Origin of the sequence: Streptomyces sp. CB02400 (genome assembly GCF_001905725.1) — a bacterium.
Lineage (GTDB): Bacteria > Actinomycetota > Actinomycetes > Streptomycetales > Streptomycetaceae > Streptomyces > Streptomyces atrovirens.
In genome coordinates this window covers 860,202-1,058,864 of sequence record NZ_LIWB01000001.1, presented here as the reverse complement: position 1 = coordinate 1,058,864, position 198,663 = coordinate 860,202, and the positions used below count along the sequence as shown (strand labels likewise).

Sequence of the window (198,663 nt, the reverse complement as noted above, 5' to 3'; positions counted from 1 at the left end):
TAGCGTATCGTATTGTCTCCGGACCGGGAGGGGCGACGCCGTGCTCAACCGATGGTGGACCCTGTGCGTGGTGTCGGTGGGCAGCTTCATGCTGCTCCTCGACGTCACGATCGTGAACATCGCACTGCCCGACATCGAGGAGGCGCTCGACGCGTCCCTCACCGATCTGCAGTGGGTGGTGGCCGCCTATGCCGTCGCGCTGTCGGCCGCCCTGCTCACGGCGGGATCGCTCGCCGACCGGTTCGGCAGACGAGCCGTCTTCTCCTGGGGGATGGCCGTCTTCACCCTGGCGTCCCTGCTGTGCGGGGTCGCCCAGAGTCCGCTGGTGCTCAATCTGGCGCGGGTGCTGCAAGGGGTCGGCGGCGCCGCCCTGCTGGCCACGTCCCTGGCGCTGCTGGCCGCCGCCTACCCGGACAACAAGGAACGTCATGTGGCACTCGCCGTCTGGGGTGCGGTCAGTGGTGCCGCCCTGGCCGTGGGGCCGCTCGCCGGCGGGATCCTCGTGGAGGGCGTGGGCTGGCGATGGATCTTCCTGGTCAATCTTCCGGTCGGGATCCTGGCCCTCGTCGCCACCGTCATGCGCGTCGACGAGTCCCGCGCGGAGCGGCCGGGCGCCATCGACTGGCCCGGCTTCCTCACTCTCGGCACCGCCCTGGGCACGCTCTCCTTCGCCCTGCTGCGGGCCAACGAGGAGGGGTGGGGCAGCACTCCGGTGGTGAGCGCGTTCATCGTCTCGGGCGTCTCCCTCGTCGCCTTCGTCGTCGTCGAACGGGTCCGGCGCGATCCCATGCTGCCGGGCGAGCTGTTCGAGAAGATCACCACCACGGGTGCCGCGCTGGGCGTACTGGCCATGAGCACGACGGCGTTCGCCCTGCTGCTGTACCTGACCCTGTACCTGCAGACGGTGCTGGGCCACGAACCGCTGGCCGCGGGACTGCGGCTGCTGCCGCTGACCCTCTCCATCTTCGTGGCGTCCGCGGTGGCGGCCCGCCTGGGAACCCTGCTGCCGGCCCGCCTGCTGGTCTCCGCGGGCCTGGCCTGTATCGGTACGGGTCTGCTGCTCATGGGCGGCATCTCCGCCTCGGACGACTGGACGGGCCTGCTCGCCGGTCAGCTGGTCACCGGTCTCGGCGTCGGCCTGGTCAACCCGAACGTGGTCGCCGCCGCGATGGGCGCGGTCGGGCCGGCCCGGGTCGGCGTCGCCTCCGGGCTGAGCAACACCTGCCGCTCCATGGGGATCGCCGTGGGGGTGGCCGCGCTCGGCGCCGTCTTCGCCGACCGGGTGCGGGACGGCGTCCACGACGCGCTGATGGGCACCCCGCTGGAGGCCCGGGCCGGCGAGCTCGGCCACGCGGTGGCCTCCGGACAGGTCGGTCCCGTGCTCGCCCAACTGCCCGGGGAGCAGCGCGGCGTGTTCGCCGGGGCGGCGCAGAGCGCGTTCGTCGACGGCCTCAACTCGATCCTGACCGTCGCCGCGGTGGTGGCCTTCGTGGGGGCGGTCGTCGTCCTCCCCCTGATCCGCAGCCGCGACCTCGTCACCACCGGGCCCGACGGCGAGCCCCTTCCGATCGCCGCGGGGCACTGATCTCCGCGACACCGTCAACCACAGGAGCAGACTGTGCAGACCCTGACCAGCCGGTGCGTCGTCGTCGGCGGTGGTCCCGCGGGCATGATGGCGGGCCTGTTGCTCGCCCGGCAGGGCGTGGACGTGATCGTCCTCGAGAAACACGGTGACTTCCTGCGGGACTTCCGCGGGGACACGGTGCACCCCTCGACCCTGCGGATCATCGAGGAACTGGGGATGATCGACGAGTTCCTGCGGATCCCGCACAGCAAGGTCAGCACCATCACCGTGCAGACGCCCGCGGGTCCCACCGTCTTCGCCGACTTCGCGAGGATCCACGGCACCCACCCGTACATCGCGTTCATGCCGCAGTGGGACGTCCTCGACTTCCTCGCGCGCAAGGGCCAGGAACTGGACACGTTCCGGCTGTTCCAGAAGGCCGAGGCCACCGAGGTGATCCGGGAGGGCGACCGGGTCCGCGGGGTGCGGGCCGAGACGCCGGACGGGCCGCTGGAGGTCCGGGCGGACCTCGTGCTCGCCGCCGACGGCCGGCACTCCACCATGCGCCGGTCCGTCGGGCTGCCCGTCTCGGCGTCCGCGGCCCCCATGGACGTGCTCTGGTTCCGGCTGAGCCGGGAGCCGGGCGAGACCATGAGCTTCCTGCACACCGGCCCCGGCTTCGTACTGGTCACCATCGACCGCGGTGACTACTGGCAGATCGCCTACGTCATCCCGCAGAACGCCTACGAGACGGTCCGCGCGGAGGGCCTGGACCGGCTGCACGCCGACGTGGCCTCCGTGCACGGGCCGTTCGCCGCGCGTCTGGGCCGGGAGATCACCGACTGGGACCACGTGAAGCTGCTGAGCGTGCGCGTCGACAGACTGCGCACCTGGCACCGGCCGGGGCTGCTGTGCATCGGCGACGCCGCCCACGCGATGTCGCCGGCCGGCGGGGTGGGCATCAACCTCGCCGTGCAGGACGCCGTGGCCGCCGCGCGGATGCTCGGTCCGGTGCTGCGCGCCGGCCGCACCCCCGACCGGCGCGAGCTGGCCGCGGTCCAGCGGCGCCGCTCCCTGCCGGTGCGGGCGGTGCAGACGGCCCAGGTGCACATGCTGGCCGACCTGTACCCCAAGGACCGCAGGACCACGGTGGAACGTCCCCTGGCCGCCCGCGTCGTCCGCCGCTTCCCCTTCCTGACCCGCTGGACGGCCCAGTTCATCGGCGTCGGCCTGCGCCCGGAGCACGTGGACTGACACGGTGCGGGAAGGGCCGGACGGCAGAGGACGCCGCCGGGGAGAGGAGACGGCAAGGGCGCGAGTGCCGCCTCGACGGTGCCGACGGTGCGGCCGGCCGCCCGGCCCCGTGTCGCGCCGGCGGGCGAACGCGGGGCACGGGCTCCGTGAACGGCACGGGCGTCCGGGACGACGACCCCGGTGGGTGTGGGGTGGCCGGACACGCCGGGCGGTTCCGTGGCCGGCGTGTCCGGCCACGGGACCGCGTCAGGCGCGGATCGACGGCCAGATGACGTCCAGGACCCGATCGGCCCAGTCGGACGGCGGCGTGCCCTGGGTGACGGAGCGAGCGATGTAGGAGCCCGCCAGCATGCTCACCACCGTCTCGTGGTCCACGTCGGCCCGCAGCTCCCCCGCCGCCACCCCCGTGCGCAGCGTTCCGAGCATGACGTCCAGGCGGGGACGGAGAATGGTCTCGCGGAAGGCGCGGGTGAATTCCGGGTCCTCGTCACCGTGCAACACCGCGGCGAGGGCACGCAGCCCCACCACGTCCTCGACACCGCGCCTGAATTGCTCAAGCAAATTTCGCAGCCTTTCCCGGGCCGCGATTCCCACCGGCGGCTCGGGAATGTCCTCCACGAAGGCCAGGGAGGAACGCAGCAGCTCGTAACGGTCCCTGTAACGCCGGTAGATCGTGGTCTTCGCGACCCCGGAACGCTGGGCCACGGCCTCCACGGTGACTCCCGTCGGCCCTCTTTCCCGCAACAACGCGAGCGCCGCCAGGACGATCTCCCTGGACACTTCCGCGCTGCGCGGCCGCCCCGGAGCCGACCGAGTGTTTTCTCCCTGAACCATTCCGCGGATTATATCGGTGTCAAGGGGCCGTACGGGCCCCCGCGCCGACCGCGGACCGGCTCACCGGCGTCCCGGCCGTGTACAGCCGGCCGAGGGCGTCCAGCATCGTCCCCGTGCCGTCGGTACTGCGGCCCAACGAGGCCGGCCAGAGACGTCCGCCGCCCGGCAGACAGCGGGCACCGAGCCCCACCAGCGCCCGTCCCGGCCCGAGTTCCAGGAAGGCCCGTACTCCCATCGCGTCCACCGCGCGGATCGCGTCCAGGAACCGCACCGGACCGCGCATGTGCCGCCCCCAGTACGCCGGGGTGAGCTGTCCGGCCTCCAGCGGGCGCCCGGTGACGGTGGAGACGAAGGGCACGCGCGGAGCACGGGTGCGCACCCCCTCCGCGGCGGCGGCCAGTTCGCCGAGTGCCGGTTCCTGGAGCGGCGAGTGCAGTCCCGCCGGCACCGGAAGTCTGCTGACCCGGGTTCCCGAGGCGCCCAGCCGCTCCGTGATCCGGGCCAGGGTGGCGGCCCGTCCCGACAGCGACACCTCCCCCGGTGAGATGACCGCCGCGATCCCCACCGTCGGCTCGAAGTCCCCGAGCACGTCGAGTGCGGTGCGCTCGTCCAGGGCGACGACCGCCATCGCGCCGTCCGTGACCCGTTCCGCCAGGGTGATCTCCGTACCGAGCAGCCGCACCGCGTCCTCCACGCGGAGCACGCCCGCGCAGGCGGCGGCCGCGTACTCGCCGGAGCTGAAGCCGAGCACCGCCGCGGGCTCGACACCCCGGCTGCGCCACAGTTCGGCGAGGGCCGTGCTCACGCAGAAGGTGCCGAGCGCGCCGTGCGCCGTCCGGTGCACGGCGTGGGGCTCCGCATCGGGGTGGAGGAGCCGCTGCAACGGCGTCGAGACGAACGGCCGGGCCGCCTCCGCACAGCGGTCGAACGTCTCCCGGTACACCCGCTCGGTGCGGTACAGCCCCTGTCCCATGCCCGCGAACTGCGCGCCCTGCCCGCTGAAGAGGAACGCGACGCGCGCGGTCCTCCCGGCGACCCCGGTGTGCACCTCGCGGACCGTCTCCCCGGCCAGGTGGGCGTCGAGGCGGGCGGCGACCTCCTCGGCGGTGCGTCCGGTGACGGCCAGCCGGTGGGCGGCGTGCGGGCCGTCGGCGGCGCGGGCGCACACCTCCGGCAGTGGGGGGCCGCCGGGCCGCGTCAGCCGGGCCGCGGTGTCGCGTGCGAGGCCGGCCAGTTTCCCGGCACTGGGAGCGGACAGCAGGAGCAGGCGGGTGGCGTGGTCCGCGGTCATGGCCGCCGCCCCGTCGCCGGGCCCTCGCCGGCGCGGGCCGTTTCGGCCACCGCCCGGCACCAGGCCGCGCCCGCGTCGGCCAGGGCCACGGGGAAGGCCGTGAAGGTGAAGGGTCCCTCGGGGATCTCCCGGAGCCGGGCGAGCCCTTCGATCTGCACGAACTCCCGTCGCCTGCCGTGCATGTGGGCGGGCCACAGGACGTCGCGGTCCCCCGAGGCGTAGTAGCGCTCGACCATGTCGCGGGCAGGCCCGTCGAAGCTCCAGCAGTCCGTGCCGAGGACCTTCACGCCTAGGTCCAGCAGGTGGTCGACGGCTCCGGGGGTGATCGCCGTGGACCGCGTGTGGTACTCGGGTGTGCCCAGGCGCAGATCGGAATCGGTGCGGAAGAGCACCACGGTTCCGGGCCCGACGTGTGCCCCGGAGCTCGCCAGCGCCTCCTTGACGTCGGACGCGGTCACCCTGCCCCCGCAGGCCCGGACGTCCAGTACGGCCCCGGGCCCGCGGAACCACTCCAGCGGCAGGTCCATGACCTTCTTGGCGGGGCGTCCCTCGCACTCGGGTCCGTAGTGGAAGGGCGCGTCCACGTGCGTGCCCTGGTGCACGGACATGCGGTAGAACTCGTTGGACAGGAAGCAGCCGTCCGGCAGGTCCCGGGGGCGCAGCCGGCGGCGGCCGGTCAGCCACCGCCAGTGGTTGACCAGCCGGTCCCTGCGGCTGTCGCCGGGCAACGCCCGTATGCGGCGGGAGAGGTGGCGGATGCCGTCCCGGTGGAGCCACTGCTCGAACTCGACCCCGGGGGCCCGGCGGCTGACGGGGATGCTCAGGTCGACGTACACGACTACTCCTCACTCAGGGCGTGCGCCGGTGCTCGGTCCGGCGGCCGGTGGTCCTCGCGGTGCCGGGGATCCACCCGGGCACCGCGCGCCGGTAGGCGGCGTACTGCTCCCCGAAGGCCGCCCTCAACCCCGGCTCCTCGATCCGGACGGTGGTCACGCAGGACACGGCCAGGACGAACGCGGCCCAGACCAGGACGGCCGTCGCGGACCACAACAGGGCCTCACCGGCCAGGAGCAGGGTCATCCCGGCGGCCATGGGGTTCCTGATCACCCCGTACCAGCCCGACCGGACCAGCCGCTCGGGCGGGCGGTCGCCCAGGGGGGTGGGCTGGCGCAGGTAGACACGGTCCACGGCGTCCGCGGTCATCCAGGCGCCGAGCAGGACCAGGGCGAGCCCACCGGTCGCACGGAGCCCGCCCCCGCCCGGCACCGGAGGGCCCTGCAGCCACAGGCCGAGCGCCGCGGGGACCGCGCCGGCCACCACCAGGGGGATCAGCAGGGGCTCCGCGCGCAGTGTCCGTACACGGCTCACGGCATGCTCCTGAGCACGGGGGCGAGCGCGGTCGCCACGCGCTCCCCGTAGGCGGCGCGGAGCCGGGCCGCGAGCGAGCGGGCGCTCACCGTGTACTCCTGGGTGCCGGCCGACTCCAGGGCGAAGGAGGCGAGGACGCAGCCCAGCCGGGCCGCCGCCTCGACCGGGACGCCCCGGGCGACGGCGGCGAGCATCCCGGCGCGCAGCGCGTCACCCGCGCCGGTCGGTTCGACGGCCGTGACGTCGGGGACCGCCGGCACCACGAGCGGCTCGTGGCCGGAGCGCTCGACGAGCACCCCGGCGGCGCCGAGCGTGGTCACCCAGGTCCCGACCCGTTCCAGGACGCGCCGGGCGCTCCAGCCGGTGCTCTCCTGGAGCAGCGCCGACTCGTACTCGTTGGTGAACAGCCAGCGGGCGTCCGTCAGCAGGAACTGCACGTCCGCGCGGTTCAGGCGGGCGATCTGCTGCGAGGGGTCGGCGACGAACGGCAGGGCCGCGGTGCGGCACTCCTCGGTGTGCCGGAGCATCGCCGCCGGGTCGTTCGGCGAGACGACCACGAGGTCGGGCGGCCCGGCCCGCTCGGCCACCTCGTGCAGCGAGATGGTGCAGGCCGCCCCCATGGCCCCGGGGTGGAAGGCGCCGATCTGGTTGTGGTCGGCGTCGGTCGTGCAGACGAACCGTGCCGTGTGCCCGCCGGGCACGACGAGCACGGAGTCGGTGTCGACGCCGTGCTGCTTCAGCCACACCTGGTAGTCGGTGAAGTCGGCTCCGACCGCACCCACGAGAAGGGGCGTCAGGCCCAGCCGGCCGAGGCCCAGGGCGATGTTGGCGGCGACGCCGCCGCGCCGGGTCTCCAGCCGGTCGCACAGGAACGACAGGGAGACGCTGTGCAGCCGGTCGGGTACCAGTTGTTCGGTGAAGCGGCCCGGGAAGAACATGAGATGGTCCACCGCGATGGACCCGGTGACGGCGATACGCACCCTGGAGCCTCCTGAGGGATTGCGTCGGTGCGGGTCAGACCCCGGCGGCCTGCCGGAGTTTGTCGGCCCGGTCGGTGGCCTCCCAGGTGAACTCCGGTCCGGTGCGGCCGAAGTGCCCGTAGGCGGCGGTCCGGGAGTAGATCGGGCGCAGCAGGTCCAGATCGCGCACCAGGGCTCCCGGCCGCAGGTCGAACACCTCGGTGACGGCACGCTGGACGGTGGCGACCGGCACGGTCTCGGTGCCGAAGCACTCCGTGAACAGGCCGACGGGGCGGGCGGTGCCGATGGCGTAGGCGACCTGCACCTCGCAGCGGGAGGCCAGGCCGGCCGCCACCACGTTCTTGGCGACCCAGCGCATCGCGTACGCGGCCGACCGGTCCACCTTGGACGGGTCCTTGCCGGAGAAGGCACCGCCGCCGTGCCGGGCCATGCCGCCGTAGGTGTCGACGATGATCTTCCGGCCGGTGACGCCCGCGTCACCCATCGGGCCGCCGACCTCGAAACGGCCGGTCGGATTGACCAGCAGCCGTACCCCGGAGACGTCCAGGACGCCGGCCAGCGCGGGAAGTTCGGGATCGAGGACGTGGGCGCGCAGGTCGGGGGCGAGGAGCGTGTCCGGGTCGATGTCGCGGGCGTGCTGGCTGGAGATGACGACCGTGTCCAGCCGGACCGGGCGGTCACCGTCGTACTCGACGGTGACCTGGGTCTTGCCGTCCGGGCGCAGGTAGGGGACCGTGCCGTTCCTGCGCACGTCGGACAGGCGCCTGGCCAGCCGGTGGGCGAGGGTGATGGGCAGCGGCATCAGCTCCGGCGTCTCGTCGGAGGCGAAGCCGAACATCAGCCCCTGGTCGCCGGCGCCGAGCCGGTCCAGTGCGTCCGCGTGTCCCTCGATCCGGGACTCGTAGGCGTCCGAGACGCCCCGGTCGATGTCGGGTGACTGCCGGCCGAGGGAGACGCTCACCCCGCAGCTCGCGCCGTCGAAGCCCTTGGCGGAGGAGTCGTAGCCGATGGCGAGGATCCGTTCCCGGGCCACGGCGGCGACGTCGATCCCGGCGCTGCTGGACACCTCGCCGGCGATGTGCACCTGACCGGTGGTCACGAGGGTCTCCACGGCCACCCGGGCGTCGCGGTCCTGGGCGAGCAGGGCGTCCAGGACCGCGTCGCTGATCTGGTCGGCGATCTTGTCGGGGTGTCCCTCGGTGACCGACTCCGACGTGAACAGGCGCCGGGTCACGGCTGTACGGCCCCGGACTCGATCTTCCGCTTGATGCCGGCCTGGTTGTGGCGGGTGTGGTCGTTCATCCGCTCCAGGACGGTCTCCAGCGGTACCTCGAACTTCTCGTCGAGTTCGAAGTCCTGGACCCAGGTCATCAGCGTGCCCTCCGGTACCGGGTGATAGCTCCACCTCAGGTGCATGTACCGGAACGGGTACAGCGGGTCACGCCGCTCGGCGACCGCGACGAGTCCGCGGTGGTCCAGGATGCGCCAGGAACGCCAGCTCGCGCCCTCGGCGTTGGTGAGCTCGAAGACGATCTCGGTCCAGCGGCCCTCCCGCTCCTGGGAGACGACCTTGGCGTCGCTGTACTCGTCGAAGATCTCCGACCAGCGGGCGATGTCGTTGGTGACGTCGAAGACCTGGCCGGCGTCGGCCTCGATGACGATGCTGTTCTCGATGCGCGGCACGCTCTCATCCCCTTCCCGCGACGGCCGGGAGCAGGCGCGTCACGCAGGCCACGAGGTCGCCGAAGGTGGTGAACCCGCCCTCGGCCTCGGCGTCGATGTCGATCCCGAAGCGCTGTTCCAGGGCGACGACGATCTCCACCAGCTCGGTCGAGTCGATGTCGAGGTCACGGCCGAGGTGCCGACCGTCCTCGAGTTCCCCGGCGTCGAATCCGACGCCCCGCAGGACGTCGACCACTTCTTCCCGAACGTTCATCCGGCTCACTGACTCCTTCACTCGTTCTCGTCGTGTCTCATACGGCCACGGCGACGGCCACGGCGACGCCGGCCTCGTGCGTGATGCTCAGGTGCAGGCGGCTGAGCCCGGCGGTCTCGAACGCCCGCGCCGCCCGCCCGGTCAACCGGGGCACCGGCGCCCCGGACGGTTCCCGGCCGATCTCCACGTCCCGCCACGCGCAGCCCGCGCCGTGTCCGCCGAGGGTCTTGCGCACGGCCTCCTTGGCCGCCACCCGGCCGGCCAGACAGGCGGCGCGGTGGCGCGCCGACGCCCCCTGGCACAGGGTCTGTTCGGCCGGGGTGAGCAGCCGGTCGAGCAGCGGCTGCCCACGCCGCTCCAGCATGGTGCGCAGCCGTCCGACGTCGACCACGTCGATGCCCACCGCCCGCACACCCGGTGCGTCCGGGACCACCTGCCCGGTCAGCGCCTCAGCACCAGGCACGCGTTGACACCTCCCAGCCCTCGTGAGACCACCAGCGTGTGCTCCCACCCGGAGGCGGGCCGGGCCTCGCCGCCCACCAGGTCCAGGTCGATGCCCGGCGCCGGGCGGTCGAGGTTGACGGTGGCCGGGACCGTCTCCTCCCGCATGCCCCGCAGCGCCAGCGCCACGTCGGCGGGCGCGGCGGCGCCGAGCAGATGGCCGAACCCGGACTTGGGCACGGTGACCGGCACCCGGGCCGCGGCCGGTCCGAAGGCCTCGTGCAGCGCGTAGCCCTCGGTGACGTCCTCGAAGGGGATCGCGGAGCCGTGGGCGAACACCGCTCCCAGGTCCTCGCCCGAGACGCCGGCCCGGTCGGCCGCGGTGCGCATGGCCCGGCCGAGGACCTGACCGGTCGGTTCGACGGTGTAGTACGGCATGTAGCCGTCGGTGCTCACGCCCCAGCCGGCCAGTTCGCCGAGGATCGTCGCGCCCCGGCGTTCGGCGTGTTCGCGCCGCTCCAGGATCAGGAACACCGCCCCCTCGCCGAAGACGCTGCCGCCGTGTCCGGCGTCGAAGGGCCGGTACAGCTCGTCGGGGGCGAGCGTGCCGCGGGCCTTGGCGCCGAGCCCGCTGGTCTCCAGGCACAGCCAGCCGTACGGTGACAGCGGCGCCTCGACACCGCCCGCGATGACGACGTCGGCGCGGTCGCGCAGCAGCGCCTCGGCCCCGCCGATCAGGGCGTACGCGCCGCTCGCGCGGTCGGCCACGAAGGTGCGGGCCGGGCCCTTGACGCCCTGGTCGATGCAGATGTTGCCCTGCGGGGCGGCGGGGAACCAGGCGGTCGCCTGGTAGGGGCTGACCGCGCGCGGGCCGTCGGTCCACAGGTTGCGCAGCTCGCGTTCGGCGAACTCCCAGCCGCCGAGGATGTTGCCGACCATGACGGCGGTGCGCTCGGGGGTCACGTCCGTGCCGACGGCGACGCCGGCCTCGTCGAGGGCCTGGCGCACGGCGTGGACGGCCAGGTGTGTGAAGCGGTCGGTGCGCTTGACGAACCGGGACGGCAGTTCGGCGTCGGCGTCGAAGCCCGACTGACCCGCGGCCGGGCAGGCGTAGGCCGAGGCGTCGAAGCGGTCGATGGCGGTGATGCGCGCGACCCCTTCCCGGGCTCCCTCCCACAGGGGGTCGAGACCCGTGCCGGCCGGGGTGACCGCGCCGATTCCGGTGACGACGACGCTCATCGCCGGCCTCCTTCCCGGACCGCGCTGGCGACCAGGGCCGCGTGCAGGCCGGCGAAGCCGCTGGCGTCCTTGAGGATGACCTCACCGTCCCAGGGCCGGCCGGTGCCCGGCACGTAGTCGAGGTCGCACGTCGGGTCGGGGTTCTCGTAGTTGGCGGTGGGATGCACGAAGCGGTGGGTGCAGGCCAGGGCGCACAGCACGAGCTCCATGGCGCTGGCCGCGGCCAGGGCGTGGCCCAGCATGGACTTGGCGGAGTTCACCGGGACCGCCCGGGCGCGCGGGCCCAGGGCCAGTTTGAGCGCGCTGGTCTCGCAGGTGTCGTTCTGCCGGGTCGAGCTGCCGTGCGAGCTGACGTGGTCGATGTCGTCGGGGCTCAGTCCGGCGCGCTCGACGGCCTGGGTCATGGCATGGGTCAGATCGGCGCCGTCGGACAGCAGGTCGGTCATGTGGATGGCGTTGGAGGTGTGGGAGAAGCCGTCGATCCGCAGGTACGGCGTCGCCCCGCGGGCGCGTGCGTGCTCCCGTTCCTCCAGCACCAGGATGCCGCAGCCCTCGCCCAGTACGAAGCCGTCGCGCCCGGCGTCGTAGGGGCGGGAGGCGGCCTCGGGCCGGTCCTTGTGGGCGCGGGAGAGGCAGTTGATGATCTCGAAGGATGCCACGGTGACCGGGGTGATGGGCGCTTCGGTGGCTCCGGCGATCATCACGTCCGCGTCCCCGTGGGCGATGGTCTCGAAGGCGTGGCCGACCGCGTCGATGCCGCCGATGCAGCCGGTGGACAGGGTGACGCACGGACCCTGCGCCCCGAACAGGGCGGACAGGACCGTGCCGGGGGTGTTCGACATGGAGGCGAGGTACAGGTCGCGGCCCGCCTTCGCCGGGTCGATGGGCTTGCGGCCCTCGTCCGTGACAGCGAGGAACTCCTCCTCCATCTTGGGCGTGCCGCAGATCGCCGTGGACAGCGAGATGCCGGTGCGGTCGGCCGTGTGACCACCGGCCTCGAGGCCGGCGTCCCGCATGGCCTGGGCGGCGGCCGCGACGGCGAACTGCACGTACCTGTCCAGCCGTTGCACCTCGGGCGGCAGGGAGGGTATCTGCTCCTCGAATCCGGGTACCTCCGCCACCGCGTCGGAAAGAAAGGCGAATTCCTTGAACAGGGCGGAACTGGTGATGTCGGAGAGCGGTTTGGTGACGCTCCTGCCCGCCGAGACCGTGTCCCAGAAGGCTTCCTTTCCTGTTCCCGCCGGGCTGACGACTCCGAGCCCGGTGACGACCACTTCTCGCATGGTTACTGCCTTTCTCCCGTCAGGGCCGTCACCAGCCCGCGAGTGACGCATTCCTTCGCCGTGATCCCGGCCTCGGCCATGAGGGCGCGGTATTCGTCGGCCTCGGGCAGGCCGCCGTTCTCGGTGTTCACCAGGAGGCTGAGCGCGAGCATGGGACGGCCGAGCGGGGACTGTCCGGGCGGCGTCCGCATGATGTCGGCGAGCAGCAGCGTGCCTCCGGGCCGCAGCACGCGGGCGCACTCCCGGAGCAGCAGGGCGGCGGTCCGCCGGCCGGCGAACCGGCCCGCGTGCGCCATGACGACGGTGTCGAACTCGCCCTCCGCGAACGGCGTGCCCCCGAAGTCGGCCGGTACGAAGCGGAACCTTCCGGCGACCCCGAACTCCGCGGCGCGTTCGCGGGCCACGGCGAGCAGGGCCGGATCGTCGTGCGCGGTCACCCGCGCCCGGGGGTCGGCGCCGGCCAGCGCGATGCCCCACTCCCCGCTGCCGCAGGTGAAGTCCAGGACCCGGCCGGCATCGGCCGGCCCCAGGTCCGCGACCACACCGGACGCGATCCGTACGGCGAGCGGGAAGGCGCCGGCGAACATGCCCCGGTGCCGCCCGCGTCCGGCCGGGTCGCCGAGGTCGCCGCCGCGGTCGCCGGAGCGCACGAGGGACGTGAGCGCGCTCCAGCGGTCCCACTGCGCGAGCACCTCGTCGAAGTGGTCCCCGAGGTAGGCCGGGGCCCCCTCCACCAGGTAGGCGCGCGCCGTCTCGGTCGGCGCCCAGCCCGCTCCGCCGTCACCCGACACCAGCCCGAAGTCCTCCAGGACCTCCAGCAGTTCGCCCAGCAGCCGCGCGTCGCAGCCCAGGTCGCCGGCGAGTCGTGCCGTGGTGCGCGGCGCCCCGGCCAGGGCGGTGAACACGCCCAGGTCCAGGGCCGCGCCCAGTGCCCTCGCCCGCGCGAAGCCGAAGTTGAGGGCCAGCAGCGGTGCGGGGTCGGGCAGTGCGGTGTAGCGGGCGAGGGCCGCGGCGACGGAGGCCGGCGGCGTGGACGTGTCCGTCACCCGGAGCCCTTCGTCGCGACGAGCAGCCCGGACAGCGCCGACACGTTCCCGGTCTCCACGTCCCGGAATCCGGCGGCGTCCACCCAGGAGCGGATCTCGTCGACGTCCCGGACCTCGCCCTCCTCGGTGTTGACCAGCAGGATCAGCCCGAACATGGAGGGGAAGAGCCCGGAGGCGAGCGACGGCATGTGGGAGTGCACCAGCAGCCGCCCGCCGTCGGGGAGGTGGGCGTGGATCCGCTTCACCAGGTGCGCGGCGCGCTCGGGGCCGTAACCGTCGAGGACGTGGGAGAGGAGGACGGCGTCGCTCTCGGGCCAGGCGTCCTCCATGATGTCGGCGGGCACGACCTCGATCCGGTCCTCGAGCCCGGCCTCCTTCACGTTGGCGCGGGCCAGGTCGGTGACGGCGGGGTAGTCGAGGGAGGTGACGCGCAGCCCGGGGTGGCGCTTGGCGAGCGCGATGGAGTAGTCGCCGGAGCCACAGCCCAGGTCGATGACGTGGCGCACGTCGTCCAGGGGCGCGGCGGCGGCCAGCCTGTCCGCCTGGAGGCGGGAGCTGACCCGCATGGCCTGGATGAGCCGGCCGGTGCCCTCGCGGCCCTCGCCGGTCGCGGCGCCCTGGTCGCGGTACCCCTTCTTCAGCACCCGCTGGTTGAGCGAGGCGTTGGTGCGTACGGCCTCGTCGAGCCGGGCGAAGTGACCGAAGTGGGAGTCCTGGTGCTCGGCGAAGCCGCCCATGTAGTCGGGCCGCCCGGCGACCAGGTAGCGGTCGGCCTCCTCGCTGTTGCGGTACGTCCCGCCCTCGGCGCGCACGAGGTCCAGGCCCTTGAGCGCGACGAGGAGCGCCCGGGTGGGGCGCGGGCTGAGGCCGAGCCGGCCGGCCAGGTCCTCCACGGTGTGCGGCGCCTTGTCCAGGGCTTCGAAGACGCCCAGGTCGAGGGCGGTGAACACCGCCTTCGACTGGAGGTAGGCGGTCAGGATGGAGTGGACCCGGGAGGAGTCCTCCCGGGTAGGCGCCGTGGTGGTCACTTGCCCTCCAGGAGGCTGGTGTACTCGGGCAGCTGGGTGTACTCGTAGGGGTCCTCGGAGAGGAAGACGTTGCGCACCGGGGGCCGCTCGGTGGGGGCGACGACCAGGAACCGGCAGGTCTGGTCGGGTCCGGTCACGAAGCCGTGCGGCTCGTTGCGCGGGATGAAGATGGCGTCTCCGGGGCCGACCTGCTCGGTGCGGCCCTGGTCGGGCATGACGAGGCCCATGGAGCCTTCGATCACGTAGATCTCGTGCTCCCACTCGTGGAAGTGGGGCGGGGTGGAACCGTTCGGCGCCACCTCGAACTCCGTGAGGACGAACCGGTCGGCACCGTCCGGCGTGTCGATGAGCTTGCGGTGGGTCGTCTCCTTGGCACCCGGCTCCCGTACGATTTCGGCCTTCACCTGTGTCCGGTGCACGCGTTTCATCCGACACCCTTCTTTTCACCGGGGAAATTCTCACTGCGGAATGCGAGCGGAATGCGAGCGGAATACGACGGTTTTCACCGGGCCGGTTCCTGCCGTACCGGCTTTCGCCTCGCCGACCGCCGGTGTCGAATCTAGGTGAGCGTCTCCGGCCGTCTCGACGGGCAAGGGCCACTGCGCACACCGGGCGAATGTCCGGCCCGCGCATGGGACAAACGCCCACGGAGCCGGGACGGACGGGAACACGCCGACTGCTCCGACCGGGCCCCGGCGCAGGTGGGCGAGCAGATCCCCCGCCCCGGCGGACACGCGCGCCACCGTCAGCAACTGGCGTCGCCGGCACGACGACTCCCCCGCGCCCTCGGGCGGCACGGACAGCGGCCCGCTGTACGACCTGGAGGAGGTCCGCGTCCGGCTCGCCTCCCACGGACAAGCACACGGCGGCCACGCCCAGCGGGGAGCTGCGCACCACCCTGCGTCTCCGTGAGCGGGCCGTCACCGGTCTGCTCGCGCTGCCCGACGACGACCTGGTGAAGCAGGCGAACGACGCGGCGGCCGGGGTCCCGGGGGCTTCGGCCGCGAGTGGCGCACGGCCACGGTGTCACCTGGCTCGGGGCGGGGCGCCGAAGGTGCTGCGTGCGGTTCCGGTCTCGCCGCGGGCGGTGCGTTCGTGTACCGGCTGTCGGGGCGGAACCGTCAGACGTCGGCCTCGTACTACACGCCGGAGTCACTGATCCGGGTGACGGTCCAGCTCGCGTTGCAGCACCGGCCGGATCAGGACGACACGGTCACCGAGGCGCGCGAGCCGCTGGACTGGAGGATCTGCGAGCCGGCGCTCGGCCCGGGCGCGTTCCTCAACGAGGCGGTCGACCAGGTCGCGGCGGAGTATCCGCGGCGGCAGGACGAGTTGGGCGTCGCGATCGACACGGAGAAGTACGCGGCCGAGTCGCAGAAGACCGAGGCGTACATCGCGCCGCACGACTCCTACGGCGTGGACCTCAACAACACGGCGGTGGAGCGGGCGGAGGTGTCGCTGTGGCTCGACACCATGCATCCCGGGATGGAGGCGCCGTGGTCCGGGCTACACCTGCGGCGCGGCAACCCGCCGATCGGCGGGCGTCGGGAGGTGTACTCCGCCGAGCGTCTGAAGAAGGGCGGCCGGCTGGGGACGACTCCGGAACGCTTCCCGTTGTCGGAGGCGGTGGCCGGGGCCGCCTCATCGGCGACGAACGCCTGCAACAGCGGAACCGACGTCGCCGCGGACTCGGGGAATCACGCCAGCAGGTTCGCCGTCGCGGCCCGCAGTTCGGGGCTGCCAGAGGTCAGCAGGGTGGCGAGTGCGGGAAGTACTTCCCGGACGGCGTCGTAGGAACGCACCACCGCTTCGGCGTCGATGAGCGCCTGCGCGCAGCTCCCCTCACGCTGTCTGCGCTGCTCGTCGTCCGCCGCTTCGGCGATCCACCGGGCCCGGTCGTCGGCTTCGCCGCGCAGCTCCGCCAGGTGGGCGCGGTCTTCCCGAGGGTCGTAGCCGTTCGGCAGGTGGTTGTTGTCCAGTCCGATCGCGATGGCGGTCAGCAGTCCGACGCACCCGTGCCTGTCGGCCGTTCTCGGGTCGAGTGCCATCCGTACGAGGAACGGAACGGTGTACACCGCGGCCTGCGATCGCGTGCCCTGGTGCACGATGTGGTTCGCGAGCCGCGCACCCGGCGAGTGCTGACCCTCCCCCGTGCCCGCCTGCATCGCCCGGAGGTGTCCGGGGACGTCGTCGGCCATGCCGTAGGCGTGCTGGAGCCGGGCCCAGGGCACATCGTCCAGGCCGGCGAGGGGGTCGTCATCCGTCACAGCAGCAGATCCTGGCACACCGGGATTCCGGTTCCGTCCTGCGGTTCGATGTCTGATCAGGCGAGGGGCACGCGCTCACCCGCGCCCCGGAGCCGGGGCCGGGGAACACACGCACGTCAGCTCATGGGGGGGGAGCAGCGGGTCCGCCTAGGCCGAACTGGACGACTGAAAGCCGAACATCGCCCGCCCGCCCCGCCGGTGGCGAACCGGCGCGCTTCCGGGTTCCCCGACCTCCACGGCGCCTTCGTCGCAGCCGACCGTACCGGCGGCCGGGCGACCGTCCCCGCGCGGTCGCGGGCCGGGCCGACGCGGCCTCGGAATCCGTCCGCCCGGGATACCGGAACGCCGGTGGGCGGGCGACGTCACGGGGAAGGATGGCCGCCATGACGGTTGAAGGCTCCTCCATCGACTCCACCAGGCCCAGCATCGCCCGCGTCTACGACTACCTGCTCGGCGGCAAGGACAACTACGCCGTCGACCGGCAGGTCGGTGACGTGTTCTTCCGGGACCTCCCCGGTTCGGTGGCCATCGCCTTCGCCAACCGCGCGGCCCTGACGCGGGCGATCGCGCAGATCGTGACGACCACCGGCGTGCGGCAGTTCATCGACCTGGGCAGTGGTCTGCCGACCGTCGACAACGTCCACCAGGTCGCGCAGCGGCACGCCCCGGAGTCACGGATCGTGTACGTCGACAACGACCCCCAGGTGCTGGTCCACGGCTGTGCGCTGCTGGAGCAGAACGACCGGACCCGGGTCGTCCGGGCCGACGTGCGCGACCCCGAGGGCGTCCGCACCCACCCGGACACCCTGGAACTGATCGACTTCGACCGTCCCGTCGCCGTCGTCCTCAGCGCCGTCCTCCACCACGTCAACGACGCGGAGGACCCGGCCGGGATCGTCCGCCACTGGCGTGACCACGTGCCCTCCGGGAGCCACTTCTTCGTCAGCCACTTCCGTTCCGGCGACAACCCGGAGACCGCGGAGGCCGAGCGGGTCCTCCAGCGGACCTTCGGCCGCGGCCGGTGGCGCACCGACGAGGAAATCGCCTCCTTGCTGGACGGCCTGGAGATCCTCGATCCCGGGATCGTCCCCGCGCCCCTGTGGCGTCCCGGCACGGTCGGCGGCAACCCGTGGGGCGTCGGCGGCGCGGAACGGGAGCTCACCGTCTGGGAACGCCTCATCGTCGCCGGGCTGGCCCGGAAGGCATAGCGTCCCGGCAGGTGACGTCTGCCCGCACCACTCGCCCCGGCGCGCCAGAACCCCGCCCCCGCCCGTTCACGCGGCCGCGGCATCGGTTCCCCCGATGCGGACGCCTCACGGGATGCCCCGACCGGGCGCCGGCCTCCCGGACGACATCGGCGGCGGCACGGTCCGACCGGGCGGCGAGGAGGCCGCCGACCCGCGCGCGGGCCACGGCTCGACGGTGCTCGTAGCGGCCGTCGACGAGTGGTTGTGACCAGCACCTTCACAGGGGTTCTACGCGACCCTGACCACGTACTTGCCCTGGACGCCGCCCGCTTCCAGCGCCTGGTGGGCCGCCGCAGTCTCCTCCAGGGGGAAGACCGTGTCCACCGCGGGGCTCAGCTTGCCCTCGGCCACATGGCGGGCGAGGTCGTCGAAGTCCGCCCGCGTGGGGTTGCCGCTGAAGAAGCGCACCCGGCCACGCCCGTGGGCCGTGCTGGCCGCGATGTAGCCGAGCGATGCCGCGGGCCGTTTCAGGTCGAAGGCGATGGTGACCATGCGCCCGCCGGGATTCAGCAGGCGGCGGAAGGCCCACGGGTCGGTGCCCACGGTGTCCAGGACCACGTCGAAGCGGCCCAGTTCCGCCGGCCGCACGCCCCGGTGGTCGACGGCCCTGTGCGCGCCGAGCCCGCGCACGAAGTCGAGGTTGGCCGCACGGGCGAGGGCCGTGACCTCGGCGCCGTACGCCCGTCCGAGCTGGACGGCGGCGTTGCCGACGCCGCCCGCCGCGCCCCGGACGAGGAGTCGTTCGCCGGGGCGCAGCCCGGCTCTGTCCCGCAGGGCGGTGACGGCTGTGGTGGCCACCGGCAGCGCGGCGGCGTCCACCAGGTCAAGGCCGTCAGGGAGCCGGCCGATCCGCTCGGCGGGCACGGTCACGTACTCGGCGGCGCTGCCGAACCCTGAGGTGCGGCCCAGGACTCCCCATACGCGGTCGCCGTCCGCGAGCCGTGTGACGCCGGCACCCGATGCGGCGACCTCGCCGGTGAAGTCCAGGCCGACGCGCTTGGGGAATCTCCGGCCGGTCACGAGGCGGAGGCGGCCGGCACGGGCTGCCAGTTCACCGCCGTTGACGCTGAACGCGCGTACCTTCACCAGCACCTCGCCGGCGGCCGGCTCGGGGCGTGGCACGCGGCCCAGGTACAGCACGTCGGGGCCGCCGTAGCGGTCGTAGAGCACGGCTTTCATCATGCGGTCGTTCATCGTTCCGCCTTCGTCGCCGGTCGTCGTACAAGGAACCGACACCGACGGTAGGCTCTCAAGTGGACGCGATCGTCCGTTTGGAGCCGAAGCGAGAGGCAGTGATGGTGGAATCCTCTCGGATCGCAGCCCGGGGCGGACTGCGGGCGGACGCCCGGCGCAACCGGGAGCGCGTCCTCGTCGCCGCCCGCGCGGTCTTCGCGGAGCACGGGATCGACGCCCCGATGGCGACCGTGGCCCGTCGGGCCGGAGTCGGCGTGGCGACGCTGTACCGGCATTTCCCGACCCGGGACGCCCTGGTGCAGGGCGCGTTCGCGCAGCAGATGGAGACCTGTGTGCGAGCGCTCGCCGAGGCTCTGGCCGCCCCCGATCCGTGGCAGGGATTCCAGCGACTGGTCGAGACAGTCTGCGCCCTGCAACGGGAGGAACGCGGGTTCCCGGCCGCGTTCGTCGCGGCCTTCCCGGAAAGCACGTCGGAACACGCGCGGTCCCGGCAACGAGCCGAGCGGGACTTCACGACCCTGGTACGCAGGGCCCAGGCGTCGGGCGCCCTGCGGGCCGACTTCCACCCTTCCGACCTCGCCATGGTCCTGTTGGCACACTGCGCCCTGGTGACCGCCCTGCCGGGTGACGGCGCGGCGTCCCGGCGCCTGGTGGCCTACCTGCTCCAGTCGTTCCGCGCCGACGCGGCCAACGAGCCGCTGCCTCCGCCGAGTGCGCTGACACTGCGCAGCCTCCCGATCGCCGCTGACGACTCCCGGCGGCAGCGGGTCCCCCGAGCCTGACCTGACCCGGCACCTGCCGCAGGGCGCGTCCAGTCCGGCAACTCCGCTTTCCCAACAGGCCCTGGACCGGACCCCGCCCATTGCACCGCAACGGCAACAACCTTGTGATGCAGGGGAGTCCTGCCGCTGCCCGTGCCAGCCGTCGGTCAAGACGGACGTCAAGTCTCGGTGCCCACCGGGAAGCGGGACCCTCGCATCCCCCGGCTCCGGCCCGCCCGGCGACGCCCCCGGTGCGACGCGCTCCCCGCCCTCCTCGCGTACAGCCCCCTCCTGCACACACGCCCACGCCAGGGCCCCGCCCCCGCCCGCCCGTTCACACGGCCGCAACACTGGTTCCCCCGATGCGGACGCCTCACGGAACGCCCCGACCGCGCGCCGGCCTCCCGGACCACATCGGTGGCGTGATCCGACCGGGCGGCGAGAAGGCCGCCGACCCGCGCGCGGGCACGGATGCGGCACCGCCCCCGCCTGAATACTCCAGCTACAGATCGCGATCTCCATGCTTGAGGCGGCGGCGCTGATACAGGCACAGCGGACCGTGGCGGGCGTGCGGCAGGTGCCCGTCCAGGGCTCGTCCGGGCGTTTTCGACGGCTGCGGCCCTTGACCTGAAGGCGACTTGAGGTTTCAGAGTGATCTGCATGAACACCGAAACCGCGGACATCAAGGCCATCGAGCAGGTCGTGGCCGCCGTCGAGCGCGCTCAGCGCGCCAAGGACGCCGAGGGGTTCCTCGCGCTCTTCCACCCCGACGCCCTCTGGACCACTGCCCACGGCAAGGTCCTCATCGGCTTCGAGGCGATCGCCGAGTTCACCCGCGCCGTCCTGCCCCACGCGAGCTGGGACGGCGAGGTCACCTACGAGGCAGTGCACACGCAGTTCCTGCGGCCCGACGTGGCGGCCGTCAAGGTCCGGCAGGTCCACCATTCAGCAGAAGGCGACACGGAGGGTGCCCCGCTGTACGTCATGACCAAGCAGGAAAACGGGACCTGGCTGCTGCACGCCTGCCAGAACACCGAAGTGCGAGTCGATTAGCGCTCCGCGTCACTGGTCACCTGGGCTGCCGTTCCTCTCACGACCAGGCGAACCACCTGCCGAAGCTTCCGCAGAAGCGGACAACCGGCATCTCGCGAAGCGCAACGGGACTGATCAATCCGACGGCGGCCGCCACCGCCGTCCACTGCCCGGTCGAGGGTCACAGCGGGCCCAGTGCCCCTTCTGGTGCGGCTGTCAGTTCGAGGGTTTCGAGCACGGTGAGCAGTTGCCGCTCCTCGTAGCGGAAGTGGTTCTCCATGATCGCGGCAATGCCTTCGAGGTGCTGGTCAAGTTCCTCGGGCGGTGCGGCCCGGTCGACAGCGTTGCGCAGGCTGCCCAGCAGGTGGGCGATCATCGAGTGATCCTGCTCGAGCGAGCGCAGCACCGGGCGCAGCTTCGGGTATGCGGCTGCGACGGCCGGGAACAGGGTGCGGTCTTCGCCCTGGTGGTGGCCGTCGAGAGCCGTGCAGAAGCCGTGGCAGTACAGCAGCAGTTCACGAGTGGCCGCCTCACCGGGGGTGCCGTCGGCAAGGGATGCGCGGGTCACGGACAACGCTTCTCGCAGTCGGCTGTGCACCCGGCGGAGTTCCTGGCTCCAGGCGACGAGCCTGGTCGTCTCGCGCTCAGTCACGCGAGAGCGAAGGGTGCGACGAGTACATCGTCGGCCTCCTTCGATCCGGCGCCTCCATGCCTGACACGGTCTGCCACCAGCACGCGACGCTCCCCGCACGCTACCGTGCCCGCTGCCGCCGGCACCACTGCTGTCCCCACGCCGAGCGTGGCCCGCCCTGCGCAGGCGGGGTCATCGTGAGAGGCGGGAAGTGGCCAAGGGGACGAGACCGACGGTCAGGCCGGTCAGTGTCTCTGGGGCGGTCCAGCCGCGTTCGGGGCCTTCCTGCAGGACGAAGATGAGGCCGGTCACGGCGATCACGGAGACCAGGGCGCCGACGGTGTCGAACCGGTGGGCCGAGGTCTCGCGGGAGTCGGGAACCGACTTCAAGGTCATGGCCAGGGCCACGAGGACCAGGACCGCCGGCAGGACGAACAGCCAGCGCCAGTCGGCGACGTCGACCAGGAGCGCGGCGAGGAACATGCCCAGGATCCCGCCTCCCCCGGCGACGCCGGTCCACACGCCGATCGCCTTGCCGCGCTGCTCCTCGGGGAAGGTGGAGGTGATGACGGCAAGCGTGACCGGCATGATCATGGCGGCGGAACCCTCCGGGGCGCGATCACCGACCCGGCAGGGCGCGTCCCGTGCCTGACGGGCCGGACCCGGCGAACGGCCACGGGTGCGCGGGGCCGCCCGTGGCCTCCCGTCGGCGATCGGGAACCGGTCCCCCGCGGGACGGAGGCCCGGCATCGGCTCCTGCGAGTGTTCCCGTTCACCGCGGCCGGACACCATCACGGGCGGGTGCCCTGATCGGGCCCTCCTAAGGACCCGCGTGCACCTGGCAGGCCCACAGGCTCGGGGTCTGCGGATACGTATCGCGCAGGGCGCGTACGGCCCGGTGCAGGGCCTCGGCCGTGCGGGTGACGTCGAGTGTGCCGTCGCCCGTGTTCAGGTCCTCGTACACGCTGAGCGCGACCTCGGCCCCGATCACGTCGTCGACGTGCCACAGCGAGCCGACCACGTGGGGGAAGCCCGCCATCTGGAAGGCGCTGACGATGTGGACGGCCTCGTCGGCGAGTTCGGGGCTGGTGTGCAGTGTGGCGCAGGCGGAGAGGTAGGCGAGCCGGACCGACGGCAGCCGGAGCCGGGCCAGATCGCGGACGGTCAGCGGGCGTTCGGTGTGGTCGTGCAGGACGAGCCGGCTGCCGGAGGGGCGCTCCAGGTCGCCCAGGGCGTGACAGGCGAAATGCGCGTAGGCGTGGTGGCGCAGGGCGGAGACGACCGCGGAGTGGGTGGCGGAGGTGTCCGCCAGCAGCGCGGCACCGGGGAGCAGGCGGGCCAGGTGCTCGGCCTCGCGGCGCGCGCCCGGGAGCGGGGCCTGTCCGGTGGCCTGCGCGACGCTGACGACGAGGGTTCCGGTGCCCGCCGGGCGGGCGGCGCGCCGACGGGCGTGGTGCAGGGCCCGCAGTGTCGGCGTGTACGAGGAGACCACCCGGTCCAGGGCACCGGGGGCGCCGTCGGCGGGGGCCGCCGCGTGCAGGGGCAGCGTGCCCAGCAGGCCGCCGGGCGACCACCACACGCGGGTCGCCGCGGGGAGGCGGTCGAGGACCGGACCGGTGACCGCCCGCCACAGCCAGGCGAGGGTTTCCCGTACGTCCTGTTGGGCGCGCTGCGACTGCTTGCGGGAGGTTCCGGGCGCGTCGATGCGGACCAGCGCGTCCTCGAAGGTCTGCCGGCGCGCCGCCGTCGTCTTCGGGTCGAGACCCGGGAGCGGCACGGCGTCGATGGAGTGTTCGGTGACGACCAGGGCGTCGCTGCCGTACGGGGAGACGTTGACCAGGACCACGGGGCCCGCCGCGGCCGTCGCGCGCAGTTCGCGTTCGTCCCAGTCCCGCACCGGACGCAGCAGGCCCAGTTCGGGATGCCCGGCGCGGATCCGGTCGGTGAGGTCCCGCCACTCGGCGGCCAGTCGCTGCCGCAGATCGGCCCGGGACTCCAGGCCCGGCGATCCCTCTTCCGGCAGCTCCCCGCCGCCGGTGGCCGTGTCGAGGGCGTCCCGGAGCTCCTCGAAGCGGGCGGCGAGGCCGGGGGCGGACTCCCGGAGCCGGGTCAGGTCGCTGTCCGCGTCGAAGGCGTGAGAGAGGATCACGCCCCTGGCCTGTTCGAGCAGACCGACCGCGAGCCCAGGACGGCCGCAGCGCACCGCGCAGGCAGCGGCGGCGGCGCCCAGGCCGACGGTGCGGCTCAGCAGGAACTCCTGGTCGTCGCGGACGAGCTGGCGGGGTGCCACGGAGTGCAGCAGATCGACCGCCACCACGTAGCCGTCCAGGGCGCGGTCCCAGTCACCCAGCTCCACCTGGACCTCGCCCCAGGCCCGTGCCGCGTCCAGCCGCTCGGACGGCGCACACTGCTGTTGCAGGGCCGCCTCCCTGAAGATGTCGGCGGCCTCGGCCAGATCGGCCCGGCGGCGACGCCGGTCCGGGGCCAGGCCGTACAGGACGGCGCCGAGGCCGCCCAGGCGGGACGTGCGCTTGGGGTGGCCGGGCGGAGTGGCCTCGACCGCCCGGCGGTGCAGCGCGATCACCTCGCGCCGGGCGGCCGACGACAACAGGGTGCGCGGACTCTCCATCCGTGCGGCCGCGGCCACCACCAGGGCGCCCGGCAGGTCGGGCGAGTTCGCGGGCAGTGCCGCGATCACCGCGTCGGCCAGCTCCCGCGCCTCCCGGGCCACGCCGGTCCGCGGCGTCCGCCGGTTGAGGGTCAGCAGGGCGATGGCGAGGCGGAACCGTCGGCGGGGCAGCTGGGGGTCGTCCTCCGGGGTCAGGGCCAGGGCCTCCCTGAAGAACTCTACGGCCTGGTCGAGTTGGGTGACCGGGTCGGCGGCGCGCTCGTGGCCCGTCAACAGGCTGATCCCCGTCGAGCTCAGCAGCGCGGCCTGATGGGCTCGGCCCAAGCCGGGCAGCGTGCCGGCCCGGCGACGGCACTCCCGGGCCTCCTTCAGGTCCTCGCCGTCCCCGGTCAGGCGGTGACGCAGACTCAACGCCGCACCGAGGTTGAGCAGCCGCACTCCGAGCACCCCGTGTCCTTCGGGGGTGAGCGCCACCGCCTCCCGATGGGCCTCCACGGACGCGTTCAGTTCCTCCGCCCCTCCCGAGCGTTCATGGCAGGCCATCAGCACCAGGCCGAGGTGGTTGAGTGTCGCGGGGCGGTCCGGGTGACCCGGCGGCAGGGACGCCGCGTGCTCCCGGATGCGCCGCAGCGCCTCGTCCAGGTCCGCGCCGTTCCTCTCCGGATCGCGTGTGTAGCGGGTGTACAGGGTCAACGCCGGAGCGAGGAAGGACGGCTGCGGGTCACCCGTCGTCCCCGCGGACGCGGTGGTGGGGCCGGTGAGGTCGAGCGCCGCTTCCAGATCGGCCGGGGCTCCGGTCCTGACGGAGCGGCTGCGCAGAACGCCGCCCAGGGCATTGTGCAGGGCTTCCCTCTCCCCCGGGAGCCGCGCCGCCCGGAGCGCCTCGGTCAGTACCCGGACCGCCTCGTCCAGGTCCTCCGTCCGGCCGGTGAACTGTGCCCTCAGGACGAGTGCCATGCCCACGTCGTGGCCCGCCGACGCAGGCCCCTCCGGATGGCCGGCGAAGCCCCGGCGGCACAGGTCCACCACCTCGTCGCACTCCTCCGCCGTCGCCCCCTCCGCCTGCCTCAGCATCAGCAGAGCGCGCCCCAGCGCGCCGAGTCCGTGGACCAGGTACGGGTGCCCGGGCGGTAGTTGTGCCACCACGTCACGGGCGATGCCGACCGCCTCGTGCAGGTCCTCGGTGTCGAACGACTCCCGGTAGCGCTCTTGGAGCCGACGGCCCAGGCCGTCCAGGACGAGGAGCCGTACGGGGGAATCGGCGGGGGTCCGCTTGACGGCACTGTGGGTGAACCTGACCGGGTCCGCGTCCGCCAGGTCCCCGAACGGCCAGGTCGTCCCGGCGAGGGCCACGGCGCGGGACAGCTCTTCGAGCCGGTCCGCGAACCAGGGGTCGTATTCCCAGGTCGCGAGGACGGCGAGGCTGCCGCATCCGACGGCGCTGGCGACCTGGTTCTCACGGGAAGGGGTCGTCGCGGCCACCATCACGGCCATCTCGTGGAGCCTGAGGAGGTCTTCGGAGGCGTCCGGCGGCGGGGTGTACTGCCGGCCCTCCGCCGCGATCACGGCCGCTGCGCACAAGGCCGACCACTCGAAGGGACCGTCCGCGTCCGCCGGGTCGGGACGTGCGGCCGGATCGGCGGACGCGTAATACGCCGCCAACTCCGGCGGCACCGACTCCGGATCGGCGACCCACACCGGGAAGAGCAGCGTCCCGGCCATGGCCCCGTGGACGGTGCCGTGGTCCCCGGGGCCGACCATCGCGCGCAGGGCGCAGAGCCAGCCGGCCGCGTGCCGGGCCTCCATGTCGGTCTTCGTGTCGGCGGCCCTCAGCAGACCCCGGAGTTCGGCGTCCGCTTCGGGGCACAACACCACGTCCGCGCCCATTCCCCCGTCCGCCGTTCCGGCCCGGTCGAGGCGCGCACGCAGCGCCCGCAAAAACCAGTCCCGGTCGTACGCCACCCCGTCACTCCCCCACCGTAGACATCATCTGCGCGTCAACAGACTCTCAACTCTGCCTGTATTACGGCACACTTGGACCATGACCGCTTCTCCCCACCTGCCTCGCCCCGACAGGGCGGCAGCGGCACTGTGCGCCCTGCTCGGCTCGCCTGAGGACCTGCGGCAGCCCGGAATCCGGGAGGCGGCCGAGCGTGCGCGCGACCTGCTGCGATCGAGTGCGGACGCCGACGAACTCGCGTCCTGCTACCGCGCCCTGGACACGGCGTTGCGCCGGAACGGGGACGCGCGCGGACTGTTCGGCGAATCCCGGGGCGCCAGGGCCCCCGGCATCATGCCCCACATCAAGGTGGCCGTCTGCCCGGGGGCGCCCCTCTGCGCCCGCATGGAACGAGCCCGCGACCTGCTCCCCGCCCCGTACTGCGCCGTCCACGGCACCCGCATGCGCAAGAGCCGGCTGGGCTCGGCACAGTGACCCCGCCCCCATGAACCCCCTCCTCGCCACCCTGAGCGGCAAACTCACCGAACGCTGGCTGAACCTGCTGGTCCTCCCCGGTGCTCTGTTCCTCGCCGCCACCGCCGTCGGCACCACCCTCGGACACCGCCACTGGCACGACGTCGACCGGCTGCGCACCACCCTGGACGACCTCGCCGCCCGCCCCGCCCTGGACCGCACCGGCACCGCCGCGCTCCTGGTCGCCCTCGTCCTGCTCACCGCGACCGCTGCCTCACTCGCCGCGCAGTTCCTCGGCGGCGCGATCGAGCGGTGCTGGCTGCGCTTCGGCCGGGACCCGCTCTCACGCGCCAGGACCGCACGCAGGGCCCACCGGTGGCGGCAGAGGGACGCGAAGCTCACCGAGGCCATCGGGCACGCCCACCACACGGGCACCGGACCCGACGGTACGGTGAGGATCCCGAGCAGCGCCCTGACCCGGATCCAGGCCCTCACCGAGGCCCGCGACCGCATCGCGCTGCGCGAACCGGCCCGCCCCACCTGGTACGGCGACCGCATACAGGCGGCGGCCGACCGCGTCGAGGCCGCCTACGGGGTGGACCTCGCCGTCCTCTGGCCGCGGTTGTGGCTGATCCTCCCCGAACCCGCCGTACGCCAGCTTCAGTCGGCCCACGACTCCTTCGGCGCCGCCGCCCGCCTCGCCGCCTGGGCCGTCGGCTACGCCCTGCTCGCCTGCTGGTGGTGGCCGGCCGCGCCGGCCGCCGTCGGCTGCGCGGTCGTCGCCCGGTCGCGCGCCCGCACCGCCCTGGACGCGCTATCGGGCCTCATCGAGGCCGCCGTCGACGTTCACGGCCGCGAGCTGGCCACCCGGATCGGCCTGATGTCCCCGGAGGTGCCGGGACGGCTGGCCCAGGACACGGGAGACGACATGTCGGCGGTGTTCAGGAAGGCCGAGTGACGGCCCGGTACCCGCGGGCGGCCCGGGCGTCGTGCCGCGCGACCGGGTCGGTCCGGAGATCGGACCGGGCGGGTTTCGTTGTCCGAGGTGGGCGTCATTTCTGATGCCGACCGTCACGGTCTCGACGCCCGCGGCCACGGGGGCGCGCACCCGGCGATCCCGGTGACCGTCCTGCCCGAAAGGTCCTCGTGAAGCCCGCCCCGGCCGCCGCGCAGCTCCGCGGCAGTCTGACGCAGTACCTCACGACGACGAAGGCCTTGCGCGGCGACACCCTGCGGGCCGAGGAACCGAAGGAGGGACACACCCCTCCGGGACGTCACGCGTCACCCTCGGTGACACGAGAACAGTCGATGGCCCCGACCGTTTCGGTCGGGGCCATCGACTGAGCGATGTGTCCGAGGGGGGACTTGAACCCCCACGCCCGATAAAGGGCACTAGCACCTCAAGCTAGCGCGTCTGCCATTCCGCCACCCGGACAAGGTGTCCGCCGCCTCGGCGGGGTGTTCCCCCCGCGGCGACATGGACAACCATACCAAGGTTTCGCAGCGCCTTTCACCTGCGTTTTCCGTCCCTCCGGGCGGAGGCGGGGCGGGGTGCACGGTGTGTGTCCGGGCGGTCACGTGTGTCGGGGCATGAGCTGGTACTCCGGGAAGTTGCCGGGCAGGCGTTCCCCGGCCGGGCCCCGGGTCACGGCGCGGACCAGGAGGTCGCCGCCGACGAACGCGCCGCGCCAGGACGCGCCGAAGCCGCCGAACAGCTCGTCGCGGTCGCCGCGGGAGCGCGGGACGCCGTGGCCGACCTTGAAGGCGCGGATGTGCGGGGCCAGCCGGTCGTAGGTGGACCGGTCGTCCGTGGAGAGCGTGGCCACCAGCGCGCCGTTGGACGCGTTCATGGCGGCCAGCAGTTCCGCCTCCGTGTCGACCAGGACGATGGTGTCGACCGGGCCGAACGGCTCCGCGTGGTGCAGCGGGGAGGAGCGGGGCGGGTTCAGCAGCGTGACCGGCTGGACGTACGCCGAGGTGTCCTGGCCGGGCAGGAAGCGGGCGTCGGACGGCGTGCCCCGGTGCAGCGGGACGGCGCCGCGGTCGATGGCCTCGGCGACCTGGTCGTGGAGCTCCTTCGCCTTGGCCGCGTTGATCACCGGCCCGAAGTCCAGCCGCGGGTGGGGGTCGGAGGGGTGTTCGACGGCGAGCGGGTGGCCGACCCGGAGCGTGCGGACCGCGGGGAGGTAGGCGGCCAGGAAGTCGTCGAAGAGCCGTCGCTGGACGACGAAGCGCGGGTAGGCCGTGCAGCGCTGCTTGCCGTAGTCGAAGAGTTTGGGGATCACCGCGCCGAGGGTGTCCCAGTCCGAGTGGTTCCAGATGCCCCAGGTGTTGAGTCCTTCCTGCTCGAGGATGTGCCGTTTGCCGAGGTCGGCGACGGCGGTGGCGACGGCGGCGCCGGTGTCGCGGCCACCGACGAAGGAGACGCAGCCGACCTCGGGCGCCCGCACCAGCGCCTCGGACAGCTCGCCCCCGCTGCCGCTGACGAGGGTGACGGGTATCCCCTCGCGGGCGGCGAGTGCCGAGGCCAGGGTCAGGCAGGCGACGCCGCCGTCGGTCGGGGTCTTGGCGATGACCGCGTTGCCCGCCAGTGCCTGTACCAGCAATGCGTGAACGAGCACGCTCATCGGGTAGTTCCAGCTCGCGATGTTGGAGACGGGTCCGTCGAGCGGGGCCCGGCCGTCGAGCATGCCGTCGATGCCGTCGACGTACCAGCGCACGCCGTCGATGGCGCGGTCGACGTCCGCCCGGGCGAGCCGCCAGGGTTTGCCGATCTCCCAGACGAGCAGCAGCGCGAGGAGTTCGCGGTGCTGGGTGAGGGCGTCGAGGGTGGCGGCGACGCGGGCCCGGCGCTCCGGCAGCGGGACGTGCCGCCAGGCGCGGTGCCGGTCGAGCGCGGCGCGCACGGCCTGCCGGGCGGTGACCCGGTCCAGGCGCGGCGGGCCCGCGACGGGACTGCCGTCGACGGGGCTGACGGCGGGCAGCGCCCGGCCGTCCGGCTGCCAGGCGGCGTTCCAGAGGTTGAGGACCCGGTCGTCCCGGAAGGCCTCGGGGGCGACGGTGAGGCAGCGCTGCCAGGCGTCGGTCCAGGAGGTGCCGGATTTGAGGGTGAGGGTGGGTGGCATGCGGTTCGCTCCGCTCTCGGTGCACGGTCGAGAGAAAAGGGGGGTTCCCAGGGGCTTCAGCCGTCGGCGTTCAGGGCGGCGAGCACCTGCCGGGCCGTCTCCGTGGGCGTGTCGCCGACCCTGACTCCGGCCGCCTCCAGCGCCTCCTTCTTCGCCCGCGCCGTACCGGACGAGCCGGAGACGATGGCGCCGGCGTGGCCCATGGTGCGGCCCTCGGGTGCGGTGAAGCCGGCGATGTAGCCGACGACGGGCTTGGTGACGTGGTCGCGGATGTACGCCGCCGCGCGTTCCTCCGCGTCGCCGCCGATCTCACCGATGAGGACGATCAGGTCGGTGTCGGGGTCGTCCTGGAAGGCGGCGAGACAGTCGATGTGGGTGGTGCCGACGACGGGGTCGCCGCCGATGCCGACGCAGGTGGAGAAGCCGGTGTCCCGCAGCTCGTACATGAGCTGGTAGGTGAGCGTGCCGGACTTGGAGACCAGTCCGATACGGCCCGGCTTGGTGATGTCGGCCGGGATGATGCCGGCGTTGGACTGGCCGGGGGTGATCAGGCCGGGGCAGTTGGGGCCGATGACGCGGGTGCCCTTGTGCCGGGCGTGGGCGAGGAAGGCGACGGAGTCGTGGACGGGGATGCCCTCGGTGATGACGACCGCGAGGCCGATGCCGGCGTCGGCGGCCTCGACGACGGCGTACTTGGCGAAGGCGGGCGGTACGAAGACGACGGTGACGTCGGCTCCCGTCGCGTCCATGCCCTCGGCGACCGAGCCGAAGACGGGGACCGTACGGTCATCGAAGTCGACGCTGCGGCCGACCTTGCGGGGGTTGACGCCGCCGACGACGTTCGTGCCGGCGGCGAGCATCCGCCGGGTGTGCTTCATGCCCTCGCCGCCGGTCATGCCCTGGACGAGGACCTTGCTCTCCTTGGTGAGGTGGATCGCCATGCCGTCCGGTCTCCTCAGGGTGTGGTGGCGAGGTGGGCGGCCCGGCTCGCGGCGCCGTCCATGGTGGTGGCCTGTTCGACGAGCGGGTGCCGGCGCTCGTCGAGAACGGCCCGGCCCCGGGCCGCGTTGTTGCCGTCGAGCCGTACGACGAGCGGCTTGGTCAGCCGTACGGTGTCCAGGGCGCGGACGATGCCGTCGGCGACCGCGTCGCAGGCGGTGATGCCGCCGAAGACGTTGACGAGGACGGACTTCACGGACGGGTCGGAGAGGACGACCGACAGACCGTCCGCCATGATCTGCGCGGAGGCGCCGCCGCCGATGTCGAGGAAGTTGGCGGGGCGGGCTCCGCAGCCGGCCACCACGTCGAGGGTGGACATGACGAGTCCGGCGCCGTTGCCGATGACGCCGACCTCGCCGTCGAGCTTGACGTAGTTGAGGCCCTTCGCGGCCGCGGCCGCTTCCAACGGGTCGTGGTGGGTGCCGTCCTCGGCTCCCCAGCGTGCCTGGCGGAAGACGGCGTTGTCGTCGAGGGTGACCTTGCCGTCGAGCGCCATGATCCGGCCGTCGGTGGTGCGGACCAGCGGGTTGACCTCGACGAGCAGGGCGTCCTCGCGGACGAGGACGTCCCACAGCCGGACGAGCACGTCGACCGTCTGCGGCGGCAGTCCGGCCGCCTCGGCGATGCGGGACGCCGTCGCCGGGGTGACCCCCTCGGCCGGGTCGACGGGGATGCGGGCGACCGCCTCCGGGCGGGTCGCGGCGACCTCCTCGATGTCCATGCCGCCCTCGGCGGAGGCGATGGCGAGGAAGCGACCGGCGGCACGGTCGAGGACGTAGGAGACGTAGAACTCCTCCTCTATGTCGACGGGCCGGGCCAGCATCACCGTGCCGACCGTGTGGCCCTTGATGTCCATGCCGAGGATCTGACGCGCCGTGAGTTCGGCGGCGGCCGGGTCGGCGGCGAGCTTGACGCCGCCCGCCTTGCCCCGTCCGCCGGTCTTGACCTGCGCCTTGACGACCACTCGGCCGCCGAGCCGGCGGGCGATCTCGCGGGCCTGTTCGGGCGAGTCGGTGACCTCGGCCGACGGCACCACGATGCCGTGTTCTGCGAAGAGTTCCCTTGCCTGGTGTTCGTACAGGTCCATCTCGGCTCCTGTCTGCGAAGTCGCCGGAAGGTCCGAGGAGGGGCCGGAGACCGGCGACCGAAAAGTGCCGCGCACCCCCTGGACACCACCCATCGGATGCGGGATAACAAGCTTCATACAGTATTCGTCGACTGTATGCAATGTACCGCGAGAGCGTTCCCCACCCCCTAGGAAGGGACAAGGACTTCGCCATGCCCGACGACACCCAGGACGTCATCTCAGGCGGTCATCTCGTCGCCAAGGCACTCAAGGCCGAGGGCGTCGACCGCATCTACACGCTGTGCGGCGGCCACATCATCGACATCTACGACGGCTGCGTCGACGAGGGCATCGAGGTCGTCGACGTACGGCACGAGCAGGTGGCCGCCCATGCCGCCGACGGCTACGCGCGCGTCACCGGCAAGCCCGGCTGCGCGGTCGTCACCGCCGGTCCGGGGACGACCGACGCCGTCACCGGAGTCGCCAACGCCTTCCGCGCGGAGTCCCCGATGCTGCTGATCGGCGGTCAGGGGGCGCTCGCCCAGCACAAGATGGGGTCGCTGCAGGACCTGCCGCACGTCGACATGATGAACCCCATCACCAAGTTCGCGGCGGCCGTGCCCGACACGGCGCGTGCGGCGGACATGGTGTCGATGGCCTTCCGCGAGTGCTACCACGGCGCCCCCGGCCCCTCCTTCCTGGAGATCCCGCGCGATGTGCTGGACGCCAAGGTGCCGGTGTCCAAGGCGCGCGTGCCACAGCAGGGCGCGTACCGGGCGTCGACCCGGTCGGCCGGTGATCCCGAGGCGGTCGAGAGGCTGGCCGATCTGCTGGTGCACGCCGAGAAGCCGGCGATCCTGCTCGGCAGCCAGGTGTGGACGACCCGGGGCACCGAGGCCGCCATCGAGCTGGTGCGCACCCTCAACATCCCCGCGTACATGAACGGCGCGGGACGCGGCACGCTCCCGCCCGGGGACCCGCACCACTTCCAGCTGTCACGGCGGTACGCCTTCTCCAACGCCGACGTCATCGTGATCGTCGGTACGCCCTTCGACTTCCGCATGGGCTACGGCAAGCGGCTCTCCCCCGACGCGACGGTCGTGCAGATCGACCTCGACTACCGCACCGTCGGCAAGAACCGCGACATCGACCTCGGGATCGTGGGCGACGCGGGGCTGGTGCTGAAGTCGGTGACCGAGGCGGCCTCCGGGCGGGTGAACGGGGGTGCGTCCAGGCGCAAGGAGTGGCTGGACGAGCTGCGGGCGGCCGAGCACACCGCCCTGGAGAAGCGGCTGCCGCAGCTGAGGTCGGACGCCTCGCCCATCCATCCGTACCGGCTGGTCAGCGAGATCAACGACTTCCTCACCGAGGACTCGATCTACATCGGCGACGGCGGCGACATCGTCACCTTCTCCGGGCAGGTCGTGCAGCCCAAGTCACCCGGGCACTGGATGGACCCGGGACCGCTCGGCACCCTCGGCGTCGGTGTCCCCTTCGTGCTCGCCGCCAAGCAGGCACGGCCCGACAAGGAGGTCGTCGCGCTCTTCGGCGACGGCGCCTTCTCGCTCACCGGCTGGGACTTCGAGACCCTCGTCCGCTACGACCTCCCCTTCGTCGGCATCGTCGGCAACAACTCCTCGATGAACCAGATCCGCTACGGCCAGGCCGCCAAGTACGGCAAGGAGCGCGAGCGGGTCGGCAACACCCTCGGCGACGTCCGGTACGACGAGTTCGCGCGGATGCTGGGCGGTCACGGCGAGGAGGTCCGCGACCCCGCCGACATCGGCCCCGCGCTGCGCCGGGCCCGTGAGTCCGGCAAGCCGTCGCTGATCAACGTCTGGGTGGACCCCGACGCGTACGCCCCCGGAACCATGAACCAGACCATGTACAAGTGAGGTGCGCCCATGACCCCCAAGGCACTTGAGGGCATCCGCGTCCTGGACATGACGCATGTCCAGTCCGGGCCCTCCGCGACCCAGCTGCTGGCCTGGCTCGGCGCGGACGTCGTCAAGCTGGAGGCGCCGACCGGCGACATCACGCGCAAGCAGCTGCGCGACCTGCCGGACGTCGACTCCCTCTACTTCACGATGCTCAACTGCAACAAACGGAGCATCACCCTCAACACCAAGACCGAACGCGGCAAGGAGATCCTCACCGAGCTGATCCGGCGCTCGGACGTCATGGTCGAGAACTTCGGGCCGGGCGCGATCGACCGGATGGGGTTCACCTGGGACCGCATCAAGGAGATCAATCCACGGATCGTCTATGCCTCCATCAAGGGGTTCGGGGACGGCCCGTACACCAACTTCAAGGCGTACGAGGTAGTCGCTCAGGCCATGGGCGGGTCGATGTCGACCACCGGTTTCGAGGACGGGCCGCCGCTGGCTACGGGGGCCCAGATCGGGGACTCGGGCACGGGTGTGCACGCGGTGGCCGGCATTCTCGCCGCGCTGTTCCAGCGGGAGCGCACCGGGCGCGGGCAGCGGGTGAACGTGGCCATGCAGCACGCGGTGCTCAACCTCTGCCGGGTGAAGCTGCGCGACCAGCAGCGCCTGACCCATGGTCCACTCGCCGAATATCCCAACGAGGACTTCGGCGACGAGGTTCCCCGCTCCGGGAACGCGTCCGGCGGAGGCCAGCCGGGCTGGGCGGTGAAGTGCGCTCCGGGCGGCCCGAACGACTACGTGTACGTCATCGTGCAGCCCGTCGGCTGGAAACCGCTCAGCGAGCTCATCGGCCGGCCCGAGCTGGCCGACGACCCCGAGTGGGCGACGCCGGAGTCCCGGCTGCCCAAGCTGAACAAGATGTTCCAGCTGATCGAGGAGTGGTCCTCGACGCTGCCCAAGTGGGAGGTGCTGGAGCGGCTGAACGCGCACAACATCCCGTGCGGGCCGATCCTGTCCACCAGGGAGATCATCGAGGACCGCTCACTGGTCGCCAACGAGATGGTCGTCACCGTCCCGCACCCCGAGCGCGGCGAGTTCGTCACCGTCGGCAGCCCGCTGAAGCTCTCCGACTCCCCCGTGGACGTGGTCGCCTCCCCGCTGCTCGGCGAACACAACGCAGAGGTCTACGTCGGTGAACTGGGCCTCGGGGACGAGGAGCTGCGCCTGCTCAAGTCGAACGGGGTGATCTGACGTGATGGCCGAGGACCGGACGCCGCGGGTCCGCGCGCTGCTGGACTCGGTGCGCGCAGAGGGCCGTACCGCGCTCACCGCACCCGAGGGCAAGGTGATCGCCGACGCGTACGGGATCGCCGTGCCCGGTGAGGAGCTGGCGACGGACGTCGACGAGGCCGTGGCGTACGCGGCGCGGTTCGGCGGGCCCGTCGTGATGAAGATCGTTTCACCGGACATCCTGCACAAGACCGACGCCGGCGGTGTGATCGTCGGAGTGGAGGGCGCGGCGGACGTACGGGCGGCATTCTGCCGGATCGTCGAGAACGCGCGGGCGTACGCCCCGGATGCGCGGATCGACGGCGTGCAGGTGCAGGAGCTGCTGCCGAAGGGGCAGGAGGTCATCGTCGGCGCGGTCACCGATCCGACGTTCGGGAAGGTCGTGGCGTTCGGGCTCGGCGGGGTGCTCGTCGAGGTGCTCAAGGACGTCACGTTCCGGCTGGCGCCCGTGGACGCCGACGAGGCGCTGTCGATGCTGGACTCGATCCGGGCGGCGGAGGTCCTGCGCGGGGTGCGGGGCCAGGAGGGTGTGGACCGGTGGGCGGTCGCCGAGCAGATCCGGCGGGTGTCGCAACTGGTGGCGGACTTCCCGGAGATCGCCGAGGTGGACCTCAACCCGGTGATCGCCACCGCGGACGGAGCGGTCGCCGCCGACATCCGCGTGATCCTCTCCACCGGGGCGCCGAAGGAGCGGCGCCGCTACTCGCGCGGGGAGATCCTCGCCTCCATGCGGCGGCTGATGCAGCCGCGTTCGGTGGCCGTGATCGGGGCCTCCAACGAGCCCGGCAAGATCGGCAACTCGGTGATGCGCAACCTCGTCGACGGCGGCTTCGCCGGGGAGATCCATCCGGTGAACCCCAAGGCCGATGACATTCTGGGCCGCAAGGCGTACAAGAGTGTCACCGACGTGCCCGGTGAGGTGGATGTGGCGGTCTTCGCGATCCCCGCCAGGTTCGTGGCCTCGGCGCTGGAGGAGGTGGGGCGCAAGCGGATCCCGAACGCCGTACTGATCCCCTCCGGGTTCGCGGAGACCGGTGAGCACGGACTCCAGGACGAGATCGTGGCGGTCGCCGAGCGGCACGGCGTCCGGCTGCTCGGACCCAACATCTACGGCTACTACTCGACCTGGCAGGACCTGTGCGCCACGTTCTGCACGCCGTACGACGTCAAGGGCGGGGTCGCGCTGACCAGCCAGTCGGGCGGCATCGGGATGGCGATCCTGGGCTTCGCGCGGACCACGAAGACGGGGGTGTCGGCGATCGTCGGCCTGGGCAACAAGTCGGACCTGGACGAGGACGACCTGCTGACCTGGTTCGGGGAGGACCCGCACACCGAGTGCATCGCGATGCACCTGGAGGACCTCAAGGACGGGCGCGCGTTCGTCGAGGCCGCGCGGGAGACCGTGCCGAAGAAACCGGTCGTGGTGCTGAAGGCGGGGCGTACGGCGGCGGGCGCGAAGGCCGCGGGCTCGCACACCGGCGCCCTGGCGGGCGACGACGCGGTGTACGACGACATCCTGCGGCAGGCGGGCGTCATCCGGGCGCCGGGCCTGAACGACATGCTGGAGTACGCGCGCGCGTTGCCGGTGCTGCCCACTCCGCGGGGCGACAACGTGGTGATCATCACCGGGGCCGGCGGCAGCGGGGTGCTGCTGTCGGACGCGGTGACGGACAACGGGCTGTCGCTGATGGAGATCCCAGCCGATCTGGACGCGGCCTTCCGGGAGTTCATCCCGCCGTTCGGGGCCGCGGGCAACCCCGTGGACATCACCGGCGGGGAGCCGCCGTCGACGTACGAGGCGACGATCCGGCTGGGTCTTGAGGACCCGCGCATCCACGCGCTGGTGCTCGGTTACTGGCACACGATCGTCACTCCTCCCATGGTGTTCGCGGAACTCACCGCGCGGGTGGTGGCGGAGTTCCGGGAGCGCGGGATCGAGAAGCCCGTGGTGGCGTCCCTGGCGGGCGACGTGGAGGTGGAGGAGGCCTGCCAGTACCTCTTCGAGCGCGGGGTCGTGGCGTACCCGTACACCACCGAGAAGCCGGTGGCCGTGCTGGGCGCCAAGTACCGGTGGGCGCGGGCCGCGGGGTTGTTGGGGGGCGGCGCATGAGGTGAGCCGCGAGGGGCCGGCCGGCGGGTGCGCGTCGGCCGGCCCCGGGGACCCGCGCGCGCACGAAAGGCATTGGACAGGGGGCGCTGGCCAGAACTTTCGACGCTAGGGGTGCAAACGACATGACAACCACCGATGTCACACGGGTCGCCGCCTACCGGGAGGTGACCGACAGGAACGGGCGCGTCTACCGCGTGGGCGAGTCCGACATCGACATCATGGGGCGCAAGCGCAAGTGGATGGTGATCCTGCCGTGGATCGGCATGATGGGCATCTCCTCCGCCGAGTACGCGTTCGCGTCCGCCGAGGACACGCTCCACGAGGCCCATCACTGGTCCAGCGGCAACATCTACTGGATGATGACCGCCTGGGTGTTCTGCCAGGCCGCGGTCGCGTTTCCGGCGGGGCGGCTGCGTGAGAGCGGCAAACTTCCCGCGCGCTGGGCGATGATGCTGGGTTCGGCCGGCACGCTGCTCGGCTATCTGTCGCTGGCGTTCGCGCCGCATGTCTCGCTCGCCTTCATCGGGTTCGGCGTGTTCAGCGGGATGGGCGCGGGCATGGTGTACGCGACCTGCGTCAACATGGTCGGCAAGTGGTACCCGGAGCGCAGGGGCGGTAAGACCGGCTTCGTCAACGGCGGTTTCGCCTACGGCTCGGTGCCGTTCGTCTTCATCTTCCACGGCTACATGGACACCTCCAACTTCCGCTGGGTGCTGGTCTCGGCGGGTGTCTTCCTGGCCGCGACGGTGGCTGTCGCCGGCTTCTACTTCCGGGACCCGCCGAAGAACTGGTGGCCGGCCGCCGTCGACCCGCTGAACCCGCCGGACGACCCGCGGGCCCGGCGTTCGCTGGAGAAGAACCCCCCGGCCGTCAAGCAGTACTCCCCGATGGAGGCGTGGAGGACCGGCCGGGTGGCGCTGATGTGGTTCTGTCTCGCCTGCACCTCCGGCGTGAACATCTTCGGCATCGCCTTCCAGGTCGACATCGGTGAGGACGCGGGCTTCGCGGCCGGCATCGTGGCCACCGCGATGTCGCTGAAGGCGATCGTCAACGGCACCGGGCGCGGCGTCATCGGCTGGCTCTCCGACCTCTACGGCCGCAAGCAGTGCCTGCTCTATGTGTGCGCCATTCTGGGACTGGCCCAGTTCGGCATCATCTGGTCGGCCGAGATCAAGAACCTGCCGCTGTTCCTGATCTTCTCGGCCGTCTCGGGCTTCGGCGGCGGCGCCATCTTCCCGATGTTCGCCGCGCTGACGGCGGACTACTTCGGTGAGAACAACAACGCCACCAACTACGGGATGGTCTACAGCTCCAAGCTCGTCTCCGGTCTGGGCGCGGGCATGGGGGCCGTGGTCGTCGGCGCCTGGGGCTACAACGGCGCCTTCACCCTGGCGGGCTGCATCTCGATCTTCGCCGGGTTCGTGGCGCTGTTCCTGCAGCCACCGGGACGCTCGAAGGGCAAGCGCGTCACGCCCAACCCCCGGCCGCTCGGCGAGGGATGACCCGGCGAAGCCTCCCCCGCACGGACCGGGCGGCCCCTCCCGCAGCACGCGGGAGGGGCCGCCCGGTCCGTGTTCCGGGTCAGCGGCGCCGCTTGCGCAGGGCCGCCATGTTGTCGTAGCTGATCTTGGCCTCGCGCAGCGACTGCGCGGGGTCGGTGGCGCTCGGGGAGTTGTCGTCCTCGACCATCGGGTTGTGGTAGTTCCGCTGTCCGACCCGCGAGAAGAACGTCGTGTAGTCGATGACGCCGGTCCCGAAGGGCACCATGTCGTAGCCCATGCCGTTGGTCGTGCTGACGACGCCGTCCTTGGCGTGGAACAGCGGGTAGCGCTTGTTGTTGCGGGCGACCAGGCCGGCCGGGTCGAAGACGTTCTTCCTGGTCGAGCCGTCGTGGGCGGTGTACGTGTGGAACTTGTACTGGGCGACGTGCGCCCAGAAGATGTCCATCTCCAGCCAGACGAGCCGCGGGTCGGTGATCTTCAGGAAGTACTCCAGCTTCCGGATGCCGGAGCTGCGGGTCGGCCGGCCCTGGTCGTCCAGCGGGCCGCCGTCGAGCAGGAAGCCGTAGGCGCTGTCGTGGTTGTGGGTGTAGAGCTTGATGCCCTCGCGGCGGGCGATCGCGCCGAGGGCGTTCCACTTGTCGGCGGCCACGTCCCAGTCGGCGCGGTAGGAGCTGCCGGTGGGGTCGCCGCCGGTGCCCATGTGGTCCATGCCGAGGATGTTGGCGATCTCCAGGTGCTTCTTGAAGGTGTCCTTGTCCGCCGTGGTGAGCGGCCAGGAGCCCGGGATGAAGCCGTGGTTGCCCTGGGCGCGCAGACCGTGGTCGTCGAGCCAGCAGCGCAGCAGCTTCGCGCCCTCGATGCTTTCCAGGTCGGCGCCGCCGGGTGCGTTCGCGTGCTGGCGGTAGCCGGCGAACTCCACCTGGCGGTAGCCGTGGCGGGCGAGTTGCTTGAACACCTCACGGAAGCCGGAGGGCAGGTCCGTGGCGAGCGGGTCGCGGGCGGTGGCGTCACGGACGGTGTAGAGGATGATGCCGCGCTTGTGCGGCGGGACGAGCACCTGCCCGCGTCCGTGCCCGTGTCCGTGGTCTCTGTCCCGGTCGTGGGCCAGGGCGGGGGCGGCGCCGAAGACGGGGGCGGCGACGGCTCCGGCCGCCACGGCGGTGCAGGTGCTGAGGAAACGGCGCCGGTCCACACCGAGGGTGCGGCGCAGTCCCTCGTCCGGGGCGTCGGCGGCTTCGGTGCGTGAAGGGGCGGAGTACGGGGTCACGAGTGGCCTGCCTTCTCGGTCGTGGCCGGTTCCGGTCCCGCCGGGACCGGCCGTTGTCAGTGCCGTGTGTTTCACTCTCAGTAGTCGGATCTCGGAGGGCCGTGCCGGGTGGTGCGTCAGCCGAGTCCGGCCAGCCGGAGCAGGAGTTGTTTGACATCGGTGGCCGCGACGCGGTCTCCGACAGCGCGGGGGGTGGAGCAGATGAGGAGCGGACCGTCGTCGTCGCTCGCGGGGAGGCGGCCGTGGCTGCCGCGAATAGGTGAGGGGTCCAGGGGCACGACCGCCATGCGGTAGCGCATGCCGAGCTTCTTGCGGGCCAGGGCGGTGGCCGCCTTGACCTTGACGTAGGGGTCGAGGGGATCCATGAAGAGTTCGACCGGGTCGTAGCCGGGTTTGCGGTGGATCTCGACGAGCTGCGCGAAGTCGGGCGCGCGGTCGTCGTCGAGCCAGTAGTAGTACGTGAACCAGGCGTCGGGTTCGGCGACGGCGACGAGTTCGCCGGCGCGCGGGTGGTCGAGGTGGTGGGTCTTCTTGCCCTCGTCGTCGAGGAGTTGCTCGATGCCGGGCAGTCCGTCGAGGGCGGCGCGGGTGGCGTCGAGGTCCTCGGGGCGGCGCACGTAGACGTGGGCGAGCTGGTGGTCGGCGACCGCGAAGGCGCGGGAGGCCATCGGGTCGAGGTACTCCATGCCGTCCTGGGTGTGGACCTCGAGGAGGCCGGCGCGGCGCAGGGCGCGGTTGATGTCCACGGGCCGGTTCACGCGGGTGATGCCGTACTCGGACAGGGCGACGACGGTACGGCCCTCGGCGCGGGCGTCGTCGAGCAGCGGGGCCAGGGCGGCGTCGAGGTCGGCGGCCGCTTGCAGGGAGCGCGGGTCGTCGGGGCCGAAGCGCTGCAGGTCGTAGTCGAGGTGAGGGAGGTAGCAGAGGGTCAGGTCGGGGTGGCGGGTGCGCATGATGTGGCGGGTGGCGTCGATGATCCACTGGCTGGAGACCAGGTCGGCTCCGGGGCCCCAGAAGTGGAAGAGGGGGAAGGTGCCGAGTTTCCCGGTGAGTTCGTCGTGCAGGGCGGGCGGCCGGGTGTAGCAGTCGGGTTCCTTGCGGCCGTCGGCGTAGTAGACGGGGCGGGGGGTGACGGTGATGTCGGTGTCGGCGCCCATGGCGTACCACCAGCAGATGTTGGCGACGGTGTAGCCGGGGTGGGCGCGGCGGGCGGCGTCCCAGAGTTTGTCGCCGGCGACGAGGCCGTTGTGCTGCCGCCACAGCAGTACGTCGCCGAGTTCGCGGAAGTACCAGCCGTTGCCGACGATGCCGTGCTCCGAGGGCGTGGTGCCGGTGAGGAAGGTGGACTGGGCGGCGCAGGTGACGGCGGGCAGGACGGTGCCGAGCGGGGCACGGGAGCCGGACCGGCCGAGCGTCTTGAGGTGGGGCATGTGGTCGAGGAGACGGGGGGTGAGGCCCACGACGTCGAGGACGAGCAGGGGGGTGGGGTCGGTCATGGGAGCTCCTTCAGGCCGAGGTCCGTCAGGAGGTCGCGGGCCAGGGTGAGTTCGGCGGCGATGCCGTCGACGAGCTGGGTGCGGCCGCGGGGGCGCAGCTCGGGCGGGAGGGCCTGCCAGGTGTAGGTCTCGACCTCCAGGTGGCGGGTGAGGGGGTGCGGGCCGCCGACCAGCCGGGTCAGGGCGGATTTCAGGACGGGCAGCGTGGAGGTGAGGGGCGCGGTGGGGGCCGCGTGCAGCGGGACGTGGAAGTGGGAGCGCCAGGGCGCCGCGTCGGGCAGGGCGTCGCCGGCCAGGGCCTCGTCGAGGTCGTCGGTGCCGCGCAGTCCGGCGAGGGTGGAGGTGCGCGTCTGGTGCAGGAAGCGGGGTTCGGCGAAGGCGGCCAGGGCCTCGCGGACCTCGGGGAGGTGGGGCTGTTCGGCGTGCAGGGCGGCGGAGAGCTGGGACTTGACCACGGGTACGCCGGCCCGGGTGAGGTCGTCCAGGGCGGTGTGCGGGTCTTCGAAGGAGGTGGCGAGGTGGCAGGTGTCGACACAGATGCCGACGCGGTCGTGGGCGATCGCGGTGAGCGGGGCGATGGCGTCCCGGGTGGTCTCGACGACGCAGCCGGGTTCCGGTTCCAGGGCGACGCGGATGGAGCGTCCGGTCAGTTCCTGGAGGGCGTCGAGGCGTTCGGCGAGGGTGCGCAGGGCGGTGCGGGCCGTCTGTGCGCGCTGCTCGTCGTAGGCGGTGCGCCAGGCCAGCGGCAGGGTGGAGATGCTGCCGTCGGTGACGTCGTCGGGGAGGAGCCCGGCGAGGACGCGGGCCAGGGAGGTGGTGTGTTCCAGGCGCTCGGGGTCGGCCCAGTCCGGTTTGTAGACGCGGTACTTGACCTCTTCGGCGCCGAAGCCCTCGTAGGGGAAGCCGTTGAGGGTGACGACCTCCAGGCCGCGCCGGTCGAGTTCGCAGCGCAGTCCGCGCAGGGCGGCGGGGTCGGTGACGAGGGCGTGCGCGGCGTCCTTGGCGAGCCACAGGCCGATGCCCAGCCTGTCCCGGCCGAGGCGGCGGCGTACCGGCTCGCAGTGGTCGCGGAGCTGGGCGAGGACACCGTCCAGGGTTTCGGCGGGGTGCACGTTGGTGCAGTAGGCGAGGTGGACGGTGGAGCCGTCGGGGTGGCGGAAACGCATGGCTCACGCCTCCGTGGCGGGGGCGCCGGCCGGCTGGGGCTCGTCTCTCGGTGCGCCGCGCAGGATGGAATTGCCCTCGTGGGTGGCGTCGGTGGCGTCGACGTCGAGGTTCAGGCGGCCGCTGAGTCCGTAGAAGGCGACGGGGTTGCGCCACAGCACCCGGTCGACGTCGTCCTCGGTGAAGCCCTCGGCGAGCATCAGGTCGGCGACCTTGCGGGTCTTGAGGGGGTCGCTCCTCCCCCAGTCGGCGGCGGAGTTCACCAGGACCTGCTCGGGGCCGTAGGCGCGCAGGATGGAGACCATCCGCTCCTCGTCCATCTTGGTGTCCGGGTAGACGGAGAAGCCGAGCCAGGCGCCGCTGTCCTTGGCCTCCTTGACGGTGGTCTCGTTGAGGTGGTCGACCAGGACGCGGTCGGTGGGCAGGGCGGACTCGCGGACCACGTCCAGGGTGCGGCGCAGCCCGGCGAGCTTGTCGCGGTGCGGGGTGTGCACCAGCGCGGGCAGGCCGTGGTCGGCGGCGAGCTGGAGCTGGGCGGCGAGGGCGGTGTCCTCGGCGGGGGTCATGGAGTCGTAGCCGATCTCGCCGACGGCCACCACGTTGTCCTTGACGAGATACCGGGGCAGCGCGTCGAGGACGGGCGTGCAGCGCGGGTCGTTCGCCTCCTTGGGGTTGAGGGCGAGCGTGCAGTGGTGGGCGATGCCGTACTGGGCGGCGCGGAAGGGTTCCCAGCCGAGGAGGGCGTCGAAGTAGTCGAGGAAGGAGGCCGGGGAGGTGCGGGGCTGGCCGAGCCAGAAGGAGGGCTCGACGACGGCGCGGACGCCCGCGGCGTACATGGCCTCGTAGTCGTCGGTGGTGCGCGACGTCATGTGGATGTGGGGGTCGAAGATGCGCATCAGGACTCCTTGCCGTGGGGGTCGTCCGTGCCGTGCGGCGGGGTGGCGGGGGCGGACTCGGTCAGGGCCAGGACGCGGTGCAGGTCCTCGGGGACGGCGCGGCCGGCGGCGGTGCGTTCCGCGGCGTAGTCGCCGAGCATGCGGGCGAGTTCGCCGTCGCCCCGGGCGCGCCGGGCCAGGTCCGCCACGTGGTCGAGGCCGACACCGGTGAACAGGCACTTCAGGACCGCGTGCCGCCAGGCGTGGGCGTCCAGGTGCCGGGCGGCGTAGGGGCCGAGGGCGGCGGCGACGAGCCGGGTGTCGTTGGTGCGCAGGGCGTCCTCGACGAGCGGGAGGGCGCCGGGGCCGTCGGGCACGAGGTGCGGCAGGGCGTGCAGGACGGCGCGGCGTTCGTCGGCGGTGCCCTGGAAGTAGACCCGGGTCAGGGCGTCGGCGTCGGCGTGGGCCGCGTGCAGGATGAGGACGCGGGCGGCGTCGGCGTGGGCGGGACCGCAGCGGCGGCCGGCCTCGGCCAGACGCAGCTCCCACACGGAGATGGGCCCGTGGGTGCCGGGGTGGGTGGCGGCCTCGTCCAGGGCCTGGTCGAGCCAGGCGCGGGCGGCTCCGCCCAGCCGGTCGGCGAGGCGGCGGCGCAGTTCGGCGGGCGGGGTGAGGGCGGGGGTGGTGCCGTCACCGGGGGTCGCCGGTCCGCCGGTGGTGTCTGCCTCCGGGGTGGCCGGGGTGACATGGGGGCGGGTCATGGGGTTCTGCTCCCTTCGGGGGTGGCGGAGGGATCGCCGTGCGGTGGGACGGGGACGGAAGGGGCGGCGTGGCGGAGGAACGGGAGGGAGCGGGCGGCGAAGTGGGGGCCCGCGTGGGAGTGGCGGGGCAGTTCGACGACCGTCAGGCCCTGGTAGCCGGTGGCGGCGAGGGCCTCGAGGACGGGCGGGAAGTCGATCTCGCCGTCGCCGAAGGGGAGGTGTTCGTGGACGCCTCGGCGCATGTCCTCGATCTGGACGTGGCGCAGCCAGGGTGCGGCGTCGCGTACGCAGTCGGCGGGCGGGAGGGGTTCGAGGCACTGGCAGTGGCCGATGTCCAGGGTGAGGCCGAGGGGCTCGGGATCGCCGAGCGTGCGGCGCAGGTGGTGGAAGTCGGCGAGGGTGGCGAGGAGGTGGCCGGGTTCGGGTTCGACGGCGAGGGGGACGCCGGCGGTGGTGGCGGCGTCCAGGACGGGGGTGAGGGTCTCGGCGAGGCGTTTCCAGACGGTGTCCTCGTCGGTGCCGTCGGGGACGATGCCGCTGAAGCAGTGCACGGCGTGCGCGCCGAGGTCGGCGGCGACGCGGACGGCGCGCAGGAGGAGGTCGACGCGGCGGGCGCGGTCGTCCGGGTCGGGGTCCAGCAGCGAGGGGCCGTGCTTGCGGCGGGGGTCGAGCACATAGCGGGCGCCGGTCTCCACGGTCACGCCGAGCCCGAGCTCGTCGAGACGGTGCGCGACCCGGCGGGTGCGGGCGGCGAGGTCCGGGGCGAGCGGATCGAGGTGCATGTGGTCGAGGGTCAGGCCCACGCCCTCGTAGCCGAGGTCGGCGAGGAGGGCGAGGGCGTCGTCGAGGCGGAGGTCGGCGAGGCCGTTGGTGCCGTAGCCGAAACGGAGCGGGGTACGGGCACTCCGGTTCACGTCCCGGGCCCCGTCCACGCGTACGGCTCGGCTCACGTCCCGGCTCGTGCCCCGGCCCAAACCATGACCGTCGCCGCTCCCCTCCCGGGCCGGGCGACCCATCACGTCCCGACTCGCCCCCACAGCCGGAACACGACCGCCCCCGGTCGCATCCCGGCTCACGTACCGAGCCGTGCCGCCGCTCGTGTCCCGGCTCGCCTCCGGGGCCGGGACACGAACGGCCTCGGTCACCTGCTGGCTCGCGCCCTGGTTCGGGTTCCGGCTCATGTGATGCTCACCTTCCTCATACCGGCCCTCCTCGCGAACATCCGGCCGGCCGGGGCCAGGGCCGCGACCAGGAGGGACGTGGCGGTCGCGCCGGAGCGGGCGGCGAGGGCGGCCTGGAGTGGGATCGTGGCGCGGACGCCGCCGCCCACGGCGCGTTGGGTGAGGGGAGGTGAAGGGTTGAGCGTGGCGTGGAAGTACGGGCGGGCGGCCGTGGCGGCGTAGGCGGCGCCCAGGACGGTGGCGAGGGCGCCGGTGGCCCCGGGCGGGCGCGCGGCGGGGCTGGAGCCCGGCAGGCCGGGGGCGGCTGCTGCCCGCCGGCCTGCCGGGAGTCGGGTGCGGCGGTGGGTGACCAGCCGGGTCAGCACCCCCGTCGTCGCGAGGGCCGCCAGAGGGGCCAGGGCCGATCCGCCGGTGGTCTCCCGACGGGAGACGGCCGTGACCGCGAGGGTGTGACTGCCGAGCAGCGCGGCGGAGGGCAGTGCGGCGCGGGTGCCGCCGCCGGTGGCCGCGGCGCCCAGGAGCAGGTCGAGTCCGCGGGCGGCGGCCATGGCCGCGGGACCGGCGGGCGTGTGCTTCAGGGCGAGGTCGTAGGCCCAGACGGTCGCCGCCAGGGGCGCGGCCACCGCGAGGGCGGGGCGTCCCGCACCGGCGGCGAGCGCCAGTCCGGCGCCGGTGAGGGCACCGGCGGCGGTGAGGGCGGCGGCCGGACGGACACGGCCGGACGGCAGCGGGCGGTGCGGGCGCTCCACGGCGTCCTCGGCGCGGTCCGCCCAGTCGTTCAGGGCCATGCCGGCCTCGTACAGGCACAGGGAGGATCCGATGGCGAGCAGGGTGCGGGGCCCGGGGCGCACACCGGCCGCCGCCGCACCGGCCAGGGCGTCGCCGGGGACGGTGAACAGCGCGGGCAGGCGCAGCAGTTCCGCCCACGCGCCCGCACGGCCCGAGCGAGAGCGGGCGGTGCGGGGCGCGGCGCCGCCGCCGGAGGACAAGGCAGCGTCCCCGGGTGCCGGGCCGTCTGCCGGCGCGAGGCCGCCCTGCGCGGACTCGCCCCGCGCAGGCGTGTCCTGCACGCGTCCCGTCGTGTGCGGGTGCGTTGTGGTTGTTCGCGCAGTTCCCCGCGCTCCTGGGGAGTCGTCCTGCCCGCGCATGTCCCGCGCCCCTGGGGAGTCGTCCCGCCCGCTCACGTCCCGCGCGGGCTCCCCCCGTGCGGGCATGTCATGGGCGTCGGGTGCCGGGCGGCTCATCGGTGGGCCTTGGGGTCGGTGGCGGCGGGCCGCAGTCGTTCGGCGAAGTGCCTCAGGTCCGTGTACTGCTCGGCCAGTGACGACGGGCCGTCGCCGACCGGGTCCTTGAAGTAGAAGCCCAGCTCGCTCAGCGGGCCGGTCAGGCCCTTCTGCCGGGCGCGGACGGTCAGTCGGGCCAGGTCGAGGACGAGGGGGGCGGCGAGGGACGAGTCGCAGCCCTGCCAGGTGGTCTGGAGGATCATGCGGGCGCCGAGGAAGCCGTCGAAGGCGATGTGGTCCCAGGCCGTCTTCCAGTCGCCGAGGGCCGGTACGTCGTCGATGTGGACCTCGCCCTCGGGAGTGGTGCCGAGGGTGTCGGCGAGGACGCGTTCCTTGCCGGCGTTCTTCGCCGCCGCCGCGGCCGGGTCGGCCAGGGCCGCGCCGTCGCCGCCGCCCAGGAGGTTGGTGCCGGACCAGGCGCGCACGGCGAGGGCGCGTTGCAGGAACATCGGGCCGAGTACCGAGCGCAGGAGGGTCTGGCCCGTCTTGCCGTCGCGGCCCGCGTACGGCAGGCCCGAGGAGGCGGCGAGCGGGGCCAGCGCCGGGTGGTGCAGGCCCGTGGAGGGGGTGAAGTTGACGTAGGGGCAGCCGGCACGCAGGGCGGCCGCCGCGTAGAGGGAGCTGGGCGGCAGGGAGCCGTCGGTGGGGGCCGGCTCGGTGGAGGCCACGTTGATCACGACGGCGCCCGCGAGGTCCTGGCGGCGCACGAAGTCGCGGATGTCGGCCGCGAACACGTCGATCCACTGGTCCTGGGTGCGGCCGGTGTCACCGGGCGGGGGGCCGCCGGGCCTGATCTCCCGGTCGGCGGCGACGAGTTCGGCGTGCACGGCGGACGGCAGGCCGTGCGGCAGGACACCGCCGTCGGCGAGGTGCTCGGCACGCTTGGGCAGCGGGCAGTCGACGGTGTCGTGGCCGCCGAAGACGAGGGACGACAGCGAGGGCAGACCGCACGAGGTGAAGGGAGCGGTCTCGGTGACCATGCCGGTCGGCGGGTGGAGCCCGGCGGCGACGGCGGCGCAGCCCACGATCGCGGTGGTGGCGACGGAACCGCGTGCCCCGATGAGCCAGACGCCGAATCGGGGGGCCGGGGAGGGGACGGGGAGGGACGGTTCGGCGGACATGGGCAGCCTCCTTGTCGTACGCGAACCTGGTGCGAGCGCCGGAGGGGGACGAGCGGGGTGCCGGGTGCGTCGGCCCCGGCGGGACGGCGGGCGGAGGTCCGGCGTCCTCCGCCCGCCGCCGTTCCGGTTGCCCCAGAAGGACAGTTCGCCCCAGAAGGGCAGTTAGCCCCAGAAGGGCAGTTCGCCCTAGGAGGGCAGTTCCTTCAGCTGGATGTTCCGGAAGGAGACCTGGTCGTCGGCGCCGTGGTTCTGCAGGCCGATGTAGCCGTCGGTCAGGCTCCGCTCGGGATCCTTGTTGGTGAAGTCGTTGATCTTGACTCCGTTGAGGAACACCTGGAGGCGTTCGCCGCGGACCTTGATCTCGTAGGAGTTCCACTGGCCGGGCGGCCGCAGGACCTGGTCACGGGCCTTGATGTCCGCCGACTTGAAGGAGTAGACGGAGCCCGTGGTGCGGTCGGCCGCGTCCGTGGCGTCGATCTGGATCTCGTAGCCCTTGTTCACCGCGGACCAGGGGTCGTCGGAGGCCGGGAAGCCCACGAAGATCCCGGAGTTGTCGTCACCCTGCATCTTCCAGTCGAGCTTGAGGGAGTACGACTGAAGCTCCTTGGCCTGGTACCAGAGCAGACCCATGCCGCCCTCGGACTCCATGGTGCCGTCCTTGACGACGAACTTTCCGGGGCCGGCCTGCTTCCAGCCGTCCAGGGTCTGGCCGTTGAAGATCTCCCGGTAGCCCTTGTCCGGCTTGCAGTCCGCCTTCACCTGGCCGGTGGCGTACTGCATGCCGCCGAGCAGATGGGTGCGGAAGGCCTCGTCGGCGTACGACTCCTTGGTGTGGCCGCCGCCGGTGTAGAAGGAGCGGCCGCCGCCGTAGCTCTGGCACCAGGCGATCGGGTGGTCGCCCTTCATGGTGCCGCCGTCGTAGGTGGTCTCGTCGAGGGTGGCGAGGACCTTGGCCTGCTCACGCGGATTGGTGCGGTAGTTGTACCACTCGTCGGTGCGCTCCCAGGCGTCGTCGAGGTGCGCGGTGGACGGGTGGTCGTGGTCGTGGACGCGCACGGTGGCCTTCTGGATGGCCGGGTGCGAGTCGAAGTAGGCGCCGACGAGTCCGCCGTAGAACTCCCAGTCGTACTCGGTGTCGGCGGCGGCGTGGATGCCCATGTAACCGCCGCCGCCCGCCACGTAGTTCTCGAACGCCTTCTGCTGCTCGGCGTTGAGCACGTCACCGGTGGTGGACAGGAAGGCCACCGCGTCGTACTTGGCGAGGTTGGCGGTGGTGAACTGCCGGGCCTCCTCGGTCGCGGTGACCGAGATGCCGGCCGGGGCGCCCAGCTCCTTCAGGGCGGCGACGCCCTCCGGGATGGAGTCGTGGCGGAAGCCGGCCGTCTTGGAGAAGACCAGGACCTTCTTGCCCTTCTTGAACGGCTCGGTGGAGAACTCGAAGTCGTCCACGTCGTACAGCGCGCCGTCGCCGCCCCGGAAGACCAGGTAGATCTCCGTGGTGCGCTTCGGCAGCGACCGCAGCGGCACGTCGACGTCCTGGAACGTCTCCCAACCGCCCGTCGGCGGGATGTACGCCGAGCCGTGCAGCTTGCCGGTGGGCGAGCCGGTGCGCAGCTCGATGAAGCCGCCGGAGCCGCCTGAGGAGGCCCGTACGGTCATCTTCTTCTGGCCCTTGAAGCGGTAGGGGCTGAAGGAGATCCAGTCGCCGTCGTTGATGTCGCCGACGGTCTTGCCGCCGTTGGCCGTGGCCTTGTCGAAGGTGTTCACGCCCGACTGGGTGGTGAAGTGCTCGGCCTGGCGGTGCAGCGGCTGGAGCACGGTGCGCGCGGTGCCGGTCAGGGCCTCCTGGCCGTTGGCCCCGCCATCGGTGTAACTGGCGCCGACGACACCGTAGATGTTGGCGTTGGGGTCGTGACCGCCGTCCCCGGCGGGCGGCTTGAGGGTGCCCTCACAGCCCGTCTCGCTGGTCAGCTCGTGGGCGTGGGAGTCGTGGCCGAGGCTGTAGGCGACCTTGACCCTGGAGCAGTCGATGGTCTCCTCGGGGTCGGTGACCGTCACCTTGAACGGCACGGGCTCGCCGAAGGCGGCCAGGCTGCCGTTGCCCGGCACGGTGATCTTCACCGTGGGCTCGGTGTTGCCGACCACGATCCGGACGCTGGCGTTGCCGGTGTTGCCCTCGGCGTCCTTCGCGGTGAAGGTCGCGGTGTAGGTGCCGACCTTCTTGTACCGGTGGGTGGGGGTGAGGCCCTCGCCCTTGGTGCCGTCGCCGAAGTCCCAGCTGTAGGTGAGGTCCGGGGAGTCGGCGTCCTTGGCGCTGCCGGTGAACTTGACCCTCAGGCCTGCCGCACCGGACGTCTTGTCCGCGCTGACCTCGGCGATCGGGGAGAAGCCGTCCTCGGCGTTCTCGATCCGGTACAGCGCGGAGTTCTCGTCGCCCTGGAACCAGGAGACGCCGTAGTCGAGGACGTAGAGCGCGCCGTCGGGGCCGAACTCCATGTCCATGATCTGGGTGCCGGTCCACGGGAAGTCGTTGATCGTCGCGACCGTGCCGTCCTCGTTCTGCTCGATCCGCTTGATCCAGCGGCGGCCGAACTCGCCGGCGAAGAAGTCGCCGTCGTACGCCTCGGGGAACTTCACGCTGGAGTCGAGCTCGGGGTCGTAGCGGTAGACCGGGCCGCCCATCGGGGACTCGGAGCCGGTGCCGAACTCCGGTACGGAGTCACCGTCGTAGGGGATCCAGGCGGGCTGCGCGGGCGGCAGGTCGACCAGGCCGGTGTTGTGCGGGGAGGTGTTCTTCGGGGCGGCGCAGTCGAACGTCTCGCCGGAGGCGCCGGTGGCGAAGTCGTAGTCGACGTAGGCGTCGTTGTCGCCGGTGCAGAACGGCCAGCCGAAGTTGGCCGCCTCGGTGACCTTGGCGAACTCGACCTGTCCCCCCGGACCCCGGTTCGGGTCGGCGGCGCCCGCGTCGGGGCCGTAGTCGCCCACGTAGATGGTGCCGGTCTTCTTGTCGATGTTCATCCGGAACGGGTTGCGGAAGCCCATCGCGTAGATCTCGGGGCGGGTCTTCTCGGTGCCCGGGGCGAAGAGGTTGCCCTCCGGGACGGTGTACGAGCCGTCCTCGGCGACCTTGATGCGGAGGATCTTGCCGCGGAGGTCGTTGGTGTTGCCGGAGCTGCGGCGGGCGTCGAAGGCCGGGTTGCGGTCCGCCCTCTCGTCGATCGGCGTGTAGCCGTCGGAGGCGAAGGGGTTGGTGTCGTCGCCGGTGGAGAGGTAGAGGTTGCCCTCGGCGTCGAAGGCGATGTCGCCGCCGACGTGGCAGCAGGTGCCGCGGGAGGCCGCGACGTCCAGGACCTTCTTCTCGCTGGCCATGTCCAGCGTGCCGTTGGGGTTGAGGACGAACCGGGAGAGGCGGTTGACGCCGTCGAACTTCTCGAAGTCCTCGGCGGTGCCGTTCTCCGGGGCGTCGCCGGCCGGGGTGTCGAGCGGCGGGGCGTAGTAGAGGTAGATCGCCCGGTTGTTCTCGAAGTCCGGGTCGATGCCGACGCCCTGCAGCCCTTCCTCGTCGTGGCTGTAGACGTCGAGCTTGCCGGCGACCTTGGTGACGCCGCCCTGGTCGGTGATCCTCAGTGTGCCGTCGCGCGAGGTGTGCAGGACGCTGCGGTCCGGGAGCACGGCGAGCGACATCGGCTCGCCCATCTCGGGCTCGCCCTTGGCGAGCGGTACCTGCTGGAACTGCCCTTCGGCGGCTGCCGTCTCGTCGTGCTCCGGGTGGCCCGGGTGGGCGCCGGCGACGGTCGCCGGGGTGCCCACGGCCAGCAACAGGCCGGTGAACAGGGCGAGAGAGGTGCGGAGTCTGGGACGTCTCGTGGTCCGGGTGGATTTGAGTCTGCTTCTGTGCACGAAGTCCCTCCGGGAACGGGTGGGCCGTACGGAACGGGTGCGAAGACGTGCGGTGCGTGCGGGCGCCGGGGTGCGCCGTCACCCCGGAGGCGTGGGTGTCCTGAACACTTCAGGGACGGTAACCGCGTTCTTCCGGGGCGAACACCCCTTGGACCGGGACCGGTTGAACTTTTTCCCAACTCAGGACAAAGCGGGATCCGGGCAGGTCGGACCGGGGACCGGCGGATGTTCCGGTCCCCGTCCCCGACCTGCCGTCGGGCGCGCGGATCAGCTGTTGAACGCGGCGTCGAAGGACGCGCTGGGCGGCTCGAAGTCGAAGGCCTTGAGGCGGGTCAGCGCCTCGGGGGCGCCCTGGAGCCGGTCCATGCCGGCGTCCTCCCACTCGACGGAGACGGGACCCCGGTAGTCGATGGAGCGCAGCATGCGGAAGACGTCCTCCCAGGGGACGTCGCCGTGGCCGGCGGAGACGAAGTCCCAGCCGCGCCGCGGGTCGCCCCAGGGCAGGTGGGAGCCGAGGCGGCCGTTGCGGCCGTCGAGGCGCCTGCGGGCCTCCTTGCAGTCGACGTGGTAGATCCGGTCGCGGAAGTCCCACAGGAAGCCGACCGGGTCGAGGTCCTGCCACACGAAGTGGGAGGGGTCGAAGTTGAGGCCGAAGGCCGGCCGGCGGTCGACCGCCTCCAGGGCGCGTACGGTCGTCCAGTAGTCGTAGGCGATCTCGCTGGGGTGGACCTCGTGCGCGAACCGCACGCCCTCGGCGTCGAAGACGTCCAGGATCGGGTTCCACCGCTCGGCGAAGTCCTCGTAGCCGCGCTCGATCATCGGCTCGGGGGCGGGCGGGAACATGGCGACCAGGTGCCAGATGGCGGAGCCGGTGAAGCCGATGACGGTGTCGACGCCGAGGAGGGCCGCAGCGCGCGCGGTGTCCTTGATCTCGGCGGCGGCCCGCTGCCGTACGCCCTCTGCCTCGCCGTCGCCCCAGATGCGGGCGGGCAGGATCGCCTGGTGGCGTTCGTCGATGATGGCGTCGCACACCGCCTGCCCCACCAGGTGGTTGGAGATGGCCCAGCACTTCAGGCCGTACTTCTCCAGGAGCTGGTGGCGGCCGGCGACGTAGGACGGGTCGGCGAGCGCCTTGTCCACCTCGAAGTGGTCGCCCCAGCAGGCGAGTTCGAGGCCGTCGTAGCCGAAGTCACGGGCGAGTCGGCAGACCTCCTCCAGCGGCAGGTCCGCCCACTGGCCGGTGAACAGCGTGAAGTTGCGCGGCATCCGTATCCGTCCTCTCAGGCGGCGATCGGTGTGTAGACGGAGTTCTTCTCGGCGCTCTCCTCCACCGCGGCCAGGACGCGCTGCACCTGGAGCCCGTCGGCGAAGGAGGGTTCGGGACTGCGGCCCTCGGCGACCGCGTGGACCAGGTCGCGGGCCTGGTGCACGAAGGTGTGCTCGTAGCCGAGGCCGTGGCCCGGCGGCCACCAGGCCTCGAGGTAGGGGTGCTCGGGTTCGGTGACCAGGATGCGGCGGAAGCCCGCGTGCGTCCCGGGCTCGGTGCCGTCGTGGAACTCCAGTTCGTTGAGCCGTTCCAGGTCGAAGGCGAGCGACCCGCGCTCGCCGTTGAGTTCGATGCGCAGGGCGTTCTTGCGTCCGGTGGCGTACCGGGTGGCCTCGAAGGAGGCGAGGGCGCCGGAGGTGAACCGGCCGGTGAACAGGGCGGCGTCGTCGACGGTGACCGGCCCGGTGCCGGAGGCGAAGACGGCGGCCAGACCGCTGCTGTGCTCGGTGGGCAGCGGTCGCTCCCGTACGAACGTCTCGGTGAGCGCGGAGACCCCCGCGAGCCGCTCACCGGACAGGTACTGCGCCAGGTCGACGATGTGCGCGCCGAGGTCGCCGAGCGAACCGGAGCCGGCCTGCTCCCGGCGCAGCCGCCAGGTCAGCGGGAACTCCGGGTCCACCAGCCAGTCCTGCAGATACGCGACCCGCACGTGCCGCAGTCTCCCGATCCGGCCCTCGGCCACCATCCGCCGGGCCAGCGCGGTCGCGGGGACCCGGCGGTAGTTGAAGCCGACCATCGCCAGCTGTCCGCGCGCCGCCGCCTCTTCGGCGGCGCGGGTCATCGCCTCGGCCTCCACGACGGTGTTGGCGAGGGGCTTTTCGCACAGCACGTGCTTGCCCGCGGCGAGCGCGGCAAGGGCGATCTCGGCGTGGCTGTCGCCGGGGGTGCAGATGTCGACGAGGTCGACGTCGTCCCGTTCCACCAGGGCACGCCAGTCCGTCTCGGTCTCCGCCCAGCCGTGCCGGCCGGCCGCCGCGCGCACGGCGTCGGCGTCCCGGCCGCAGATCACGGCCAGTTCGGGGCTCAGCGGCAGGTCGAAGACGCGTGGCGCGGTGCGCCAGCCCTGGGAGTGGGCGGCGCCCATGAAGGCGTAACCGACCATGCCGATGCGCAGCGGTGGCTTCCCCGTCTCCGCCCCGTCGGACGCTTGCGGCTGTGCCATTCGGATGTCCTCCTCGTCGTCGTGGCGGGCGGGGGTGGGCCCCGCCCGGGGGGCTGGTCAGGCCCGTGGGGCGGGGCTCCTCACTTGAAGCCCGTGGACATGTACTGGTCCACGTTCTCCTTGTCGACGACGGCCGAGTAGCAGGTCACCGACGAGGGGATCTCGAACTCCGCGAGGCCGCTCACGCCCTTGCCCTGGCCGAGGGCGCGGGCCAGGTCGATCGCGGAGGCGGCCATCGTCGGCGGGTACAGGACGGTGGCCTTCAGGACACCGTTGTCGGCCTTGATGGCCTCGAACGCGGAGAGCGCGCCCGCGCCGCCCACCATCAGGAACTCGTCGCGCCCGGCCTGTTCGATGGCGCGCAGCGCGCCCACGCCCTGGTCGTCGTCGTGGTTCCACAGCGCGTCGATCTGCGACTGCGCCTGGAGGAGCTGGGCCATCTTGGCCTGGCCGGACTCGACGGTGAACTCGGCGGCCTGGCGAGCCACCTTCTGGATGTTGGGGTAGTTCTTCAGCGCGTCGTCGAAGCCCTGGGTGCGCTGCTTGGTCAGCTCCAGGTTGTCCAGGCCGGCCAGCTCGACGACCTTGGCGCCCTGCTTGTCCTTGAGCTTCTCGCCGATGTAGTGACCGGCGTTGAGGCCCATGCCGTAGTTGTCGCCGCCGACCCAGCAGCGGTACGCCTGTGGGGTGTTGAAGATCCGGTCGAGGTTGACGACGGGGATGCCGGCGCGCATCGCCTTCAGTCCGACCTGGGTGAGGGCCTTGCCGTCGGCGGGCAGGATCACCAGGACGTCGACCTTCTTGTTGATGAGGGTCTCGATCTGGCCGATCTGCTGGGCGGTGTCGTTGGAACCCTCGGTGATCTCCAGGGTGACGTCGGAGTACTTCTCCGCCCGCTTCTTGGCGTTGTCGTTGATGGCGTTGAGCCAGCCGTGGTCGGCCTGCGGTCCGGCGAAGCCGATGGTGACCTGCTTGCCGGGCTTGTCGTCGGCGGCCGGCTGGTCGTTGGCGGCCGGCTCGTCGTCGCTGGACTCGTTGCTGGTGCAGCCGGTGACGAGGGCGCCGGCGGACACGGCGGCCGCTCCGAAGAGCAGCCCTCTGCGGCTGGTGAACTCTGGCATGGCGGTGAACCCCTTCTTCAGGTCGTGCTCGCGGTACGGCGCTGGACCAGCACGGCGGCGACGATGATCGCGCCCTTGGCGATCTGCTGGACGTCGCTCTGCAGGTTGTTCAGGGCGAAGATGTTGGTGATCGTGGTGAAGATCAGGACGCCGAGGACGGAGCCGACGATGGTGCCGCGGCCCCCGGTGAGCAGGGTGCCGCCGATGATCGCGGCGGCGATGGCGTCGAGTTCGTAGAGGTTGCCGTTGGTGTTCTGGCCGGAGCCGGCCAGCACGATCAGCAGGAAGGCGGCGATGCCGCAGCACAGCCCGGACAGCAGGTAGAGGTAGAGCCGCTGGCGGCGTACGTCGATGCCGGCGAGCCGGGCGGCCTCCGCGTTGCCGCCGACGGCGACGGAGCGGCGGCCGAAGGTGGTCCGGTTGAGGAGCAGCCAGCCGACGACGGTGACCGCGGCGAACACCAGGACCAGCGGCGGTATGCCGAGCACGTAGGAGTCGCGCTCGCCGAGGTCGAGGACCCCGTCGACGGTGACGATCTGCGTCCGCCCGTCGGTGATCTGCAGGGCGAGACCGCGGGCCGAGGCGAGCATGGCGAGGGTGGCGATGAACGGGACCATCCCGCCGTACGCGATGAGCACCCCGTTGACCAGTCCGCACCCCAGTCCGACGAGGACGGCGGTGAAGAGGATGCCCGCGAAGCCGAACTCCTGGGTGGCGACGGTGGTCGCCCACACCGAGGAGAGGGCGACGATCGCGCCGACCGACAGGTCGATGCCGCCGGAGATGATGACGAAGGTCATGCCGACGGTGACGACACCGATGACGGAGGCCTGGGTGAGGACCAGTTGGAGGTTTCGGGTGTCCAGGAACTGGTCCGGTTTGGTGATGCCGCCGATGAGGATCAGTACGGCGAGCACGCCGAGCAGCGACAGGGTGCGGACGTCGGCGCGGAACAACACGGCGCGCCAGGCGGGCTTTTCGCCGGCCGACGGCACCTTGGGGGCGCTGTCCCGCGGCGGGGAGACGGGCTGCGTCATGACGCCGGGCTTCCTTCCATGACCAGGTCGAGTACACGGTGTTCGTCGAGTTCGCGGGCGGGCGCCGTGTGGACGACGCTGCCCTCGCGCAGCACCAGGACGCGGTCGGCGAGGCCGAGCACCTCGGGCACCTCGCTGGAGACCAGCAGCACGGCGAGGCCCTCGTCCGCCAGCCGGCGGACGACCGCGTAGAGCTCGGCGCGGGCGCCGACGTCGACGCCCCGGGTGGGTTCGTCGAGCAGCAGCACCCGGCAGCCGCGCAGCAGCCAGCGCGCGAGCACGGCTTTCTGCTGGTTGCCGCCGGACAGGGTGCGCACGGGCACGTCCGGGTTGTCGGGCCGCAGCGACAGTTCGCGGACCGCCGCGCGTGCCGCCCCCAGTTCGGCGCCGCGATCGATCCAGCCGGCCTTCGCGAACCGCGACATGGAGGAGACCGACACATTGCGGGTGACGGACTCCAGCATCAGCAGGGCCTGCGCCTTGCGTTCCTCGGGGGCGAGCCCGAGTCCGGCGCGCACGGCGGCCCGTACGCTGCCCGGCCTCAGGGGGCGCCCGTCGACGAGGACCCGGCCGGTGTCCGGCTTGCGGGCACCGTAGATGGTCTCCAGGATCTCGGAGCGTCCGGAGCCGACGAGTCCGGCCAGTCCGACGATCTCCCCGGGCCGCACCTGGAGGTCGAGCGGGGCGAACTCGCCCTCGCGGGACAGCCCTTCGACGGTGAGTACCGGTTCGCCCCGCGGGGCGGCGGCGGGCCGCTCCGGGAAGACGTACTCGACGTTGCGTCCCGTCATCAGCGCGACGACCTCGCGGGTCGGCGTCGACTTCGCGGGCAGCCCGCCGGCGACGGCCCGGCCGTCCTTCAGCACGGTCACCCGGTCGCCGATGCGCCGGATCTCCTCCAGGCGGTGCGAGATGTAGACGACGGCGACGCCGTCGGCGGTGAGGTCGCCGACGATGCGGAAGAGGTTGTCGACCTCGTCCGGGTCGAGGGCGGCGGACGGCTCGTCCATCACGATGAGCCGTACGTCGTGGGAGAGCGCCCGCGCCATGGACACGATCTGCTGCTGTGCCGCGGAGAGTTCGCCGACCAGCCGGGCCGGATCGACCTCGGGGTGGCCGAGCCGCTTGAGGAGTTCGGCGGTCGACGACCTGGCGGCCCTTCCCCGTACGACGAAACCGGCGGCCGTGGGTTCATGGCCGAGGTGGACGTTCTCGGCGACCGACAGGTGTTCCACCAGGTCGAGTTCCTGGTAGATGGTGGCGATGCCGAGACGCATGGCGGCGATCGGCGAGCGCAGGGTGACGTCCTCGCCGCGCCAGCGGATGGTGCCGGTGTCGGGCTGGTGGGCGCCGGCCAGCACCTTGATCAGGGTGGACTTCCCGGCGCCGTTCTGGCCGAGCAGGCAGTGCACCTCGCCGGCCTGGACGTCGAGGTCGACGCCGTCCAGGGCCCGGACTCCGGGGAACGACTTGGTGATGCCGGACATGCTGAGCAGCGGTGGTTGTGGTGCCATGCGGATTCCCCTCGGCGGGCGTACGGGCCGGTGTCAGGGCGATCCCCTTGCGGGGCAGGCGTTTTCAGGCAGGGCGGGGTAGGGCGGTGGCGGTGCCTGGTACGGGTGGTACGGGTGGGCTGTTCCGGTGCGGAGAAAGGTGCGGTGGAAGCCGGTGCGGTGGAGCAGGTGCCGTGACGCGGATGTGGTGGTGCCTGGAACGGGTGCGACGAAGGAGCGGGAAGGGCTGCTTACGCGGGTGAGAACAGGTGGTCGCTGATGAGCCGGGCCGCGCCGATGACTCCGGCGGTGGGTCCCAACTCCCCCAGCACGATGGGCAGGTTGCCCGTGGCCAGGGGCAGCGAGCCGCGGTAGACCTGGGTGCGGATCGCGGCGAGCAGGGTGTGGCCGAGGCCGGTCACCCCGCCGCCGATCACCACCAGGCCGGGGTTGAAGAAGCTGACCAGGCCGGCGATGACCTGGCCGGTGCGGTTGCCACCCTCGCGGATCAGATCGAGGGCGGTGGCGTCACCGGCCGCGGCCGCGGCGGCGACGTCGACGGCGCTGAGCGTGCCGTTCGCCTCCAGCCGGCCGGCGAGTTCGGCGGAGAGCCGCTGTTCGGCGGCCTCCATGGCGTCCCGGGCGAGGGCCGCGCCGGAGAAGTGGGCCTCCAGGCAGCCCCGGTTGCCGCAGGCGCACGGGCGGCCGTCGGGCACGGCCTGGATGTGCCCGATGTCGCCCGCGCTGCCCGTCGTACCGCGGTAGACCTCACCACCGACGACGATGCCGCAGCCGATGCCGGTACCGATCTTGACGCAGAGGAAGTCGGCGACGGTGCGGGCGACGCCCGCGTGCTGCTCCCCCATCGCCATCAGGTTCACGTCGTTGTCGACCATGACCGGGCAGCCGAGGTCCTGGCTGAGCGCCTCCCGCACGGGGAAGCCGTCCCAGCCCGGCATGATCGGCGGAGCCACCGGGATGCCCTCGGGGAAGCGGACCGGGCCCGGGACGCCGATGCCGGCGCCGTCGAACCCCTCCGCGAGCCCCGAGGCCTTCAACTTCGCGGCCATGGCGAGTACTTGCTCGAAGACCGCGACCGGTCCCTCGCGTACGTCCATGGGCTGGTTGATGTGCCCGAGGATCTCCAGCTCGGCGTTGGTGACGGCGACGTCGACCGAGGTCGCGCCGATGTCGACGCCGAGGAACCGCAGGTGCGGGTTGAGCCGGATGTTGTGGGAGCGCCGGCCGCCGCGCGAGGCGGCGAGTCCGTCGGCCACGACGAGATCCGTCTCCAGCAGCCGGTCCACCTCCACGGCCAGTTTCGACCGGGAGAGGTCGACCTGGTCGCCCAGCTGGGCACGGGAGTTGGGTCCGCCGTCGCGCAGCAGCCTGAGCAGTCGTGCCTGGTGGGCGTTGGCGGGTCGCGCTGTCATACGTCTCACGAGCCCCTCCCCGCCTCGATCGGCCTGTGCGCGCCGGATTCCGGCCACGTATGTGGCGTTCCTTCGGATGGGAAAGTAGCAGCGCCTGCCGGAGGTGGGAAGAAGTCGCGCAGGAATTGCCCCCTACTTTTTCCACTCACAGGACAAAGGAGTCCGTGAGGGCGCGGGGAGAGACATCACAAAGCGACCGAAAGGGCGCGCTCAGGACTTCGCGCGGGCGTGGTACGAGCGCCGGGTGTGCTCGGTGTGTTCGCGCATGAGCCGGGTGGCCAGTTGTTCGTCATGGGCGGCGACGGCCGCGATCAGCTCGCGGTGCTCGACCCAGGACTGTCCGCCGCGCTGCCGGGCGACGGGTGTGTAGTACCAGCGCACGCGCCGGTCGACCTGGGCGGCGAGTTCGGCGAGCACGGCGTTGCCGGCCAGCTCCATGATCTTGGCGTGGAAGCGGGCGTTGAGGGCGACGGCGGCGTCCACGTCGTCGGCGTCGACGGCCTTGAGCCCCTCGGCCAGGATCTCCTCCAGGGCCTCCACGCCCGCCCCGTCGGCGTTGCTCGCGGCCAGCCGGGCCGCCTCGGCCTCCAGCAGCGTACGGACGGTGAGGAGCTGGTCGGCCTCCTCCTCCGTCGGCTCGTGCACGAACGCGCCCTGTGCGGGCCGCAGATCGACCCAGCCCTCGGTGTTGAGCCGTTGCAGCGCCTCGCGCACCGGCTGGCGGGAGACACCGAGGTGGCCGGCGAGTTCGCTCTCGACGAGGTGCTGGCCGGGCTGGAGGGCGCGGGTGGTGATGAGTTCGAGCAGCGCCTCGTAGACCCGGTCGCGCAGCGGTCCCGGCCGTTCGAGCTTGGGCACCGCCCCCTGGGGCAGTCCGGTCGACAGCATCGCGGTCCCCCTCCTCGGCGGCGCCGCGCACCGCCGCGAACACCGGTGCACCGCAACGCCAGTAGTGATTGTCTTTCGTCTACAGTCTACGGCGCACAGACACCAGGGGGGCGGGGAGTCGGCCTCGTCACACCCGCGGCGGGCTCAGGGGCAGCGCACGACCTGTCCCGCGTACGACAGGTTCCCGCCGAAGCCGAAGAGCAGTACCGGGTCGCCGGCCGTCACCGCGCCCTGTTCGACGAGCTTGGAGAAGGCGAGCGGGATGCTGGCGGCCGAGGTGTTGCCGGACTCGGTGACGTCGCGGGCGACGACGGCGTTGACGGCGCCGAGCCGGCGGGCGAGGGGTTCGATGATCCGCAGGTTGGCCTGGTGCAGCACCACCGCGGCGAGGTCCTCGGGCGCCAGTCCCGCCTTCTCGCAGGCCTGGCGGGCGACGACCGGCAGCCGGGTGGCCGCCCAGCGGTAGACGCTCTGCCCCTCCTGCGCGAACCGCGGGGGCGTCCCCTCGATCCGCACCGCGTGGCCCATCTCGGGCACCGAGCCCCACAGCACCGGGCCGATCCCCGCCTCCGCGCCCGGGGCGCAGGCCTCCACGACGGCCGCGCCCGCCCCGTCGCCGACCAGCACGCAGGTGGTGCGGTCGGTCCAGTCGGCCACGTCGGACATCTTGTCGGCGCCGATGACCAGCACCCGGCTCGCGCCGCCGGCCCGCACGGTGTGGTCGGCGGTGGCGAGGGCGTGGGTGAATCCGGCGCAGACCACGTTGATGTCCATGACGGCGGGTCCGGGCATGCCGAGGCGGGCCGCGACGCGGGCGGCCATGTTGGGCGAGCGGTCGATGGCGGTGGACGTGGCGACCAGGACCAGGTCGATCTCGGCGGGGGTCCGGCCGGCCGCCGCCAGTGCCTTGGCGGCGGCGTGCGCGGCCAGCTCGTCGACCGGTTCGTCGGGCCCGGCGATGTGACGGGTGCGGATGCCCACGCGGCTCGTGATCCACTCGTCGCTGGTGTCGACCATGCCCGCCAGGTCCTCGTTGGTGAGGACCCGGGCGGGCTGGTAGTGGCCGACGGCGACGATGCGCGAGCCGATCATGGGTGATCCCCCTAGTGGTTCAGTTGCGGGATGCACCAGTCTGATCAGTGACTCACGGGTACGAGGGCAGGTGAAGTGACAGGAAACGGGCGCCGGGCTTGTCGGCTTCCCTCAGCCTCCGAAGCGCCGTCCCGACCGTCCGCGGTCAGCCGGTGAACAGTTGTGTCGCCTTGCGCACGAGCTCGTACAGACCGTAGGCGAGCGGCACCCCCACCCACAGCCAGGAGAAGGTGATGAGCCCGCGGCGGCCGGGGCTGCTAGGCGGACTCTGGCTGCTCTCGCCGGTCATCGGCGGCCTCTTTCGGTGTCTCGGGGCTGGGGACGTGGTGGCGGGGGTGGACGGGCCGGACCAGCTCGTTGGCGACGAAGCCGACGACGAGCAGCCCGATCATGATGACCAGTGACAGCCCGTACAGGGACGGACCGTGCCGGCCCGCCTCCTCCTGGCGGTCGGCGACCCAGTTCACGATCAGCGGTCCGAGCACACCGGCCGTGGACCAGGCGGTGAGCAGCCGGCCGTGGATCGCCCCGACCTCGTAGGTGCCGAAGAGGTCCTTCAGATACGCCGGGACCGTGGCGAAGCCGCCGCCGTAGAAGGAGAGGATCACCAGGGCGCACAGCACGAACAGCGGCTTGGAGGAGTCTCCCAGCAGCCAGATGAGCGCGTACATCAGCGCGCCGACGCCGAGGTAGACCCGGTAGATGTTCTTGCGGCCGATGAGGTCGGAGGTGGTCGACCAGCCGATGCGGCCCGCCATGTTGGCCGCCGACAGCAGGGCGACGAATCCCGCGGCGGCGGTCGCCGACACCGGTGCGGAGGTGTCCGCGAAGAAGTCGGTGATCATCGGGGCGGCCTTCTCCAGGATGCCGATGCCCGCGGTGACGTTCATGGTGAGCACGATCCACAGCAGCCAGAACTGCGGGGTGCGCACGGCGGAGCGGGCCGAGACCTGCGGTCCCGTGACCACGGCGGGTCCGCCGGCCACCGGGCGCGCGGTGCGCGGCACCCGCACCAGCACCACGCCGAGCAGCATGAACACGGCGTACGTCAGCCCGTGCACGAGGAAGGCGAGCGCGATGCCGGCGTTGTCGGCGCCGAAGGAGTCGAGCATCTGCGACGACCAGGGCGAGGCGATCAGCGCGCCGCCGCCGAAGCCCATGATGGCGATGCCGGTGGCCATGCCGGGCCGGTCCGGGAACCACTTGATCAGCGTCGAGACGGGCGAGATGTAGCCGATGCCCAGGCCGATGCCGCCGACGAAGCCATAGCCAAAAACGATCAGCCAGTACTGCTCGGTGGCCGCGCCCAGGGCGGAGAGCAGGAAGCCGGAGGAGAAGCAGATCAGGGCGACGGTCATCGCCCAGCGCGGGCCCCGGCGTTCGACGAGGGTGCCGCCGAACGCGGCGGACAGGCCGAGCATGACGATGCCGAGCTGGAAGGGCAGTGCGCTCTGGGTGCCGCTGAGGTCGAGCGCGGACTCCAGCGGCGGCTTGAACACGCTCCACGCGTAGGCCTGGCCGATGGAGAGGTGGACGGAGAGCGCGGCGGGCGGGACGAGCCAGCGGCTCCAGCCCGGCGGTGCGACGGGGGGACTCATGGGTCCCCAACCGTAGGGACGGCGCGGGCCGTTGAGAAGACGGTTGAGCAGACAACCACTGGTACTGCACAAAGCCTTGCTGGGGTCACCTCCATACTGTAGACAATATTTCGTCGACAGAGATTCGGCGGTTCCCGTGGTCCTCGGTGTCCCTCGACCGAACGGAGCTACCCTCGCCATGAAAGTCGCAGTCCTCGGCGCCGGGGCGATCGGCGCCTACGTCGGTGCCGCGCTCCACCGTGCGGGCGCCGACGTGCATCTCATCGCCCGTGGACCGCATCTGGCGGCCATGAGGCAGTACGGAGTACGGGTGCGCAGCCCGCGCGGTGACTTCACCGCGCACCCCCGCGCCACCGACGACCCGGCCGAAGTCGGCCCGGTCGACCATGTGTTCCTGGGCCTGAAGGCCAACTCGTACGCGGCGTGCGGGCCGCTGATCGAGCCGCTGCTGCACGACACCACGACCGTCGTGGCCGCCCAGAACGGCATCCCCTGGTGGTACTTCCACCGGCACGGCGGACCGTACGACGGCCGCCGCCTGGAGAGTGTGGACCCACAGGGCGCGGTCAGCGCGGTGCTCGCGCCCGAACGGGCCGTCGGCTGCGTCGTCTACGCGGCCACCGAACTCGAACAGCCCGGCGTGGTACGCCATGTGGAAGGCACCCGCTTCTCCATCGGCGAGCCCGACCGGGGCGTCTCCGCGCGCTGTCTGGCCCTGAGCGAGGCGATGCGGGCCGGGGGCCTGAAGTGCCCGGTCGAACCGGACCTGCGCAACGACATCTGGCTGAAGCTGCTGGGCAACATCTCCTTCAACCCGATCAGCGCCCTGGCGCGCGCCACCATGCGGCAGATGTGTCTGCACGGCGGCACCCGGCAGGTCATCGAGACGATGATGGCCGAGACGCTGGCGGTCGCCGGGGCCCTCGGCTGCGAGGTCGGCGTCTCCATCGAGCGCCGGCTGGCGGGCGCGGAGAAGGTCGGCGACCACCGCACCTCCACGCTCCAGGACCTGGAGCGCGGCAAGCCGCTCGAACTCGACGTCCTGCTCGCGGCCGTCGTCGAGCTGGCGGAGATCACCGGTGTCCCGGTGCCCACCCTGCGCACCGTGCACGCCCTGTCGGACCTGCTCGCGCTGAGGAGCGCCGCATGAGGAAACCCGCCCGCAAGCAACGCGACCGAAGCCCGAAGACCTACACCCGTCTCACCCACCCCCTCGTCCGGGACTCGCGCGACGCGCCCTTCCGCCGGGCGAGCTGGGACGAGGCGCTGGACCGTACCGCGCGGGGCCTGGCGGCGGCGCGCGGCGCGTTCGGACTGTTCTCCTGCTCCCGCGCGACCAACGAGATGAACTACGTGGCGCAGAAGTTCGCCCGGGTCGTCATGGGCACCAACAACGTCGACTCCTGCAACCGCACCTGCCACGCCCCGTCCGTGGCCGGCCTGTCGGCGGCGTTCGGCTCGGGCGGCGGCACGTCGTCGTACGAGGAGATCGAGCACACCGACGTCATCGTGATGTGGGGCTCCAACGCCCGCTTCGCGCACCCGATCTTCTTCCAGCACGTGCTGAAGGGCATACGCAACGGCGCCCGGATGTACGCGGTCGACCCGCGCCGGACGTCCACCGCCGAGTGGGCGGAGAGCTGGCTCGGCCTGAACGTCGGCACGGACATCGCGATGGCGCACGCGATCGGCCGCGAGATCATCCACGCGGGCCTGGTCAACGAGGCGTTCGTACGGCGGGCCACCACGGGATTCGAGGAGTACGAGGCGCTCGTCGAACCGTGGACGCTCTCCCTGGCCGAAAAGGTGACGGGCGTTCCGGCGGCGGCCATACGGGAGTTGGCGCACGCCTACGCCCGCGCGGAGCGCGCCCAGCTCTGCTGGACCCTCGGCATCACCGAGCACCACAACGGCACCGACAACGTCCGCGCCCTGATCAACCTCTCCCTCCTGACCGGCCACGTCGGCCGCTACGGCTCGGGCCTGCAGCCCCTGCGCGGCCAGAACAACGTGCAGGGCGGCGGCGACATGGGCGCGATCCCCAACCGTCTGCCCGGCTTCCAGGACATCCTCGACACCGGCACACGGCTGAAGTTCGAGTCGGCCTGGGACACCGTCATCCAGCCGCACCGCGGGCTGACCCTGACGGAGATGTTCGAGGCCATGGAGGACGGCTCCCTGCGGGCCGTCTACTGCATCGGTGAGAACCCGGCCCAGTCGGAGGCGGACAGCGAACAGGCGGTACGCCGGCTGCGGGAGCTGGACTTCCTGGTGGTCCAGGACATCTTCCTGACGAAGACCGCCGAACTCGCCGACGTCGTCCTGCCCGCGACCGCCGGCTGGGCGGAGACCGAGGGCACCACCACCAACAGCGAACGCCGGGTGCAGCGGGTGCGCCGGGCCGTGGTCCCGCCCGGCGAGGCGCGCGAGGACATCGACATCCTCTGCGACCTCGCCACCCGCCTCGGCCACGACTGGAAGTACGCCGACGCCGAGGCGGTGTGGAACGAGCTGCGCTCGGTCTCCCCGGACCACTACGGGATGACGTACGAGCGCCTGGACGAACACCAGGGCATCCAGTGGCCGTGCCCGAGCACGGACGCGCTCGAACCGACGTACCTGCACGGCCGTCTGTGGGACCCGGACCCTGCCGGGCGCGGCAGGCCCGCTCCCTTCGGCATCGTGCGGCACGATCCGCCGGTCGACCTCACCGACGAGCGGTACCCGATCCGGCTGACCACGGGCCGGCGCCTCGACTCCTACAACACGGGTGTGCAGAGCGGCGGTTTCGCGTCTCCGCTGCGGCGCGGCGAGTACGTCGAGCTGTGCCCGGAGGACGCCGAACGCTACGGGGTGGTGGTCGGCGAGGAGGTACGGGTGACCTCGCGGCGCGGCTCGGTGCTGGCGCCGGTCTGGGTGGACACGGGACTCCGGCCGGGCCTCGCGTTCATGACGTTCCACTTTCCCGACGAGGTGGACACCAACCGGCTGACGATCGAGGCGAACTGCCCGATCGCGGGGACGGCGGAGTTCAAGGCGTCGGCGATCCGGATCGAGAAGGTGAGCACCCATGGACCTGCACTTCGGTGACAGCAAACCGACGGACGAGGAACGCGCGGCCGTCGACGCCCTGCTCGGCCCGCCCGAGTCCTCCTGGGAGGGCGCCGACCGCTCCGACGCGGACCTGCGCTGGGCCCGCGGCGGCCGGGAGGCCCGCGACCGCCGCGACCTGCTGCTGCCGGGGCTGCACGCCGTCAACGACCGGGTCGGCTGGATCAGCGAGGGCGCCCTGGACTACCTGTGCCGCCGCCTGACGGTCCCCCCGGCGGAGGCCTACGGCGTCGCCACCTTCTACGCGATGTTCTCCCTCCGCCCCCGCCCGGCAACGGTCCTGCACGTGTGCACGGACCTGGCCTGCACGGCGGCGGGCGCGAGCGAGCTGTGCGCCGACGTGGAGACCCGCCTGGCCCCGGAATCCGGCGTACACGTCGAACGAAGCCCTTGCCTGGGCCTGTGCGAAAGGGCACCAGCGGCACTGGTGATCCGGGCCGGAGAAACAGCCCGTCCGGCGATTGAGGACGAGGCCCTTTCAGGGCCGAAAGGGGGGTCCGGGGGCACAGCCCCCGGGGACGGGAACGGGAAGGGGCGGCGGGGGCGAGAAACCATGAGGTGCACAGCCGTATGCGCCCCAGCCACCCCCGACACGGCGATCCAAACAGCCACCGCCCCCGAAACCGCACCCCCCGAACCCCCACCCACCACCGCGGTCCCCCAGGCAGGGCACCCCGCCCTCACCCTCCTCCACCGCATCGGCACAACCGACCCCACCGACCTGGACGACTACCGGGCGAACGGCGGCTACACCGCCCTCCGCCGCGCCTTCGCCCTCGGCCCCGCCGCCGTCATCCGCGAGGTCACCGACTCCGGACTCCTGGGCCGCGGCGGCGCCGCCTTCCCCACCGGCCGCAAATGGCAGGCCACGGCCTCCCAGCCGGACCACCCCCACTACCTCGTCTGCAACGCCGACGAATCCGAACCGGGCACGTTCAAGGACCGCGTCCTCATGGAGGGCGACCCGTTCGCGCTGGTCGAAGCCATGACCATCGCCGCGTACGCGACCGGCGCACACAAGGGCTACCTCTACCTCCGCGGCGAATACCCGCGAGCGACAGCCCGTATGGAACACGCGATCACCCAGGCCCGCGCCCGCGGCCTGCTCGGTGACGACATCCTCGGCCAGGGCTACGCCTTCGACATGGAGATCAGGCGCGGCGCGGGCGCGTACATCTGCGGCGAGGAAACAGCCCTCTTCAACTCCATCGAGGGCTACCGCGGCGAGCCCCGCACCAAGCCCCCCTTCCCGGTGGAGAAGGGCCTGTTCGGCAAACCGACAGCGGAGAACAACGTAGAAACCCTGATCAACGTCCTGCCCGTCCTCACCATGGGCGCCCAGGCCTACGCCGCGATCGGCACGGAGAGATCCACCGGCCCCAAACTCTTCTGCGTCTCGGGCAGCGTCGCCCGCCCCGGCGTCTACGAACTCCCCTTCGGTGCCACCCTGGGCGAACTCCTCCACCTCGCCGGTGTCCACGGCAAACTCCGCGCGGTCCTCCTCGGCGGAGCCGCCGGCGGCTTCGTCCGCCCCGACGAGCTGGACATCCCCCTCACCTTCGAAGGCACCCGGGCAGCGGGCACCACCCTCGGCTCCGGAGTCGTCATGGCCTTCGACGACACGGTCCCGCTCCCCCGCCTCCTCCTCCGCATCGCCCGGTTCTTCCGCGACGAGTCGTGCGGCCAGTGCGTCCCCTGCCGCGTCGGCACCGTCCGCCAGGAGGAGGCACTGCACCGGATCGTCGACCGCACGGGCGCCGGTGCCGCCACCGACATCACCCTGCTGCGCGAGGTCGGCCGTGCGATGCGGGACGCCTCGATCTGCGGTCTGGGGCAGACCGCGTGGAACGCCGTGGAATCCGCCATCGACCGTCTGGGGGCGTACGAATGACCGTGACACCGCTGGGGATCCCCCGCCGCCTGCTGGAGTTCACCCTGGACGGCGAGCCGGTCCGGGCGCCCGAGGGGTCGACGATCCTGGACGCCTGCCGGGCGGCCGGAAAGGACATCCCGACGCTCTGCGAGGGCGACACCCTGACCCCCAAGAACGCCTGCCGTGTCTGCGTGGTGGAGGTGGAGGGCTCCCGCACCCTGGTGCCCGCGTGCTCCCGCAAGGCCGAGCCCGGCATGGAGGTCCGCACCGGCACCGAGCGGGCCCGGCACAGCCGCAAGGTCGTCCTGGAGCTCCTCGCGTCCTCCGTCGACCTGTCGACGACTCCCCGGGCCACCGAGTGGATCGAGGAGTACGAGGCGGAACCGGACCGCTTCGGCCCGGACGCGGCCCGGCTCGGCGAGGAACCCAGGATCGACAACGACCTGTACGTCCGCGACTACGACAAGTGCATCCTCTGCTACAAGTGCGTGGACGCCTGCGGCGACCAGTGGCAGAACACCTTCGCGATCTCGGTCGCGGGCCGTGGTTTCGACACCCGGATCGCCGTGGAGCACGACGCCCCGCTGACCGACTCGGCGTGCGTGTACTGCGGAAACTGCATCGAGGTCTGCCCCACCGGGGCCCTGTCGTTCAAGTCGGAGTTCGACATGCGGGCGGCGGGTACCTGGGACGAGTCCGGGCAGTCGGAGACGACGACCGTGTGCGCGTACTGCGGTGTGGGCTGCAACCTCACCCTCCATGTGCAGGACAATGAGATCGTGAAGGTCACCTCGCCGCACGACAATCCGGTGACCCACGGCAACCTGTGCATCAAGGGCCGCTTCGGCTATCAGCACGTACAGAACCGGGACTGAGCGGAACTGGTGGGAACATGGGACGAGTCACGGAACGACGCAAGGTGCTCCGCATCCGGGACGGAGCGGTGTCCAGCCGCCCGGACACACTCGTCGCCGAGGAACCCCTGGAGATCCGCCTCAACGGCAAGTCCCTCGCCATCACCATGCGCACACCGGGCGACGACTTCGCGCTGGCGGCCGGGTTCCTGGTGAGCGAGGGGGTCCTCGCGACCGCCTCCGACCTGCAGAATATCGTCTACTGCGCCGGGGCGACGGCCGACGGCTCGAACACCTACAACGTGGTCGACGTGAAGACGGCCCCCGGCGTGGTGATCCCGGACATCACGCTGGAACGCAACGTCTACACCACCTCCTCCTGCGGCCTGTGCGGCAAGGCCAGCCTGGACGCGGTGCGCACCACGGCCCGCCATCCCATCGCGGACACCCCCGCGCTGCGCGTGGAGCCGGAACTGCTGGCGAGCCTGCCCGACCGGCTGCGCGCGTCCCAGCGGGTCTTCGACCGCACGGGCGGCCTGCACGCGGCGGCCCTGTTCGACGAGGACGGCGAGCTGCTCGACGTACGGGAGGACGTGGGCCGGCACAACGCGGTCGACAAGCTGGTCGGCCGTGCCCTGCAGAGCGGGAACCTGCCGCTGTCCCGGACGATCCTGCTGGTCTCCGGCCGGGCCTCGTTCGAGCTGGCGCAGAAGGCGGTCATGGCCGGCGTTCCGATGCTGGCGGCGGTCTCGGCGCCGTCCTCGCTGGCCGTGGACCTGGCGGCGGAGACGGGTCTGACCCTGGTGGGCTTCCTGCGGGGCAGTTCCATGAACGTGTACGCGGGTGAGGACCGTATCGCCCTGCGGGCCGCGGCCGCCCGGGGCTGACCGGTTCCTCCTCGCTGCACGGCGGCGGGGTCCCAGCCGGCGGGGAGCGCCCCCTGCGCCGCGGGGCCCCGCCTCGACGTCCGCCGGGCGCGCCCGACGCCGCGGGACCGTGCGCCCCGCACCAGGGGCTCCGACGCCCCCTGGAGCCGGACCACGACGCCCACCGACCTCCCCCGGGCGCGTCCGACGGCAGACCACGGCCGGCCACGACGCGAACCGGCCGGAGGCATCCGGGGCCGCCATGGTGCTCAGCCGGAACGTGTCCCCGTACCGGCCTCGGTCCGTGAGTGTCCGGCTCGGTCCTGGACGGTGGCCTCCGGCTCCTCGACGGGGTCGTGCGAGCGGCGCTTGGCGATCACCGCGCACACCATCAGCTGCGTCTGGTGGAACAGCATCAGCGGCAGCACGGCCAGCGAGGCCTGCGCCCCGAACAGCACGCTCGCCATGGGCAGCCCGGCGGCCAGCGACTTCTTCGAGCCGGCGAACTGGATCGCGATCCGGTCCTCCCGGCCGAACCGCAGCGCCTTGGCGCCGTACCAGGTCAGCAGCAGCATCACGGCGAGCAGGACGGCCTCGACGGCGAGCAGTCCGCCGAGCCGGGCGGGGCTCACCTGGTGCCAGACGCCCTGCACCATGCCCTCGCTGAACGCGGTGTAGACGACGAGCAGGATCGAGCCGCGGTCGACCAGCCCCAGCACCTTCCGGTGCCGGGAGACGAACCCGCCGATCCAGCGGCGCAGCAACTGCCCGGCGACGAACGGCACCAGCAGCTGGAGCACGATCCTCACCACCGACCCGGCGGAGAACCCGCCCCCGCCGCTGCCCAGCAGCGTCGCCGCGAGCAGCGGGGTGACGACGATGCCGACCAGCGAGGAGAAGGAGCCGGCGCAGATCGCGGCGGGCACGTTGCCGCGGGCGATGGAGGTGAACGCGATCGACGACTGGATGGTGGACGGGACCAGGGTGAGGAAGAGCAGGCCCTGGTAGAGCGGGTCGGTCAGGAACACCGGGACGAGTCCGCGGGCGGCCAGGCCCAGCACCGGGAAGACGACGAAGGTGCAGGCCAGCACGGTGACATGGAGCCGCCAGTGCTTCAGCCCGTCCAGGGCCTCGCGGGTGGAGAGCCGGGCGCCGTAGAGGAAGAACAGGAAGGCGATCGCGGCGGTGGAGGCGCCGGAGGCCAGGTCCGCGCCGGTCCCCCGCGCGGGGAGCAGCGCGGCGAGGCCCACGGTCCCGAGCAGCAGCAGGATGTACGGGTCGATCGGCATCCAGTTCGGCCAACGCAGGCGTTTCACGGTGCTCCACTTGCTCATGTGCTCGGTGCTCGGGTGTGCACGGGCGTCCCCTCCCCATCCTGCTCCCTCCCGCCGTGATCGGGAATCCGGTATACCGCTCTCACTGTCATCACGTTCCGCGATGACCGCCGCTACCCTGGCCGCATGTACGACCCGACGCAGCTGCGGACGTTCCTGTCGGTGGCGCAGACGCTGAGCTTCACGCAGGCGGCGCGGCGGCTCGGGCTGCGCCAGTCGACGGTGAGCCAGCACGTGCGGCGGCTGGAGGAGGCCACCGGGCGGCAGTTGTTCACGCGGGACACCCACTCGGTGGAGCTGACCGAGGACGGCGAGGCGATGCTCGGTTTCGCCCGGCGCATCCTGGACGTGCACGAGCAGGCGACGCAGTTCTTCACCGGTACCCGGCTGCGCGGGCGGCTGCGGTTCGGCGCGTCGGAGGACTTCGTGCTGACCCGGCTGCCGGAGATCCTGGAGCGGTTCCGGCACGAGCACCCGGAGGTCGATCTGGAGCTGACGGTCGAGCTGTCGGGCATCCTGCACGAGCGGCTGGCGGCGGGCCGGCTGGACCTGGTGCTGGCCAAGCGGCGGCCCGAGGACCCGCGGGGCGAGCTGGTCTGGCACGACGAGCTGGTGTGGATCGGCGCGCCGGGACTGCGGCTGGACCCGAACCGTCCGGTGCCGTTGATCGTCTATCCGCCGCCGGGCATCACCCGGGCCCTGGCCCTGCGGGCGCTGGAGCGGGAGGGCCGCCAGTGGCGCATCGTGTGCACCAGCGGCAGCCTCAACGGGCTGCTCGCGGCGGCCCGCGCCGGGCTCGGGGTGATGGTGCACTCGCGCGGGCTGATCCCGCCGGGGCTGGTGCGGATGCCGGAGCGGGCGGGGCTGCCGGAACCGGGCGAGGTGGACTTCGTGGTGGTGCACGGGCGGCGCCGTCCCTCCGCGCAGGGCGCGGCGGACGCGTTGGCGTCGGCGATCCTCGCGGGCGGCGACCGGCTGCACCGGGGCGGGCGGGGGTGACGTTCCGGCCGGCGCGCACGCTGGGACCAGTGGGGCCCGTACGACGTCCCAAGGGGCGGTCATGGGGTCGTACAGATTCGGTGGAGATTGCTCCACCGAAACTTACTCCTCGGTCAGGTTTCTGTCCGACCCTTCCCCATGTGAGCGCATTTTCCTCCCCTGACCAGCGCGGACGAGAGCTCCGCCCGGTCTTCGGTCCCCTCCCGCCCTCCGTCCGCGTGGGGTAGCTTTCACGGCGCCGTGCGGGACGAGGGCGTCGCCGCACCATTCCGGGCGTTGAGAAGCGGAGGGCGGGATTGCGCGAGTTCACCAACCCTCCGTCGGCCCTGGAGCCTCCGGTGGGCGGTCTGGCCGACGTGGTCTTCCGGTATGCCGAGGAGGACCCGTCGCGCGTCGCGCTCGGCCGCAAGGACGACACCGGCCGGTGGCGGGACGTGACCGGCGCGGAGTTCCGCGACGAGGTGCTCGCCCTCGCGAAGGGCCTCCTCGCGGGTGGCGTCCGGTTCGGCGACCGGGTCGCGATCATGTCCCGTACCCGGTACGAGTGGACGCTCTTCGACTTCGCGCTGTGGACGATCGGCGCGCAGGTCGTGCCCGTCTACCCCACGTCCTCCGCCGAGCAGTGCCTGTGGATGCTGTACGACGCGGAGGTGACGGCCGCGATCGTGGAGCACGAGGACCACGCGATGACGATCGCCACCGTCATCGACCGGCTGCCGCGGATGCGCCGGCTGTGGCAGCTCGACGCGGGCGCGGTGCAGGAGCTGTACGACGCGGGCGCGCACCTCGACGACGAGGTGGTGCACCGGCACCGGCAGGCGGTCACCCCCGACTCCGTCGCGACGATCATCTACACCTCGGGCACCACCGGCCGCCCCAAGGGCTGTGTGCTCTCGCACGGCAGCTTCATGTACGAGGCGGACACCGTCATCGAGCGCTGGGAGCCGGTGTTCCACTCCCGCCGGGGCGACGAGGCGGCGACGCTGCTGTTCCTGCCGCTCGCGCACGTCTTCGGGCGGATGGTGGAGGTCGCGGCGATCCGCGGGAAGGTGAAGTTCGGCCATCAGCCGCAGCTGAACGCGGCGGCGCTGATGCCCGATCTGGCCGCGTTCCGGCCGACGTTCTTCCTGGCCGTGCCGTACATCTTCGAGAAGGTGTTCAACGCGGCGCGGCGCAAGGCGGAGCGGGAGGGCCGTGCGGGGCCGTTCGAGAAGGCCGTCGAGGTGGCCGTCAAGTACGCGGACGCGGTGGAGGCGAGGGCCTGGGGCACCGGGCCCGGCCCGTCCGCGGCGCTGCGGATGCAGCACCAGCTCTTCGACAAGCTCGTCTACGCCAAGATCCGGGCGGCGATGGGCGGCAGGATCCGGCACGCCATGTCGGGCGGTTCGGCGATGGACCGCCGGCTCGGGCTGTTCTTCGCGGGCGCGGGCGTGCACGTCTACGAGGGGTACGGCCTCACGGAGTCGACGGCGGCGGCCACCGCCAACCCGCCCGAGCGCACTCGTTACGGCACGGTCGGGCAGCCCATCCCCGGGGTCACCGTGCACATCGCGGACGACGGCGAGATCTGGCTGCACGGCGACAACGTCTTCGACGGCTACCTCAACAACCCCGAGGCCACCGACGAGGCCCTGCACGACGGCTGGCTCGCCACCGGCGACCTCGGCTCCCTCGACGAGGACGGCTATCTCACCATCACCGGCCGCAAGAAGGAGATCCTGGTGACCTCCGGCGGCAAGAGCGTCTCACCGGGGGTGCTGGAGGAGCGGGTGCGGGACCATCCGCTGGTCAACCAGTGCGTCGTCGTCGGCAACGACCGCCCGTACGTCGCCGCGCTGGTCACCCTGGACCAGGAGGCCGTGGAGCACTGGCTGGCGATGCGCGGCAAGCCGCGGATGTCACCGGCCGAGCTGGTGCGCGACGCCGATCTGGAGACGGAGGTGCGGCGGGCCGTGGTCGCGGCGAACACCCTGGTCTCGCAGGCCGAGTCGATCCGTACGTTCCGGATCCTGGCGCAGCCGTTCACCGAGGAGCACGGGCTGCTCACGCCGTCGCTGAAACTGAAGCGGAGGGCGATCGAGAAGGCGTACGGGGCCGAGGTCGAGGCGCTCTACCAGGCATGAATTTCCCGGTCAGGAATGCGCCACGGGCCGTGATCGTTGACGATGGGGGTAACACCTGTAGTACCTGACCACAACCGAAGGATCGAGAGCTCGTGAGCAAGGTCCCCCCGATCACCCTGAACAACGGCGTCGAGATGCCCCAGCTGGGCTTCGGCGTCTGGCAGGTGCCGGACGCGGAGGCCGAGACGGCCGTGGCGACGGCGCTGGAGGCCGGCTACCGCAGCATCGACACCGCCGCGATCTACGGCAACGAGGAGGGCACCGGACGGGCCCTCGCGAAGTCGGACGTCCCGCGCGAGGACCTCTTCGTCACCACCAAGCTCTGGAACAGCGACCAGGGGTACGACTCCACCCTGCGGGCCTTCGACACGTCCCTGTCGAAGCTCGGTCTCGAGTACGTGGACCTGTACCTGATCCACTGGCCGACGCCCGCCCGGGACCGGTACGTCGACACGTACAAGGCGTTCGAGAAGCTGCTCGACGACGGCCGGGTCCGTGCCATCGGCGTGTCCAACTTCCTGCCGGAGTACCTGGAGCGGCTGATCGCCGAGACGTCGGTGGTCCCGGCGGTCAACCAGATCGAGCTGCATCCGCATCTGCAGCAGCACGCCGCGCGTGAGTACCACGCGGAGCAGGGCATCGCGACCGAGGCGTGGTCGCCGCTCGGTTCCGGCAAGGGGATCCTGGAGATTCCGGCGATCGTGGCGATCGCGCAGAAGCACGGGCGTACGGCGGCGCAGGTGGTGCTGCGCTGGCATCTTCAGCTGGGGAACGTCGTCATTCCGAAGTCGGTGACGCCGTCCCGGATCGCGGAGAACATCGATGTGTTCGGGTTCAGTCTGGATGCGGAGGATCTCGCTGCGATCAGTGCGCTGAACGAGGACCGGCGGATCGGGTCGCATCCGGCGGAGTTCAACGGGGGCTGACGTCTTTGGGGTGGAGCGGGGGGTGGTTGCGCGGCCCGGCGTTTGCGGGGTGCCGTCGCGCCCACCCGTGCCGCCCCAGCGGCACGACTGCCCGCTGCCGCGGGGGCGGCGGCAGCTTGAGTCAAGTCGTCATACGGGCCGCACCGCCGTGTGGACCGTGTGGGCTGTCAGGAGGAATACGTCCGGGCGGTGGTGGACGCTTGCCTTGTCGGCGGGGTCCAGGAGGCGGTCGAGGGTGGTGCGGTCGTCGGTCTCCAGGTCCTCGCCGATGACCTCGCGGGTGCGGGTGAGGGCGTCGACCACGTAGGCGCGGGCGCGGTCCGTGACCGGGGCGGGGAGGTCGAGGAGGAAGGTGCGCGAGCGGGTGTGGCGCAGGCCGGCCGAGGTCAGCAGGGCCGGCCAGTCCTCGACGACGGCCACCGAGCCCGGCAGTTCGGCCCGCATCCGGTCGAACCGCTCCTCCTCCACCGCGTCGATGCGCGCCTGGAGACCGGGCCGGCCGAACCCGATGTCGCGGGGCAGGAACCGGGGAGGCAGACCGCCCTCCATCACGGCCAGCGTGCCGCCGGGCGCCAGCCGCTCCGCGCAGGCGGCCAGCGCCGCGCCCTGGTCCCCGAGGTGGTGCACGCTGCGGCTGGCCCACAGCAGGTCGGCCGGGTAGTCCAGCTCGCCGAGCACATCGGGGAGTTCACCGGCGAGGGTGCCGAAACGGTCACCGGCGCCCTGGCGTCCGGCCCGGTCCCTGGCCCGCTCCAGCAGCGGTTCGGAACCGTCGACGGCCACGACCCGCGCGCCCGGGAAGGTCTCGGCGAACAGACACGAGATGACGCCGGGTCCGCTGCCCGCGTCCACGATCAGTCCCGGTTCCGTCACCTCCTTCGCCAGCCAGTTCAGGGCCCGCTCGTAGAGCGGTGTGAGCAACTCCGCCTGCGATTCGAGCAGGGGGGCCATCTCGGCCCAGTCGATGTCGCCGTGGTCGTGCCCGTGACCGTGCTTGTGCGTGTGGTCGTGCTTGTGGTCGTGGTCGTGCGCCATGGTGCTCAGCCTCTCCGCTCGGATGCCGCCAGGGTGCGACGACGCACCGGAAGCGGGCAAACGACATTGCCGTTCCCGCAAAAGGGTGCCGTGCGGAGAGACGTGCGGCGGTCCGCCGGGGCAGGGCCCCGGCGGACCGGTGGTTCAGCCCGTCACGACAGCGGCGGGTACGCGTTCTTCATCAGCTCCTGGAACTGGGCGGAGAACCAGTGCCCGGAGATGGGGGCGTTGTCCAGCGCACCCGACATGTTGTTGTCGTTCCGCGGGTTGCCGGTGTACGTCGGGTCGCACATCCGGTCGAAGCCCTTGCCCTCGTCGTTGTCGATGGGCTCGCTCGCACCGTCGGACTCGCCCGGGGGCTTCATCCAGACGTAGGCGTCGATCCCGGGCTCCGGGGAGGCCTTGGGCCGCTCACCGAGGCCGGCTCCCGCCTGGTTGCACCAGTTGCCGGTGTTGAAGCGGCGGTCGTAGCGGCCGCCGTCGACGTAGGTGTCCACGCTGGTCGTGGCGCCGGGACCGGTGGGCCGGTTCGCGCCGCCCCAGCCGTTGCGGGAGGTGTCGATCAGCATGCCGATGTTCGAGTCGAAGCCGATCGATACCAACTGGTTGCGCAGCGCCTGGGCGTACGACAGCTCGTCGACGTAACGGTTCCAGCTGACCCACTTGGACTCGCGCACCGACTTGCCGGCCACGTTGTCGTTGACGGAGAAGTGGTCCTCCTTCAGCGCGCTGTAGTTGGCCGTGTTGGCGATGAAGCCGTGCACGTCGGCGACGGTCGCACCCTCGGCGGTCGCCGCCTGCTTGAACATCTGCGCGGAGGCGCCGAAGTTGTCGTCCCAGCCCAGCCAGCCGTGGTGGCCGGCGTCCACGTAGTTGTAGACGTTGGACACGTCGCCCAGCTTGTTCAGGGCGTAGCCGACGCCCTTCACGTAGTTGCCGTTGGCCTTCATGACGTCGCAGTTCTCCGTGGCGGTGGGCCGCGGCGACACGTTGGTGACCAGGTTGGGCAGGGAGTCGATCTCGACCGTGGTGACGATCCGCAGCGAGGCGTACTTCGGGTCGGAGAGGATCTCCGCGATCGGGTCGATGTACTCCGTCTTGTAGCGGTCGATCTCCGTCGGGCCCAGCTCGCCGTTGGAGGCGAGGGCGGCGCAGTCACGGCCGGGCAGGTTGTATATGACGAGCTGGATGACGAGCTCGCCGGAGCCCTTCTGGGTGAGGGCCTCGTCGAGGTGGTCGCGCAGGCCCATGCCGCCGTTGACGCCGTTGATGGCGGCGGTGCGGTCCAGCCAGACACCGGTCGGCTGGTTCGCGATGCGGCTGCCGCCCGGCTCGGCGGCGGCCTTCGCGGACCACTCGGGGTTCACGTACACCTTGGCGCCGTCATAGGGGTTGTTCACCCGGTCGCCCGGCTCTGGCGGGTCGGTCGGGTCCGGCGGGTCGGTGGGTCCGCCGGAGTCGACGTTGCAGGTCACGCCGTCGAGGGTGAAGGTGGCGGGGACGGCGTTGCTGCCGCTGTAGGTGCCCTGGAAGCCGAAGGAGGTCGAACCCCCGGTGGCGAGAGTGCCGTTGTAGGACTCGTTGGCGGCGGTGACGTTCGCGCCGGACTGGCTCACCTTGGCGTTCCAGCCGCTGGTGATCCTCTGGTTGCCGGCGTAGGACCACTGCAGCGACCACGACGACTTGGCGGCGCTGTTGTTGGTGATCGTCACGGACGCGGTGAAGCCGGAGCCCCAGTCGTTCTGCACCTTGTAGTCCACGGTGCAGGGGACGGCGGCAGCCGCGCCGGCGGCGCCGGGGACGGCGGCGATCGCCGTCCCGGTGGCGCCGGCGACCAGCGCCATGGCGGCGAGAAGCGCGGTTCTGGTGCGACTCATCGTGCGGGTTTCCTATCCGTAGGGGGCTGTCCTTCTTGGGCGCGCGCAGACGATCGCGCGGCCTGGTGCCTCACGGGTGGGGATGCCGTTCAGACCTGATGGGGGCAGGCCTGCGGTGCCGGCCGGGAGTTTCCGGGCAGCACGGACGACACATGGATCCCACGGGAACGAGCGACCCCGCGTCAGGTGCTCCACACGTGCACGGGGGTGGCTAAAAGTACTGAACGCGGGGGGTGGCGCATTGAGCGACTCCTTGCAGCTCGGACGCGTCGTGACGGACGCGTCGACTGATGGAACCGCTCCCACTGGTGTACATGAAGTTAGCGCCAAGTCACGGTGAAGAACAGAGGGGCCGCTGACTTTCACACAAGTTGAACCGTCGAATGTTTTCGATTCGCCACAAGGCTTGACCGCCCCTCACCCCGTCCTCACTATGGGAGCGCTCCCACTGGTTCAAGGCTTGTCATGTCCGAGTCGCAGGAGGAACCAGCACCATGCATCCCCCACCCAGGAGACGCAGAGGCTTACGGCGGTTGCTGACGGCCGTCGCCGCTGCTCTCGCGCTTCCGCTGACGATGCTCTCGACCGGCTCGACTCCCGCTCAGGCAGCGGCCGTTCAGTGCAGCGTCGACTACAAGACGAACGACTGGGGTTCCGGATTCACCGTGGATCTGACCCTCACCAACCGCGGTTCGGACGCCATCGACGGCTGGACCCTGACGTACGACTACACGGGCAACCAGAAGCTCTCGAACGGCTGGAACGGCAGCTGGTCGCAGTCCGGCAAGACCATCACCGTGGAGGACGCCGGGTACAACGCCCGGATCGCCGCCGGCGCCGCCGTCACGACCGGCGGCCAGTTCACCTACAGCGGCAGCAACGCCGCTCCCACGTCGTTCGCCATCAACGGCACCACCTGCGTCGGGGCCCACCAGCCGCCGATCACCGTGCTGACCAGCCCGGAGGCCGGCGCCGTCTACACGCAGGGCGAGACGATCCCGCTCGCCGCCACCGCGGCTGCGGCCGACCAGGCCACCATCACCAAGGTGGAGTTCTACGACGACACCGAGCTGCTGGGCTCCGACACCAGCTCGCCCTTCGCGCTCTCCGTCGCCGGTTTGACCGTGGGCAGTCATTCACTGGTGGCGAAGGCGTACGACAGCATGGGCGCCTCCGCCGACTCGACCCCGGTCGGCATCACGGTCGCCTCGGGTCCCGCCGTGGTGGCCACGCCGTCCCAACTCGGCGTCCAGCAGGGTGAGTCGGGCTCGTACGAGGTGAAGCTGTCCAAGCAGCCGACCTCGAACGTGACCGTCACCACGAGCCGGGCGAGCGGCAACTCGGGACTGTCGGTCTCCGCCGGCGGCTCGCTCACCTTCACGCCGTCGAACTGGAACACCGCGCAGGAGGTGACGATCGCCGCCGACTCCTCGGGCAGTGGCTCGGCGGTCTTCGAGTCCTCGGCACCCGGCCACGCCAAGGCGGCGGTCACGGTGACGCAGCTCGGCGCGGAGAAGACGTACGACGCGCGCTTCCTGGAGCTGTACGGGAAGATCACCGACCCGGCGAACGGCTACTTCTCGCCGGAGGGCATCCCGTACCACTCGGTCGAGACGCTGATCGTCGAGGCGCCGGACCACGGCCACGAGACCACCTCGGAGGCGTACAGCTACCTGCTGTGGCTGCAGGCGATGTACGGCAAGGTGACCGGTGACTGGTCGAGGTTCAACGAGGCCTGGGAAATCATGGAGAACTACATGATCCCGACCCACGCCGACCAGCCGACCAACTCCTTCTACAACGCCTCGAAGCCGGCGACGTACGCGCCCGAGTACGACACTCCGAACGAGTACCCGTCGCAGCTCGACTCCAATGTCCCGGTCGGCCCCGACCCGATCGCGGCCGAGCTGAAGTCCGCCTACGGCACCGACGACGTCTACGGCATGCACTGGATCCAGGACGTCGACAACGTGTACGGCTACGGCAACTCGCCCGGCAAGTGCGAGGCGGGTCCGTCGGACACCGGACCGTCGTACATCAACACCTTCCAGCGCGGCCCGCAGGAGTCGGTGTGGGAGACCGTCCCGCAGCCCACCTGCGACGCCTTCAAGTACGGCGGCACCAACGGCTACCTGGACCTGTTCACCAAGGACGCCTCGTACGCCAAGCAGTGGAAGTTCACCAACGCCCCGGACGCCGACGCGCGTGCCGTGCAGGCCGCGTACTGGGCGGACCTGTGGGCCGAGGAGCAGGGCAAGGACGGTGAGATCGCCGAGACCGTCGCCAAGGCCGCCAAGATGGGCGACTACCTGCGCTACGCCATGTTCGACAAGTACTTCAAGAAGATCGGCAACTGCACCAGCCCGTCCTGCCCGGCCGGCACCGGCAAGGACGCCTCGCACTACCTGCTCTCCTGGTACTACGCCTGGGGCGGTGCCACCGACTCCTCGGCGGGCTGGGCCTGGCGCATCGGCTCCAGCCACGCGCACGGCGGCTACCAGAACCCGCTGGCCGCGTACGCGCTCAGCTCCTACGACGACCTGAAGCCGAAGTCGGCGACGGGCGCGGCGGACTGGGCCAAGTCCCTCGACCGGCAGCTGGAGTTCTACCGCTGGCTGCAGTCCGACGAGGGTGCCATCGCGGGCGGCGCGACCAACAGCTGGGCGGGCCGGTACACATCGCCGCCGTCCGGGACGCCGACCTTCTACGGCATGTACTACGACGAGAAGCCGGTGTACCACGACCCGCCGTCCAACCAGTGGTTCGGCTTCCAGGCGTGGTCCATGGAGCGGGTCGCCGAGTACTACCAGCAGACCGGTGACGCCGACGCCAAGGTCGTCCTCGACAAGTGGGTCGACTGGGCGCTGTCGGAGACCACGGTCAACCCGGACGGCTCCTTCCGGATCCCGTCGACGCTGCAGTGGTCGGGCAAGCCCGACACCTGGAACGCGTCGTCGCCCGGCGCCAACAGCGGGCTGCATGTCACGGTCGCCGACTACACCAACGACGTCGGTGTGGCCGCGGCGTACGCCAAGACCCTGACGTACTACGCCGACCGCTCGGGCGACACGGAGGCGGCCTCGACCGCCAAGGCGCTGCTGGACGGCATGTGGGAGAACAACCAGGACGCGCTCGGCATCGCCGTCCCGGAGACCCGCGCCGACTACAACCGCTTCGACGACCCGATCCACGTCCCGAACGGCTGGACCGGCACCATGCCCAACGGCGACACCATCAACTCGTCGTCGACGTTCGAGTCGATCCGCTCCTTCTACCAGGACGACCCGGCGTGGTCGAAGATCGAGTCCTATCTGGCGGGCGGCGCCGCGCCCACCTTCACGTACCACCGGTTCTGGGCCCAGGCCGACATCGCCCTGGCCATGGGCTCGTACGCGGAGCTTCTCGAATAGCCCCCGCCAAGCGCTCCGCGGGTCGGGCGGTTCTTTGACTGCGGGCCGTGCGTGGCTGGTCGCGCAGTTCCCCGCGCCCCTTTCGGGGCGCGGGGGGTACCGCTTCTTTCCCAAAGGCGCTTGATGGCTCCGCGTCCCTGGGCCCGTCACAGGACGACGGGCCCACCCGACCGGGCGGCCCCACCCACGCCAGGGGCCGCCCGGTCCTCGCACGCTCTCCCCACTCCACCTCCCCCCAAGAGGAAGGAACCTCCGTGCGAAGAACCCGTATCCTCACGACCGTGCTCGCGCTGGCGGCCGGTCTGCTCGCGGGCGGCCCGCCCGCCCTGGCCGCCGGCGCCCCGGAGCCGGCCACCACGCTCGCCGCCGACACCTACACCTGGAAGAACGCGCGCATCGACGGCGGCGGTTTCGTGCCCGGCATCGTCTTCAACCGCAGTGAGAAGGACCTGGCCTACGCCCGTACCGACATCGGCGGCGCCTACCGCTGGCAGGAGTCCACGAAGACCTGGACCCCGCTGCTCGACTCGGTCGGCTGGGACGACTGGGGGCACACCGGTGTGGTGAGCCTCGCCTCCGACTCCGCCGACCCCGACCGGGTGTACGCGGCGGTCGGCACGTACACCAACGACTGGGACCCGACGAACGGCGCCGTACTGCGCTCCACCGACCGGGGCGCGAGCTGGCAGAAGGCCGAGCTGCCGTTCAAGCTGGGCGGGAACATGCCGGGGCGGGGCATGGGGGAACGGCTGGCGGTCGACCCCCATGACAACGACGTGCTGTACCTGGGCGCGCCCAGCGGCCACGGGCTCTGGCGGTCCACCGACGCGGGCGCCACCTGGTCCGAGGTGACGGCGTTCCCCAACCCCGGGAACTACGCGCAGGATCCGAGTGACACCTCCGGGTACGCGTCCGACAACCAGGGCATCACCTGGGTCACCTTCGACGAGTCGACGGGCGGCGCCGGGGCGGCGACGGAGACGATCTACGTCGGGGTCGCCGACAAGGAGAACGCCGTCTACCGTTCGACGGACGCGGGCGCGACCTGGCAGCGGATCGCCGGGCAGCCGACGGGCTACCTGGCCCACAAGGGCGTCCTCGACGCCGAGAACGGCTACCTGTACCTGGCCTACAGCGACACCGGCGGCCCGTACGACGGCGGCAAGGGCCGGCTGTACCGGTACGCGACGGCGACCGGCACCTGGACGGACATCAGCCCGGTGGCGGAGGCCGACACCTACTACGGCTTCAGCGGCCTGACCGTGGACCGGCAGAACCCGGGCACGGTGATGGCGACGGCGTACAGCTCCTGGTGGCCGGACACTCAGATCTTCCGCTCGACGGACAGCGGCGGGACGTGGACGCAGGCGTGGAGCTACACGTCGTACCCCGACCGCGAGAACCGCTACACGATGGACGTCTCGTCCTCCCCCTGGCTGACCTGGGGCGCCAACCCGTCGCCGCCGGAACAGACGCCGAAGCTGGGCTGGATGACGGAGGCGCTGGAGATCGACCCGTTCGACTCCGACCGGATGATGTACGGGACGGGCGCGACGATCTACGGCACGGAGAACCTGACGAACTGGGACGACGACACGTCGTTCACCATCACCCCGATGGTGCGCGGCCTGGAGGAGACGGCCGTCAACGACCTGGTCTCTCCCCCGTCGGGCGCCCCGCTGATCAGCGCGCTCGGTGACATCGGCGGCTTCCGGCACACGGACCTGACCGAGGTGCCGTCGATGATGTTCACCCAGCCGAACTTCACGTCGACGACCAGTCTCGACTTCGCCGAGTCCGACCCGAACACGGTGGTACGGGCCGGCAACCTGGACTCCGGGCCGCACATCGCGTTCTCGACCGACAACGGCGCCAACTGGTTCGCGGGAACGGACCCTTCGGGTGTGAGCGGCGGCGGGACGGTCGCGGCGGCGGCCGACGGCAGCCGGTTCGTGTGGAGCCCGCAGGGCGCGGGCGTGCACCACACGACCGGGTTCGGCACGTCCTGGTCGGCGTCGAGCGGCATCCCGGCGGGGGCGATCGTCGAGTCCGACCGGGTGGACCCGAAGACGTTCTACGGTTTCAAGTCCGGGAAGTTCTACGTCAGTACGGACGGTGGTGCGACGTTCACGGCGTCGGCGGCGACGGGGCTCCCGGCCGGTGACAGCGTGCGCTTCAAGGCACTCCCGGGTACGAAGGGCGACGTGTGGCTGGCCGGCGGGTCGAGCGACGGGGCGTACGGCCTGTGGCACTCCACGGACTCGGGCGCGACCTTCACCAAGCTGTCGAACGTGGACGAGGCTGACACCGTCGGCTTCGGCAAGGCGGCGCCGGGCGCCTCGTACCAGACCCTCTTCACCAGCGCGGAGATCGGCGGCGTACGCGGCATCTTCCGCTCCACGGACCAGGGCGCGACCTGGACCCGTGTCAACGACGACGCCCACCAGTGGGGCTGGACGGGCGCGGCCATCACCGGTGACCCGCGGGTCTACGGCCGGGTCTACGTGGCGACCAACGGCCGCGGTGTCGTCTACGGCGACACCTCGGACACCGGCGGCGGCACGGATCCGGAGGAACCGGAAGAGCCCGAGGAGCCCGAGGAGCCCGGTCCGTCGGGCGCCTGCGCGGTGACCTACAAGGTCACCAACCAGTGGACCGACGGCTTCCAGGCCGACGTCCAGCTCACCAACACGGGCTCGGCCACCTGGAACGGCTGGTCCCTGAGCTGGTCCTTCGCTGACGGCCAGAAGATCTCCCAGCTCTGGAACGGGTCCCCCACCCAGTCCGGTCCGGCGGTGACGGTGCGCAACACCGACTGGAACGGCACGGTGGCGGCGGGCTCGTCGGTCGCCTTCGGCTTCACCGCGACCCGGTCCGCGACGAACACGGCACCGGCCGTCTTCGAACTGGGCGAACAGACCTGCGCGGTTCGCTGAACACGCGAAAAGCCCCGGCCCGCCTGTACACCGGTACAGACGGGCCGGGGTTGTGCTCAGGAGGTCCGCTCAGGGGGTGAAGACCGAGGGCCTGGGCGGGGTGGGCATGTCGGCGCCGATGAGGAAGCCGGTGTGCGGGGGCTGGTTGTAGGCGGTGTTCTGCCAGGCCAGGGCCGTGCGGTACAGGGTGTCGTGGAGGAGGGTGGTGATGCGGCGGTCCGTGTCGTGGGGGGTGGAGTAGATGCGCAGGTTCTTGTTGTCGCTGGTGCGCCAGACGACCTCCTCGCGCCAGTCGCCCAGGATGTCACCGGACAGGACCGGGGTGGCCTTGGTGCCGTTGTTCGACGACACGCCCGAGCCGGTCAGCAGGCGGGTGTCGGAGGACGTGCCGTACTTGTCGATGCGGGTGCCGTCGAGGAGTTCGCGGACCGGGTCGCCGTCCCACCAGGCCAGGAAGTTGGTGGAGGACGGCTTGCGGCCCTTGGTGCCGCCGCCCTCGTCACGGATGCTGCCGTCGGAGGAGGACCACATCTCGGGGCCGGAGTTGCCCGCATGGATGTCCCCCGCGACCCCGCGGCCGTTGTCGCAGCAGGCGGAGAGCTTCCAGCGGACCGCGCCGTTCGAGGGGTCGATGTACAGCGCGGCGGGCTGGCCCGTGGACTCGGAGACCTTGTAGTACTCCAGGCCGGACGTCGACGCGTCGAGGTCGCCGAGGTGCTGGGCGTCGCCGTGGCCGGTCTTGGTGGTCCACAGGCCGTTGCCGTTGTCGTCGACGGCCATCGAGCCGTAGACGATCTCGTCCCGGCCGTCGTTGTCGACGTCCCCGACGGACAGGCTGTGCGAGCCCTGACCGTCGTAGCCCTTGCCCTTGTTGGTGGAGGAGTTGGTGTCGAAGGTCCAGCGGCGGGTGAACTGGCCGCCCCGCCAGTCCCAGGCCGCGATGACCGTGCGCGTGTAGTAGCCGCGGGCCATGATCAGGGAGGGGCGGGCGCCGTCCAGGTACGCGGTGCCGGCGAGGAAGCGGTCGACGCGGTTGCCGTAGGAGTCGCCCCAGGAGGAGACCGTGCCGCGGGCCGGGACGTAGTCGACGGTGCCCATCGCCCTGCCGGTCTGCCCGTCGAACATCGTCAGGTACTCGGGGCCGGACAGGACGTACCCGCCGGCGTTGCGGTGGTCGGCCGAGGAGCTGCCGATGACCGCGCCGGTGCCGTCCTTCGTGCCGTCGGCGGTCTTCATGGCGACCTCGGCCTTGCCGTCGCCGTCGTAGTCGTACACCTGGAACTGCGTGTAGTGGGCGCCGGAACGGATGTTGCGGCCCAGGTCGATGCGCCACAGCCGGGTGCCGTCCAGCCTGACGCCGTCGACGACGGTGTTGCCGGTGTAGCCGGACTGGGAGTTGTCCTTGGCGTTGGTGGGCTGCCACTTGAGCACGATGTCGAGGGCGCCGTCACCGTCGAGGTCGCCGACGGAGGCGTCGTTGGCCTCGTAGGTGTACGAGACGCCGTCGGGGGTGGTGCCGCCGGACGGAGCGCTGATCGGTACGTCCTTGTAGCCGGCGCGGAACTGGATCGCGTGGACCGAGTCGCCCTGCTCGGTGCCGTTCACCACCGCGCGGACGGTGTAGTCGGCGTGCGAGGGCGCGCCGGAGTGGAAGTAGGTGGTGGAGCCGGTGATCGGACTGGAGTTGACCTTGGTGCCGGCCCGGTAGACGTTGAAGGCGACGCCGTCCGGGTCGGTGCCGAGCCAGCGCCAGCTGACCAGGTTGCCGCTGCCGGTGTGGACGCTGACGACGCCGCGGTCCAGCTTCTCGACCTGCCGTGCGGTGGCGGCCTCTGCGGGCGCCTCCGACAGCGCGGTCAGACCGGCGCCGGCCAGCGCCGCCACGGCGAGTGCCGCGGGCAGGACGACACGGCGTCTGCGGTGCCTGTGGGGGTGGGTCACGGGACGGACCTCCTGGGAGGACGGATGGGTTCCGCCCCTCAGTCGCCGCCGGGGCCCTCCGGGTTGCCGTCCTTCCGCTTCCGGTACGCCCGGAGACTGAACACGGGGTCGGGGCGGGGCCGGTCCTGGTCGGGGAGCTCGGCCAGCCGGGCGGCGAACTCCTCGGCGATCGGTTCACCCGGCGGCAGGGTGACGAACCAGCCGCGTCGCAGGTCGTCGATGGTGCGGCGGGGGCTGCGGCCCTGCCCGTGCCCCCGGAAGCGGGCCCGCCCCGCGGGCAGCAGGCCGTGGGCCGCCGCGCAGGCGTCGACGGCGTCGGGGGCGTCGGGGACCGGGCTGCGCGGGCGGGCCGCGAGGACCGCGTCGATGTCGCTGCCGACGTTGTGCGAGGCACCCTTGTGGACGGTGGTGACGTACACCCCGCCGGGCCGCAGCACGCGGGCGCACTCGGCGACGACCGCCCGTACGTCCTCGGGCCCCGGCATCAGGTGCAGCAGCCACACACTGGCCACGGCGTCGAACCGGGCGTCCCCGAAGGGCAGCCGGCGGCTGTCGGCGCGAACCACCGCGCCCGGCAGACGGGCGACGGCCATCCGGGTCATCGCCGGGGAGAGATCGGCGCCCGTCACCCGCAGACCGGCGCGGGCGGCGGCCAGCCGCCGGGTCACGATGCCGGTGCCGCACGCCACGTCCAGCAGCTCCCGCGCCGGCGCCGGTACGAGGCTCAGCACGGCCTCCGCGGCGGCCGCCGCCCGGGGTTCCCCGCCGCGCAGGACGTCGTACCGTTCCGCTTCCTCGTCGTAGTCCAGCACGCGCCTCAGTGTGCACCGTGGCCGGGGGCCAGGTCCTCCACCCTGCGGGCGAGCTCGAAATCCTTCTCGGTGACGGCGCCGCCCGCACTGTGGGTGTGCACGGACAGGGCCACCGTGTCGTAGCCGAGGGTGAGGTCGGAGTGGTGGTCGAGCTCCTCCTGCACCTGGGCGATGTGGACGGTCATCGCCGTCGCCGCGAAGTGCGAGCCGAGCCGGTAGGAGCGGGTGAGCCGGTCACCGTCGAGCGACCAGCCCGGCAGTCCGGCCAGCCGGTCCTCGGTCTCCTTCTGCGACAGCGGTTCGACGGGCATGGGCTGCGCTCCTTCGCCGGTTCGGATCTCGTGATCTCGTGCGGGACTTCCAGGCTGCCACAGAAGATCCCCCGGGGCCCCGGCCGGAAGCGGGCGGCTCCCCGGTACGGCCGTTTCTCGATTACCGTCCTGGCATGACCACTGTCACGTCCGGTACCGCTTCCCGCACCGGGGGCGTGGGCCCGCTGCTGCGCGCCTGGCGGGAGCAGCGTCGGGTCAGCCAGCTGGAGCTGGCCCTGCGCGCCGACTCCTCCGCCCGGCACATCAGCTTCATCGAGACCGGCCGCTCCCGGCCCAGCGAGGAGATGGTGCTGCGGCTGGCCGAGCACCTGGACGTGCCGATGCGGGAGCGCAACGCGCTGCTGCTGGCGGCCGGTTACGCGCCGCACTACCCGGAGACCCCGCTGGACGATCCCGCGCTGGAGGTGGTGCGCGACGGCATCGAGCGGCTGATCAGCGGGTTCGAGCCGTATCCGGCGCTGGTGGTGGACGCGATGTACGACGTCGTGGCGGCCAACCGGGGGGTCATGACGCTGTTCGACGGCGTTCCGGAGTCGCTGCTGACGCCGCCGCTGAACGCGGTGCGGCTCACCCTGCACCCGCAGGGGCTGGCGCCGCGGATCCGGAATCTGCGGGAGTGGCGCGGGCACCTGCTGGAGCAGATGCGGCGGCACATCGCCCTGCACCGCTCGGAACGGCTGCGGGCGCTGTACGACGAGGTGGCGGCGTTCCCCGTACCGGACTCCGTCGGCCTGCCGGAGGAACCGGCCGAGCCGGTGGCGTACTTCGCGCTGCCGATGGTGATCGAGCACGAGGGGCGGACGCTGTCGTTCGTGTCGTCGATCTCCACGTTCAACACGCCCATGGACGTGACCGTCGCCGAGCTGGCCGTGGAGACCCTGCTCCCGGCGGACCCGGCGACGGCCAAGTACCTTCAGTCCTGGCTGAGCTGACGCTCCTTCAGCGCCATGTGCTGGAGCAGGGCGAAGCCCGCCACGGTGAGCGCCTGGAGGACCGTCCACACCGCGCCCGCCGCGGTCGGGGTGAGCCACAGCGCGAGGGCGGCGAGACTCACCGCCGTCCAGACGAGGTTGGCCTCGACGACGATCCGCACGCCGAGGGCGGGCGGGTGCGGCCGGGCGGCCAGCAGGCCCACGCCGGCCGCGTACCCGGCGAGGAACGCGCCGAGCCCGAGCAGCAGACCGGAACCGGCCCCGAGGAACCGGCCGAGCGGCCCGGAGAGGGCGAGGTAGGCGACGGCGTTGGCACCGGTCACCACGGCGTCGAGAGCCAGGAAACGCCGCAGCATCCGCTGCGGCTCCACGGTCCGGGCGAGTACGGCGAGCTGGGTCGCGGACATGACGCATCATCCTCCGTCGGGGTCGGTGGCCGGGTTCCGGGCCGGAGTGCGCCGGCCCGGAACCCGGTGCGTCCACGATCCCGCGCGGGCGGGGGCGGGTCGATTACCTCTCGGGTCATGCGGCGAGGACCAGCGAAACAGGGCGGTCACCTGCGACTCGTGAGAGTGTCGGAAGAACATGACAGACTGAGCGCATGCCCGGGCGCGTTGGGGAGGCGTGGCGTGAGTGAGCGGCGGGCCGCACCCACCGTGGGCCAGGTGGTTCTGGGAAGGCGGCTGCAGGAACTGAGGGAGGCGGCGGGCCTCTCACGGGAGGAGGCCGCCCGCATCCTGCGGGTGGCGCCCGCGACCGTACGGCGGATGGAGACCGCCGAGGTCGCGCTGAAGATCCCGTACGTCCAGCTCCTGCTGAGCGCCTACGGGGTGCCCGAGGGCGAGTCCGCCGCGTTCGTCGAGCTCGCCGAGGAGGCGAACCGGCCGGGCTGGTGGCAGCGGTACGGCGACGTGCTGCCCGAGTGGTTCAGCATGTATGTGAGCCTGGAGGGCGCCGCCCGTATCATCCGCTCCTACGAGCCGCACTTCGTGCCGGGGCTGCTGCAGACCGAGGGGTACGCGCGTGCCGTGCTGGAGGCCGGGACGATCGGGAACATCGGGCCCGACGTGGTCGAGCGGCACGTGGCGCTGCGCATGGAGCGCCAGCGGCTGCTGGAGCGCCCCGATCCGCCGCACCTGTGGGTGCTGATGGAGGAGACGGTGCTGCGGCGTCCGGTGAGCGTCGACGGCCGGGTGATGCGCGACCAGCTCGACAAGCTCCTGGAGTGGTCCGCGCGGGACCGGATCACGCTGCAGATCGCCGAGTTCGCGGACGGTCCGCACCCGGGGACGTACGCGCCGTTCTCGCTGTTCCGGTTCGCCGAGCCGGAGCTGCCGGACATGGTGTTCACCGAGTATCTGACCGGTGCCCTGTACCTGGACTCCCGCAAGGAGGTGTCGGCGCATCTGGAGGTCCTGGACCACATGACGGCGCGGGCGGCCTCGACACAGCGCACCGAGAAACTGCTGCGGGAGTGCCGCGAGCACTACTGAGCCGCGCGCCCGAGCAAGCCTTCGCACCCCTGAGGAGAAGACTGCCCATGACCGGATCCGACACCGCGCCCGCCCGCATCGACACCAGCCGGCCGCATCCGGCCCGGGTCTACGACTGGTGGCTCGGCGGCAAGGACAACTACCCGGTCGACGAGGAGCTGGCGCGGAGGATCCTCGCGGCGGACGGCACGGTGTTACGCGGGGCGCGGGCCAACCGCCGGTTCATGCACCGGGCCGTGCGCACCGTCGCCGAGGCGGGGATACGCCAGTTCCTGGACATCGGCACGGGCATCCCCACGGAGCCCAATCTGCACCAGGTGGCGCAGGGCGTCGCCGCGGAGTCCCGCGTGGTGTACGCGGACAACGACCCGATCGTGCTGCGGCACGCCGAGGCGCTGCTGCACGGCACCGCCGAGGGCGGCACGCGGTACGTGCACGCCGATGTGCGGGACGCGGACACGCTGCTGCGCCGGGCCGCCGAGTCGCTGGACCTCGGCCGGCCCGTGGCGCTGTCGCTGGTCGCACTGACCCACTACCTGGACGACGATCCGGACGGCGACGACGTGTACGGCCTGCTGGAGCGGTACACGGCCGCGCTCGCGCCGGGCAGCTTCCTGATCCTCTCCCAGGTCACGCCCGATCTCAGCCCCGAGGCCGTGGGGCAGGCGGCGGAGCACTTCCGGCGCGGCGGTACGCCCTTCCACCCGCGCTCGCTGGCCGCGTTCTCCCGCTTCTTCACCGGGCTTGAGCTGCTGGGCCCGGGGGTGATCCCGGTGCACGGGTGGCGTCCGGAGGCGGAGGACGTGGCGGCGCAGGCGGAGGGCATCGTGCCGGTGTACGCGGGGGTCGCCCGCAAGCCCTGACCGGTGCGGCGTACGGCGGTCAGGCCGCGCCGTTCTCGCGCCGGCCGGTGTCCTTGTCGTCGTCGACGATCTCCGCGTCGACGACGCCGTCGTCGTCCTGCGGCGGGGTGTGCTGTCCGGTGCCCTCCGAGGGGGTCTGCTGGGCCTGCGCGTACATCGCCTGGCCCATCTTCTGGCTGACGGAGGCGAGTTTCTCGACGGCGGCGCGCAGTTCGGCGGTGTCGGAGGACTGCTGCTCCAGCAGCCGCTTCACCCCCGAGACGGCCGACTCGACCTCGGCCCTGGTCTCGCCGGGCACCTTGTCGCTGTTGTCCCGCAGGAACCGCTCGGTCTGGTAGACGAGTTGTTCGGCCTGGTTGCGGGTCTCGGCGGCCTCGCGGCGGTTGCGGTCCTCCTCGGCGTACTGCTCGGCGTCGCGCATCATGCGGTCGATGTCGTCCTTGGGGAGGGCCGAGCCGCCGGTGACGGTCATCTTCTGTTCGCGTCCGGTGGCGAGGTCCTTGGCGGAGACGTGCATGATCCCGTTGGCGTCGATGTCGAAGGCCACCTCGATCTGCGGGACGCCGCGCGGGGCCGGGGGCAGACCGGTGAGGTCGAAGACGCCGAGCTTCTTGTTGTAGGCGGCGATCTCGCGTTCGCCCTGGTAGACCTGGATGCCGACCGAGGGCTGGTTGTCGGTGGCGGTGGTGAAGATCTCCGAACGCCGGGTGGGGATCGTGGTGTTGCGCTCGATCAGCCTGGTCATGATGCCGCCCTTGGTCTCGATGCCCAGGGACAGCGGGGTGACGTCGAGGAGGAGGACGTCCTTGACGTCGCCGCGCAGGACGCCCGCCTGGAGGGCGGCGCCGAGGGCCACGACCTCGTCGGGGTTGACGCCCTTGTGCGGCTCCTTGCCGGTGAGTTCGCGGACCAGGTCGGTGACGGCGGGCATCCGGGTGGAGCCGCCGACCAGGATGACGTGGTCGATCGCGGAGAGCTTCACGCCGGCGTCCTTGACGGCCTGGTGGAAGGGCTTCTTGCAGCGCTCGAGGAGGTCCTCGGTGAGTTCCTGGAACTGGGCGCGGGTGAGCTTCTCGTCGAGGTGCAGGGGCCCTTCGGCGGAGGCGGTGATGTAGGGCAGGTTGACGGTGGTCTCCGACGAGGAGGACAGTTCGATCTTCGCCTTCTCGGCGGCCTCCCGCAGCCGCTGCACCGCCATCTTGTCCTGCGCCAGGTCGACGCCGTACTGCCCCTTGAAGCGCTTGGCGAGGTACTCCACGACGCGCTGGTCCCAGTCGTCGCCGCCGAGGTGGGTGTCGCCGTTGGTGGCCTTGACCTCGATGACGCCCTCGCCCATGTCGAGCAGCGACACGTCGAAGGTGCCGCCGCCCAGGTCGAAGACGAGGACGGTCTGGTCGTTCTCCTTGTCCAGGCCGTACGCCAGGGCCGCCGCCGTCGGCTCGTTGATGATCCTGAGCACCTTCAGGCCGGCGATCTCCCCGGCCTCCTTGGTGGCCTGCCGCTGGGTGTCGTCGAAGTACGCCGGTACGGTGATGACCGCGTCGGTGACGTCCTCGCCGAGGTAGGACTCGGCGTCCCGGCGCAGCTTCTGCAGCACCCGGGCGGACAGTTCCTGCGCCGTGTAGCGGGTGCCGTCGACGGAGCCCTGCTCGGGGAACCGCCAGTGCGCGTCGCCCATGTACCGCTTGACCGAGCGGGCGGTGCGTTCGACGTTCGTCACGGCCTGCCGTTTGGCGACCTCGCCGACCAGCACCTCGCCGTTCTTGGCGAAGGCCACGACCGAGGGGGTGGTGCGCGCGCCCTCCGCGTTGGCGATGACGGTGGGCTCACCGCCCTCCAGCACGGCCACCACCGAGTTCGTGGTTCCCAGGTCGATTCCGACCGCACGTCCCATCGCTGTCCCCTTCCGCCAGGGCACCTCTCCGGACTTCCAGCACAAAACTTGAGCGGCCCATTGTCAATAGGTTGAGCGGGTGGTTGTCAACGAGAGGGGTGTGCGTCACGCAGGGCCACGGCACGGCGGGGCCGGTCGGTGATCAGCACGTCCACGCGCGGATCGCCCAGGAAGCCGCGCAGCGCCGCGTCCTCGTTGACCGTCCACACCATGGTGAACAGTCTGTTACGGGCCGCCTCGCGCAGCACGCCGGCGCGGGCCAGCCGCCAGTGCGCGGCGACCCCGTGGGCGCCGCAGGCGCGGACGCGGCGCATGGGCAGCAGCTCGCCGATCCGGGTCCGCACCAGCCGGCCGCGGGCGATGTCCTTGCCGTCCCGGCCGAGGGACAGCACGGTGCGCACCCGCGGACGGGCGGCGGTGAGGGCGGCGACGGAGCGGTCCTCGAGGGTGGTGGCGACGAGTCCGTCCTCGCCGAGCAGGGCGACCGCGCGGTCGATCAGCTCCCGCTCGTGGCCGGTCTCCTTGAGGTCCAGATGGGCGACGAGCTTCCCCGCGACCAGTGCCATGACCTCGTCCACGACGGGCACGGGGTATCCGGCGCGGTCGTTCAGCTCGGCGTGGGTGAGCGTGGACAGCGGCGGGCCGGTGCGGCGTACGCGGAGGTCGTGGTGGACGACGAAGACCCCGTCCGCCGTGCGCCGTACGTCGAACTCGACGTACTCCGCGCCGGACGCGAGCGCGTCCTCGTACGCCTCCCGGGTCGCCGGGGCGGCGCGCTCGGAGCCGCCCTGGTGGGCGGAGACGGCGGGGCGTGGCGTCATGGTGGTGCGGCTCCGGGTGGGGACGTGCCGCAGGCCGCCCCGGAAGGGAGCGGCCTGCGGTGGTGCGGCGCGGCGAGCGGGTCAGGCGAGCTTCGCCGTCAGGGTGATGTTCGTGCCCTTCAGCGCCTGGCTGACGGGGCAGTTCACCTTGGCGTCCTCGGCGGCGGCGACGAAACCGGCCTCGTCCAGGCCGGGAACGGTGCCCTCGACGGTGAGGTGGATACCGGTGATGCCCTCACCGGGCACGAAGGTGACGTCGGCGGAGGTCGTCAGCTTGGTCGGCGGGGTGCCGGCCTTGTCGAGACCGTTGGACAGGGCCATCGAGAAGCAGCTTGAGTGGGCGGCGGCGATCAGCTCCTCGGGGCTGGTCCTGCCGTTCGCCTCCTCGGCCCGCGACGCCCAGGTGACCGGCTGCTCACTGATGCTGCCGGAGGAGTCGAAGGCGACGACCCCGCTGCCCTTGAACAGGTTGCCTTCCCAAACGGTGTGTGCGGAGCGCGTGGCTGCCATGACGCATCCTTTCGAAAATGTCCGGCCGTGTGTCCGGCGGTGCTCGGTCCGGGCGCCCGGATCACCGGGTGCCCGCCCCCATCCGATCACATCACGGCTCAACTCACCCGGAAGACGGGCCCCCTCGCGGTGAACGGCAGCCGCGCGCCCCGCGGGATGAGGTACGCGTGCTCGCGCCGGACCCGCAGGACGTCGTCGCACCAGCCGTCGGTGATGACCAGGATCGGCGCGGTGGGCGGGAAGTCGTCGGCGCGCTGGAGGAAGTCGATGCCGGGCTGGAGCACGGTGCCGCCCCGGCCGCGCACCCGCACCCGCCCGGCGATCTCGGTGACCGGTACGTACCCCGCGTCGTGCGGTGCCGCGTCGCAGAACACCACGCGGGCGGCCGGTACGTCACGGGCCTCGGCGTAGGAGGCGATGGCGCCGAGCGCCTTGCCGAGCAGGACCCGGTCCATGGAGCCGGAGGTGTCCAGGACGACGCCGAAGGTGCAGCGGGCGATCTCCTCGGGCGGGAAGTGACGTCCCGCGCGGGGGATGTCGGGGGTGGACGCCTGGCGCCGTGAGGGACGCGCGTACGACCGGAGCGGTTCGGGGCGGGGCACGAACTCGTCGAACCAGTGGGCGAGCCGGGCGTCCCAGGGCACCGGCGGATGGCTGAGCGCGCGTATCTCCTCGACCAGGCCGGCGGGCAGGAAGCCGCGCTCCTGCCGGTCGTGCAGGTCCAGGCCCTGGGACAGGCCCCGGCGGTAGAAGCCGTCGAGGTCGACGTAGTCGCGGGGCGGGCCGAGGGGGCCGCCGAGGATGTCGCCGAGGCCCTTGCCGCGCAGGGTGGCCAGCCGGCGCATGCGCCGGAGGTCGACGGCGATCCGGTCGTAGACCTCCTCGGCGGACAGTCCGGCGAGCTCCTTGTCGTACAGCAGGCCCTCGGGCATGGTGCCGACCCGCATCTCCTCCAGCCAGCCGTTGACGACGTAGTCGCAGGCGACGTTGAACAGGTACGGGTCGCGTCCGCCGCAGCGGTCGCCGTGGCGCAGGGCGGCGTGGAGCATCTCGTGGGCGAGGACGAAGCGCCATTCCTCCTCGTCCAGATGCCGCAGCGGGTTGACGTAGATCTCGCCCGCCTCGGCGTCGACGGCGGCGACGGAGATGCCGTGGGCGCGGGCGAGTTCGGCGTCGGCGACGAGGGTGATGCCGGCCGCGATGCCGCCGAGCAGCGGGTAGGAGGAGACGAACCAGCCGAGCGCACGCTCCCAGGGGCGTCGTGGGGCGGGCTTGCCGTCCAGGCTGTCGAGGCGGCCGGCCGCCATGTCCATCGCGGCGGACACGGTGCGGGTGAGGGCGGTGGCGAACGCGAGCTGGTGGTCCGGCGGCTGCCCGTACCAGCCGTACCACTCCACGAGCAGCAGGTCCGCCTCGCCGCCGGCCGTGCCGCAGCGCTCGTACACGGCCGGGACCCCGTCCCGGCGCCAGCGGGCGGCGAGCCGTTCCTCGTCGCCGTCGGGGTAGGCGGCGGGCAGGTGGTCGGGCGTCCGGCCGACGGGGAAGCCGAGCAGGAAGCGGTTGACGACGACGCAGCGGGCGGCGAGCTCGCAGTGGTCGGGCTGCTCGCGCGTGCCCTTGGCGGCCGGGACGTGGCCGAAGCCGAGGTGGAGGACGGCGTGGGCGAGGGCCCACGCCCAGGCTTCCGGGTCGGCCATGCGGTCCGGGTGGGCGTGCAGGACGGCCTCGGAGTCCACGCGCACCAGTCCGTCGCGGGGCGCGAGCGCGCAGTTCTCCCCGCGGCAGACCTCGAATTCCACGGCGGCCAGCGCGGGGTTGGCCCGCACCAGCCGCAGCCCGGCGTCGAACGCCTCCCCCGCGAGGTCCCGCTTCTTCGGGCCCTTCGCCCGGCCGCGGCTCACCGGCGCGCCTCCACCAGCCGGGGCATGTCGCGGGCCGCCTCGACGAGGAACCAGGACGGCAGCACCGGGTTGCCGTCGCTGTCGGAGGCGATGACGGTCTGGGCGACCTCGACGGAGATCTCGGCGAGCTGCACCAGCAGCGACTTGGCACGGTACGCGGTCTGGCGGCCGTTCGCCGACATGTGCTCCTTGGTCGCCGGGAGCTCCTTGACGAGGCGTTCCCGGAACGACTCGGCGAGGTAGTAGAGCAGGTCGCGGTCCTCCAGGCGGTGCGGCCAGCGGGCCTCGCCCTTGATGACGGCGTCGATGCCGAAACGGCTGCGCACGATCTTGACGTAGCCGCAGAAGGCGGTGGCGTGCGCGGGAGTGAGCGTGCCGTGCGCGAGGACCTTCAGGGTGTCCTCGTCGAGGTCACGGCCGAAGGAGTGCAGCGCGTCGGAGAGCATGTGCCAGGAGCGGGGCGTGGAGAACGGCTCCTCGGTCTTGGGCGGCTTGGACCACAGGTGGTCGGGGCGGTCGGTGAGGTGGTCGGTGATCCACGGGTGGATGCCGTTGTCCGCCGCCCACACCAGCCAGTCCTTGGGGGACGCCTCCAGGTGGACGTGGGTGAGGCGGTTGACGAGCGCGGAGGCGATGGGGCGGGCGAGCGCGTTGTCGGTGGCGCGGTTGCCGGCGCCTATGACGATGGAGCCCTTGGGCAGCTCGTAGTCGCCGATACGGCGGTCCAGGATCAGCGAGTAGAACGCCTTCTGCACGTCCGGGGTGGCCGCGTTGAGCTCGTCCAGGAACAGGCAGTACGGCTCGTCACGGGCGATCGCCTCCGGCGGGCAGAACACCGAGCGGCCGTCGCGGATCTGGGGCACGCCGATCAGGTCCTCGGGGGCGAGCTGGGTGCCCAGCAGACTCACGCACTCCAGCCCCAGTGACTCGGCGAACTCCCTGACCAGGGAGGACTTGCCGATACCGGGCGCTCCCCAGAGGAACACCGGCCGCACGGTCGCGAGACCGAGCAGCAGCTCCGGGATGCGGGCGGGGGTGACGGTGACGGCTGCCTGCACGCAGCGGCTCCTGGGGGTTCGGGGAGGTCGGAAGGGGGCGCACGGATCACCGGCGGCCGGGCCGGAGCACGCGGATCACGAGGGGCGCCGGAACCAGTGAACTGCGCCCGGACGCACCGGGGCAACGCGTTTTCGCACGGTCGACCCCGCCGGGCGCGGTCGAGGGTCTCGACGACCCGGTGGCCCGGCGGTGGGACCCGTCGGGAAAACCGTGCCGGGCCGGCTCCCGCGGGCCGGCCCGCTCAGGCCGCGCGTTCCCGGTCCGGCTCCGCCGGCACTTCCGCCTCGTCCGACTCCGTCAGCCAGCGGCGCAGCACCCGGTGGATCTGTTCGGCGCCGGTGAGGTCCGCTCCGTCGGGGACCGGCGCGGACAGGGCGAGCGGGGACAGCAGGAAGGGGCGGGACTGGGCGCCGCCGAGGCCGCCGTGGGAGCCGATCTGCTCCTCGAAGGCGAGGACCTCTCCGTCGGCGGGGTCGTGGAAGGAGTTGACCATGATGTCGGCGGTGTGCGGGAAGGTGTGGGTGCGGCGCACGACGTCGGCGGCGCCGGGGCCGAACGCGGCCAGCGGGCCGGGGTCGTCGTCCAGTTCGTCCAGCGGTATCTCCGCGCCGTACGCGCCGAGGACGACCCCGCCGTGGCGTTCGCTGCGGACGAGGAGGAAGCCGATGCCGGGGTGGTTGGCGAGGGTCGCAAGGAGCGCGGGGTGGCGGGCGTCGATCTCCTCCTTGGTCATCCGGTGCGGCACGTCCGGGAAGGAGACCAGGCCCAGGTTGCCGGAGGCGAGCACGACGGGTTCGGAGCCGCGGGAGGGGCGGTAGTGCTCGGCGCCCTCCTCGACGGGCCGGCGCAGCGCCGCCCGGACGGCGGCGCGGGCCTCGGCGCCGCTGTGGGTGCGTTGGGCGCGGCGCGGCACGGGCAGTCCGCAGCCGGCCCGCACCAGGTCGCCGAGGGTGAGGCCGTAGCGGGAGCGGAAGGTCTCGCCGGGGCTCTGCCCGTGGTCGGAGAGGACGACGACGCGGTAGGGGCGGGGGGCGTGCTCGGCGACGTTCTCGATCAGGGCGAGGGCGCGGTCGAGGCGCTGGAGGACCTTGTCGGTGTCCCGGCTGGTGGGCCCGGAGTGGTGGGCGACCTCGTCGTAGGCGACCAGGTCGGCGTAGACGGCGGTGCGGCCGGCCAGCAGGTCGCCCGTCACCGCGGCGACGACGACGTCCCGTTCGACGACGGTCGCGAAGGCCCGTACGAACGGGTAGAGCCCGCCGCGCGAGACGCGCGGGCGCTGCTCCCGGAACCGGGCCCGGGTGGACTGGCCGATCTCCCGGCCCACCTCGGCGACGAAGGACAGCGCGGTGCGCACCGCGTTGGCGGGGTCGGAGAAGTACGCGAAGTAGCCCGCGCGGGAACGGGCCGCCGGACCGCGGCGACGGGTGGCGATGGAGAGCACCAGGGCCTGCTCGTCGGCGCCGCCGCTGAAGAGGTTGCCCCGGCTGGCGCCGTCGGTGGCGAGCAGTCCCGCGTGGCCGGAGTACTCGATGGCGCGGGCCTGGAGCTCGGCGGCGCTGGTGGGCCGGTTGCAGACCATGACCTCGCGGCGGGCCTTCTCGTACCAGCGGAAGGCGGGGACGTCGTGGTTGCTGCCGTGCAGGATGCCGAGCTGGCTGGCGCCGGTCTGGCTGGACCAGTCGGTGCGCCAGGGGGTGAGGCGGTGGGAGGGGTGGTCGCCGCCGGTGCCGGTGCCCAGCCAGCGGGCGACGGTGGGCATCAGTCCCTTGTCGACGGCGGCCAGCAGCACGTCGTGGCCGACGCCGTCGAGTTGCAGGAACACGGTGCCGGGGGTGGCGGGGCAGGGCGGGGCGGAGCCCCGTCTGCGGTCGGCGAGGCGGTAGAGGCGGCGGCGGTAGGCGTCGTCGTCGCGTACGGCGAGGGCGGCGCCGGTGGCGGAGGCGACGGCGGACATCACCGCGGCGACCACGACCGCCGTCTCCGGTGCGGCGGTGCCGCGTTCGACCGGGGTGACGTGCAGCGCCAGCCACAGCAGGGCGCCGTTGAGGAAGAACACCAGCAGGCCCAGCACGAGCGCCGGCACGAGCAGCAGCAGACGCACCAGCAGCGGCCAGACCAGGGCGGACATCAGGCCGAAGGCGCCGGCGCCGAAGGCGGCGGTGACCGCGATGTCGGTGGCGCTGTCGCCGTCGGCCGAGCGCAGCCGGAAGTCGGGCAGGATGCCCGCGAGCAGCAGCATGGTGAGCGTGGAGACCACCCACACGGCGACACTCCGCCCGATCTGACTGGCGACCCGTCGCCACCGCCCGCCACCCACGCCCCGCACACCTCACGTCCCGGCCGACCTGGCCCGTCTCCACCCTGTCACAACGGCCGGACGGGGCGTTTCGTCCCCGGTCGCGCGGGCCGTCCGCGGCTCAGCGGCCGTCGTACCCTGCCGTCGGCAGCGACAGCCGCCGGTGCACACGGGCCTTCATCGCCGCGTCGTACGACGGTTCCGCGCGGCCGACCGTCTCCACGCGCACCCCGCGCCGCGCGCACTCCTGCGTGAACTCCTCCACGGAGGACAGCGCGCGTTCCAGTACCCGCAGACTGGGCGCCACGAACAGATCGGCCCCGGGCAGCACTCCGTCCCACAGCACACCGTGATCGGGCCGCAGTCCCCGTACGAGGAGTTCCCGGGCCACCACATAGCCGTGCTCGGCGGCCCAGCGGGCGCACATGGCGTGCTGGCCGCGGGAGTCCACCAGGAAGGGATCGGCGTCCAGTTCCTCCAGCGGCGTCAGACTCGCGATCGCCGTCACCCGCACCGGCCCCATGGCGCCCCCTCACCTCCGGTTTTCGCCGCCGACCCTACTCCTGCGCGTAGGCTTCGGGGAGTCGCGCGAAGGGGGCGGAAGAGGTGCCGGTGGAGGTCACCTGGTGGGGTCACGCCACCTGCACGGTCGAGGACTCGCACACCCGTGTGCTCACCGACCCCCTGTTCGCCCGCCGGCTCGCGCATCTGCGGCGCCGGCGCGGTGCGGTGCCGCCGGCCGAGGCCCGGCACGCGGACGTGGCCCTGGTCTCCCATCTGCACGCCGACCATCTGCACATACCGTCGCTGGCCCGGCTCGCCCCGGGTACGCGCCTGCTCGTGCCCCGGGGCGCACCACGCGCGGTGCCGGGGCTGCGCCGGCTCACGCATCTCGGGATGAGCGAGGTGGCGCCCGGCGATGTGACGAGGGTCGGCAAACTGGTCGTACGGGCCGTGCCCGCGCGGCACGACGGGCGGCGGCTGCCGGTCGGACCGCACCGCTCCCCCGCCCTCGGCTACGTCCTGGAGGGCGAGGCGCGGACGTACTTCGCCGGGGACACCGGTCTGTTCGACGAGATGGCCAAGGAGGTCGGGCCGGTCGACGTGGCGCTGCTCCCGGTGGGCGGCTGGGGTCCGTACCTGGGCGAGGGCCATCTGGACGCGGGGCGCGCGGCCGAGGCGCTGGCCCGGCTGGGGGCGTCCAGCGCGGTGCCGGTGCACTACGGCACGTACTGGCCGATCGGGATGGACGCCGTGCGCCCGCACGAGTTCCACGCGCCGGGGCACGAGTTCGAGCGGCAGGCGGCCCGGCACGCGCCCGGCGCGTCGGTGCACCGGCTGGCGCACGGGGAGCGCGTGCGCCTGGAGGTCTCGCGGTGATCCTTCCCGCCGCCCCGGGCCAGGCGGCCGGTGCGTCACTGTCGTCGGTGGCCCTGCCGGCCGTGGCGCCCGAGTTCACCCAGCAGGCCGTCGGCTACCCCTCGCTGTTCCTGCTGGTGCTGATCGGCGCGCTGGTGCCGGTGGTGCCGACGGGCGCGCTGGTCAGTTCGGCGGCCGTGGTCGCCTTCCACCGGGCGGCGCCGTTCTCGATGGCGCTGGTGTTCGTGACGGCGTCCCTGGCGGCGTTCCTCGGGGACGTCGCGCTGTACTGGCTGGGGCGGCGCGGGATGAGGTCGAAGAACGGCTCCCGCTGGCTGGAGGCGATCCGGGAGCGCGCCCCGGAGGACCGGCTGGCGCAGGCGCAGCACAAGCTCGCCGACCACGGGGTGGCGGTGCTGGTGCTGTCCCGGCTGGTCCCGGCCGGGCGGCTGCCGGTGATGCTGGCCTGTCTGGTCGCGAAGTGGCCGGTGCGGCGCTTCGTACGGGGCAATCTGCCGGCCTGTCTGGCCTGGGCGGCGACGTACCAGCTGATCGGGGTGCTCGGCGGTTCGCTGTTCGACCAGCCGTGGCAGGGCGTCCTGGCGGCGGTCGTACTGACGGTGCTGATCAGTGTGGCCCCGGGCCTGTGGCGGCGGATGCGGGGGACGGCGGCGGGGTGAGCCGGTCCCGGTCACGGCGGCCCCGGTCACGTCAGGATCCGGTCACGTCAGGATCCGGTCAGGATCCGGGAGCCGCCCACCGGCAGGTCCCACAGGTGGTCGCGGGGCAGGCCCGTCCGCTCCCAGGCGGCGCGGACCCGGGTGAGCGGTTCCAGGACCGGCTCCGCGGACAGGACGAACGTGCCCCAGTGCATGGGGGCCATGTGGCGTGCGCCGAGGTCCTGGGCGGCGCGCACCGCCTCCTCCGGGTCGCAGTGGACGTCGGCCAGCCACCAGCGGGGGTCGTAGGCGCCTACGGGCAGCAGGGTGAGGTCGATGCCGGGGTAGCGGCGGCCGATGCGGGAGAACCAGTGGCCGTAGCCGGTGTCGCCGGCGAAGTGGACGCGCCGCCCGTCGGGGCCGGTGAGCACCCAGCCGCCCCACAGGGAGCGGCAGGTGTCGGTGAGGGTGCGCTTGGACCAGTGGTGGGCCGGTACGAAGTCGAAGCGGACGCCGTCGAGTTCGGCGGCCTCCCACCAGTCGAGCTCGGTGACGCGGGTGAACCTGCGGCGGTGGAACCAGGGGGCGAGCCCGGCCGGCACGAACATGGGGGTGTCGCGCGGGAGCCGGCGCAGGGTGGGGGCGTCCAGGTGGTCGTAGTGGTTGTGGCTGATGACGACCGCGTCCACGCGCGGCAGGGCCTCCCAGGGGACGCCCACAGGGGTGATCCGGGCGGGGGTGCCGAGGATGCGGCGGGACCAGACCGGGTCGGTGAGCACGGTGAGCCCGCCGATCCGCAGCACCCAGCTCGCGTGTCCCACCCAGGTGACGGCGACCGTGCGGGCGTCGGCGCGGGGCAGCGGGCCGGGGACGCAGGGCAGCAGGGGGACGTCGGCGAGACCGTCCGGGGCGGGCCGTACGGCGCCCTCGCGGGCGAAGCGGGCGAGGGCCTTCAGGCCGGGCAGCGGGGACGTCAGCCGGTCGTGGAAGGTGCGGGGCCACAAGCGGCGTTCGGCGAGCGGACGGGGAGCGGCCAGTGGCGGGTACGGGACGGGCGGGCCGTCGGCCTCCCGGGTGCCGGATCCGGGGAAGGCCGTCCTCACGGCCGGCCCGGGGCGCCGCGTCATCGGGGGGACTCCCGTCGCCGGGCGCCGTCACGGAGTTCGTCGAGGACCGTTGTCAGCCGGGTCAACGCGCGTCGTACCTGCGGCAGTTCCAGGGGCGCGGGTGAACCCAGGCCTTCCGCGCGCAGTGCGGCGGTGTCGCCCAGCAGGGGGGCGGTGGACAGCCGTACGCGCGGTGCTTCGAGGTCGTCGCCGAAGCGGTGGCCGCCCGGCGCGGGCATGCCGAGCCGGGCGGTGAGGAAGTCCTCCAGTTCCTGGGCGTCACCGATGCCGTGCGCGCGGAGCGCGGGGGCCAGGGGGGTGAGGTCGACGTACAGGTGCCGGCCGCAGCAGGGGGGCCGGGCGAGGGCGCCCGCGGCGACGACGGCGTGGTGCGCGGCGGCGGCCACGCGCGCGTGCAGGCGTACGGCGTCGGCGACGCGCGCGGTGACCGGTCCGGGCTCGGACAGCGCGTACCCCGCCGCGACGGCGACGGGGGAGGCGACGCGCGCGTCGAGCGCGGTGAGCACGTCGAGCACGCGCGCGTGGAGCGCGTTCCCGTCCTCGCCGGCCGGAAAGCGGGCCACCGCCGCCGGCCAGCCCGGCGGGAGCAGGGCGCCGGCCAGGTCGGTGACGACGGTGACCCGGTCGGGCAGCATCTCGGCGGGGCTGAGCAGCACGGTGCCGTGCGGGTCGTGCAGGGTGTCGCGCCAGGTCTCGTCGCTGACCAGGTGCAGCCCCTCGCCGACGGCGGCCTCCAGGGTCTCGTGCAGCAGTTCGGGCGGGGCGACGCCGGCGGTGGGGTCGTCGGCGACGGAGAGCACCAGCAGGCGCGGGTCGCCGCCCTCGGCCCGCAGCCGGCGCACGGTCTCCAGCAGGGCGTACGGGTCGGGGACGCCGCCGCTCTCGGCCGAGGCCGGCACATGGAAGGCGGGACGGCCGAGCAGGCGGGCGTAGGGGGCCCACCAGGCGGCGCAGGGCCGGGGCACCAGGACGTCGCCGCCGAGGGCGGCGGTCAGCGCCACCAGCAGGGCGGGGGCGCCGGGGGCGACGGCCACCCGGTCGGGGGCGGCGGGCAGTCCGCGCCGGTCACCGTAGCCGCAGGCCGCGTCCAGCAGGGCGGGCCCGCCGCCGACCGGTTCGGCGTCGGCGCGGGAGGCCGCGGCGGCGAGTACGGCGGACAGCTCGGGCAGGACGGGCAGCCCGTCCTCGGGGAGCGCCGGCCCGAACCGGACGGGGCCGTGGCCTTCCGGATCCGTCCGCCGCATCCCTACCTCCGCGCGGTTCCCCGGCGTCGTGCCCGGCGCCGGCTCGTGTTCCGGGTCCTGTCATCCGTCAGGTCCCCGCCGTCCGCCTGGAAGGCGGGGACCTGACGACAGGCCTAAGCCAGTCAGTACCCAGCGTGCCGCGTGCCATGGGTGCCGCGTGGATCCGCGCTGTTCACACGTGGGTGCGGCCGGCGTCAGCCGTCCGCACGGGTGGTGCGGTCGCGGTACACGCGGTGCGCGGCGGCGCCGAACGCGCCCGCGATCAGCAGCCCGCCGGCGGCCAGCGCGGGCACGGAGTCGATGAAGGCACCGCCCGCGCCGGCGTGGACGCCCTGGTGCGCGGGGGCGGTGGGGCAGGGGGTGCCTTTCCACTCGGTGGGCTTGGGCTCGGGGGTCTTGGAGGCGGTGGGCTTGGGCTCGGGGGCCTTGGACTCGGTGGGCCTGGGCTTCAGGGCCTTCGGTTCGACGGCCTCCGGGCCGGCGGGCTCCGGGCCGGCGGGCTCCGGGCCGGCGGGGTCGCTTTTCTGGGGAGCGGGGATCTCCGCTCCGAAGCCGGGTCCGGCGTCGGCGTCGGTGCTGGCGTCGGCGTCGGTGCTGGCGTCGACGCCGAACTCGGCATCGGGTCCGGCATCGAACTCGGCGTCCGGTCCGGCACCGAGCTCGGCTGCCAGCTCGGCTTCGAGCTCGGCTTCGAGCTCGTCCAGCACCGTGCTCTTCGGTACGGCCGCCTCGGGCCCGGCGGGTTCGAGGGCGGCGTCCGGTTCCCACGCGTGCTCCTCCGGCCGCGGGCAGGGCGAGGGGGAGGTGGTGCCCCAGGAGGCCCCGTCGTCCGGAACGGTGCCCGCCGACGCGGCCGGTGCGAGCGCCGCGAGGGCGGCACCGGTGGCGGCGGCGAGGGACAGGGCACGGGCGGTGCGGCGCATGGTGCGGGCTCCTTCGAGCGACGGCGGGGGCACGGCGTTCGGTCGCGCCCCACAGCCATCACAGCCCCATCGCCGCCGCACCGCTCGCCGCCGGACACCATTGGCGGGACCGGGCGCACCCGAGCGGGTGAAGGGCCCGCGCTACTCCTCCCCGTCCCGCATGACCTGCTCCCGTACCCGGCCGCAGCAGCGGCTGATCAGGCGGGAGACGTGCATCTGCGAGATGCCCAGCTCCTCGGCGATGCTGCTCTGCGTCATGTCGCCGAAGAACCTCATGTAGAGGATGGCCCGCTCCCGCTCGGGCAGCGCGGCCAGCCGTTCCTTGACTGCCTCGCGGTCGACCACGGTGTCCAGCGCCGGGTCGGGCGCGCCGAGTGCGTCGCCGAGCGAGTAGCCGTCGTCGCTGCCGGGCAGCTCGGCGTCCAGGGACAGCGCGGTGAAGCTCTCCAGCGCCTCCTGTCCGGTACGGACGTCCTCCTCGCTCAGATCGGTGTGCTCGGCGATCTCGGCCACGGTCGGCCGGCGGCCGGAGGTGGTCTGGGACAGGTCCTGGGAGGCGTGCCGGACGCGGTTGCGCAGGTCCTGGACCCGGCGCGGTACGTGCAGGGTCCACATGTGGTCGCGGAAGTGCCGCTTGATCTCGCCGGTGACGGTCGGCACGGCGTAGCTCTCGAAGGCGTTGCCCAGTTCGGGGTCGTACCGGTCGACGGCCTTGACCAGGCCGAGCGCGGCGACCTGGCGCAGGTCGTCGAAGCTCTCGCCGCGGCTGCGGAAGCGTCCGGCGAGACGGTCGGCCATGGGCAGCCAGGCCTCGACGATCTCGTCACGGAGCGCGTCCCGCTCCGGCCCCGGGGGCAGTGCGGCGAGCCTGTGGAAGGCGGCAGCGGTGTCGGGGGCGTCGTCGTGCGGGTGTTTCGCGGTCGCTCGGGTCGGCATGGCGCGTCGCAGCTCCCTCGGGGGGTGCTCGGGGACGGACGGTCACCGTGGTGGGCGCGCCGGTCGGGGACAGGTGCGCCCGGAGCGGCGTGACGCCGCCTCCACGGACGTGCCTCCTGTCCGAAGCACTGGAGGTGCGCCTGCCCCCGCTTCACCGTCCCAAACTCCCCAACCGGGTTTCGGGCGGTTCGGCCTCGGGCGGTGCGGGCGGGAGCACGAAATCCTCGTAGCGGCCCAGCATCAGGATCACGCCGAGCATGAGTGGCGGGATGAGCACGGCGAGCACCGCCATGGCCTGTCCTTTCCGGGAGGCACGTGGGGGGCGTGGGAATGCGGGTCTCCCGCCCGTCGGCGGCCAAACCCCGGCCCGTGACGATCCGGCGCCCGAACTCCCGTGTCGCCCTCCGCTCCCCGGGTACGCGGTGCGCACCCCGAAGGATCTGGAGGGAGACATGCAGCGAGGCAGCGACCGGCTCAGCGTCCACCGCGACGACGAGATGAAGCACGAACTGCAGGGTCTGCTGCGGTCCGGGCACCCCACCCGCACCGAGGAGTGGCACGACCCGGAGCCGTTCGCCGACGACGACCCCGAGGTCGCGCGCGGCCCGGTGACACCGGGCCGCGGCCCGACGTCACTGGAGTCGGTGCGGCTGGAACTGGCCAGGATCCTGGGCCGCGGGGCGTTCCCCGCGGGTCCGCGCGAGCTGATGCGCGCCCTGGACCGGCGGTACGCGCCCGACGTCCTCATCGAGGCGTTGGAGCGGCTGCCGCGCCAGGCCCGCTACAACAGCGTCCAGGAGCTGGCCGAGGCGCTGACCCGGTCCCGGGAGACGGAGACCGCGTAACCGGCCCGCCGGGGCACCGCGGCCGGCCCGCGGTGCCCCAGCGGCCGGGATCGACAGGGAGGCCCTCGGTCATGGCCGAGTTCGTCAAGGACGTGATGACTCCGGGCGTGGTCGCCGTACGCCCGGACGCCTCGATCGTCGAGGCGGCGCAGCTGATGCGCACCCAGAACATCGGCGACGTGGTGGTGGCGGACGGGCAGCGGGTCGTCGGCGTGCTCACCGACCGCGACATCACGGTCCGCGCGGTCGCCCGGGGCGCGGATCCGCTCGGGACGAGCGCGGGGTCGGTGTGCACGCCGGACCCGTTGACGCTCGCCCCGGACGATCCGGTGTCCTCGGCCGTCGCCCTGATGCGGGAGCACGCGATACGCCGGATCCCGGTGGTCGAGGGCGGTCTGCCGGTCGGCCTGGTGAGTCTCGGCGATCTGGCCGAGGCGCGGGAGCCCGGCTCGGCGCTGGCCGACATCAGCCGTGCGGAACCGGACGGGAAGAGCTGAACGAGCGGAACGAAGGGACGTAGTGCCATCATGCGAATCGCATTCCTGACCGCGCCCGAGGGCGTCGAGCAGGTGGAGCTGACCGAGCCGTGGCAGGCGGCCGTGGACGCCGGTCACGAAGTCGTGCTCGTGTCGACGAGCCCCGGGAAGATCCAGGCGTTCAACCATCTCGACAAGGCGGACACCTTCCCCGTGCAGGAGGTCGTCGGCGAGACGTCGGCGGACTCCTTCGGGGGGCTGGTGCTGCCGGGCGGAGTGGCCAACCCGGACTTCCTGCGCATGGACGACAAGGCCGTCGCGTTCGTGCGGGACTTCTTCGAACAGGGCCGGCCGGTGGCCGCGATCTGCCACGCCCCCTGGACCCTCGTCGAGGCCGACGTCGTCCGGGGCCGGGTGCTGACCAGCTGGCCCAGCCTGCGGACGGACCTGCGCAACGCCGGCGCCACCTGGGTCGACGAGCAGGTGAAGGTCTGCGACCACGGGCCGAACAAACTGGTCACCAGCCGCAAACCGGACGATCTGAAGGCCTTCTGCGAGACGTACCTCGAGGTGTTCGGGGCCGAGCAGACCCCGTAAGGGGCCGAGGAGGTCTCGTAAGCGGTCCGGGGCCCGGAATCAGGTGCCCGGAGTCGTGGGTGTCGTGGTGTCCGCGGCACCCCGCTCCCGGGCACCTTCGCGTGTGCGGCCCGCGGCCACCGGGCGGCGCGGATTGCGGCGCAGGTACTCGCCCTCCAGTTGCGCCATCCGCTCGTTGTGGGCGCGCAGCGCGTCGTTGGAGCCGTACAGCAGTGTGTCGTGGCGCGTGCGGTGGATGGTCTCCAGCTCCTTCATGAGCTGCTGGTCGTCCAGGCGGTCCGGCTCGACTCCGGTCATCGTGGTGCCCCGCTCGTCGTGTGTGTCCATGCGGTCCGGGTACCCGCCCGGCCGGTACAAGCACTACCCCGAACGGCAACCGGGAGGGAGCCATGGAACTCGCTTTCCTGCATCCACTCTACGAACGTCCCGGCCCCTGGGCCTCCGTCTACGTCGACACCTCCCGGCACACGGAGCACACCCCTCAGGAACGGCGGCTGACGGCCCAGGCGATGGCCCAGGAACTGGCCGACCAGGGCGCGGACGAGGCGACCTGCCAGGCGGTGCGCCGCGCGCTGGAGGATCTGCGGCACTCCAGCGAACCGCACGGCCGCGCGCTGTTCGCCCGGGACGGCGAGGTGGTGCTCGACCCGCCGCTGGCCCGGTCCCCGCAGCGCGACTGGGCCCAGTGGGCGCCGCTGCCCCGGGTCGCGCCGCTGCTGGAGCTGGCCGGCGAGGATCCCGTGTGCATCGTCGCGTACGTCGACCGCAGGGGTGCGGACTTCGAACTGCGCAGCGCGCTCGGCCGGGACGACGCCGGCGGTGTCACCGGGCGGCAGTGGCCGCTGCACCGGACCGGTTCCGTCGACTGGTCGGAGCGCCACTTCCAGCTACGGGTGGAGAACACCTGGGAGCACAACGCCGCGGAGATCGCCGACGCGCTCGCCGTCTGCCACGAGGAGACCGGCGCCGATCTGCTGATCCTGGTCGGTGACGACCGTGAGCAGCGCTCCGTGCGCGAACGGCTGCCGCAGCGGCTGCACGGCCTGGTGGCCGAGGCGTCGCGCGGGGCCGGCAGCAGGCTGCTCGACGAGGACGTGGAACGGATCCGCGCGGAGCACGTCCACGACCGGGCCGCGGCGGAGCTGGAGCGGTTCCTCGCCGCCCGCAGCCCCGACGACGAGGGCCGCGCGAGCGCCGTGGAGGGCGTGCCGGCGCTGGTCGAGGCCGCGCGCGAGCACCGGATCGACGAGCTGCTGATCCGGCCGGACTCGGCCGACGCGCACCGTGAGGTGTGGATCGGTGAGGATCCGGACCAGCTCGCGGTGCGGCGTACGGACCTGAAGGTGCTCGGTGAGCAGAACTCCTGGTCGGCGCGGGCGGACGACGCGCTGATCCGGTCGGCGGTCGCCACGGACGCGCCCGCGCTGTCGGTGTCCCTGGCACCGGGTGTGCGGGACGACACGCCGGTCGGCGGTCTGGGCGCGCTGCTGCGCTGGAAGTGAGCCCTCTAGCGCGCTCGCTCCACCCGGCGTTCGTCCCACACCGGTTCGGGAGTCTCCCTGACGCGGCCGTCGCTGCCGAAGACCAGGAAGCGGTCGAAGGAGCGGGCGAACCAACGGTCGTGGGTGACGGCGAGGACCGTTCCCTCGAAGCCCTCCAGGCCTTCCTGGAGGGCTTCGGCCGATTCCAGGTCGAGGTTGTCGGTCGGCTCGTCGAGGAGCAGGGCCGTGACGCCCTGGAGTTCCAGGAGCAGGATCTGGAAGCGGGCCTGCTGGCCGCCGGAGAGCCGGTCGAAGGTCTGCTCGGCCTGCTGGGTCAGTTCGTACCGGCGCAGGCGTGACATGGCGGCGCCCCGGTCCTGGGAGTGTTCGGTCCACAGGATGTCCAGGAGGGTGCGGCCCAGCAGTTCGGGGTGGGCGTGGGTCTGCGCGAAGTGGCCGGGCAGCACGCGCGCGCCGAGTCTCCAGTGCCCGGTGTGGGCCACGCCGTCGCCGGCGAGCAGGCGCAGGAAGTGGGACTTGCCGGAGCCGTTGGAGCCGAGCACGGCGACCCGTTCGCCGTAGAAGACCTCCAGGTCGAAGGGTTTCATCAGGCCGGTGAGTTCGAGCCCCTCGCAGGTGACGGCGCGTACACCGGTACGGCCGCCCTTGAGACGCATCCTGATGTCCTGCTCGCGCGGGGGCTCCGGCGGGGGCCCCGCCTCCTCGAACTTGCGCAGCCTGGTCTGGGCGGCGCGGTAGCGGGACGCCATGTCGGTGCTGTTCTCGGCGGCCTGGCGCAGCGTCAGGACCAGCTTCTTGAGCTGGGCGTGCTTCTCGTCCCAGCGGCGGCGCAGTTCCTCGAAGCGGGCGAAGCGTTCCTGGCGGGCCTGGTGGAAGGTGGCGAAGCCGCCGCCGTGCACCCATGCGTCGGCGCCCGCGGGGCCCGGTTCCAGGGAGACGATCTTCCGGGCCGCGCGGGCGAGGAGTTCGCGGTCGTGGGAGACGAAGAGGACGGTCTTGCGGGTCTCGGCGAGCCGTTCCTCCAGCCAGCGCTTGCCGGGTACGTCGAGGTAGTTGTCCGGCTCGTCGAGCAGCAGCACCTCGTCGGTGCCGCGCAGCAGCGCCTCGAGGACCAGGCGCTTCTGTTCGCCCCCGGAGAGGGTGCGGACCTCGCGCCACTGCGCCTTCTCGTACGGCACGCCCAGCGCGGCCGTGGTGCAGATGTCCCACAGCGTCTCGGCCTCGTACCCACGCGCCTCGGCCCAGTCGGCGAGGGCCTGCGCGTACGCCAGCTGGGCGGCCTCGTCGTCGACGGTCATGATCGCGTGTTCGGCGGCGTCGACGGCGCGGGCGGCCTCGCGGATCCTGGGCTGCGCCACGGACACCAGCAGGTCCCGTACGGTCGTGGCGTCCCGCACGGAGCCGACGAACTGGCGCATGACGCCGAGGCCGCCGGTGACGGTGACGGAGCCGCCGTGCGGCTTCAGCTCGCCGGCGAGGAGGCGCAGCAGGGTGGTCTTGCCCGCGCCGTTGGGTCCGACGAGGGCCACGACGGCCCCCTCCCCCACCCGGAAGGAGACATCGCCCAGCAGCGCCCTCCCGTCGGGGAGGTAGTACTCGAGGTGCGCGGCTTCCAGATGACCCATGGTGGGGATTGTGCGGGGTCGTCGGCACAGGTGGCAAACGGGTTTCGACCGGAGCGTCGTCCAGTATGTGAAACATGCATCTCATCATGCGGCTGTCGGGCGTAGCGTGAGGGCCCTCCTACGAGAGTGGAAGGGGTGGGTTCGTCATGCCGGAAGCGCGGGAGACCGCCGTCTACACGCATGGCCACCACGAGTCGGTGCTGCGGTCGCACACCTGGCGGACCGCCGAGAACTCGGCGGCGTATCTCCTCGGGGTGCTCAAGCCCCACATGCGGATCCTGGACATCGGGTGCGGACCCGGCACCATCACCGCGGATCTGGCGGGGCTCGTTCCCGACGGGCACGTCACCGGTCTCGACCGGGAGCCGGGGATCCTGGAGCAGGCCCGCGCGGTGGCCGGCGAGCGAGGGCTGACGAACACCGACTTCGCGGTGGGGGACGTGCACGCGCTGGACTTCCCGGACGACACGTTCTGTGTGGTCCACGCCCATCAGGTGCTCCAGCACGTGGGTGATCCGGTGGGGGCGCTGCGCGAGATGCGGCGGGTGACCAGGCCGGGCGGGTTCGTCGCCGTCCGGGACTCGGACTACGCGGCGATGACCTGGTATCCCCTGTCGGCGGGCATGGACGACTGGCTGGACCTCTACCGGCGGGTGGCCCGGGCCAACGGGGGCGAGCCGGACGCCGGGCGGCGGCTGAAGTCCTGGGCGCTCGCCGCGGGCTTCACGGACGTCACCGCGACCTCCGGCACCTGGACCTTCTCGACCGCCGGGGAGCGGGCGTGGTGGAGCGGCCTGTGGGCGGACCGCACCGTGGCGTCGGCCTATGCCGAGCGGGCGGTCGACGGCGGTCACGCCACCCGGCAGCAGTTGCGGGAAGTGGCCGGGGCGTGGCGGGAATGGGGCGGCCGGGAAGACGGCTGGTTCAGCGTGCTGCACGGCGAGATTCTCTGCCGCAAGGAAGCCTGAACCGCGTTTTCCGGGACATCAGGATGTCAGGAGGTTGACATTATGGTTCCCATTCTTCTGGTCCTGCTGTTGGCGCTGATCCTTTTCGGCGCCGGATTCGCGGTAAAGGTTCTCTGGTGGATCGCTCTGGCGGTTCTGATCGTGTGGCTTCTGGGGTTCTTCATGCGCAGTACGTCGGCGGGCGGGGGCAGGGGCCGCTGGTACCGGTGGTGAGATGACGGAAAAGGCCCCTGGGACCGAGTCCCAGGGGCCTTTTCCGGGGCTCAGTCCCGGGGAAGCAGCGGTCCGAGCGGCCCGAGGTCCAGATTCAGGTCCTCGGGCCGCAGTCCGTAGCGGTTCCGCAGTTCCGCCATGCGGTCCTCGAGCAGCATCAGGGTGAGCCCGACCCGCTCCTCCTGCTCCTCGGTCAGGTCCCCCTCGTCGAACCGGCGCACCGCCTGCCGCTCCATGAGCTGGCGCAGCAGCTCCACGACGGTGAGCACCAGCTTGATCAGGTCGCGTTCGACCGTGTCCGGCTCCAGGTCCAGGCTTCTGCGCCGGCTGCCGTGCGGCTCGATGTGCGGCTCGACGTGCCGGTCGTCGGGGGCGGCCGTCACAGCGACTCCTCGAAGGGGGACGGGACCCGCGCGTTCACCGAGCTGATGAGCGCGTTGAGGTCGATACGGACCAGGTCGACGTCCGCGATGCGCAGCGTGATGTCCCCCTTGATGACGACCCCGCCGGCCAGGAGCCGGTCGAGCAGGTCCACCAGGGCTATTTCGCGGCGTTCGACGACGGTCACGGGCCCTCCTCCTCGGCGATTTCCTCACCGGCGAACGAATAGGCCGCCCAGGGCCCGGTGAGTTCGACACGTATTCCGGGCGCGCCGTCCTTCGTACGCTCCACCTTTTCCACGAATTCCTCGGATTCCACACGGGGGACGAGGTAGGCGGCATTGAGCACATTGCGCCCGGAGGCGCCGGAGAGCGTGGGATTCTGCGGTGCGTGCAGCCGGCAGTCCTCGGCGGCCCCGGAGAGGGTCTCGTGCAGCCGGGTCGCGAACGTCTCGGCGCGCTGCCACAGATCGTCCTGCGATTTCGTCCGCTCCCGCCGCTGCCGCAGATAGTCCCGGCCGGACACCGGTTTCGGCGCGGGCACGGGCGCGGCGGGGGCATCCGGTGTCCGGTCCGACTCGACGTAGACCTTGACGCCCCACTCGACCCGGCCCTCCAGCCGGTCCAGGGTGCGCCGGAAGCTCTCCTCGCGCGCCTCCATCATGGTCCGTACGCCGCTGTCGTCGCGGAACACGGTGCCGAGCCGCAGCGGCAGCGGGGTCGTGACGGTGGTGAGCGCGTCGATCACGCCCTGGTGGGCGCGGGCGACCGCGGTCAGCCAGTCGAGGTCCTCCAGATGCGCGCGCAGCGGTTCCTCCGCGAAGTCCGCCTCGGGCACGTGGCTGACGACGGCCACCAGGCCGTGGTGGGTCAGCAGCCGGGGCGGATCGCCTCCGACTCCGGTCAGCTGTGCCTGGAGCGGCGTGCCGTAGGGGCGGCAGACCGCGTAGACGTACCGCAGTCCGGTCACGGGCCCTCCTCCTGTGCGCGGCGGGGCTCCAGCCCCAGTTCCTCCAGCCGGGCCAGCCGTTCGCGCAGCTCCGCGTTCTCCCTGGCCAGTTCGTCGCGCCGGGCGCGCGAGGAGAGCGCCGGGTCGGACTCCCACCAGTCGATCCCCATCTCCTTCGCCTTGTCGACGGAGGCGACGACGAGGCGCAGCTTGATGGTGAGGAGTTCGATGTCCAGCAGGTTGATGCGGATGTCACCCGCGATCACGACGCCCTTGTCGAGCACCCTTTCCAGGATGTCGGCGAGATTGGCGCCGCTGCCCTGGCCGTACGGCTCGGGAAGCCGGCTGGGGGTCGTCATCGGCGGCTCCGGCTCTCGGACCGCTCGTCATCGACCTCGTCCTCGTCCGTGTACTCGTCCTCCGGGTACTCGTCCTCCTCGGACTCCTCGGCTGCCTCCGGTGCCTCTTCCTCTTCTCCCTCTTCGTCCTCGGGCTCGTACTCGTCCTCGTCCTCGTACTCGTCCTCGGGCTCGGACTCCGGCTCGTCCTCGGGCTCCGGCTCGTCCTCGGGCTCCTGCTCGTACTCGCCCTCGGGCTCCTCTTCCTCTTCGCGGTCGCCGGCGGGGGTCTCGTCCTCCTCCTCGGCGAGGGCGTCCTCGTGGCTGCGGACGACCTCGCCGTCGCGGATCTCGCCCCGCCAGCTGTCCTCGGTCTCGCCCTTGATGGTGATGAAGCGGGCGAAGTGCTTCAGGTCGAGCCGGGCGCGGCGGCCCTGGGCGCGCCAGATGTTGCCCGTCTTCTCGAAGAGGCCCGAGGGGTAGTACTCGATGACCAGCAGGACCCGGGTGAGGTTGTCGGCGAGGCGGTGGAAGGAGACGACGCCCCTCGTCGTGCCCTTGGCGCCCTCCGAGGACCAGGCGATGCGGTCGTCGGGGACCTGCTCGGTGGTCTTCGCCTTCCAGCTGCGGTTGGACCACCAGATCTTCGCCTGCCAGTCCGACGTGGTGTCGTCGGACTTACTGGCGCTCTTGACGCCCTTGGCGAAGGTGCTGAAGTCCTGGTACTGGGTCCACTGGTCGTACGCCGTGCGCAGCGGGACCCCGACGTCGATGTGCTCGATGATGACGGTGGGCTTCTGGCCTGCGGACTTCTTGCGCTTGCCCTTGCCGCCGCCCAGACCCTTCAGCGCGCCCATCACGTTGTCCTTGGCCCGTGAGGCGCCGAGTTCGACGGCGCTGCGCAGCGGGCTCTTGCCCTCGGCGATCTTGCGGCCGCCGTCGAGGGCGAGCTTGGCGAAGCCCGGACTGTTGCCCTCGGCGATGTCGTTGAGCTTGTTCGTGGTCTCGCCGAGCTTGTGGCCGAGGCCGGTCAGCAGCCGGGTGGCCTGGGCCGCGAGGTAGTCCTGCAGTTCGGCCTTGAGCCGGTCGGCGGCCTCGCTGTGGGCCACGTCGGCGAGCGGGTTCTTCGCCGCCCCGTCCGCACGGTCACGCGCGGCGGAGCCGGCCCGTCCGAGGGTCTCGGTCATCACTCGTCACCTCCCTTCGCCGTGCGGGAGCGGGCGCCGCGGGCCGCGGCCGCGGTCTTCTTGGCGGCCGTCTTCTTCGCCGGAGCCGTCTTCTTCGCCGCCGCCTTCTTCGCGGGGGCGGCCTTCTTCGCCTGTGCCTTCTTGGCCTGTGCCTTCTTGGCAGGCCGCTCGGGGGCCGGCTCGTCCGGCGGCTCCCGGTCCTCCGCCTGCGCGTCCTCGTGTTCCGCGTCCTCGGCGTGTTCCGCGTCGGCGTCGTCCCGCGGGCCGGCGCCCGTCAGCCGGTCCCGCATGTCGGCGGTACGGCCGTGCAGCCGGTCGGCGAGGGAGTCGAGCTGCCGCTCGACCAGCGCGCCGGAGGCCGCCTTGCCGACGCCCCGCAGATCACCGCGCAGCTGGTCGCCGATCTCCTTGAACTGCGGATTGTCCCGTAGCTGCTGGGACACCAGGTCCGCGACCATGCGCGGACCGAGGTTCAGCTTCTTGCCCGCCACCAGGCCGCCGACGGCGACCGCCATCTTCAGTTTCTTCGTCCGTCCGAGGAGGTATCCGGCCCCGATCGCGAGGCCCAGTCCCATTCGGTTCATCGTGGTCCCGTCCCGTCCCCTGTACCCGCGCCGGTGCGCGTTGCGGTCTCCAACCGGTCGAGGAGTTCGTCCTCCTGCCGGTCGAACTCCTCCTCGGTGATCTCTCCGGCCTCCAACTGCTCCTCAAGGCGTGCCAGTTCGGCACGTATCGTGGCAGGGTCGTAGTAGATGCGTTCCGCTTCCTTCAGCACCTGCCGGATGGCCCAGCCGCTGCCGCGCACCGGGGCGAACGGCAGCAGCAGGACCTCCGAGATCAGGCCCATGTCGTCACCCCGCTCCGGCGTCCGCCCCGCCGGCCGCGGTGCCCGCCGGCTCGGCCGGGCCGGGCTCGACGAAGCTGTACGGCGGCAGTGGGCCGTTCAGACGCACTTCGAGGTGGGGCAGGTCCTTGCGGGCCTGTTCCACCGCTTCCAGGAACTCCGCCGCCGTCTCCCGCTTCACCAGGTACGACACATTGGCGAGCCAGCCCGTGGACTCGGGGCCCACGCTCACCGCGTCGGCGGCCGGTTCCAGGACGCGCTCCAGCGCGACGGCGTCCTCGGCCTCCTTGGCCTTGACGGCGGCGGCGACCATCTCGCCGAGCTGGATCTTCTGCTCGTAACTGCCACCCCCGGACTGCCGGTTGGCCTCCGCGAGGGCGCGGATCTCCGGATTGCCGGCCATCACGTGGTGCAGGACGGCGTCCTCGACGTGGTTGGCCTTGACGTTGTACTCGACCCGGCCGTCCAAGGCCCGCAGCCGCTCCCCGTAGTGCTCGGCGCGCTCGGCGAGGACACCGGTGACGGCGTCGTCGTCCGGGGCGACGCTGCCGAAGCGCATGGGCAGCACACAGCCGGCCGCGCCGGCCTCACTGAGTACGTTCTGGTGGGCAAGCAGTTCCCTGCGCTTGGGGCGCAGGCCCTCGGGGGCGTCACTGACCAGGGCCGCCAGTTCGCCCTCGCGCAGGACGCGCACCGGCAGCGGCGGATCGCCGACGCCGCTCACGCCCTCCGGGAGGCCGGGGTGCGAGGTCGCCGTGATGCCGTAGATGTACGTGCTCACTCCTGCTCCTCCTTCCGGCGGGCCGAGGTGCTCTTGCGGGGCCGCGGACGCGACTCGGTCTCGCGCTCGGAACCGCCCTCACGCGCCTGCCTGAAGGCGTCGGAGACGGTCTCGGCGGCGCCGGACAGCGCCCCCTTGGACTTGCCGCGGGCGCCGGACTCGGTGACCTCACCGACGATCTCGGGCAGACCCGGGCTCTTGCGGGGCCCCGCCTCCAGGTCGAGGCGGTTGCACGCCTCGGCGAAGCGGAGATAGGTGTCGACGCTGGCGACGACGACACGGACGTCGATCTTGAGAATCTCGATGCCGACCAGGGACACGCGCACGAAGGCATCGATGACGAGCCCCCTGTCCAGAACAAGTTCAAGCACGTCGTAGAGGCCGCTGCTGCCGCCTCCACCGCCGGTCTGCTGTGCCGGTACGACTGTCATTCCGGCTGTTCCTCCTTGTCTGTGGGTGTGGGTCCGGTCGGGCGGCCTACCGGCCGCCGGGCCGGTGCGAGTCGGCCCGCCCGCGCTCGTAGCGGCGGACGCGCCGGTACCCGGTGAGCTCGCCGTCGGGGTCCAGCTCGACCTGGTAACTCGCCATCAGGCTCATCGTGTCGGGCACCCGCTCGAGTTCGAGGACCTCGACCTCCAGCGCCCAGCCCTCCTCCGTCTGCTCGAAGGACGACACGGACTCGGCTTCCATCCCGGTGAGTTCCGCGAGCTGGCCGCGCGCCCGGCGCAGCAGCTCCATCGGGCTCGGCCGTTTGGTGGTTCTGGTGTTGTCCGTTGATTTGTGGGATTCCTGTGAGTCCTGGGTTTCCTGTGAACCCTGTGGCTCTTCGGTGTTCTTCGTGTTCGACATGGCCACCTCCCCCTCCGTGTGGCCGCAAGTGTGTTCGCCAAACCTCTGTGCGCTCAGCCGTTCCCGGCGGCCGGGCATCGTGCCCGGTCGGAGGGGTGCCGACGCCGCTCAGTCCCGCAGTGCGGCCAGCCGGCGGCGGGCCGGCCCGAGGGAGCGGCCCCGGCTCGGCAGGCCGGCCCACGGGTCGGTGCGGGCCTGCTCGACGGCGTCGGCGACGGTCCAGCGGCGGGCGTGCAGGTCCGGGTCGTCGAGCTGGTCCCAGGAGACGGGCACGGCGACGGGAGCACCGGGCAGGGCGCGGACCGTGTAGGGCGCGACGGCGGTCTGTGCGTAGGCGTTGCGCTGCACGTCGAGGTAGAGCCGGTCGCCGCGGTCCTTCTTGCGGGCGGCGGTGGTGAGCCGGTCGGGGTGGGCGGCGGCGAGGGTGTCGGCGGCCTCGCGGGCGAAGGCGCGTACGTCGTCGAAGTCCTGGGTCGCGCTCAGCGGCACGACGACATGCAGGCCCCGGGAGCCGGTGGTCATCAGGGCGGACGGCAGGTCCAGCTCGTCCAGCAGCTCCCCCAGCAGCCGCGCGGCCTCCCGCACCGTCTCGAAGTCGTCGCCGGAGGGGTCGAGGTCGAAGACCAGCCGGTCCGGGCGGTCGATCCGGGCAGTGCGGGACAGCCAGCGGTGCAGGGTGATGCTCGCCTGGTCGACGAGGTAGAGGAGGGTGGCGGTGTCGTCGCACACGGTGTGCGTGACGGCGCCGCCCTCCTTGGCGACCTCGGCGCGGGTGATCCAGTCCGGGTAGCCGTCCGGGGTGTTCTTCTGCATGAACGCGGGGCCGTCGATGCCGTCCGGGCGCCGGTCCAGCATCAGCGGGCGGCCCCGCAGGTGCGGCAGCATGAACGGGGCGACGGCCCGGTGGTAGTCGACGAGGTCGCCCTTGGTGTACTCCTTCGCGTCCCCGCCGCCGGGGAAGAGCACCTTCCCCGGCCTGCGGATCTCCACCGAGCGACGGCCGGTCCGTACGGTGCGCGCACCGTCGTCGCTCACGACACGATCGCCTCCCCCACCAGCAGCCGGCCGGCCGCCGCGATCGACTCGGCGTCGATGCCGGCGGCGTGCAGCTGCTCCTCGGGGGAGGCCGATCCCGGCATGTCGCGCACGGCAAGGCGCACCAGGCGCGGTACGGGACTCCCGTCGGCGAAGGCCTCCGCGACCGCGTCCCCGAGGCCGCCCTCCGGGTGGTGGTCCTCCACCGTCACCAGACAGCCGGTCTCCTCGGCGGCCGTGTGCAGCGTCTCCCGGTCGACCGGCTTCACCGAGTACAGGTCGATCACCCGTACGGCGATGCCCTCCCCCTCCAGGGCCTCCGCGGCGGCCAGCGCCTCGGGCACGGTGACGCCCGCCGCGACGAGGGTGAGCCGGTCGCGGCCGGAGGAGCGCAGCACCTTGCTACCGCCGACGGGGAACTCCTCGTCGGGGCCGTAGATCACCGGGCCCGCACCGCGCGAGGTGCGCAGGTAACGGATGCCGTCCAGGTCGGCCATCGCGGCGACCAGCCGCGCGGTCTGGTTGGCGTCGCACGGGTACAGCACGGTCGAGCCGTGCACCGCCCGCATCATCGCCAGGTCCTCCAGGCCCATCTGGCTGGGGCCGTCCTGGCCGATGGCGACGCCCGCGTGGGAGCCGACGAGGTTGATCCCGGAGCCGCTGACCGACGCCATGCGGATGAAGTCGTGGGCGCGGGTGAGGAAGGCCGCGAAGGTGGCGGCGTACGGCAGCCGGCCGCGCGCGGCCATGCCGACCGCCGCGGCGACCATCTGCTGCTCGGCGATGTAGCACTCGAAGTAGCGTTCGGGGTGTTCCTTGGCGAAGGCCTCCGCGCGGGTGGAGTCGCCGACCTCCCCGTCGAGGGCGACGACGTCGCCGCGCGCGGTGCCGAGGGCGGTCAGCGCCTCTCCGAAGGCGTTGCGGGTGGCCACCTCCTCGCCCTTGTCCCAGCGGGGCAGGTCGGGCCGGCCGGTGTGCCCGGCGGGCGGGGCCCCGTCGGCGGACGGCGCCTCCACCCGGATGCGCAGGTCGCGGGGGCCGCCGAGTTCGGCGATGGCCTCCTCGGCCTCGGGCAGCGGTTTGCCGTGCAGTCCCCCACGGTCCTGGACCGCCTCGACGCCCTTGCCCTTGAGGGTGCGGGCGAGGATCGCGGTGGGCTGGCCACTGGTGGACAGGGCCTCCCCGTAGGCGCGGTCGACGGCGTCCACGTCGTGGCCGTCCACTTCCACGGTGTGCCAGCCGAAGGCCTGGAAGCGGCGGGCGTAGGCGTCCAGGTCGTGGCCGTGCCGGGTGGGGCCGCGCTGCCCGAGCCGGTTGACGTCCACGATCAGCGTGAGGTTGTCCAGGTGTTCGTACGCGGCGTGCTCGGCGGCCTCCCAGATGGAGCCCTCGGCCAGTTCGCTGTCGCCGCACAGCACCCACACCCGGTAGTCGGCGGGGGCCGGCCGCTTCCCGGCCAGCGCGATGCCGACGCCGACGGGGAGTCCCTGGCCGAGCGAGCCGGTGGCCGTCTCGATCCAGGGCAGCCGCCGGGGGGTGGGATGCCCTTCGAGGCGGCTGCCGTTCTTGCGGAAGGTGAGCAGTTCCTCGTCGTCGATGGCGCCGGTCGCCTTGTAGGTGGCGTACATCAGGGGCGAGGCGTGGCCCTTGGAGAGGACGAAGCGGTCGTTGCCCGGGTGGTCGGGACGCTCGAAGTCGTAGCGGAGGTGACGGGCGAACAGTACGGCCATCAGGTCCGCCGCGGACATCGACGACGTGGGGTGCCCGGAGCCCGCGGCAGCCGCAGCGCGGACACTGTCCACCCTCAACTGCTGCCCGAGCTCGACGAGTTCACCGGTGTTCATGAGTCTCCTTCGGTGGTGCAGTCAGTGCGCTTGACGGGTCCGGGCGCGACATCGGGACCGGGCGGCGGCTGATCGGGGGGCGGGGTGACGGCGGGCCGGCTCTTGGCGGGCTCGCCGCCGGGCTGGTTCTTCGCCGGTTCACCGCCGGGCTGCTTCTTGGCGGGCTCGCCGCCGGGCTGGTTCTTCGCGGGCTCGCCGCCGGGCTGGTTCTTCGCGGGCTCGCCGCCGGGCTGGTTCTTCGCGGGCTCGCCGCCGGGCTGGCTCTTGGCGGGCTCGCCACCGGGCTGCTTCTTCGCCGGCGCGCCACCCTTCCGGTCCTCGGCGGAGCTTCCACCGGCCCGGTTCCCCGCCGGCTCCGAGCCCGGCTCGCCCGGCACCCGCGCCAGTTCCGGCGACGCCGTGTCCAACGGCACCGACCAGGACCGTACGAGCCCCAACTGGACGGCTTGGCGCGGCAGTACGGCGTCGAGGAGCCAGTCGGCGGCGACGCGCACCCGGTTGCCCGGCATCGCCGCGAGGTGGTAGCCGCGGGTGACCGCCCCCGCCGCCACGCCGGACAGGTTCACGCCGAGCGGGTTGGCGGCGGCCTTGACGCCTCCCAGGTCCACTACGAACCCCATGTCCTTGTGCCGGTAGGCACGCCGCTCACCGTCACCGAACGACGCGGCGACGTTGTGCGCGCACACCTTGCCCTGCCGCCAGGCGTGCTGCGCGGTCATCGGGGTGTACGAGCCGGGCTTCTCCAGATCGGGCACCGCGGCGGCGTCCCCGCAGGCGAACACCTCCGGCCGGCCCGGCACTTGCAGGTGCGGGTCGACGAGCAGCCGGCCGCGTTCCATGGGCAGCCCGAGGGACTCGGCGAGCGGATCGGGGCGTACGCCCACGCACCACACCAGGGTGTGCGTGTCGACGAACTCCCCGTCGGTCAGCAGCACTCCGTCGTGCGTGGCCTCCTTCACGGAGGTGCCCATCCGCACGTCCACGCCCCGTTCCCGCAGCACGGTGTCGGCCGTGCGGGAGAGGCGTTCGTCCAGCTCGGGCAGGACCCGGTCGGCGATGTCGAGGAGCAGCCAGCGCGGCCGCATCCCGGTCCGCATCGGGTGCCTGGCGACCTGCGCGTCGGTGAAGAGCTGCCCGTGCGCGGCGACTTCCGTGCCGGTGTAGCCGGCGCCGACCACGACGAACGTACAGCGGGCGGCGCACCGCTCGGGATCGTCCGTGGCGGCGGCGAGCTCCACCTGCCGGGTCACGTGGTCGCGCAGGTACAGCGCCTCGGGCAGGCCGCGGAAGCCGTGGGCGTGCTCGGCGACACCGGGGATCGGCAGCAGCTTGTTGACGCTGCCGGCCGCGAGGACCAGCCGGTCGTAGTCGAGGGTGCCGCCCTCGCCCTCCGGGCCGGTGTAGTGGACCTGCCGCGCGTCGAGGTCGATGCGGTCGGACTCCCCCAGCACCAGCTTCACGTGCGGCAGCGTGCCGGAGAGGGAGACGGTGACCCGGCGGGGTTCCAGGATGCCGGCGGCGACCTGGGGCAGCAGGGGCAGGTACAGGAAGTAGTCGGTGGGGTTGAGCAGGACGATCTCGGCGCGGCCACGGGCCAGCCCGGAGAGCGTCCGGGCCGTGCGGTACCCGGCGAAGCCGGCACCGACGATCACTATGCGGGGTCGACTCACGGTTCGCCTCCGGCGCTGTCGCGGACGTCGGGAGACTTCCGCGTCCCCCTGGTGGGGGCGGCCAAACGTCCGCCGGTTTCCGTCCGGCCCCCCGGGTACCCGGTCCGGGACCCGAACCGCCCACGTCGCGGAGGCATCCCCCCATGCCCGAGTACGGCTATTTCCTCTCGTGCGAGCAGTACGGTCCCGCCGAGCTGATCGAGCAGGCGCGGATGGCCGAGCAGGCAGGGTTCCAGGCCCTGTGGATCTCGGACCACTACCACCCGTGGAACGACGAACAGGGGCAGAGTCCGTTCGTGTGGTCGGTGATCGGCGCGCTGTCCGAGGCGGTGTCGCTGCCGGTGGGGACGGCGGTGACCTGTCCGACCGTGCGGACGCACCCGGCGGTGGTGGCGCAGGCGGCGGCCACGAGCGCGGTGATGTCGCCGGGAGGGTTCCGGCTCGGCGTGGGCACCGGCGAGGCGCTGAACGAGCACATCCTCGGGGACGCCTGGCCGCCCGCGCACGTACGGCTCGAGATGCTGGAGGAGTCGATCCAGGTGATGCGCCGGCTGTTCTCCGGCGAGGAGGTCAACCACCACGGCACGCACTACACGGTGGAGAACGCCCGCCTGTACACCGTGCCGGACGAGCCCGTCCCGATCGACATATCGGGCTTCGGCCCGGCGGCGACCAAGCTCGCCGCCCGGGTCGGCGACGGCTACATCACGATGATGCCGGACACCTCGATGGTGGAGCAGTACCGCAAGGGCGGGGGCGGCGGCAAGCCGGTCAGCGGCGGCACCAAGGTCTGCTACGGCACCGACCGTGACGAGTGCGTGCGTACCGTGCACCGGCTGTGGGCGAACGAGCAGCTGCCCGGTGAACTGGGCCAGGTGCTGCCCTCGCCGAAGCACTTCGAGCAGGCGCAGACCCTGGTCACCGAGGACATGGTGCGGGAGAACCGGGTGTGCGGCGACGACGTGGACGAGCACGTCGCCGAGCTCCGCCAGTTCGCCGACGCGGGTTTCGACCGTGTCTACGTCAACCAGATCGGCCCCGACCTGCGCGGCTTCTTCGACTTCTACCGCACCAAGGTGCTGCCGCAGCTCCAGCGGGCCGGCTGACCACGGGAGGACGAACCGACGATGGAACTGCACCGACCCGGCGTCTCCGTCTACACCGTGCCGGCCGACGCCCCCGAGGCGGACGGCACGCTGGCCTGGGACTCCACCACGGTGGTGATCGCCGAGGTGTCGGCGGGCACCGCGACCGGCACCGGGTGGACGTACGGTCCGCCGGCGGTCGGCGACTTCCTGAGCGGGCATCTCGCGCCGCTCGTGGAGGGCATGAGCGCGCTGGACGTTCCGGCCGTGCACGAGGCGATGTGCCGCTCGGTGCGCAACGCCGGCCGGCCGGGCGTCGCGGGCTGCGCGATCTCGGCGCTGGACATCGCGCTGTGGGACCTCAAGGCCCGGCTGCTGGAGCTTCCGCTGGTGCGGCTGCTGGGGGCGTGCCGGGAGCGGGTGCCGGTGTACGGCAGCGGCGGCTTCACCACGTACCACGACACGCACATGGCGGCGCAGCTCAACGGGTGGGTGCACGGGCAGCACATCCCGCGCGTGAAGATCAAGGTCGGGGAGGGCTGGGGCCGGGAGGTGGCCCGTGACCTGCACCGGGTGCGGGCCGCCCGGCACGTCATCGGCGAGCACGCCGAGCTCTACGTCGACGCCAACGGGGCGTACACCCGCAAGCAGGCGGTACGGGTCGGTCACGCCCTCGCCGAGCACGGGGTGGGCTGGTTCGAGGAGCCGGTCTCCTCGGACGACCTGACCGGGCTGCGGCTGGTGCGGGACGCCGTGGTGAGCGACGTGACCGCCGGGGAGTACGGGTTCGACCTGCCGTACTTCGCCCGGATGATCACGGCCGGGGCGGTGGACTGCCTCCAGGTGGACGCGACGCGCTGCGGCGGGCTGACCGAGTTCCTGCGCGCGGCGGCGCTGGCCCAGGCCCACGGTCTGGAGGTGTCGGGGCACTGCGCCCCGCACGTCCACGCGGCGGTGGCGGCCTGCGTCCCGAACCTGCGGCATCTGGAGTGGTTCCACGACCACGTCCGGATCGAGGACATGTTCTTCGACGGCGCCCTGGACCCAACGGGCGGCACGATCAGCCCCACCGGGGGCCTCGGCCACGGTCTGACGCTGCGGACGCAGGACGTCGCGGAGTACAGGGTGGGCTGACCGGAGCCGGCCGGTCGGCCCCGGCATCAGCTCCGGAGGAGGCGGGTCAGCCTGCGGGCGGCCACCAGGCCGGCGCCGACGGTGAGGGCGGTGCCCAGCCGGGTCCGGTTGCGGGACAGCCAGTCCTGCGGGCTGTGGTCGACCGCCTCGTCGTCGAACCGGCCGTGGGCGCCGAAGTCCCGGCCGTGCGGGCCGTCGGCCGGTGCCCACAGGTTCACCGTTCCGCCCTGCTCGCCCTCGTCGTGCTGCGAGTCGAATCCGGTGCGCGCGAGGTAGCGGTCGAGCAGTCCGGGGGCTACGGCGTTGGCGATGAGCGTGGCGGCCGTGGAGCCGCCGACCCAGTACTCCCGGCGGCGTGCGTGGGACGCGGCGTGCACGACCGCCCGGGCGGCCAGCTCCGGCTGGTACACGGGCGCGACCGGCCGCGCCTTGCCGGGCATCCGGCTCAGCACCCAGTCGAACTGCGGGGTGTTGACCGCGGGGAGCTGCACCATCGTCGTGCGTACGCCGCTGCCGTCGTGCAGCAGTTCGCAGCGCAGCGACTCGTTGAACCCCTGGATCGCGTGCTTGGCGCCGCAATACGCGGACTGCAGCGGGATGCCCCGGTAGGCGAGGGCCGAGCCGACCTGCACGATCGTGCCGCGATCGCGCGGCAGCATGTGCCGCAGGGCGGCCCGGGTGCCGAACACGTAGCCCAGGTACGTCACTTCGGTGACCCGGCGGTACTCGTCGGCCTCGACGTCCTTGAACCGGGCGAACACGCCCGTGAAGGCGCAGTTGACCCAGACGTCGATGGTGCCGAAGGTGTCGGCGACCTGCTGCGCGGCGTCGTCCACGGCCTTGGCGTCGGAGACGTCGACGGGGACGACGAGCGCCGTGCCGCCGACCTCCCGTACGTCATCGGCCGCGGCGGCGAGTCCCTCACGGCCGCGGGCCAGCAGGGCGACCCGGTCGCCCCGCGCGGCGAAGGCGCGGGCCGTCGCCCGGCCCACGCCGCCGCTCGCCCCGGTCACCACGACGGTCCTGGGGTCCCGTGACAGGAGCTGTGCCATCGGCTTCCTCCAACTGGTCAGTCCCGGTGGCGGGGTGCGTCGGGGTCGGAGTCCGGCCGCGGCGGTACGACGCCGGCGGTGGGCGGTGCGGACGGCACCGGCGGGACGGGCGCCGACCGGCCGCCGGAGGCGGTGGCCTGCGCGCCGCCGGGAGCGGTGGCCTGCGCGGGCACGGTCCCGGACGCCGTGGGCCGGGCGGCGGCGCGCAGGGCGTGGGCCAGCGCGCCCAGGATCACGGCCGTGATCAGCGCGGCGGCCCACCCCGGCAGGACCAGGGCGAGGGCGAGGCCCACGGCCAGCGCGACGGCCGCGCCCGCGTACAGGGCGGCGGCGCCGGAACCGGCGTACAGGGCGGCCCTGCGGCGCTGTCCCCGCGCCTGTTCGCGCAGTTCGTCGCGCACGGTCTCACGGGCCACCTGTGCCAGCTCGTCGACCAGCTGTTTGTCCAGATGCTCCAAGTGCTCCAAGCGCTGCATGGCCGCCGGGTACCCGTGCCCGGGGCCGCGTAACGCCCGCGGGCACGAGGTGTGGAGATCGTCCGCGCCGGGGCCCTGGCCACGGCCGCCCCAACTAGGCTCGTCCCCATGGAGATTCTGGGTGCCACACTGCGTGTCTGCGTCGACGACATCGAGACCGCCATCCCCTTCTACGAGCGGCTGGCGGGCGGCAGGGCCCTCCGGTTCGAGCGGGGCGGCGTCCAGGTCGCCGCGGTCGGCTGCTTCCTGCTGATGAGCGGCCCCGCGGCCGAACTGGACGTGCTGCGCAAGGTCGCCGCGACCATCGCGGTCAAGGACGTCGAGGAGACCGGCCGGGTGCTCGCGGAGATGGGCGCCGACATCCTCGCGGGCCCGCTCCCCACCCCCGTGGGCCGCAACCTCATCGCCCGGCACCCGGACGGAGCGGTCTACGAGTACGCGGACCGCCACTCCTGACACACCCGGCCCCGGCACGGGCCGCGTCCGGAAGCCGCACCGCTCGGCAGCGGTTCGCCGGTGACATCGGCCCACAACCGCCCGACGGCCTCGTCCCCCTCCCGCAGATCGGCGACCTCGAAGCCCGCGTCGAACACGAGGCGGGCCGCCGCGCTCCCGGCAGAGGCCGTCGAAGGTTCCGCGCGGTGTTCGGCGGCCCGCTCGGACGGCGGTCCTCCTGGCCGGCGCCCGCGAGGCAGAGGCAGCGGGTTGTCGGGGCCCATGGGGAGGCCGGGCGTCAACGGCCCTTCGTCATCTCGCTGGTGATCGCCCAGCGTTGGTGGTCGCGCCAGGCGCCGTCGATGAAGAGCATCTTCGGCGAGAAGCCCTCCAGGCGGAAACCGCAGGCGCGGGCGAGGGCGATGGAGGCGGCGTTGCCGGGCTGTACGTTGATCTCCAGGCGGTGCAGCCGCATCGGGCCGAAGGCGTACCGGACCACGAGGTCCAGGCCCTCGCGCATCAGTCCGCGCCCGGCCGCGTGCGCGAAGGCGCCGTAGCCCAGCGCACCGCACAGGAAGCCGCCCTCGACGATGTTGTTGATGTTGATGAATCCGGCGAGGGCGCCGTCCGCCTCCTTCTCGCAGACCAGAAAGCCCGCCTTGGCGGGATCCTCGATCAGCCGCCCCGCGTACGCGGCGTACGCGCCCTGGCTGTCCGGCGGGAACAGCCAGGGGTGGTGGAGGTCCTTGCTCTCCCGGGCGCGGGCGGTGAATTCGGCGCCGTCCGCGTGAGTGAAGTGACGGAGCCCCACGCGGCGGCCTTCGGCGAGGTAGCGGGAAGCGGTGTGCGGCACCCTGCCACCCTACGACGGGCCCGCGCGCGACGCGGGCCGGTCAGCTCAGCGCCGGTTCGTCCAGGGTCAGGGTGCCCGCGTCGGCGTCGAGTTCGGCCGCGACGCCGAAGGGGACGGTGAGCGCGTCGGCGCAGTGCCCGAACCCGAACCGCTCGGCCACCGGTACCCCGAGGCCGCCGAGCCGGTCGGCGAGCAGCGCCCGCACCCCGTCGTACGGCTCGCACCGGTCCCAGGATCCGAGCAGCAGCCCGGAGACCCCGTCCAGCCAGCCGGCCCGCAGGAGCTGGGTGAGGTAGCGGTCGAGCCGGTAGGTCTCCTCCCCCACGTCCTCCAGGCAGAGCAGTCCGCCGCGCGCGGAGGGTCTGGCGTGCGGGGTGCCGAGGTCGGCGGCGAGCAGGGAGAGACAGCCGCCCAGGGTGATCCCGCGCGCCCGGCCGGGGACGAGCGCGGTGCCGTCGGAATGGACGGTGCGGACCGTGTCGGGGGCGAGGAGGGTCGCCTTGAGATGGTCCTGCGCCCGCGCGCTCTTCACGAAGTCGATGCCCGCGGCCATCGGCCCGTGCAGGGTGACCAGGCCGAGCCGGACCGCGAACGCCTCGTGCAGCGCGGTGATGTCGCTGAACCCGACGAACACCTTCGGTCCGGCGGCCCGCATCGCCTCCCAGTCGAGCAGGTCGACCATGCGCTGTACGCCGTAGCCGCCGCGGGCGCAGATCACCGCGTCGACGGCCGGGTCGCACCAGGCGGACTGCAGATCGGCGGCCCGGTCGGCGTCGCCGCCCGCGAGGTAGCCGAACTCGCCGTGCCGGTCCAGGACATGGCGGCCCACCACGGGGTCGAGGTCCCAGCCGCGCAGCACGTCGAGCCCGGCCTGGAGCCGCTCCTCGGGCACCGGACCGCTGGGCGCGACCACGGCCACCCGGGCGCCGGGGGCGAGGCGGGCCGGCCGCCGCAGTGCTCGAACCCGGCTCATGTGCCCAGCTCCAGGGCCGGCACGCCGGGCGGTTTCATCCCGAACACCTGGGCGTACAGGGACAGTTCCGCCTCCAGGGCGCGCACCATGGTCTCCGCCCGCCGGAAGCCGTGCCCCTCGCCCTCGAAGGTGAGGTAGGCGTGCGGCACGCCCCGGCCGGCCAGCCGGGCCAGGAAGCGCTCGCACTGCGCGGGCGGGCAGATCACGTCGTCCAGTCCCTGGAGCATCAGGAACGGCGCGGTGAGCCGGTCGGCGTGCGTGGCGGGCGAGCGTGCGGCGTATCTCTCGGGCACCTCGGCGCGCGGGCCGATCAGGCTCTCCAGGTACTGGGACTCGAAGTCGTGGGTCTCCCCCGTGCCCCAGCCGGTGAGGTCGAGCACCGGGTAGCTGATGGTGCCGCAGGCGTAGACGTCGGTCGTGGTGAGCGAGGCGGCGGTGGTCCAGCCGCCGGCGCTGCCGCCGCGGACGGCGAGCCGGTCGCGGTCGGCGGTGCCCTCGTCGGCGAGGGCCAGCGCGACGGCAGCGCAGTCCTCGACGTCGACCACGCCCCACTGTTCGCGCAGCCGGTCGCGGTACTCCCGCCCGTATCCGGTGGAGCCGCCGTAGTTGACCTCGGCGACGCCGATGCCGCGCGAGGTGAAGTAGGCGATCTCCAGGTCCAGCACGAGCGGCGCCCGGCCGGTGGGGCCGCCGTGCGCCCAGATCACGTACGGGGGACGCTCGTCCGCGGGACCGGTGCACCCGGGGTGGTGCGGGGGGTACACCTGGGCGTGGATCTCCCGGCCGTCCGGTCCGGTGAACGTGCGGACCCGCGGCTCGGGGTAGTACGCCGGGTCCACCACGTCCTCGTGGCGGGCGCCGATCACCCGGGCGTGGCCCGTCCGGGTGTCCAGCTCCACCACCTCGTGGCCGCTGCGCGGTCCGGCCCCGACGGCGACGACCCGCTCGCCGTGCGCCGCGAGGGTGGGCGTGAACTCGCTCCACGGGCCGACGGCGTCGACGACCTCGCAGGTCTCGGGGTCGAGGATGCCGAGCGCGGGCGCGCCCCGGCCGTGCAGGACGGCGATCAGGCCGCTGTCCAGCGGGGCGAACCAGCGCAGGCCCAGCTTCCACAGCGGTCCGCCGAACTCCTCCTCGCGCGGGCAGACCGGCTCCCCGTCCCGGTAGAGGTTCCACCAGCCGGTGCGGTCGCTCGCGTACAGCAGCCGGCCGTCGGGGGTCCAGTCGGCCTGGGCGACGGACTCCTCGGGTCCGCCGGCCACCGTACGGGCGTCGCGCAGGGCACCGTCGGCTGCGACGTCGGCGACGAGCAGTTCGGTGCCGTCCCACGGCATGCGCGGGTGGTCCCAGCCGAGCCAGGCGGCGCGCCGCCCGTCCGGCGCGAGACGCGGCCCGGTGACGAACCGGTGCCGGCCGTCGCTCAGTTCCCGCACGGCACCGCGGTCACCGGCGGCGGAGCCGTCCAGCGGTACGGCGGCCAGGACCCGGCGCACGTCGCTGGGGCCGTCGCCGGTGAACTCCTCCAGGACGCACCACACCTCGCCGCGCTCCGGCAGCAGCACCGGATCGGCCCAGCGCAGCCCCTGCCCGACCGGGGACACGGGGGTGAGCGGGCGGGGCTCGCCGCCGGGCTCGTACCGGTAGAGGCGCTGGTCGGCGAAGTTCACGAACACCACGAGCGGGACACCGTCCCGCACCGTGCCGGCCCAGGGCCGGCCGCCGTACTCGATGACCCGGCTCCGCACGTTCCACGGCGCGGGCAGGACCGGCTCCTCGGTGCCGTCGGCGTGCCGGCGCACCAGGGTGCGCCGGCCGGCCTCGGTGGGCCGGGGCTCGGTCCACCACACCTCGTCGCCGACGAAGCCCACGGACTCGGGGCTGCCGTCGTGGGCCGCGGCCGTGGCCGCGTCGATGGGCGAGGGCCACTCGCCGTACGCCAGGCTCCGCACTGTCTCCCCCACTCGCTCAGGCCGTCCGCAGGAACCGGTCGAGGACCCGGACACCGAAGTGCAGCGCCTCGACCGGGACGCGCTCGTCGACACCGTGGAAGAGTGCCTGGTAGTCGAAGCCCTCCGGCAGCTTCAGCGGCGCGAATCCGTAGCCGGTGATGCCCAGCCGGGAGAACTGCTTGGCGTCCGTGCCGCCGGACATGCAGTACGGCACCACATGCCCCTCGGGCGCGAACTCCTCGACGGCGGACCGCATCCGGAGATACGTCGGGGAGTCCACCGGCGCCTGGAGCGCCACCTCGTGGTGTTCGAACTCCCAGTCGACGTCCGGTCCGGTGAGCCGGTCCATGGTCGCGCGGAACTCGTCCTCGGCACCCGCCAGATACCGTCCGTCGACGCGCGCCACGGCCTCCCCGGGGATCACGTTGACCTTGTAACCGGCGTCCAGCATCGTCGGGTTGGCGCTGTTGCGGACGGTGGCCTCGACGAGCTTCCCGGCCGTGCCGAGCTTGTCCAGCAGCGTGTCCACGTCGGACAGGTCGGTCTCGATGCCGTACACGGCGGCGAGTTCGGTGAGCGCGGCCCGCACGGTCGGGGTGAGCCGCAGCGGCCACTGGTGCTCGCCGATGCGGGTGATGGCCGCGGCGAGGCGGGTCACCGCGTTCTCCCGGTTGACCTTGGAGCCGTGCCCGGCCCGGCCGCGTGCGGTGAGCCTCATCCAGGCCGTGCCGCGCTCGCCGGCCGCGATCGGGTAGATCTGCCGCCCGTCGCCGTCGTGGAAGGTGAACGCGCCCGATTCGCTGACGCCCTCGGTGCAGCCCTCGAAGAGGTGGGCGTGCCGGTCGGCGAGGAAGCCGGAGCCGTCCTCGGCGCTGGCCTCCTCGTCCGCGGTGAACGCGATGACGATGTCCCGCCGGGGCCGTACGCCCTCGCGCGCCCAGGCCCGCACCACGGCGAGGATCATCGCGTCCATGTTCTTCATGTCGACGGCGCCGCGCCCCCAGACGACCCCGTCGCGGACCTCCCCGGAGAACGGGTGCACGCTCCAGTCGGCGGCCTCGGCCGGGACGACGTCCAGATGCCCGTGGACGAGCAGCGCGTCGGCCGACGGGTCGGTGCCCTCCAGACGGGCGACGACGTTGGCTCGGCCCGGGACGCGTTCCAGGAGCACCGGTTCCAGGCCGGCCTCGGCGAGCCGCGCGGCCGCGTACTCGGCGGCGGGCCGCTCCCGGCAGTCGCCCCCGCCCCTGTTGGTCGTGTCGATCCTGATCAGGTCGGACGTGAACGTCACGACCTCGTCCATGGCCCGCTCGTCAGCCATACTGCTCCTCCACCGCGGCCGAGGCGATCGTGGTGACCGCCTTGAAGACGCGGATCCCGTCGTACATGGTCCCGCTGGTGTACGCCACCTTCCGCTCGCCGGTGCGGGTCACGCCCGGCACGACAGTGGCGGCCATCGCCAGGTGCTCGGCGTCGAACTCCACCGCGACGGTGAACGGTCCGCCGTCGACCGGCTCCCGGCGCACCGCCAGCGTGGCCGCCTCCTTGGCCGCCGCGCGGATGTCGGCGGCCGTCCGGGCGGGGGTGCGGCACACGGCCGCGTACCGGGACACATGGTCCTTGACGGCGACCTTCAGCGCCTCGGGCGCGTAGCCGAGCGCGTCCTCGCAGGCGACGTCGTCGCCGGTCACCAGGATCACCGGCACCCCGTACTCGGCGACCACGTGCGCGTTGAGCAGGCCCTCGCTGGCCCGTACGTCGTTGACCCAGACCCCGGTGATGGAGTTGGCGAGGAAGGTGTGCGCGAGGACGCCCTCCATGCCGGCGCCGGCGTGGTAGCCGATGAACGCGATGCCGTCCACGTCGCCGTGCTGCACGCCCTCGACCATGGACAGGGACTTGTGCCGCCCGGTGAGCATCTCGGCCCGCTCGTCCAGCCGCTCGAGGAGCAGGTTGCGCATGGTCCAGTGGGCCTCGTTGATCAGCACCTCGTCGGCGCCGCCGTCGAAGAACCCCTGCACGGCGGCATTGACGTCCGAGGTGAACATGGACCGGCACCGCTCCCACTGGGGAGTCCCCGGCAGCACGTCGGCCGGCCAGGTGACGCCGGTGGCGCCCTCCATGTCGGCGCTGATGAGGATCTTCATGCGGCACACGCTACGTGGTTCCGCCGAATCCCGGCCAGCCTGTGGATAACTCTCACCGGTCCGGACCGGTGAAGGACTCGTCGCTCCCCACCAGGCGCTACCCCGCGGCGCGTCCCGTCACGAACCAGAGGGACGGCAGTGCGACACGGGTGCCGTCGGGGCCGTGCTCCGTGGTGGTCAGCGGCAGGGTGCCGTGCGCCAGTACGGTCAGCCCGGCCGCGGTCAGGAACTCGGGCACGGCCGCGTCGTCGACCTCGCCGGGGGCTATGCCGTGCCGCAGGACCGGCGCGAGTTTGGGCGGCGGTCCCGCGGGGCCGGCCGCGAGGCCCCGCAGGACGGCTCCGGCGGCCTCGGAGGGCTCGACGAGGAAGGCGCGGCCGCGGTCGCCGACCACCGTGGCGACGGCGTCCGCCAGCGGCTGCCGGTCGTCGGGCTCGCACTGGTGCAGCACACCGCGCATGTACACGTTGGCGTCACCGAGTTCGGCGTGCAGCGCCTGCGTCTCGGCCTTGTCGACGGCGTCCAGTCGCCGGTACGCCGCCCGCCCGGCCGGGTCGGCGGCACGGGCGCGGTCCAGGGCGGCGGCGGAGAGGTCGGCGCCGAGGACGTGCGGGAAGCGGTCGGCGAGGAAGCGGGTCTGGGTGCCGTTGCCGCACCCGAGGTCCACCAGGGGCAGCCAGGGGTCGGCCAGATGCGGTTCGAACAGGGCGAGGTGGCGGGCCACCGTCAGGGCGGGCTCCGCGTCCCAGAACACGGCTCCCTCCTCGTCGGGTGCCTCACGCCAGAAGCCCTCCCAGGCCTCCCGGTACCGACTCGTCACGCTCATGACCGACTCCCCAGGGTGCGACGCCGACCCGCCCCGTGTGACGGGCCAGTACGGTGTACCGCGCCCTGGGGCGCGCGGACAAGCGCACGGCGCGTTCCTTCACGGCTCGTTCGCCCCGGAGTGCGCCGTGTACCACCGGCGCTCAGCGTCGCCGCGGCAGCGTCAGTTCGAACCACACGCTCTTGCCGGTCGTCGTCCGGCTGGTGCCCCACTGGCGGGCGAGGGTGCTGACCACGCGCAGTCCCCGCCCGAACTCGTCCGCCGGCCGCGCGTCGAGCAGCGTCGGCAGTTCGTGGTCGTCGTCCTCCACCTCGCACAGCAGCGTGTCGCCGCGCACCAGCCGCAGGGCGACGGGGCGGGCGTGGGAGTGCAGTACGGCGTTGGTGACGAGTTCGCTCACCATCAGCTCGGTGCTGTCGACGAGCTTCGGCAGCCCCCAGTCGTGGAGCTGCTCGCGGACCACCGCGCGGGCCCGGCCGACCTCGGACGGATCGGGGGCGAGCCGCCATTCGGCGACGTCGTCGGGTTCGATGCCGCCGAGGCGGGCCATCAGCAGGGCCACGTCGTCCTTGCGGCCACCGTGCGTGTTGAGCTTACGGATGATGGTGTCGCAGGCGTCGTCCATGGAGGCGGCCGGGTGGGCGGCGGACTCGCACAGCGTGGCGAGCCCGACACCGATGTCCTCGCCGCGCACCTCGACCAGTCCGTCGGTGCACATCACCAGCCGGTCGCCGGGCTCCACGGGCACGCGCACCGTCTCGAAGGGCACCCCGCCGACGCCGATGGGCGCCCCGGTGGGCAGGTCGAGCAGTTCGCTGCGCCCGTCGGCGGCGCGGACCAGGACCGGCGGGATGTGTCCGGCGTTGGCGAGGCGCAGCTCGCTCGCGATGGGGTCGTAGACGGCGTACAGGCAGGTCGCGAGGTAGGTGTCGCCGAGCCGCTGGGCGAGGTCGTCGAGGTTGCGCAGGAGTTGCGTGGGCGGCAGGTCGAGTGCGGCCATGGTCTGCACGGCGGTGCGCAACTGACCCATCATCGCGGCCGAGTTCAGCCCGTGCCCCATGACGTCGCCGACGACGAACGCGGTACGGGCGCCGGGCAGCTTCACCGCGTCGAACCAGTCGCCGCCGATCCGCCCGAGCAGGGTGCCCGGCAGGTAGCGGGTGGCGATGTCGCAGCCCGCCATGCGCGGCGGGATGTGCGGCAGCATGCTGTCCTGGAGCGTCTCGGCGACGTTCTCCTGGTAGGTGTACATCCGCGCGTTGTCGAGCACGAGGCCCGCGCGGGCGGCGAGTTCGGCGCCGGTGACCCGGTCCATGTCGTTGAAGACCTGCCGCTCCGGATGGCGCAGCAGGATCATGAAGCCGAGGACGGCGTGGCGTGCCTTCAGCGGGACGACCAGCATGGACCGTCCGGTGATCAGCGGCCGGATGTCGCGCTTCTCGAACTGCGAGGCGATGGCGTGGCCCATCTCCTCGCTGACGCGCGGCACGAGCACGGGTTCGCCGGTGGTCATGCACTGGAAGAACGGGGTGTGCGCCGGAAAGGGCATGGCCTCGCCGACGGGTACGACGTCGTCCCAGCGACCGGGTTCGTCGGTGTGCTCCAGGGCGACCCGGTGCCACATGGTGGTGGTGTCCGGCACGCCCTCGTCGAATCCCTCACCGGCGACGACCTGTTCGCGCAGATAGGTGCCGGCGACGTCGGTGAAGCGGGGCACGACGGCCTTGCTGACCTCGACGATGGTGCGGGAGAGGTCGAGGGAGGTGCCGATCCGGGAGCTGACCTCGTTGAGGAACTCCAGGCGTTCGCGGACGGCAGCGTACTCGAGGTCCTCGCCCTCGTCGCGCAGTTCCTCGGGCACCGGTTCGCCGGCCGCCAGCGCCCGCGCGGCCCGTTCGCGGCGCTCCCGGCGTTCGATGCGCCGGGGGACGCCCCAGTCGGGGGTGACGGGCACCCGGTCGTTCTGGCTGAACTCCAGCACGGGATAACCCAGTTCGAGGACCTGGGCGACGATACGGGCGCTGTCGCCGACGCTCATGCTGGGGAGGATCTCGGGGAGCCGGCGGGCGAGGTCCTCGGAGCCGGGGAAGTCGGTGTGCAGGGCGAAGCCGGGCGCGATGCGTTCGAACGTCCCGGCCCCGTCCGTGCGCAGCAGTCCGTCCGCGTCGGCGGCCAGCACCAGCAGCCGCTCGCGTCCCGGCCCCACCAGCGGATAGGCCCACCACAGCACGTCGACCCGCCCGGCGCCGGCCGCGGCCAGCCGGGCCCGGCCCGCCGCCGGGTAGGACAGGCCCCCGCCGAGCGAGGCACCGAGGCCGGGCCCCAGACCGTCGTAGGCGGCGTACGCCCCGTAGGGCTCCTCTTCCCCGGGTTCCCCCGGCTCCTCGGGCAGGGCCCCGGTCACGGGCAGCAGGTCGACCGCCGGGCGGCCGAGCGCGTCCTCCTTGGCGAGGGAGAACAGGCGCCGCGCGCCCCTGCTCCAGTGGGAGACGAGTCCGTCGCGGTCGACCACGACCACGGCCAGCGGGACACGGCCGGCGCCGCCCCGTTCGGCCGCCGCGCCGTCTCCCGCGCGGCGTTCCGGAGGTGCGTCCCGCTCGGTGCCACGGTCCATGGCCCAGGCCCTCTCTCCCCCGGCTGCGCAAGATCTGTACCGCCGTCACCACCGTACGGCCACGGTCGGTCGCGATGTGTGCCAACGCGGGAATTGCTCGCCGGGGCTCGCACCGGCGTGCGTTCCCGCGCGTGACCGACCGTTTCAGTCCTCGTGGCCGAGCTGGAGGTCGCGTTCCGTGCGGCCTCCGCCGGCCATCTGGAGCACGGTCGCGACCGGTGGGTAACCGGCGGCGATGACGGTGTACTCACCGGACGACAGGTCGACGAAGCGGAAGATGCCGTCGGGTCCCGTGGTGAGGGTGTCGACGACGTTGCCCGCCGCGTCCAGCAGGGTCACGCGGGCCTCCTCGACGGGCCGTCCGCCGCCGGCCCGCACGGTGCCGCGCAGCACGGCGCCGCCGGCCAGTTCGACGTCCTGGCGGGTCTCGCGGGCGGCCTGGACGGTGACGGGGAGGGCGGCCGGGCGGAAGGCGGGCGCGCTCGCGGCGAGGGTGTACTCCCCGGCCACCAGCTCGCTGATGACATAGCCGCCCTCCCGGCCGCTGCGGGTGCTGGCGACGACCTCCCCGTGGACGTTGGTGAGGGTGACGGCGGCGTCCCGCACCGGTGTGCCGTCGGCGGTGACGACACTGCCGGCGAGACGGCCCGCGCCGCCGAGGACGACATCGAGTTCGACGGGCCGTTCGCCGACGGTCACGGAGACCGCCTGCGGCTGGTGACCGCCGGCGGCGGCGATCAGGACGTACGATCCCGGTCCCGGCGTGGCCAGCGCGTACCGCCCGTCCTCGCCGCTGGCGCCCCGTCCGGTCTGCTGTCCGGTGACGTCGATGAGGGTGAGCGCCGCGCGCGGTACGACGGTCCCGTCGGGGTGCTGCACGGTCCCGCAGACGGGGATGCCGCCGGTGTGCGGGGAGCGGAGCGAGGTGGGGGTCCCCCCGCTCGGAGAGTGGGGGCGCGCGTGCGGGACCTGTGCCGTGAAGTCGGCCGGGTCGGCGGTGGGGGCGTGGTGGGACACCAGTGGTTTCTCCTTGAGGAAGAAGGCGATGAGCAGGCCGAGGACGAGCACCGGCACCAGGTAGAGGAAGATGCGCGGCATGGCGTCGGCGTAGGCCTGCACGTAGGCGTCGCGCAGCTCGGGCGGCAGCGCGTGGACGAGCTCGGGGGTGATCGACTCGGCGTCGAGCGGCCCGCCGCCCGCGTGCGCGGGGAGACGCTCGTCGAGCGCGTCGGTGAGCCGGCCGGCGAAGAGGGTGCCGAAGACGGCGGCGCCGACGCTGCCGCCGATCTGCCGGAAGAAGTTGTTGGCACTGGTGGCGGTACCGAGGTCGGCGGGGCGCACGGAGTTCTGCACGGCGAGGACCAGCACCGGCATCACCATGCCGATACCGGCGCCGAGGACGGCCATCCAGATGCTGTAGTGCAGCCGGGGCGTGCCGGTCTCCAGGCGGGAGAGCAGCCACATGCCGACGACGGAGAGGGCCGCCCCGACGATGGGATGCCTCCGGTAGCGGCCGGAGCGGCTGATGAGCTGCCCGGAGACGACCGAGGCGCCGACGATGCCGCCCATCATGGGCAGCATCAGCAGTCCGGACTCGGTGGCGGAGGCCCCCTCGACCATCTGGAGATACGTCGGCAGGTAGCTGGCGGCGCCGAACAGGGCGACGCCGATCACCAGCCCCACCAGGCCGGTGACGTTGAAGACGGAGTCCCGGAACAGCCGCGGCGGGATGAGAGGTTCGGCGGCGAAGCGCTCGACGACGAGGAAGAGGACGGTGGTGGCGGCGGCGCCCGCGCCGAGCCCGAGCACGACCCGGGAGTCCCAGGCGTACTCGGTGCCGCCCCAACTGGTCAGCAGCACCAGGCAGGTGGAGGCGGCGGCCAGCAGCAGGGTGCCGAGGACGTCGAAGCGGGCCCGGACGGCCGGCTTGGGGAGTTTGAGCACCAGGGCGACGACGGCCATGGTGACGACGCCGAAGGGGACGTTGACGTAGAAGCACCAGCGCCAGGAGAGGTGGTCGGTGAAGTAGCCGCCGAGCAGCGGTCCGGCGACGGACGCGAGGCCGAAGGCGGCGCCGATCAGTCCCATGAAGCGCCCGCGCCGGCGCGCGGGCACGATGTCCGCGATGATCGCCTGGACGCCGATCAGCAGGCCGCCCGCGCCGACGCCCTGCACCGCGCGGCAGGCGATCAGCTCGTCCATGGTGGACGCACGGCCCGCCAGCGCGGAGCCGACGACGAACACGAGGATCGCGAACTGGAAGACGCCCTTGCGGCCGAGCAGGTCGCCGAGCTTTCCGTAGACCGGCAGTCCGACGGTGGCGGTGAGCAGGTAGGCGGTGATCGCCCAGGACATCCGGTCCAGGCCGTGCAGCTCACCGACGATCCTCGGGAGCGCGGTGGCGACGATCATCTGCTCCAGGGCTGCGAGCAGCAGCGCCGGCATCAGCGCGAGGAAGACCAGCCGGACCCGGCGCGGGCTCAGGCCCTGCTCCACGACCGGTGCCGGGGGCGGTGGGCCCCCGGCCGGTGGTGCCGTGACCGGCTCGTCCTGCGTCAGAGTGATCCCGCCCACGTGCCGCTCCCCTCGTCGCACCGCCGGACAATTCCCGCGTAAAAGCGACAACTACGAGCAAGCGCGGTGAGTTACGGGACCGAGAAGGGTCGTAACGAGATCACTCGAAACGGTGAGGAGCCAACTCCGCACCGTTTACGAGGGTTTGCCGCCCCTCACTTCTCGACCTCCGCGGCCAGCCGGGCCAGCAGGGCGTCGTAGATACGGGCGAGGCCCTTGGGCGCGAAGGTCTTCTCGAAGAAGCCGCCGATGCCGCCGGCGCCGTTCCAGACGGTGGTCACCACGACGCGGGAGCGGCCCTCACCGGCCGGGGTGACCCGCCAGGTGGTGACCATGGAGGAGTTGCGGTCCTTCTCGACCAGTTCGCCGTCGGTCGGCTCGGTGACCTCCAGGAGGCAGTCGCGCACGCGCTTGCTGGTGGCCTGGAGCTTCCAGTGCACGAGGGTGCCCTCGCCGTCGCCGCCCTCGCGGACCTCGTACTCGCTGTACTGCTCGGGCAGCACCTTCCCGCGGGTGCCGCTGTAGTCGGCGAGGGCGTCGAACACCGTCTCCGCGTCCGCCGCGACGATCCGCTCCGTAGTGGCCTCGACCTGCGCCATCGCTTACCTCCAGGGCATGGGTTCTCGGGGTCGGGGCAAGCCAACCACCCTCGTGCCCGGCCGCCCAAATCGGGGGTCCGGATGTGATCGGGAGGGTGACCGAAGATGTCACTCGCACGATCAAGGGAACACCTGTTCTATTCTGTGCCGCAGCGACACCGAGGAGGCGTCATGCGCTGGGAGAACCTCTCACCGGGCTCCGAACACAGCCGGGCCGACACCGCCCTGTTCGGCGCGGAGGCGGTCACGACCCGCACCTTCGACACACCCGAGTTCGCCGGAATCACCTTCCACGAGATCCGGGCCCGCTCCATCGTCAACCGGGTGCCGGGGGCCTCCCGCATGCCGTTCGAGTGGACGGTGAACCCGTACCGGGGCTGCACGCACGCGTGCGTCTATTGCTTCGCAAGGAAGACCCACAGCTATCTGGACCTCGACACCGGCCTCGGCTTCGACAGCCAGATCGTGGTCAAGATGAACGCGCCCGAGCTGCTGCGCCACCGGCTGGCCTCCCCCGGCTGGCAGGGCGAGCACATAGCGATGGGCACGAACGTCGACTGCTACCAGCGCGCGGAGGGCCGCTACCGGCTGATGCCGGGCATCCTCGCCGCCCTGCGCGACCACGCCAACCCGTTCTCGATCCTCACCAAGGGCACGCTGATCCTGCGGGACCTGCCGCTGCTGAAGCAGGCCGCCGAGGTGACCGACGTGGGCGTCTCGGTCTCGGTGGGGTTCACCGACGAGGGGCTGTGGCGGACGGTCGAGCCGGGCACTCCGGCACCGGAGCGGCGCCTCGACGTGGTCCGGACGTTCACCGAGCACGGCATAGGCTGCGGGGTCCTGATGGCGCCGGTGATCCCGTTCCTCAGTGACCGCCCGGACCAACTGCGGGCGGCCGTGCGGGCCGTCGCGGCCTCGGGCGCCACCTCCGTCACCCCGCTGGTGCTGCATCTGCGGCCGGGCGCCCGCGAGTGGTTCATGTCCTGGCTCGGGCGGCACCATCCGTACCTGGTGGCCCGCTACCAGCGGCTGTACGCGGACGGTGCCTACGCCCCGAAGTGGTACCAGCGCCGCATCACCCGGCAGGTGCACGAGCTGGCCCAGGAGTACGGCATCGGCCCCACCCGCGCGGAGATGCCCCGCCGGATCCGTGCCGCCGAGCCCGCCGAGCCCGCCGAGCCCGCCGAGTGCCCGGCGGCCGAGCCGACCCAACTGACGCTCCTTTAAGAGCGTTCGAGCGCTTCCGGCGATCCGATCGGGTCAAGAATCAACAGAACATGTTCGGATGTGGCCCCATATCGGGACGATGCCGCGTGAACCGTGAGCCCCGCGGTCCGCAGCACCTCCGTCCTGGGAGGACCCCATCATCATGAGAAGAAGCGCAGCCGTGCTGTGCGGTGCCGCCGTCGTCCTGGCCGGAAGCCTCACGGCCGCGCCCGCCGAGGCCGGCACCCCGCGCGCCGCGGAGACCCTCCACGCCACGGAACCCGTGTGGAGGAAGTGCGGCACCGACGACTATCCGACGCTGCAGTGCGCGTCCGTCGAGGTGCCGCTCGACCACACCGAGCCCGCCGGACGGAGGATCACGCTCGCGCTGTCCCGCGTCCCGCACACCGCGAAGCGGTACCAGGGCCCCCTGCTGGTGAACCCCGGCGGTCCCGGCGGCAGCGGTCTGACGCTCGCCGGGTACGTCGCGGCGGCGCTGCCGAAGGAGGTGGCCGCCCAGTACGACGTCATCGGCTTCGACCCGCGCGGGGTGGGCGCGAGCGAGCCGGCGCTGGACTGCGCGCCGAGCCACTTCGACCCGGTGCGCCCGGACCCGGTGCCGACCTCGCCCGAGGTCGAGCGGGCCAACCTCGCGCGCGTGCAGTCCTTCGCCGCGGCCTGCGGACGCGAGTACGCGGATCTGCTGCCGTACATCGACACGAACAGCACGGTGCGCGACATGGACGTGATCCGGCGGGCGCTGGGCGCGGAGAAGCTCAACTACTTCGGCTACTCCTACGGCACCTACCTGGGCGCCGTCTACGCCAAGCTGTTCCCGGAGCGGGTACGGCGCCTGGTCCTGGACTCGGTCGTCGACCCCACCGAGGTCTGGTACGACGCCAATCTGAACCAGGACCACGCGTTCAACGACCGCCACCGCGCCTTCATGGACTGGGTGGCCGAGTACGACACGACGTACCGCCTCGGCACCGACCCGGAGAAGGTCGAGGCCGCCTGGTACGCGATGCGCGCGGACCTGAAGAAGGACCCGGCCGACGGGAAGGTGGGCGCCGCCGAACTGGAGGACACCTACCTCCCGGGCGGCTACTACAACGGCTACTGGCCCCATCTCGCGGAGGCGTTCTCGGCGTATGTGAACGAGCGGGACGCCGAGCCGCTGATCGAGGCGTACGAGAACTTCGGCGCGAGCGACGCCGCCGGTGACAACGGCTACAGCGTCTACACCGCGGTGCAGTGCCGGGACGCCGCCTGGCCGCGTGACTGGCGGCAGTGGCGCAAGGACAACTGGGAGGTGTACGAGCGGGCGCCCTTCATGGCCTGGAACAACGCCTGGTACAACGCGCCGTGCGCGTTCTGGCCGGCCGGGTCCCTGCGGCCGGAGCGCATCCGCAACGGCAAGCTGCCGCCCGCGCTGCTGTTCCAGGCGACGCACGACGCGGCGACCCCGTACCAGGGCGGTGTCACCGTCCACCGGCTGCTGGCGCACTCCGCCCTGGTGGTCGAGTCGGGCGGCGGCAACCACGGCGTCACGCTGAGCGGGAACGCCTGTCTGGACCGGCATCTGGCGGCCTATCTGGCCGACGGGACCGTGCCGCGCGGGAGCGGCGGTGAGGCCGACGCGGTGTGCGCGGCGCTGCCCGACCCCGAGCCGCTGACCTCGAAGGCGGCACCGACGTCGGCGCGCGGTTCGACCCTGCACGGCCTGCTCGGCTTCCGGAGCTGAGCACCTGACCCGCCGTCGGACGGGGCTGTCGTACCCGTGGTCCATGATGAGCGCATGAGCGGATTCCTGCTGCGGCCGATGACCGCGGACGACTGCGACGGCGTGGCGGGCATCCGCGTACGGGGCTGGCGGCACGCCTACCGGGGTCTCGTCCCGCAGCCGTATCTCGACGGCCTCGACATAGCGGCGGACGCCGAGCGGCACCGCACCCGTCTGCGGCACGGCGACGGCACTGTGGTGAACCTCGTCGCCGAGGCCGACGACGGCGAGCTCGCCGGGTGGGCCGCGTTCGGCCCGTACCGGGACGGCGACGTGCGCACCGGGGACGCCGAGTTGTACGCGCTGTACCTGCCGCCCGAGCGCATCGGCCGGGGCGTGGGGCGGGCGCTGCTCACCGAGGCGGTCCGCCGCTGCGCCGCCGCCCGTCACGAGCGCATGTATCTGTGGGTCCTCAAGGGCAACGCCCGCGCCCGCCGTTTCTACGAGCGGGCGGGGTTCGGCGCGGACGGGGCGGAGGAGCCCTTCGAGGTGGACGGGGTGATGGTGCCCGAGGTGCGGTACGCGCGGGAGCTCACCGGCTGACAGGGCCAGGGAGGTGTCGTTTGGGCCCTGCCGGGGTCGCGGGCCCTGGCACCGCCCACTGGAGTCGGCCTGATCCAAACGACACCCCCTAGCGCGGCCGGGGGATCCGGGCCAGGGCGTGGACCGCCGCCTCGGCCAGCGCCGGGTGGGCGAGGGCTTCGTTCAGTACGGGTTCGGCGCGCGGGTCGCCGAGTTCGCCCAGCCCCTCCACACAGGCCAGCGCGACCCGGCGGTACGGGTCGTGGGGGTGCAGTCGCCGCCGCAACGTGGTGATCAGGGCGGGGACCGCCTCGGGGGCGCGCAGTGCGGTGAGCAGGCGGACCGGGTGCAGGGCGTAGGCGACACGGAGTTCGTTGGTGGCGAGGGCTGCGGCGGCGCGGGCGGTGCGCGGGTCGCCGAGGCGGGCGAGGGCGTGGGCGGCGGAGGCGCAGCGCGGCGGGTCGCGGTGGTTGAGGAGGAGGACGAGCGCCTCGAAGGCCCTGCGGTCCCCCGCCACCCCCAGCCGGAACGCGGCCAGTTCGCGGGCCCAGAGCGGTTGTCCGGGTTCGGTGAGGACGCCGGCCAGGGTGTCGGGGTCGTCCGTGGCCAGGAGACGGTCGTACGCCGTCGGTCCGCCCGACTCCGCCCGTAAGCGCTCCGTGAGCGATCGCAACTCTTCGTCCATGGTGCAGAGGTTAGGGGTGTGCGGGGCCGCTCGGGACGTACATCACAAAGCCGGGGACTGGCGCGCTCGTTACCCGCGAGTTAATCTCAGACGAGCGGGTTACCCACTCGCTACCCTCCTCACGGCGGTCTGGTGACGCGGCCGCCGCGAGTCGCAGTCGGTTCGGTACCCCGTGTACCGCAGTACGGCTCGGCCCCGGGACAGGGCCGGTCGGATCGACCGTCGTTCACCGACGGCGCCGGGCGTGTGCGCTCGCAGCCCGGCCCACACCCGCATCCCGCACGCACCCGGTGCGCCCTTCGGCGCACCCGGGCGTGTTTCCCGTCGTCACCCTCATTCCTGGAGTCCCGCGATGGCCGCTCCCCTCTCCGACACCCCTCTGTCCCCGCTCCGGACCGTCGCCGTGGTCGGCCTCGGCACGATGGGCACCGGCATCGCCGAGGTCCTGGCCGGCGCCGGCCGCGACGTCATAGGCATCGACATCAGCGAGGCACAGGCGGCGAAGTGCGTCGCCGCCCTGGAGGCCTCCACCGCCCGCGCCGTGCAGCGCGGCCGGCTGACCGAGGAGCAGCGCGCGGACCTCCTCGCCCGTGTGACCACCTCCACCGACCTCGCGGCGGCGGCCGGCGCCGATCTGGTGATCGAGGTGGCCCCTGAGTCGTACGGGATCAAGCAGCAGATCCTCCGTGAACTCGACGGGATCGTGCGGCCGGAGACCGTTCTGGCGACCGGCACCAACGCGCTGTCCGTCACGCGTCTCGCCGCCGACTCGTCCCGCCCCGAGCGGGTGCTGGGCATGCACTTCTTCAACCCGGCGCCGGCGATGAAGCTGGTGGAGGTCGTGTCCAGCGTGCTGACCGCGCCCGCGGCCGTCACCGCGGTCACCAACCTCGCGCTGGACCTGGGCAAGGAGCCCGTGGCCGTCGGTGACCGGCCCGGATTCGTCGCCGACGGGCTGCTGTTCGGCTACCTCAACCAGGCCGCCGCGATGTACGAGGCGAACTACGCCTCCCGCGAGGACATCGACGCCGCGATGAAGCTGGGCTGCGGTCTGCCCATGGGCCCGCTGGCGCTGCTCGACCTGATCGGCGTCGACACGGCGCGCACGGTCCTGGAGGCCATGTACGCCGAGTCCCGTGACCGGCTGCACGCGCCGGCCCCGATCCTCAAGCAGCTCAGCGAGGCGGGCCTGACGGGCCGCAAGGCGGGGCGCGGTTTCTACACGTACGAGGCACCCCACAGCAAAACCGTCGTGCGTGATGCCCTCACCCCGCTCGGAGACGTCTTCGCGGCCCCCGGCCGTACGGTGCGTTCGGTGGGTGTCGCGGGCTCGGGCACCATGGCCTCCGGTATCGCCGAGGTCTTCGCCAAGGCCGGCTACGAGGTGGTCCTGGCCGCCCGCAGCGAGGAGAAGGCGCAAGGCGCCAAGGCCCGGATCGGGAAGTCCCTGGCGCGCTCCGTCGACAAGGGGCGGATGACCGCCGAGGCCGCCGCCCAGACCCTGGAGCGGGTGCGTCCGACGGGCACCTACGACGACTTCGCCGACGTCGATCTCGCGGTCGAGGCGGTCGCCGAGGACCTGGAGGTCAAGCGGCAGCTCTTCGCGACGCTGGACAAGGTCTGCAAGCCGGGCGCGGTCCTCGCCACCACCACGTCCTCCCTCCCGGTCGTGGCCTGCGCCCGCGCCACCTCGCGCCCGCAGGACGTGATCGGCATGCACTTCTTCAACCCCGCGCCGGCGATGAAGCTGGTCGAGGTGGTGCGTACGGTGCTGACCGCCGACGACGTGCACGCCACCGTGCGCGAGGTGTGCGGCACGATCCGCAAGCACGCCGTGGACTGCGGTGACCGGGCCGGGTTCATCGTGAACGCGCTGCTGTTCCCGTACCTCAACAACGCGATCAAGATGGTGCAGGAGCACTACGCGTCCCTCGACGACATCGACGCCGCGATGAAGCTGGGCGGTGGCTACCCGATGGGTCCGTTCGAGCTGCTGGACGTCGTCGGGCTCGATGTCTCGCTCGCGATCGAGAAGGTGCTGCACCGCGAGTTCCGCGATCCGGGTCTCGCGCCGGCGCCGCTGCTGGAGCACCTGGTGGCCGCGGGCTGCCTCGGCCGCAAGACCGGCCGTGGCTTCCGCGAATATGCCAAGCGCTGAGCCGCGCCCCGGCGACCGGTTCGAGGGTGGCGCGGAGTGGGGCGGACTGCTCGACCCCGACCGGTTCCCGCCACCGGCCCACAGTGCCCCTCCCCCGCCCGCCGAGGGCGGGGGAACCCCCGGTCATGCGCACCGAGCTGCGCACATGCAGTACGTTCAGGGCATGTCCCAGCCCGCCAAGTCCGTACGTACACCCGCCACGACCGAGCCGCCGGAAAGCGCCGCAGGCTCTCGCGCCGCCGCCCAGCGGCTCAAAATGCGCCGGGAACTGGCGGCCGCCGCGATGGAGCTGTTCGCGACCAAGGGGTACGAGGCCACCACCGTCGACGAGATCGCGGCCGCCGCCGGGGTCGCCCGCCGCACCTTCTTCCGCCACTTCCGTTCCAAGGAGGAGGCGATCTTCCCCGACCACGACGACACCCTGGTCCGCGCCGAGGCGGTGCTCAACGCCGCCCCCGCGCACGAGCATCCGCTCGACACGGTGTGCCGTGGCATCAAGGAGGTCATGAAGATGTACGCGGCGCGGCCGGAGATCTCGGTCGCCCGCTACAGGCTGACGCGCGAGGTGCCCACCCTGCGCGAGGCGGAGATCGCGTCGGTGGCCCGCTACGAGCGCCTCTTCACCCGCTATCTGCTCGGCCACTTCGACGAGCACGCGCACGACGACGACGCCAACGACGACCCGCTGCTGGCGGAGGTCGCCGCGTCCGCCGTGGTCACCGCGCACAACCACGTGCTGCGGCGCTGGCTGCGGGCCGACGGCCAGGGCGATGTCGAGGCCCAGCTCGACCACGCCTTCGCGATCGTCCGCAAGACCTTCGGCAGCGGGATCATGGCGGGCCGGCGCACCGCGCCGCCGAAGCCGCCCGCCTCCTCGGCGTCCACGCACGGCGAGGTCCTGGTGACGGTCGCGCATGTGGACGCCCCGCTGGACGAGGTGATGCGGACCATCGAGCAGGCGCTCAAGGAGCGCTGAACAGCCCCTCACCGCTGTGATGACGGCCACCCCACGGGGTGGCCGTTTTGCCATGTCAGAGGCCCTTTTCATACGCGTTTCAGGGAGCGTTCGATCGATCATCGCTCATCTGATGCGTAAAGATTTCACCTGAGCCCAGGTTCTGACACTCAGTGCCTTGCGGGCTGACACGGCGTGCCATACGTTGAAGGAGTCCGGGCGAGTCCCGGCGGGCCCACCGCCCGCACGTCCGGACGCCTGCGTCACAGGCAACCTCCCGCGCACACCAAGCGCTGCCGAAGCACCACCGCCGAACCGACGGCACCCCCTCAACCCTCAGCAGCACACCGACGTAACCCTCAGCGCCCCTCCCTCAGGGCGCTCATCGCCGGAGGCAACACCGTGACCGTGAAGGACATCCTGGCCGCGATCCAGTCGCCCGACTCCACGTCGGAGGACTTCGCCGCCCTGCCGCTCCCCGAGTCGTACCGCGCGATCACCGTGCACAAGGACGAGACGGAGATGTTCGCGGGCCTCGAGACCCGCGACAAGGACCCCCGCAAGTCGATCCACCTCGACGAGGTGCCGCTGCCCGAACTGGGCCCGGGCGAGGCCCTGGTGGCCGTCATGGCCTCCTCGGTCAACTACAACTCGGTATGGACCTCGATCTTCGAGCCGCTGTCGACGTTCGGCTTCCTGGAGCGTTACGGCCGGCTCAGCGAGCTCACCAAGCGCCACGACCTGCCGTACCACATCATCGGCTCCGACCTCGCGGGCGTCGTGCTGCGCACCGGCCCCGGCGTCAACGCCTGGCGGCCCGGTGACGAGGTCGTCGCCCACTGCCTCTCCGTCGAGCTGGAGTCGTCCGACGGCCACAACGACACGATGCTCGACCCCGAGCAGCGCATCTGGGGCTTCGAGACGAACTTCGGCGGGCTCGCCGAGATCGCGCTGGTGAAGTCCAACCAGCTGATGCCGAAGCCGGACCACCTGAGCTGGGAGGAGGCCGCCGCTCCGGGTCTGGTCAACTCCACCGCGTACCGGCAGCTCGTGTCCCGCAACGGCGCCGGCATGAAGCAGGGCGACAACGTCCTCATCTGGGGCGCGAGCGGCGGACTCGGCTCGTACGCCACCCAGTTCGCGCTGGCCGGCGGCGCCAACCCGATCTGCGTCGTCTCCAGCGAGCAGAAGGCGGACATCTGCCGGTCGATGGGCGCCGAGGCGATCATCGACCGCAGCGCCGAGGGCTACAAGTTCTGGAAGGACGAGTCCACCCAGGACCCGAAGGAGTGGAAGCGCTTCGGCAAGCGCATCCGCGAGTTCACCGGCGGCGAGGACATCGACATCGTCTTCGAGCACCCCGGCCGGGAGACCTTCGGCGCGAGCGTCTACGTCACCCGCAAGGGCGGCACCATCACCACCTGCGCCTCGACCTCGGGCTACATGCACGAGTACGACAACCGCTACCTGTGGATGTCGCTGAAGCGCATCATCGGCTCGCACTTCGCCAACTACCGCGAGGCATGGGAGGCCAACCGGCTGATCGCGAAGGGCAGGATCCACCCGACCCTGTCGAAGGTGTACTCCCTGGAGGACACCGGCCAGGCCGCCCACGACGTGCACCGCAACGCGCACCAGGGCAAGGTCGGCGTGCTGTGCATGGCACCCGAGGAGGGCCTGGGCGTGCGCGACCACGAGAAGCGCGCGAAGCACATCGACGCCATCAACCGCTTCCGGAACATCTGAGGTCCACATGAGTGAGCGTCAGAAGGACCGGCCATGGCTCATGCGGACCTACGCCGGCCACTCCACGGCCGAGGCGTCCAACGAGCTGTACCGGCGCAACCTCGCCAAGGGCCAGACCGGTCTGTCGGTCGCCTTCGACCTGCCGACGCAGACCGGCTACGACTCCGACCACGTCCTCGCCCGCGGCGAGGTCGGCCGGGTCGGCGTGCCGGTCGCGCACCTCGGTGACATGCGCCGGCTGTTCCAGGACATCCCCCTGGAGCAGATGAACACCTCGATGACGATCAACGCCACCGCCATGTGGCTGCTGGCGCTCTACCAGGTCGTCGCCGAGGAGCAGGGCGCGGACATCACCAAGCTCCAGGGCACGACCCAGAACGACATCGTGAAGGAGTACCTGTCCCGGGGGACGCACGTCTTCCCGCCGGGCCCGTCGCTCCGCCTCACGACGGACATGATCGCGTACACGGTCTCCCACATCCCGAAGTGGAACCCGATCAACATCTGCAGCTACCACCTGCAGGAGGCCGGGGCCACGCCGGTGCAGGAGATCGCGTACGCGATGTCCACCGCGATCGCCGTGCTCGACGCGGTGCGCGACAGCGGCCAGGTGCCGCGGGAGCGCATGGGTGACGTGGTCGGCCGTATCTCCTTCTTCGTGAACGCGGGCGTGCGCTTCGTCGAGGAGATGTGCAAGATGCGCGCGTTCGGCCGCATCTGGGACCAGGTCACCCGCGAGCGGTACGGCATCGAGAACCCCAAGCACCGCCGCTTCCGCTACGGCGTCCAGGTCAACTCGCTCGGACTGACCGAGGCGCAGCCGGAGAACAACGTCCAGCGGATCGTCCTGGAGATGCTGGCCGTCACCCTCTCCAAGGACGCACGCGCGCGTGCCGTGCAGTTGCCGGCCTGGAACGAGGCCCTGGGCCTGCCCCGCCCCTGGGACCAGCAGTGGTCGCTGCGCATCCAGCAGGTGCTGGCGTACGAGAGCGATCTGCTGGAGTACGACGACATCTTCGAGGGCTCGAAGGTGATCGAGGCGAAGGTGGAGCAACTGGTCGCGGACTCGCTCGCGGAGATGGGGCGGATCGAGGAGATGGGCGGCGCGATGGCCGCCGTCGAGTCCGGCTACCTCAAGTCCCAGCTGGTCTCCTCGCACGCCGAGCGGCGGGCCCGGATCGAGTCCGGCGTGGAGAAGATCATCGGTGTCAACGCCTTCGAGGGCACCGAGCCGAACCCGCTGACCGCCGACCTGGACACCGCGATCCAGACGGTCGACCCGGCGGTGGAGGCCCGTGTCATCGCCTCGCTGCGGAACTGGCGCGACACGCGCTACCAGCCGCCCTTCAACCACCCGCGCCCCTGCAAGGCGCTGGAGAAGCTGAAGGAGGCCGCGCGCGGCACCGCCAACCTCATGGAGGCCACCCTGGAGTGCGCCCGCGCCGGCGCCACGACCGGCGAGTGGGCGGGGGCGCTGCGCGAGGTGTTCGGGGAGTTCCGGGCGCCGACCGGTGTCTCGTCCGCCCCGGTGGCGGTCGCCGCCGAGGAGGGCTCGGCCCTGTCGGAGGTGCGCCGCAAGGTGGACCTGACGGCCGAGGACCTCGGCGTGGGCAAGCTGCGCTTCCTGGTCGGCAAGCCGGGCCTGGACGGGCACTCCAACGGCGCCGAGCAGATCGCCGTACGGGCCCGTGACGCCGGGTTCGAGGTGGTCTACCAGGGCATCCGGCTCACCCCGGAGCAGATCGTGGACGCCGCCCTCGCCGAGGACGTGCACGCGGTCGGCCTGTCCATCCTCTCCGGCTCCCACGCCCGGCTCGTGCCGGACGTGCTCGAACGGCTCCGTGTGGCCGGTGCCACAGATATACCGGTGATCGCCGGTGGCATCATCCCGAACGGTGACGCCGAACAGCTGCGGGCCGCCGGAGTGGCCGCGGTCTTCACCCCGAAGGACTTCGACATCACCGGGATCATCGGCCGCATCGTCGACGAGATCCGCAAAGCGAACAAGCTCGACCCCCTGGAGGTCCCCGCATGACCGCCCACCCGTCGCCCGCCACCACCCTTCCAGCGGGCGGCTCCACCGCGCCCCTTTCTTTTAACCGCCTTCGCCCCCGGCGTTCCTGCCTGGCGGTACCGGGCTCGAACCCGCGCTTCCTGGAGAAGGCCCAGGGCCTCCCCGCCGACCAGGTCTTCCTCGACCTGGAGGACGCCTGCGCGCCGCTCGCCAAGCCCGAGGCGCGGCACACCATCGTGAAGTTCCTCAACGAGGGCGACTGGACCGGCAAGACCCGCGTCGTGCGCGTCAACGACTGGACGACGGAGTGGACGTACCGGGACGTCGTGACGGTCGTCGAGGGCGCCGGCCAGAACCTCGACTGCATCATGCTGCCGAAGGTGCAGGACGCCCAGCAGGTGGTGGCCCTCGACCTGCTCCTCACCCAGATCGAGAAGACGATGGGCTTCGAGGTCGGCCGGATCGGCATCGAGGCGCAGATCGAGAACGCGCAGGGCCTGAACAACGTCAACGAGATCGCGCAGGCCTCCCCGCGCGTCGAGACCATCATCTTCGGCCCGGCCGACTTCATGGCGTCCATCAACATGAAGTCGCTGGTCGTGGGCGAGCAGCCGCCCGGCTACCCGGCGGACGCCTACCACTACATCCTGATGAAGATCCTGATGGCCGCCCGCGCCAACAACCTCCAGGCGATCGACGGCCCCTACCTCCAGATCCGCAACGTGGACGGCTACCGCGAGGTCGCGCGGCGCGCCGCCGCCCTCGGCTTCGACGGCAAGTGGGTGCTGCACCCGGGCCAGGTCGAGGCGTCCAACGAGATCTTCTCGCCGTCGCAGGAGGACTACGACCACGCCGAGCTGATCCTGGACGCGTACGACTACTACACGTCCGAGGCCGGCGGCAAGAAGGGCTCCGCGATGCTCGGCGACGAGATGATCGACGAGGCCAGCCGCAAGATGGCGCTGGTCGTCTCCGGCAAGGGACGCGCCGCCGGCATGCAGCGCACCAGCAAGTTCGAGATCCCGGAGGCGTGACGGCGATGCAGTTCGGACGCACCTACGAGGAGTTCGAGGTCGGGGCGGTGTACAAGCACTGGCCGGGCAAGACGGTCACCGAGTACGACGACCACCTGTTCTGTCTCCTCACCATGAACCACCACCCGCTCCACATGGACACGAACTACGCCGAGAAGACGACGGACTTCGGCAAGAACGTGGTGGTCGGGAACTACATCTACTCGCTCCTGCTCGGCATGTCCGTCCCGGACATCAGCGGCAAGGCGATCGCCAACCTGGAGATCGAGTCGCTGAAGCACGTGGCGCCGACCTTCCACGGCGACACGGTCTACGGCCAGACGACGGTGCTCGACAAGTGGCCGTCGAAGTCGAAGAACGACCGCGGGATCGTGTACGTCGAGACCAAGGGCTACAAGCAGGACGGAACCCTGGTCTGCGTGTTCCGCCGCAAGGTGATGGTGCCGACCGAGACGTACATCAAGGAGCGCGGCGGCGAGCAGCCCGGCCGCCCGGAGCTGAAGCAGCAGGAGAAGTGATGGCGCGCCTCGCCCAGACCGCCGGTCTGACCGACGTCCAGCAGGAGATCCTGACCACCGTCCGCGACTTCGTGGACAAGGAGATCATCCCGGTCGCGACCGAGCTGGAGCACCGCGACGAGTACCCGCAGCAGATCGTCGACGGCCTGAAGGAACTCGGCCTGTTCGGTCTGATGATTCCCGAGGAGTACGGGGGTCTGGGCGAGTCGCTCCTCACCTACGCGCTGTGCGTGGAGGAGATCGCCCGCGGCTGGATGTCGGTGTCCGGCATCATCAACACCCACTTCATCGTGGCGTACATGCTCAAGCAGCACGGCACGCAGGAGCAGAAGGACCACTTCCTGCCGAGGATGGCGGCCGGCGACATCCGCGGCGCCTTCTCGATGTCGGAGCCGGGGCTCGGCTCGGACGTGTCGGCGATCACGTCGAAGGCGGTGAAGGACGGTGACTCGTACGTCCTGAGCGGCCAGAAGATGTGGCTGACGAACGGCGGCACGTCGTCGCTGGTGGCCGTTCTGGTGCGGAGTGACGAGGGTCACCCCGAGGGCACGGCGCCGCACAGGTCGATGACGACCTTCCTGGTGGAGAAGGAGCCGGGCTTCGGCGAGGTCCGCCCCGGCCTGACCATCCCCGGCAAGATCGACAAGATGGGCTACAAGGGCGTCGACACGACCGAGCTCGTCATGGACGACCTGCGGATTCCCGCCGACCGGGTGCTCGGCGGGGTCACCGGCCGAGGTTTTTACCAAATGATGGACGGTGTCGAGGTCGGCCGTGTCAATGTGGCGGCGCGTGGCTGCGGGGTCGCTCAGCGTGCCTTCGAGCTCGGTGTCCGGTACGCCCAGCAGCGTCACACTTTCGGCAAGCCGATCGCCCAGCACCAGGCCATCCAGTTCAAGCTGGCGGAGATGGCTACCAAGGTGGAGGCCGCGCATGCGATGATGGTGAACGCGGCACGCAAAAAGGACTCGGGGGAACGAAACGACCTTGAAGCAGGGATGGCGAAGTACCTCGCCTCCGAATACTGCAAGGAGGTCGTGGAGGACGCCTTCCGGATCCACGGCGGCTACGGCTTCTCCAAGGAGTACGAGATCGAGCGTCTCTACCGGGAGGCGCCGATGCTGCTGATCGGTGAAGGCACCGCCGAGATCCAGAAAATGATCATCGGCCGCCGACTGCTCGAAGAGTATCGATTCCAGGGTTAGATGTCCGGATACGGGGTGTTTTCTTGGAGAAGAGGATCACACCCCGTATGCACTCTTCGGCCGTCGACTCGGCTGACTGGCTTACCCAGTTACGGCCCGGAGCCGCTACGATCGCCGGAAAGCCGCCGTCCCCCGCAAGTGCGCGGCATCATCCGCTACGAAGGTCATCCATGCCCCACAGCCAAACCTCTGCACACCGCGACAGCCTCGCCGGCGTACGCCTCGCGCGCGGAGCATCGCCGTGGCTTCTGCCGACCGTCGCCACCGCAGCCGTCAGTCTGCTCCGCTCCCGCCGCTCGGGTGCCGCCAAGGCCGTCGCCGTCCCCGCCACCGCCCTGGCGGCGGGGATGCTGTGGTTCTTCCGCGACCCCGAGCGCGAGATCGCCCAGGGCAGGGTCATCTCGCCCGCCGACGGCGTGGTGCAGAGCATCATGCCGTGGAAGGACGGCCGCACCCGCGTCGCGATCTTCATGAGCCCGCTCAACGTCCACGTGAACCGGGCTCCGCTGTCCGGCACGGTGACGTCGGTCGAGCACATCCCCGGTGGCTTCGTTCCCGCCTTCAACAAGGAGAGCGAGAACAACGAGCGCGTCGTGTGGCACTTCGACACCGAGCTCGGCGACATCGAGATGATCCAGATCGCCGGCGCGGTGGCCCGCCGTATCGTCCCCTACGTCCCGCAGGGCACCAAGGTCGAGCAGGGTGAGCGCATCGGTCTGATCCGGTTCGGCTCGCGCGTCGACATCTACCTGCCCGAGGGCGTGGAGGTGGCCGTCGAGGTCGGTCAGAAGACCGTGGCTGGGGTGACTCGCATTGACCGTGGTTGATCCCGAAACACAGGCCGGCTGGGTGCCGGAGGCCGACGAGGCGGACGACGAGGAGGAGATGCCCCTCTCGCTCCGGCTGTCGATAGCGGACACCCTCACCCTGGGCAACGCCACCTGTGGCTTCATGGCGGTGTACTTCACCACCACCGGCATCCTGATCCCGCACCTCCAGGGCAGCCAGGAGACGGGCATGGCCCGCCACAGCGCGGCCACGGCCGTCATCCTGATGCTGTGCGCGGCGGTCTTCGACCTGTTCGACGGCCTGGTGGCGCGCAAGCTGCGCTCCTCGCCGATGGGCGCGGAGCTGGACAACCTGTCCGACCTGATCAGCTTCGGGCTGGCGCCGGCGTACTTCGTCCTGGTCTACGGCATGGTCGCGGACGACGCGCACCAGAGAGTGGCCGCGGTCGGGGCGATCGTGGTGCTGCTGGCGGTGGTGCTGAGGCTGGCGCGGTTCTCCTGCGTCACGGTGAAGGACGGCACCTTCCAGGGCATGCCGTCGCCGTTCGGCGCGCTGACGGTCGTCTCGATCGTGCTGCTGGAGCTGCCGTTCGTGGCGACGCTGATGGCGATCATCGGTACGGCGTGGCTGATGGTGAGCCGGGTGGAGTACCCGAAGCCGCGGGGCCGCCTCGCGGTGGCCATGCTGTCGTGGATCGTGCTGTCGATGGGGCTGCTGGCGGGGTGGGCGTTCGACGCGCCGAGCGGGCAGCTGCTGTTGCAGACGGGGTGTGCGTTGCAGCTGGTGATGGGGGCGGTGATTCCGTTGTTCGCCACGGCTCGCCGTGTGAACAACTTCCGCGACAACCGTCGTGAGGCGCGGGCGGCGCAGTTGCCGTGACGCGGTGCGTTGTGCTTGGGCCCCGGACCCGGATGGGTTCGGGGCCCGTTTGTTTCGCCCCCGCCGCCCCTTCCCGTTCCCGTCCCCCGGGGGCGCTGCCCCCTGACCCCCGCTCCTCAAACGCCGGAGGGGCTGGATGTCAGCCTCTCCGGCGTTTGAGGAGCGGGGTCTGGGGCGGAGCCCCAAGTTCGGGACGGGAAGGGGCGGCGGGGGCGAGAGAAAGCCCCGGCCTCAGCTCAGGAAGTCCCGCGCGATGCGTTCCGCCGTACGTTCCAGGATCGGCCCCGCATCGGCGATGCACGCAGCGACATCCGGCTCGAGATCGGTCAGCGCGTACGCCCGCCGAATCCCCGCCCGCCCCAGCACCTCCGGCGGCAACGCCAACCGCCCGCACACCGCGACAACCTCCTTGTCCGCCGCCCGCGCCGCAGCGGCGACACCCGCGGGAGCCTTCCCGTGCAGCGTCTGCTCGTCCAGCGACCCCTCCCCCGTGATCACCAGATCCGCCCGCTCCAGCGCCGGCGCGAACCCGAGCACATCCAGCATGACCTCGATGCCCGGCCGGAACGCCGCGCCCAGCAGCAGCGCGCCGTAGCCGATACCGCCCGCCGCCCCCGCCCCCGGCGAGGCGGCGTACCCGGCGGCCTTCGGCCCGATGGCGTCCTCCAGCACCTTCGCGAAGTGCGCGAGCGCCGCGTCCAGCGTCTCCACGTCCTCCGGCGAGGCCCCCTTCTGCGGGCCGTACACCGCCGGTGCCCCCTTGGGCCCGGTCAGCGGATTGTCGACGTCACTCGCGAGCACGAACTCCACCGACGCCAGCCGCGGGTCCAGCCCGGACAGATCGGCGGACGCCAGCTCGGCCAGCCCCCCGCCGCCCGGCGCCACCGGCTCACCGCCCGCCGTCACGAACCGCGCGCCCAGCGCCGACAGCATGCCCGCACCGCCGTCGGTGGTGGCACTGCCGCCCACCCCGAACACGATGCTCCGCGCCCCCGCGTCCAGCGCGGCCCGCAGCAGCTCGCCGGAGCCGTACGTCGACGCCGTGAGCGGCGCGAAGACACCGGCCGGCAGCCGCTGCAGCCCGCTCGCCTCCGCCATCTCCACGACGGCCGTGTCACCGCGCAGCGCGTACGCCGCGGTCACCTCGTCCCCGAGGGGACCGGTGACCCGTACCTCCCGCCGTTCGAACCCGGCCGCGACCGCCGCGGCCACGGTGCCGTCGCCGCCGTCGGCCACCGGCAGCGCCTCGACCTCCAGGTCCGGTACGACCCTGCGCAGCCCGGCCGTCACCCGCTCGGCGACCTCGACGGCCGTCAGCGACCCCTTGAACTTGTCCGCGGCGACGAGCACCCGCTGTGCCGACCGTGTCGTACGAGTGCCGCTCCCTGCAGCGTCCGCCACTTGCATTCCCCTCGTTCTCCGGGCCTCGCGCGCGTGTCAAGGCCAAGTCGCGCCGCTGTGACCTTAACCGGCGGGCACAGTGGCCGCCATGCCCTGCCCAGCCCGTGGAACGGCCCGGAATCGGGTAGACCGGTCCCATGACCGCCACGACCGCCATGACCGCTGTGGGCCCGGAGCCGGGACTCGCCGACCGCATCCTCGGAGGCTGGCTGGGCCGGATCGCGGGCAACATGCTCGGCAAACCGGTGGAGCAGGGCGAGGTGTGGACCCGCGAACGCATCGACCGCTACCTCCGCCGGACGGACGCCCTCCCCCTCACCGACTACCTCCCCGAGCCGCTGAGCGAGAGCGAGGGCCTCGACCTGCGCCCCGAATGGCGGTCCTGCGTCCGCGGCCGCGTCCACGGGAGCTGCCGCGACGACGACATCGACTACGCGATCCTCGGCCTGGACCTGCTGGAGACCCACGGCTTCGCCTTCAGCACCGAACAGGTCGGCGACCTGTGGCTGCTGCGGCTGCCGTACCTCCAGACCTTCACGGCGGAACGGGCCGCCTACCGCAACCTCGCGAACGGCCTCAAACCCCCGCTCACGGCCACCTACGACAACCCCTACCAGGAGTGGATCGGCGCCCTCATCCGCGCCGACATCCACGGCTGGACCTCCCCCGGCGCCCCGCGCCGCGCCGCCGACCTGGCCCGCAGGGACGCGGTGCTCTCCCACACCGGCAACGGCGTGTACGGCGCGATGTGGGCGGCGGCGCTGATCTCGGCGGCGTTCACGGCGCCCACCGTGCGGCACGCGGTGGACGAGGCGCTGACGGTGATCCCGGCGAGCAGCCGCCTGGCCCGTACCGTGCGCCGGGTGGCCTCCCTGCACGAGGCCGGGCTGGCCTGGGAGGACACGCTCACCACGCTCACGGAGGAGACGGCGGGCCTCGGCTGGATCCACACGATCCCGAACGCGGCCGTCCTCACCGCCGGCCTGCTGTACGGCGACGGCGACTTCACCCGGACCATCGCCCTGACCGTACGCGGCGGCCTGGACACCGACTCCAACGGCGCGACGGCGGGCTCGGTGGCGGGCGTCCTGTGCGGCGCCTCAGCCGTCCCCGACCAGTGGAAGGACCCCCTCCAGGACACGGTCCGCAGCGCCGTCTTCGGCTTCGACGGGGTCCGCATCAGCGAACTGGCGGAACGCACGCTGCGCCTGGCGCGGGCCGGGACCTGACCCCGCCCGTGCCCCGGAGCGCGCGCCGTTCCGTGTCGATCATGGGACCGCGTGTGCCGCCGTGCGCCCGGCCGGGGCGCCCGCCGGCGCCGGGCGCGGGTCTCGCACCGCCGTACCCTTCCCCCATGACCACCACTCAGCCCGTCCAGGACTACGCCTCCTACATCGCCTCCCTCCCCCGTGTCCTCGCCGGCGCCGCCGCTCTCTTCCGGGACGAGGAGGGGAGGGTGCTGCTCGTCGAGCCGAACTACCGGGAGGGGTGGGCGCTGCCCGGCGGGACGATCGAGTCGGACGACGGGGAGAGCCCGCGGGAGGGGGCGCGGCGGGAGACGGCCGAGGAGATCGGGCTGGACCGGGAGCTGGGACGGCTGCTGACGGTGGACTGGGTGCGGGGGCCGGGGCGGCCGCCGGTGGTGGCGTATCTGTACGACGGTGGCGTGCTCGGCGCGGACGACTTCGCGGCGATCCGGCTCCAGGAGTCGGAGCTGCTGTCCTGGCGGCTGGTGCCGCGCGGGGAACTGGCCGAGTACCTCCACGGTTCCCTGGGGCGCCGGGTGTCGGCCGCACTGGACGTCCTCGCCGACGGTTCGGGCACCGCGGAGATGGAGGACGGGTACCGGGTGCTCTGAGCCCGCACCCGGCGTTTTATCCGCTCGCCGCACCGGCGCCCCGCGGCCTACCCTCGGCCGCATGAGCAAGCCCCTCGTCGCCCTCCTCACCGGTGCCGGTGTCAGCACGGACTCCGGTATCCCGGACTACCGCGGACCGAACGGACTGTGGCGCCGCGATCCCGAGGCCGAGAAGCTGGTGACGTACGAGTACTACATGGGCGACCCGGAGATCCGCCGCCGCTCCTGGCGGATGCGGCGCGAGAACTTCACGTCCGCCGTCGAGCCGAACGTCGCGCACCGCGCCGTGGTCGAGCTGGAGCGCTCCGGGGTGCCGGTGCGGGTGATCACGCAGAACGTGGACGGGCTGCACCAGCTCGCCGGCATGCCGGACCGCAAGGTGCTCGAACTCCACGGCACCGTACGGAGCGTGGTGTGCACCAAGTGTCATGCGCGGGGTTCGATGGCGGACGCCCTGGCCCGGGTCGAGGCCGGTGAGGACGATCCGCCGTGTCTGGGGTGCGGCGGCGTCCTCAAGCCGGCGACGGTGATGTTCGGCGAGCACCTCGATCCCGTGGTGCTGGGCGAGGCGGCGGCGATCAGCAAGGCGTGCACCGTCTTCATCGCGGTGGGCACCAGTCTCCAGGTCCACCCCGCCGCCGGGCTCGCGGACGTGGCCGCCGGCCACGGGGCCCGCCTGATCATCGTCAACGCGGAGCCGACCCCGTACGACGATCTCGCCGACGAGGTGATCCGCGAGCCGATCGGCACCTCGCTGCCCGGACTGCTGCGCCGGATCGCCGGCCGGCACTCCGTGCCGTCGACTTCTCCGGCTCCGATTGCCCGAAAATCGTTCTGAACACGTTCGAAGATCGCTCTATAGTCGTGCGGGCCGGGACTGATGGTGAGTATGACAGCTGTGGGTCTCCGGGTGGTCCTGCGCGAGCCGAGGACGGCGGAACGTCCCCGTGCAGGACCGGACAACACCACACAGGGGGCCCCACCGCATGAACCCGCGTTCCGGCTGGCGAGCCAGAACCACCGCAGCAGCCACAGGACTGGCAGCCGTACTGCTCGCCGCCACCCCGGGCGTCGCCACGGCGGCCGGCGAGAACCTTCCCCCGCTTCAGCCGAAGATCGACGCTCTCACCATCAACTGGAACAAGGCCTGCTCCTACGAGCCCGTCTACGTACCCGTCGCACCCGAACTCCGGGCCGTCGTCGAGGACCCGACGCAGGACAACGAGGACTGGGAGACCAACGCGGCCGGCGCCCAGTTCGAGGCTTGGTGGACCGACGCCGACGGAGTCGTACAGCGCCGCACCCACACCTCCGCCACGGTGCACTCACCCATCACCCAACTGTGGCGGACCCCTGACGACCTCCCGGCCGACACCGTCGTTTCCTGGCACGTCCGGGCCGTCGACGACGAGGCGGCGACCTCCGCCTGGAGCGACGAGGCCCCCGGCGTCACCTGCCGGTTCATCATCGACACGGTCAACCCCGAGCCTGCGACGGTCGTCTCGGAGCAGTACCCGGACGACGACAGCGGCTGGCACGACGGCGTCGGCGTCTACGGCAGTTTCACGTTCGACTCCCCGTCCGAGGACGTCGTCGAGTACGTCTACACGATCCTCGGCTCCACGCCCAAGCGGGTCCGGCCCGAGGAGCCGGGCGGACCGGTCACCGTCCGGTGGATGCCGGAGGCCGGCGGCCCCTACTACCTCCAGGTCCGCGCCGTCGACCGGGCCGGGCGGTCCAGCTCCGAGACGACTCACCACATGCGGGTCGCCGAGGGCCGTGCCCCCGTGGCCCACTGGACGCTCGCCGACCCCGCCGGAGCCGACAGCGCCGCCGCGGAGGCCGGCCCCGTGGCCCGTGCCGGGGACGGTGTCGTCTTCGGTGCCCCCGCTCCCTCCCGCACCGATCTCGCCTCCACCGTCACCCTCGACGGCCGGGGCAACAGCTACCTCACCCCGGACGCCCCCGCGACGGACACCACCAACGCCTTCGCCCTGTCCGCCTGGGTCCGCCCCGCCGCCACCGGCACCCCGATGACGGTGGCCAGCCAGGACGCCGACGACGACACCTCGGCCTTCGCCCTCGGACTGCGCCCGGCCGAGGGCTCGTCGGCCACCTGGGCCTTCCGCTACGGCACCACCACCCTCACCGGCGGCCGCGCCTCCGTCGGCGGGTGGGCCCATCTGACCGGCCTGTACGACAGGGAGGACAACACCCTGCGCCTGTACGTCAATGGCAAGGAGGTCGCCTCCGAGTCAGGCGTCGCCCCGGTGACCGCCCCCGGCGCCTTCCAGATCGGCCGCGCCCGCGGCGATGGGGGTGCGCGCTGGCAGGGCGAGGTCGGCGACGTCCGCGTCTGGGACCGGGTCGTGCCCCGCAAGGAGATCGAGCTGCTGGGTTCCCGCCCCGCCGAACTGCTCGCCGCCTGGGACATCGAGCGGACCGATGACGGTGTGATCCTCGACCGGAAGGGCGACGAGCCGCTCACCCTGCACGGCGGCGCCGGCTTCTACACCCCCGACTTCGAGTCCTGCCTCGAAGACCCCGAGTGCGTCGAGTTCCCGGCGGACGCCCTCGACGGAAGCGACCACCTGGCCCTGGACGGCACGGACGACTACGCCGCCGCCGGCAGCCCCGTCGTCGACACGGCCGACAGCTTCAGCGTCGGCCTGCGGGTCCGCTTCGCCGACACCACGCCCGACCGGCCGATGACCGTCCTGTCCCAGGGCGACGCCGACAGCGACGCCTTCAAGGTCCGCTACGACCCGGCCGCGTCCGAGTGGCAGCTGGTCGTCACCGACGGCAGCGATCCGGGTGCCGCGGAGACCGTTGTCGCGGGGCCGGGCGCTCCCACGTCCTACTCCGACGAAGTGGTCGTGGTGTACGACGACTCCGAGGGCCGCATCACCCTGTACATCGGGGGCGAGGCCGTGGCCACCACGGAGTTCAACGCCGCCTGGAGCGCCCCCGGCCCGTTTCAGATCGGCCGCGGCCACACCGCAGACGGCGGCTGGGGCGAGTACTTCCACGGCGGGGCGGACACCGTCCGGGTCTTCAGCGGCGCGCTCACCGCGTCCCAGGTGAACTCGTTCGCCTACCTGTACTGAGCCGCGCGGTAGGGCCTGTCGTGGTGGTGAGCTCCCACAGGGAGCTCACCAGCTCGAACCGGCGCCGGACGGCTCCCCGCGTTCGAAGTCCAGCAGGCGCTGCTTCCGTTCCAGGCCGCCGCCGTATCCGGTGAGGCCGCCGCCCGCGCCGATGACGCGGTGGCAGGGGACGATGATGCCGACCGGGTTGCGGCCGTTGGCGAGGCCGACCGCGCGGGAGGCCTTGGAGTTGCCGAGGGCGTCGGCGAGTTGGCCGTAGGTGCGGGTCTCGCCGTACGGGATGCGGGTCAGCCGGTCCCAGACGCGGCGCTGGAACGGGGTGCCGTGCAGGCGCAGTTCGAGGGTGAACTCCTTCAACTCGCCCGCGAAGTACGCCGAGAGCTGCTCCCGCGCCTCGGCGAAGGGGGTGTCGTCGGGGACGCCGAAGGTCTCCTCGGGTGGGCGGTGGCGCTGGTCGGTCATGTAGAGGCCGCACAGGACGCCGTCGTCGGCGACGAGCGTCAGCGGGCCGTAGGGGCTGTCGGTCACGGTGTGCTGCTTCATCGGCTGGGAGTCCCTGGTCTCTTTACACCGGCAGGAAGTTGATGGGGTGGCCGTCCGTCGCCCACAGGTACTGGACCGCGTACGCCCGCCAGGGCCGCCAGGCCGCCGCGCGGGCGGTGAGGGCGGCCGGGGTGGAGGGCAGGCCCAGTTCGCGGGCGGCGCGGCGGATGCCGAGGTCGGTGGGGAGGAAGGCGTCGGGGTCGCCGAGCGCCCGCATGGCGATGACGTCGGCCGTCCAGGGGCCGAAGCCGGGGAGGGCGAGGAGTTTCGCGCGGGTCTCGGGCCAGTCGCTCTCGGCGCCCAGGTGGAGGTCGCCGTCGGCGAGTCGGCGTACCAAGGTCGTGAAGGTCGTACGGCGGGTGCGGGGCATGGCGAGGGTGTCGGGGTCGAGCCCGGCCAGTGCCTCGGGGGACGGGAAGAGATGGGTGAGGCCGCCCTCGGGGTCGTCCACGGGTGTGCCGTGCGCGGTGACCAGGCGGGCCGCGTGGGTGCGGGCGGCGGCCGTGGAGACCTGCTGGCCGAGGACGGCCCGGACGGCGAACTCGGCCGCGTCGACCGTGCGCGGCACGCGGCGGCCGGGTGCCTTGTCGACGAGGGGCGCGAGGACCGGGTCCGCGCGCAGTTGCTCGTCGACGGCGACCGGGTCGGCGTCCAGGTCGAGCAGGCGGCGGCAGCGGCTGATGGCGACGGTGAGGTCGCGGGGGTCGCCGAGGGTGAGGCGGCAGGCGATGTGGTCGGGGTGCGGGGTGAGCGCCACGATGCCGTGCCCGTACGGCAGTCGCAGCGTGCGCCGGTAGGCGCCGTCCCGCCACTCCTCCACACCGGGTACGGCGGTGGCGGCGAGGTGGCCGAAGAGGTTGTCGGGGTTGAGCGGGGCCCGGAACGGCAGGCGCAACGACAGCACTCCGGGGGTGGCGCGGGAGGTGTTCTTCGGTGCCCGGGTGCGCAGTTCGCTCGGGGCGAGTGCGTAGACCTCGCGGACGGTGTCGTTGAAGGTGCGGATGGAGGAGAAGCCGGCCGCGAAGGCGATCTCCGCCATCGGCAGTGCCGTGGTCTCGATGAGCAGCCGCGCGGTCTGGGCGCGCTGGGCGCGGGCGAGCGCGAGGGGGCCCGCGCCCAGCTCGGCGAGCAGTTGGCGTTCGACCTGCCGGGTGCTGTAGCCGAGCCGGGTGGCGAGACCGGGGACGCCTTCGCGGTCCACGACGCCGTCGGCGATCAGGCGCATGGCGCGGGCCACCGCGTCGGCCCGCTGGTTCCACTCCGGTGAGCCGGGGCTGGTGTCGGGCCGGCAGCGTTTGCAGGCCCGGAACCCGGCCTGCTGGCAGGCCGCCGCGCTCGGGTGGAAGACCATGTTCTCGGCCTTGGGCGGGACCACCGGGCAACTGGGCCGGCAGTAGATGCCGGTGGTCAGGACGGCAGTGAAGAACCAGCCGTCGAAGCGCGCGTCCTTCGACCGCACGGCGCGCACGCAGCGCTCGGTGTCGGTGTGCATCCCCTTCTGCATGTCTCAAGGATCGGGCACGGCCGGCGTCCCGGTCTGGCGGGAATCCGACATCGACGTCACGTGTCCTGGGGCTGTCCGGATCGCCACGCCGACTCGCGGAGCAGCCGCAGCCCGTTCAGGCCGACCAGCACGGTGGAGCCCTCGTGTCCTGCGACGCCGAGCGGGAGGGGGAGGTGGCCGATGAGGTCCCACAGGACGAGGGCGGTGATGGCCGTGCCCGCGATGACGAGGTTCTGCTGCACGAGCCGGCGGGCGGTGCGGGAGAGCCGTACGACCGCGGGGACGGCGGCGAGTTCGTCGCGTACGACGACCGCGTCCGCCGTCTCCAGGGCGAGGTCGGAGCCCGCGCGGCCCATCGCGATGCCGGCGTGGGCGGCGGCGAGGGCGGGCGCGTCGTTGACGCCGTCGCCGACGAACAGCACCTTGCGGCCGGCCGTCCGGAGGTCCCGTACGGCGTTGACCTTGTCCTCGGGGAGGAGTCCTGCGCGGATGTCCGTGAGGCCGGTCGCGCCGGCGACGCGGGCGGCGGCGTGGGTGTTGTCGCCGGTGAGGAGGGTGGGTGCGGTGCCGGTGAGGGCCGTGAGGGCGGAGGTGGCGGCCGGGGCGTCGGGGCGGAGGCGGTCGGTGAGGGTGAGGGTGCCGACGGGGGTGCCGTCGCGGGTGACGCGGACGACGGTCCCGCCGTGCTCCGCCTCCGCCGGGTCGGCGCGTCCGACGGTCACCACGGTCCCGTTCACCGTGGCGGTGATGCCGTGGCCGGGTGCGGCGGTGAAGTCCGTGGCGGGGGCGAGGAGCAGGCCGCGGGTGCGGGCGGCGGCCACCACGGCGCGGGCCAGCGGGTGCTCACTGGGGTGCTCGGCCGAGGCGGCCAGGGCGAGGAGGGCGTCCTCGTCGAGGCCGGAGCCGGGCAGCGGGCGTACGGCGGTCACCTCGGGGGTGCCTTCGGTGAGGGTGCCGGTCTTGTCGAGGGCGGCGGTGTCGATCTCGCCGAGGCGTTCCATGGCGACCGCCGACTTGACGAGGACGCCGTGGCGACCCGCGTTGGCGATGGCGGAGAGCAGGGGCGGCATGGTGGCGAGGACGACCGCGCACGGCGAGGCGACGATCATGAAGGTCATCGCCCTCAGCAGGGCGTCGGTGAGGTTCTCGCCGAAGGCGAGCGGGATGCCGAACACGGCTAGGGTGGCGACGACCACGCCGACCGCGTACCGCTGTTCGATCTTCTCGATGAAGAGCTGGGTCGGCGCCTTGGTGCGGGAGGCCTCCTCGACCAGGGTCACGATGCGGGCGATGACCGAGTCGGCGGGGTCGCGGCCGACCCGGACGCGCAGGGCGCCGGTGCCGTTGAGGGTGCCGGCGAAGACGTCGTCGCCGGGGCGTTTGACGACCGGCAGGGACTCGCCGGTGACGGTGGCCTGGTCGGCCTCGCTGACGCCGTCCAGGACGGTCCCGTCGGCGCCGATGCGCTCTCCGGGGCGGACCAGGACGAGGTCACCGACGGCGAGTTCGGCGGTGGGCACGGTCTCCTCGCCTCGCCCGGTCACGCGGGTCGCCGTCGTGGGCGCGAGGTCGAGCAGACCGCGTACGGAGTCGGCGGTGCGGGCGGTGGCCAGGGCCTCCAGGGCGCCGGAGGTGGCGAAGATGACGATGAGCAGGGCACCGTCGAGGACCTGTCCGATCGCGGCGGCGCCCAGCGCGGCGACGATCATCAGCAGGTCGACGTCGAGGGTCTTGTCGCGCAGTGCGCGCAGCCCTTCGAGGGCCGGTTCCCAGCCGCCGCACACATAGGCGACGGCGTACAGGGTCCCGCCGGCCCAGCCCGGCGCACCGCCGAGGTCGGCGGCGAGCCCGGCCAGGAAGGCGACGAGTGAGGCGAGCGCCCACCGGGCTTCGGGGAGGGCGAGGACACGCGTACGGCGGCGCGGCGTCGGGACACCGACGGACGGCCGGGGCGCGGGGGCGAGAGTCACGGACACCCGGCCACCATACAGGAACACATGAAGACTCGTTCATGCGTTCATATGCGATGAGTAGGATGTCCGCATGGGTCATGGAGCCGTCACCTCGCAGGAGGACGCCGAGCGGGTGCGCCTGGACGCGGACAACGTCGCGAAGGTCGCCACCACGCTCCAGGCCCTGTCCACCCCCTCCCGGCTGCTGATCCTCGCCCGGCTGCGCGAGGGCCCGCTCCCGGCCACGGAGCTGGCGGCGGAGGTGGGCATGGAGCAGTCGGCCTGCTCGCACCAGTTGCGGCTGCTGCGCAACCTGGGCCTGGTGGTCGGCGAGCGCCGGGGGCGTTCCGTGGTGTACGCGCTGCACGACGACCATGTCGCCGGGCTGCTCGACCAGGCCGTCTACCACGTGGAGCACCTGCGGCTGGGGATCAGCGACGCGGCGGGATGAGCAGCCCCCGCATGGTCTCGGCGGCGCGTACGGCGGCGTCCGCGCAGCAGTTGTTGAACAGCACGTGCAGTTCGTCCGTCCGCTCCGCCGCGCGCCGCAGCCGGGGGACCCAGGCGGCGAGTTCGGTCACGTCGTAGTCGTGGCGGAAGCGGTCCTCCTTGCTGCCCCTCCCCCAGGCCCTGCTGCGCCCGTGGAACCGTACGACGGCGAGGGCGGGGCGGCTGACGGGCGCGACGGGCGGCAGGGAGCCGGTGAGCCCCTGGGCCATGTCCACGCCGACGGCCGTCGCGCCCAGTCCGGAGAGCAGCGCGAGGGTGTCCTCGGCCTGCCCCGCCTCCCACCATCCCGGATGCCGGAACTCGACGGCGAGCGGCCAGCCGGCCGTGCGCCGCGCGCACTCCTCCAGTGTCCGCTCGGCCTGGGCCCCGGGCGCGAACCGGGGCGGGAACTGGAACAGTACGGCGCCCAGCCGCCCGGCCTCGCGCAGCGGCCCGACGGCCTCCGCGAACCTCCCCCACACCTCGTCCAGCAGGGCGCCGTCCACCGGCCGGTTGCGCAGGTCGGCGGGGAGCGCCTCCGGCCGGGTGGGGTGGCCGGTCAGCAGTGAGAACGCCTTGACGTCGAAGCGGAAGCCGTCCGGTGTGCGCTCCACCCACAGCTCGCTGTTGCGGCGGCTGGGCAGCGCGTAGTAACCGGAGTCCACCTCGACGACGGGCAGCCTGGAGGCGTAGTGCCGCAGCCGCCCCTCGGCGTCCCGCCTGCCGCGCGGATACCACCCGCTCGTCACGAGCCGGCGGTCCGTCCACGAACAGGCCCCGACCAGAATGTCACCCATGGGAGCCCGGGTACCCCGGGCTCCCGCGCGTGTGTCCCCCTGTCGCGCGCGTGTCCCCTATTCGGTCGCCGTGGGCCGGCGTGAGGCCGCCATCGCCTCGTCCACGTCCGTGAGCGGGCGCAGCCGGTAGGTGTACGTGTGATCGCGGTCGGCGAAGAGCTTGAACTCGTCGTGGGTGTGCGCGCCCCAGCTGTTGTCGCCGCCGACGCCCATCTGACGGTGGTTGACCCGCAGGACGACCGCGTCCCGCGGGGTGAGCTGGTAGTCGTGCCGGGCGCCGGCCGACAGGTCCTCGGGGGTGAAGTGCGAGGCGTTGACCTCCAGGAGGGGTTCGCCCGACACCAGCAGGCCGCGCCCGGCGCCGTCGGTCAGGGCTGCCCAGCGGACGTCGGTCTTGTTGCCGTTCTCCTGCGGGCGGATGTAGGGGGTCCACTGGTCGGCCACGGTCGACGTGTAACGGCCCACGTCGGTGCCGGTGTTGCGGTCCCAGTGGTTCTCCTCGGGGCCGCGGCCGTAGTAGTGCAGGCGGTCCAGGCGGCGCGGCAGGAACAGCAGCGTGCCGACCTCCGGGATGTACGGCAGGTCCGACGCGCCCGGGTGCAGGGTGTTGTCGACCTTGATCTCGCCGTTGCCGAACACCGTGTAGGTGGTGGTGTACGTCGACTCGGTGGAGGTCGGCAGGGTGCCGCCGACCGTGATCTCGACGGCCCGCTCGCCGAGGGCCCGTACGGTGACGCCGGTGACCTTCCGCCGGGCGCCGGCGTCGCGCCAGGTCTGGTTGCGGGTGTGCTGGCCGTTGCCGTGGTCGTTGTCGGTGGGCGCCCGCCAGAAGTTGGGCACCGGCCCGGAGGTGATCAGGCGGGTGCCCTTCGCCTCGTAGGAGGTGATGGTGCCGCTGCTCTTGTCGACGGTGACCGAGAAGTCCTTGCCGGTGATCCTGATGTCGTCGTCGCGGTTCTCGTGGCGCAAGGCCGGGACGCGCGACAGCGGTACGGGGGTCACGGCCGGGCTTCCGGCGTCGAGCGGGAGCTGCTGCCGGGCCACCTCGAATCCGGCCTCGGCCCACTTCGTGGACTCCTTGGTGGTGAAGGAGAGCCGGAGGAAGTACTCCGCCCCCGGGGCCGGGTCCTTCGGCAGGCGTACGGGCAGGGTGATGTCCTTGTCGGACTGCGGCGGCACGTCGAGCTGGTCCCGGGTCAGCCTTCCGCGCCGTACGACCTCGCCGTCGGCGACGAGTTCCCAACGGCCGTCGAACTCACGGACGTTGGTGAACAGGTACTCGTTGGTGAGAGTGACGGCACCGGGGTCGCCGTCGTCGGAGGTGCGGGCGGCGTTGATCGCCTGGTAGACGCGTTTGATCTCGGCGGCCTTGCCGGTGTGACCGCGGTCGGCGGTGACGATGCCGTCCGCGACGAACGCGCCGTCGTTGGGGTTGTCGCCCCAGTCGCCGCCGTAGGCGAGGAACCTCTTCTCCTCGGGCCGCTTCTTCCTCACCTCGACGGTGGCGGCGTCGAACCAGAACCGCACACCGTCGTCACCGGGTCCCCGGTCGTCCGAGGCCAGTTCGGCGGCGGTGAGGGCGCGTGCGTAGACGCGGGCGCGGCGGATGGTGCCGCTGAACTCGCGGGTCTGGTTGTCGGCGTCGGACGCGAGGGCGAGCGGCGCGGTGTTGCTGCCGGGGCGCCGGGTGGTGGTCCGGGTGCCCTTCACCGCGCCGTCGGCGTACAGGGTCAGCGTGCCGGCGTCCGCGTCGAAGACGCCCGCGATGTGGTGTTCGCGGCCGGTCCAGTCGTCCGGCAGCGCCCAGCTCGCGGTGATCCACTGGCCGCCGCCGTGGATGAAGAACTCCAGGGTGTCATTGGTCTGTTTGAGCGCGTACTGGGTGTCGCCCTTGGCGAGGATGGGCTGGTGGTAGCCCGTGTACCGCGGAGTGACCCACGCCTCCAGAGTCAGTGAACCCGTGAGGTCGAGGCTGTCGTCGCGTTCGAAGACCGTGATGCCGGACAGGCCCTTGTCGCGGTCGAGGCTGCCGCGGGTGGCGAGGATCTCGCCGCGCAGGCCGGCCGGCCCGGACTCGGTGAGCAGGGTGCGGGCGGGGACGGGCGTGTAGAGGGACTGGTCGACGAAGTCCCAGATCCAGCCGCCCTGGAGGACGTCGTGGCGGCGGACGACGTCCCAGTACTTCTTGAAGTTGCCGTTGGAGTTCCCCATCGCGTGGGAGTACTCGATCATGACGTACGGCCGGGTGTCGGCGGTGTCCTCGGCGCGCTGCTCGATGCGTGACGGGCTCTCGTACATCCTGGAGCGGATGTCGCTGGTCCCCGGCCGGTCGTCGCCCTCGTACTGGATGACGCGGGTGGGGTCGTAGGAGCGGATCCAGTCGTGCATGGCGGTGAAGGTGGAGCCGCCGCCGGCCTCGTTGCCGAGTGACCAGATGACCACCGAGGGGTGGTTCTTGTCGCGGTGGACCATGTTCTGGGCGCGGGCGACGCAGGCCGCCGTCCACTCCGGGTGGTCCCCCGGGTACTCGGAACGGATGCCGTGGGTCTCGAGGTTGGTCTCGTCGACGAGGTAGAGGCCGTACTCGTCGGCGAGTTCGTACCACAGCGGGTTGTTGGGGTAGTGCGAGGTGCGGACGGAGTTCATGTTCATCCGCTTGATGAGGGTGATGTCCTCGACCAGGTTCTCGCGGGTGAGGGCGGTGCCTCGGGCCGGGTGCATCTCGTGGCGGTTGGTGCCGCGGAAGGAGACGGGTCTGCCGTTGATCCGCATCAGCCCGTCCTTGATGGCGAACTCGCGGAACCCGACGCGGTGGGACAGGGTTTCGACCACTTTCCCTGCCGGGTCGCGGAGTCTGAGGACGGCCGTGTAGAGGTTCGGCTGCTCGGCCGACCACAGCCGGGGCCGGGTCACGGCCTTCGAGGCCCGTACGGTGACGTCCTCGCCGGCGTCGGCCGTGCCGAGGTCGGCGGTCTGCTTCAGCGGACGGGACCAGACGGCGTGGCCGCGGGCGTCGTACAGCTGGGTCTCGACGGTGTAGCGGCCCGACTCGCCGCCGCCGTACGCCCGTACGCTCGCGGTGACCGCCAACTCGCCCTGCGCGTAAGTGTCGTTCAGCGGGGTGTCCAGCTTGAAGTCGCGCAGGTGCACGGCCGGGGTGGAGTAGAGGTAGACCGAGCGGAAGATGCCGCTCAGCCGGATCATGTCCTGGTCCTCCAGCCAGTCGCCGTCGGCGTAGCGGTACACCTCGACGGCGATCTGGTTGGTGCCGGGCCTGAGGTGGTCGGTGATGTCGTACTCGGACGGGGTGTAGGAGTCCTCGTCGTAGCCGACGAGTTCGCCGTTGATCCACACGTAGTGGGCGGACTTGACGCCCTCGAAGTGGAGGAAGGTGCGCCGTCCCTTCCAGTCGCGCGGGACGGTGAAGGTGCGCCGGTACTGGCCGACCGGGTTGTAGCGGGTCGGGGCGGCGGGCGGCTGCGGGTCCTCGCCGCGGCCGTTGGGGCCCCAGTACGGATAGGTGATGTTCAGGTAGATCGGGAAGTCGTGGCCGTGCAGTTGCCACACGGACGGGACCGGGATGGTGTCCCAGTCGGCGTCGTCGGTGTCGGTGCGGTGGAAGTCGGCGTCGCGGTCCTCGGGGCGGTCGGCGTAGGCGAACTTCCAGGTGCCGTCGAGGCTCTGCCGGTAGGGCGAGCGGGTGCGGTCGGCGGCGAGGGCCTGGCGCACGTCCGCGTACGGCATGAGCGTGGTGTGCGGCGGCTGGGTGCCGAGCCGGAAGACGCCGAAGTCGTTCCACTCCGGGGGCGCGTCGGCCGCCGCCCGCCGGCCGGCCGCGTGCGCGGCACCGGGCGACGCGGACAGGGCGAGGGCGCCGAGCACGGCTGCGCCGGACTCCAGGAGACGGCGGCGGCTGACGACCGGCCGTCCGGGGTGGGGGAACCGGCCGGCGGGAGACAGGTGCGGATGCGGATGCGGCATGACCGTGGCCTTCCTCGGTACGACAGAGCACTGCGCGGACTGAGGGCACGTCGGACTCCCCCTCGACGCACCGCCGGACGGACGACGTTGTGCCAGGGAAGAATCACAACTGCTGGTGACGGAGCAACTACTGAGCCAGCCACACCCTAGGACTCGAACACAAACGAAGCAATGATCCCGTCGGGGTTTGTGCGGTCCTGGTGGTTCGGCCGGGCCCTCCGGGCTTCTCCCGTCTGGAATGATCTGGCCATGCCACGGACGTGCCCCCGTCTTCTCGTCGCCCTGCCGTTCGTCCTGCTCGTCGCCGTGACGGCCGGATGCGCCGATACGGCGGCCCGTTCGTCCGAGCCGCAGGGTCACTGCCCCCTTCCCGAGGAGCGGGGACCGACGCCCTCCCCCTGCGTCACCTTCGACTGGAACCAGCGGCTGGCGGAGAACCACGCGTACCGCGAGCGGACAACGATCACCGCGGAGCAGAAGGAGGCGGCCGCACCGCGGGCGGAGGCACTGGCCGCGGCCTTGGAGGAGCATGCGGACGCCGGAACCACGGACGACGGGCTCCGGGCAGCCGCCGCCGGTGCCGTCGGAGTACCGCCGGAGGGGATCGAGATACGGGAGCGGGGCTTCGGTGTCCCCGATCGCGGTGTGCTGGTCGGCGGCGGCGAAGGCCGGGTGTGCGTCAACGGCACGGTCGATGCCGCCGACCGCGTCGAAGTGGAGGTCGTCGGCCGCACCGTCGAGGGCACGTGTCTGCCGGGCGAGGGCGGACACTGACATCCGGAGCGATACCGTACCGAGGAGTCGACTTTGTTGCACTGCGAGGCCGTCTGCAAGCGCTACGGCAGGGGGCGATGGATCCTGAGCGACGTGGACATGGAGGTCACGGCCGGAGAGGTCCTCGCGGTGGTGGGCGGCAACGGCTCGGGGAAATCGACGCTGCTGAGGATCCTGGTGGGGCTGTCGCGGCCCACGTCCGGGACGGTGTCGGTCCGGCCCCGGCGCATCGGTTACGTACCGGACCGCTTCACCGCCCATGACCGTGTCTCGGCGATCTCCTACCTCACGCACATGGGGCGCATCCGCGGTATGCCGGGTTCCGCGGCCCGCGCTCGGGGACGCCACCTGCTGGACCGGCTGTCCCTGGTGGGCGGCCAGGACGCACCGCTGCGCACCCTGTCCAAGGGCAACGCCCAGAAGGTGGCGCTCGCCCAGGCCCTGCTCGTCGAACCCGACCTGCTGGTTCTGGACGAACCCTGGTCGGGCCTGGACGTCTCGGCCCACGGGGTCCTGGCCGAGTTCATCGACGAGGCCGCCGCGCGGGGCGGGGCGGTGGTCTTCACGGACCACCGTGAGGCGATCACCGGGACATACGCCGACGGCGCCTACGCCCTCCACGACGGCCGGGTGACCCGGCTGGGTGGGCAGCACACCGCGGGACACGCCTCGTTGGTCGAACTGGTCCTCACCGTACCGACCACCGGCGTCCCGCCGGTCGAGGTGGACTGGCGCGCCCTGCCGGGCGTGGTGGACGCCTCCGGCCGGGACGAGTCGGTCGTCCTGCGGGTGGCGCGTGAGCACTCGGACGCCGTTCTGCTGACGGCACTTCAGCACCACTGGTCGGTGGACGGTCTCGCCAGGGCCGCTGCCGGCCGTGCCGGCCACCGGGTGGACTCCGGGAGGGCGGCCCTGTGATCGCCCTGGTCCGCTACATGTTCACGGTGATGCTGCTCTCCCAGCGCTATCTCGCGCCCCTGCTGCTGTTCGTCGGCCTGCTGGCCGTGCTGACGAGCAGTGACTCCGGTCCGCTCGCCGCCACCTACGCATCGGCGGCCGGGGCCCTTCTGGTGTGCTCCGTCTGGCTGACCATGGCCCTGGTCGGCCTCGAGGACCGGACGCACCGGTCGGTCCTCGTCGTCAGCGTCGGCAGCCGCCTTCGGACGCTCCTCGGATCGGTCACCACGGCCGTCCTCTGGTGCCTGCTGCTGACCGTGGCCGGTCTGGGGCTGCCCCTGGTGTTCGGAACCCACTCTCCCGTCCTCGCCGACCTGGTGCTGGGTGCCGAAGCCCAACTCACCTGCGCCTTCACCGGCATCGCCATCGGACTGGTCTGCTCACGCCCGGTCGTTCGGCGGCAGGGTCACGCCTTGGTCCTCGCCCTCGTACTGGTGCTGGCCGCGCTGCTGGCGAAAGGCGTCTCCCCGGTCAACGTCCTGCTCACCGACCTGCAGAACACATCGGACTCGACCGGTCTCCTCGGATCCACGGCCGTGCTGCTCGTCGTGGCCACGGGCGTTCTGGCGGTCGGGGCGGCGATCACACACGCGGTCACCCTGAGGAAGGACTGAGCACCCTCCGCCGGCACTGCGGCGACGACCGCCCCGCACACCCGCGCGCCGCGCACCGACCGCGCCCGGGGCCCGTCGACACCGATGCCGCTGCCGACCGCGGAGGGCGGCCCTCGGCCCGGGGGACGGGGTCAGCCTCGCCGCCAGGTCTGGTTGGCGGTGCCGGTACAGGGCCACAGCTTGACCGGCGTGCCGTCGGCCTCCTCACCCCACCACACGTCGACGCACTTGTTGCCGGCCTTGAGGGACACCAGGTCCTCGGCACCGTTGATCTCGAACTTCTGCCCGCTCGACCCGTCGCACCGCTGCAGCCGGACGGCCGTGCCCTTCTCCACCGACCCTCCGTCCAGTCCCATGCACAGGTCCTCGCCGATGCGCAGGGTGCTGTCGGTGTCGTGGAAGGACCAGACCTGGGCGCCTTCCGAGGCTCCGCAGGGCTGGATGACCAGTTCCGCCCCGGCTCCCCGGGAACTCGCGGTGAGGCACTTGCCGGTGTCGGCGCTGACGATCCGGGCGGCGGCGACGGTGACCGTCGTGTCCGCCTTCCTCCCGGCCCGCTGGGTCGGCTCCTTCGCCGTGTCCTCCTCCTTCCTCTGCGAGGCGGCCGGCGGACTCGCTTCGGTGACGGAGCCGGAGTCGTCCGGGGAAGCCTTGCCGTCGCCCTTCCCCTCCTTCTGGCCGTCGCCCTTCCCCTCCTTCTGCCCGCCCTTCTCGTCGTCGCCTTCCTCGCCCTTCGACGAGCCGGCCGGAGCGTCGTCCTTCGAGGGCTCGGCGACATAGACGCCCGGCGGCGGCTGCCCCTCCTGACCGTCGAGCAACTCCCGGGAGTCGGCAGCCGCGGTGGCGTGGCCCTCGCGCCGCTCGTCCCGGTCGTTGCCGGCCATGATCAGCAGCGGTACGGCGAGCAGGACCACCCCGGCGATTCCGGCGGCGGCCAGCATGGGGGCCTTCGGCCTCCCCGGCGCACCGTCGCCGTCGCCGCTCCCCCGTCCGGCACCGTCGGACCGGCGGGCACCGTCGAGTGCGACAGCCAGTCCGGACAAGGAGTCCGCGGTGCCGCCCGGTGACGCGGTGCGGGCCGGTGTGGCGGTGTCCGCCGCTGTCTCCGGCCGTTCCCCGCGGTCCGTGTCCGGTTCCGCGGCCCCTTCCCGTGCCTCCGGCTCGTTCGCGGCCGAGGCCGTCCCGGACCCGGTAGTGGCAGTGGAGAGGGTTTCCGTCTCGCCCCGGCCGGTCTCGCCTGTCCTTGCGGTGCCCTCGGCGGTGACGGCCGTACTACGGCGCGGGGCGGGCCGCAGTACGGCCTGCCCCACGTCGTCGCCCGCCGGGGGCAGCACCACCGCGCGGCGGACCGGCGGCCCGCCCTCGGTGCCGGCCGGGTGGGCGGACGCACCGTCACCTGACCTGCTCTGGCGTGACATCGCTCGTTCTCCTTCGGTCTCACGGTTGTCTGCCGCATGGCAGCCGGGGCGCGGTGCCGGGTTCACGACACCACCGGCCTCCACCGGGCGTGGACGGCTGCCGCACGAACAGCGCTCCGCCGGGGGTGATGAGCACGGCGCCGCCCGGGGCGATCACCTCCGGCTCCCAGCCGCCGGCGGTCCGCCCGGCCGGGCAGGACCGGTCCGTTCGCTCGTGCCTTACGCCGGAGAGCACCGGCCGCACCCGGCCGGTGCCCCGGTCCCGCAGGGTGTCCAGGACGTCGCACGGCCGCGTCCTGCGTGTGGGCGTCCCGTGCCGGCCGGCACGGTGGCCGTGCCCTCCCCACCGACAGCCAGGGCCGACTCGGCCGGGGCGGGGCCGGAGAGCCGCCCGGCCCGCTCGCCCGGGAGACCACCTCCCCGCACGGCGCCGGGCGGTTCCCGCGTCGGGTCCGGTCCGCCCGCCGGTGGGCTGCTCGCTCATCGTCTCCTCACGGCCCTGGACCGGCCCGGCAGACCCCGCGCCGTCTCCTGCCCTCGGGACCACCGGCCGGGGCACCACACCGCGCACGGGGTGCCGCTCCCGCACGTCTACGCCGGCGGGATCGGATCGGTCCATGGCCACCGCGGCACCGTAGCGAGGCCGGGTGACCGCAAGACGTCCGCGACATCACTCCACCGACCCCCGCGCGTACCCTCCTGTTCACCTTTTCCCGTCGCGTGGCCGAGGGCGGCGGTGGTCCCGGCGCCCGTCAGGCGGTACTTGGGGCCCTGCCGTCGACGGTGCCCGACCGGCTGCGCGGCTCCCGCGGTTTCCGTCAGCCCGGTTGCCGGGCGAACGCCTCGTACGCCCGGTCGTCGAAGAGGACGAATCTCACCTCTTCGACGGCGGTCGGCGTGTTCCGCACCGTCTCCACCGCGATGCGGGCCGCGTCGTCCATCGGCCACCGGTAGACGCCCGTGGAGATGGCGGGGAACGCGACCGTCCGGGCGCCCAGTTCGTCGGCCACACGGAGCGACTCCCGGTAGCAGGAGGCAAGCGGCTCAGGATCGCTGCCCGAACCCTGATGCACCGGACCGACGGTGTGGATCACCCAGCGGGCGTCGAGACGGCCCGCGGTGGTGGCGACCGCCTGGCCGGTCGGCAGGCCCCTGCCGTACCGGGAAGCGCGCAGGGCGCGGCATTCGGCCAGGATCTCCGGGCCGCCCCGGCGGTGGATCGCCCCGTCCACGCCTCCCCCGCCGAGCAGGGACGAGTTGGCCGCGTTGACGATCGCGTCGGCGCTCTGGCGGGTGATGTCGCCCTGGACGAGCGTGATCGTGGTGGTCATGTCTGGCGCAGCCTCCTCCACACGGCCTTCGCCGCGTTGTGTCCCGACATGCCGTGCACGCCGGGGCCGGGTGGGGTGGCCGACGAGCAGATGAAGACGGCCGGGTGCGGGGTCGCGTACGGGAACAGGGAGAGTTTGGGGCGCAGCAGGAGCTGGAGTCCGGAGACCGCGCCGGAGGCGATGTCGCCGCCGACGTAGTTGGCGTTGCGGGCGGCGAGTTCGGGCGGGCCGGCGGTGGCGCGGGCCAGGATACGGTCGCGGAAACCGGGGGCGTAGCGCTCCAGTTGGCGTTCCATGGCGTCGGTGAGGTCGCCGGTCCAGCCGTTGGGCACGTGTCCGTAGGCCCAGAAGACGTGTTTGCCGGCCGGGGCGCGGGTGGGGTCGGCGACGCCGGGCTGCACGGTGATGAGGAACGGCGCGTCGGGGGCGCGGCCCTCGCGGGAGGCGGCGCGCAGGGCGGCGCCGATCTCGTCGCTGTCCGCGCCGATCTGCACGGTGCCGGCGGTGCGGGCCTGGGGCGCGGTCCACGGCACGGGGCCGTCCAGCGCGTAGTCGATCTTGAAGACGCCGGGGCCGTAGCGGTAGTTCGCGTAGTGGTCGCCGAAACCGGCGATGCGGGCCAGGGCGGTGGGCGAGGTGTCGAAGACGTACGCCCGGGCCGGCGGCAGGTCGTCGAGGCGCTTGACCTCGTAGTCGGTGTGGACGCTGCCGCCGAGGTCCTTCAGATACGCGGCGAGGGCGTCGGAGATGGCCTGGGAGCCGCCGCGGGCGACGGGCCAGCCGCGGGCGTGCGCGGCGAGGGCGAAGACCAGGCCGATGGCGCCGGTGGCGAAGCCGCCGAGGGGGGCCATGACATGGGCGACGAGACCGGCGAACAGGGTGCGGGCCCGCTCGTCGCGGAAGCGGCGGGTGAGCCACGTCGACGGGGGCAGGCCGAGCAGTCCGAAGCGGGCGAGGGTGACCGGGTCGCGGGGCAGCGCGGTCATCGGCAGGGACATGAAGTCGCGGGCCAGGGTGTCCCACTTGGGCAGGAAGGGCTCGACGAGCCGGCGGTACGCGCCGGCGTCGCGCGGGCCGAAGGAGGCGGCCGTCTCCCCGACCGACCGGGACAGCACGGCCGCCGTGCCGTCCGGGAAGGGGTGCGCCATGGGGAGTTCCGGGTGCAGCCACTGAAGCCCGTAGCGCTCCAGCGGGAGGGCGCGGAACGCGGGTGAGTTGACGGCGAGGGGGTGGGCGGCGGAGCACGGGTCGTGGTGGAAGCCGGGGAGGGTGAGCTCCTCGGTGCGGGCGCCGCCGCCGACGGTGTCCTTCGCCTCGAACAGGGCCACCGAGAAGCCGCGCCGGGCCAGCTCCACGGCAGCGGTCAGCCCGTTCGGCCCCGCTCCCACCACGACCGCATCGAGCATCGACGGCACCTTCGGACTCCTTCGTCAGCCGACGGCCACTAAAGGATCAGGATATGCCGGGGCGCCGGCGTTCTCCCGGGGCCTTGGGCGGGGGTGTGGCATCAGGCTCCGTCCGTCAGCAGTTCCACCACCCGGCGGGCGGTGGCCGCGTCGCGGGCCGCGGTGAAGGGCAGGGTGTTGCCGCCCCTGATGCTGAAGGGCTCGCCCGCGCGGGTGAGGTGGGTGCCGCCCGCCTCCTCCACGAGGAGCAGACCGGCCGCGTGGTCCCAGGCGGCTTCCCAGGAGAAGGCGGTGGCGTCGGACTCGCCGCGGGCGATGGCCAGGTACTCCAGTCCGGCCGAGCCGCAGGCGCGGGGTGCCACGCCGTCCGTCCACAGGCCGAGCAGGGCGCGCTTCTGCTCGTCCGTGGTGTAGTCCGGGTGGGAGGTGGCCACGCGGAGGTCGCGGCCGGGTTTCGGGGAGCCCGCGCGCAGCCGCTCACCGTCGAGGTGCGCGCCCTGTCCCCGTACGGCCGTGGCGAACTGGTCGCGGGCGGGGGCGTAGGTCCAGGAGGCGTGCACGACTCCGCCCCGCGCGAGGGCGACCAGGGTGCAGAAGCCGCTTTCGCCGCGCACGAACTGGCGGGTCCCGTCGACGGGGTCGACGATCCACACCGGCGCCTCGGCCTGTATCGCCTCGTACGACGCCGGGTTGGCGTGCACCGCCTCCTCGCCGACCACGACCGAGCCGGGCAGCAGGGCGGCGAGCGCGTCCGTGAGGTACAGCTCGGCGTTGCGGTCGGCGTCCGTCACCAGGTCGTGCGGGCCGGTCTTGAGGTCCACCTCGTGCTCGGCGAGCCTCCGCCAGCGCGGCACGATCTCCTGCGCCGCCGCCTTGCGGACCAGTTCCTCCACGTCGGAGGTGTGCCGGGCGAGAAACTCGTCGATGGTTTCGTGGGTCTCGATCATGCCTCCATGAGAGCACGCGCCACTGACAACCCCCACCCGCCCGGTGCACAGCAGGTGGAATCGGGATGAAAATGGGGTGCCCGTCCCTGCCGTCGTGGGCTCAGCGGCCCACCGCGTAGCCCTGCATGCCGCGCGGGTTGGCCGCGGCGGAGAGGACGCCGGTGGCCGGGTCCCGGGCGACCGCGCAGAGCCGGCCCTCCGACCAGGCGTCGCCGACGACCACCTCGTGGCCGCGGCGGCGGAGCGCCTCCACCACCGCCGGGTCCGTACGGGACTCGACGGTGACGCTGCCGGGGCGCATGCCGCGCGGGTAGAAGGAGCCGGGGAAGCTGTCGTTGTGCCAGTTCGGGGCGTCGACGGCGCCCTGGAGGTCGAGTCCGCCGCGCACCCGCTCGCGCAGGGCGACGGCGAGGAAGAAGTGCAACTGCCACTGGTCCTGCTGGTCCCCGCCGGGCGTGCCGAACGCCATGACGGGCACCCCGTCGCGCAGGGCTATGGACGGGGTGAGGGTGGTCCGGGGGCGGCGGCCGGGGGTGAGGGTGTTGGGGAGACCCTCCTCCAGCCAGGTCATCTGCAGCCGGGTGCCGAGCGGGAAGCCGAGTCCGGGGACGACGGGGTTGGACTGGAGCCAGCCGCCGCTGGGGGTGGCCGCGATCATGTTGCCCCAGCGGTCGACGACGTCCAGGTGGCAGGTGTCGCCGCGGGTGCCGCCGTCGGCGGAGACGTCGGGCTCGCCGGGCACGGGGGAGGTCGGGCCCTTGGCGACGGTGGGCTCCCCGACGCCCATCGGGCTGAAGCCGGGGTCCTCGGTGGCCACCACGCGCGCGTGGGCGCTCAGCCGGGGGGTGCGCCCGCCGGGGCTGCCGGGCCGCAGGTCGTGGGAGGCGCGGGGGCCGACCCTGGTCCGCCGCTCGGCGTTGTACTCGGCCGACAGCAGGTCGTCGAGCGGCACCTCGGCCGCGTCCCCGTACCAGGCCTCGCGGTCGGCCATGGCGAGCTTGCAGCCCTCGATCAGCAGGTGCACGTACTCGGCGGAGCCGTAGCGGGGCAGTTCCGGCGGCAGCAGGGCGAGTTGCTGGAGCAGGACCGGGCCCTGGCTCCAGGGTCCGGCCTTGCACACGGTCCAGCCGTCGAAGTCGTACGTCACCGGGGTCTCGTAGGTCGCGGACCAGCCGGCGAGGTCGGCGGCGGTCATGGTGCCGGTGTGGCGCTCGCCGCTGGTGTCCATGGTGGGGCGCCCGGCCTGCCGGACCAGTGCCTCGGCGATGAACCCGGTCCGCCACACCTCCCGCGCGGCGTCGATCTGCGCCTCCCGGTCCCCGGCCCCGGCGACCTCGGCGAGCAGCCGCTTCCAGGTGGCGGCGAGGGCGGGGTTACGGAACAGCTCACCGGGGCGCGGGGACCGGCCGCCGGGCAGATACACCTCGGCCGAGGAGGACCACTCCGTCTCGAACAGCTCCCGTACGGTCTCCACGGTCTCGCCGACGCGCTCCACGGGCGGGTGCCCGTCCTCGGCGTACCCGATGGCGTACTTCAGGACGTCGGCGAGGGTCTTGGTGCCGTGGTCGCGCAGCAGGAGCATCCAGGCGTCGAAGGCGCCGGGCACGGCCGCGGCGAGCGGTCCGGTGCCGGGGACGAGCTCCAGGCCGAGCCCCTTGTAGTGGGCGACGGTCGCCCCGGCCGGGGCGACGCCCTGCCCGCACAGCACCCGCACCTCGCCGCCGGCCGGCGCGAGCAGGATCGGCACCTCGCCGGCCGGACCGTTGAGGTGCGGCTCGACGACGTGCAGGACGAAGGCCCCGGCCACGGCCGCGTCGTAGGCGTTGCCTCCGTCCTCCAGCACGGCCATCGCCGACTGCGAGGCCAGCCAGTGGGTGGAGGACACCATGCCGAAGGTGCCCTGGAGGGTGGGGCGGGTGGTGAACTGCATCTCTCACCTCGGAGTCAGCGCGGCGCCGGCAATGTTGCCCATCTGCTCGGCCCTGATCGGTCAGCAGGCTACCGATCGACTCCGGCGTCCTCACGGTCCGGTGCGGTTCCGGCGTCCTCACGGTCCGGTGCGGTTCCGGCGCTCTCGTCGGCGCGGCGGCGGGCGTCCTCGTCGGTGCGGGCGTCGTAGCTGACGAGTTTGGGGAGTGCTGCGGTGAGCAGGCCCACCGCGGCGACGCAGGCGAGTCCGCCGGTCCAGATCGCGGGACGGGCGCCGGTCCAGCCGGCCATCGCCCCGGCGCGGACCTGGCCGAGCTGGGGACCGACGCTGTAGGAGAGGACCTCGATGCCGGCGAGCCGGCCGCGCAGCCGGTCGGGGATGGTCTGGTTCCAGATGGTCGAGCGGCCGAGACCGCTGAGCATGTCCCCCGCTCCCGCCAGGCCGAGGCACGCCAGGACCAGCCAGACGTTCGACGTCCAGCCGGCCGCCGCCATGGCCAGGCCCCAGCCGGCTGCGCCGAACACCACCAGCAGGCCGTGCCGTTGCGTCCGGGAGACCCAGCCGCTGGTGAGGCTGAGCAGCAGCGACCCGACGGCGCCCGCCGAGTACATCAGGCCCAGCGACCAGTCGGCGTCGAGCTCGTCGGCGAGGAAGGGGAAGATCGTGTTGGGGAAGGCGAAGAACATCGCCGCCAGGTCCACCGCGTACGTGCCCAGGAGCACCGGTCGTGACCAGGCGTACCTGGCCCCTTCGGCGATGCCGCGGAGCGACGGCTTGGCCGCGTGCTCGACGGGCGGCACGGGTGAGAGCCGGCGGCACATCAGGACCGACGCGAAGAAGCAGACCACCGTGGTGGCGTACGCGGGGACGTTGCCCGCGTACGCCACCACGAGGCCGGCCAGCGCGGGCCCGCCGATCGCGCCCGCCTGCCAGCGCAGGGCGTTCAGCGCGGCCGCGGCGGCGAGCTGGTCGTGCGGGACGATCCGGGCCAGCAGCGAGTCCAGGGCGGGGCGCTGGAGTCCCGCGAGTGCCGCGACCCCGGCCGCCACCACGTACAGCGGCCACAGCATGGGGTGCGGCAGCAGCGCGTTCAGCAGCAGGACGACGGCCAGCAGTCCCAGTCCCGCCTCGGTGAGCACGATGACCTTGCGCCGGTCCACCGCGTCCGCGAGTGCCCCGCCGTACAGGCCGAAGACGACCAGCGGCACCAGTTCGACGGCGCCCATCGCGCCCACCGCGAGCGGTGAGCCGGTGAGCTCCTTGATCTGGAGCGGCAGCGCGATCAGCGCCATCACGCTGCCGAGGTAGGTGACCAGGCCCTGCACCCACAGGAGGCGGAAGTCCCGGGAGGAGCGCCAGGGCGCGAGGTCGGGCAGTACTGCGGTGAGCTTCTCGATCATGGTTCAGCGGCTCCCGGCCGCGTGTTGCGGCGACGCGGCCGCGGCTTCGGCGTCCGTGACCGTCGAGTGGTGGCGTCCGATCGGCAGGACGAGGGGCTTGCCCGAGACCGGGTCCTCGATGACGCGGCTCTCCATGCCGTACACGGCCCGGACGGTGTCCTCGGTCATCACTTCCTCGGGTGTTCCGGCGGCGTGCAGTCGCCCGGACGCCAGGGCTATCAGCCGATCAGCGTAGCGGGCGGCCAGGTTGAGGTCGTGCAGGACCATGACGATCGTGGTGCCGCGGGTCCGGTTGAGGTCGGTCAGCAGGTCGAGGACCTCGATCTGGTGGCTGATGTCGAGGAAGGTGGTGGGCTCGTCGAGCAGCAGCAGGTCGGTCTGCTGGGCCAGCGCCATCGCGATCCACACGCGCTGGCGCTGGCCGCCGGAGAGTTCGTCGACGGCCCGGTCCATCAGGTCGGTCGTGTGGGTGGCCTCCAGTGCGGCGGCGACCGCGGCGTCGTCCTGCGCCGTCCAGCGGGAGAGGGCCCGCTGATGGGGGTGGCGGCCCCGGCCGACCAGGTCGAGGACCGTGATGCCTTCGGGGGTGACCGGTGACTGCGGCAACAGGCCGAGGGTGCGGGCGAGTTCCTTGGCCGGGGTGCGGTGGACCTCCTTGCCGTCCAGGAGGACCCGGCCCGCGCGGGGGACCAGCAGCCGGGACATCGAGCGCAGCAGCGTCGACTTGCCGCAGGCGTTGGCGCCGACGATCACCGTGATCCGCCCGGCCGCGAGGGTCAGGTCCAGGCCCTCGATGACGGCGCGGTCGCCGTAGCCGAGCGTGAGGTCCTCGGTGGCGAGGGTGTGGGACGCGGTCACAGTGAGCCTCCGGCCCGGTTGGTGCGGACGATCAGGTGGACGAGGTAGGGGGCGCCGAGGACACCGGTGACGACGCCGACGGGATAGCGGGTGTCGAGGGCGTACTGGCCGGTGAAGTCGGCGACCAGGACGAGCAGGGAGCCGACCAGTCCCGCCGGGACCAGCAGGGAGCCGCCGGTTCCGGTGAGCCGGGCGGCGATCGGGCCGGAGAGGAACGCGACGAAGGCGATCGGTCCGGCCGCCGCCGTGGCGAACGCGATCAGTCCGACGGCGGCGACGATCACCGTGACGCGGGTGCGTTCGACGCGGACGCCGAGCGCGGAGGCCGTGTCGTCCCCGAGGCTGAGCGCGCTGAGGTTGCGGCCCTGGAACAGCAGCACCGGGCCGAGCGTCAGCACGGCCACGACGGTGGGCACGGTCTCCTCCCAGGTGGTGCCGTTGAGGCTGCCGGTGAGCCAGCGCATCGCCGCCTGGAGGTCCCACTCACCGGCCCGTGACAGGACGTAGGAGGTGACGCTGTCGAGCAGGGCGGCGATGCCGATGCCGATCAGGATGAGCCGGGTGCCGGCGACCCCGTCGCGGAACGCGAGGGTGTACACCAGCAGCGCCACCCCGAGCGCGGCGGCGATCGCCAGTACGGACACCTGGGTCTCGCTCAGCGAGAAGGTGACGATGGCGATGGCCGCCGCCGCGCTCGCGCCCGCGCTGATGCCGATGATGTCGGGGCTGGCGAGCGGGTTGCGGAGCATCGTCTGGAAGGTGACACCGGCCATGCCGAAGCTGAAGCCGGCGGTCAGGGCGAGCACCGCCCGCGGCAGCCGCAGCGTGCCGACGGTGAAGGACGCGCCCGGCACCTGCTCGCCCATGACCACGCGCAGCACGTCGGAGGCCGGGTAGAAGGTGTGCCCGGCCATGAGCGAGGTGGCGAAGGCGGCGACGACGAGGACCAGCAGGGCCAGGACGATCAGCCGCCGCCGGTACGCGCGGCGGACCCGGGCGCGGGTGACCGTGCGCTGCGTCGGCGGGGCGGTGACGACGGGGGCGTTCACAGGGATCTGACCTTCTGCCGGCGGACGATGTGGATGAAGAAGGGGGCGCCGACGATCGCGGTCACGATGCCCACCTCGATCTCGGCCGGCCGGGCCACGACCCGGCCCACCACGTCGGCGGCCGTCAGCAGGACGGCGCCGCCGAGTGCGGAGAACGGCAGTGTCCAGCGGTGGTCGACGCCGGCCAGCAGCCGGCAGGCGTGCGGTACGACGAGTCCGACGAAGGCGATCGGCCCGGCGACGGCGGTGGACGCGCCGCACAGCACGACCGCGCCGAGCGCGGCGACCGCCCGCACGAGGGCCACCCGCTCGCCGAGTCCGGCGGCCAGCTCGTCGCCCAGGGCGAGGGAGTTGAGGGCGCGGGCGGAGGCCAGGCAGATGACGAAGCCGGCGGCGAGGAACGGCACGACGCTGCCGAGCTGTGCGTAGGTGGCGCCTCCGACGCCGCCGATCTGCCACAGCCGGAAGGTGTCCGAGATGTCGTTGCGCGGCAGGACGACGGCGCTGACCAGGGAGGCGAGCGCGGCCGAGATGGCGGCGCCGGCGAGGGCCAGCTTCAGCGGGGTGGCGCCGCCGCGCCCCAGCGAGCCGACGGCGTACACGAAGCCGGCGGTCAGGGCGGCCCCGGTCATCGCCGCCCAGATGTATCCGGACACCGACGCGAGGCCGAAGTACGCGACGCCGGTGACCACGGCGAGCGAGGCGCCCATGTTGACGCCGAGGATGCCGGGATCGGCCAGCGGGTTGCGGGTGACGCCCTGCATGACCGCGCCGGAGAGGCCGAGGGCGGCGCCCACGGTGACGGCGAGGAGGGTGCGCGGTACGCGGTTGGCGACCGCGGCCTCCTCCAGGGTGCCCTCCGCTCCGCCGAGCGCCGCCCAGACGTCGGCCCAGGCGACATCTCGGGAGCCGAAGGCGAGGGAGGCGGTCATGGCGGCGAACAGGACCGCGGCGACGACGAGGAGCCAGGTGAAGCGCACCCGCGCCGGACGCCGCAGCGGGGCGGTGTCCGGCGCGGGCGGGGTCTCGGTGACGGTCACGCGGCCTTGTCCACCTTGTCCGCGGCCCCGGCGAGCGCCTTCACGTAGTCCTCCAGGACGTACGGGATGGCCAGCGGGGTCGGGTTGGCGGCGGTGGCCAGCGGGGTGCTGCCGGGCAGCAGGTAGAGGGAGTCCCGCTCGACGGCGGCCAGCTTCGAGGTGAGCGGGTCCTTCTTGAGGGCCTTCAGCAGTTCGCCCTTGTCGTCCCCGTAGCCGGTGATGACGTCGACGTCGTCGAAGTCGTCGATGCGCTCGGCGCTCTTGGTGAGGACGAACTTCTTGGTCGACCCGGACGGTCCGGAGACGCTGGCGGGGATCTTCATGCCGAGGTCGGTGAAGAACTGCGTGCGGGTGTCGTGGGTGGTGTAGAAGCCGACCTGGCTGACGTTCTTGGACGACACGTGCGTCATGAACATCGCCGTCTTCCCCTTCAGCTGGGGGTACTTGGCGGCGGTCTTCTCGATCTGCCCCTCGAGGTCGGCGATCAGTTCGTCGCCCTCGTCGGCCAGTCCGATGGCCTTGCTGTTGAAGCGGATGATGTCGCGCCACGGGGTCGCCCAGGCGGCCTCGGGGTAGGCCACGACGGGGGCGATCTGGCTGAGGGTCTCGTAGTCCTGCTCGGTCAGTCCGGAGTACGCGGCGAGGATGACGTCCGGCTCGGTGTCGGCGACGGCCTCGAAGTCGATGCCGTCGGTCTCGTCGAACAGGACGGGTGTCCTGGCGCCGAGTTCCTTGAGCCGGTCCTCGGTCCAGGGCAGTACGCCGTCCCCGTCGTCGTCACCGAAGTTGGCCTTGGCCATGCCGACGGGGACGACGCCGAGGGCGAGCGGCACCTCGTCGTTGGCCCAGTTCACGGTGGCGACGCGCTTCGGCTTGTCGGGGATGACGGTGGTGCCGAGGGCGTGCTCGATCGTCACCGGGAACCGGCCGGAGCCCTTGGCGCCGGCACCGGCGGCGCCGCTGTCGTCGTTGGTGTCGCCGGACTCGCCGCCGCAGGCGGTGAGTCCGAACAGGAGGGCCGCCGCGAGGGCGAGCGCGCGCAGGCGTGGGGTTCTCATCGGCCCGTGTTCCACTTTCAGTCAAGTTAGGTAAGGCTTGCCTGAAAAGCGTATGGAGCCGGGGCTCGTGGATCAATCGAGTCTTTTCGACAGCCCTTGTAGCGATCGGGACACGGGACAGTGCGGGCTCTCCGGTGCGACGGGCCTCTCAGCGCGCCCGGAACCTGCCGGGAGTCATGCCGGTCGTCCGCCGGAAGGCGGCTCCGAAGGCGCTCGCCGAGCGGTAGCCGACCGCGTCGGCCACCACGTCGACCTCGAAGCCGAGGGACAGCAGGTGCACGGCGTGCTGGGCCCGCACCGAGGCGACCCAGCGGGCGAAACTCGTGCCCGTCTCGCTCTGGAACGCGCGGGTGATCGTGCGGGCGCTGCACCCGAGGGCGGCGGCCCAGCCGGTCAGCGTGCGCTGGTCGGCGGGATCGGCCCGTACGACGTCCACGATCGGCCGCAGCAGCGCGGAGGTGGGCAACTGCACCAGCAGCGCCCGGGACGACGGACGCAGGACGTCGAGCACCATCGCCTCGGCCACGGCCCGGGAGCGGGGCGACAGGTCGGGCTCCTCGAGCCGCTCCAGGAGCAGCCGGAGCAGCGGGGTGATCTCCACGGCCACCGGCACGTCGGGCAGCGCGGACTCCGTACCGTGCCGGAAGAAGTGGGCGCGATAGGAGGTTCCGGCGACCGCGGAGGCGGAGTGCAGCTGCCCCGCCGGCATCCACAGCCCCAGCGTCGGCGTGATGCACCACACCTGGGAACCGACCACGGCGGTGGAGGTGCCGTACTCGTTCCAGAGGAGTTCGTGCCAGGGGTGCGAGTGTTCGTTCCACGTCGTGTCGGCGGCGACGACCTCCTCGTACCCCTTGATCACGAAGGGCACGTCCCCCTCGCCGGCGGCGAGTGCCGGCAGGTCCCTGATGACACGCATGCGCTCAGGCTAACCGCGGACGGGAACAGCGCGGCCCTTGCCGGTGTTGCCCCCCGTGTCAGCAGTGAAAGGCGGAGCCGTGCACGGTGAGTACAAGGTTCCCGGCGGCAAGCTGGTCGTCGTGGACGTGGACGTGGAGGACGGCGTGCTGCGCCGCGCGCGTGTGGCGGGTGACTTCTTCCTCGAACCCGACGAGGCGCTGGACGCCGTGAACCGTGCCCTGGACGGCGCCCCCGCCGACACCGACGCCGCCGGTCTGGCCGCGCGGATCGACGCGGCCCTCCCCGAGGGGACCGTGATGTACGGGCTCACCTCGGACGGTGTCGGCATCGCGGTGCGCCGCGCGCTCGCGCACGCCACCGACTGGACCGACTACGACTGGCAGGTGATCCACGAGGGCCCGCAGCCGCCCGCCCTGCACATGGCGCTGGACGAGGTGCTGACCGCCGAGGTCGCCGCGGGCCGGCGTCCGCCGACGCTGCGGGTGTGGGAGTGGGGCGCCCCGGCGGTGATCATCGGCAGCTTCCAGTCGCTGCGCAACGAGGTCGACCCCGAGGGCGCCCGGCGGCACGGCATCGAGGTGGTGCGCCGGATCTCCGGCGGCGGCGCGATGTTCGTGGAACCCGGCAACACCATCACGTACTCGCTGTCGGTGCCGGAGGCGCTGGTGCAGGGGCTGTCGTTCCAGGACAGCTACGCCTATCTCGACGACTGGGTGCTGGGCGCGCTCGGCGAGATGGGGATCCGGGCCTGGTACCAGCCGCTGAACGACATCGCCACCGACCAGGGCAAGATCGCGGGCGCCGCCCAGAAGCGGATCGTGGGCCCGGACGGCGGCCCCGGCGCGGTGCTGCACCACGTGACGATGGCGTACGACATCGACGCCGACAAGATGCTCGACGTGCTGCGCATCGGCCGGGAGAAGCTGTCCGACAAGGGCACCAAGAGCGCGAAGAAGCGGGTGGACCCGCTGCGTCGGCAGACCGGTCTGCCGCGCGAGGCCGTCATCGAGCGGATGATCGACTCGTTCCGCGCCCGGTACGGGTCGGCGGACGGCAAGGTGACGGACGAGGAGCTGGCCCTCGCGGAGGAACTGGCACGGACGAAGTTCACCACGCCGGACTGGACCGCCCGCGTGCCGTGACGGAGGACCCCCGCCCGTGGGGTCAGACGAGAGGGGTGAAGAAGAAGGTGTCGCGGGTGCGGAAGGCACCGCTCGCGGAGAAGGTGAAGAAGTCCGCGAAGCGCAGTGACACCTCACGCCCGTCGTGCAGCGTCCCGGTGAACGAACCGTGCACCGCCGCGCTGTTCCTCTCCATCAGCACGGTGGCGAGGGTGTGACGGCCCTTCTTGATGACTCGCTGCTTCCGGTAGAAACGCTCCAGGGCCTGCCGGCCGACGAGCGGGTCGTAGCCGGGCCGGCGGTAGACCGCCTTCGGGGTGAAGAGCGCGACGAGTTCGGCCACGTCGCCCGCGTCCACCAGCTCGTAGTAGCGGCGTACACGTTCTTCCCTTTCCATCACCAGCCTCCTCGGATGACCGCGCGCGGGTACGGGGTCCGGTCGGTCACGGTGTGCCGGACGCCGCGCCGAGGTCGAGTTCGATACTCGTGACGGCGAGCAGCTCGCCGGTGGCCGTGTCACGCATCGCCATGTCGGCGATCTCGACGCGCGGGTCGGCTTCGCGGTGCCACCTGCGGACGGAGACGGTGAAGACGGCGCCGGGGTCCGCGTTGCCGAAGTAGCCGAGTTTCTGGTCGACCACCTTGCGCCGCAGGAAGTGTTCGTCGCTGCGCCCGAGCGAGCGCCACAGGCTCAGCAGGGCCGTGTCGAAGATGGAGAAGTACGCCGCGAAGTACACCAGGCCCGCGCCGTTGAGGTCACGGTTGACGTCGAGCACGTATTCGCAGGTGTGGTCCGGGCCGGCCGGTACGAGGCCCTGCGGGTCCTCGGGGTGGAAGCTGCCGGCTTGGCGGGCGCGGCCCACGAGCGTGCGGGGCGAGTAGGCGCTGGGCAGCCGCGGCAGGCCGGCGTAGGCGAAGTCCGGGGGTGCCGCCTCGAACAGGCCCTGGTTGCTGCCGGGGCGGCTGCGGGCTATCCAGCGGTTGACGTTCTCGACGTACAGACAGTCCGGGTGCGGCTCGTCGTGCACCTCGCTCGGCTCCAACGGCCCGCCGGGCAGGTCGAGTTCCGCGGGCGCGAGCCGGTGGAGCGTGAGCGCCGACTGACTGCCGAACTGGAAGACCCGTGAGTCCACCCGGAGTTCGTCACCGAAGGCGAGGCCGTGCGGATGGACGGTACGTCCGCCGCGTACCCGGTAGTAGTAGAAGGACAGGTAGACGGGGTGCCCTTCGGCGGTACGGGCCGCGTGCACGTTCGTTCCGGATGCCGCGGCGACGGCCTCCCAGGTCCAGTCCCCGATGCGTCCGAAGATCAGCGATCCGCCACTGCACATCCCCGGGGACACGGTCACCCGGCGCGACAGGGAAGAGTGATCCGCTGTCCGCACGCTTGGAGTCGTGCTGCTCCGCAGCATGGCTTCTTCTCCCTCGTTGTCTCCCCCGTCACCGGCTCACCGCCGGGGCGCGGACCGGGCGGCGGAGGGCTCGGTGGGAAGAGCACGGTGGCGTTCCTCCACGAGCCGGGCGAGATCCGCGAGAGTGCCGGCTTCCGCCAGTTCGTAGTCGTGGATCTCGATGCCGAGTCCGGTGTTCAGCAGCTCCGCCAGTTCCACCAGGGCGACGGAGTCGAGCCCCACCTCCGTCCGGGTGGCCGTCGGCACGACGTCCTCCGCCCGCATCTGGAGTTCGTCGACCAGGATGCCGCGAAGGACATCAAACATGGCTCGCCGTCCTTTCGTCCGTCGCGCGGAGGTTGAGGGCCACGTCCACGATGAGGTCCTCCTGGCCCGCCACCGCCTGGAGCCGGCCCAGTTCGAAGAAGACGTCGCGGGGATCGACGCCCTCGCGCCGCGAGATGTCGAGCACCCGGGTCTTGAACCCGGAGAACACTCCGGCCAGGCCGCTGACGATGCCCACGGAGTCGATGGACGGCGGGGCGTCCATCAGTTCCGTCGCGGCGATGTCCGCCGCGTCGAGGAGCCGGTACAGGTCGATGCCGGTCGAGTACCCCATCCGTTCCAGGACCGGTACCACGACCTCCAGTTGGGTGTTGCCCGCTCCGGCGCCGAAGCCGCGGGCGCAGGCGTCCACGATGTCGGCTCCGGCCTCGACCGCGGCGACCGAGTTCGCCACGGCCATGCCCAGGTTGTTGTGCCCGTGGAACAGCACGGGCACCGCGACGGCCGCGCGGATGGCGCCGATGCGTTCGGTGACGTCGGCCGGCAGGTAGTGGCCCGAGGAGTCGAGGATGCCCACACCGGTCGCGCCGTAGCCGACGAGGCGGGCGCACTCCTCGGCCAGCCGTCCGGCACTCGCCATGTGGCTCATCAGCAGTACGGCGTGCGCGTCCACTCCTGCCTCGCGCAGGAACCCGAGGTGCCGCTCGGCCAGGTTCCCCTCGGTGCAGTGGGTGCCGATGCGTACGAGGTCGACCTGGTGGGAGATGGCCTTCTTGAGGTCCTCCACGGTTCCCCAGCCGGGCAGCATGAAGACGCCCATCCTGCTGTTCCGCAGGGCCTCCCGGACCACTGACAGCATCTCGTCGTCGCTGCACCGGGCCTGTCCCACCTGGAGGGAGGAGGCGCCCAGGCCGTTGCCGTGCCCCACCTCGACCACGGGGACGGCCGCCGCGTCGGCCGCCGCCGCGTACGCGCGGAGCTGCCGGCTGCCGAGCTGGTGGCGGACGGCGTGGTGACCGTCGCGCAGGGTCGGGTCGTGGATCTGGACCGACTTCGCCGCGGTGGTGTCCCCCGGTCCCGTACCGGTGTTCTGGCTCATGACGTCACCGCCCCGACGGTCGCGAAGCGGTCTGCCGCGTATCGCTCCGCGACGTGCAGCGCGGCGGCGTTGATGATGTCGATGTTCCCGGCGTACTCCGGAGTGCGTTCGCCGCGGGCGGTGACCTCGACGGCGACGAAGGCCTTCTCCCCGTCGGCCGTGCACGCCGTGACCCGGTAACCGTCGACGAAGGCCCGGACACCGCGGGCGGCGTCCTCGACCAGCGCGCGCACCGATGTGTCGGTGAGGTCTTCGCCGAGCAGGGACATGGCGACCCGGAACATCGCCGGGGGCCTCGCGGGGCTCAGGTTGAGGATCGCCTTGACCTTGTCGACCCCGGTGAGGGCCCGGACCGCGGCCCGGGTGGTCCCTACGTACTCGTCGAGGTTCAGCCGCGTGGAGGGGCCGACGCTCATGCTGGCGGCCGTGGTGACCACCTCGATGTAGTCGACGCGGTGCCGCCGCGCGATGGCGTGCAGGATCGGTATGGACGCCTGGCCGCCGCAGCTGACCATGTTCACGTCGCGGTGGGCGAGAGCGTCCGGTCCGTTGACCGTCGGCACCACCATCCGGCCGACCTGGCTCGGCGTCAGGTCGATGAGCACGGTGCCGAGCGGCGCCAGCCGTGCGGCGTGCTCGGCGTGCGACAGTGCGCTGGTCGCGTCGAACGCCACGTCGAACACGTCGTCGGTGTCGGTCAGGGACCGGATGCCGTCCGTGGCCGTCCGCAGGCCGAGTCTGTCCGCCTGCCGCAGCCCCGGTGAGGCGCCGTCCCGTCCCACGACGAGCCGGAGGTCGAGGACGTCCGACCGCATGACCTTCGTCATCAGGTCGACCCCGATGAGGCCCGCGCCGAGCACCACGGCGGACAGCCGTCCGTTTCGTTCCATGTCTGTACGGTCCTTCCGTGGGCACGGGACACGGTCCCGCGCGTACGTGGGGGGTCAGGGAAGGGCTGAGAACAAGGCTTCGCGCGACTTGTGGTGGGGGATCGGTGGTTTCGTGATCCGGCCCGGTGCGGGGGGCTCGTTCGAGGCGGGTTCCGATCCCGCACCGCCCCGTACCGGCGGTCGTCGGGAACCGCGTGTGCCGGTACGCCGGACATGAGGCGCACGTTCGGCGCTCACGTGCTCAAAACGTAGCACGGGGTGCCTGACCCCGCCTTTCAGGCGTGTCGGTGGCCTTGACAGGCAGCAGTGGATACGGTCGGAGAACGCTCGAGGAGGTAACCGTGGACACCCTGCACCGCCGCGGCCCGGCCCGGGTCCACATCCAGAGCCGGGAGTGCGATCCGCAGATCCTGGCGCGGTTCACCGGCGCGTCCTTCTTCCCGGAACGGCTGCTCGGCTCGGCGATCATCGACACGGTGCACCGGGCCGGCGGCAGTCTCCTGTACGTCACCGCCCCGCCGGTGCTGGACCCCGACGAGCAGGTGGCGTACTACCTCGGGCTGCCGGGCGCCGGCCACGGCGACGCACGGACCCGGGTGCGTCTCGTGGGTCTGGACGACGCCGGTCCCCGGTGGCTGAGCGAGAAGGTCCTCGACGCGGACGACCCGCAGGCCGCGCAGGTCCGTGCGGCCGTCCGGGAGTTCGTGGACGGCCGGCGGCGCGACGGCGCCGACGTCCGGCTGAACTATTTCGAGCCGTCCGCGCCGCTGGAGCGCTTCGCCCGGGAGCTGGAGGTGCCGGGCAACCAGCCGCACTCGTCCTGCATCCCGCTGGGCACCAAGCACTCCGGCCGCCGGCTCTTCGCCGAGGCGGGCATCCCGTTCCCGGAGGGCTCCGCCGGACTGCTGCACACCCTCGCCGACATCGCCGGTGAAGTGGCCCGGATGGCACGGGCGGGGCACCGGGCGGTGCTCGTCAAGCTCGACGACTCCACCTCCGGAGCGGGTCTCGGCAACGCGATGCTGGACCTCGACGACCTGGGGCTGCCGTCCGGGACGGACGACGAGGCGCTGACCGGACGCGTTCTCGCCGCGCTGCCCCGGGCCACCCTCGTGGACCCCGCGATCACCTGGGACGACTACGTCCGTGCGGTGGAGAAGACCGGTGCCGTCGTGGAGGAGTGGGTCAGGGACGACACGCTGTCCAGCCCCAGCTTCCAGGGCAGGATCACCGGCGACGGCATGGTGCAGGCGGTCTCCACCCACGACCAGGTGTTCACCGGTCACGACCAGAGCTACGTCGGCTGCCGGTTCCCGGCGAGCGCCGAGTACCGGCGGACACTCATCGACTACGGGGTACGCGTCGGCCGCGCCCTGCGGGAGCGGGGGGTGGGCGGGGGCGACTACGGGGTGGACTTCCTCGCCAGGCGCACCGCCGACGGCTGGCAGCTCCTGGGATGCGAGATCAATCTGCGGGGCACGGGCACCAAGCACGCCTTCGGCATCGCCTCGGGGCTCCTGGACACGCCCGCCACGCCCGACGGCCGGCTGGTCCACGGCGGACCCGACGGCTCCGAGCGCGTCTACGAGGCGTCGGACGCCATCATCGACCCGCGCTACAAGGGGCTGCGGCCGGCCCAACTGATCCGCGCGGTCACCGGGTCCCCGCTCGGTTACGACCCCACGCGCGCGACGGGCGTGGTGCTGCACACGATGAGCGCCGCCCACGACCACGGGAAGTTCGGCGCCGTGTGCATCGGGGCGGACCGGGCCGAGGCCACGGCGCTGCTGCGCGGGCTCCGGGAACTGGTGGACGGCCTGGCGGACCAGGCGTCGCGCTGAGCCGGCCGCACGGCGGCCATTCGGGTTCGGATTGTGACGGACGGCGGTCCGCGTGGAACGGCTGCTGTACCGGACGGGCACGTGTCCGTCCGGGCGGTTCGCCGGGGCCCCACGAAGGAGACACGTCATGAGCACCGTCACGCCGGAGGTTCCGGAATCCTCGCTGGAGTACGCCGCCGACCTCGCCGCGGTCGCGTCCCTCCTGCAGATCGGCGCCGAACTCGGAGTGGACGGGCTGCTGGACTCGGGTGACAGTTTCGACGCCGCCGAACTGGCCGGGCACGCCGCCGTCCCGCAGGACAGGGCCGCCGGGTACCTGCGTGCCCTGGCCGCCGCCGGACTGATCACCGACACCGGGACCGGCGGCCGTTTCCGGGTCTCGGACGACTACCCGGCGCTCAGGTACCAGGCGGGTTACGTGTCCTGGGCGATGAACGCGAACAGCCCGTTCATCACGAACGTCCGGGAGTTCTTCACCGACGGCGAGGCCGCCTCGCGGCACCACCGCCGCGACGGTCGCAGGGTCGCGGTCAGCTCGCGCTGGATCGGTGAACGGGCCTTCTATCCCCCCGTGCTCGACCGGGTGGAGGCGGCCGGCGCGCAGCGGGTCGTGGACCTCGGCGCGGGCGCCGGCCGCCTGCTGATCGAGCAGCTCCGACGGGACGCCACCCGCACCGGCGTGGCGCTCGACATCAGCGAGGCCGCCTGCGCGGCGGCGCGGGAGGCCGCCGCGCAGGCCGGGGTGGACGACCGGCTCCAGGTCGCCGTGTGCTCCATCGAGTCCCTGGTCGACGACCCCGCCCCGATCGAGGACGCCGACGTCATCCAGGCCTGCTTCGTCATGCACGACGTCAACCAGGACCCGGCCGTCCTCGACGCGGTGCTGGCCCGTTGCCGGGAAGCGCTCGCGGCCAACGGGTTCATGGCGGTGGTCGACGCGGTCTCCTACGCGCCGCGCCCCCGTGAGCGGAAGTTCAGCGCGCTGTTCACCTACCTGCACGCGGACTTCATGGGCATCCGGCTGCCGAGCGAGCAGGAGTGGGAGGACAAGTTCCGGGCGGCCGGCTTCGCGAAGGTGCAGTGCGTACCGCAGGTCTTCCCGGGAGGCCGGCTCTTCGTGGCGTTCAAGTGACCGACCGGGCGGAACAGGGGACCGGCATGGACGCACGGCTTCACCGGCAGCTCGCGGACGAGCTCCTGACGGCGAGGAGAGGACGCCGCCCGGTGCCGCGGATCTCCGCACGCCACCCCGGGTTCACCCTGGGGGACGCCTACGCCGTCCAGCGCGAGTTGCGCGCACTGGAGGAGGCGGACGGAGCCGTGGTGGTCGGGTACAAGATCGGCGCCACCAGTGAGGCCATCCAGCGGATGTTCGGGATCGACCAGCCCGACTTCGGCTACCTCACGGACCGGATGATGCTGCTCGACGGCTGCTGCGTGGACGCGGACCGGTTCATCGCTCCGAAGGTCGAGGGAGAACTCGCCTTCCGGCTGGGCGAGGACCTCGCCGGTGACTCCGTGACGGCGCGGGACGTGCTGGACGCCTCTTCTGAGGTCCTGCCGGCGCTGGAGATCTGTGACAGCCGGATCGAGCACTGGGACATCGGCCTGGTGGACACCGTGGCCGACAACGCGTCGTCGGCCATGGCGGTGCTCGGTCCCCCCGTCCCGCCGGACGGCACGGATCTCGCGGCGGAACAGATGGTCTTCCAGGCGGGCGAGCACGTACAGACGGCGTCCGGCTCCGCGGTGATGGGACATCCGGCGGAGGCCGTGGCCTGCCTCGCCCGCATCCTGGCCTCGTACGGTACCGGCATCACCGCCGGCCAGGTCGTCCTCGCGGGCGCCTGGGCCGGCGCCGTCGACCTGCTGCCCGGCAGCCCGGTGAAGGCGTCCTTCGGCCGACTGGGCTCGGTCTCCCTCACCGTGGACACCCGTGACTCCGACGGGTGAGACAGCCCTTGACGGCTGACCGGCAACCGAGGTCACGTCAGCCACGCGAAAGGTGACCGCCGGGGAGCCGGCCCGTACCGGGACGCAAATCGCCTCTTCACGGGGGGAATTGAGGCAAGGCGGCACCTCCGGCGGTACGTCCCTGTCACCGCCCCTCTACGGAGCGAGTTGGCCCTTCCCGCACCACGGGAACGCGTGTGACACTGGCGTCCCGTCCGCTGTGCGGACCCCCTTCCGCACCGTCCCCCACGAAGAGTGCGCCGTGCGTTCCTTTCCTCTGCCGATCGCCCTGACCGCACGCCTGTCCCCGGTGGTCGTCCTCGCCGCGGCCGGCTGGGCGCTGTCCTCCGGCCCGCCGTCCGCGTCGCCGGAAGCCGCGGACAAGCCGACCGAGAAGACGAAGACCCAGTCCGCGTCCGCCCCTTCGCGGACGCAGGTGGCGAAGACGTACACCGCCGCGCCGGTGCCGTGCGACAGCATCGCCGAGAAGAGCGTCAAGTCCCTTGTGCCGGGCGCCAAGACGGCCGGCAAGGAGATCCGGTCCACGGACTCGAAGCTGCGCCGCACCTGTTCCTGGAACGCGCTCAAGGGCTACGAGTACCGCTGGCTCGACGTCTCCTTCGAGGTGCTGGAGTCGGACGAGGCGGCGGAGCGGTCGTACCAGGGGCGGCTGGAGGACAAGAGCGGCGGGGGCTCGGTCCCCGGGCTCGGGGACGCGGCGTACTCCGTCGTGAACCTCACCACCGAGGACAAGCAGCAGACACGCGAGGGCGTGGTGGTGGCCCGCGCCTCCAACGCGCTGGTGATCGTGACGTACAACGGCAGCGACTTCGAGTCGAAGAAGGCGCCGAGCACGGACGAGATCAACAAGGGCGCCATCAAGGCCGCGAAAGAGGCGGTGGCGGCCCTGGAGAAGAACCGGAATTGATGGTTCCGTGACATCTGTCACACGCTGTAGCCGATCTGTGCGGGTCGCTTAGTAGAAACCGCCCAGACGACATAGGGGACTTGTCCGTCTTGCCGTGAATGCGGAAGGGGGCGGGACGGGGGGTGTCCGGAGGGAAAGCCGATGGCCGCCGCTCCTTCGCCGCATGAGGCTTTCTGACGAGGCGGCAGGCGGGCCGAAGGGCCCGCCCCGGACAGGTCGGCACGCTCTCCGGCCCGCCGCAAGCCCCCTGTGGACCTACGAAGCGCGGTAGTACGAATGCCCTTTGCGCCCGGCGCCGGGGCGTCCCAAGAATGACCAGCCTCCGGACAGCAGGGGTGAGGTCACGCATGGGAAAGCATCGTCATCAGAAGCAGTACCGGCGGACGGTCGTCGCGGCGGTCGCCATAGGAGTCATAGGCATACCCTCGGTCGCCATGGCCTGCACGGACTGGCCCGACGAGGGACAGCGGCAGGACCGGGGCACGGCGGCCGGGGCCGAGGACAGGTGGGGCGGCCCCGACTGGTACAGCCGGTGGAGCAGCCAGCAGCACGGTGAGCCGACGGCCCTGCCGTCGGACACGCCGACCGCCACCGCGAGCCCCTCGAAGCCCGGTACGCCGAAGGACAGCGGCGCGAAGCCGTCGCACAAGCCGAAGACGAAGGCCCCCGAGGCGGCCACCTCCAAGCCCGCTTCCAAGCCCACCACCCCGGCTCCGAAGCCCACCACGGCCGCTCCCGAGCCCACCACGGCTTCTCCGAAGCCCACGACCGCGGCTCCGAAGCCCACCACGGCCGCTCCGAAGCCCACCACCTCGGCCCCCGAGCCCGCCGGTGCCTCCGGTGCCGTCGCCAAGGTCGTGGAACTCGTCAACGCCGAGCGCGGCAAGGCCGGTTGCTCCCCGGTGAAGGCGAACGCCACCCTCACCAAGGCCGCGCAGGACCACAGCGAGGACATGGCCGCGAGCGGCAACATGTCGCACACCGGGTCGGACGGCTCCTCCCCCGGCGACCGCATCACCCGCGCCGGCTACGGCTGGAGCACCTACGGCGAGAACGTCGCCTACGGCTACTCCACCCCCGAGCAGGTGATGGCCGGCTGGATGGCCAGCCCCGGCCACAAGGAGAACATCCTCAACTGCGCCTTCAAGGAGATCGGTGTCGGTCTCGCCCAGCCCGGCTCCTACTGGACCCAGGACTTCGGCACGGCCCGGTAGCCCCCGGTACGCTCACGCGCGCCGGTGGCCCGCCATCAGCGCGACGTACACGACCAGCGACGCCGCCAGACCCACCGCCCAGCCGTAGTCCGCGAGGGGCTCCAGGAAGGGGATCAGCCCGTCCTCGGGGAAGGGTCCCTTCCCCGGGGCCGAGTGGGATCCGCCCACCGCGAGCACCCCGCCGACCAGGAAGGCGGCGACGGCGCGCAGGTTCCATCCGGAGGTGTACCAGTACCGCCCGCCGGGTGTGTACAGGCCAGGCAGGTCCAGGGCGGTGCGGCGGATGATCCAGTAGTCGGCGATGAGGATCCCGGCGACGGTGCCAAGGAGCCCGCCGACCAGCCCGAGCCAGGTGAAGATGTACAGCTCGGGTGTCTCGGTGAGCTTCCACGGCATGATCAGCACACCGACCACACCGGTGATCAGGGCGCCGGTACGGAAGCTGATCAGTCGGGGCGCCAGGTTCGCCAGGTCGTACGCCGGTGACACCACGTTCGCCGCGATGTTCACCGAGATGGTGGCGACGAGCACCGTCACCAGGGCGAAGAGCAGCCCGAAGACGTTGTCCGTCTTCCCGGCGAGTGCGACGGGGTCCCACACCGGGGCCCCGTACACCGCCTGGCTGCCGGACGTCACGAACACGGACAGCAGCGCGAACAGGGTCATGGTGGTGGGCAGTCCGAGCGTCTGGCCCCGGACCTGGGCGCGCTGGCCCGCGCCGAAGCGGGTGAAGTCGGGGATGTTCAGGCTCAGGGTCGACCAGAACGCGATCATGCCCATGAGTGACGGGAAGAAAACCGGCCAGAAGTCGGCGCCCCAGCCGAGCTTCGAGGGCTGGTCGAGCAGCGGTCCGAGACCGCCGGCCTTGTTCGCGATCCAGACCAGCAGCACCAGCGCGCCCACGATGACGAACGGCGCGGCCCAGTTCTCGAACCGGCGCAGGGTCTCCATCCCCCGGTGGATGATGGCCAGTTCGAGGGCCCAGAACAGCACGAAGCACACCCACAGCGTCCACGGCTGGCCTCCGACCTCCGACGCCTCCGCCCAGCCGCCGAACAGCTTGCCGAGCAGCACGAAGATGCCCTGGCCACCGATCCAGGTCTGGATGCCGAACCAGGCGCACGCCACCCCGGCCCGGATCAGCGCCGGCAGGTTGGCGCCGCGCAGCCCGAACGAGGCACGGGCCAGCACCGGGAACGGAATGCCGTACTTGGGGCCGGCGTGACCGGTCAGCAGCATCGGCGCGAGCACGATGACGTTGGCGAGCGCGATGGTGAACACGGCCTGTTTCCAGTCCATGCCCAGCGCGACAAGACCGGAGGCGAGCAGCCAGGAGGGGATGTTGTGCGCCATCCCGACCCACAGAGCCGTGAAGTTGTACGTCGTCCAGCGGCGGCGGGCCAGCGGGACGGGCAGCAGGTCGTCGTTGACGAAGCGGCTGTCGGTGAGGGTGGTGCCCGGCGGAAGTTCGACGCGTCCCGCCGGGTCGGGTATGGGTGGGTCGGACGGCGTGGGCGGGACGGTCGCGGTCATGGGCGTGCCCCTTCGGCGAGGGTTACGGATGGAGTGCCGGGATGATCTCCGCGCCGTACGCGTCGATCGTCGTCTCCTGCGCGTCGTGCATGTCGTACACGGCGAACTGGTCCACGCCCAGCTCCCGCAGCGCCCGCAGCTTCTCGATGTGCGCCTCGACCGGGCCGAGCAGGCAGAACCGGTCGACGATCTCGTCGGGGACGAAGTCCGTGGACGGGTTGCCGGCCCGCCCGTGGTGGCTGTAGTCGTAGCCGTGCCGTTCCTTGATGTACGACGTCAGCGCCTCGGGGACCAGGCCGGAGTGCTCCCCGTAGCGGGCGACCAGGTCGGCGACGTGGTTGCCGACCATGCCGCCGAACCAGCGGCACTGCTCGCGGGCGTGCGCCAGGTCGTCGCCGACGTACGCGGGGGCGGCGACGCAGACGGTGACGGAGGCGGGGTCGCGCCCCGCCTCCACGGCGGCGGCGCGTACGGCCTTCACCATCCACTCGGTCAGGTACGGGTCGGCGAGCTGGAGGATGAAGCCGTCGGCCTTGCGTCCGGCGAGGGCGAGCGCCTTCGGCCCGTACGCGGCCATCCAGACGGGCAGCCTGCCGTCCCGCACCCACGGGATCCGCAGCGGCTGCCCGTCGACCTCGGCCTCGCGCCCTTCGGCGAGGTCGCGGATCGCGTCGATGGCCTCGCCGAGGCGGGCCAGGGTGTTGGGTCTGCGTCCGGCGACGCGCATCGCGGAGTCGCCGCGGCCGATGCCGCAGACGGTGCGGTTGCCGTACATGTCGTTGAGGGTGGCGAAGGTGGAGGCGGTGACCTCCCAGGTGCGGGTGCCCGGGTTGGTGACCATCGGGCCGACCTTCAGTTTCGTGGTGTTGGCCAGGATCTGGCTGTAGATCACGAAGGGTTCCTGCCACAGTACGGCGGAGTCGAAGGTCCAGCCGTGGGTGAAGCCGTTGCGCTCGGCGCGCTTCATCAGGCTGACGACCCGTGAGGCCGGCGGGTCGGTCTGCAGGACGAGTCCGAAGTCCATGCGCGGCTCTCCTAGGTGAGGTACTGACAGGTGGACCGCGGGGTGTAGACGCCGTGTCCGGCCCGCCCGGTGTACTCCCGGTCGGTGATGACGGGGACGCCGCGCGAGAGGACGGTCTCGACGCGGCCGGTGACCCGCTTGCCCTCGTAGGCCGAGTAGTCGACGTTCATGTGGTGGGTGCCGGCGGACATGACCTGCTCGGCGCCCGGGTCGTAGATGACGACGTCGGCGTCGGCGCCAGGCGCGATGGTGCCCTTCTTCGGGTACAGGCCGAACATCCGGGCCGGTGTGGCGCAGGCGATCTCGATCCAGCGGCGGCGGGAGATGTGTCCGTCGAGGACGGCCTGGTGGAGCAGGTCCATGCGGTTCTCCACGCCGGGGAGACCGTTGGGGATCTTGGAGAAGTCGCCCCGGCCGAGTTCCTTCTGGCCCGTGAAGCAGAAGGGGCAGTGGTCGGTGGAGACCACCTGGAGGTCGTTGGTGCGCAGGCCCCGCCACAGTGCGGCCTGGTGCTCCTTGGGCCTGAGCGGGGTGCTGCACACGTACTTGGCGCCCTCGAAGCCGGGCTCGGCGAGGTTGTCGGTGGAGAGGAACAGGTACTGCGGACAGGTCTCGCCGAAGACGTTCAGGCCCTCGTCGCGGGCCCGCGCCAGCTCGGCGACCGCCTCGGTCGC

At 72.2% G+C, this 198,663-nt stretch carries 173 protein-coding genes, 1 tRNA gene and 2 pseudogenes (1 of these 176 cut by a window edge); 63 read left to right on the top strand and 113 right to left on the bottom strand.

Annotated elements, in window-relative coordinates; genetic code table 11:
- The first annotated feature begins 40 nt into the window (after positions 1-40).
- Complete coding sequence (locus AMK33_RS04565; RefSeq protein ID WP_073931346.1) at positions 41-1,585, top strand: MFS transporter; 1,545 nt, start codon at positions 41-43, stop codon at positions 1,583-1,585.
- Between the two features lie 33 nt (positions 1,586-1,618).
- Positions 1,619-2,818, top strand: a complete 1,200-nt coding sequence (locus AMK33_RS04560; protein WP_073931345.1) for an FAD-dependent oxidoreductase — start codon at positions 1,619-1,621, stop codon at positions 2,816-2,818.
- A gap of 246 nt (positions 2,819-3,064) precedes the next feature.
- On the opposite strand, the gene AMK33_RS04555 is transcribed toward AMK33_RS04560, so the two are convergent.
- From AMK33_RS04555 to AMK33_RS04490, 14 genes are all read right to left on the bottom strand, one after another.
- Positions 3,065-3,598, bottom strand: coding sequence for a TetR/AcrR family transcriptional regulator (locus AMK33_RS04555; RefSeq protein WP_073931344.1), 534 nt, complete (start codon positions 3,596-3,598; stop codon positions 3,065-3,067).
- A 73-nt stretch (positions 3,599-3,671) separates the two neighbouring features.
- A complete protein-coding gene (locus AMK33_RS04550; protein WP_143203802.1) occupies positions 3,672-4,943 on the bottom strand; it encodes an acyltransferase domain-containing protein in 1,272 nt (423 codons plus the stop codon).
- Positions 4,940-5,779, bottom strand: coding sequence for a cyclase family protein (locus tag AMK33_RS04545; RefSeq protein WP_073931342.1), 840 nt, complete (start codon positions 5,777-5,779; stop codon positions 4,940-4,942). The genes AMK33_RS04550 and AMK33_RS04545 overlap by 4 nt, the downstream gene beginning before the upstream one ends.
- A 13-nt stretch (positions 5,780-5,792) precedes the next feature.
- Positions 5,793-6,311 carry a methyltransferase family protein gene (locus AMK33_RS04540; protein WP_073931341.1) on the bottom strand — a complete coding sequence of 173 codons (519 nt, stop codon included), beginning with the start codon at positions 6,309-6,311 and terminating at the stop codon, positions 5,793-5,795.
- The gene (locus AMK33_RS04535; protein ID WP_073931340.1) at positions 6,308-7,291 is read right to left on the bottom strand and encodes a carbohydrate kinase family protein; all 984 of its coding nucleotides are present in this window, start codon (positions 7,289-7,291) and stop codon (positions 6,308-6,310) included. The genes AMK33_RS04540 and AMK33_RS04535 overlap by 4 nt, the downstream gene beginning before the upstream one ends.
- Before the next feature lie 34 nt (positions 7,292-7,325).
- Positions 7,326-8,525, bottom strand: coding sequence for a methionine adenosyltransferase (gene metK, locus AMK33_RS04530; RefSeq protein ID WP_073931339.1), 1,200 nt, complete (start codon positions 8,523-8,525; stop codon positions 7,326-7,328).
- Positions 8,522-8,974: an SRPBCC family protein gene (locus tag AMK33_RS04525; RefSeq protein WP_073931338.1), complete on the bottom strand. Its 453-nt coding sequence runs from the start codon at positions 8,972-8,974 to the stop codon at positions 8,522-8,524. Before AMK33_RS04525 ends, metK begins: the two co-directional genes overlap by 4 nt.
- 4 nt (positions 8,975-8,978) lie before the next feature.
- Complete coding sequence (locus tag AMK33_RS04520; RefSeq protein ID WP_073931337.1) at positions 8,979-9,227, bottom strand: acyl carrier protein; 249 nt, start codon at positions 9,225-9,227, stop codon at positions 8,979-8,981.
- A 37-nt stretch (positions 9,228-9,264) separates the two neighbouring features.
- On the bottom strand, positions 9,265-9,690 hold the full coding sequence (acpS, locus tag AMK33_RS04515; RefSeq protein WP_235617959.1) for a holo-ACP synthase: 426 nt from the start codon (positions 9,688-9,690) through the stop codon (positions 9,265-9,267).
- Positions 9,669-10,907, bottom strand: a complete 1,239-nt coding sequence (locus AMK33_RS04510; RefSeq protein ID WP_073931336.1) for a beta-ketoacyl-[acyl-carrier-protein] synthase family protein — start codon at positions 10,905-10,907, stop codon at positions 9,669-9,671. The genes acpS and AMK33_RS04510 overlap by 22 nt, the downstream gene beginning before the upstream one ends.
- Positions 10,904-12,190, bottom strand: a complete 1,287-nt coding sequence (locus AMK33_RS04505) for a beta-ketoacyl-[acyl-carrier-protein] synthase family protein (protein ID WP_073931335.1) — start codon at positions 12,188-12,190, stop codon at positions 10,904-10,906. Before AMK33_RS04505 ends, AMK33_RS04510 begins: the two co-directional genes overlap by 4 nt.
- 2 nt (positions 12,191-12,192) lie before the next feature.
- Positions 12,193-13,236, bottom strand: a complete 1,044-nt coding sequence (locus AMK33_RS04500) for a class I SAM-dependent methyltransferase (protein ID WP_073931334.1) — start codon at positions 13,234-13,236, stop codon at positions 12,193-12,195.
- Positions 13,233-14,264: a methyltransferase gene (locus AMK33_RS04495; protein ID WP_073931333.1), complete on the bottom strand. Its 1,032-nt coding sequence runs from the start codon at positions 14,262-14,264 to the stop codon at positions 13,233-13,235. Before AMK33_RS04495 ends, AMK33_RS04500 begins: the two co-directional genes overlap by 4 nt.
- Positions 14,261-14,692, bottom strand: a complete 432-nt coding sequence (locus AMK33_RS04490; protein ID WP_030818971.1) for a cupin domain-containing protein — start codon at positions 14,690-14,692, stop codon at positions 14,261-14,263. Before AMK33_RS04490 ends, AMK33_RS04495 begins: the two co-directional genes overlap by 4 nt.
- A 652-nt stretch (positions 14,693-15,344) precedes the next feature.
- Here AMK33_RS04490 and AMK33_RS04485 point away from each other — a divergent pair.
- Positions 15,345-15,902 (top strand): annotated as a pseudogene (locus AMK33_RS04485) (class I SAM-dependent DNA methyltransferase); the annotation flags it as partial.
- 59 nt (positions 15,903-15,961) lie between these two features.
- Here the strand turns inward: AMK33_RS04485 and AMK33_RS04480 are convergent.
- Positions 15,962-16,531, bottom strand: a complete 570-nt coding sequence (locus AMK33_RS04480) for a hypothetical protein (RefSeq protein ID WP_073931332.1) — start codon at positions 16,529-16,531, stop codon at positions 15,962-15,964.
- Positions 16,532-16,905: 374 nt separating this feature from the next.
- Between AMK33_RS04480 and AMK33_RS04475 the strand changes: the two genes are divergently transcribed.
- Positions 16,906-17,739, top strand: coding sequence for an SAM-dependent methyltransferase (locus AMK33_RS04475; RefSeq protein WP_073931331.1), 834 nt, complete (start codon positions 16,906-16,908; stop codon positions 17,737-17,739).
- Between the two features lie 112 nt (positions 17,740-17,851).
- The gene (locus AMK33_RS44670) at positions 17,852-17,986 is read left to right on the top strand and encodes a hypothetical protein (RefSeq protein WP_268817352.1); all 135 of its coding nucleotides are present in this window, start codon (positions 17,852-17,854) and stop codon (positions 17,984-17,986) included.
- A gap of 20 nt (positions 17,987-18,006) precedes the next feature.
- On the opposite strand, the gene AMK33_RS04470 is transcribed toward AMK33_RS44670, so the two are convergent.
- Positions 18,007-18,972: an NAD(P)-dependent alcohol dehydrogenase gene (locus tag AMK33_RS04470; RefSeq protein WP_073931330.1), complete on the bottom strand. Its 966-nt coding sequence runs from the start codon at positions 18,970-18,972 to the stop codon at positions 18,007-18,009.
- Positions 18,973-19,073: 101 nt separating this feature from the next.
- Here AMK33_RS04470 and AMK33_RS04465 point away from each other — a divergent pair, with 101 nt between their 5' ends.
- Positions 19,074-19,754 (top strand): TetR/AcrR family transcriptional regulator, encoded by a 681-nt coding sequence (locus tag AMK33_RS04465; RefSeq protein ID WP_073931530.1) that lies wholly within the window; start codon positions 19,074-19,076, stop codon positions 19,752-19,754.
- 639 nt (positions 19,755-20,393) lie between these two features.
- The gene (locus AMK33_RS04460) at positions 20,394-20,786 is read left to right on the top strand and encodes an SgcJ/EcaC family oxidoreductase (protein WP_073931529.1); all 393 of its coding nucleotides are present in this window, start codon (positions 20,394-20,396) and stop codon (positions 20,784-20,786) included.
- A 160-nt stretch (positions 20,787-20,946) separates the two neighbouring features.
- On the opposite strand, the gene AMK33_RS04455 is transcribed toward AMK33_RS04460, so the two are convergent.
- The 3 genes and pseudogenes from AMK33_RS04455 to AMK33_RS44665 all read right to left on the bottom strand — a co-directional run bounded on the left by AMK33_RS04455 (position 20,947) and on the right by AMK33_RS44665 (position 25,987).
- On the bottom strand, positions 20,947-21,417 hold the full coding sequence (locus AMK33_RS04455; protein ID WP_073931329.1) for a hemerythrin domain-containing protein: 471 nt from the start codon (positions 21,415-21,417) through the stop codon (positions 20,947-20,949).
- 201 nt (positions 21,418-21,618) lie between these two features.
- Positions 21,619-22,002, bottom strand: a pseudogene (locus tag AMK33_RS04450) (MFS transporter); the annotation flags it as partial.
- Positions 22,003-22,216: 214 nt separating this feature from the next.
- Positions 22,217-25,987 carry a CHAT domain-containing protein gene (locus AMK33_RS44665; protein WP_073931328.1) on the bottom strand — a complete coding sequence of 1,257 codons (3,771 nt, stop codon included), beginning with the start codon at positions 25,985-25,987 and terminating at the stop codon, positions 22,217-22,219.
- A gap of 79 nt (positions 25,988-26,066) precedes the next feature.
- Here AMK33_RS44665 and AMK33_RS41125 point away from each other — a divergent pair, with 79 nt between their 5' ends.
- Together AMK33_RS41125 and AMK33_RS04435 are read left to right on the top strand one after the other, a co-directional pair.
- Positions 26,067-26,459, top strand: coding sequence for a hypothetical protein (locus AMK33_RS41125; protein WP_073931327.1), 393 nt, complete (start codon positions 26,067-26,069; stop codon positions 26,457-26,459).
- Positions 26,460-26,469: 10 nt separating this feature from the next.
- Positions 26,470-27,396: a hypothetical protein gene (locus AMK33_RS04435; RefSeq protein WP_073931326.1), complete on the top strand. Its 927-nt coding sequence runs from the start codon at positions 26,470-26,472 to the stop codon at positions 27,394-27,396.
- Between the two features lie 392 nt (positions 27,397-27,788).
- Here AMK33_RS04435 and AMK33_RS04425 read toward each other — a convergent pair.
- The 4 genes from AMK33_RS04425 to sucC form a co-directional block, all read right to left on the bottom strand.
- Positions 27,789-27,873: transfer RNA gene (locus AMK33_RS04425), tRNA-Leu, on the bottom strand.
- 139 nt (positions 27,874-28,012) lie between these two features.
- Positions 28,013-29,563: an aldehyde dehydrogenase family protein gene (locus tag AMK33_RS04420; protein WP_073931324.1), complete on the bottom strand. Its 1,551-nt coding sequence runs from the start codon at positions 29,561-29,563 to the stop codon at positions 28,013-28,015.
- Positions 29,564-29,619: 56 nt separating this feature from the next.
- Positions 29,620-30,504, bottom strand: a complete 885-nt coding sequence (sucD, locus tag AMK33_RS04415) for a succinate--CoA ligase subunit alpha (protein WP_073931323.1) — start codon at positions 30,502-30,504, stop codon at positions 29,620-29,622.
- A gap of 14 nt (positions 30,505-30,518) precedes the next feature.
- Positions 30,519-31,649, bottom strand: a complete 1,131-nt coding sequence (gene sucC / locus AMK33_RS04410; RefSeq protein ID WP_073931322.1) for an ADP-forming succinate--CoA ligase subunit beta — start codon at positions 31,647-31,649, stop codon at positions 30,519-30,521.
- A gap of 191 nt (positions 31,650-31,840) precedes the next feature.
- Here sucC and AMK33_RS04405 point away from each other — a divergent pair, with 191 nt between their 5' ends.
- From AMK33_RS04405 to AMK33_RS04390, 4 genes are all read left to right on the top strand, one after another.
- Complete coding sequence (locus AMK33_RS04405) at positions 31,841-33,523, top strand: thiamine pyrophosphate-binding protein (RefSeq protein WP_073931321.1); 1,683 nt, start codon at positions 31,841-31,843, stop codon at positions 33,521-33,523.
- Between the two features lie 9 nt (positions 33,524-33,532).
- Positions 33,533-34,765 (top strand): formyl-CoA transferase, encoded by a 1,233-nt coding sequence (gene frc / locus AMK33_RS04400; protein ID WP_073931320.1) that lies wholly within the window; start codon positions 33,533-33,535, stop codon positions 34,763-34,765.
- A gap of 4 nt (positions 34,766-34,769) precedes the next feature.
- Positions 34,770-36,914 carry an acetate--CoA ligase family protein gene (locus AMK33_RS04395; RefSeq protein WP_073931528.1) on the top strand — a complete coding sequence of 715 codons (2,145 nt, stop codon included), beginning with the start codon at positions 34,770-34,772 and terminating at the stop codon, positions 36,912-36,914.
- Between the two features lie 122 nt (positions 36,915-37,036).
- Positions 37,037-38,416 carry an OFA family MFS transporter gene (locus AMK33_RS04390; RefSeq protein WP_073931319.1) on the top strand — a complete coding sequence of 460 codons (1,380 nt, stop codon included), beginning with the start codon at positions 37,037-37,039 and terminating at the stop codon, positions 38,414-38,416.
- A gap of 79 nt (positions 38,417-38,495) precedes the next feature.
- Here the strand turns inward: AMK33_RS04390 and AMK33_RS04385 are convergent, their stop codons facing one another.
- From AMK33_RS04385 to AMK33_RS04300, 19 genes are all read right to left on the bottom strand, one after another.
- A complete protein-coding gene (locus AMK33_RS04385) occupies positions 38,496-39,683 on the bottom strand; it encodes a sugar phosphate isomerase/epimerase family protein (RefSeq protein ID WP_073931318.1) in 1,188 nt (395 codons plus the stop codon).
- A gap of 116 nt (positions 39,684-39,799) precedes the next feature.
- Complete coding sequence (locus AMK33_RS04380) at positions 39,800-41,179, bottom strand: nucleotide pyrophosphatase/phosphodiesterase family protein (protein ID WP_073931317.1); 1,380 nt, start codon at positions 41,177-41,179, stop codon at positions 39,800-39,802.
- Positions 41,176-42,345, bottom strand: coding sequence for a metabolite traffic protein EboE (gene eboE, locus AMK33_RS04375; protein WP_073931316.1), 1,170 nt, complete (start codon positions 42,343-42,345; stop codon positions 41,176-41,178). Before eboE ends, AMK33_RS04380 begins: the two co-directional genes overlap by 4 nt.
- 3 nt (positions 42,346-42,348) lie before the next feature.
- Positions 42,349-43,239 carry a TatD family hydrolase gene (locus tag AMK33_RS04370; RefSeq protein ID WP_073931315.1) on the bottom strand — a complete coding sequence of 297 codons (891 nt, stop codon included), beginning with the start codon at positions 43,237-43,239 and terminating at the stop codon, positions 42,349-42,351.
- The gene (locus tag AMK33_RS04365) at positions 43,239-43,979 is read right to left on the bottom strand and encodes an EboA domain-containing protein (protein WP_073931314.1); all 741 of its coding nucleotides are present in this window, start codon (positions 43,977-43,979) and stop codon (positions 43,239-43,241) included. Before AMK33_RS04365 ends, AMK33_RS04370 begins: the two co-directional genes overlap by 1 nt.
- A complete protein-coding gene (locus AMK33_RS04360; RefSeq protein WP_107425003.1) occupies positions 43,976-44,929 on the bottom strand; it encodes a sugar phosphate isomerase/epimerase family protein in 954 nt (317 codons plus the stop codon). Before AMK33_RS04360 ends, AMK33_RS04365 begins: the two co-directional genes overlap by 4 nt.
- A gap of 227 nt (positions 44,930-45,156) precedes the next feature.
- A complete protein-coding gene (locus AMK33_RS04355; protein WP_443030902.1) occupies positions 45,157-46,230 on the bottom strand; it encodes an SCO3242 family prenyltransferase in 1,074 nt (357 codons plus the stop codon).
- 170 nt (positions 46,231-46,400) lie between these two features.
- The gene (locus AMK33_RS04350) at positions 46,401-47,564 is read right to left on the bottom strand and encodes an inositol-3-phosphate synthase (protein ID WP_073931312.1); all 1,164 of its coding nucleotides are present in this window, start codon (positions 47,562-47,564) and stop codon (positions 46,401-46,403) included.
- A gap of 186 nt (positions 47,565-47,750) precedes the next feature.
- Complete coding sequence (locus AMK33_RS04345; protein ID WP_073931311.1) at positions 47,751-51,464, bottom strand: ThuA domain-containing protein; 3,714 nt, start codon at positions 51,462-51,464, stop codon at positions 47,751-47,753.
- Between the two features lie 267 nt (positions 51,465-51,731).
- On the bottom strand, positions 51,732-52,730 hold the full coding sequence (locus tag AMK33_RS04340) for a sugar phosphate isomerase/epimerase family protein (RefSeq protein ID WP_073931310.1): 999 nt from the start codon (positions 52,728-52,730) through the stop codon (positions 51,732-51,734).
- 14 nt (positions 52,731-52,744) lie between these two features.
- On the bottom strand, positions 52,745-53,953 hold the full coding sequence (locus AMK33_RS04335; protein WP_073931309.1) for a Gfo/Idh/MocA family protein: 1,209 nt from the start codon (positions 53,951-53,953) through the stop codon (positions 52,745-52,747).
- Between the two features lie 80 nt (positions 53,954-54,033).
- Complete coding sequence (locus AMK33_RS04330) at positions 54,034-55,074, bottom strand: substrate-binding domain-containing protein (RefSeq protein WP_073931308.1); 1,041 nt, start codon at positions 55,072-55,074, stop codon at positions 54,034-54,036.
- Between the two features lie 17 nt (positions 55,075-55,091).
- On the bottom strand, positions 55,092-56,111 hold the full coding sequence (locus AMK33_RS04325; RefSeq protein ID WP_073931307.1) for an ABC transporter permease: 1,020 nt from the start codon (positions 56,109-56,111) through the stop codon (positions 55,092-55,094).
- A complete protein-coding gene (locus AMK33_RS04320) occupies positions 56,108-57,625 on the bottom strand; it encodes a sugar ABC transporter ATP-binding protein (protein WP_073931306.1) in 1,518 nt (505 codons plus the stop codon). The genes AMK33_RS04325 and AMK33_RS04320 overlap by 4 nt, the downstream gene beginning before the upstream one ends.
- A gap of 230 nt (positions 57,626-57,855) precedes the next feature.
- Positions 57,856-59,037, bottom strand: coding sequence for an ROK family protein (locus tag AMK33_RS04315; RefSeq protein WP_073931305.1), 1,182 nt, complete (start codon positions 59,035-59,037; stop codon positions 57,856-57,858).
- A gap of 210 nt (positions 59,038-59,247) precedes the next feature.
- On the bottom strand, positions 59,248-59,925 hold the full coding sequence (locus AMK33_RS04310; RefSeq protein WP_073931304.1) for a GntR family transcriptional regulator: 678 nt from the start codon (positions 59,923-59,925) through the stop codon (positions 59,248-59,250).
- Between the two features lie 144 nt (positions 59,926-60,069).
- Entirely contained in the window at positions 60,070-61,017 is a 948-nt protein-coding gene (locus tag AMK33_RS04305; RefSeq protein WP_073931303.1) for a beta-ketoacyl-ACP synthase III, read from the bottom strand.
- A 145-nt stretch (positions 61,018-61,162) separates the two neighbouring features.
- Complete coding sequence (locus AMK33_RS42765; RefSeq protein WP_167748549.1) at positions 61,163-61,306, bottom strand: MFS transporter small subunit; 144 nt, start codon at positions 61,304-61,306, stop codon at positions 61,163-61,165.
- Positions 61,275-62,615, bottom strand: a complete 1,341-nt coding sequence (locus AMK33_RS04300) for an OFA family MFS transporter (RefSeq protein ID WP_073931302.1) — start codon at positions 62,613-62,615, stop codon at positions 61,275-61,277. The genes AMK33_RS42765 and AMK33_RS04300 overlap by 32 nt, the downstream gene beginning before the upstream one ends.
- A gap of 178 nt (positions 62,616-62,793) precedes the next feature.
- Between AMK33_RS04300 and AMK33_RS04295 the strand changes: the two genes are divergently transcribed.
- The 5 genes from AMK33_RS04295 to fdhD are packed head-to-tail and all read left to right on the top strand — an operon-like array spanning position 62,794 to position 69,340.
- Complete coding sequence (locus tag AMK33_RS04295; RefSeq protein WP_073931301.1) at positions 62,794-63,765, top strand: 2-dehydropantoate 2-reductase; 972 nt, start codon at positions 62,794-62,796, stop codon at positions 63,763-63,765.
- Positions 63,762-65,705, top strand: coding sequence for a molybdopterin oxidoreductase family protein (locus AMK33_RS04290; RefSeq protein WP_073931300.1), 1,944 nt, complete (start codon positions 63,762-63,764; stop codon positions 65,703-65,705). Before AMK33_RS04295 ends, AMK33_RS04290 begins: the two co-directional genes overlap by 4 nt.
- Positions 65,686-67,617: an NAD(P)H-dependent oxidoreductase subunit E gene (locus AMK33_RS04285; protein WP_073931299.1), complete on the top strand. Its 1,932-nt coding sequence runs from the start codon at positions 65,686-65,688 to the stop codon at positions 67,615-67,617. The genes AMK33_RS04290 and AMK33_RS04285 overlap by 20 nt, the downstream gene beginning before the upstream one ends.
- On the top strand, positions 67,614-68,474 hold the full coding sequence (locus AMK33_RS04280) for a 2Fe-2S iron-sulfur cluster-binding protein (protein ID WP_073931298.1): 861 nt from the start codon (positions 67,614-67,616) through the stop codon (positions 68,472-68,474). Before AMK33_RS04285 ends, AMK33_RS04280 begins: the two co-directional genes overlap by 4 nt.
- A 17-nt stretch (positions 68,475-68,491) precedes the next feature.
- Entirely contained in the window at positions 68,492-69,340 is an 849-nt protein-coding gene (gene fdhD / locus AMK33_RS04275) for a formate dehydrogenase accessory sulfurtransferase FdhD (RefSeq protein ID WP_073931297.1), read from the top strand.
- Positions 69,341-69,588: 248 nt separating this feature from the next.
- Here fdhD and AMK33_RS04270 read toward each other — a convergent pair whose 3' ends face one another.
- Positions 69,589-70,608, bottom strand: a complete 1,020-nt coding sequence (locus AMK33_RS04270; protein WP_201262963.1) for a bile acid:sodium symporter family protein — start codon at positions 70,606-70,608, stop codon at positions 69,589-69,591.
- Between the two features lie 171 nt (positions 70,609-70,779).
- On the opposite strand from AMK33_RS04270, the gene AMK33_RS04265 reads away from it, so the two are divergent.
- From AMK33_RS04265 to AMK33_RS04255, 3 genes are all read left to right on the top strand, one after another.
- The gene (locus tag AMK33_RS04265; RefSeq protein WP_073931296.1) at positions 70,780-71,652 is read left to right on the top strand and encodes a LysR substrate-binding domain-containing protein; all 873 of its coding nucleotides are present in this window, start codon (positions 70,780-70,782) and stop codon (positions 71,650-71,652) included.
- Between the two features lie 296 nt (positions 71,653-71,948).
- On the top strand, positions 71,949-73,775 hold the full coding sequence (locus AMK33_RS04260; RefSeq protein WP_073931295.1) for an AMP-dependent synthetase/ligase: 1,827 nt from the start codon (positions 71,949-71,951) through the stop codon (positions 73,773-73,775).
- A 134-nt stretch (positions 73,776-73,909) separates the two neighbouring features.
- A complete protein-coding gene (locus tag AMK33_RS04255; protein ID WP_073931525.1) occupies positions 73,910-74,701 on the top strand; it encodes an aldo/keto reductase in 792 nt (263 codons plus the stop codon).
- 129 nt (positions 74,702-74,830) lie between these two features.
- On the opposite strand, the gene AMK33_RS04250 is transcribed toward AMK33_RS04255, so the two are convergent.
- On the bottom strand, positions 74,831-75,736 hold the full coding sequence (locus AMK33_RS04250) for a class I SAM-dependent methyltransferase (protein ID WP_073931294.1): 906 nt from the start codon (positions 75,734-75,736) through the stop codon (positions 74,831-74,833).
- Between the two features lie 152 nt (positions 75,737-75,888).
- Positions 75,889-77,613, bottom strand: coding sequence for a glycoside hydrolase family 6 protein (locus AMK33_RS04245; protein WP_073931293.1), 1,725 nt, complete (start codon positions 77,611-77,613; stop codon positions 75,889-75,891).
- A gap of 494 nt (positions 77,614-78,107) precedes the next feature.
- Between AMK33_RS04245 and AMK33_RS04240 the strand changes: the two genes are divergently transcribed.
- Both AMK33_RS04240 and AMK33_RS04235 read left to right on the top strand, forming a co-directional pair.
- Positions 78,108-81,023 (top strand): glycoside hydrolase family 48 protein, encoded by a 2,916-nt coding sequence (locus AMK33_RS04240; RefSeq protein ID WP_073931292.1) that lies wholly within the window; start codon positions 78,108-78,110, stop codon positions 81,021-81,023.
- Between the two features lie 254 nt (positions 81,024-81,277).
- Positions 81,278-83,959, top strand: a complete 2,682-nt coding sequence (locus tag AMK33_RS04235) for a cellulose binding domain-containing protein (RefSeq protein WP_073931291.1) — start codon at positions 81,278-81,280, stop codon at positions 83,957-83,959.
- 69 nt (positions 83,960-84,028) lie between these two features.
- Here AMK33_RS04235 and AMK33_RS04230 read toward each other — a convergent pair whose 3' ends face one another.
- The 3 genes from AMK33_RS04230 to AMK33_RS04220 are packed head-to-tail and all read right to left on the bottom strand — an operon-like array spanning position 84,029 to position 87,023.
- The gene (locus AMK33_RS04230) at positions 84,029-85,900 is read right to left on the bottom strand and encodes a rhamnogalacturonan lyase (RefSeq protein WP_073931290.1); all 1,872 of its coding nucleotides are present in this window, start codon (positions 85,898-85,900) and stop codon (positions 84,029-84,031) included.
- Positions 85,901-85,938: 38 nt separating this feature from the next.
- Entirely contained in the window at positions 85,939-86,712 is a 774-nt protein-coding gene (locus AMK33_RS04225; protein ID WP_073931289.1) for a class I SAM-dependent methyltransferase, read from the bottom strand.
- A 5-nt stretch (positions 86,713-86,717) separates the two neighbouring features.
- Complete coding sequence (locus tag AMK33_RS04220) at positions 86,718-87,023, bottom strand: 4a-hydroxytetrahydrobiopterin dehydratase (protein WP_073931288.1); 306 nt, start codon at positions 87,021-87,023, stop codon at positions 86,718-86,720.
- A 134-nt stretch (positions 87,024-87,157) separates the two neighbouring features.
- Between AMK33_RS04220 and AMK33_RS04215 the strand changes: the two genes are divergently transcribed.
- Positions 87,158-87,976: a helix-turn-helix domain-containing protein gene (locus AMK33_RS04215; RefSeq protein ID WP_073931287.1), complete on the top strand. Its 819-nt coding sequence runs from the start codon at positions 87,158-87,160 to the stop codon at positions 87,974-87,976.
- Here AMK33_RS04215 and AMK33_RS04210 read toward each other — a convergent pair.
- A complete protein-coding gene (locus AMK33_RS04210) occupies positions 87,958-88,383 on the bottom strand; it encodes a hypothetical protein (protein ID WP_073931286.1) in 426 nt (141 codons plus the stop codon). The two genes, AMK33_RS04215 and AMK33_RS04210, sit on opposite strands and share 19 nt — an antisense overlap.
- Before the next feature lie 222 nt (positions 88,384-88,605).
- Between AMK33_RS04210 and AMK33_RS04205 the strand changes: the two genes are divergently transcribed.
- Together AMK33_RS04205 and AMK33_RS04200 are read left to right on the top strand one after the other, a co-directional pair.
- Entirely contained in the window at positions 88,606-89,469 is an 864-nt protein-coding gene (locus AMK33_RS04205; protein WP_073931285.1) for a helix-turn-helix domain-containing protein, read from the top strand.
- 47 nt (positions 89,470-89,516) lie between these two features.
- On the top strand, positions 89,517-90,332 hold the full coding sequence (locus AMK33_RS04200; RefSeq protein WP_073931284.1) for an SAM-dependent methyltransferase: 816 nt from the start codon (positions 89,517-89,519) through the stop codon (positions 90,330-90,332).
- Positions 90,333-90,351: 19 nt separating this feature from the next.
- Here the strand turns inward: AMK33_RS04200 and dnaK are convergent, their stop codons facing one another.
- The 7 genes from dnaK to AMK33_RS04165 all read right to left on the bottom strand — a co-directional run bounded on the left by dnaK (position 90,352) and on the right by AMK33_RS04165 (position 99,336).
- Positions 90,352-92,226 (bottom strand): molecular chaperone DnaK, encoded by a 1,875-nt coding sequence (gene dnaK / locus AMK33_RS04195; protein ID WP_073931283.1) that lies wholly within the window; start codon positions 92,224-92,226, stop codon positions 90,352-90,354.
- Between the two features lie 86 nt (positions 92,227-92,312).
- Positions 92,313-93,047, bottom strand: coding sequence for a glycerophosphodiester phosphodiesterase family protein (locus AMK33_RS04190; RefSeq protein WP_073931282.1), 735 nt, complete (start codon positions 93,045-93,047; stop codon positions 92,313-92,315).
- Positions 93,048-93,128: 81 nt separating this feature from the next.
- Positions 93,129-93,557, bottom strand: coding sequence for an OsmC family protein (locus tag AMK33_RS04185; protein ID WP_073931281.1), 429 nt, complete (start codon positions 93,555-93,557; stop codon positions 93,129-93,131).
- 98 nt (positions 93,558-93,655) lie between these two features.
- A complete protein-coding gene (locus tag AMK33_RS04180; protein ID WP_073931280.1) occupies positions 93,656-95,458 on the bottom strand; it encodes a vWA domain-containing protein in 1,803 nt (600 codons plus the stop codon).
- Entirely contained in the window at positions 95,455-96,516 is a 1,062-nt protein-coding gene (locus AMK33_RS04175) for an ATP-binding protein (RefSeq protein WP_073931279.1), read from the bottom strand. Before AMK33_RS04175 ends, AMK33_RS04180 begins: the two co-directional genes overlap by 4 nt.
- A 242-nt stretch (positions 96,517-96,758) precedes the next feature.
- Positions 96,759-98,843 carry a phage holin family protein gene (locus AMK33_RS04170; protein WP_073931278.1) on the bottom strand — a complete coding sequence of 695 codons (2,085 nt, stop codon included), beginning with the start codon at positions 98,841-98,843 and terminating at the stop codon, positions 96,759-96,761.
- 91 nt (positions 98,844-98,934) lie between these two features.
- Positions 98,935-99,336, bottom strand: coding sequence for a hypothetical protein (locus AMK33_RS04165; RefSeq protein WP_073931277.1), 402 nt, complete (start codon positions 99,334-99,336; stop codon positions 98,935-98,937).
- Between the two features lie 83 nt (positions 99,337-99,419).
- Between AMK33_RS04165 and AMK33_RS04160 the strand changes: the two genes are divergently transcribed.
- Positions 99,420-100,193, top strand: a complete 774-nt coding sequence (locus AMK33_RS04160) for an MBL fold metallo-hydrolase (RefSeq protein WP_073931276.1) — start codon at positions 99,420-99,422, stop codon at positions 100,191-100,193.
- Positions 100,194-100,231: 38 nt separating this feature from the next.
- Positions 100,232-100,852: a DedA family protein gene (locus tag AMK33_RS04155; RefSeq protein WP_073931524.1), complete on the top strand. Its 621-nt coding sequence runs from the start codon at positions 100,232-100,234 to the stop codon at positions 100,850-100,852.
- 47 nt (positions 100,853-100,899) lie between these two features.
- Here AMK33_RS04155 and AMK33_RS04150 read toward each other — a convergent pair whose 3' ends face one another.
- From AMK33_RS04150 to AMK33_RS42760, 5 genes are all read right to left on the bottom strand, one after another.
- Complete coding sequence (locus AMK33_RS04150; protein WP_073931275.1) at positions 100,900-101,958, bottom strand: MBL fold metallo-hydrolase; 1,059 nt, start codon at positions 101,956-101,958, stop codon at positions 100,900-100,902.
- Positions 101,955-103,202 carry an aminotransferase class I/II-fold pyridoxal phosphate-dependent enzyme gene (locus tag AMK33_RS04145; RefSeq protein ID WP_073931274.1) on the bottom strand — a complete coding sequence of 416 codons (1,248 nt, stop codon included), beginning with the start codon at positions 103,200-103,202 and terminating at the stop codon, positions 101,955-101,957. The genes AMK33_RS04150 and AMK33_RS04145 overlap by 4 nt, the downstream gene beginning before the upstream one ends.
- Positions 103,203-103,396: 194 nt before the next feature.
- The gene (locus AMK33_RS42105; protein ID WP_073931273.1) at positions 103,397-104,125 is read right to left on the bottom strand and encodes a hypothetical protein; all 729 of its coding nucleotides are present in this window, start codon (positions 104,123-104,125) and stop codon (positions 103,397-103,399) included.
- 141 nt (positions 104,126-104,266) lie between these two features.
- The gene (locus tag AMK33_RS04135; protein ID WP_073931272.1) at positions 104,267-105,061 is read right to left on the bottom strand and encodes an RNA polymerase sigma factor SigF; all 795 of its coding nucleotides are present in this window, start codon (positions 105,059-105,061) and stop codon (positions 104,267-104,269) included.
- Between the two features lie 151 nt (positions 105,062-105,212).
- On the bottom strand, positions 105,213-105,353 hold the full coding sequence (locus tag AMK33_RS42760; protein WP_167748548.1) for a hypothetical protein: 141 nt from the start codon (positions 105,351-105,353) through the stop codon (positions 105,213-105,215).
- Between the two features lie 160 nt (positions 105,354-105,513).
- Here AMK33_RS42760 and AMK33_RS04130 point away from each other — a divergent pair, with 160 nt between their 5' ends.
- From AMK33_RS04130 to AMK33_RS04120, 3 genes are all read left to right on the top strand, one after another.
- Positions 105,514-105,906, top strand: a complete 393-nt coding sequence (locus AMK33_RS04130; RefSeq protein WP_073931271.1) for a DUF2795 domain-containing protein — start codon at positions 105,514-105,516, stop codon at positions 105,904-105,906.
- Between the two features lie 71 nt (positions 105,907-105,977).
- Positions 105,978-106,403, top strand: a complete 426-nt coding sequence (locus AMK33_RS04125) for a CBS domain-containing protein (protein WP_030856357.1) — start codon at positions 105,978-105,980, stop codon at positions 106,401-106,403.
- Positions 106,404-106,433: 30 nt separating this feature from the next.
- Positions 106,434-106,979, top strand: a complete 546-nt coding sequence (locus AMK33_RS04120) for a type 1 glutamine amidotransferase domain-containing protein (protein ID WP_073931270.1) — start codon at positions 106,434-106,436, stop codon at positions 106,977-106,979.
- Between the two features lie 39 nt (positions 106,980-107,018).
- Here AMK33_RS04120 and AMK33_RS04115 read toward each other — a convergent pair whose 3' ends face one another.
- A complete protein-coding gene (locus AMK33_RS04115) occupies positions 107,019-107,306 on the bottom strand; it encodes a DUF6158 family protein (protein ID WP_073931269.1) in 288 nt (95 codons plus the stop codon).
- A gap of 62 nt (positions 107,307-107,368) precedes the next feature.
- On the opposite strand from AMK33_RS04115, the gene AMK33_RS04110 reads away from it, so the two are divergent.
- Positions 107,369-108,481, top strand: a complete 1,113-nt coding sequence (locus AMK33_RS04110; protein ID WP_073931268.1) for a baeRF2 domain-containing protein — start codon at positions 107,369-107,371, stop codon at positions 108,479-108,481.
- Positions 108,482-108,486: 5 nt separating this feature from the next.
- On the opposite strand, the gene AMK33_RS04105 is transcribed toward AMK33_RS04110, so the two are convergent.
- A complete protein-coding gene (locus AMK33_RS04105; RefSeq protein ID WP_073931267.1) occupies positions 108,487-110,106 on the bottom strand; it encodes an ABC-F family ATP-binding cassette domain-containing protein in 1,620 nt (539 codons plus the stop codon).
- Positions 110,107-110,252: 146 nt separating this feature from the next.
- Between AMK33_RS04105 and AMK33_RS04100 the strand changes: the two genes are divergently transcribed.
- Together AMK33_RS04100 and AMK33_RS04095 are read left to right on the top strand one after the other, a co-directional pair.
- Complete coding sequence (locus tag AMK33_RS04100; RefSeq protein WP_073931266.1) at positions 110,253-111,074, top strand: class I SAM-dependent methyltransferase; 822 nt, start codon at positions 110,253-110,255, stop codon at positions 111,072-111,074.
- Between the two features lie 42 nt (positions 111,075-111,116).
- Complete coding sequence (locus AMK33_RS04095) at positions 111,117-111,287, top strand: hydrophobic protein (RefSeq protein WP_073931265.1); 171 nt, start codon at positions 111,117-111,119, stop codon at positions 111,285-111,287.
- 50 nt (positions 111,288-111,337) lie between these two features.
- Here AMK33_RS04095 and AMK33_RS04090 read toward each other — a convergent pair whose 3' ends face one another.
- The 13 genes from AMK33_RS04090 to AMK33_RS04030 all read right to left on the bottom strand — a co-directional run bounded on the left by AMK33_RS04090 (position 111,338) and on the right by AMK33_RS04030 (position 121,164).
- Positions 111,338-111,670 carry a gas vesicle protein K gene (locus AMK33_RS04090; protein ID WP_383457402.1) on the bottom strand — a complete coding sequence of 111 codons (333 nt, stop codon included), beginning with the start codon at positions 111,668-111,670 and terminating at the stop codon, positions 111,338-111,340.
- Complete coding sequence (locus AMK33_RS04085; protein WP_073931264.1) at positions 111,667-111,855, bottom strand: gas vesicle protein; 189 nt, start codon at positions 111,853-111,855, stop codon at positions 111,667-111,669. The genes AMK33_RS04090 and AMK33_RS04085 overlap by 4 nt, the downstream gene beginning before the upstream one ends.
- Entirely contained in the window at positions 111,852-112,637 is a 786-nt protein-coding gene (locus AMK33_RS04080) for a GvpL/GvpF family gas vesicle protein (protein ID WP_073931263.1), read from the bottom strand. Before AMK33_RS04080 ends, AMK33_RS04085 begins: the two co-directional genes overlap by 4 nt.
- Positions 112,634-112,975, bottom strand: a complete 342-nt coding sequence (locus tag AMK33_RS04075) for a gas vesicle protein (RefSeq protein ID WP_073931262.1) — start codon at positions 112,973-112,975, stop codon at positions 112,634-112,636. The genes AMK33_RS04080 and AMK33_RS04075 overlap by 4 nt, the downstream gene beginning before the upstream one ends.
- The gene (locus tag AMK33_RS04070) at positions 112,972-114,141 is read right to left on the bottom strand and encodes an SRPBCC family protein (RefSeq protein WP_073931261.1); all 1,170 of its coding nucleotides are present in this window, start codon (positions 114,139-114,141) and stop codon (positions 112,972-112,974) included. The genes AMK33_RS04075 and AMK33_RS04070 overlap by 4 nt, the downstream gene beginning before the upstream one ends.
- Complete coding sequence (locus AMK33_RS04065; protein ID WP_073931260.1) at positions 114,141-114,725, bottom strand: DNA primase; 585 nt, start codon at positions 114,723-114,725, stop codon at positions 114,141-114,143. Before AMK33_RS04065 ends, AMK33_RS04070 begins: the two co-directional genes overlap by 1 nt.
- Entirely contained in the window at positions 114,722-114,988 is a 267-nt protein-coding gene (locus tag AMK33_RS04060; protein ID WP_073931259.1) for a gas vesicle protein GvpG, read from the bottom strand. Before AMK33_RS04060 ends, AMK33_RS04065 begins: the two co-directional genes overlap by 4 nt.
- 4 nt (positions 114,989-114,992) lie before the next feature.
- Complete coding sequence (locus AMK33_RS04055; protein ID WP_073931258.1) at positions 114,993-115,766, bottom strand: GvpL/GvpF family gas vesicle protein; 774 nt, start codon at positions 115,764-115,766, stop codon at positions 114,993-114,995.
- Positions 115,763-116,197 carry a gas vesicle structural protein GvpA gene (locus AMK33_RS04050; protein WP_073931257.1) on the bottom strand — a complete coding sequence of 145 codons (435 nt, stop codon included), beginning with the start codon at positions 116,195-116,197 and terminating at the stop codon, positions 115,763-115,765. Before AMK33_RS04050 ends, AMK33_RS04055 begins: the two co-directional genes overlap by 4 nt.
- Positions 116,198-116,243: 46 nt before the next feature.
- A complete protein-coding gene (locus tag AMK33_RS04045; RefSeq protein ID WP_073931522.1) occupies positions 116,244-116,615 on the bottom strand; it encodes a gas vesicle protein GvpO in 372 nt (123 codons plus the stop codon).
- A gap of 108 nt (positions 116,616-116,723) precedes the next feature.
- The gene (ligD, locus tag AMK33_RS04040) at positions 116,724-117,650 is read right to left on the bottom strand and encodes a non-homologous end-joining DNA ligase (protein ID WP_073931256.1); all 927 of its coding nucleotides are present in this window, start codon (positions 117,648-117,650) and stop codon (positions 116,724-116,726) included.
- Positions 117,647-119,494: a transketolase gene (locus tag AMK33_RS04035; protein ID WP_073931255.1), complete on the bottom strand. Its 1,848-nt coding sequence runs from the start codon at positions 119,492-119,494 to the stop codon at positions 117,647-117,649. Before AMK33_RS04035 ends, ligD begins: the two co-directional genes overlap by 4 nt.
- Positions 119,491-121,164 carry an NAD(P)/FAD-dependent oxidoreductase gene (locus AMK33_RS04030; protein ID WP_073931254.1) on the bottom strand — a complete coding sequence of 558 codons (1,674 nt, stop codon included), beginning with the start codon at positions 121,162-121,164 and terminating at the stop codon, positions 119,491-119,493. Before AMK33_RS04030 ends, AMK33_RS04035 begins: the two co-directional genes overlap by 4 nt.
- Before the next feature lie 143 nt (positions 121,165-121,307).
- Here AMK33_RS04030 and AMK33_RS04025 point away from each other — a divergent pair, with 143 nt between their 5' ends.
- Both AMK33_RS04025 and AMK33_RS04020 read left to right on the top strand, forming a co-directional pair.
- Complete coding sequence (locus tag AMK33_RS04025; RefSeq protein WP_073931253.1) at positions 121,308-122,270, top strand: LLM class F420-dependent oxidoreductase; 963 nt, start codon at positions 121,308-121,310, stop codon at positions 122,268-122,270.
- Between the two features lie 21 nt (positions 122,271-122,291).
- The gene (locus AMK33_RS04020) at positions 122,292-123,383 is read left to right on the top strand and encodes an enolase C-terminal domain-like protein (RefSeq protein ID WP_073931252.1); all 1,092 of its coding nucleotides are present in this window, start codon (positions 122,292-122,294) and stop codon (positions 123,381-123,383) included.
- Positions 123,384-123,409: 26 nt separating this feature from the next.
- On the opposite strand, the gene AMK33_RS04015 is transcribed toward AMK33_RS04020, so the two are convergent.
- On the bottom strand, positions 123,410-124,435 hold the full coding sequence (locus AMK33_RS04015) for an SDR family oxidoreductase (RefSeq protein WP_073931251.1): 1,026 nt from the start codon (positions 124,433-124,435) through the stop codon (positions 123,410-123,412).
- A 17-nt stretch (positions 124,436-124,452) separates the two neighbouring features.
- A complete protein-coding gene (locus tag AMK33_RS04010; protein ID WP_073931521.1) occupies positions 124,453-124,911 on the bottom strand; it encodes a phage holin family protein in 459 nt (152 codons plus the stop codon).
- Between the two features lie 108 nt (positions 124,912-125,019).
- On the opposite strand from AMK33_RS04010, the gene AMK33_RS04005 reads away from it, so the two are divergent.
- A complete protein-coding gene (locus AMK33_RS04005) occupies positions 125,020-125,367 on the top strand; it encodes a VOC family protein (protein ID WP_073931250.1) in 348 nt (115 codons plus the stop codon).
- 277 nt (positions 125,368-125,644) lie between these two features.
- Here the strand turns inward: AMK33_RS04005 and AMK33_RS04000 are convergent, their stop codons facing one another.
- The 9 genes from AMK33_RS04000 to AMK33_RS03960 all read right to left on the bottom strand — a co-directional run bounded on the left by AMK33_RS04000 (position 125,645) and on the right by AMK33_RS03960 (position 137,881).
- On the bottom strand, positions 125,645-126,199 hold the full coding sequence (locus AMK33_RS04000) for a GNAT family N-acetyltransferase (RefSeq protein WP_073931249.1): 555 nt from the start codon (positions 126,197-126,199) through the stop codon (positions 125,645-125,647).
- A gap of 40 nt (positions 126,200-126,239) precedes the next feature.
- Positions 126,240-127,172 carry a S66 peptidase family protein gene (locus tag AMK33_RS03995; RefSeq protein ID WP_073931248.1) on the bottom strand — a complete coding sequence of 311 codons (933 nt, stop codon included), beginning with the start codon at positions 127,170-127,172 and terminating at the stop codon, positions 126,240-126,242.
- Positions 127,169-129,121 carry a prolyl oligopeptidase family serine peptidase gene (locus AMK33_RS03990; RefSeq protein ID WP_073931247.1) on the bottom strand — a complete coding sequence of 651 codons (1,953 nt, stop codon included), beginning with the start codon at positions 129,119-129,121 and terminating at the stop codon, positions 127,169-127,171. The genes AMK33_RS03995 and AMK33_RS03990 overlap by 4 nt, the downstream gene beginning before the upstream one ends.
- 16 nt (positions 129,122-129,137) lie before the next feature.
- A complete protein-coding gene (locus AMK33_RS03985) occupies positions 129,138-130,442 on the bottom strand; it encodes a M20/M25/M40 family metallo-hydrolase (protein ID WP_073931246.1) in 1,305 nt (434 codons plus the stop codon).
- Positions 130,435-131,268 (bottom strand): M55 family metallopeptidase, encoded by an 834-nt coding sequence (locus AMK33_RS03980; RefSeq protein WP_073931245.1) that lies wholly within the window; start codon positions 131,266-131,268, stop codon positions 130,435-130,437. The genes AMK33_RS03985 and AMK33_RS03980 overlap by 8 nt, the downstream gene beginning before the upstream one ends.
- 97 nt (positions 131,269-131,365) lie before the next feature.
- Positions 131,366-132,094: a class I SAM-dependent methyltransferase gene (locus tag AMK33_RS03975; RefSeq protein ID WP_073931244.1), complete on the bottom strand. Its 729-nt coding sequence runs from the start codon at positions 132,092-132,094 to the stop codon at positions 131,366-131,368.
- Positions 132,095-132,236: 142 nt separating this feature from the next.
- The gene (locus AMK33_RS03970) at positions 132,237-134,708 is read right to left on the bottom strand and encodes a SpoIIE family protein phosphatase (protein ID WP_073931243.1); all 2,472 of its coding nucleotides are present in this window, start codon (positions 134,706-134,708) and stop codon (positions 132,237-132,239) included.
- Positions 134,709-134,852: 144 nt separating this feature from the next.
- Positions 134,853-137,282: an MFS transporter gene (locus tag AMK33_RS03965; RefSeq protein WP_073931242.1), complete on the bottom strand. Its 2,430-nt coding sequence runs from the start codon at positions 137,280-137,282 to the stop codon at positions 134,853-134,855.
- Between the two features lie 155 nt (positions 137,283-137,437).
- Complete coding sequence (locus AMK33_RS03960) at positions 137,438-137,881, bottom strand: SRPBCC family protein (RefSeq protein ID WP_073931241.1); 444 nt, start codon at positions 137,879-137,881, stop codon at positions 137,438-137,440.
- A 171-nt stretch (positions 137,882-138,052) separates the two neighbouring features.
- Between AMK33_RS03960 and AMK33_RS03955 the strand changes: the two genes are divergently transcribed.
- The 3 genes from AMK33_RS03955 to AMK33_RS03945 all read left to right on the top strand — a co-directional run bounded on the left by AMK33_RS03955 (position 138,053) and on the right by AMK33_RS03945 (position 141,413).
- Entirely contained in the window at positions 138,053-139,108 is a 1,056-nt protein-coding gene (locus tag AMK33_RS03955) for an Rv2578c family radical SAM protein (RefSeq protein WP_073931240.1), read from the top strand.
- Between the two features lie 142 nt (positions 139,109-139,250).
- Complete coding sequence (locus AMK33_RS03950) at positions 139,251-140,831, top strand: alpha/beta hydrolase (RefSeq protein ID WP_073931239.1); 1,581 nt, start codon at positions 139,251-139,253, stop codon at positions 140,829-140,831.
- 54 nt (positions 140,832-140,885) lie between these two features.
- The gene (locus AMK33_RS03945; RefSeq protein WP_073931238.1) at positions 140,886-141,413 is read left to right on the top strand and encodes a GNAT family N-acetyltransferase; all 528 of its coding nucleotides are present in this window, start codon (positions 140,886-140,888) and stop codon (positions 141,411-141,413) included.
- Between the two features lie 88 nt (positions 141,414-141,501).
- On the opposite strand, the gene AMK33_RS03940 is transcribed toward AMK33_RS03945, so the two are convergent.
- On the bottom strand, positions 141,502-142,077 hold the full coding sequence (locus AMK33_RS03940) for an adenylosuccinate lyase (protein WP_073931237.1): 576 nt from the start codon (positions 142,075-142,077) through the stop codon (positions 141,502-141,504).
- Between the two features lie 352 nt (positions 142,078-142,429).
- On the opposite strand from AMK33_RS03940, the gene AMK33_RS03935 reads away from it, so the two are divergent.
- From AMK33_RS03935 to pssA, 9 genes are all read left to right on the top strand, one after another.
- Positions 142,430-144,235 carry a 3-hydroxyacyl-CoA dehydrogenase family protein gene (locus AMK33_RS03935; RefSeq protein ID WP_073931236.1) on the top strand — a complete coding sequence of 602 codons (1,806 nt, stop codon included), beginning with the start codon at positions 142,430-142,432 and terminating at the stop codon, positions 144,233-144,235.
- A gap of 163 nt (positions 144,236-144,398) precedes the next feature.
- Complete coding sequence (locus tag AMK33_RS03930) at positions 144,399-145,211, top strand: TetR family transcriptional regulator (protein ID WP_073931520.1); 813 nt, start codon at positions 144,399-144,401, stop codon at positions 145,209-145,211.
- Between the two features lie 381 nt (positions 145,212-145,592).
- Positions 145,593-146,936 (top strand): crotonyl-CoA carboxylase/reductase, encoded by a 1,344-nt coding sequence (ccrA, locus tag AMK33_RS03925; protein ID WP_073931235.1) that lies wholly within the window; start codon positions 145,593-145,595, stop codon positions 146,934-146,936.
- Between the two features lie 7 nt (positions 146,937-146,943).
- On the top strand, positions 146,944-148,971 hold the full coding sequence (locus AMK33_RS03920) for a protein meaA (RefSeq protein ID WP_073931234.1): 2,028 nt from the start codon (positions 146,944-146,946) through the stop codon (positions 148,969-148,971).
- Positions 148,968-149,984 (top strand): HpcH/HpaI aldolase/citrate lyase family protein, encoded by a 1,017-nt coding sequence (locus AMK33_RS03915; RefSeq protein ID WP_073931233.1) that lies wholly within the window; start codon positions 148,968-148,970, stop codon positions 149,982-149,984. Before AMK33_RS03920 ends, AMK33_RS03915 begins: the two co-directional genes overlap by 4 nt.
- Before the next feature lie 5 nt (positions 149,985-149,989).
- Positions 149,990-150,502, top strand: coding sequence for a MaoC family dehydratase (locus tag AMK33_RS03910; RefSeq protein WP_073931232.1), 513 nt, complete (start codon positions 149,990-149,992; stop codon positions 150,500-150,502).
- Positions 150,502-151,707: an acyl-CoA dehydrogenase family protein gene (locus AMK33_RS03905; protein ID WP_073931231.1), complete on the top strand. Its 1,206-nt coding sequence runs from the start codon at positions 150,502-150,504 to the stop codon at positions 151,705-151,707. The genes AMK33_RS03910 and AMK33_RS03905 overlap by 1 nt, the downstream gene beginning before the upstream one ends.
- 170 nt (positions 151,708-151,877) lie before the next feature.
- Positions 151,878-152,534, top strand: coding sequence for a phosphatidylserine decarboxylase (locus tag AMK33_RS03900; RefSeq protein WP_073931230.1), 657 nt, complete (start codon positions 151,878-151,880; stop codon positions 152,532-152,534).
- Between the two features lie 22 nt (positions 152,535-152,556).
- Positions 152,557-153,375, top strand: coding sequence for a CDP-diacylglycerol--serine O-phosphatidyltransferase (pssA, locus tag AMK33_RS03895; RefSeq protein WP_073931229.1), 819 nt, complete (start codon positions 152,557-152,559; stop codon positions 153,373-153,375).
- A 231-nt stretch (positions 153,376-153,606) separates the two neighbouring features.
- Here the strand turns inward: pssA and AMK33_RS03890 are convergent, their stop codons facing one another.
- On the bottom strand, positions 153,607-154,782 hold the full coding sequence (locus AMK33_RS03890; protein ID WP_073931228.1) for a glycerate kinase: 1,176 nt from the start codon (positions 154,780-154,782) through the stop codon (positions 153,607-153,609).
- A 149-nt stretch (positions 154,783-154,931) separates the two neighbouring features.
- Between AMK33_RS03890 and AMK33_RS03885 the strand changes: the two genes are divergently transcribed.
- The 4 genes from AMK33_RS03885 to AMK33_RS03870 all read left to right on the top strand — a co-directional run bounded on the left by AMK33_RS03885 (position 154,932) and on the right by AMK33_RS03870 (position 159,741).
- The gene (locus AMK33_RS03885) at positions 154,932-156,005 is read left to right on the top strand and encodes an ADP-ribosylglycohydrolase family protein (protein WP_073931519.1); all 1,074 of its coding nucleotides are present in this window, start codon (positions 154,932-154,934) and stop codon (positions 156,003-156,005) included.
- A gap of 125 nt (positions 156,006-156,130) precedes the next feature.
- Positions 156,131-156,634: an NUDIX domain-containing protein gene (locus AMK33_RS03880; protein ID WP_073931227.1), complete on the top strand. Its 504-nt coding sequence runs from the start codon at positions 156,131-156,133 to the stop codon at positions 156,632-156,634.
- 61 nt (positions 156,635-156,695) lie between these two features.
- Complete coding sequence (locus AMK33_RS03875; RefSeq protein WP_073931226.1) at positions 156,696-157,472, top strand: SIR2 family NAD-dependent protein deacylase; 777 nt, start codon at positions 156,696-156,698, stop codon at positions 157,470-157,472.
- Between the two features lie 148 nt (positions 157,473-157,620).
- A complete protein-coding gene (locus tag AMK33_RS03870) occupies positions 157,621-159,741 on the top strand; it encodes a LamG domain-containing protein (protein ID WP_073931225.1) in 2,121 nt (706 codons plus the stop codon).
- Between the two features lie 45 nt (positions 159,742-159,786).
- On the opposite strand, the gene AMK33_RS03865 is transcribed toward AMK33_RS03870, so the two are convergent.
- Genes AMK33_RS03865 through AMK33_RS03855 form a run of 3 tightly spaced genes read right to left on the bottom strand, consistent with a single transcriptional unit; the run spans position 159,787 to position 163,764 of the window.
- Positions 159,787-160,284, bottom strand: a complete 498-nt coding sequence (locus AMK33_RS03865) for a methylated-DNA--[protein]-cysteine S-methyltransferase (RefSeq protein ID WP_073931224.1) — start codon at positions 160,282-160,284, stop codon at positions 159,787-159,789.
- Between the two features lie 22 nt (positions 160,285-160,306).
- On the bottom strand, positions 160,307-161,788 hold the full coding sequence (locus AMK33_RS03860) for an AlkA N-terminal domain-containing protein (protein ID WP_327378352.1): 1,482 nt from the start codon (positions 161,786-161,788) through the stop codon (positions 160,307-160,309).
- Positions 161,789-161,844: 56 nt separating this feature from the next.
- Positions 161,845-163,764 (bottom strand): heavy metal translocating P-type ATPase, encoded by a 1,920-nt coding sequence (locus AMK33_RS03855; RefSeq protein ID WP_073931517.1) that lies wholly within the window; start codon positions 163,762-163,764, stop codon positions 161,845-161,847.
- 67 nt (positions 163,765-163,831) lie between these two features.
- Between AMK33_RS03855 and AMK33_RS03850 the strand changes: the two genes are divergently transcribed.
- Positions 163,832-164,191 (top strand): ArsR/SmtB family transcription factor, encoded by a 360-nt coding sequence (locus AMK33_RS03850; protein WP_073931223.1) that lies wholly within the window; start codon positions 163,832-163,834, stop codon positions 164,189-164,191.
- Here the strand turns inward: AMK33_RS03850 and AMK33_RS03845 are convergent.
- Both AMK33_RS03845 and AMK33_RS03840 read right to left on the bottom strand, forming a co-directional pair.
- Positions 164,172-165,026 (bottom strand): DUF72 domain-containing protein, encoded by an 855-nt coding sequence (locus tag AMK33_RS03845; protein WP_073931222.1) that lies wholly within the window; start codon positions 165,024-165,026, stop codon positions 164,172-164,174. The genes AMK33_RS03850 and AMK33_RS03845 overlap by 20 nt on opposite strands.
- Positions 165,027-165,083: 57 nt before the next feature.
- Positions 165,084-169,007 carry a glycoside hydrolase family 2 TIM barrel-domain containing protein gene (locus AMK33_RS03840; RefSeq protein WP_073931221.1) on the bottom strand — a complete coding sequence of 1,308 codons (3,924 nt, stop codon included), beginning with the start codon at positions 169,005-169,007 and terminating at the stop codon, positions 165,084-165,086.
- A 249-nt stretch (positions 169,008-169,256) separates the two neighbouring features.
- Between AMK33_RS03840 and AMK33_RS03835 the strand changes: the two genes are divergently transcribed.
- The 3 genes from AMK33_RS03835 to AMK33_RS03825 are packed head-to-tail and all read left to right on the top strand — an operon-like array spanning position 169,257 to position 171,352.
- Positions 169,257-169,781 (top strand): precorrin-3B C(17)-methyltransferase, encoded by a 525-nt coding sequence (locus AMK33_RS03835; protein WP_073931220.1) that lies wholly within the window; start codon positions 169,257-169,259, stop codon positions 169,779-169,781.
- 36 nt (positions 169,782-169,817) lie between these two features.
- Entirely contained in the window at positions 169,818-170,699 is an 882-nt protein-coding gene (locus AMK33_RS03830) for an ABC transporter ATP-binding protein (RefSeq protein WP_073931219.1), read from the top strand.
- A complete protein-coding gene (locus AMK33_RS03825; protein ID WP_073931218.1) occupies positions 170,696-171,352 on the top strand; it encodes a hypothetical protein in 657 nt (218 codons plus the stop codon). The genes AMK33_RS03830 and AMK33_RS03825 overlap by 4 nt, the downstream gene beginning before the upstream one ends.
- A gap of 131 nt (positions 171,353-171,483) precedes the next feature.
- Here the strand turns inward: AMK33_RS03825 and AMK33_RS42365 are convergent, their stop codons facing one another.
- The 11 genes from AMK33_RS42365 to AMK33_RS03770 form a co-directional block, all read right to left on the bottom strand.
- On the bottom strand, positions 171,484-172,770 hold the full coding sequence (locus AMK33_RS42365) for an RICIN domain-containing protein (RefSeq protein ID WP_073931217.1): 1,287 nt from the start codon (positions 172,768-172,770) through the stop codon (positions 171,484-171,486).
- Positions 172,771-173,588: 818 nt separating this feature from the next.
- The gene (locus AMK33_RS03815; RefSeq protein ID WP_073931216.1) at positions 173,589-174,101 is read right to left on the bottom strand and encodes an O-acetyl-ADP-ribose deacetylase; all 513 of its coding nucleotides are present in this window, start codon (positions 174,099-174,101) and stop codon (positions 173,589-173,591) included.
- Positions 174,098-175,507: a phytoene desaturase family protein gene (locus tag AMK33_RS03810; RefSeq protein WP_073931516.1), complete on the bottom strand. Its 1,410-nt coding sequence runs from the start codon at positions 175,505-175,507 to the stop codon at positions 174,098-174,100. Before AMK33_RS03810 ends, AMK33_RS03815 begins: the two co-directional genes overlap by 4 nt.
- Before the next feature lie 101 nt (positions 175,508-175,608).
- Entirely contained in the window at positions 175,609-176,454 is an 846-nt protein-coding gene (locus AMK33_RS03805) for an inositol monophosphatase family protein (protein ID WP_073931215.1), read from the bottom strand.
- A 100-nt stretch (positions 176,455-176,554) separates the two neighbouring features.
- The gene (locus AMK33_RS03800; RefSeq protein ID WP_073931214.1) at positions 176,555-178,384 is read right to left on the bottom strand and encodes a gamma-glutamyltransferase family protein; all 1,830 of its coding nucleotides are present in this window, start codon (positions 178,382-178,384) and stop codon (positions 176,555-176,557) included.
- Positions 178,385-178,452: 68 nt separating this feature from the next.
- Positions 178,453-179,784: an MFS transporter gene (locus AMK33_RS03795; RefSeq protein ID WP_073931213.1), complete on the bottom strand. Its 1,332-nt coding sequence runs from the start codon at positions 179,782-179,784 to the stop codon at positions 178,453-178,455.
- A gap of 3 nt (positions 179,785-179,787) precedes the next feature.
- Positions 179,788-180,642 carry an ABC transporter ATP-binding protein gene (locus AMK33_RS03790; protein ID WP_073931212.1) on the bottom strand — a complete coding sequence of 285 codons (855 nt, stop codon included), beginning with the start codon at positions 180,640-180,642 and terminating at the stop codon, positions 179,788-179,790.
- Positions 180,639-181,691 (bottom strand): FecCD family ABC transporter permease, encoded by a 1,053-nt coding sequence (locus tag AMK33_RS03785; RefSeq protein ID WP_073931211.1) that lies wholly within the window; start codon positions 181,689-181,691, stop codon positions 180,639-180,641. Before AMK33_RS03785 ends, AMK33_RS03790 begins: the two co-directional genes overlap by 4 nt.
- The gene (locus tag AMK33_RS03780) at positions 181,688-182,731 is read right to left on the bottom strand and encodes a FecCD family ABC transporter permease (RefSeq protein ID WP_073931210.1); all 1,044 of its coding nucleotides are present in this window, start codon (positions 182,729-182,731) and stop codon (positions 181,688-181,690) included. Before AMK33_RS03780 ends, AMK33_RS03785 begins: the two co-directional genes overlap by 4 nt.
- The gene (locus AMK33_RS03775; RefSeq protein ID WP_073931209.1) at positions 182,728-183,789 is read right to left on the bottom strand and encodes an iron-siderophore ABC transporter substrate-binding protein; all 1,062 of its coding nucleotides are present in this window, start codon (positions 183,787-183,789) and stop codon (positions 182,728-182,730) included. The genes AMK33_RS03780 and AMK33_RS03775 overlap by 4 nt, the downstream gene beginning before the upstream one ends.
- A gap of 148 nt (positions 183,790-183,937) precedes the next feature.
- Complete coding sequence (locus AMK33_RS03770; RefSeq protein ID WP_073931208.1) at positions 183,938-184,708, bottom strand: helix-turn-helix transcriptional regulator; 771 nt, start codon at positions 184,706-184,708, stop codon at positions 183,938-183,940.
- 79 nt (positions 184,709-184,787) lie between these two features.
- On the opposite strand from AMK33_RS03770, the gene AMK33_RS03765 reads away from it, so the two are divergent.
- Positions 184,788-185,852, top strand: a complete 1,065-nt coding sequence (locus AMK33_RS03765) for a lipoate--protein ligase family protein (protein WP_073931207.1) — start codon at positions 184,788-184,790, stop codon at positions 185,850-185,852.
- 22 nt (positions 185,853-185,874) lie between these two features.
- On the opposite strand, the gene AMK33_RS03760 is transcribed toward AMK33_RS03765, so the two are convergent.
- The 5 genes from AMK33_RS03760 to AMK33_RS03740 are packed head-to-tail and all read right to left on the bottom strand — an operon-like array spanning position 185,875 to position 189,496.
- The gene (locus AMK33_RS03760; RefSeq protein WP_073931206.1) at positions 185,875-186,228 is read right to left on the bottom strand and encodes a nuclear transport factor 2 family protein; all 354 of its coding nucleotides are present in this window, start codon (positions 186,226-186,228) and stop codon (positions 185,875-185,877) included.
- Positions 186,229-186,274: 46 nt separating this feature from the next.
- On the bottom strand, positions 186,275-187,243 hold the full coding sequence (locus tag AMK33_RS03755) for an LnmK family bifunctional acyltransferase/decarboxylase (RefSeq protein WP_073931205.1): 969 nt from the start codon (positions 187,241-187,243) through the stop codon (positions 186,275-186,277).
- Between the two features lie 36 nt (positions 187,244-187,279).
- The gene (locus tag AMK33_RS03750) at positions 187,280-187,549 is read right to left on the bottom strand and encodes an acyl carrier protein (RefSeq protein ID WP_073931204.1); all 270 of its coding nucleotides are present in this window, start codon (positions 187,547-187,549) and stop codon (positions 187,280-187,282) included.
- Positions 187,542-188,606, bottom strand: a complete 1,065-nt coding sequence (dmpG, locus tag AMK33_RS03745) for a 4-hydroxy-2-oxovalerate aldolase (protein WP_073931203.1) — start codon at positions 188,604-188,606, stop codon at positions 187,542-187,544. The genes AMK33_RS03750 and dmpG overlap by 8 nt, the downstream gene beginning before the upstream one ends.
- Positions 188,603-189,496, bottom strand: a complete 894-nt coding sequence (locus tag AMK33_RS03740; RefSeq protein ID WP_073931202.1) for an acetaldehyde dehydrogenase (acetylating) — start codon at positions 189,494-189,496, stop codon at positions 188,603-188,605. Before AMK33_RS03740 ends, dmpG begins: the two co-directional genes overlap by 4 nt.
- A gap of 341 nt (positions 189,497-189,837) precedes the next feature.
- On the opposite strand from AMK33_RS03740, the gene AMK33_RS03735 reads away from it, so the two are divergent.
- The 5 genes from AMK33_RS03735 to AMK33_RS03715 all read left to right on the top strand — a co-directional run bounded on the left by AMK33_RS03735 (position 189,838) and on the right by AMK33_RS03715 (position 195,432).
- Entirely contained in the window at positions 189,838-191,337 is a 1,500-nt protein-coding gene (locus tag AMK33_RS03735; RefSeq protein WP_073931201.1) for a peptide ligase PGM1-related protein, read from the top strand.
- 127 nt (positions 191,338-191,464) lie between these two features.
- On the top strand, positions 191,465-192,469 hold the full coding sequence (locus AMK33_RS03730; RefSeq protein ID WP_073931200.1) for a class I SAM-dependent methyltransferase: 1,005 nt from the start codon (positions 191,465-191,467) through the stop codon (positions 192,467-192,469).
- Between the two features lie 26 nt (positions 192,470-192,495).
- On the top strand, positions 192,496-193,290 hold the full coding sequence (locus AMK33_RS03725; RefSeq protein ID WP_073931515.1) for a 2-keto-4-pentenoate hydratase: 795 nt from the start codon (positions 192,496-192,498) through the stop codon (positions 193,288-193,290).
- 262 nt (positions 193,291-193,552) lie between these two features.
- Positions 193,553-194,218 carry a hypothetical protein gene (locus AMK33_RS03720; RefSeq protein ID WP_073931514.1) on the top strand — a complete coding sequence of 222 codons (666 nt, stop codon included), beginning with the start codon at positions 193,553-193,555 and terminating at the stop codon, positions 194,216-194,218.
- A gap of 347 nt (positions 194,219-194,565) precedes the next feature.
- Positions 194,566-195,432, top strand: a complete 867-nt coding sequence (locus AMK33_RS03715) for a CAP domain-containing protein (RefSeq protein WP_073931199.1) — start codon at positions 194,566-194,568, stop codon at positions 195,430-195,432.
- Between the two features lie 12 nt (positions 195,433-195,444).
- Here the strand turns inward: AMK33_RS03715 and AMK33_RS03710 are convergent, their stop codons facing one another.
- The 3 genes in view from AMK33_RS03710 to hydA are tightly spaced (at most 22 nt apart) and all read right to left on the bottom strand, a layout consistent with a single transcriptional unit that may run on beyond the window.
- A complete protein-coding gene (locus AMK33_RS03710; protein ID WP_073931198.1) occupies positions 195,445-196,965 on the bottom strand; it encodes an NCS1 family nucleobase:cation symporter-1 in 1,521 nt (506 codons plus the stop codon).
- Between the two features lie 22 nt (positions 196,966-196,987).
- A complete protein-coding gene (locus AMK33_RS03705) occupies positions 196,988-197,989 on the bottom strand; it encodes a TIGR03842 family LLM class F420-dependent oxidoreductase (protein WP_073931197.1) in 1,002 nt (333 codons plus the stop codon).
- An 11-nt stretch (positions 197,990-198,000) separates the two neighbouring features.
- A protein-coding gene (hydA, locus tag AMK33_RS03700; RefSeq protein ID WP_073931196.1) for a dihydropyrimidinase crosses the window boundary here: on the bottom strand, positions 198,001-198,663 show its end. The gene runs 741 nt beyond the window's last position; 663 of the gene's 1,404 nt are visible here — the last part of the coding sequence; the start codon falls outside the window, past its right edge; the stop codon is at positions 198,001-198,003.

Coding starts and splice junctions, on each gene's coding strand:
- AMK33_RS04550 (WP_143203802.1), bottom strand. CDS start 4,943: ATGACCGCGGACCACGCCACCCGCCTGCTCCTGCTGTCCGCTCCCAGT.
- AMK33_RS04520 (WP_073931337.1), bottom strand. CDS start 9,227: ATGAACGTTCGGGAAGAAGTGGTCGACGTCCTGCGGGGCGTCGGATTC.
- AMK33_RS04510 (WP_073931336.1), bottom strand. CDS start 10,907: ATGAGCGTCGTCGTCACCGGAATCGGCGCGGTCACCCCGGCCGGCACG.
- AMK33_RS04505 (WP_073931335.1), bottom strand. CDS start 12,190: ATGCGAGAAGTGGTCGTCACCGGGCTCGGAGTCGTCAGCCCGGCGGGA.
- AMK33_RS04490 (WP_030818971.1), bottom strand. CDS start 14,692: ATGAAACGCGTGCACCGGACACAGGTGAAGGCCGAAATCGTACGGGAG.
- AMK33_RS04475 (WP_073931331.1), top strand. CDS start 16,906: ATGGCCGCCATGACGGTTGAAGGCTCCTCCATCGACTCCACCAGGCCC.
- AMK33_RS44670 (WP_268817352.1), top strand. CDS start 17,852: ATGCCCCGACCGGGCGCCGGCCTCCCGGACGACATCGGCGGCGGCACG.
- AMK33_RS04470 (WP_073931330.1), bottom strand. CDS start 18,972: ATGAACGACCGCATGATGAAAGCCGTGCTCTACGACCGCTACGGCGGC.
- AMK33_RS04465 (WP_073931530.1), top strand. CDS start 19,074: ATGGTGGAATCCTCTCGGATCGCAGCCCGGGGCGGACTGCGGGCGGAC.
- AMK33_RS04460 (WP_073931529.1), top strand. CDS start 20,394: ATGAACACCGAAACCGCGGACATCAAGGCCATCGAGCAGGTCGTGGCC.
- AMK33_RS41125 (WP_073931327.1), top strand. CDS start 26,067: ATGACCGCTTCTCCCCACCTGCCTCGCCCCGACAGGGCGGCAGCGGCA.
- AMK33_RS04435 (WP_073931326.1), top strand. CDS start 26,470: ATGAACCCCCTCCTCGCCACCCTGAGCGGCAAACTCACCGAACGCTGG.
- AMK33_RS04420 (WP_073931324.1), bottom strand. CDS start 29,563: ATGCCACCCACCCTCACCCTCAAATCCGGCACCTCCTGGACCGACGCC.
- sucD (WP_073931323.1), bottom strand. CDS start 30,504: ATGGCGATCCACCTCACCAAGGAGAGCAAGGTCCTCGTCCAGGGCATG.
- sucC (WP_073931322.1), bottom strand. CDS start 31,649: ATGGACCTGTACGAACACCAGGCAAGGGAACTCTTCGCAGAACACGGC.
- AMK33_RS04405 (WP_073931321.1), top strand. CDS start 31,841: ATGCCCGACGACACCCAGGACGTCATCTCAGGCGGTCATCTCGTCGCC.
- frc (WP_073931320.1), top strand. CDS start 33,533: ATGACCCCCAAGGCACTTGAGGGCATCCGCGTCCTGGACATGACGCAT.
- AMK33_RS04395 (WP_073931528.1), top strand. CDS start 34,770: ATGGCCGAGGACCGGACGCCGCGGGTCCGCGCGCTGCTGGACTCGGTG.
- AMK33_RS04390 (WP_073931319.1), top strand. CDS start 37,037: ATGACAACCACCGATGTCACACGGGTCGCCGCCTACCGGGAGGTGACC.
- AMK33_RS04380 (WP_073931317.1), bottom strand. CDS start 41,179: ATGACCGACCCCACCCCCCTGCTCGTCCTCGACGTCGTGGGCCTCACC.
- eboE (WP_073931316.1), bottom strand. CDS start 42,345: ATGCGTTTCCGCCACCCCGACGGCTCCACCGTCCACCTCGCCTACTGC.
- AMK33_RS04370 (WP_073931315.1), bottom strand. CDS start 43,239: ATGCGCATCTTCGACCCCCACATCCACATGACGTCGCGCACCACCGAC.
- AMK33_RS04365 (WP_073931314.1), bottom strand. CDS start 43,979: ATGACCCGCCCCCATGTCACCCCGGCCACCCCGGAGGCAGACACCACC.
- AMK33_RS04350 (WP_073931312.1), bottom strand. CDS start 47,564: ATGTCCGCCGAACCGTCCCTCCCCGTCCCCTCCCCGGCCCCCCGATTC.
- AMK33_RS04340 (WP_073931310.1), bottom strand. CDS start 52,730: ATGCCGCGCAACTTCACGCTGTTCACCGGCCAGTGGGCGGACCTGCCG.
- AMK33_RS04335 (WP_073931309.1), bottom strand. CDS start 53,953: ATGGCACAGCCGCAAGCGTCCGACGGGGCGGAGACGGGGAAGCCACCG.
- AMK33_RS04330 (WP_073931308.1), bottom strand. CDS start 55,074: ATGCCAGAGTTCACCAGCCGCAGAGGGCTGCTCTTCGGAGCGGCCGCC.
- AMK33_RS04325 (WP_073931307.1), bottom strand. CDS start 56,111: ATGACGCAGCCCGTCTCCCCGCCGCGGGACAGCGCCCCCAAGGTGCCG.
- AMK33_RS04320 (WP_073931306.1), bottom strand. CDS start 57,625: ATGGCACCACAACCACCGCTGCTCAGCATGTCCGGCATCACCAAGTCG.
- AMK33_RS04315 (WP_073931305.1), bottom strand. CDS start 59,037: ATGACAGCGCGACCCGCCAACGCCCACCAGGCACGACTGCTCAGGCTG.
- AMK33_RS04310 (WP_073931304.1), bottom strand. CDS start 59,925: ATGCTGTCGACCGGACTGCCCCAGGGGGCGGTGCCCAAGCTCGAACGG.
- AMK33_RS04305 (WP_073931303.1), bottom strand. CDS start 61,017: ATGATCGGCTCGCGCATCGTCGCCGTCGGCCACTACCAGCCCGCCCGG.
- AMK33_RS42765 (WP_167748549.1), bottom strand. CDS start 61,306: ATGACCGGCGAGAGCAGCCAGAGTCCGCCTAGCAGCCCCGGCCGCCGC.
- AMK33_RS04300 (WP_073931302.1), bottom strand. CDS start 62,615: ATGAGTCCCCCCGTCGCACCGCCGGGCTGGAGCCGCTGGCTCGTCCCG.
- AMK33_RS04295 (WP_073931301.1), top strand. CDS start 62,794: ATGAAAGTCGCAGTCCTCGGCGCCGGGGCGATCGGCGCCTACGTCGGT.
- AMK33_RS04290 (WP_073931300.1), top strand. CDS start 63,762: ATGAGGAAACCCGCCCGCAAGCAACGCGACCGAAGCCCGAAGACCTAC.
- AMK33_RS04285 (WP_073931299.1), top strand. CDS start 65,686: ATGGACCTGCACTTCGGTGACAGCAAACCGACGGACGAGGAACGCGCG.
- AMK33_RS04280 (WP_073931298.1), top strand. CDS start 67,614: ATGACCGTGACACCGCTGGGGATCCCCCGCCGCCTGCTGGAGTTCACC.
- fdhD (WP_073931297.1), top strand. CDS start 68,492: ATGGGACGAGTCACGGAACGACGCAAGGTGCTCCGCATCCGGGACGGA.
- AMK33_RS04270 (WP_201262963.1), bottom strand. CDS start 70,608: ATGCCGATCGACCCGTACATCCTGCTGCTGCTCGGGACCGTGGGCCTC.
- AMK33_RS04265 (WP_073931296.1), top strand. CDS start 70,780: ATGTACGACCCGACGCAGCTGCGGACGTTCCTGTCGGTGGCGCAGACG.
- AMK33_RS04255 (WP_073931525.1), top strand. CDS start 73,910: ATGCCCCAGCTGGGCTTCGGCGTCTGGCAGGTGCCGGACGCGGAGGCC.
- AMK33_RS04250 (WP_073931294.1), bottom strand. CDS start 75,736: ATGGCGCACGACCACGACCACAAGCACGACCACACGCACAAGCACGGT.
- AMK33_RS04245 (WP_073931293.1), bottom strand. CDS start 77,613: ATGAGTCGCACCAGAACCGCGCTTCTCGCCGCCATGGCGCTGGTCGCC.
- AMK33_RS04240 (WP_073931292.1), top strand. CDS start 78,108: ATGCATCCCCCACCCAGGAGACGCAGAGGCTTACGGCGGTTGCTGACG.
- AMK33_RS04220 (WP_073931288.1), bottom strand. CDS start 87,023: ATGCCCGTCGAACCGCTGTCGCAGAAGGAGACCGAGGACCGGCTGGCC.
- AMK33_RS04215 (WP_073931287.1), top strand. CDS start 87,158: ATGACCACTGTCACGTCCGGTACCGCTTCCCGCACCGGGGGCGTGGGC.
- AMK33_RS04210 (WP_073931286.1), bottom strand. CDS start 88,383: ATGTCCGCGACCCAGCTCGCCGTACTCGCCCGGACCGTGGAGCCGCAG.
- AMK33_RS04200 (WP_073931284.1), top strand. CDS start 89,517: ATGACCGGATCCGACACCGCGCCCGCCCGCATCGACACCAGCCGGCCG.
- dnaK (WP_073931283.1), bottom strand. CDS start 92,226: ATGGGACGTGCGGTCGGAATCGACCTGGGAACCACGAACTCGGTGGTG.
- AMK33_RS04190 (WP_073931282.1), bottom strand. CDS start 93,047: ATGACGCCACGCCCCGCCGTCTCCGCCCACCAGGGCGGCTCCGAGCGC.
- AMK33_RS04185 (WP_073931281.1), bottom strand. CDS start 93,557: ATGGCAGCCACGCGCTCCGCACACACCGTTTGGGAAGGCAACCTGTTC.
- AMK33_RS04165 (WP_073931277.1), bottom strand. CDS start 99,336: ATGGGGCCGGTGCGGGTGACGGCGATCGCGAGTCTGACGCCGCTGGAG.
- AMK33_RS04150 (WP_073931275.1), bottom strand. CDS start 101,958: ATGACGCGGCGCCCCGGGCCGGCCGTGAGGACGGCCTTCCCCGGATCC.
- AMK33_RS04145 (WP_073931274.1), bottom strand. CDS start 103,202: ATGCGGCGGACGGATCCGGAAGGCCACGGCCCCGTCCGGTTCGGGCCG.
- AMK33_RS42105 (WP_073931273.1), bottom strand. CDS start 104,125: ATGCGCCGCACCGCCCGTGCCCTGTCCCTCGCCGCCGCCACCGGTGCC.
- AMK33_RS04135 (WP_073931272.1), bottom strand. CDS start 105,061: ATGCCGACCCGAGCGACCGCGAAACACCCGCACGACGACGCCCCCGAC.
- AMK33_RS42760 (WP_167748548.1), bottom strand. CDS start 105,353: ATGGCGGTGCTCGCCGTGCTCATCCCGCCACTCATGCTCGGCGTGATC.
- AMK33_RS04130 (WP_073931271.1), top strand. CDS start 105,514: ATGCAGCGAGGCAGCGACCGGCTCAGCGTCCACCGCGACGACGAGATG.
- AMK33_RS04125 (WP_030856357.1), top strand. CDS start 105,978: ATGGCCGAGTTCGTCAAGGACGTGATGACTCCGGGCGTGGTCGCCGTA.
- AMK33_RS04120 (WP_073931270.1), top strand. CDS start 106,434: ATGCGAATCGCATTCCTGACCGCGCCCGAGGGCGTCGAGCAGGTGGAG.
- AMK33_RS04115 (WP_073931269.1), bottom strand. CDS start 107,306: ATGGACACACACGACGAGCGGGGCACCACGATGACCGGAGTCGAGCCG.
- AMK33_RS04110 (WP_073931268.1), top strand. CDS start 107,369: ATGGAACTCGCTTTCCTGCATCCACTCTACGAACGTCCCGGCCCCTGG.
- AMK33_RS04105 (WP_073931267.1), bottom strand. CDS start 110,106: ATGGGTCATCTGGAAGCCGCGCACCTCGAGTACTACCTCCCCGACGGG.
- AMK33_RS04100 (WP_073931266.1), top strand. CDS start 110,253: ATGCCGGAAGCGCGGGAGACCGCCGTCTACACGCATGGCCACCACGAG.
- AMK33_RS04095 (WP_073931265.1), top strand. CDS start 111,117: ATGGTTCCCATTCTTCTGGTCCTGCTGTTGGCGCTGATCCTTTTCGGC.
- AMK33_RS04075 (WP_073931262.1), bottom strand. CDS start 112,975: ATGACGACCCCCAGCCGGCTTCCCGAGCCGTACGGCCAGGGCAGCGGC.
- AMK33_RS04070 (WP_073931261.1), bottom strand. CDS start 114,141: ATGACCGAGACCCTCGGACGGGCCGGCTCCGCCGCGCGTGACCGTGCG.
- AMK33_RS04065 (WP_073931260.1), bottom strand. CDS start 114,725: ATGAACCGAATGGGACTGGGCCTCGCGATCGGGGCCGGATACCTCCTC.
- AMK33_RS04060 (WP_073931259.1), bottom strand. CDS start 114,988: ATGGGCCTGATCTCGGAGGTCCTGCTGCTGCCGTTCGCCCCGGTGCGC.
- AMK33_RS04050 (WP_073931257.1), bottom strand. CDS start 116,197: ATGACAGTCGTACCGGCACAGCAGACCGGCGGTGGAGGCGGCAGCAGC.
- AMK33_RS04045 (WP_073931522.1), bottom strand. CDS start 116,615: ATGTCGAACACGAAGAACACCGAAGAGCCACAGGGTTCACAGGAAACC.
- AMK33_RS04035 (WP_073931255.1), bottom strand. CDS start 119,494: ATGAACACCGGTGAACTCGTCGAGCTCGGGCAGCAGTTGAGGGTGGAC.
- AMK33_RS04025 (WP_073931253.1), top strand. CDS start 121,308: ATGCCCGAGTACGGCTATTTCCTCTCGTGCGAGCAGTACGGTCCCGCC.
- AMK33_RS04020 (WP_073931252.1), top strand. CDS start 122,292: ATGGAACTGCACCGACCCGGCGTCTCCGTCTACACCGTGCCGGCCGAC.
- AMK33_RS04015 (WP_073931251.1), bottom strand. CDS start 124,435: ATGGCACAGCTCCTGTCACGGGACCCCAGGACCGTCGTGGTGACCGGG.
- AMK33_RS04010 (WP_073931521.1), bottom strand. CDS start 124,911: ATGCAGCGCTTGGAGCACTTGGAGCATCTGGACAAACAGCTGGTCGAC.
- AMK33_RS04005 (WP_073931250.1), top strand. CDS start 125,020: ATGGAGATTCTGGGTGCCACACTGCGTGTCTGCGTCGACGACATCGAG.
- AMK33_RS03995 (WP_073931248.1), bottom strand. CDS start 127,172: ATGAGCCGGGTTCGAGCACTGCGGCGGCCGGCCCGCCTCGCCCCCGGC.
- AMK33_RS03985 (WP_073931246.1), bottom strand. CDS start 130,442: ATGGCTGACGAGCGGGCCATGGACGAGGTCGTGACGTTCACGTCCGAC.
- AMK33_RS03980 (WP_073931245.1), bottom strand. CDS start 131,268: ATGAAGATCCTCATCAGCGCCGACATGGAGGGCGCCACCGGCGTCACC.
- AMK33_RS03975 (WP_073931244.1), bottom strand. CDS start 132,094: ATGAGCGTGACGAGTCGGTACCGGGAGGCCTGGGAGGGCTTCTGGCGT.
- AMK33_RS03970 (WP_073931243.1), bottom strand. CDS start 134,708: ATGGACCGTGGCACCGAGCGGGACGCACCTCCGGAACGCCGCGCGGGA.
- AMK33_RS03960 (WP_073931241.1), bottom strand. CDS start 137,881: ATGGCGCAGGTCGAGGCCACTACGGAGCGGATCGTCGCGGCGGACGCG.
- AMK33_RS03955 (WP_073931240.1), top strand. CDS start 138,053: ATGCGCTGGGAGAACCTCTCACCGGGCTCCGAACACAGCCGGGCCGAC.
- AMK33_RS03950 (WP_073931239.1), top strand. CDS start 139,251: ATGAGAAGAAGCGCAGCCGTGCTGTGCGGTGCCGCCGTCGTCCTGGCC.
- AMK33_RS03945 (WP_073931238.1), top strand. CDS start 140,886: ATGAGCGGATTCCTGCTGCGGCCGATGACCGCGGACGACTGCGACGGC.
- AMK33_RS03940 (WP_073931237.1), bottom strand. CDS start 142,077: ATGGACGAAGAGTTGCGATCGCTCACGGAGCGCTTACGGGCGGAGTCG.
- AMK33_RS03935 (WP_073931236.1), top strand. CDS start 142,430: ATGGCCGCTCCCCTCTCCGACACCCCTCTGTCCCCGCTCCGGACCGTC.
- AMK33_RS03930 (WP_073931520.1), top strand. CDS start 144,399: ATGTCCCAGCCCGCCAAGTCCGTACGTACACCCGCCACGACCGAGCCG.
- AMK33_RS03920 (WP_073931234.1), top strand. CDS start 146,944: ATGAGTGAGCGTCAGAAGGACCGGCCATGGCTCATGCGGACCTACGCC.
- AMK33_RS03915 (WP_073931233.1), top strand. CDS start 148,968: ATGACCGCCCACCCGTCGCCCGCCACCACCCTTCCAGCGGGCGGCTCC.
- AMK33_RS03910 (WP_073931232.1), top strand. CDS start 149,990: ATGCAGTTCGGACGCACCTACGAGGAGTTCGAGGTCGGGGCGGTGTAC.
- AMK33_RS03905 (WP_073931231.1), top strand. CDS start 150,502: ATGGCGCGCCTCGCCCAGACCGCCGGTCTGACCGACGTCCAGCAGGAG.
- AMK33_RS03900 (WP_073931230.1), top strand. CDS start 151,878: ATGCCCCACAGCCAAACCTCTGCACACCGCGACAGCCTCGCCGGCGTA.
- AMK33_RS03890 (WP_073931228.1), bottom strand. CDS start 154,782: ATGCAAGTGGCGGACGCTGCAGGGAGCGGCACTCGTACGACACGGTCG.
- AMK33_RS03885 (WP_073931519.1), top strand. CDS start 154,932: ATGACCGCTGTGGGCCCGGAGCCGGGACTCGCCGACCGCATCCTCGGA.
- AMK33_RS03880 (WP_073931227.1), top strand. CDS start 156,131: ATGACCACCACTCAGCCCGTCCAGGACTACGCCTCCTACATCGCCTCC.
- AMK33_RS03875 (WP_073931226.1), top strand. CDS start 156,696: ATGAGCAAGCCCCTCGTCGCCCTCCTCACCGGTGCCGGTGTCAGCACG.
- AMK33_RS03870 (WP_073931225.1), top strand. CDS start 157,621: ATGAACCCGCGTTCCGGCTGGCGAGCCAGAACCACCGCAGCAGCCACA.
- AMK33_RS03865 (WP_073931224.1), bottom strand. CDS start 160,284: ATGAAGCAGCACACCGTGACCGACAGCCCCTACGGCCCGCTGACGCTC.
- AMK33_RS03860 (WP_327378352.1), bottom strand. CDS start 161,788: ATGCAGAAGGGGATGCACACCGACACCGAGCGCTGCGTGCGCGCCGTG.
- AMK33_RS03850 (WP_073931223.1), top strand. CDS start 163,832: ATGGGTCATGGAGCCGTCACCTCGCAGGAGGACGCCGAGCGGGTGCGC.
- AMK33_RS03845 (WP_073931222.1), bottom strand. CDS start 165,026: ATGGGTGACATTCTGGTCGGGGCCTGTTCGTGGACGGACCGCCGGCTC.
- AMK33_RS03840 (WP_073931221.1), bottom strand. CDS start 169,007: ATGCCGCATCCGCATCCGCACCTGTCTCCCGCCGGCCGGTTCCCCCAC.
- AMK33_RS03835 (WP_073931220.1), top strand. CDS start 169,257: ATGCCACGGACGTGCCCCCGTCTTCTCGTCGCCCTGCCGTTCGTCCTG.
- AMK33_RS42365 (WP_073931217.1), bottom strand. CDS start 172,770: ATGTCACGCCAGAGCAGGTCAGGTGACGGTGCGTCCGCCCACCCGGCC.
- AMK33_RS03815 (WP_073931216.1), bottom strand. CDS start 174,101: ATGACCACCACGATCACGCTCGTCCAGGGCGACATCACCCGCCAGAGC.
- AMK33_RS03810 (WP_073931516.1), bottom strand. CDS start 175,507: ATGCTCGATGCGGTCGTGGTGGGAGCGGGGCCGAACGGGCTGACCGCT.
- AMK33_RS03805 (WP_073931215.1), bottom strand. CDS start 176,454: ATGATCGAGACCCACGAAACCATCGACGAGTTTCTCGCCCGGCACACC.
- AMK33_RS03800 (WP_073931214.1), bottom strand. CDS start 178,384: ATGCAGTTCACCACCCGCCCCACCCTCCAGGGCACCTTCGGCATGGTG.
- AMK33_RS03795 (WP_073931213.1), bottom strand. CDS start 179,784: ATGATCGAGAAGCTCACCGCAGTACTGCCCGACCTCGCGCCCTGGCGC.
- AMK33_RS03775 (WP_073931209.1), bottom strand. CDS start 183,789: ATGAGAACCCCACGCCTGCGCGCGCTCGCCCTCGCGGCGGCCCTCCTG.
- AMK33_RS03770 (WP_073931208.1), bottom strand. CDS start 184,708: ATGCGTGTCATCAGGGACCTGCCGGCACTCGCCGCCGGCGAGGGGGAC.
- AMK33_RS03760 (WP_073931206.1), bottom strand. CDS start 186,228: ATGGAAAGGGAAGAACGTGTACGCCGCTACTACGAGCTGGTGGACGCG.
- AMK33_RS03755 (WP_073931205.1), bottom strand. CDS start 187,243: ATGCTGCGGAGCAGCACGACTCCAAGCGTGCGGACAGCGGATCACTCT.
- AMK33_RS03750 (WP_073931204.1), bottom strand. CDS start 187,549: ATGTTTGATGTCCTTCGCGGCATCCTGGTCGACGAACTCCAGATGCGG.
- dmpG (WP_073931203.1), bottom strand. CDS start 188,606: ATGAGCCAGAACACCGGTACGGGACCGGGGGACACCACCGCGGCGAAG.
- AMK33_RS03740 (WP_073931202.1), bottom strand. CDS start 189,496: ATGGAACGAAACGGACGGCTGTCCGCCGTGGTGCTCGGCGCGGGCCTC.
- AMK33_RS03730 (WP_073931200.1), top strand. CDS start 191,465: ATGAGCACCGTCACGCCGGAGGTTCCGGAATCCTCGCTGGAGTACGCC.
- AMK33_RS03725 (WP_073931515.1), top strand. CDS start 192,496: ATGGACGCACGGCTTCACCGGCAGCTCGCGGACGAGCTCCTGACGGCG.
- AMK33_RS03715 (WP_073931199.1), top strand. CDS start 194,566: ATGGGAAAGCATCGTCATCAGAAGCAGTACCGGCGGACGGTCGTCGCG.
- AMK33_RS03710 (WP_073931198.1), bottom strand. CDS start 196,965: ATGACCGCGACCGTCCCGCCCACGCCGTCCGACCCACCCATACCCGAC.
- AMK33_RS03705 (WP_073931197.1), bottom strand. CDS start 197,989: ATGGACTTCGGACTCGTCCTGCAGACCGACCCGCCGGCCTCACGGGTC.